The sequence below is a fragment of the Picosynechococcus sp. PCC 7003 genome, assembly GCF_001693255.1.
GTDB lineage: Bacteria > Cyanobacteriota > Cyanobacteriia > Cyanobacteriales > MRBY01 > MRBY01.
This window is the reverse complement of the sequence record NZ_CP016474.1, coordinates 970,019-1,197,196: the sequence shown is the minus strand read 5'-3', so window position 1 is coordinate 1,197,196 and position 227,178 is coordinate 970,019. Positions and strand designations below refer to the sequence as shown.

Genomic DNA, 227,178 nt, shown 5'->3' with positions numbered 1-227,178 from the left:
AGCAGCTAGAGAATATTAAAAGTCACCTAGACTTGGTGTTATTGGCGTTAGAATCCCTAGCGGGTTTGAGTTCAGAAGCCATGTTACAGGCGGCCAAAGAGCTAAATTTGGAAGCGGTCATTGGCGATCGCGTGACGTTGTGGCGGCTGCGGCAGTCTAATCCTCTCCGGAAAAGTAGTGGGGGCCGCAAAAAATTAGATGTGGAAGAAGCCCGCTCTTTGGTGTTGATCATCTGCCATTTAGCCCGTCAGCAGCAGGATGATATTCGCCGCGCCTGTGCCCTCCTCGAACAGATGACGGAACAGGGCCAAGAACCGCACCGGGCCGCCCTTTTAGGGGATTACCTCGATAACTTTAGCAATACCTACCAAGAACGCATGGAGGAAGGGGAGGCGATCGCCTCAGCCTCTTTAGTGGGACTCGCCCTGAAATTACTGATTGATTTGCTGTTCTACGGGGCCAAAAACGGACATCGACGACTCTGGTTAGCGTTAATCGATCAAGGCAAAACCTAGGGACTGTCCCCAAACCTATCCTTGATTTTTCCTCTTTTTTACCCAATTCTCCCGTAGTTTGTTTTCGTTTTTAGATGGTTCCTATGCTCTCTCCCACCCTCACCCGTCGCTATACCCCCCCCACCTGTAGCCTGGAAGTGGCAGCGAAAACCTCGGCCCTCTCCCAGTGGACAGGGAAGCCGCTGATTAAAGAATTGAATTTTGAGTTGAGTTTTGATGATCCGCGCCTTGGCCCCGATCAGCGCATCGTCATCAAAGGCGATCGCCCCCAGTTAGAATCCCTCGCCACCGCCGTCAATGATTATGTCCAAGGCTTTCTCCAAGACCTCAGTCCTGACTTAGAATGGCTGCCCCAAGCCACTTCTGTCTATGGTTATCACAATACCCCTGGTCAGACCGTCGCGACCCTGCCCCAACCCCAGCTTGTCACCCAGGGGCTTTTGTCCCATACCCTCCACTTGGGTCGCCTAGCCACCAAGGAATCTGGCCCCACTCTCCAGCTCAACGCCACCCAACTCCATGACCTGGCCGAGGCCCTAGAAACCTACCAGACCGATATGGTGGCCTTACCCAGTCTCACGGCTAGTCAACAACGCCGCACCGTCACCCGCTGGGGGGCGATCGCCGCCTCTGTCCTCCTTGTGGTGGGGATTAGTAACGCCGTTTGGCAACAGCAGCAACTCCCAGAAACAGGTAGCGCCCTCAACCTTGAGGCCACAGATGAAGCAGGCAACCAAGCAGAGCTTATCCCGCCAAATCCCCATGCCTCCTATACCTTCTCGCCGGTGCCACCTGCGGCCGATGCCCCCTTAGACGACCCACGGGTTGCCCCCCAAACCGTTGATCTTACTCAGCCTGCCCCAGGGGAAACCACGACTACGAATCCAGCTCCCCCAGCCGCACCAATCCCCAGTCCCCCCAGTAATTCTCCTGCGCCGATCACAGCTACCGCCCCCAGGGAGAACGCCACCCTGAGCGTCGCTCCTAGCTTCGCAGGACAAATGGCCAGAACCACCGCAGTCGATCAAGCAGAGCAATTTGCCGATGCGCCCCAACAAGAGGCGATCGCCCTTTCTCCCGCCAATGCCCCAAGGCTAAACCCCGAACAGCGGATCGAACGCTATTTCCAAACCCAGTGGCAGAGTCCTGACGACCTCGGTGAAGTCCTAGAATATCGCTTAAAACTCAGTGAACAAGGAGCCATTGAAACGGTTTTCCCCATTGGTAAAGCTGCCGAGCTGTATCAACCCCAATTGTCTTTCCTCTCAGTGGGCCGCAATGTGGGGGCGAGTCTCCCGGCCGGGAGTCGGACATTTCGCCTGGTGCTTAATCCCGATGGTCGTGTCCAGGCATTTACCGAAGCGCCCCGTTAAAAATACCCTTGGTAAAGAGAATGTTAAATTCGCGATAAGCCCAAAGAAATACTCAAAAAAGCGGTCTTAGCTCCACTATGATCGTGAATAGACGGGCATTGGCTTGTTTTTAGCAATTTATTTCGATGGTTCAAAAGGAACTAATCATGATGGCGCATTTTGACTTATTTAGACATGACCACGACACCCAAGATTTCGCGGCGGGTACGACGATCTTTACCGCAGGCACTCCCGGCGATCATCTCTACATTATCCAGACAGGGGAAGTGGAAATTCGGTTTCAAGGGCAACCCTTGAGTATCCTCGGCGAAGGAGAAGCCCTGGGAGAAATGGGTGTGATTGAGCCGGGTTCTCCCCGTAGTGCGACGGCGATCGCCAAAACAGACTGTCGCCTCGTGGTAATTGATCAAAAGCGATTTACCTTCCTCATTCAGCAAAACCCCTACTTTGCCATCGAAATTATGAAAACCTTAGCCGAGCGTTTGAGTCACGCTAACCAAAGGCTAGAGGCCCAAGGTTAGAGACAGCAGTAAAAAAGTGCTTAAATTTATCCCCTGGGAAATGGTAAATCAGGGGGCATCACATTGATAAACGTCGCTGTAGTACCCGGAGACCCAAACCTGTTCAGAAGCTTCGCAGTTTGACAGAGGAATCGGTTCGAAGATGTTGATCGACCACAATTCAAAGGACGTCTGGGGAAATTGAGCGGTGATGCTCTCCAGGTCGTCAGTGTAAGCTGCTGGCATATCTTGTTTCGGGATGAATGCAAAAAAGACGGGGCGTTCGAGGTCGCGCCGTTGTTGTTCCCAGGCGATCCCCATCATTTCGCCAATTTGCACGGTGCTTTCCCGGGGGAGCACCATCAGCACAGGTTGGCTTCCTGTCGTCAGTCGATCAATGATTTTGTCGGGATGGTAGTACTTTTGGTAGCCCCAATCGTGGACGACGGTCAAGGCACTACAGAAACTAATCAGCACCACAAAGGCGATCGCCTTTGTGCCAGATTTCACCTGGGGAAAACGAGTTCCAATCGTTTCAACCCCTAAACAACGAATCTTCTCCCGTTGCCAAAAGTAGCTTAGGCCAACGGCCCCCAACAGAATTACTGCCGGAAAATACACAAAACTGTAGCGGGCCCCACGGGTAATATCGATGCCGAGGCCAAAACTGAGCACCCCAAAAAGTCCCCAGGCGGCCCCCACAAAACGACAGAGAAAAAATAACTCATCCTGAAACTGAGGGACAGTGCTCTGGGTCTTGATGCCTTGTCGCCACAGGGTCAAAAAGCGAATGCCCACCACGAGCATCACCGCACCACAGACAATCACCGTCGGCCAAAAATCCACCTCAATGGGCAACAGCATCACCATGGTGACAACGGTGGCCAACAACTGAAAGACCGGACTGAGCCATGCCAGCCAATCACTGTGATCGAGGCGAATCCAGGCGGTCATACTCGTGCCATAGCTGTCGGGGAGTACCTGGGTTTTCCAGATCAGCCCCAGAAGCCCCACCGTCACGATAATCGTGCCTAAACGCCACCATTGCCTGGGAATCGGATATTTGCGCTGGGCCACCATCCACCACCCCAGGGCGATCGCCTCAGCCAAAAGCGTCAAAACAAAAAAGTAATGTACCAATAGCCCGATCCCACTGAGGACAATCCCCACGGCAACTTGCCCCCAGGATAAAGCTTGTTGGGTTTTAATTTGGCGCAACACGAGTAGGCTAAATCCCAGGGAAGCAATCACCCCCAAGCCGATCAAGGTATAGTGACGAGCTTCCTGGGCTAAGTAAATATCAAAGGGCGAAAAAGCCACCAAAGCCGCCGTAAGTTGGGCTATTTTTTCCGACTGAAAGAGCCACTTTGCCAAACCATAAAGCGCCCCAATCCCCAACAAACTGAACAATACCGAAAGGAGACGCACCCCATCAATGGAAATGTAGTCCCCCATCTCTAGGGGAAATAGGCGCTGCCAGAGGTTAACCACCATGAAATACAACGGTGGGTGATTATCGTAATTGATCAAAAAATGGGCCGCCTCAGTGACCCCTTGATCTGGGTAGCCGAGGAGGGGCGCTAAAAGTTCTTTCCCCGTGAGAATTTCGCCGTAGGGCAGTTGATTATAATTTTCCGCCCGACTGTAGAGAATGGTTGCAAATTCATCAGTCCAAGGGGGTTTTGCACCAAGGTTGGTCAGACGAATAATTCCGCCTAAAATTAGCCAAAACGATAATAAAGAAAAGGGCAATGTTTTGCTTGAAACAAGATTTTTTGGGGAGGTATTTAAAAAGAATTGCAACTTAAAAATTAAGCCTTAACTAAAATGAATGGAAAGGGGAGGTAACCCCAGGGGCATCGTTGTCTTCTTGCAATGGTGAAAGATATTAGCAGACCACAGCCATAATTTCGACGATGGCAGAAGCGTGGCAAAACTTGTTAGGATGAGGTTTTTATTCATTAAAATCCCTTTGTTTTTTCACCATGGAGGTCACGAGTGAGTCATGAAGTCCCAATCCCCCGAAGCGCTACTCTTAGTGGATGGTTATAACGTCATTGGTGCGTGGCATGAGCTCAAGACAACCCGCGATCGCCATGGCCTTGAGATGGCCCGGGACGAATTAATCGAAGTTTTAATTAACTATGCCTCCCACAACTGCTACAGGACAAAAGTCGTTTTTGACGCCCACTACCAGCAGACCCCTAGCCAAGAAGAAGAACATACCCAATTTGTTTCGGCTTACTACACCGCTTTCTCGGAAACCGCTGATACTTACATCGAAAAAGCCTGCGCTGCTTTGCGGCACGATTATAATACGCCCCGACGGGTGATTGTGGTGACCTCTGACCAGGCCCAACGGCACACGGTGGTCGGTTATGGGGCCGAGTGGATGTCTTCTTTAAAGTTGCAATCGGCTGTGGCGGCGGCCAATCGACGCTCCCAGGATCACCGCAAACGCCAACGCCATCAACGACGGGGGCAATTATTAAATAGTCTTGATCCGAAAACCCAACAAATTTTACGTCAGTTGCGCCACGGACTCTAGGGTTTCAAGGTTTCAAAAAAAGGCGATCGCCAACCCGACGGTAAACGCGATAGACCGTGCGGATTTGATCTAAAAAAGCATAGGGAATTTTCAGTTTTAGGCCGGCGATCAGGGGTCGATAAAGGCAATAGTAGGCCCGTTTAAGATCTTTCCAGGCATAGCAGGGTTCTGGTTTGAGGAAGTCTGAAATATCCACCACAAGCCCCCGACCATCGACCCCCAGCATCACATTTTTCCCGTGGACATCGTGGGGATTGAGGCCCTGGGCATACACATAATCCAAAGCTTGGTCGATATCTTCGATGACTTGTTTTGGAATCGGAATACCCCGATGGGCGCAGTCATAAAGGGTCGTGCCATGCAAACGCCGCAGCACTAAAAGGCCATTTTTGGCGTAGTAGCATTCCGAGAACGCAGGATGTATCCCCAGGCGGCGATAAACTTCTGCTTCAGCGGCAAATCCCTCCCGGTGAGGCGCATAGACTTTTACCACCCACGCCGGAAAATCAGGGTGGGCGACAACCGCAGCATAGTTCCCTGTGCCCACGCAATACCAAGGGCTGGGACAATGGTGCACGATCACAGGATGGTGGGGATGCTCGCTGATGAGATCGAGGTGGGGCCGGAGTTCCTGTTCGAGGCGATCGCAAAAAACTTGGAGTAGGGGTTGAGCCATAGATCCTTTAGGGGAGGATTTTTCGCATCAAAATTGCATGGGGCTGGTAGGTGAGGGTTTGGTAAAAGCTTTGGGCCGTTTGGTTATTGGTAAAAACCTGGAGGGTGATTTGGCGATCGCCTTTGGTTTTTGCATAGCGTTCTGCGGTGGCCATGAGCGCCGAACCCAGACCCCGACGACGATACTCCGGCATTACGTACAACAGAAAAATATGACTGTGGCGATCGCCGCTAATTTGATCAACACTATTGCCCAGCCAGAGACAACCCACCACCTGTTCCGTTTCCGTGCGTATCCACCAGAGGGGCGTATCCACCGTGAAGTAATGGTTCAAGGTTGTACGGAGGTGATCAAAGCCCGTTTCCGGATAAAGTTCCTGGTAACTGCGGTGCAAAAACTTCAACAACAACGGTCGGTCGATCATCGCACCCCGTCTGAGAGAAAAGCCCGCTGGTAGCATTGACCTAGCCCAAAAAACCAATGGGTGCTGGGGCGAGCATATCGGTAGGGAGGAAAATCCGGGCGCTGACAATGCCTAATGCCAGGAGGAAGACCAGCAAAATTAAAAACGGCAGAATCTGTTGACGAAATAAGTCCATAGATGGCGATCCCAAACAACACATAAAAAATATCTCTGTCAGTGTAACCTCTCCCCTTGGCATAATGGAATCTGTGCCAAATTGAGTATCCATGACCATTGCCATGACCCCCCTTTTGCAATACCACCAGCACCAAGGTTTTCCTTTAACCGCTTCCGGTGAGGCTGTTGTCACCTTTGAGAACGACGCCGACATTTCCCAAGATTTTAGCAATGGCTGTCTGCTCTATGACCAAAGCCATTGGGGTCTCCTCAACTTTACAGGCGCTGACCGTCAACGCTACCTCCACAATCAAAGCACCAATCAAATCCAGCAGCTTCAACCCGGCCAAAGCTGCGACACTGTGCTAGTCAATTCCACCGCCCGCACCATCGATCTCACCACGGTACATATTCTGGATGATGCCCTTTGGGTACAGGTTTCGCCCCAGAAAAAAACTTTTCTCCTGGAGTGGTTTGATCGGTTTCTCTTTCCGATGGACAAAGTAGAAATCAGTGATCTCTCTGGCCAGTTTAATATTCTGTCTTTGATGGGTTCCCAGGCAAAAGACATTCTTGAAAAACTGACCGAAACAACTTTAGTTGACTTTCCGGCGGGGGGACACCAACAAATTACAATCCAGGGTCAAAAAATCCTTTGTGCAACGGGGAACAGTTTAAAAGTACCGGGCTATACCCTGTATGTGCCTGCCGAAGCGGGTGTTGAAGTGTGGCAAAATCTCATGGCTCTGGGGGTGACTCCCTGCGGTGAAACAGCCTGGGAAAAATTGCGCATCCACCAGGGTCGGCCCGCCCCGGATCAGGAACTCACCGAAGACTATAATCCCCTGGAAGCAGGCCTTTGGGATTGCATTTCCTTTGATAAGGGCTGCTACATTGGCCAGGAAACCATCGCCCGCCTCAATACCTACAAAGGCGTTAAACAGCGGCTCTTCGGTATCCAACTTGCTGCTCCTGTAGAAGTCCCTTGCAAAATTTTTGTCGGGGAAGAACGGGCCGGCGTAATCACCAGTGTTGATCCGGATGATGCCTTTGCCCTTGGTTATATCCGTACCAAAGTCGGTGGAGAAGGATTAGAAGTCACAACAGGGGAAGTGACCGGAAAGGTTGTCGCTGTTCCCTATGTGACCCACGCTTACCCCGAACCCTAAGGAACTTTCTTAGGTTGCTTTATTCGTCCACAAAGATAAAGCTGCCACCCCAGGAGCCATAGTCAGCCGTCACCACGCCATTGCGATCGCCGCCGGTATAGCTGTTCTGACCAGGGGCAATTTCAATGGTGATTAGGCCACCTGTGGTCGGGTCAATTTTCCCGGCGTGTACGGCTGCTACACAGATCGCGGAATCGTTCGTATAAGTATCTGTCCCCCAGACTGAGGCTCCCAGTTCACCGTTGGCTGGACAATTGAAGCTGTAGCGATCGCCAACATTTTCAGCGATTCCAAAGGAACCTGGGGTCGAATCCCACTGAATATTTGGCGTTGTTGCAGCGTTGCCACTGGCTTCAGGAAAACGAAAACTCCCATCCCAAGCACCATAATCACTACTGGTCACTTCATTTTGTTGACTACCGGTGTAGAGGTCCTGACCTGCAAGGATTTCTAAGGTTAAATTCCCCCCGATCTCTGCGGAAAACAGGCCCGCATGGACGGCGGCGGTACAAATAGATGAATCGCTAGTGTAAACACCTGTCCCCCAGATGGTTTGGCTGGCATCCCCCGGCGGACAGGAAAACTCAAAGGTCTGTCCCACCTGGTCTTGAAGTTCGAGGCTAACGGGGCTTGCGTCCCATTCCAGGGCAGTAAATTGGAGAGTAGGAGGTGATTCCGGGGTTTCCGGTGCGGCTTCTGAGCTAGAAATACCTCCCCCAGTGGCGTTTGATTCTGGGGTAGTGGTGCTGTTTTGGTTACAGGCTCCCAGGGAAATAGCTAGAGCGATCGCCCCGAAAAGATAAGTCGTAGATTGCATCATGAAGCGTTAGGAGTAAAGAGAAATTGGCCACATTCCAGTTTAGAAAGTGTGGGTCGGAATCAGGGTCTAGACGAGTTGGCTATTGGCGAAAAAGGCAATCACAATGCCCAGGGAAAGCCCCACAAACACTTGCACTGGTGTGTGACCAAGTAATTCCTTGAGCCGTTCTTCGCTGAACTCTTTTTCCTGGAACATATCGTCAATAATTTGGTTGAGAATGCGCGCCTGCTTACCCGCAGCTTGGCGCACCCCGGCGGCATCGTACATCACAATCACCGCAAACAAACAGGCGATCGCAAACTCAGAACTATCCCATCCCTTCGCTTGACCCACCCCTGTCGCCAAGGCCCCCACCAAGGCAGAGTGGGCACTGGGCATTCCCCCGGCGCTAAAAAGAGAACGGAGACTGGTTTTTTTATAGCGAATCAAATCAATGGGAATTTTGAGCAACTGTGCCGTAATGCAGGCCACTAATGCCACGATCAGGATGTGATTTTGGAAAACTGCGCTGAAATTATCCATGGTGCTTGGCCGTGACGCGGGTTAGTTTTTACGGTTAACGATATATTCCGCCAGGGCTTTGAGGGGATTGGCCTTTTCACCATAGGGATCGAGGGAGGCGATCGCCTCTTCCACCAGCTTGCGGGCCTCGGCCTGGGACTTTTCCAGACCCCACAGGCTCGGATAGGTCACCTTCTGGGCTTCGAGGTCTTTGCCCGCCGTTTTACCCAATTCTTCAGCGGTTGCGGTGATATCGAGAATATCGTCCACAATCTGGAAGGCCAGACCAATATTTTGCGCATAGCGGGAGAGTAATTGCACCTCTTTGGGTTTCGCCCCGGCCAAAATTGCCCCTGCTGTGACGCAAACTTCCAGCAATGCCCCCGTTTTATGGGTATGGATAAAATTCAAGGTTTCTACGGAAACATCAGTTTTTCCTTCCGATTCGAGATCCACCACCTGGCCACCGACGAGGCCTTCTGATCCGACTGCTTGGCCGAGGCGCATGATCACTTGCAACAGACGTTCCGCCGGAACATCCGGGGTGCGGGCCACATACTCAAAGGCATAGGACAGCAGGGCATCCCCCGCCAAAATCGCAATATCTTCCCCATAAATTTTGTGGTTCGTGGGTTTGCCCCGGCGGAGGTCATCATTGTCCATGGCAGGTAGATCATCATGGATCAAAGACATGGTGTGGATCATCTCTAGGGCGCAGGCCGTATTCATCGCCATGGCGACGGTGCCCCCTAACATTTCACAGGCGGCAAGACAAAGGATCGGGCGTAACCGTTTCCCTCCAGCCAGGAGAGAATAACGCATCGCTTCGTAGATGGTGACAGGCTCAGTGACAACTAGGGATTGGTCAAGGGCGGCTTCGACGATGGTCTTTTGTTCTTGGAGATATTGCGCGAGGGAAAAGCCCTGGGTGTGAGCGTCTGCAACTACCATAGCTACGTTGGGAAAACTGTTGATTTTTTCAAGAATATTCTACAGGGCTTTGGGGGCAAGTCTGGGGGAATCGTCCTGGGTTGCCCCTGGTGGGGGGCTAATTCTGAGCTTAAATGTGAAGTTGTTTTGCTCTGTGTGGTTCATTACACTCGCCGGGAACGTTTGGGTTTAAAACAGGAAGGGTAATTGAATCTGTTGAGATAGTCCTGATCAACCCAGGCCCAGTTTCCATGCAACCAAAAATTATTGTCTGTGGTTTAGGACGAACGGGATATAAGATTTTTCGTTTACTCCAAAATCAAGGGGCTGAGGTGATCGGCATTAGTGATCGCCCCAGTCATCAACGCGCAGCGGGCATTATTGTGGGAGACCCCAGGCAGGGGCAACTCCTCGTGCGGGCGGGAATACACTCGGCCCAAACCCTCGTCCTCGCCAGTAATGATGATGCCCTCAACCTCGCGGTCTTGACCCAGGCCCGGGTGCTGAATCCAAATATTCGCATTGTTAATCGTATTTATAATCAAGCCCTGGGCGATCGCCTCGATCAAACCCTGCCGGATCATGTGACCATGAGTGTTTCGGCCCTGGCTGCTCCTATTTTTGCCTTTGCCGCCCTAGGCAATAAGGCCATTGGCCAACTGCATCTCTACGAAAAAACCTGGCCGATTTATGAAGAAGTGATCACCGCGGATCATCCCTGGCTGGGCCAGCCCCTCAGCGCCCTTTGGGAAAATCCGGAGCGGATGTTTATTCATTATCTGCCGGCCCAGGGGGAAATGGATCTGGTGTCGGCGGTGGTGGCCGACCAAAGCCTCCAGGTGGGGGATCACTTAATCCTAGGAACGCCGCCCCAGGTCAAAAGTCAACGCCATTCCCTCTGGCAAAAATTTCGCAAGGCGATCGCCAATCTGCGGCAGTACCAACACCATGTACGACCCATGACCCTCGTGACGATGGCGTTGTTGGTGACCATCTGCATTGCCACCTTTACCTATGTTTGTGTGAATTTTAATTTGTCCCTGGTGGATGCCCTCTATTTTTCGGTGGGGATGATCACCGGGGCCGGGGGTAAAGAAGAAGTTGCGGAACTCGCCCCCGATTGGGTCAAGGTTTTTACGGCGGTGATGATGGTGGTCGGCGCTGGGGTCGTGGGGATCTGCTACGCCTTAATTAATGATTTCATTCTGGGGAGCCGAATCCGTCAGTTTTGGGATGCAACGAAAATCCCCCACCAAAACCATTATGTGATCTGTGGCCTAGGGGGCATGGGTATGGCGATCGCCCGCCAACTCCACCACCAAGGTTATGACGTCGTGGTTCTTGAAACTGACCACAACAACCGCTTTTTGCGGTCGGCTAGGGCCTTGGGGGTTCCGGTCATTCTCGCCGATGCTAGCGTGACCAACAGTTTACGGGATGCGCGGATTGCCAAAGCAACGGCCCTCATTGCTGCCACTAGCCAAGACATGACCAACGTTGAAATTGCCCTGAGTGCCAAGGCGATCGCCCCCAAGGTCAATGTGATCGTCCGGATTCAGGATACCAATTTCGCCCAGTCGGCCCAGGAAGTCTTTTCCTTTGATCTGGTGCTTTCCCCGACGGAGTTGGCGACCCATTCTTTTGCGGCAGCGGCTCTGGGGGGACGCATTCTTGGCAATGGCATGACCGATGATTTGTTGTGGATTGCCCTTGCAACTCTGATTACCCCAAACCATCCTTTTTGTGGACAGCGAGTCCAGGATGCGGCGATCGCCCAAAATTTTGTGCCCCTCTACCTCGAATCCCAAGGGGAAGCGGTTCACGGTTGGCCCCTCCTGCAACGGCAACTGCAGCCCCAGGATGTGCTCTACATCACCATCGCCGCCAATGGCCTCCAAAAGCTGTGGCGCAAGGAACCCAGCAATCCAGAAGTGGCCTTTAACCCCTTCCCGTCCTCCCAAGGAACCGAAGCCTTTGTGCCCTAACAGTCGATAAAGTTACGTCTCAATCTGGGCGATCGCCAAACCAAAAGCTCTAAAATCAGAAATGTTAAGTACATCATGACGCACAGCTTTGAATTTTTGGACGTTACTGTTGCCCCCCGTCGCTGGCACTGTGATTGGGTATTTCACCAATGACATTGCGATCAATATGCTGTTTCGTCCCTACAAGGCTATCTACATTGGCGATCGCCGTTTACCCTTCACCCCAGGCCTGATCCCCGCCAACCAAGACCGCCTTGCCCGCAACATTTCCCGGATTATTATGGGGTCGCTGCTCACCCCCGAAGAAATCCAAAAGCTCGCCCAAAAACTGCTTCAAACCGAGCGCATCGAAGCCGCGATCCGGTGGCTGTTACAATTGGCCTTTGCGCAAATCCAAGGGGAACAGGAGCAAAAAACCGCCGGAATTTTGGCCGCAATTCTGCGAGATCTCGCCAGCGAATCTTTGCCCCGACTGATTAAGGTTTGGTCTCGGGAAGATACCTTTTTAGAGGCCCAGGTTTACCAAATTTTCGATCAACTGCTGCTGGATTTTAAGCTCACAGAAGCCCAAGCCCGCCAGCTCACCGATTGGCTGTTGCGTACCGTTTTAACCCCCGATATTCTCCGTCAAGCGACCATTGATTTTCTCACCGACAAAAATATTGAAATTATCGACACCAGCCTCCGGGAAAAAACCAGCGGCACCTATTGGGTCGTCGCGAATCTATTTGGTGTTAAAAATAGCTTGACCCGCCTCCGGGCTTTCTGTTTAGAAGAACGAGAAATTGCCAACGCCCGTCTCCAAGAGTTAATCCTTACCCTCGAAATTCGTTTAAAATTGCGCCTCTGGCTCCAGGGTTTGTCCCTTCAAAATCTGCCTGTGTCTACGGTGCGGCAGCTCCGCAAAAGTTTTCACCAAACAATCCGTCAGTATTTCCAGGATAAAGGGGCGGGCTTGATGGAATACATTGGTGACTCGGTGGATTGGGACAATTTGTCGGTGGTAATTTTACGGCGGCTCCAAGCTTCCCAGGTCTTAGATAATTCCCTGGGTGTTGTGAGCCAAGAATTGTCTTTACTTTTGGATCGCTATTTAGAAAAAGACCTCGAAAAAATTATTAGTCAGGTGATTCCGATTCTTGCCATTGATCAAGTGATCATTGAACGGGTCAATAACACCAGCCCCAGGGAACTAGAACGCGCCATCCAGGGCATTGTCAAAAATGAACTCCAAGCCATCGTTAATTTAGGGGGAGTGTTGGGCTTCCTCGTTGGGATCGCCCAATCGGTCATCTTACTGGTCAATTGAAGTCAAGGTATTTTCTGGGGTTGCTTGAGGAGATGGTGTTTCGAGGGTGTCAATAATTTCTAGGAGTTCCCGCTCAAAGGCTACCTGGGCGCGGTTAGTTTTCCCGCCCAGATAAAAGCGATCGCCAGCGGCGAGGGCCCACACTTGGGAATAGGAAACGTAGCTCATCACCACCCCAACCATCACCAACAAAAAGCCTGTATAAACCACGGGGACACCGGGATCGGCCTTGATCTGGAGTCCGGTGCTACCGACAAGATCGACTAATTTCATGTTAATGTCCCCCACCTCTAGGCGATCGCCAACCCGGACAGCCCCGACCAGTTCTCCCTGTTCGTTATAAACAATGGCGCTACCCTGGAGATCCTGCATCAAAATCGAGACCCCAGCGCTGAGATCTGGCTTAATGGGTACCCAACTGCCCCAGAGTTTCGCCCCATTATCTGTGGGGATTTGGGCCGCGGGTAATTGAAAAATCGGGCTATTGTTCAGTTGCACCTGGACGCCGCCAATGGCCCAACTGGTTTGATAAAAAGTAATGCCGTCGTAGCGGAGGGGGTGGTTCACAGAAATTGTTTTGCGATCAAGCTCCTGGCCCTGCTCATCGACCACCGAGAGATCCGAATAAAATTGATCAATGTCGCCCGTGGGGGTGTAGTCGATCCAAAAGCGATTTACATTCACTGACCAAGGGCGATCGCTCTGGGAAAAGATCCCCGCCTTAAACACATTATTAACCTTAAAATTCATACCGCTGGGAATCATTTCCTGGGCCATGAATCCCCCAAAGGCGCCCCAAATAGACCCTACCAAGGTCACGATCATGCCGATATGGACAATAATTGGCCCAATGCGTCCCACAATTCCTTTCCGGGCGTAGAGCTTTTCGCCATCCTGGAAAATTTTGTAGCGCTTTTTTTCGAGCTGGGGTTTTAGGCTTTGGAGCGAACCATGATCTAATTCGGTACTCAGGGCTAATTTGTTGAATTGCCGGGCTTGGCTGTAGTAGTTCCAGTTTTGGGCCGTTTTCAGGGCCGGGAGTTGCCGCCGAAAGGTACAGGCAATCAAACTCACCCCAAAGGCCAGGAGTAAAACCAAGTACCACCAAGTCGTGTAAACATGGTCAAGCCCTACCGCCAGCAGCACTTTCCAGGATAAAAAGCCCAGGAGCGCCGGATCTTCTGGATAGTTTTCTTGGTAGAAAGAGAGGCTACTGCCCTGTTCAATGACCGTTCCTAAAATACTAAATACCGCAATGAGCAGCAGCAGGGCGATCGCCACCCGGAGATCCGCAATCCACTTTAAACCCGTGCGCCAGATCTTGCGGGGGAAGCCGTGCCATGGGGAATTAGGAGAAGAATCAGAAACTGTCATGGTTTAGGGGATAAGAAAAGAGAAATTAATTAAAACAAAAAAGCTTAAGTCCAGGGCTGCAAATCCCCTAGGCGAGGCCAATGGGCAGACGAATGAGGAGCGAAAACAGCCCAAATCCCAGGAGTAAGGCTCCACTCACGGGGTTAATCCAGCCCGACCATTGCCGCAGGGACAGCAAGCGCTTCAGGGAAGCGGTAAAAATCCCGGCAATTAAAACAGGCACCACATAACCAAGGGTATAGGCAAGGAGCAGCGCCGCCCCCAACGCCAGGTTTTGGGTGGTACTGACCCAAGCCAAGAGGGTTGCCAGCACCGGGGTACTACAGGGGGAGGCCACCAAACCAAAGGTTAAGCCCACGAGATAGGCCCGTAGCGCTTTTGGGAAATCCTGTTTGATCCAGTCCGTTGCTCCCAGGGAAGGAAAACGCAGGGGAACAATTTCGAGCAAATTTAACCCCATCAAAATGGCGATCGCACTGACAATGATCGGTAAGCCAATGCCAATCTGACCGTAGATCTGGCCGAAACCTGCCGCCATAATCCCCAGGCCCGCCAGGGTCGTCGCTAGCCCAAAACAAAACCACAGGGATTGCAAAAAGGTTTGGAGGCGATTATTGCCTTGTTGATCCTGAGTGCCGCCGATGTAACCAATGGTGATGGGCAACATGGAGAGGGTGCAGGGAGTCAAGCTAGTGAGGAGGCCCGCCCCAAACACGAGAAAAATGCTCAACACACTCCAATGGCTGAGTTGCTCATTGACCAGGCTGTCACTAAATTGTTGGAGGTGATACAGTTGCAGACTGAAATTTTCCCACATGGTGCCGTGCCCAAAGACTGTTTGCTATTGTATCGGGTTTCCTGGGGGCAACGGCAAAGAAGGTATCTCCAGCTTAGACCAACGATAACTCGCCCACCACATCCAAACGCTTGTAGGGACTGAGAGATAAAAATTGTTCCGCCAAGGTATCAGAGACTGCGGGGGTGATCCAGCCCAAACGGGTCAAAAGATAGAGGGCGACGGCATATTTAGCTCGTTTCGCGCCATCTTTGACCTTAATCGCCAAGCCTAAACCTTCTCCAACGCGGCCGATGCATTGAATTCCCTCTGCACCGGATTTACTGACGATTTCTCCCTCTGAGAGGCGCATCAATTCTGTATCGAAGCCGCCTCGTCCAGACACCATGGTGGGGTGGTAGGTCATCGCCCGCACGACTCGCTCGACATCCAGGCGATCGCCAGACGCGAGGTGAGCATAGAGGGTGGCCATTTGGCTGAGTTGCATCAAATAGGTGGGGACGCCGCAATCATCCCGCGCGCCGATAAATTCCTGGGCGGGCATCTGGAGTAATTCGGCAATTTTATCGAGGATTAGGGCCTGGACAGGGTGAGACTTTTCCATGTAGCTACCGAGGCCCCAGTTGCAATGCTTACAGGTCAACAGCATGCCTGCGTGTTTCCCTGAACAATTATGTTCGAGGGCGCTGTCTTTGCCGTGGGGAATGGGACATTGCAAGACATTGGACTCTAGATCCGCTTGCCACAGGATGCGAAACACTTGGCGGGCATGTTCCTTGGTGCCTTGGTGGGAACTACAAATGACGGCTAAATCTTTATCGGAGAGTTTGTAATGATCTAGGGCCCCGGTGCCAATCACGGCGAGGGCCTGGAAGGGTTTGAGGGCCGACCGGATAAAGGCAGAGCTTTCGGCATCCCCGGCCATGGACAGGACACGGCCTTTGGTGTCACACACGACGGCTTCGGCGATGTGGGTGGATTCTTTGAGACCTTCCCGAAGGAGGTTAATTTCAAGGGGGGGAGCTTGGACGCGTTTGCCTCTGGACATAACGATTGGGGGTAAAGGTTCAGCAGTAAAAGAATAGGGGAAAAGTACGGGCGTAGCGGGAATAATTGTGAAGATTTAAGGGTTTATAGCAGCCACAAACCGCTGATCAAACCAATGGCGATCGCCACGACAATGAAACTGGTTTGTTGGATACGGGCGAGGATCGGCGCAATTTGGTAGGACACAATCAGGCGATCGCGCTGGAGGACGGCTTCGGGTTTGCGCCAAATTTGGCCATCGTACCAGCCGGATTCTTCGTAGGTGAGTTTCTCGGTCTGGAGGCGATCGCGGATGTAGCGCCACCCCAGATAGAGGCGTAGTAAAACCAAACTCAACAAAAACATCCCGCCGAGGTTCGCACTCAGGATCAATTTAATCGGATAGCGGTCAAAGGGAAAACTCGCCCAAGCAATGGGGGTAAAGATCAAGGTCGCCCAAAACCATACCCAGGTTACCTTGCGGATGTAGCAGACCATCTCCATGTTGCCCCAACTAAAAAACCACGATTCCTTGAGTTGGTCATATTCGTTGAGGGGCTGTTGCTCTTCCGGGACGGGACAAAAGGTGGTTGGAGAATTGTTCATGGATGGCGACGGGACAGAGAAAACCTATGCCCAACAGTGTATCGTTTTTTTCTGGGGGGGCGCAGGGGGCGATCGCCCTTGCATTTTCCCAACAAAAAAGTGACCCAGATAGATTTGGATCACTGGCAATTTTCTGAACTGTTGCGGGACGCTGTGAACTTTAAATGCGACTCAGTCCCTTTATTTCACGAGGAGATCTTCGCCTTCTACGACCCGCGCCGATTTAATGCGATCGCCCATTTCAATTTTGTCGATGACCGCGAGACCTTCGGTGATTTGGCCAAACACTGCATAGTTTCCATTGAGGAAATCATTGGGGCCTAAAGAAAAATAAAACTGAGACGAGGCGGAGTTCGGCAGTTGAGAACGGGCCATGGCGATCGCCCCCTTATCATGTTTGAGCACCACCTGATTCGGATCAAGCTCTGCCTTGCCATAAACCGGCTGTTCCTCACCCTGGAGCTTAATTTCTAGGGGGACATCCCGACGAATGCCCGTCTCCGGATCCGTAAAACCACCACGTCCTAAGGCATTAAGGGGTACTTGACTATCCTTACTGAGGGGATCTCCCCCTTGGACGACAAAGGGTTCTGGGGTTCGAATTACGCGGTGGAAAGCCGTGCCATCATAGACGCCACGGCTGACTAGATCCACAAAGTTCCCCGCCGTCACCGGCGCGTCTGCACCATTGAGTTCAATGCGGATTGTTTGGCCATCCACCGCCTCCGATTGGCTCTGGAGTACCATTTCAACCACTGCTGTACAGGTATCTTCTGAAGCTGCCTCGGTAGAAGTGGGGTTCGGGCAATTTAAACGGGGCTTATAATTTTCGGCGCTGGGTGGGGTGGCCGGTGGGTTATTGGGAGGTGTTTCCGTTGTCGGCGCACAGCCGCCCAAACTGAGACTGCTCACCAAGAATGCGAGACATAATAGCTGCCAAGGTCGTTCCATAGAAATTTAGTCGTACTCTTGTTTTAAATAAAGCCTGGGAAAATTATAGGAAGCAGCAGGGGCGATCGCCCACTGTCCCTTTTTTGTTTGTTGAATCTGTTTTGCCGATTTAGCGTAACCTAGAGACCTTCCAAAGGAATCGTTAAAAAGCGTGCCAACTCTGCCCCTTGATTTTCCAGTTCTGCCAAGGGAATTGGCTCTCCGACGCGGTTGAGGGGAATATCACCCCGGTTTTTCACTCGGAGATAAAGCACCCGCCGGGGGTTTAAACCTTCTTTGATTTCTGCCCGAATCGACAAAATATCCTTGAGGGGATACTGAAAATTAATAATGCGATTTTTGCCCACGAAACCATGGCGGAAAATGGTCACTTTTCCCGTTTCTTTATTGAATTCGTTGTAACCACCGCCCACATCAAGGAAAAACACAAACCAGAGATAGGCAGACAATAGCGTTCCCGCAACCCCATAGAACGTTAAGGCAGCCCCTTGGGGAATGAACTGAATATTACTGGGGTCACTCACCCCCAGCAGATTTTTGTGGAAATAACTCGAAAGACCAGCCAGCAGAAAACCAATGCCACCAATGGCAGAAACACTGGCCCAAAGCATATTACTAAAACGACGAGAGCCGAGGATCGGCTGCCGCAAAACTTTATCCGTTGAAGTTGTCACCTGTGCTGCCATAAACGTTTTTTGTAGAAAATTTATTTAATTTAAGCCCCCTCATTTTACTGGATAATCTTGACTTCCCTGCTTGGAAGCCATTACCTGGGCCATGAGATCGGCCACGGCGGTGGTGCCCTCTGAAGCCTCGAAGGTTACGGGGAATTTGCCATGCCACAGCATCCGCCAACCCAACGGGAAAATCTCACCAACACTCTGGAGGCCAATCACCATCAAGGCAAAGCGCCGTTCATCGATCCAGCCTCCTGTTTGCACCAGGTGAAGGAGGGTTTTTCGGTGGCGTACTGCGCGACTTTCAGCGGGGTCTTTTTGCTGGAGGAGGGTGCTTTTGATTTGGGTAATGCGGTCGAGGGGGTCAACTTCCTGGGGACAGACATAGTTGCATTGATAGCAACGGGTGCATGCCCAGACCCCAGCGTCCGGTTGATGGTAGTGATCCAGCCTCGTGGTGGTCGTATCATCCCGAGAGTCCAGGATCAGTCGTTCCCCTTTAGCGAGGGCATGGGGGCCTAAAAATTCGGGGTTGACGCTGACGGCATTGCATTCGGCGTAGCAAGCGCCACACAGGATGCAGTTACCGGCTTGGTTTAGGGCTTCTCGCTCCTGGGGAGATTGACGAAATTCTGTTGCGGGAACCTGGGGCGATCGCCTTTGGACGTAGGGAACCACCGCTTCTAGCTGTTGCCAAAAGGCCGTCATATCCACCACCAAATCCTTAATCACCGGAAAATTATTCAGGGGAGTAATCGTAATTTTGGGGACGGCTTCCGGATCAGAATCGGTGCCTTGGAGACGGGTGATTTCTTGGCCCACATTTTCTTTACAGGCCAAGGCCGCCCGGCCATTAATCCCCATGGCACAACTGCCACAGATGGTATTGCGACAATTTTTGCGGAAAGCTAAACTACCATCCTGCTGCCATTTGATCTGATTTAGACAATCTAAAATCGTCGTACTTTCTGGCACAGAAAGCTGATAAGTAAAAAATTCTGGGGCGGCGTTTCGTTGCCGTTGGCGCAAAATATTGAAGGCGATGTCCATGGCCAACCTCTTTTTGCCACAAATTTCTTCTCTTCCTAGTCTATCGGGATGAATTCGGCAGTTAAAATCATTGTCGATAAAGTTAACAAATAATCATCGTCACTACGGGAACTTAAAAAAATTCTAGGGCCTCTTGTAAAAAACTTTTTAAAAAAACTGCGCAAAACAGAATTTTTGCAGTTATATTTACAAATGTGGTAAGTTTATTGCCGACAAAAATTTAGACTCAAAAACAAGCGTTTTAGAAATATGAGTGACATCCCGACAACTCCTTTGAAAGGAAAGGCTCTGCTGAGTAAAGTAAAGGAATTATCCCATTTGCCACGGCGAGAAACAGCAAAGCTTTGTGGATATAGCAGTACGAAAAATGGCTCAACTCGTGTCAATTTGACGGGGTTTTATGATGCTGTCCTTGAAGCAAAAGGACTCCCCTTAGACCCCGGTGGCAGTCAAGATGGCCGTGGTAGAGAACCGACCTATCGCGTGAGTGTTCACAAAAATGGTCAAATCGTCATTGGTTCGACTTACACGAATCAAATGAACCTGAAACCAGGGGATGAATTTGAAATTAAGATTGGCTACAAGCACATTCACCTAAAACAGATCAACGAAGGCTAAAAAGGCAAAGATAGTCAAGCTTTTTGGTGATTTCTTAAGGCAACCCCTTGACATCCCTAATTTTATCCTTGGGGTTTGCTAAATTTACGGGTTGCTATTTAGAAAATATCAACTGCCTTGATTGATTCCCTCTGACAAAATTCTGTGGTTGATGCATCAATCAAGGGTATGGAGTCCGGGTGATCTGTTGCTTATTTTTTAAAGCTATTTTCGGCTAATTTTGATGGGAGCTGTGATCACCATGGCTCTTTTTTATTGTTTAGACGTTTCAGGGAAAGGATTTCGGATCATGTTAGGGCGAGTAATGTTGGCGATCGCCATCGCCTTATTGTGGGGAATCTGGGTCGTTTGGATGGCCCCTCAACCGCAGTTTGTGATAACCGATAAAACTGTCGCAACTTCCTGGAATTACACGGATCTCGGCCCCCACCAGTGGGGAGATTTGCAACCAGAGTTTCAAACTTGTGCCGTTGGCCAAACCCAATCACCCTTGGCGCTTTTTTCTCAATCATCTGCCCCAGCTTTAGAGTCTTCAGTATCTTGGCACTACCAACCGAGTCTGGGGATTGTCCAGGCGGCCAATACCACTTTACAAATCCGAGTCACGGGAAGTAATACCCTACAGCTTGGCGCTGACCGCTACAAACTTGAGCAAATTCATTTTCATTATCCCAGTGAGCACCATATCCAGGGAAAACAATCTGCCATGGAAGTTCACTTTGTCCACCGGCATACCTCCCAAGAAATCGCGGTTTTGGCGGTGCTGGTTGAACCCGGGGCGACAAATCCGATGTTTGCTCATATTTTGCAACGGTGTCCAATCCAAGCACATCTTAGTCAGGTGATTTATTTCGACCCGGCAGCGTTGCTTCCCCAAGGCGATCGCCCTTATTACCGTTATCTTGGTTCTCTAACGACTCCCCCTTGCACTGAAGGGGTTCGCTGGTTGGTCTTGGTCCAACCCATTTCTTTGGGGGCTGAGCAAATTGAACAATACCAAGCTTTGTATGCCCCGAATGCTCGCCCCCTCCAAAAAATAATGACCCATGGGGTGCAATATTATGTTCCCGATGAGAAAACGGCAACCTAAGCCACTTTAACGAAAATATTCTCGCCTTCTTCACGGACTTCGTAGCGGGCTAATCCGGCGGTGGCTGGCCCCTGGAGCAGTTCCCCATCCAAGGCAAACCGCGAACCATGGCAATCACAAACCAGGTCAGCATCGGCGAGTTTTACGGGACAGCCCCGATGGTTACAGGTGGGGTCGACAGCCACAAGGCTTTGGTCATTGGGATTGCGGAAGACATAGACTTTCTGTCCATTGACCTCTGTGGAAAGTTCACCATTGGCATCGAGACTCCCCACGGCGGTGAAATCAGCCACCAGGTTCGCGGCGTCTTCTGCTTCGGCGATCGCCCCATCGTTGGCTGCCGCCTCTTCTGCTTCGCTCACTGCTGTTGACTCCGAGTCGCTAGAACAGGCAGCTAAAATCGTCGGGAAAGAACTCGCAAGTAAACCTAAACCGAATAAACCTACAAATTGACGGCGTTCCATAATTATTTCTCAAGGGATGTCGAAATGATGTCTTGACTGTTATAGCGAATTTAAAAGGCTTTTTTCGGGTTAATGGAGATTTCGTGAAAATGGCGGAGATGAAAATTTCAGCGGGCGATCGCCTCAGAAAATTCCCCTAGCAATTGAGGGCTTGGCGTTGGGCTTTAGCTTTTTGGAGCGACTCGACCCATTCTTGCTCTGGATCACTATCGGCAACGATACCCGCCCCCACCTGCCCGTAGACCGTCGCTGGCCCCTGGGCATTCGGCACATACAGTAAGGTACGAATTAAGATATTGAGATCCAAATTTCCCCGTTGATCTAGGTAGCCACAGGAACCGTAGAATAAACTGCGCCGCACCGGTTCTAGGGCTTCGATAATTTCCATACAGCGCACCTTCGGGCAACCGGTAATCGTCCCCCCCGGAAACATGCCCCGGATCAGATCTACCGCATCTTTGTCGGCGGCCAGTTCCCCCACCACATTACTGACCAAGTGAATGACGTGGCTATAGCGTTCTAGGACAAATTGCTCATCCACCACGACGCTGCCCCAGGTACAGGCACGGCCAAGGTCATTCCGCTCTAAGTCCACCAACATGGTGTGTTCGGCCCGTTCCTTAGTGTTATGCAACAGTTCTTCGCCGAGGGCTTGGTCTTCACTGGGGGTTTGTCCCCTGGGTCTGGTGCCACCGATGGGACGGGTCTGGGCAAAGCGTCCTTGTTTTTGGATTAGGCGTTCTGGGGAGCAACTGATCATCTCCCCCCAGGGCGATCGCCAATAGCTAGCAAAGGGGGAAGGATTGATCTGCTGGAGGTGCTGATAAATGGCCCAACTGCTCTGGGCGGTTTGGGTACGGAAGCGCAGGGAAAGGTTGGTCTGAAAAATATCTCCCGCTTGGATGTATTGTTTTGCCTGGCGCACGGCATTGATGTAGGCTTGGCGATCGCTCAGAAATTCGAGGGAAGCCACCTCAGAGTTGACTGGAGGCTGATCAAAACCGAAGGATGCACACGGTTGACTGAGTTGAGCTGTCAAATGATCGAGATCCGCAACAGTGGCCGCCGCCAGCCAAAGCACCTGTTGATGGTGATCAAGCACCGCAAAGGAATCGGGCTGGTACCAATAGGCCACTGGAAAAGGCAGCGGATCGGGATTTTCGTAGGGGAGCGTTTCAATTTCCCAGGCAAAGTCATAGCCGAGCCAACCCAGGTATCCCCCCGTAAAGGGTAAATGGGCGATCGCCTCAGGAGGATCGGTTTTTGTGGCGAGGAGCTGCTTTAAACAAGCAGTGATCTCCCCCAGGGCAGGCGTAAAAAGTTGATTGGCCCTTGGTTCCCCGGCACAGATGGAGTAGCGGGAAAGCTGGGGATAGTCCTTGGGGGTAGGGTAGGGGCTTTCGAGGAGGGTGGCAATGCTCGCTTGGCCGTATAGTCTCGTGAAAATTTCTGCACCAGTGCGTTGTGCTAACGGTTGCGATCGCCAATGCCACATACATTCAACCCCAAGGGAAACTCCCTAGGATTTTGACATACTTTTTTGACGCGATGGTATTGCCGCCAACCCTGCAAATGGGGCTTATTTTTTGATCCGTAAATGCGAAACCTAGTCCTCGGTGGCCGTGCCCCAATCCAGATTACGCAAAAAATCTTGCACCAGTCTGCGACCAGCCACATTGTCGCCATAGTCCCCGGAGTCGTCATAGAGGACCGACCAGTAATCGAGAATTTCGGTATCCAAGGCGGCGCGAATTTTTGGGGCGGCAATGATAATATCGGCGCTGCGGTGGAGGGGGGTCGGGGTTGCGGCGGTTGGGTTCAATAAACACAGGGGGCGCAGCCAATAGCTAGCCTGGGCTTCAATATATTGAATAACGGCACTGTATAAGCGGCGATCGCCTGCGGTTAAACAGACGATCTGTTGTGGTTTAAAAGGCTCTGTCATGGTTTGGGACATGGGCAGTTCCAGCGGCAAGCGCAACTATCGAAGGATCAGGGGAGGACAAATTGACCGTTTAATTTCTCAGTTTAAGGCGATCGCCTCGTTTTTTTCCGCAAATCCCAGCGCTAGAACAAGACATCTCTACCCGTCTTTCTTTACAATGGCTGAATGTCTTTAATGCCGATTAAACTGTTTTAATTTTTAGGTTTATCCCTTGAATCTTCCCAGGGGAATCGTCCTGCCCCCAAAACCATGTCTAAACCAAACGCTGCCACTGAAATCCAAGGAATTTTTAATCGCATTGCGCCCCAGTATGACGTGCTCAATGAATGGATTAGCCTCGGTCAGCACCGCATTTGGAAAAAAATGGCCGTGAAATGGAGTGGTGTCACTGGGGGAGACCTCGCCCTGGATGTGTGCTGTGGGAGTGGTGATTTAACGTTACTACTGGCGAAGACCGTCGGCGTCTACGGTAAAACTATTGGGATTGATTTTGCCAGCCAACAACTGGCGATCGCCGCCCAAAAACAGGCCCGCTTCTGCCCCCACCTCGATATCCAGTGGCAAGAAGGGGATGCCTTGGCCTTACCCTACCCAGACAACCACTTTGATGGGGCCACCATGGGCTATGGACTCCGGAACGTTACCGATATTCCCCAGGCACTGCGGGAATTACAGCGGGTGCTAAAACCAGGCAAAAAAGTCGCTATTTTAGATTTTCATCGTCCCGATCACCCTGGGAAACAGGTGTTCCAACAATGGTATCTGGATCGCTTTGTCGTGCCCCTCGCAGAACGATTCCAACTTACCCCTGAATATGCCTACATTCAACCCAGTATCGAGCGGTTTCCCACCGGAAAAACCCAAGAAGAACTGGCCAAAGAAGCGGGGTTTCGGAACGCAATTCACTACGGCATCGTCGGGGATATGATGGGTGTACTAGTGGCTACCAAGTGACGGGGATAGGGGACACATGGGTCAGCGGCGAATCTGTATAGGAGATGTGCATGGTCATTACGATACGTTGATGGCCCTGCTAGAGTTGGTTGCGCCCGGAACAGAAGATGCCGTGTATTTCCTCGGTGATTTAATTGACCGAGGCCCCAAAAGTGCGGATATTATCGAGTTTGTGCGCCGTAGTTCCTATCAGTCTCTCCTCGGCAACCATGAAATGATGATGCTAGAGGCGATCGCCAACGATGGTAGCGTCCAACAAGAAACCTTTATCGCCTGGTACCATAGCGGCGGTGCCAACACCCTCCAAAGCTATAACCACCGCATCCCTGCCGAGCATTTGCAATGGTTGCGCCAGCGGCCCACCCACCTCGATCTGGGGGACGTTTGGTTGGTCCATGCGGGTCTGTCGCCCCACCTACCCATCGAGGAACAGGGGGCGGAACAATTTTGTTGGGTACGCAGTGAGTTCCATTCCATGACCCAACCCTACTTTGCCAATAAATTGATTATCGTCGGCCATACGATCACCTTCACCTTTCCGGGGGTACAGCCGGGACAAGTGGTACAGGGGCCCGGCTGGCTGGACATCGACACCGGGGTCTACCACACCAAAAGCGGTTGGTTAACGGCCTTTGATATTGATCGGCGTCAAATCTATCAAGTGAATAGTCACACCGCCGAAAAGCGCCAACTGCCCCTAGAGGCGATCGCCGTTACCCCCTTTTTATCGTTCTAGCAGTAAGCCTTGGTAGCACGGGTTTTCTTAGAATTTTTCCGATCAGCGGTCGAGATTCACGCTATGATATTTTTGCTCATCACTTTTGGAGAGGTGGCAGAGCGGTTGAATGCGCCTGACTTGAAATCAGGTTTCGGGGCAACTCGGACGGGGGTTCGAATCCCCCCCTCTCCGTACCCAGCATTTCAGTTTAATCAATATTTTTTCCTGGGATAGAGAACGCTCGTCGTCCCAATGGCAAGTGACCTAGTTTGTGAATAAATGAAATTTTCGGGAGATTTTCCCGTGCTGGGGCGCTGGATTTAGGCAGAATATTAGAAACGCTTGCCTGAGAGTAATCCTGTTTCCATGTCTAAACCTGATTTTTTTCCAACCCAAACCAAGCCGATGCTCGTGCGTTTAGTGCAAAGTATTGCCTATTGGGTGGGGCGTTTTAAGTATCAGTTGAAATTGCGGGTGAGCGAGGCAGATCTCGGCAAAATTCGGGATTTAGGGGATGCGCGTTTGATCTTTATGCCCAATCATCCCACCTTTGACGATGGCTTGGTGATGTTTTTGCTCTCGGCTCAGTTAGGAGAAATCTTTCATTACCTGGTGGCCTACGAAAATTTTACGGCGCAACTTGCAGGGTTTTTGCAAAAAATGGGGTGTTATTCCATTCGTCGGGGCCTTGGCGATCGCCGCAGTATTGCCCACACGTTAGATCTGTTGAAACAGGAGCGATCGCGAATGGTAATTTTTCCAGAGGGGGGCTGTTCTTTTCAGAATGATGCGATCATGCCCTTTCGCACCGGGGCGATCCAGTTGCCGATGCAAGCGATGTTGGCGATCGCCAAACAAGAAGATCAATTTCCCCCCTGTTACTTGGTGCCCATTAGCATCAAATACCGCTACCTCAAAGCCCCTGAAATAATCATTCAGCAAAGCCTCAAAAACCTAGAGCAGAAACTAGAGATTACTCCCAGCGACCCCGAACCCTACGGCCGTCTGCGGGGGATCGCCCAGGTGGTACTGCAGCAACTGGAAGCGGAATATAACCTCACTCCGGGGGCCGATGATAATTGGAATGAGCGGATTGAACGGATTCGCAACCAGGCCCTTAGTCTCTGTGAAACGGAGTTGGGCCTCAATTTTCCAGAGGATTTCCCCCTCCGGGAACGGGTTTATAAAATGCAGGCGCTCCTCATCGAAAAAGCCGACGGTGACATGGCCCTCGACCTCGACACCTATGAAACCCTCTACCAAACAACGGTACGCTTGCTAAATTTTGATGCGATCTACGATGGTTATGTAGGAGATCATCCAAGCCCCGAACGATTTATCGATACCCTCACTCGTCTGGAGCGGGAAGTGTTTCGGGTTGAAATTCCCGCGCCAAAAGGACTCCACGAGGGCTGGCTCCGGGTGGGCACCCCGATTAATCTCCAGGATTATGTCGCCCAATATAAAGGCGATCGCCAAGGCACTCTCCAACAACTCACAGAAGCAATGCAATACGAAGTGCAGAATAACCTGCTCGATATGATTTATCATCCTTAGAATATTGGGAATATTGGCAAAAAATAAAAATCCCCCAAACCGACCATCGATCCAAGCTGAAATCACCGTTCCTTGATAACGTTAAAAGAGAGTGATTAAGACGCCTCTCGATCTGTCTAAGCCCAGCCCCAAAGTGTGAGGAGAATCTACTGTGGATGCCGCCAGTCAACAAAAAATTCTCGGCTATTTCATTGAAGAAGCCAAAGAACACCTCGAAACCTTAGAACAGGGCATCCTGGAGCTGTCGGAGGTGGTCGATGATACCGAACGGGTTAATGAACTCTTCCGGGCTGCCCACTCCGTGAAAGGGGGCGCAGCGATGTTGGGCTACACAAGCATCCAAAAAACGGCCCACCGCCTCGAAGATGCGTTCAAAGTCTTTAAGGACAATACGATTACCGTCGATGAGACGCTCAAGTCTCTTTTTCTGAGCGCCTATGATGTACTCCAAGAGCTCCTCGAAAAACTCCAAAGTCCTTTTGGCCTCCAGGAAGAAGAAATTGAAAAAATCATGGCGGAGGCGGATCCCCAGTTCAGCGAGTTACAAAAATATTTGGATCGTCTCGCCGTCAGCGACAACCGTGGCGCTGTAATTACTCCAGAGGTTTCGCCGCCAGTAACACCTGCCCCCACCGGATCACCAGCCGCGCCAGAGCCTTCCTTTGGGCCACAAGTCCGTGGGCTGTTGCAACAAATGTTGGGGCTATTTCGCCAGGATGCCACTCCAGAATCTCGCCAGCAACTCCAAAAGCTCTGTATTGAACTGGCCAAGCTCAATAAAAAGACGAAATCTTGGCAAAAACTCCTGAAGGCAAGTCACAAGGCGATCGCCAATCCGGCCCATCGTTTTTCGACCCTCGCCCCCATTGTGATTAAAAGCATTAAAGAAGCTGCCGACCATTTAGAACGCAACGAACCAGAGCGCATTAGCTTGCCAACGGATTTGAAAAATTTGGCGATCGCCCAACTCCCCTACATCTTGATTCCCACAGAACCCAAGGAGGCCGCCCAAATCCTGAACAGCGCCTTTAGCGAAGCGCAACTGGCCCAATTGGTACAGGCCCTGAAACATCGCGCTTAATCTTCCGAAAGTCTTCCCCAAACCAGCATTTTTTCCTTGAACAAACCAGAATCAGTGACATACTCCCGACGCTCACCTAATGGTACAGCGCGGGCTTCTTAAGTCGCCTTAAGAAATTCCTGCTTCAAAGCCTCCCCACTGGGCGTAGCTCCACAGGATTGAACGGTCTGTCCAACCGCTATTAGTCCACGATTGCGAATCACTTGTCCGCTAGCCACATCTCGATTGGTGATGTAACCACATTCCGGGCATTCATGCCGACGCACAGACAAATCTTTCCTCACCGCTACTCCACAGGATGGGCATTCCTGGCTAGTGCCATAGGCGGCAACTTTTTGGAAATGTACACCACGCTTGAAGCAAACCCATTTAAGCGTATCGAGGAATTGTCCCCACCCAGCATCCAGACAATGCTTCCCCAGCATTCCTTTTGCCAGTCCTTTTAGGTTTAATTCCTCCGCAAATATCATCCCTGCTTGATCACAGAGATAATGGGCTAGTTTACGGTGAAAGTCCTTACGTCGGTTTGTAATTCGTTCGTGAAATCTTGCGACTCGTTGACGAGCTTTTTGCTGGTTCTTTGACCCTTTCTGCTTTCTGGCAACGGCACGGTTCAGCACTTTCAGCCTGTGTTGTGCCTCCACAAAGAATCGGGGTCTCGCAATTAACTCGTTGTCTGATGTCGCAACAAAATCGGTCAATCCCACATCAATCCCGATGGCGTGACCTCCAATGACAGGATATGGGATTTTAACGTCGCTTTGGATAACTAGCTGGATATACCAACCAGAAGCGCGTTTAACGACCCGTGCTTGCTTCGCCTCAAACCCATCAGGGATCGGGCGGTGCATTACGGTCTTAACCCAGCCAAATACCGGCAGCTTGATTCGATTGCTGTCAATGGGATTTTTCCCCAACTGCGGAAAGTTAAAGCTGCGAAAACGCTTCTTAAACCGTGGGAATCCGAACCCACTATTCCACAGGGCGTTAAATGCCTTTTCCAGCCGACCCATTACGTCCTGGAGCACTTGAGAATGAACGTTTTGCAGAAAAGGACTCTCTTTTCGCGCAGCGGTCAAATTTCGCTTTTGACTGTAATAAGTCGGTTTTTCCGCATCCATGGGATAAATAAATTCCCGCTGAATACTACAAGCATTAACTGGGCACTTACGGGACTGAATCCAGTCACGACGTTCTGCCAAGGCGTAGTTATAGACGCGCTTGCACGTGTCCAGCCATTCCTCCATTTTGGAAGATTGATTGACCGTCGGATAGAGCCTGTATTCGTAAGTCAGGTTAAGCATTTTTCGATCATATCAGGATCTTAGGAGGAAATCAGTAACTCCCTAGAGTTGTTCGTCTCTGCTTCGCTCCGACTCACCGCTCCTCATCCCGACGCTGAATTAAAATTACAGCGCGGGGCTTCTCCGCGATCAGCTAAAACGATTGCTCCTTGGGCCGTGATCGTTATTTTTGGCTTTGGGGAGAACCACAATAGAAAAAGGCTCAACCCTGGGGCTGAACCTTCTTGTGTTTCTTAAATTTAAAGGAATTGAAAGAGTGGTTAGAGGGTGGCGGTCAGACGTTCGATTTTTGCACCGAGAGCCTTGAACTTCCCTTCGAGGTCATCGTAGCCGCGATCCATATGGTGCACTTCGCGCATGATGGTTGTCCCCTCAGCCGCTAAACCGACCAAAACCAAGGCTGCTGAAGCCCGGAGATCTGTTGCCATGACCGGCGCCCCAGATAAGAAAGGAACGCCTTTGATAATGGCGTTATTGCCCTTGACCTTGACATCCGCCCCCATGCGCTTAAATTCTGCTACGTGGTGCATCCGATTTTCAAAGACCGTTTCCGTGACCACACTGCTACCTTCACAGAGGGTAAGTAACGCCATGAATTGGGCTTGCATATCCGTGGGAAAACCGGGATAGGGCAATGTTTCAATATCTGTCGCCCGGAGAATCCCTTGGGGTTTAATGCGAAGACGGTTTGGCCCTTCGGCAATTACTTTTGTTCCCGTTGCTTCGAGCTTGGCAATCACCGGTAAAAGGTGGTCTGGGACGACGGGAAATATACTAAATTCTGACTGGGTAATGGCCCCTGCCACGAGAAAAGTCCCTGCTTCAATGCGGTCAGGGATGATTGGATAATCGGTGGTGTGGAGGCGATCGCACCCTTGAATCACAATTTTATTGCTGCCATCCCCTGTAATTTTGGCCCCCATGGAGCGACAAAAATTGGCCAGATCGACGATCTCCGGTTCCTGGGCGGCATTTTCCAGCACTGTTTCCCCTTCTGCGAGGGTTGCTGCCATCATCAGGGTTTCTGTCGCCCCAACACTGGGATAATCCAGATAAATTTTTGTCCCCTGCAGTCGGCGGCGATTACCCCTAATTTTTGCTTGGACAACTCCATGTTCAATGATCACATCTGCCCCCATAGCCTGGAGCCCTCGGACATGAAGATCTACCGGCCTTGCCCCAATAGCACAGCCCCCTGGCATCGGTACCTTTGCTTCCCCTAGACGAGCGAGGAGAGGCCCAATGATAAAAAAGCTGGCCCGCAATTTAGAAACCAGTTCATAGGGGGCTTCGGTGGTGCTGAGGTGACGGGTATCAAAGTCAAGACTACCGGGAGCAGCAGTAATATTAACGCCCAAAGCGGCGATCACCTCCACCATACGCTTGATATCAGCGAGGTTAGGAATATTTGTCAGGCGACATTGATCGCTACAGAGCAGGGTGCCGGCCATGATGGCGAGGGCTGAATTTTTTGCGCCACTGATCTTGACTTCGCCACTGAGGGGGTGTTGTCCTTCAATTTTGAGGATGGTTTCGGTGGTCGTGCTGGGGCTGGTGAGGGGGGGGGCAGAAGTTTTAATGGGTCGATCCTCCACAAATGGAAAGAAGATGGGGAAATTTTGTCAAATTTTCGTCTTGATTCTACCGGAAAGTCTTGGTCTATGTTGATCAAAATTACACTTTTTTGTTCATGGTTTAGAATAGGTTCCTTAGCGATAGATAATCTTTTAGCAATTGACTTGACGCCCCTCGCAGTTCAAGTAATAATTGTTGATTGTGTGATTACATATTCACCTGCGGAACTGGCGGAATTGGTAGACGCGCTAGATTCAGGTTCTAGTGGGAGTTTTATCCCTTGCGAGTTCAAGTCTCGCGTTCCGCATTCACCCTTCAGAAATTGTTAACTTTGCCCTAGGCCCTTCGACGGCAACGGCAAGGTTAATAATGTAAAGATGCTCACAAGTTTACAAAACCCACTGGTTAAGGAGATTCGGAAGCTGCACCAAGGGCGGGAGCGGCAGAAGCGGGGTTATTTACTACTCGAGGGGACAAATTTAATCGAGGCGGCGATCGCCAAGGGATTTACCTTTGAGACGGTACTGTTTACGGAAGCTTGGCAGAGGAAATATCCGACATTGGCCAGTCAACTCAAAGGCGATCGCCAAACCTTGGTTTCTGAAGAGGTGCTGCAAAAGGTAGCAACCACGGTGAATCCCGATGGCATCGTCGCAACCCTCAACCAAGCATTGATTTCCCAAACCCCACCCCAAACCCTCCAACTGGGGGTTGCAGTGGAGCGACTCCAAGATCCGGGTAACCTGGGGACGATTATTCGCACGGCCACGGCCACGGCGGTCGATGGTCTGTTACTGAGCCATGACAGCGTCAACCCCAGTAATCCGAAGGTGTTGCGGGCCTCGGTGGGGGCTTGGTTCCAGACGACGCCTGTGGTCATTCCCACCTTTGCTGAACAACTGCAACGGTATCGCGCCCAGGGGGTGCAGATTGTGGCTACCCTGCCCCAGGCGACCAAAACCTATTGGGATATCGACTGGCGACAACCGAGTTTGATTTTGTTGGGTAACGAAGGGGCTGGTTTATCCCCAGTGATCGCCCGCCTCGCCAACGAAACGGTACAGATTCCCATGGGGCCAGGGGTGGAATCGCTCAATGTGGCGATCGCCTGTGCGCTGATGCTCTATGAAGCCCGTCGCCAACGGGATCACCAAACTCTTTGCTAAATTAATTTCCCGACAGTTGCGCCTTGAGCGTCTCCAGCACTGTTTGGGCGTGGCCTTTGACCAAATTGCCGCCACTTGACCCTGGGGATCAATCAAAAACGTGCTCCGAACGATTCCCATATATTCTTTACCCATGAATTTTTTCAGTTGCCAGACCCCGTAGGCCTCGGCAGTTTGATGGTCAGGATCACTCAACAGTTCGATGGTTAATTCTTTCTTTTCAATGAAACGGCCATGGGATTTTTCCGAATCGGGACTAACCCCTACGATCACGGCATCTAAAGCTGTAAATTCGGAAGCAAGGGCCGTAAAATCTAGCGCTTCGGTGGTGCAACCGGGGGTATTGTCCTTGGGGTAGAAATAAAAAATGAGCCATTTGCCGCCGTAGTCCGCTAGGGTACGGGGTTCGCCTTGGGCATTGGTGAGGGTAAAATTAGGGGCCGCTTGGCCGAGGGAAAGGGGCGTCATGGAATTAAGAGTCGGATGATCTAAGAATTGACAACTGTATTATTCCTTAAGGCCAGAGCAGATCTCTACAGTGGGCCTTGGGATCAGCCCCGCTTCAAGCCTCTGGAGAAGTTTAGCGATTTTCGTACCAGTAGCCGATTAGTTTATACACGAGCTTGGCGGCGGTATACTCAGACACTACAGAGTCATCTAGAGGTGCCAGTTCCATAATGTCGCAGCCGATCACCTGTTTTTCCCGGAACAGGCGACGCAGGAAACGTAGGGTGCTGTACCAATCCATGCCACCGGGTTCGGGAGTGCCGACACCAGCGATGAGGGTCGGATCAATGCCGTCTAGGTCAATGGTGAGGAAGACTTTTTCGGTTTTAATATTGGCGATCGCCCTGTCAATCCAGTTGGGGTCATTTTGCATATCCCAAGCCCAAATGACAGGAATTTCTTTCGCGGCTAATAGATCCGCTTCTTCCCGACAGAGACTCCGGATCGCCACAGGCAAACTCGGCAACCCCAAATCCATCACCCGTCGCATAATGCAAGCATGGTTGTGTTCGGAGCCTTCGTAGCTCTGGCGCAGATCTGCATGGGCGTCAATTTGCACCACTGTAAAGGGTTCTTGGTAAAACTCCAGATGCCCTTTGACAACGCCTGTGGTGATGGCGTGTTCTCCCCCCAGGGCAATGACAAATTTGCCATCTTGCAGCAGATTTTGGGTAGTCTCGCTGGTGACTGCTAACATTTCCTCGGCGGACAGTTCGGGATTCTGGCGTGTATCGGCGATCGCCCCATGGGTAAAAATCCCCACATCAAAACAAGTTTCCCGGCGCAACTCATCGTCATAACATTCCAACTGGTGGGACGCTTCTAACAAGGCATCCGGCCCCCATTCACACCCTTTGCGATAGGTGGTTGTGGCTTCATAGGGAATGGGCAAAATAACCACCGGAGATTCGGTGTAATTCCGTTCCACTTCAGAACCAATGAAATCTTGTAAGGCAAATTGAGACATGGACATTCCCTAACTGCGATAACCGAAAAATAGACCTAAAACTATACGTCAAAATTGTCTCAAGGGATCTGTTGCGGCGGAAAATGGGGTAAAGCCACCAAATTTAACCAAAAAGCAATGATTTGCTGCACCACGCTAAAGAAATCATCCACGTTATCAGGCTTCGTGATGAAGCAATTTGCCTGGGCCTGGTAGCAACGCAAGATATCTTGTTCGGCCTGGGAGGTGCTGAAAATAATCACGGGGATCGCCTGGAGATAAGGATCATGTTTGATGCGATGGAGGAGTTCGACGCCGGATATTTTGGGCAAATTTAAGTCTGAAATAATCAACGATGGATAAATCCAATTCCAGGGGCTCTCAGATGTCGACGGGACAGGGGATTGTCCTTGGTTGAGAAACTGCCAGGCTTGTTCCCCATCTGGGGCTGTCTGGAGGTCTAATTCTGGGAAATATTCTTCGATGACTTCTGCCATCAACTCTAGATAGCCAGGTTGATCATCCACCATCAAAATGGAGCGTTGGATGGCCGTCAAAGAACAAGCATGGTAGATGGGGGCGTTTGGCGTTTGGGTCAAGGGCGTTTGGGTTAGAAGCCAAAGGGTCTAGGCTACGATGACTCTAAATTTTTCAAAATATACTATTGACCTCGATCTTATCGAACCTATCTAGGGGTGTGACCCCATGGGTACCTTAAGTTTTTCTGTTATAGTTAATTCGAATAAGTTCTAGAGGATTAAGGGTCATCGCAATAATCTCTAATAAGCTGGTCAAGACTGGTTCCCTCCGGCAAATATTCCCTTCTCTTCTTGAGAGCAGCAAAATCATGTTCTATTTTGTTGAAATCTGGGGAGTACTTTGGCAGAAACTTGACGATGTGACCCTTCTGGTCGGCGAGTTCCCTTATCCTGCTTTTGCGGTGAATTGGAGCATTATCCATGACTAATATTGAGTTCTCCTTCAGCTGCGGCATCAACCAATGGGATAACCATGTCTCAAAACAGATGGCATTCACGCTTCCTGTGACCAACATCGGGGCAATCATCTTGCCCTCTTGTCGAGCGGCCAACAGATTCTCTCGCTTTTCGCGTTTTCCTGTCCTCTCTCCAAATAATTTCTGACCTCTGGGTGCCCATCCATGTCTTCGATGCACGCGGTTATCGAAACCTGATTCATCGATAAAGGCTAATTTCTCTGCTCCTACCCTTTGGAGTAACTCTCGTAGTTCTCTGAGATATTGTTGCCGTTCTCGATGGTTACGCTCTCGATATTTTTGCTGTTTTTTTTCTCGTTATCTTCATCTGTTTGAGGGCATAATGCATTGAACTTGTGGTCACCCCAAAGTGCTTGGCTCTATCGAGCAGTCTTGCTTCTGGATACTGCCTGACATGCTCGGCGACTGCTTGCCAGTCGAGCTTACGACGACGACGATTCACTACTGTTGGTTTCAGGTCGGGACGCTTGAGCCAACTATAGACTGTCGCTTCTGAAACTTCATAGCGTCTTGCAGCCTCTGCTTTGCTGCCGCCAGAGCGGACAAAGTTCACCACTCTTGTTCTGAGGTCTAAGCTATACATCTTTTTCCTCCATTCTTTATTCGAATTTACTATATTTTGTCGTGCTCAAGGCGATCGCCCTAGACTGACTGCTGATCAATCACTCAATGGTGATAAATCGGTAGGGTAAAGTAAAATGTCGCCCCGGCCTGGGGTTCAGAAGTGACCCAAATATCGCCCCCGTGGATTTTGACAATGCGGTGACAGATGGCGAGGCCAATGCCAGTACCGGGATATTCTTCCTGGGTGTGGAGCCGCTGGAAAATTTGGAAAATGCGCTTTTGATGTTTGGGATCGATGCCAATACCGTTATCTTTGACCCCAAACTGCCAGTGGTGTTCGTCTTGGGTAACGTTGATCGTGATTTCGGGTGGGCGATCGCCCCGGTATTTAATTGCATTACTGAGAAGATTTTGCCAGAGGCTCTGGAGTTGACTCCCATCCCCAAGGACTTCTGGGAGAGTTTTGGGGCAGTGGAGTTGGGTGTGGGTCCGCTTAAGTTTGAGTTTGAGGTTGGCGATCGCCCGTTGGAGACAATCTCCCATGGATACCAGTTCCAGTTTACTTTGACGGGTATTCAGGCGGGAATAACGCAGCAAATCTTGAATTTGCGTTTGCATCGTGCGGGTGCCGGCGGTGATGTGCTGGAGATACCGTTGGGAGCGCTCATCCAGGCGATCGCCATTGCGACGGGCCAGCAGTTGGGCGTAATTGGCCACCAATTGCAGCGGTTCCTGGAGGTCGTGGGAAGCCACGTAGGCAAACTGTTCAAGTTCTTGGTTAGAACGGGCCAGTTCGTTGGTGTAATGGCGTTGGCGCTGTAGCAGTTCCGCCTGGTTTAGGGCAATGCAGATTTGATTAATGAGCTGGCGCAGGAGATGTAATTCATCGGCATTCCAAATTTGGGGGAAATGGCACTGCTGGACACAAATCAAGCCCTTCAGGTGCGGCTCTCCTTCTGGATCGTCCATGGCGCTCACGAGGACGGGCAGAACAGCATAGGCGACAACGCCATATTCCCGGAGCATGGCATCGTGGGCCGGGGGAAATTTCGCGGCTTCTACGTCGATGCAGGTCTGGAGTTCCCCCTGACGAAACAGATCAAAATCGCCCCGGTTAAAGGCTGCAACGGGGAACCGATGGTAGAGCATCGAGCGGACGTTGGGGTGAGTCGCCTCCGCCGTCACTTTGCCTTCGGTTTCATTTAACATCTCCCAAAAAATCACCCGGTCGGCTTGGAGGGTTTTGCGGAGTTCCTGCACCGTGGTGGTCAGCATTTTTTCCATATCCCAGGAGCGCAAAATTTTAACCGTCAAGGAAGCCAACATATGTTGATGGCGGCTGTAGCGCATTTTGGTCAGTTCTAGCTGGCGTTCTTCGGTGACATCCCGGGCACTGCCCTGGATCTGTTGGATGGTGCCCTGGCGATCGCGGATCGGAATCAGACAGGTACGCCAAATTTGGGTACAGTCGGGGAGTTCGATCACTTCTTCAAACAGCAGGGTTTCGCCAATTTCGAGACAACCCTGGAAAGAATCACACAGTTGTTGGGCCAGCTTTTCGGGAAAGACGGTTTGGGGGGATTTACCAATGACTTGCCGGGGATAAACCCCCATTTTTTCGCAGTAGGTGGGGTTGACCATTTCAAAGGTAAATTTAGTCACCGCCTCGGTTAGGTCAACGGGGGCAGCGGTGGTAATGGCGATCGCCCGGTGAACACGCACCAAAAAAATGGCCTCCGCAGAATGGGTCACAATCCCGGCGTAGAGCGCTTCAGAGGCTTCTAGTTCCCGCTGGGTAACGGTGCGGATCAAGTTGTGGTGGAGCAGTTCCGCCGCCATCTTCAGGGTTTGAATTTCGAGGGCCGACCAGGGATGAGCGCGGGGAGCTTCGCTGGTGAAAATTAAATGCCCCCAGTGGTGGCCTTGGTGGTCAAAAATCGGTAGCCCCAAAAATGCCTTGACCTCCAGAAATTCCAACAGGGGAACTAATTTCGGGTCTTGGTTTTGGTGGGCGATCGCCATGACATCACCAAGCTCTAGGAGCAACTGCCACCAATGGAGGGGAAACGCCGCGACCTTTTTTTGACAAGGGGGAGACCCATCATAGGACCATTGTTCGACAATTTTGGGGGGCGAATTGATTTGGCCGGCCCGATCCCAATGCCATTGAAAAATCGTGATCCGCTCCATCTGGAGATGGCGTCCCAAAATTCCCAAGGCCTGATCGAGGGTGGCTTCGGGACGGAAAAGGGCTTGGGAAAATTTGACTAGAATGGTGGTGAGCTGGAGATGGGTTTCTAGGGGACGGGGGGCTGGCTGGTGTACTAAGTCGGAGGATTTTTCCTGAAGTACAGCCCGAAAACCAAGTTCGAGGGTCAAAGGAGAGAGTTCCCCCGGGGGAATTACGGTTAAACCCGGCTGATCGGGAAGGGGTGCTGTGGTAATGACCACTACAGGGAGTGGCAGGGCTAAAATTTGATCGAGCCACGTTGCGGTTGGTGCCTCAGGGCAAAAGAGAATGATCAAGTCGGCGGGCTCTAGGGGTGTCACAAAGGGCTGCGATCGCCAACGGAGATCCCACCGAGAAATTTTTTCTAGGCAATTCTCCAGGGGCGATCGCCCTAAATCTTCCCCTACAATCAAAATATGTAGTAATGACTTTGTCAGGGTTGATGCTTGTGCCAGCGGAAGATACGTCATTGGCCTGGTTGAGATGGATCAGTGCTCATTCCCATTGTCGCGCCTAATCTAAAAATTGCCCGCTGCCCCATTCTGCGCTCTTTTTCACCATGTCCCCAGAAAGTGTGACCATTATTCCGCCCGGTCAGCCCGGCGATCGCCATCTTTTGATTTGCCAGCACCAGAGTTGTCGTGAGCGGGGGAGTGCTTTTGTTCTGCAAGCTTTTCAACAAACGTCCCTACCACCACAGGTTTTTGCGATCCCAAGTCCTTGCCAAGGCCAATGTCATTTGGGCGTCACTGTGCGCTTGGTGCCCACAGAGGTGTGGTACTGCCAAGTCACCCCTGCCGACGTGCCCCATATTTGCGCGGCGCTCCACCGGGATGATCCCCTAGGAGATCCAGGTATTGCTAATCCTGTGCGAGCAAAGCTCAACCCCAGAATCCATCCCCCAGGATCATTGACTTAAGAGGTAACGGGTTCCTGGGCATTTTTTTGACGGTGTTGCACCTCTAAATAAACCAGCAATGCATTAATGTCCGCTGGGTTTACCCCACCAATGCGCGTGGCCTGGCCAATGGTGAGGGGACGCACCTTATTTAATTTTTCCCGGGCTTCCATCGAAAGGGTCTCCACCGTCAAGTAATCTAAACTTTCCGGCAATTTCCGATTAGCATGGCGGCTGATTTGGTCAATTTGATTTTGTTGCCGCTTGATATAACCAGAATATTTAATATCAATTTCTGCCCCGGCCTGCTCCGCCTGGGTGAGTGCTTCATTCCCCAAGCCATAACTGGCGAGATCAGCGTAGTGGAACTTGGGTCGCCGCAATAAATCTGCTAAAGTCACAGAACTTTTGATTTTTTGGCCTGTATCCGCCGCAATTTGCTGACCCAAGGGATCTAATTCTTTAACCCGTTCTGTGTGGAGTCGTTCCTTTTCGGCCGCAATGTTTTCTTGCTTAGTTTGGTACAAGGCCCAACGGCGATCGCCAATCAAGCCAATCTCCCGACCCAGGGGCGTTAACCGCTGATCGGCATTATCGGAACGGAGAATTAAGCGATATTCCGAACGGGAGGTCAGCATCCGGTAGGGTTCCCGCAAATCCTTCGTGCACAGATCATCAATTAAAGTGCCGAGATAACTCTGTTCCCGGGGGAAAACGACCATGTCCTGACCCTGGGCAAATTTTGCCGCGTTGATACCCGCCACGATCCCCTGGGCCGCTGCTTCTTCGTAGCCCGTGGTGCCATTAATTTGTCCCGCCGAGAATAAACCTTCCACCCGTTTGGTCATCAGGGTGGGGTAACACTGGGTTGCGGGTAAGTAGTCATATTCCACCGCATAGGCTGGGCGGAGCATCACACAATCTTCCATCCCCGGCAGACTCTGGAGCATCTGCAACTGGAGACTTTCGGGCAGTCCCGTCGAAAAACCTTGGATATAAAGTTCTGGAATGGTGCGCCCTTCCGGTTCGATGAAAATTTGGTGGGAATCTTTATCGGCAAACCGGACAATCTTGTCTTCAATGCTCGGACAATAACGGGGACCTTTGGAATCAATGAAGCCACCATAGATAGGGGACAGGTGCAGATTATCCTTGATCAGTTGATGGGTTTTTTGGGTTGTCCGAGTGAGGTAACAGGGCATTTGCTCACGCTCTACCCAGGCTTCTGGATCAAAGCTAAACCACCGCACTTCTTCGTCCGCCGGCTGAATTTCCATTTTGCTGTAATCGACCGAACGGCGATCCACCCGGGCAGGGGTCCCTGTTTTTAAGCGCCCTGTCTCAAACCCCAACTCGTTTAAGGTTTCTGTCATGCCCACTGCTGCAAATTCTCCGGCCCGGCCCGCAGGCATCGATTTGTTCCCAATCCAAATCATTCCGCCGAGGAAGGTCCCCGTTGTCAGGACAACGGCCTTGGCCCCAAAACAAGTGCCAAAATAGGTTTGAATCCCACAAATTTCATCGTTGTTGCCCAACACAAGATCCGTCGCCATTCCCTCGCGAATCACAAGGTTGTCTTGGTTTTCGACGATATTTTTCATTACCGCAGCATATTCGCGCTTATCGGTTTGGGCACGCAAAGCCCAGACGGCTGGCCCCCGGGAGGCATTGAGCACCCGCTTTTGGAGATAGGTACGGTCTGCCATCTTACCGATTTCTCCCCCCAGGGCGTCCACTTCATGGGTTAACTGGGATTTTGCGGGGCCACCGACAGCCGGGTTGCAGGGTTGCCAGGCGATTTTGTCGAGGTTGAGGGTCAACATCAGCGTGCGGCAACCTAAACGAGCTGAGGCCAGGGCTGCTTCACAACCAGAATGGCCAGCGCCAATGACAATGACATCAAACTCATCTTGAAAATCAACGGGGGTTCGCAGCATGGCTAGTGTGATTGAGGAAATCTTCGGTAGAACTTAAGAATGGATCGTCTATTCTATCAAGCCCGGGAAGATGAGGAGAACAATGTCAGTATTAAAAAAAATCCTCCTTTTTGGAGAAACCAATAAGGAGTTAACGAATACTTAATTAAGTCGGCAAGTTTAGAGGCTGTTTATAAAGTTAGTCAATGTCTTGAACCGCCCCCTAAATCTCCTCACTAAAGCTCCGGCAAAATGGGGGACGTTGATCCCGTTAATCATCTTAAAATCTCCCCCAAACCGGGGGCAGGGGGCTTGATAAATAAGCTTTTAGACAGAAGAAAAATATCTTGCGGCGTCATCAAGCTCATTGAGTAGTCGGTTGAAGTCACTCTCAGAGACCGGTTGAAGCACTGTATTTTGTAATTTGTCTCGCACGGCTTCTCGAACACCATTATCAAAAAGCTCAGAATCCCAGTTAATGACTTTATTCAAAAACTGCCTGATGCCTGGAATATTACTTAGGCGACGACCCGCAATTTGATTTGTGGCATCAAAAAGACTTTGGTTGTTCGGTAAATTCAAGCGTGCCTCGAGACTGGTAACGGATGTTCTTAAGCGAGCAGATAGCGAGGGTAAGGTTGCAGCGAAGCTATCTACACTGGACCAAAATTGATCTGAATGGATAGTCATCCACTTAGGGTCTTGTTGTTCTTTGGCTGCTTGCCACCATTCCAAGTGATCCCATATTGATCTTACGGAACGAATTAGATTATCTGAAGTTGTTAGTAGGGCTTGATCTGCTGGGTCTTGAATTTTCTCTAAAACTCCTTCAACCAAGAAAGAATCTGTCAAGTTTGCATCAATCATGTAAGGGTAGCGTGGCGGATCTGCCGCAATCATTCTCATCAAGTGGGCTAACCAAAGAAACCCGACTCCTGAAATAACGAAAGCTGCGCCATCGAGTACTAACAATACTGCTGCTGGGGGAACCTCAACTGCGGCTACCGCTAATCCAAATGCGGCTGCACCTAGTGCTATGGCAGCGGATCCCCAAGAGTCGTATGTATCTGCTAGTGCTCCAGCTTTTCGCTTATTAAGCTCTCGTTCAATTTCTTCGGGGCTTCTACCTGGGTAGACAACAATTTCTTCATCGACTGCCTGGGCGAGCAAAGACTTTTGGAACGGCGATAAAACGCTGACTGCCATTGCCCCCATAACTGCGTTACGGATAAAGATCCGTCTTCGAATTGGTATGTCGAATTTGAGGTCTTGCAGGGCTTTATTGATTTCGGGCATTGTTTACTCTCACATGTTGTTTGAATTTATAAACGAGTGTGATTTGACTAACAATACTCGATGTTAAAACATTTATTTTGAAAGCTCTCAATAATGATTGTGTCAAATCACGTACTGAATACATCCATCTTACACAAGAGACATTGTTTACAAAAATAAGTTCCTTCATTAAAAAAAGGAGGGTTTTTGGACTGTGTATTGGTATGGTTTTGTTACATTTCGTAGCCGAATTTGTTGGGATCAACGGCGGTTAAATCGATATCTGCAAGGCCATATTCTGCCCAACGGCGATCGCACCTTTCGGCAATCTTTGGATCGGACTCGAGGACTTCACCCCACTCGTGGTCAGTTTCGGGGGGAATTTTTGTTGTCGCATCAATGCCCATGCGGCCGCCCATCCCAATTTTTTCGCTGGCAAAATCGAGGGTATCGAAGGGGGTATCCGGCAGGATAAAGACATCCCGCACGGGATCAACTTTAGAACTAATGGCCCAAACCACCTGGCGCGGGTCGCGGATATTCACATCCTTATCCACCACGATCACAAATTTTGTATAGGTAAATTGGGGCAGGGCACTCCAAAAGGCAAGGGCCGCCCGACGGGCTTGGCCGGGGTAGGCTTTATCGATGGAGATAATCGCGGCCTTGTAACTAAGGGCTTCCATGGGCAGGAAAAAATCCACAATCTCGGAAACCTGTTGCCGCAGGATCGGCGTATAAATCCGGTTCAAGGCGATCGCCATCATCGCTTCTTCTTTCGGAGGGCGACCGCTAAAGGTGGCGAGATAAATTGGCTCTTTGCGGTGGGTCATACAGTGGAACCGCACCAAGGGTGAATCCTCAACGCCGCCGTAATAACCCATGTGATCGCCAAACGGCCCATCAGGGAGCATTTCCCCAGGGGTAATCGTGCCTTCGAGGATAAATTCGGCATCGGCTGGCACTTCAAGATCGACAGTTTTACATTTGGTCAATGCCACCCCAGAACCACCATATAGCCCCGCAAACAGCCATTCTGATAAATCTACCGGGATCGGCGTCGCTGCCGCCATAATCAAAATCGGGTCAATCCCAATGGCGATCGCCACTTCCAGTTTTTTGCCATTTTCTGCTGCTTTCCGTAGATGACGCGCGCCCCCCCGCACCGAGAGCCAATGCACCGTCATCGTATTTTTCGATTGCAATTGCAGGCGATAAACTCCTACATTGGGCACCCCCGTTTCACAATCCTTCGTAATCACCAAACCGAGGGTAATATTTTTCCCCGCATCCTTCGGGTAGGGGCGCAACATCGGGATCAAACCCAGATCCAATTCTTCCTGCTCAACGACTACTTGCTGACAGGGAGGAAAAAAGCTACCACCAGGTTTTGCCTTCAGCACATCAAACAGCACCTTACCAAAATCAATGGCCTGGGAAATCTTTTTCGGGGGCTTCGGCTGCTGAAGCATCGCCAATTTTCGGCCTAAATCTTCTAATTCTTCGGGCTTTTCCATTTTCATCGCCCAGCAAATCCGCTCCACTGTCCCCAGCAGATTGACAACCACCGGAACGGAAGTCCCCCGCACATTCTCAAATAGCAACGCCGGGCCACCCAACTGGAGCATCCGGTTTGCAATCTCGGCAATCTCTAGATCCGAATCCACTAGGGCCTTAATGCGGCGCAGTTGCCCCCGTTCTTCTACCAGTTTGATAAATGCGCGTAAATCCCGTGCCATGTCTGCCGTCTGAAAATGAGTACGTAATATAGCTTAACGGCTTTAGCAAAACTCTGGGCTATACTTTTATTTGAGTCTTAATAATTTACTTCTTTAAGTAATATCTTATGTCACCCAGTCATAAAGGTAAAAAACCAGAAAATGTTTTTACTCCTAGAGCACCAGATATTAATGATAAAATGTATGTCCAAAGACCAGAACTAGAACAAGCATTAAAGAGAGGATTAAGGACAAATCTGCATTTGTTGATTCATGGAGAAAGTGGAAGTGGAAAAACATGGCTCTATAAAAAAGTTTTAAAAGAAAATAAATTTGAAATTTTTATTGCAAATTTGGCAACCGCTTCTCGCTTAGGAAGTATTACTGCTGAATTTTCAGATTTAATTAACAGCTATGAAGAACCACAAAAGACAGGATACTCCGAGATAAAAAAAGGAGATGTTAGTGCAGGTGTTGCATCTGCTTCCGTTCAACATCAAAGCAATTATAAGATTGGTGAAATGGAACCATTTGAAGCATTGCTAAAGCATATATCTCAAAAAAGTTCTGGAAAGCCATCAGTTCTTGTACTAGATAATTTGGAAACAATTCACTCAGATCCCAAACTATTAAAAGAGTTAGCTGACATAATTACATTGATCGATGATTCAAGATACGCAAAATATGAAGTCAAGATCTTGATTGTAGGAGTTCCTGGAGATCTTCGTTCGTACTACAATAACACTCCTCATCTTACAACGATCGCGAATCGAATTAGGGAAATCCCTGAAGTTTCTAGAATGACATCTGAACAATGTAAAAATCTGGTAAAAACAGGTTTTATAAATGAGTTAGGCTATGAAATTGAGGACTTCGATGAAATTGTCAATCATATTTCTTGGACGACAGATAAGTTGCCACAAAGATTGCATGAGTATTGTTTAGAGCTTGCATTTTTAGGTCAAGAAAATGGCGGAAAAATAACTAAAAATTTACTAGATGATGTTGATAGATATTGGTTGCAGACTTCACTATCTGCTAGTTATGCCATCGTAGAGTCCATGATGAATGAGCGTGAAACAAAAGTACAGCGACGTAATCAAACACTATATTCACTAGGTTTAGTCGAGACAGAAGAGTTTAGGGTTACTGATATAGAAGAAATTCTCCGTAAAGAATTCCCCGAATCCACTGTTGATCTAACATTAAATATTTCCAAAGCTCTTAGCTATTTAGCTAGCCAAAATAATCCAATTATCAAACGTTCTCCTAAAGGAGATGCTTACTGTTTTTCAGACCCAAAATATAGAATGTGTTTAAGAGCGATGCTAAGAAAAAGAGACAATGTAGATAAAGTCGAAAAAATCTCTATCTCCGATATCAGTTAAAACATTATTAAATTAATTTCAAATCTCTACAGTTTTTATTTGTGCGTTACGCTGCGCTAACACACGCTACAGAGGAAAGTCTTGTTTAGACGATATGTATTTTCAACAGGGGTTGGATGATGGGCGATCTACGTTCTGTCTATGCGATCGCCTCTAACTCCCTCACTCTCATCAGAGCATTTTTAACCAACCAAAAACCTGATTCACTGTAAGTTTTAAATCTAAATCAGAGAGAACAGGAATAACTTGATCGCCAAGATATAATGCGGGTTGCTGTTGCGATCGCAAAAATAAAACACTCAAATCATCAGGATCGATAAACCAACCTAAATGGCTACCATGTTCTAGACAATACAGAATATTACCAAGCACTTTATTCGCTCTTTGATCCGGTGAAAGAATTTCGATCGTCCAATCTGGCGCTAGGTTGAAATTATCGCGAAGGCTGCCAGTTGCGGTAAAGGGAATTCGATCCCACCGAAAAACTGCAATATCAGGCACAATGGAGCGTGTACCAAAGCTACATCTTAATTCAGGGAAAGCATAGGCAACTTTTTGGTCTTCTGCGACCTGATTAATCACAGCACAAAGTTTTCCTTGTAAACCACTATGCCTTCCCTTTGGCATCGGCTTCTGAATTACTTCTCCATCAATATATTCACTGGCAGGTGTTGTTTCTGGTTGCTGTAAAAAAGCTTGGAGGGTGAGTCCTTGAGCAAGAGTGTCTACCATAGCAAGCACCTTGATTCGTTGATGATATTTCCTCAATCCTACTCAATTCTGCTGATGTTGCTTTTGATTTCAAGCAGATGAATTGGCTAAGACCACAGAGCACGCCAAACAAATTGCGGTAGCGCTAACATCCGTCGCCAGCGCCAAGGTTCCTGATAGAGACGATAAAGCCACTCTAAATGGAGTTTTTGCCAGAGTTTTGGGGCGCGCTGTTTCACGCCAGCCCACACATCAAAACTTCCCCCCAAGCCAATCCAAGTGCTGTGGGGACAAATGTGGCGATGTTCTTCGATCCAAAATTCCTGTTTCGGGACGCCGAGGCAAGTGAAGATGAGTTGGGGTTGCAACTGCTGCAACTGATGCTCCCAGTCCGCCGCCATTTCTGGAGTTAAATAGCCGTGCTGGGTCGTGATGTCTAAATCAGGATAGCGCTTGAGCCAATTTTCTTTTGCTTGGTCAGCAATCCCAGGAGAACCACCAAAAAAGACGACGCGCCAATTGTGGGCCGCCGCCTGGGTCAGGAGTTGTTCTGCTAGTTCGATGCCGGGAACCCGGTGCTGTTTTTTGCCCTTGAGCTTGAGGTAGAGGACGATCCCCGCTCCATCAGGAATGATCAAATCTGCCTGCTTAATCACCCGGGCGATCGCCTTACTTTTTTCGGTCATCATCGCAATTTCGGCATTGAGGGTGACCACATGGGTTCCCTGACGGTGCTGGATCCGCTCAGTGAGCCATTGGCAATAGTTGGGGTGAAGATGTACCAACACCTGGAACACGGGGACACTCGGCAGAAAAGATTCAGCAGTCAACATAGACCAACATCAACACCTTAGTGGAATGGACAAAAAATTAGGCGTTATATATAGCATCCACTCTAGCAGGCTATTGATTGCGCTTGTCCAAAGTTCTGAGGAAGATTTGGCGATCGCCACCGATAAAACACTTTGCCTGGGCAGTTAGACGCTAAAATTCTAACTCAACCTTTGTTTTGTCCCCTGTCCGGCGCTGATGGTACACATCAAGCAAATCGAGCTTTCCCACTTCAAATCCTTCGGTGGTACCGTCGCTGTGCCCCTACGTCCTGGTTTTACGGTGGTTTCTGGGCCAAATGGTTCTGGAAAATCCAATATCCTCGACGGCATTTTGTTTTGCTTGGGCCTCGCCAGTTCTAAGGGAATGCGGGCGGAACGGTTGCCGGACTTGATCAATCACAAACACAGCCAAGGGAAAGGTTCTGCGGAAACGGTGGTGTCAGTTACCTTTGATCTCAGTGACCTGGCCCAGCAATATCAAACAGAAGCCACAGAAGCTTCGGAATTAAAGGACTTTTTAGCGCAATTCCAGAGCCATGATTGGACGGTGACGCGCAAACTCCGGGTTACCAAAAGCGGCAGTTATGCATCGACCTATTACATTAATGACCAGCCCTGTACCGCTACAGAACTCCACGAACAACTGAATCGCCTGCGCATTTACCCCGAAGGCTATAACGTCGTGCTCCAGGGGGATGTGACGCGGATTATTACGATGAATGGGCGGGAACGGCGCGAAATTATCGATGAACTGGCAGGGGTCGCCGAATTTGACCGCAAAATTACCCAGACTAGGGAAACTCTCAATGCGGTGAAGGAACGGGAAGAAAAATGCCACATTATTCGCCAGGAGCTAGAACGGAATTTAGAAAAGCTGGCCGACGATCGCCTCAAGGCTGAACAATACCAACGGCTCAAAATTGACCTGGCTCGCCAGCAGCAGGAAGAAATTCTCTTGACTTGGCGATCGCTCCAACTGCAAGAAGAGAAACTCCAACGGGATCTCGCCAGCAGTGCCCAGGAACGCACCCAACTAACCCAAAGCCTCAACGCCTTAGATGGAGAAATTTTCCAGACGGGCCAAACCCTAGAAAGCTTGAACGCCAAGGTGAAAGCCCTCGGGGAAGATGAACAGCTTTCGGTCGCTTCCAAACTGGCTACCCAAAAAGCAAAACGGCACCAATGGAGCCAGCGGCAAACGGAACTGGAGGAAGACCAACGGCGATCGCTCCAACTCCACCGCCAACTTTTAGAAACGGTCCAGGTCAACCAGCAACAACTCCTACGCCTCGAAGAAGAAAAACTCACCCTCCAAGAAGAAACCCTCCCCCAACACCAGGCCGCCCAAGCTGCCGCTGAAAAAATCCTCCAAGACAGTCGCCAACGGGCCGATGAGTTAGCCAGTTCTTCGGAAGCTTGGGTACAGGAACAGGCGGCGATCGCCAAGGATATTCAAGGCATCCAAGACCAGCTCAATCCCCAACGCACCGAGCAAGCCCTCCTCCAGGAACGCATTAGTCAGCTTCAGCAAAATATCACTAGCCAAACCGAGCAAATCGCCCAATTTAGCGCCGATATCACCCAACAGGACACAGAATTAGCCACGGCCCAAACGGAGATCATCCGTCAGCAGGAAACCATTCAAACCCTCGCCCAACAGTTTGCCCAACTGGAAGAAAGCCGCAAGCTCGACCAGGAAACTGGCGATCGCCTCCAGCGGGAACAGCGGGACAAACAACGGCAACTGGATCAACTCGAAGCCCTCTCCCAGGCCCAACAGGAAGCCCAGGGCACCTACGCCACAAAGGTGATTTTGAATGCCAATTTACTCGGTGTCCATGGGTTAGTCGCCCAACTGGGTCAAGTGGAAAAAGCTTACCAACGGGCCTTGGAAATTGCCGCTGGGGGTCGCCTCGGTTACCTTGTTGTCGAAGATGATGAAACGGCGGCGATGGGGATCAAACTCCTAAAAAATCAGCGGGCGGGCCGTGCTACTTTTTTGCCTCTGAATAAAATCCGCGCCCCGAAATTGCACACCAACACCATTCCCCGCTACGCCCAGGGCTTTGTTGATTTTGCCGTTAACCTGATTCAATGCGATCGCCGTTATCTAAATATTTTTCGCTACGTCTTTGGCAGTACCGCCGTCTTTGAAAGCCTTGATCTCGCCCGGAATTTTATGGGGCAAACCCGCATTGTCACCCTCGATGGCGAACTCCTAGAGACCACGGGAGCGATGACCGGGGGGAGTCTCTCCCAAAAATCAACCCTCCATTTCGGCAGCATGGCCACGGGGGATTCGGCGGAAATTGTTGCCCTGCGCGAACGCCTCGAAGAAATTGAGCACCTGTTGCGCTACACCGAAAATGCCCTCCTCGACAAAGGCGATCGCCTCCAGGATCTCAGCCAGCAACTAACCCAAGCCCGCCAACGGGAACGGGAAGCCCAACTGCACCAGGCGCAACTCACGAAATCCCTGGCAAAATTGCGCCCCCAACTTGAACAAAGCCAGCAACAGCAGCAGCAATCTCAAAACGAATTGGCGATCGCCCAGACCAGCCGAGAAAGCCTCGCCCTAGAGATTCCCAAGCTCGAACAACAACTGACGACCCAACAACAACATCTCGCCCAACTCGAAGCCCAGCAAACCCACCGGGAATGGCAAGGGATTCAACGGGAAATCAAAACCCAGGAAAGTCATCTCCAAACGGCGCTCCAGACCCTCAACAGCACCCAGCAAACGATCCAAGACCGCGACGCCCAGCTGATTCGTCTCAGTGAAAAATTAACCAACGACGAACAACGGCTCCAGGAAACCCAAACCCACCTCGAAGATCTCCAGGGCCAGATCGCCGTCATCCAAACCCAACTCGATCAAATCGATACGGAAATTCAAACCACCGAAACATTGTTGACGGAACTCTCGGCCCAGATGGGCGACGTCAAAAAACAGCGGGATCAGACGGAGATCCAGCTCAAAAATCTTCAAAAACAACACCAAGATGTGCAATGGCGTCTGGAGAAATTGCAAACCCAACAACAGGAACGGGCGCAACAACTCGAAAAACTGCACCAGCAACTCCAAGCCCAGGAAGCTGAACTGCCGGCGGATCTTGATCCGACTCATCTGGTGCTGGAGGTAATCCCCGAAAAACTCGACCAAGCTCTCCAGGAGATCACAGAACAGATCGAAAAACTACAGCGGGCCAGCCGTCGCACCCAAAAGAAAATTGAAGACCTAGAGCCGGTCAATATGCTCGCCCTCAAGGAATATGAACAAACCCAAATCCGCCTTAGGGAGCTATCCGAGAAACTAACTACCCTCGAACAGGAACGCCTCGAAGTCCTGGCCCGCATCGAACGTTTTACCACCCGCCGCTTCCAGGAATTTAAAAAAGCCTTCGATGCCGTCAACGAAAATTTTCAAAAAATCTTTGCCACCCTCTCCGACGGCGATGGCTATCTTCAATTAGATGACCCGACGGATCCGTTTGCGGGGGGCTTGAACTTGGTGGCTCACCCCAAAGGGAAACTGGTACAGCGGCTCAGTTCTATGTCTGGGGGCGAAAAATCTCTCACGGCCCTATCGTTTATTTTTTCACTCCAGCGCTATCGTCCCTCCCCTTTCTATGCCTTTGATGAGGTGGATATGTTTTTAGACGGGGCCAATGTGGAGCGTCTCTCTAAAATGATTAAGCAACAGGCGGCCCAGGCACAATTTTTGGTAGTCAGTCTGCGGCGGCCGATGATCGAGGCTTCCCAGCGCACCATTGGGGTGACCCAAGCCCGGGGGGCCTATACCCAAGTTTTAGGGATTCAATTGTGATGCTTTTGGGGGGTGGCGATCGCCATTTTTTCGTGCCATTTGTCGGACTTGTTTAACAGGCAATAACCCCTCTTTAGAATGCCAAAATTAAGAAATCCTGATTTGGAAATAGGTATTTAAACTTAATCGACGAAATAAATCTACCTTTAGCTAGTTGCGCTTTTCGGAATATTGATAAATGTTTTCTTTGGTTTCGGTCTGTAACGATTTTCGCGGAAAACCAGAAGAAACGCTGTTATTTTACCCAAAACAGACAAAAAATCGATCCCCTGAGGAATCGACCCGAACGAAACAAGTTGAAAAGAATTTTAGTGGTTTATTATGTTGGGATCTATATATATTGGGCGATCCCTTGTTATATTTTCTGTAAAAGATTATGCCTGATTATTGCCAATCTCAACAGATTCGTAACATTTTTTTTATATTTATTTAGATTTACTTTTGTGCCCTTTTGTAAAGGTTTGTTTCATGTCATCAAAGGAAGCGCCAAGGAATTTTGAAATCCAGACTTCGACATTCCGCACTGGGTGTTGTCGCGTCGCCACGAGGGGATCCATCATTGGTTCGACCAAAATCGTAAATAAACCCAGGCGATTACCGGCGAGGACATCGGTAAAAAGGCGATCGCCAACCATTGCCACCTCCTGGGGGCGCAGATCCATCGCGTCCATCGCTCTACGGAGCTTTTTTCGAGAGGGTTTTTTCGCCCCGAACAAATAAGGCAACTCCAGGGACTCGGCAATCCGCCCAATGCGTTTTTGGCTGAGGTTATTACTCACGAGCCAAATATCAGCTACCCGTCTTACTTGGGTCACCCACTGCAAGACATCATCTGAGGCATAGCTCTGGCGCATCGAAACCAATGTGTCATCCACATCAAGGATCAAACCCTTTAAACGGTAGTGACGGATAATCTCTGGACTGAGATGCAAGATGGTTTTCCCTAAAATTAAGTTTGGCTCCAGTAAGTTGGAATTGAATAGCGCCATAACACCTCAGTTGCTGTTGATTTCCAAGCTTTTATTTTAGCCGCTCACTCCCCGGTTTTCGGCTCTGGATCATCTGCAAACTCCCCCCCGCATATTGTTCCTGTTTGTGAATCTCAAAGCCTGTTGCCGTCAGTTTTTCGGCTAAATCAGTTTTGATCATCTGCCAGGCCGTTTCGGTCTCAAACAAGAACATGAAAGTATAGAGACTCGGAATGAAAAAAGGGTTGGTCGGCTGGTGCAAATCGATAAAGGTAAAGATGCCGCCGGGTTTGAGGACACGGTACACTTCCTGAAAAATTTGGCTCAGTTGCTGCGGGGTCATTTCGTGGAGGGCGGCACTGGTATGGACAAGGTCAAAATGTTGATCTGGCAGGGGGATTTTTTCGGCGGGGGCAACGACATAGTTAGCCTGGGGGACATTTTTTTTCGCTCGCTCAATGGCCAGGGGAGAAATATCAAGCCCGGTGACGTCGTTGCTATATTGGGTGAGGAATTGGGTGGTTTGGCCAGCACCACAACATAAATCGAGAATTTTTAGAGTCTGATCGCCGGTTAAGCCCTGGAGGGCGAGGTTCCGAAAACGGGTCTCACCACCGACGGTTAGGGCCGCGAGGCGGGAAATGGTGTCGTAAAGCCACTGGTAACGGTAGCTGAGAGTCCGGAGAAAGGTAGCCATGGCGATCGCCTCTAAAGTTTTAGGAGTTAATTAACTGATAGCAAATATCTGCTGGCAAGGGGAATTGAACAAAGCTGAGGCAATAGGGCAAAATCAGTAATGGTTTTAGTTGTGTAGTTGAGATTTACCGTGACTATTTGGGAACTTGATTTTTATTCGCGCCCGCTTTTGGATGATAACGACAAAAAACTATGGGAAATCCTCATCTGCGAAACCCCCACCCGCATCCAACAGGATCCGACGACCCTTTTTCGTTACAGCGAATTTTGCGGCAATACCGATGTGAATTCGATCACCCTCAAGACGGCCATCGAAAAGGCGATCGCCACCTCCGGCCAAAGCCCCACAAAGATCCGCTTCTTTCGCCGCCAGATGAATAACATGATCACAAAAGGTTGCGAAGATGCTGGCATTCCCGCTGCCCCTTCCCGCCGCACCTATACCCTGATGACCTGGATCACCCAGCGGGAACAGGAAGTTTACCCCCAGGAAGCTAACTACGACGAGAAGTCTGCCAAATCTAGCTCCGTCCAATATCCTGCCCTCAATGCCGTTCCTCTCCCCGATGCCGTCCGGGGGGACAAAGGAGATAAATGGGCGATCGTCTCCCTCGAAGCCAGCGCCTTCAGCGATTTTGACGAATGGGACATTGCCTTTGGCGAACCCTTCCCCCTCAACCACCTCGACCCCACGACAAAGATCCCCGGCCTGTTGATTTTTTCCCCCAGAGCTGTCCCCCTCGCCGGCTGGATGTCTGGCCTCGAACTCGGATTTCTCCATCTCCAAAAAAATCCCCGCAGTAGCCTCGTCCTCGAAACAGGGGTGAGCGACAGTTGGATTGCGGCCGACTTGCCCAATGCCCAAACCCTTAAGGAAGCAGAATCGTTTGAAGCTGCGAAAAAAGCGGCGGCAGGGATTCACTTTCTTGCCATCCAAAAAAACCCCGACGCAGAACAATTTGCCGGGTTCTGGATGCTCCAGGAATAATCCGTCATAATATCTTCCCCTAGGGGGAATGTCGTAGCCAGAGGAGACTTTTCCCTTCTAGCCAAGCAGCATGCGAGTCAAAAGTCTAATTAGAATTTTCCTTGAGTTCCTCAACCAAGCGACTTAGGTGATCCACATCCGCGTGGTACACCTCGTTGCAGAAATTGCAGGTGGCCTCTGCTCCCCCATCCTTTTCGATCATATCGAGCAATTCATCCTGACCTAGCATCTTGAGGGCCCCCATCATCCGCTCAAAGGTACAGCCACAGTCAAAGCGCACCATTTGTGTTTCTGGGAAAATTCTCAGGTCTTCATCGCCGAGGAGGTCCTGGAAAATATCATGGAGAGATTTACCCTGCTGCAATAACGGTGTAAAGCCAGATAATTGCCCCAGGCGACCTTCTAGTTTGGTCACTAATGCCTCATCACGGGCCGCTTTTGGGAGTACCTGCAGCAAGATTCCTCCAGCCGCGGTGACCCCCTCTGCCCCGACAAAGACCCCTACCAACAACGCCGAAGGAGTTTGTTCTGAGGTCGCTAAATAATGGGTAACATCATCGCCAATCTCCCCAGAAACCAGCTCTACCGTACTGGAGTAAGGGTAGCCCCGGCCAAAATCTTTCACCGCGTAGAGAAATCCTTTGCCCACGGCACCACCCACGTCTAACTTACCTTTCGCGTTAGGGGGCAACTCCACACCTGGATTTTGCACATAACCCCGCACGGTGCCATCTGGGCCAGCATCTACTAATAATCCCCCCAGGGGGCCATCTCCTTTGATGCGCAGATTTAAGCGGGCCTCCTGTTTTTTCATACTCGAAGAAATTAACAAAGCCGAGGCCATGGTGCGACCTAGGGCAGCCGTCGCCACATAGGATAATTTATGGCGTTGTCGGGCTTCCTCGGTGAGGTTCGTGGAGATAACGCCCACTACCCGAATGCCATTGTCTGCTGCGGTACCGCGAATGAGTTGATCGGCCATAGGTCTAGGAAAAGTGAATTTTTGTAAATTCTATTATGGCAACTTCCCCGCAACAAAATCGTGATGGATACCGGAGATTCTTGTTTTACGTTTCACGTCTAGGCCAGACTATTTAGCAATGCGGGTGGCAAAATTCTCTGCTCGGGTCGGGGAAAGGGCGCGGGCTTTGAGGATTGCAGCGGCAAGAAAGGCATAGGAGAAAACTCCCACCACCGCCAACAGGATACTACTGAAGGAACCAACGGTATTCCAAAGGGCATGGAGCAATGAGGAAGTAAGGCAGCCAATGATTAGGATCGGCCAGCGCTTTGAGGGTTTGAGGACGCTCAGGCCAATGAAATAACCGAAGTAACCGCTGTAGGCCATGTGTCCGGCGACAGAACCGAGAATCCTAGGAATGAGCAGTTGTAAGCCGAGTAATTCGCCGGTGCCGGGATCGACTTGGAGAGACACTTCGTTAATGATGTTGGGGACGTACTGACCGAGGGTTTCAATCAGGGTAAAGCCTACGGCGGAGGCCGCTCCGAGCAAAATGCCATCAAGAGGTTCGGTGACGCCAATTTTTTCGCGACGTTTCGAGCCAAATATGTTGCCGATTCCCATCGCGACGAAAATAGGGATCGCCTTCAGAATTTCCTCCATCAGGCCAGCTCCAAAAAACATGCCGACAAAGAGCCGGGCCACGCCATCTGTATCACTGATATCGCCTGGCAGAATGCCCCGGAAGACAAAGATGAAGATGTCAACGACGGGGGTAACTAACATTAGAGCAGTCAGTAGTCCTGAACTGGTAATAATCCACCAGGCTTTGCGCTTGCCGCAGAGTTGATAAATGTAGTAGTAAGCGGCCCCAGCGATATAGGTTCCCAGTAAAAAATTAAAGAGGCCAGGAGCGCCGATAGTGGCGAACATGAGGACGACGAAAATAACGGTTAGAATCCCCGGCACGAGATAGGCTTTGCTGGAGAGGTCTTTGCCGGTGGCAGCGATGGGGAAAAGCTGGGTCAGGGTGAGGTTAGAGTTGGGATTAACAATGGGGCCGGGGACGGGGATATGGGAGCCGGGATCAATGGGGGGCTTGGGATCATGACTTTGGCTCTGGATTTCGAAGCTAAAGCTGGGGCCATTGTCTCCGAGGGTGAGGCGATCGCCTGCTTGAAGAACTCGTGTTCCCTGTAAACGCTGGCCATTGATAAAGGTGCCATTGGCACTCCCTAGATCGACCGCTTCCCAGCCTTGCCCCTGGGGACGAATCAGGACATGGCGACGGGAAACAACGGTGTAAAGATTGGGATTGAGGGCAATCTGGCAACTGGGTTCGCGGCCAATGAGTATTTCTTGATGGTGCTCAAGGGAAACATCGGGCAGAAGCGGCGCTTGAACACCGCCAGTAGAGATTTGGCGCAGAGTACCAGAAGCTTGCATTGTGATGATTTTTTTCTAAAACGCAAAAGACGGAGGATTACCCCGCCCCAACTTTAGTTATAACGACAGATTGCCGAATCTTAAAGATATTTTTTGTAAATCGATACGGGCCGTTAAGTGCCTAGTCTTGGTTAGCACGGGTGTCTTGGACGGCCCACAAAAAAGAGGCAATGGTCAGGGGAATACTGAGGGCCAGGATAATAGTGGTATTGGTCGCGCCCAGATCAGGTTCACCGGAGCTGAGTTCAAATACGCAACCCACAGCGGCGATCGCAAAGACGCAGCATAGCAATAATAAAACACCACTTTTGGGGGTCATCGAAACCATGGTTTTATGCCTCAAAGATTTGGTTTAAGGGATTATAAAAAGGGATGGGATAAGGTCAAAACAGAGGTTTCTTTAAAATTACTCAGCGAAAAACCTCTGTTTTGATGCCAAATTCTAACGTAATTTACGCAGTGACTTTAGCCCGCTTGTAGGCTTCGTCTAGGACTTCCGATAAGGTCGGGTGGGCGTGGACGTTAAAGGCTAATTCTTGGACGGGTTTTTTCTCGGCGATCGCATTGGCGGCCTCTTGGATCAGATCCGAAGCATGGATCCCCATGATATGGACGCCCAATAATTCCCCGGTATCTTTGCGGTAGATAATTTTGGCGATCCCGTCGGTTTCTTTTTCAGCGAGGGCTTTGGAATTGCCTTTAAAGTAGGTTTTTGCCGTGGCAATTTCAAAACCACCTGCGGCGGCGGCTTCCTTCGCTTGGGGTTCGCTCATCCCCACATAGCTAATTTCTGGGTGAGTAAAGGCTGCTGCTGGAATCGCGGCATAGTCAACGGTCATGGCATTGCCGATCATATTTTCGACGGCCACAACCCCCTGACCAGAGGCGGCATGGGCCAGCATCATTTTCCCGGTGGCATCGCCCACGGCCCAGAGGTGGGGCACAGGTTGGCCGTCTTTGGTCACCTGCATTTTGTCGTTCACCTCAATGAAACCCCGGCGGTCTGTTTCTACACCAACGGCATCTAAGCCGAGGTTTTTCGTGGCGGGTACGCGTCCGGTAGCTACCAAGCAAGCATCCACTTCGAGATTTTCGACGACTTCCTTGGTTTTCGCGTCGGTGAGTTCGATCTTCACCGGGGAACCAGGGATAACTTTGGTCGCAAAGACGCCAGTGTAGGTTTCGATGTCACGGCTATCGATTAGGGCGCGTTTGGCGAGTTTCGCAATCTCTGGATCAAAGCCAGGCATCAGATCATCGAGGGCTTCGATCATCGTAATTTCGCAACCGAGGGCGGTGTAGACATCGGAAAATTCGAGGCCGATATAACCGCTCCCAATGATCGCTACCCACTGGGGCAGAGTTTCCAAGCGCACGGCATCATCGCTAGTGAAGACGGTTTTGCCATCGACTTGGATGCCGGGGGGGACAAAGGGTTTCGATCCCGTGCAGATCATAATTTCTTTGGCGGTAATGTTTTTCACACCGTCTTCGCCAATAACACAAACTTTCTGGACGCCGTCAATTTTGCCCCAACCGCGAATAATATCGACATTCAAACGCTTGAGGCTATTGGTGAGATCGCTTTGGATTTTGTTCACCAAGTCGGTGGCATGGGCGGCGATCGCCTCACGACTAAAATCTACTGCTCCGACATTGATGCCCATTTCACTGAGGTGTTTCTGGTCACGCATTTCGCGGACTTTCCCGGAGGCAGCCAACAGGGCTTTAGACGGAATGCAACCGCGATTGACGCAAGTGCCGCCCATATCTGCGGCTTCGACAATGGCCGTTTTTAGGCCACATTTCACGGCATGGAGTGCGGCACCGTGGCCACCGACCCCTGCGCCGATAATCACCAAATCATAATCAAACTGTGTTTCACTCATGAAGTTTTAATGCTCTCACTCAGCCAATTTGCTTTTGTTAGCTTATCTTAATTGCCGTCCCCCACAGTCATCTCCTCCGTAAAACTGCAATAGGCGATCGCCATCCAGATTTTTAGCAGGATGTGATGGTGGGGATATTCGCTGATCTCCCCTGGAAACGATGTCATTTTCTCTGTTTAAAAAGCTCTTCTGTTTCGGTCTAGCCCTTTGGCTCTTGGTGCTCCCGACCCCAAAGGCGATCGCCACGCCCCTAGATCCTTGTCTGCTGCGGGAAGAAAGCTTTGGCTTCACCATCGACGACTACGCCATTGAGCATCAAGAATGGGCGATCCTCGATATTGCCGTGGATTTTCGCTATGTTGATCAGCCCACTGCCCAACGGAAAAACTACATTAACCTCGTCCCCATTGCCGCTGAAATTGATCGGTTTTTAAAGGCTTATCCCAACGAGACGGACTATTGGGAAATTGTGAATCGTCATTTAACGGAGTTGATTTTTGCGAACCATCCCCAAATGAGTGCCCTAAAGATCAAAATTGACATTGCGAAAGGCTCCAAAGCAGAACCCTATGCACGCCATAGTGTTGTTTCTCTGACTCGTGACCAGGGTTGCCCTTTGACTCCCTAACAAAAGGCGATCGCCAAAGTGCCGCAAAACATCACTCCATGTTCATGGCTTACGGGAAAAATCGATAAATCTCTTTTCTATGCAAAAAGCGGGTAAAAATCAGTGTATTGTCTAAAAATTCAATGCCGATACGGTAATCCCCCAGCCTGATGCGATAAAAAGCCTGGTAACCTTGCATTTTTTTGAGATTATTAATTTCGTTTAATTGCTCGGCCTGTTTACACTGCAAAATAACTTCTTTGGCTTTTTGGCGAATTTTTTTATCTTTGATTTTTTTGAGATCTTTCTGAAAGTGAGATTCAAACAGTATTTCCATTATTCTTCATTTAACAAAGTAAAAATCTCTTCCTCGCTCACAAAATCATTTTGTCTACCTTCAATGATTGCTTTTCCAAGTCCTACCTCTTCAAGGGCATCAAGGAGAATTTCTCGAATAACTTCCTGACGATTTTGTAAGAGGTCGATTACAATCTCTGTTAAGAGTTCTTTGGTTTTGCTGTCATCAAGTTGGATTTGCATTGTATTTTTATGCAGAAAATATATGAATTATCATAACTTCTTTTTTTGCCTAAGTAGCTACGTTGAATTAATTCGAGGTAGGCATTCAGTAAGAGTGCCTGTTGTGGACGATGCAACCTCGTTTTTTTAAACCCCAGGCTACTTATTCTTCAAGAAGCAAGGGAAATTTCCGGAATAATAGTCTCGAAAGAAAAAGTATTTAAGCTTGTCAAATTTTGAGCATGCTCGATAGTGATCGCGCAAACTTTGCCATCTTGATCTAAATCAACAAGGGTATTTTCGTTAATATCTTTCGTTTCTACAATCGGATTTTGATTGAATTCTAAATATAGAGTATCTGTGTCTTGAAAATATTGAATCTTCATGTTTTAAAACTCCGATCAAAAAAGGCATTGTGAATAGTTTCTCCATCCTGGAGCAAAACAACCCTCAATGCCCGGTTATCCATTTCATGAATTCTGGCCCATCTCTTGATACGTCCATCTTCTTGGATTTGCTCTTTTTCGGGGTTTAGAATCACGAACTCAATCCATTCTAATTTTATTAAGCTTCGATCCGGGCGTTGTCTCGTCGTTAAAAAATATTGTGTGAATTTCATGCAGGAAATGTGAGTATAGGGTGCATTATTTCGCAACAATACACCCTATAAATAGAGCTTAAGCTTTGGCGAGTTCTTCCTTGGCGGCAGTACTAGCTAAATACTTTTCCAGTTCCGTTAACGCATCCGCATCAACTTTCGTTTGCATCGGGCAGAACTTTGGCCCACACATCGAGCAGAATTCCGCAGTTTTGTAGATGTCCGCCGGAAGGGTTTCATCATGGTACTCGCGAGCACGTTCCGGATCGAGGGACAGTTCAAACTGTTTCTCCCAATCGAAATTGTAACGAGCATGGGACAACTCATCATCGCGATCGCGCGCCCCTGGACGATGACGGGCAATATCCGCTGCATGGGCCGCAATCTTGTAGGCGATGAGACCATTACGCACATCCTCCGCATCAGGCAAGCCGAGGTGCTCTTTGGGGGTGACATAGCAGAGCATTGCCGTGCCGTACCAGCCAGCCATCGCCGCCCCGATCGCCGAGGTGATGTGGTCATAACCGGGCGCAATATCAGTCACCAAGGGGCCAAGCACATAGAAAGGCGCTTCAGAGCACTCTTCCATCTGCTTTTTCACGTTGAACTCGATCTGATCCATGGGGACGTGGCCAGGGCCTTCCACCATTACCTGGACATCATGTTCCCAAGCGCGACGGGTCAGTTGACCCAGAGTTTTGAGTTCAGCGAGTTGCGCTTCGTCCGACGCATCATGGGTACAGCCAGGACGCAAAGAATCCCCAAGGCTAAAGGACACATCGTAACGCTTAAAGATTTCGATGATGTCGTCAAAGTGAGTGTAGAGGGGATTTTGCTTATGATGGTGCAACATCCAACGGGCAAGGATCCCACCACCCCGGGAAACAATCCCCGTAATCCGGTTTTTCACGAGGGGCAGGTGCTCAATCAAAATCCCTGCGTGGATGGTCATGTAGTCCACCCCTTGCTGGGCGTGCTTCTCAATGATGTGCAAGAAATCGGCCGCCGTGAGGTTTTCCATGTTGCCATGGACGCTCTCTAGGGCTTGGTAGATGGGCACTGTCCCGATGGGCACTGGTGAGGCTTTGATAATGGCGGTACGAATTTCGTCCAGATTGCCGCCTCCGGTGGAGAGATCCATCACGGTATCCGCACCATATTTAACGGCCTGTTGCAGCTTGGCCAATTCCTCATTAATTTCGGAGGAGTTGGGGGACGCGCCGATGTTTGCATTGACTTTGCACTTGGAGGCAATGCCGATACACATCGGTTCGAGGTTGGTGTGATTGATATTGGCCGGGATAATCATGCGACCCCGGGCCACTTCGTCGCGAATCAAGTCAACGGGCAGATTCTCACGCTTCGCCACGTAGTCCATTTCTTCGGTGATAACGCCTTGACGTGCGTAGTGCATCTGGGAGACGTTACTTTGACCTTGCCGTTTGGCGACCCAATCAGCTCTCATATTGTTTTAATCCTCTATTAACAGCTTCCCTACGCTGGTATTACCCAGTCTCAGGTTCTAAGGGACTATCTCAGTCTGATTCCTATGACAGACACCCCTAGCTATGGCAATAAATTCTAACATCACTCCTTAGCAAAGTCTTGGGGAGAATGGATGGGCTGGGATCAAGATATGACGGGATTTGGGCGGATTTAAGGATTTTTGGACAGCAGTTTGGGAAATCGCTATTTTCTGGGAAAAAAGCTAAAAATCAACAATTCATCACCGGATGTATGGCGGAACTGGTTACAATGAGGGACAAATTTTTCAGGTTAAGATTGCTGATGGGTTAACGAGAATGGGTGACTTTTTGGGTCATTATTCTTTTGTCTTCGCGATCCGCCTGTCCTAGAAAAATTCCCGTGGGACAAGGGAAGGGTTGCCCTGGGTGTTTTTGTTTTATTCCCTCTGCGTCTAAAAGGCTATGAATAAGATTTCGGATTGCAGCAATATTTTATTTTCTGTGGATAAGGCCAAGGTTGATCTGGTGCAGTTGCAGGCGTTGTTTAACGCGACGGCATTTTGGGCGAGGGAACGTTCTCTGGCAGATTTGGAAACGGCGATCGCCTACAGTGATCCGGTGGTGACGGTGTGGGATGGCGATCGCCTCATTGGATTCACCCGGGGAACTTCGGACGGCGTCTTTCGGGCGACGGTATGGGATGTGGTGATTCACCCCGATTATCAAGGGTTGGGCCTGGGTCGTAAGTTAGTAGAAACCCTCATTAGCCATCCGCGGATGTGTCGGGTCGAGCGAGTTTATTTGATGACCACCCACCAGCAGACCTTTTATGAGCGCATCGGCTTTAAGGAAAATGCGACGACCACCATGGTCCTCCACAACCACGAGCATCCAATTAGTGTGATCACCTGTGCGGTTGAGGAAACTGCCCCGTTACCTGCATAGTTTGATCTTGGTACTGGCGGGTCAGGGTGCCTCCGTAGTTCGCCAGCAGCTTTTGACACAGTTGCCACTTCAGGGCCGGAGAAAATTCAAGGGCCTGGGCCAGTTGTTGGACTTCTTCTAGGCTGGGGCGATCGCCTAGGGTTAAATTCGGCACATGGGTTTCACGCCAAAAGTCCGTGGTTTGGGTTGAGGTTAATTGAAACGTAATTTTATTTTGTTTCTGACTGTAACTGAGGTGAATCGTCCCCTGTTGGGCTCGTTGCAGGGTTGTGTCGATCAGGGTGAGAAAAAACTGCTGCAGGTGGTGGCGATCGCCAAAAATATCCAGGGTGGCGCCGACGGGATGCGCAATAGTCAACCGCAAATTTTTATTCTGGGCCTTCACCCTGAGCAGGCTTTCTAATTCGCCGCAGAGAGTTTTAAGATCAAACCACTCCGCCCGTTTAGAACTTTGGCCATACTCTAATTTCGAAACGGCGATCGCCAAATCGAGTAACCCCAATAACTTTTGGCTGGCCGCATAACTTTCGGCAATAAAGGCCCGTTCTTCGGCGGGACTTTCGCATAAATCCGTCAAAATTAACTGCTGCAGCCCCATGATCGTACTCAAGGGCGATCGCAGTTCGTGGGCCACTTGACCAAAAAACCGTGCCTGAAATTGCCCCCACTGGAGGGCGATCGCCAAATCAGTATTCAAAGCAGAAGAACCATTAGACATAACAAAACATAACTATTTCCACAGACTACGAAACGACCAACGATAAGATCAACCTACATCCTCCAAGATTCTAAGGTTTGGCTGAAATGTTGCGCTATGCTTATTTTCCCGGTTGCGTTGCCCAGGGAGCCTGTCGGGAACTGTACCTTTCCACGGCGGCCCTCACCCAAGCCCTCGACATTGAATTAATCGAACTCAAACAAGCTGCCTGTTGCGGCTCTGGCACCTACAAAGAAGAATCCCAACTCCTAGAAGATAGCGTCAATGCCCGCAATATCGCGTTGGCTGAATCGCTGAATTTGCCCTTACTCACCCATTGCAGCACCTGCCAAGGGGTGATCGGCCATGTTGATGAACGCCTCAAAGCAGCCAAAGACAATAATCCAGATTATTTTTCCCAGGTAAATCACCTCCTCAGCGAGTCCCACTGTTCCCCCTATAGAGGCACCAGCGAAGTTAAACATTTACTCTGGGCGCTCGTAGGAGACTATGGTCTCGATAAGCTTACGCAAAAAGTGATTAAGCCCCTCCAAGGACTTAAATGTGCCGCCTTTTATGGGTGTTATCTGCTCCGGGTTCAGAATAGTCTGCCCTTCGATGACCCTGTCCAGCCCCATTCTCTGGAGTCTGTTTTCTCGGCAGTTGGGGCAACGCCAATTATCTATGATGGGCGCACCCAATGCTGTGGCTGGCCCCTCTCTAGTTATGCCACGGAACAGGCATTTCGTCTCGCTGGGAAACACCTGCAAGCGGCGATCGCCGCCGGGGCAGACTGCCTAGTGACTCCCTGTCCCCTCTGTCATCTCAATTTAGATTCGCGCCAACCGGAAGTGGAAAAAGTGATTGGCCAGAAATTGGGGATTCCTGTGCTCCATTTACCCCAATTAGTGGCCCTCGCGTTGGGTATTCCGCCCCAAGAACTTGGTCTCGGCAAACATATTGTTTCCACGAAGCCGATCCTCGAAAAATTGGGTTTTTAAGAAACGATCAAATGCTTATTCGTAGTGGCTCCACATCCGTAAAATCTTAATTGTTTTCTCAGACTCTAAAACTTGGTAAACCAGACGATGTTGAATGTTGATGCGACGTGAATAATAATCTTTTAAATCTCCCACTAATTTTTCGTAGGGAGGCTGGTATGGATTGTTTTGGAGTATCCCTAAAAGTTTTTGAACTTGTGGTTTCAAACCAGCAGACGCAATTTTTTTGGCATCTTTAGCTGCTTGCTTTGACAGGACTATTTTCCAGCTCACCAGTCTAAATTTTCCAAAGCAATGCACTCTTCTAGGGGTTCTATGGCTGCTTCTTGAATGGATGCTTTCATGCCCGGAATATTGACTAAATAAAGGGTTTCTTGGATCGCGTCCCAATCTGCCTGTGAAATCATCACGACTTTATTGTGTTCACTAGAAATCACAACAGGTTGATGGCTATCGGCAATTTCATCAATGAGTCGCTGGAGTTTATTTTGCGCTTCCTGAACCGTGAGCAAATCCATCGCTTTTTTCGTGGGCTTAAAATTGTTTCTAGTATATCTTTTTTGCTAGATAAACCAGTGATCAAAAAATCGGCCTCGGAAAATATTTTGTTTCCACGAAGCCGATCCTCGAAAAATTGGGTTTTTAAGCAGCAATCAAGGTAGCGATCGCCTGATTCAGGGTTTCGCTAGGACGCATTGCCTGACTTGCTTTTTCAGAACTAGCAAAATAGTAACCATCAATATCAACCGCTTGACCTTGAGCCCCATTGAGTTCTGCCACGATTTTGTCTTGATTGTCTGTTAAGGCTTGGGCCAAGGGCGCAAATTTTGCTTTCAGTGCTGGATTTTTGTCCTGTTCTGCTAAGGCTTGGGCCCAATACATCGCCAGATAAAAATGGCTGCCCCGGTTATCAATTTCACCCACCTTACGGGAGGGAGATTTATCGTTGTTGAGGTACTGGCTGTTGGCCTTGTTTAAGGCCTCTGCCAAAATAAGGGCATTCTCATTGCCTGTTTTCTGCGCGAGGTCTTCTAGGGCAACGGCGATCGCCAAAAATTCTCCCAACGAATCCCAGCGTAGATGACCTTCTTCAAGGAACTGCTGGACGTGCTTCGGCGCAGAACCGCCCGCCCCCGTTTCAAACAGACCACCCCCAGCGAGTAATGGCACAATGGAGAGCATCTTGGCGCTGGTGCCGAGTTCGAGAATGGGGAACAAATCCGTTAAATAGTCCCGCAGCACATTCCCCGTCACCGAAATGACATCCTGGCCAGCCTTAATTTGGGCGCAGGTAAATTTCATTGCGTCCACTGGCGGCAGAATGCGAATATCCAAACCACTCAGATCATGCTGCGGTAAATATTCTTTAACCTTGGCGATGATCTGGGCATCGTGGGCACGGTTTTCATCTAACCAAAACACGGCGGGATTCCCCGTGAGGCGGGCCCGATTGACCGCCAGCTTTACCCAATCTTGGATCGCCACATCCTTGGTCTGACACATCCGCCAAATATCCCCTTTTTCCACGGGATGCGCCATTAGAATATTGCCCTGCCCATCAACGACGTGCACTTGACCAGCAGCGGCAATTTCAAAGGTTTTATCGTGGGAACCATACTCTTCAGCTTTTTTCGCCATTAGCCCCACATTGGCGACACTACCCATGGTCGTGACATCAAAGGCGCCATTTTCCTGACAGAATTCAATGCAGGCCTGGTACATGGTGGCATAACAGCGGTCGGGAATCATCGCTTTCGTATCGTGGGCTTTCCCATCGGCTCCCCACATTTTGCCGGAGGTGCGAATTGCTGCCGCCATGGAGGCATCAATAATTACGTCACTGGGCACATGGAGGTTGGTAATTCCTTTGTCGGAATTGACCATTGCCAAGCGGGGTTGTTCGTCATAAACAGCTTGTAAATCTGCTTCGATCGCCGCTTTTTCTGCGGGCGGAAGATTGGCAATTTTGGCGTAAACATCCCCTAAACCGTTATTGGGGCTAACGCCTAACGCTTGGAAAGTATCGGCATATTTCGCAAAAACGTCCTTGTAGTAAACGGTGACGGCATGACCAAAGAGAATCGGGTCAGAGACTTTCATCATCGTCGCTTTGACATGCAAGGACAATAAAATATCTTCGGCTTTGGCGGCGGCCATTTCTTTTTCATAGAAAGCACGCAGGGCTTTGACGCTCATCACCGCGGCATCGACCACTTCACCAGCGAGAACGGGAATCGCTTCTTTGAGAATCGTCACAGTACCATCGGTGCCTTGATGCTCAATTTTCAGGGTGCCCGGTTGCTCAATCACAACGGATTGTTCGCTGCCGTAGAAGTCTCCCTCATCCATGTGGGCGACGTGGGATTTGGAGTCTTTTGTCCATTCTCCGACCCGATGGGGATTGTTCCGGGCATATTCTTTGACAGCAGCGGCCACCCGGCGATCGCTATTGCCTTCCCGGAGCACTGGGTTGACCGCACTACCAAGGACTTTTGCGTATTTTGCTTTAATGTCTTTTTCTGCCTCAGTTTTAGGGTCGGCGGGATAATCCGGCACGTTATAACCCTTAGTCTGTAATTCTTTGATCGCCGCCGTCAACTGGGGAATGGAGGCACTAATATTGGGCAATTTGATGATGTAAGCATCCGGGGTTTTCGCCAAGGCCCCTAATTCGGCGAGGGCATCGGGGCGGCGTTGCTCTGCGGTGAGATATTCCGGAAAATTTGCAATGATCCGCCCAGCGAGGGAAATATCCTTAGTTTCCACCTCAATATTGGCCGCGGTCGTAAAGGCTTCCACAATGGGGAGTAGGGAGTAGGTCGCCAATGCGGGGGCTTCGTCGGTAAAAGTGTAGGTAATTTTCGAGGTCTGGTTGCTCATATCGCTTAGGCGTCAACGGAATGTTTCTCAGCCTAAATGATACATGGCACAGGGTCTAGCCTTGATGCTTCTCCGTCCGGAAATGCTGATAGGGGTCACGCAAAAGGCGATCGCCATCGTTTAGCCGGAGCCAAAGGGGGCGATCGCCAATTTTGTTAGAAATGAAAAATAAAATTAGTCTAAAAAATTAGGCATGTATTTTTAGAACAGGCCCAAAGTCAAAGACTCATCAATGGGGAAACAAGCACCCGCACCGAGCCAGAGAGTGACTGCCGTTCCAAAAAGGAAAACAGCCATCGCCACCGGACGACGGAAGGGATTTTGGAATTTGTTGACGCTCTCAATGAAAGGCACCATCATCAAACCCAGCGGAATCGCCCCTTGGCAAGCAATACCCAGCAGTTTGTTGGGCAGCACCCGGAGGATTTGGAAGACGGGGTAGAGGTACCACTCCGGCAAAATTTCCAGAGGGGTTGCGAAAGGATTACCCGGTTCACCGATCATCGCTGGATCGAGAATCGCCAAGCCGGTAATTAAACCGATGGTTCCCGCAATACAGATGGGGAAGGTAAAAAGAATGTCATTGGGCCAAGCCGGCTCACCATAGTAATTGTGTCCCATGTTTTGAGCCAGTTTTGCCCGGAGTTTTGGATCGCTAAGATCCGGCTTTTTCATGATAGACATGAGTAAAAGTTCTCCTCAACAAGAACGTTGTTTTGAGCAAACGGAAAACCTGATCCTTACAAAGGACCAGAAATACCTTGCTTACGGATCATGAGGAAGTGGGCCAACATGAAGACCGCAATCAACCAAGGTAGAACAAAAGTATGCAGACTGTAGAAACGGGTTAGGGTTGCTTGGCCAACGCTTGCGCCACCGCGAAGCAACTCAACCATTTGGTCGCCCACGACAGGAATCGCCGCAGGTACACCAGACACAATCTTGACTGCCCAGTAACCAACTTGGTCCCAAGGCAAGGAGTAACCAGTTACACCGAAGGAAACGGTGATCGTCGCCATGATGACCCCGGTAATCCAAGTCAGCTCACGGGGACGCTTAAAGCCACCGGTGAGGTACACCCGGAAGATGTGGAGAATCATCATTAAGACCATCATGCTGGCAGACCAACGGTGGATCGAACGGATCAACCAACCGAAGTTCACTTCATTCATGATGTATTGAACGGAAGTAAATGCCTCTGCTACGGTGGGCTTGTAGTAGAAGGTCATTGCGAATCCAGTGGCGAACTGGATAATGAAACAGGTAAGGGTAATACCACCCAGACAATAGAAGATATTGACGTGGGGGGGAACGTATTTACTAGAAATGTCGTCAGAGATCGCTTGGATTTCTAGTCTTTCGTTAAACCACTTATATAATTTGGAGTCGGTAACTTCTTTTGTAAACATGAAGCCTGATTAGAAACGAAAAATCTCTTTACAAAAATGTAACACAGCTTGCTCTGTCAAGTGGTGAAGTGAAAGGATTATCGGGCTTTTTGGCGGAAGTGACCCTAATGGCGTCAGGGCCAATTTTTGTTGACGGCGATCGCCCCAGGATAACCTCAAAACCCGTCAAAGGGCCGTTAATTTCGCTATAGTGTTAAAAATAATCAAGTATTTTTCATAAAACTCGACGGATGCTGAGAAAACGTTTACAGGCTGGTCTTTGCAGTCTTTTGCTAGTGTTGGTATTGGTCTTTGGGCCCATAGAGCGGGCGATCGCCTTTACCGACGAACAAGATTTACTGCTCCAGGCCTGGCGTTACGTTAGTCAAGCCTACGTCGATGAAACCTTTAACCATCAAAATTGGTGGATCATCCGGCAAAAATTTCTCAAGCGGCCCCTCAAAACCCGCGAAGAAGCCTATGAAGCCGTGGGCGAAATGTTGGCCCTCCTCGATGACCCCTACACTCGCCTCCTGCGCCCAGAGCAATACCGCAGCCTAAAAGTCAGCACCTCCGGCGAACTATCGGGGGTCGGTTTACAGATCAATGTCAATCCAGAAGTCGATGTTTTAGAGGTGATTTTGCCCCTGCCTGGTTCCCCAGCCGAAGCGGCTGGCATTGAAGCAAAAGATCAAATTTTAGCCATTGATGGCATTGATACCCGCAATATTGGCCTGGAGGAGGCGGCGGCAAGAATGCGCGGCAAAAAAGGCAGCACCGTTTCCCTCACCGTAAAATCGCCAAAAACAGATACGGTACGCATCGTCAAAGTGACCCGTGACACCATTGCCCTGAATCCTGTCTATGACAAATTAGACGAAAAAAATGGCGAAAAAGTGGGTTACATTCGCCTCAACCAATTCAGTGCCAACGCCAAAACAGAAATTATTAAATCCCTGAATCAGCTGCAAAAACAGGGAGCTGACCGCTACGTTTTAGATCTGCGCAATAATCCCGGTGGTTTGCTCCAGGCTGGCATCGAGATTGCACGCCTCTGGCTTGATCAAGAAACCATTGTGTACACGGTCAACCGCCAAGGTATTTTCGAAAGCTACAGTGCCGTGGGCCAACCCCTCACCAATGCGCCCCTGGTCGTCCTCGTGAATCAAGCGACGGCTAGCGCCAGTGAAATTTTAGCCGGGGCACTCCAGGATAATGGTCGGGCGGTGCTCGTGGGCGAGAAAACCTTTGGGAAAGGGCTGATCCAATCGCTGTTTGAATTGCCAGATGGAGCGGGCATGGCAGTCACCGTCGCGAAATATGAAACTCCCCTGCACCATGACATTAATAAGTTAGGGATTATGCCCGATGAGGTGGTGCCCCAAGAGCCAATCGGCTATGGGATGATGGGCAGTGAAACGGATCTGCAATATCAAGCGGCCCTCGATCTATTGACCCAAGACCAGGCGATCGCCCAAATTTCCCAAGTGCCCTAGACCGTCGAATCAACAACGGCAGGCTCTTTTACTTGTTGTGGTGGCGTTTGTCGTGCCGCTAATTGCTTTGCCTCTGTCGGGACAAACACCATCAAGCCTGCCGCAATCACGAGAAAACTTCCTCCTAAGACCACAGCAGCGAGTCGATTGTCCTGGAGCCAATGTTCCATAATCCAGCCGAAGCCCAGGGAAACCGCAATTTCTGGCAACACAATAAAAAAGTTAAAAATGCCTTGATAAATACCCCGTCTTTGGGTCGGTAAAGCATAGGTCAAAATGGCATAAGGAATCGCTTGGGCACTGGCCCAGGCCAAGCCAAAACCAACCATCGAAGGTAAAATCAGCCAGGGTTGTTGAATTTTTAAGAGGGCAATGAGGCTCAAGCCACCACACAAAAGACAAATGATGTGAATTACCTTGCGGCCAACGCGACGGGTTAACCAGGGCAAAAGGAACGAAAAGGGAATACAGACGGCATTAAAAACAGCAAAACAAAGTCCCGCCCATTCAATCCCTTGGTTGTAGAGGGTGGACTGGATATCCACAGCCCCAAAAATATTCCGGGCTACCGCTGGCGGGAAGTAAATAAAGAAACAAAAGATCCCCAACCAAGTAAAGATTTGCACCCAGGCAAGTCGATACATAGTCGGTGGCATTTGCCCCAACACTTGCCAGGTTTCACTGAAGCTCTGGCGAATACCACCCCGTTGTTCTTTGAGTTGATCGAAGCGGTCTAAGTCCGGGGGGGGAGATTCTGCAGTGGTCAGCACCGTCCACAAGACTGTACTGAGAAAGAGCCCTGCACCAATATAAAAAGACCAAGTGACGGATTGGGGAATCTGCTGATCTGGGCCAGTGGCAGAATTTACAGCGAATAAGTGACTCAAAAGCCAAGGCAACATCGAAGCGGCGATCGCCCCTAGGCCAACCATCACGCTTTGCATCGCAAACCCTTTTGTCCGTTGCCGCTGGGGTAAGAGATCCCCAACAAATGCCCGAAACGGCACCATACTCGTATTGGCGCTGGTATCTAAGATCCACAGGAGTCCCGCCGCCATCCAAAGGCTGCTGCATTGGGGCATCAGGACTAACGCCATCGATGCCAAAATAGCCCCTACGAGAATATAAGGGCGACGACGTCCCAGGGGAGTCCAGGTGTGATCGCTTAAATTGCCAATGACTGGTTGTACCAAAAGACCCGTCAGGGGGGCTGCCAACCAAAGAATAGGAATGCTGTGGGCGCTGGCGCCAAGATGTTCAAAAATAGAGCTCATATTTGCCATCTGCAAGCCCCAACCAAACTGAATCCCAAGGAAGCCAATGCTCATGTTCCACAGTTGCCAGGCATTAAACTCTTGTTTTTGTTGCGGGGAATTGTCCGTTGAGGGGGTTGCGATGGTTGGATTTTGGGAAGATTTTTCTTCCCCAGTAAAAGCCATATAAAATTCTCCAGTTGCCGAGCGATCGCCCTATGAATGTATGAATGAATTTGAGGACTGGAGGACTATCGCCCATTGATTGTCATAGTTTCATTCTAGCGGCCTGACTTAGTCGCCCCAGGGAAATCGCTGTAATGCTTAGGAGTAAAACTTCTGATTAGTGCAGGGTTGTTCTAAAACACTGATCATTGTCGGGAGCATCTCCACCATCGGCGCGGGTTTCATTTCGCCGCGAAAATCCAGAATTTGGACGAGCAGTAAATAGGCGATCGCCAACAAAAGAGAAATCGCTCCGGTAATAATAGCGGTCAGTTTTCCGCGTTGCATGAATTTGGCCTCGCTTCGTTAATGCACTATGATTGTAGATTGGATTACTTATTATAAAAATTGCTAGGAGATCTTTCGTATGTCCCGTAAGTGCCAGATTACCGGCAAGAAAGCCAATAATGCGATGGCGGTTTCCCACTCCCACCGTCGGACGAAAAAGCTACAGGAAGTTAATTTACAGTGGAAAAGAGTCTGGTGGCCCGAAGGCAATCGCTTTGTCCGCCTACGTCTTTCCACCAAAGCCATCAAAACCCTTGAAAAGAAAGGCATCGACGCCATGGCTAGAGAAGCTGGCATCAACCTTAACAAACTCTAAGGTCAAAAACGCCCAGTTTTTCGTCACTTTTATTAGACTTCCATGGGCTGCTATGGAGGTCTTCTTTTTTTATTTAAAAATTATTTAAAAAAATCAGATCTTTTTTCGCCTCGCCACCGCACGAGAGCCAAAAGCTCAATCAACAAAAAAGAGGGGCGATCGCCCCCCATTACGCCAAATATTTAAAACCTCTAAGCTCTAAACTTTTGCGGGAACTTTCAGCGGTTCTGAAGTCGCACTTTGAGTCCACTTAGAAGTACAGAGAATCCGAGAGCGATCGCAGCGATCCACATATTTCTTCGCGATTTCTGTGACCTCCAACATCAGCCCCTTATCGAGCTTGGTTGGCTCTAGGCCCATATCCAGGAAGCACTGATTATCCACATACAGTTCGTTTTCTGCCGCTTCATTCCGGGGGTTTTCTAAATATTGAATTTCCGCCCCAGCAATATTTGCCACCATCTGCGCCAGATCCCGGACGCGGTGGGTCTCCGTCATCTGGTTGAGGATTTTGACCCGCTCTCCTTTGGCCGGAGGGTTGCTAATCGCCAATTCGACACAACGCACCGTATCTTGAATATGAATAAAAGCACGAGTTTGGCCGCCAGTACCATGGACAGTCAGCGGATGGCCCACAGCTGCTTGCATCAAAAAGCGATTGAGAACCGTACCATAATCGCCATCATAATCGAAGCGGTTGATGAGCCGTTCATCCATTGATGTTTCTGCGGTGTTGGTACCCCAAACAATCCCCTGGTGTAAGTCAGTAACCCGGACTTGGTCATTCTTGTTGTAGTAGGCAAAAAATAGTTGATCCTGGGTTTTGGTCATGTGATAGATACTGCCAGGATTTGCCGGGTGCAAAATCTGCTTTTCGATTACTTTGCCTTCTTCGGTAACTACCTGAACATCCAAGTAGCCTTCTGGAATCTTCATTCCGGCGGTGCCATAGCCATAAACCCCCATGGTGCCGAGGTGAACCACATGGATATCGAGACCTGATTCGACAATGGCGCAAAGCACATTATTTGTACCGTTCAGATTGTTATCAACGGTATAGCGCTTGTGCTTGGGAGACTTCATGGAATAAGGAGCCGCCCGTTGTTCGGCGAAGTGAACGACAACATCCGGTTGGTAGTCAACGAACAGCTTGAGGAGCTGGTCATATTCGTGGGCAATGTTGAAGTTGAAGAACTGAATTGTTTTGCCAGTGAGTTCTTTCCATGCTCTGAGCCTGACCGACATTGGGCTAATCGGCGTCAGTGATGTTACTTCCAGTTCATTATCAATATTTCTTCTGGAAAGGTTATCAACAATAACAACATCGTGACCTGCTTTCGACAGATGCAATGCTGTGGGCCAGCCGCAAAACCCATCTCCACCCAGAACAATTATTTTCATGGATTCAACTCCTTAGGTTTCTTATTTTGGTGCTTTAAAAAGTAGTGTGCATGGTGTGTACTCCCGGAAAATTTTTTTGGGGGGTCATGGTACGCCATACAGATTCCCGAGTTTGTAGAAAAGGATGACTTCAAAGGGGATGTCGGGTAGTGGATCAAAACAAAATGCTCGAAATTAAAGCAAATCGTTGAAATCATCCCACATTATAGACGGTTGGGTCGTTCCCTGAGATCATCTTGCACGGGGTTAATGGACTTTTAATCCAGGCTAGCGTAGGGATAAATCGCCGTTAATCTGGGCTTAAAACCTAGGGGCTGACAAATTGTAGGCAAGGCGATCGCCTTTGGATTAGGGCCTTTTCAATAGCGCCTTCGGACTAAGGCAAACGGGGCAACTCAGACTCCCCGGCGACAACAATGCGGTTGCGCCCCTGCTGCTTGGCTAAATAGAGAGCTTGATCAGCTTTTTGCACAAAGGTCAGGGGTTTTTCCTGGCCCTGGGGAATACCACTGACAACACCGAGGCTGACGGTGACGATTGCCTCACCCGTTTCCGTTGCATTATGGGCGATTCGGAGATCTAAGATGGTTCGCCGAATTCGCTTGGCGACGATGGTTGCCCCTTCCTGAGTCGTGTTTGGTAACACAACCACAAACTCTTCTCCCCCATAGCGAGCCACCAAATCTGCCGGTCGCTTGAGAATGTGTTTCACCGACTGGGCAATTTGAATCAGACATTCATCTCCCTGTTGGTGGCCGTAGAAGTCGTTGTAGCGTTTGAAGTAATCCACATCAAAGAGAATTAACGCCAGAGGTTTCTGTTCGCGGTAGAGACGATGCCACTCCGCCGTGAGCCGTTGATTAAAACAGCGTCGGTTGGCAATTTGGGTTAGACCGTCTAAATGAACTAATTTTTGTAATTCTTGGTTGGTCTGCCGGAGCAGTGCTTCACTACGCCGTAATTCCTTGGTTCTTTCTAAAACCAGCTTTGTGGAATTGTCCAGGGCTTTTTTTAGGGAAGACTGGGCGCGGCTTCGTTCTTCGACTGCCGCCGAGAGGAGCAGAGAACTGAGGGCAAATACCCCCATAAATGATTGCAAAAACAATAGGGATTGATTTTGAGACTCTAAAACAAATACCCCCAAACCATGGGCGGTTGTATAAATCGCCAAGAGAGAAACAATACTCACCAATAGGCTTGAAACAAAAGCGCCATAGCGAAACACCGTCCAATTCAAAATAAGCAGCAGTAGATAGGCGACGGGGTAACTTTGGATAAAAATACTCCAGCTCACACCGATAAAAATCGCTAAAATTAGCACCGCCTCTACAACATGGTAGGGAATTTTTCGACTAAAGAAATCCTTTCCTAGAAGAATAACAGGCGTAAAAATCAAGTGGGCTAAGGTACTGGCCAACCACCAAGTAAACCAATTTAAGCCATAGTGTTCCCATTCCATACGTCCTGCAAAAACAACACTGGTGACACCAATAAAAGCGGAGGCCATCGGCGAAATAGTTGCTGCGGTGATGTAAGTCAAAACGCCCCGAACTTGATTGAAAAAGTATCGATTCTGGGCATATTTTTTTAGGATAAAACGGGCTAAAAGGGGTTGTACTAAATTGCCGGCAATGCAACCGAAGTTAACCCAAACAAAAGCATGAAGACTAATATTTGGATCCCGTTCGATCAAATCAAAAGAAATAACCCAGAGGGAACCTAGGGCAATGCTCGGTAAGATTTGATTACCGAAAAGAAGAATTAAGCCCAATGTCAACCCTGAGGGGAGCCATACTGAGGCGACAGTTCCCGGTAAGGTGGTAAAAATCAGACTGATTTCCGCAGTCCAGGCATAGGCGATCGCCAAGCAGCTATTGAGGCTGAGCCATCGTAGCCATCGACTGTGCCGCAGTCGGAGAAAATCCATAGTACCCGTGATCGAGGAGGAGCATTAACAAGAATTAAACAATAAAAATAAACTAGTTTCTACCAGCTAGAAATCAGTCTTATAACAGGTTATTGGGGTTTAAAAAGATAGTCTGCTAAATAGCAATATAGTCATCATAGGTGAAAAATTGGGTTTCAAAAAATATGACTTTTATGATTTTTTAAGGTGAGGGAGGACGGCGGCGGCGCGGAACCAAATGCCACGGAATTTCCCAATATTGACTAGCTTGCCCAAGGGGATACCATAAGGCATCAGTTTGGGTAATATAAATTGTTTTTTGGGGTAGCAAATCCGGCTGAATTTCTAACGTATGAATAATTTCTTGGGCAATTTTTTTTGCCAGGAGCGGTAGCACAGCATTGCCAATTTCCCGAAAGCCATGCCAAACTTTGCGGTGAAATTGAAACCAATCGGGGAAGGTATGTAGGCGGGCGGCTTCGCGGATCGAAATGCAGCGGGGCAGTTGGTAATGAATGGGTCTGGGGGCCGTAAAGGACCCTTTGTCGGTGGGGGTGCCGGCCCGTAGGGTATTGCTGAGGCCCTGGGCATCGAGCTTAAAGAGGCGACTAATGGCTTCTTTTTTGCCGGGGGGGGTGGCTTGGAAACGGGCTTGGATTGCTGGTTGATGCTGAGAACCGAGGTGTCCCCAGAGAAAATTAGTTTCTAGTTGACGGGAATGGCAATGGCGAAAGTGCTCGTTGAGCGATCGCCCAAAAGTTCCTAGGGGTTCGGGGGGGACAATGCCCCGGTCAATATCCGTAAAAACGGGGATGGGTTCTAAATCGGCGATCGCCTCGTGGACAGTGACATAGGGTTTTCGGTCAGGGCCATGGCTCGGCGCTGGATAGGCCACAGGGGGAACATCTCGGCGATATCCCAAGAGAATTAAGCGTTTACGTCGTTGGGGAGCGCCATAATCAGCACCATTGAGCACCTGGGGAGGCAAAACATGGTAGCCAGCCTCGCCTAAGGCTTGGCAAAGCTGTTTCAACATCCCTTGGTGGCGTTGCCCCGTAAGGCCCTGGACATTTTCAAAAATAAAATATTTGGGTTGAATTTCCCGCAACAACCGGACGTATTCAAAGATCAATTGATTGCGCGGATCATCCAACTGTCGTTTGCCCATCACTGAAAATCCCTGGCAGGGAGGGCCACCCGTGAGTAAATCAATTTCTGCCGTTGAATAGCCGCGCTGTTCAATGGCGTGGCGCATTTCTGGCCATTCCAGCCGACGAATATCCCGGCAAAAGGTGACACCATAGGGAAAATTCACCTCATGGACGAGGGCATGGACGGGGTCAATTTCTACCGCTGCGACCACATCAAAGCCCGCCGCTTCTAGCCCCAGGGACATTCCGCCGCATCCCGCAAACAAATCAATGGCTAGGGGCCTTTGGTTCACAGTGTGCTCCCAGTAAGTGTTTGTAATTTTCTTTAATGCTAAAGGGTTTTAGCTCTATAGGGCTTGGCAGAGGTGACGGAAGTGATCGCCCCGATGTTCGAAACTACGGTATTGATCAAAGCTGGCACAGGCGGGGGAAAGGAGCACTGCTTTCGGTTGGAGGGTCGGAATTAAGGCAACACTGCGGGCGATCGCCTTTTCTAGGGTGGCGACAATTTCGTACTGGGTGTAATTGCTCTCTTGGAGTAACTGGGCAAATTGGGGGGCTGCCTCACCGATTAAGAGCACCGTCGCTGCCTTTTCTTTGATTTTTTTGATCCAGGCCTCGGCATTGCCTTCTTTGGGTTCACCCCCGGCAATGAGGATCACTGGGCCAGGGGCCGCATTTAAGCCCACCTCGGCGGCGTCGTAGTTCGTTGCTTTACTATCATTGATAAAATCAACTCCCTGGTGCTGGCGAATTAACTCCAGACGGTGGGGCACACCAGGAAAGGTAGCAATGGCCTCGGCGATCGCCCCTTTGTCGATATTTGCTAATCGGGCGGCGGCGATCGCCAAGAGTAAATTTTGGCGGTTATGGTCGCCGACCATTTTCAGCAGAGAAACCGGAATCACCAATTCCCCAAAGGCTTTCACCCAAGCATCCTGGATAAATACCCCCCGTTTAGGGTCACAGGGTAAATGTTCTGCTCCCTTGGTGCTTGTCCAATAGGCGTCGGGCCATTGTTCAGCCTGCGATCGCAAAAACGGATCATCCCCATTCAAGACCTGGCGACGACTACGCCGAATGAGGGACGCTTTAATGTTGTGATAATTGTCGAGGGTGTAGTGGCGGGCGAGGTGGTCTGGCGTGAAGGTCGTCCACACACCAATTTGGGGACGGAGAGTCGGTGCGGATTCAATTTGGTAGCTACTAATTTCTGCCACAATCCACTCTGGGGTGGCTTCTCCCAACACAAGCTCACAGGCAGCGTGACCAATATTCCCACAGGCAGGGCCGCCCCGACCTGCTACTTGAAAAATCGCTTCTACCAGGGCGGTGGTGGTGGTTTTACCGTTTGTGCCGGTAATACCGACCCAGGGTTTTTGATCCAGATTGCGCCAAGCCAATTCCATTTCGCCGATGGTGTCAATGCCTTGGTCTCGCGCTTCTTTCAGAAAAGGAATATCCCAAGGTACTCCCGGACTCACCACAATCAGATCGGGGCGATCGCCTGCTAGGTTTGGCGTATGGCCGAGTTTGACCGTAATCCCTTGGGCCGATAAGTCCTGTTGCACCGCGACGAGGGATTCATCCGTTTGGCGATCGCCTAAGACCACCTCCCAACCCTGTCGCTTCAAAAGCCGTGCCGCCGCAATTCCCGAACGACCAATTCCAATGACGAGCGCCTGAGCCATACCATCTCTGTCGAAACAATGTGATCGCTGATTGTATCGAATTATGGCCGCTTTCCCCTAACCAAATCGATAGCCAAAGCCCCGCACTGTGATCAAATATTCCGGCTGACTCGGATCTAACTCTAACTTTTCCCGTAACCAACGGATGTGCACATCTACCGTTTTTGTATCCCCTAGAAAATCAGCACCCCAAACCTGCTCAATTAACTGATCTCGCGACCAAACCCGACGCGGATAACTCATAAACAATTCCAATAAACGATATTCCTTGGGCGACAAACTCACTTCCTCACCCCGTACCGTCACCCGACATTCCTCCGGGAACAAAGAAATATCCTTAAACTGGCGCACCGAGTTTTTAGGCGTGCTGCGGATAAACTGTTGACGTCGCAACAGCGCCCGACACCGGGCTACCAACTCCCGCAAACTAAAAGGCTTCGTTAAATAATCATCAGCACCCACCTCTAGGCCCAAAACCCGGTCTGTTTCACTCGCCTTAGCGCTCAATACCAAAATCGGAATCGTGTTTCCCTGATATCTCAAAAAACGACAAAGATCTAAACCATTCACTTCCGGCAGCATAATATCCAGAATTACCAAATCCAGAGGCATATCCGGAGCGTTGAATTCTGGATTTTGCAACATATTCAAGCCTGTACGGCCATTATCCGCAAAAAAGACCTCATAACCTTCTTCCTCTAAACCCATCACAATCATGTCACGAATGACTGCCTCGTCCTCCACTACTAGGATCCGTGCTTTCGTCGATAGCTCAGCATCTAGGGTATGTGACATCAAATCAAGGGAGAGCATAAAAATAAATTATTTACAGGGTTACGCCAACATATACATCAAAAGGCAGAGATTTGGCTAGTACATTGTGATTTCCTATACATTCACACCTTTAAGTTGAGTCATGGTAAGGATCTAGTCCATGAGTTGTAAATCAACAGCTAGGATTTGTGCTTGCTGCCGAACAAACTCCACTTCCTCCGTTAGCCAAGTCCGTACCTCGTGGTGATGAGCCGCTAACAATCCCCACAAACGTTGATCAACGATGATCGGCGCAACCAGATCTGCCCGCACCCGAATTGACCGCAAAAAGTCCAGGTGACAAGGCTCAAAATCACTCGCTTCAATATCTGTAACCTGCAGAATTCTGCCTTGGTGGTACCGTTGGGCATAATCACCATTAAAACAATCATCTGCCCCCGTCGATCCTAAAATTGAAAATTCACTCTGGCTCAGGGATTCGATAATCACCTGTCCTTTCCATTCCCGGTAAAAATAGTAGATGACAACCCGACTTACTCGGAGTTGCCAACGTGTTTGATCAGTGGCCTGTTGTAGCAATTGATTACGAGTCAAGGTGCGATTTAACCGCTCGTTCACTCGATTAAGACTTCGATCAAACATATTTGACTGCTGATTTTGTTACCTTCAATTTTATAAATATCCCCTTCACTTTGGGGATTAAAGGTGAATTCTCTGGATGAGCTGCCTATTTTTACCAGGTTTTCTAGAAAGATTTCTCTTCTAAGAAAAAAGCCCTGACAAACCATAGTGGCTCCCAGGGCAGACATTAACTTGCTGAAATTGCACGATAGTGTGACTAGCAGAAGCTCGCGGCAATGTTTTTAGTAAACTTCCACATGCCAACGGTGTTCTTTCTTCATGGAGCGGCGCATTTCTTCCCAATTGAGGCCACGCTTCTCTGCTTCGGCGGTAAAGGTTTCGTCAATGGGGGGTTGCATGCCCTTGAGACCACACATATAAACGTGGGTGTTGGGCTTTTGAATCATCTCAAAGAGTTCATCTGCATATTCACTGACACGGCTTTGGACATAAACTTTGCCACCATCGGCGGTCTTCTGTTCGCGACTAATGGCGTAGGTTAAGCGGAAGTTGTCGGGATTTTCCGCGGCCATTTTCTCGAAGTCGTCTTTGTAGAGGATATTAGCAGTGTAGGGAACACCGAAAATGAGCCACGCCTTGCCTTTGAATTTGTAGTCTTCGTGCTGCTCTTTGAACATCCGCCAGAGGAAAGCCCGGAAAGGCGCAATTCCAGTACCGGTAGCGAGCATGATCACAGTTGCGTCTTCGTCATCGGGAAGCAGCATTTCTTTCCCAACGGGGCCAGTGATCTTGACGTCATCTGTGCCAACCGGGAGGTTACAGAGATAGGTGGAGCAAACACCATAAACTGTTTCGCCGGATTCGGGATCTTGATATTCAAGCTGACGGACACAGAGGGAGACGGTCTTGTTGTCTTCCATGTCGCCGTGACGGGTAGAAGCAATGGAATAGAGTCTGAGCTTGTGGGGTTTCCCGTTTTTGTCTTCACCGGGAGGAATAATCCCGATACTTTGACCTTCTAGATAACGCAGATCGCCTTCGGAAATATCGAAGGTAACGTGACGCACGGTGCCGCTACCGCCTTCGTCAACGAGTTCGTAGTTTTCAATACATTTGCCGAGGAAGGGGGTTTTCGGACGATAGATGTTAACGGGAACCGAGGTGTCGGTGGTTTTGGGGTGAACGATTTTTGTCGAAGAAGCCATAGGAGATTGTGCAGATGCTTGGGCGGAGGACTGGCCTTCACTCACAATCTGGGCCGCATCTTCTGCGGGACGGATGCTAACGATTTTGCCTCCCAGTTTGGTAATGCGTTGCATTTCCTGGTTCATTCTGGCATAGGGCACGGTAATGAATGTGGTGCCACTTTTCCGAACGAGGGCGTTTTCGTTACGACCGTCGCCACCCAGACCAACAACTTCGTAGATAAACAGACGATTGGCGTAGGATTGATTTCCAGTAGAGTTTGCTGTGCTAGTGATACCGTACATTATGTGCAGTTTCCCAATTATTTTTGATTTATCAGTTTTTTTGATCTTAAAGGGGGTGGATCGTCGGTACAAACCGCTTTTTCCCGCTTTAGAGTCAAGATTATAAGGGCTTTACTCCATTTAGACTATCATTGTGCTGCCCATGGTTTACTGAACGGGGCGGGAAGTGTAACCGATTCTGAGGTATGGGAATTGGGGTAACTAGGCTACTGGAAACACTATCTCTACCGAACTAAGTTCTTAGGCGTTAGTCAGGGAGAGATTGTGAGTGAAGAAGGTTTGGAGGTACATCTTAAGAAAGTTTCTACGGGGGTTTTGTGATGGCTGTTGCATTCTTCCTGGGGCTTTGTAAGGGGATCTTCATAGAGGCAATCTTTTTCGGTTTTTTTTAGATTTTTTTGAAATGGATTAGAACAAGGCGATCGCCTCTGATGGGGAATTGTGATAGTAAAAAGTAATCAAACGGCGGCAATCCGTTGAAGATTTAGGGGGATATGTCACAATGAGGGGCGAAACTCTTTGACCATTGGTGTCTATTTAGAACAGCCCAAACAGAGCAACTCTCCCCAAGCAATTCCGAAAAATGCCCTTGGTCAACTGTGTGCTGTCACCCAGAATTTATTGGGAAATTTGACATCAATGGATGTGTAACTTAGAAAGCAAGAATCCTAGGCATTCGTAATGGAACCGCTTTATCAATATGCATGGTTGATTCCGGTGCTGCCTCTGTTAGGGGCAATGATCATCGGGATCGGCTTAATCTCCTTAAACAAATTCACGAACAAGCTACGGCAACTCAATGCGGTATTTGTTCTGTCGCTCATTGGCACTTCAATGGCCCTTTCTTTTGGGCTACTCTGGAGTCAAATTCAGGGTCATGAAGCCTTTACCTACACCCTAGAATGGGCAGCGGCAGGCGACTTTCATCTGCAGATGGGCTATACCGTGGATCACCTGAGTGCCTTGATGTCGGTGATCGTCACCACGGTGGCTTTGCTGGTGATGATCTATACCGATGGTTATATGGCCCACGATCCGGGTTATGTCCGTTTCTATGCTTATTTGAGCATTTTTAGCTCGTCGATGTTGGGCCTGGTTTTTAGCCCAAATCTGGTGCAGGTTTATATTTTCTGGGAACTGGTGGGGATGTGCTCCTACCTCCTGATTGGTTTCTGGTACGACCGCAAAGCGGCGGCAGAGGCTTGCCAAAAGGCCTTTGTCACAAACCGTGTCGGCGATTTTGGTCTCTTGCTGGGGATGCTCGGTCTCTACTGGGCCACGGGCAGTTTTGAGTTTGATCTGATGGGCGATCGCCTCGTGGATCTCGTCTCGACGGGGCAAATTAGTTCCCTCCTGGCCATTGTCTTTGCCGTACTCGTTTTCCTTGGCCCTGTGGCTAAATCCGCTCAATTTCCCCTCCATGTGTGGCTCCCGGACGCCATGGAAGGGCCGACCCCCATTTCCGCCTTGATCCACGCTGCGACCATGGTTGCTGCTGGGGTATTTCTCGTCGCGCGGATGTATCCTGTGTTTGAGCCGATCCCAGAAGCGATGAATGTCATTGCCTGGACGGGGGCAACCACCGCTTTTCTGGGGGCAACCATTGCCTTGACCCAAAACGACATTAAAAAAGGTCTTGCCTATTCCACCATGTCCCAATTGGGCTATATGGTGATGGCGATGGGGATCGGTGGCTATACCGCTGGTCTGTTCCACCTAATGACCCATGCCTACTTTAAAGCGATGCTTTTCTTGGGCTCTGGTTCTGTGATCCATGGCATGGAAGAGGTCGTCGGCCATAACGCCGTACTAGCCCAGGATATGCGCCTGATGGGTGGACTACGGAAGTATATGCCCATCACCGCCACAACGTTTTTAGTTGGCACCCTCGCTATCTGTGGGATCCCGCCCTTTGCTGGTTTCTGGTCGAAAGACGAAATTTTAGGCCTGGCATTTGAAGCCAATCCAGTGCTCTGGTTCATTGGTTGGGCCACCGCTGGCATGACCGCTTTTTACATGTTCCGGATGTACTTCCTGACCTTTGAAGGGGAGTTTCGTGGTACGGATCATCAACTGCAAGGAAAACTCCTGACTGCGGCAGGTCAAGCCCCCGAAGAAGGCCACCATGGCTCTAAGCCCCACGAGTCTCCTTTAACGATGACTTTTCCGTTGATGGCTTTGGCGGTTCCGTCGGTGTTGATTGGTTTGCTGGGAGTTCCTTGGGGCAATCGCTTTGAAGCCTTTGTCTTTTCTCCCAATGAAACAGCAGAGGCCGCTGAACATGGTTTTGAATTGACAGAATTTTTGATCATGGGTGGTAATTCTGTGGGGATCGCCCTCATTGGTATTACCATTGCCTCGCTGATGTATCTCCAGCGAAAAATTGATCCGGCGAGTTTGGCTGAAAAATTCCCGGTGTTGTACCAACTGTCTTTGAACAAATGGTACTTCGACGATATTTACAACAATGTTTTTGTGATGGGTACCCGGCGTGTGGCCCGACAAATCCTGGAGGTGGACTATCGCGTCGTCGATGGGGCCGTAAACCTGACGGGGATCGCCACTCTCCTGAGTGGGGAAGGCTTGAAATATATTGAAAATGGTCGTGTCCAGTTCTATGCGCTCATTGTGTTTGGGGCGGTGCTGGGTTTTGTGATTTTCTTTAGTGTGGCCTAGTCTTTACCGCATTCCGAAAGTTGAGATAAATAAATTCCCCTTGCCTGAGTGGTAGGGGGTTTTGTTTTTTTCCTGATAAGATTTGCAGTGGTGTTGTTACAGGGGTTAGCAAAAAAAATCATGGCCGAATTTAAGCAAGGGGCCCAGGTAAAGTTGGCCCAGTTACCTCCTTTTCTCAAGACAGCAGATCCGATGCCGATGCTACGTCCGGCGGATTTGTTAGCGGTGGGAGAGGTCGGTACCCTTGGCGATCGCCGCCCTGGTGGTTATTGGGTAGTTAAGTTTGAACGGGGGTCTTTTTTGCTCGAAGAAACGTATCTGACCGTTGCCGCTGAGGCGGAGTAGACCTAAGGATTGGGCAGATCGACAGCCGGACTTAGGGGAACAAAATCGCCGTGGATGGTGAGGCCGAGAAACATGGTTTCACCGGTTTGGATACGTTTACCCGTAAGGGCGCAGGTTTCATCTTTTTGGGCGATCGCCTCAAGGGTTGCCCGAATATCTGCTTCGCTAAACTGGGGACGATATTCCCCTGAGTTGTGATTGACGTAGTTCCAGAGAATATCGCGGATTAGGGCCTGGTATCCTTGGTTCCCGGCGAGTTCCTTGAGTTTATCTTTCAGTTTGCGCTCTAGGCGAATGCTGGTAACTTCCATGTCTGTCGTACTAGTTGCCCGAGTCATAATCGTCGCTTATCCCCTTAAATTTAAGATGCACCCAGATATCTGCCCTCGGAATGAGGCAAAATATCGAAAATTGTAGTACCAGTGTAGTGGAGATACCTTAGGAAAAAAAGCGCGATTTCACTGAATTATCAGCAAACAAGATTCAAGGCGATCGCCTCTGCCACTTTGACCCCATCAATGGCCGCCGAGAGAATGCCCCCCGCATAGCCGGCTCCCTCCCCCGCAGGATAGAGGCCCTGGGTATTAATACTCTGGTAATTTTTGCCCCGTTTAACGCGGATTGGCGAAGAGGTGCGCGTTTCTACTCCCGTTAACATCGCCTCGGCCATGGCAAACCCTTGAATTTGTTTGTCAAAGGCAGGTAGAGCTTCCCGAATGGCTTCGATGGCATAGTCCGGAAGCGCGGTGCTGAGATCCGTTAACTTGACCCCCGGTGCATAGGAAGGCTTAACCTTGCCCAAGAACTCAGAAGAACGACCTGCCAGGAAATCCCCCACCAATTGGCCCGGCGCACTGTAATCGCCGCCACCCAGTTCAAAGGCTCTGGCTTCTAACTGTCGCTGGAGATCGATCCCAGCTAAAGGATGGCCTGGAAAATCTGTTTCTGGAGTAATGCCGACGACGATCCCCGCATTGGCGTTGCGTTCGTTGCGGGAATATTGGCTCATGCCATTGGTGACAACTTTACCTGCCTCGGAGGTGGCCCCAATGACTAAGCCCCCCGGACACATACAAAAGCTATAGACCGATCGCCCATTTTGACAATGGTGCACGAGCTTGTAATCGGCGGCGCCCAGGATTTTATTGCCAGCAAATTCCCCGTAGCGACATTCATCGATGAGGGGTTGGGGATGTTCGATGCGGAAGCCAATGGAAAAGGGTTTGGGTTCGATGTAAACGCCCTGGTCATGGAGCATTTGGAAAGTATCCCGCGCACTGTGGCCCATGGCTAGCACCACATGGGAACTGGGAATAAATTCGCCATTTTCGAGGGTGACGCCTTTAACCTGATGGTTTTCCAGTTCGAGGGTTTTGACTTTGCTTTGAAAGCGAATTTCGCCGCCGAGAGATTCGATGGTTTTGCGGATGCTTTGAACGATGCCGACAAGTTTGAAGGTGCCGATGTGGGGCTTGGCGATGTAGAGAATTTCGGGGTTAGCGCCGGCGGCGACGAATTCTTCGAGGACTTTGCGTTTGTAATGGTGGCGATCGCGCACTTGACTATAAAGCTTCCCATCGGAAAATGTACCTGCGCCCCCTTCCCCGAACTGGGCGTTGGATTCGGGGTTAAAGTCCCCTTTCTTTTTCCAGAAATTAAAGGTGTCTTTGGTGCGCTCGTTAACGGTTTTGCCTCGTTCTAATACGATAGGCCGAAAGCCCATTTTTGCCAGCATTAACCCCGCAAACATCCCGCAAGGCCCCATGCCAATGACGATGGGTCGTGTCTCACAATCTTCTGGTGCCTGGGCCACCATTTTGTAGCTCATGTCTGGGGTGGGGAGTACGTGGGGATCTTTTTTGAAGCGTTTCAGTAGAGCTTGATCCTTGGTGGTGCGCACATCAAAGATGTAGACGAGGTAAATATTGCTCTTTTTGCGGGCGTCGTAGCTGCGCTTAAAAATTTGGTACTCGAGTAGGTCGTCCGGCTGAATTTTCAACTTCTGGCAAATGGCCTGGGCGATCGCCTCCGGGCTGTGGTCGAGGGGCAGTTTGATTTCCGTAAGACGAAGCATGGCAGTTACTGAAAAAAATAGCGGTGATGATCCCTGGGGCCGGGGATTCTTATTAAAAACGAAAAAAATCTTCCCCACAATGGCGAGGAAGACCCAGACTCAATAAACAAAGAATTGGTCAGCGGCCTTAGATCAACCCCAACCAGCTCAGGACACCTTCTTTGGTCAGTAATTCGATGGCGATCGCAATAATGATCCCAATCATCGCCGCCCGGCCATTGAGCTTTTCAGAATAGAGATTGAAGCCAAACTTGGGATCTTCGAGATTGGGCTTAACGGTGGGTTCTGGAGCTGCCATGGTAAAAACCTCGTCTTATCGAAACTAATGTAATAATTCTTAATATTGTAGTGTAGCGCACAAAAGCCGCAACCGTGCCTTGTCTCACTTTATACCTCAATCGTAATCGTTTTATTTGTTTATTGTGATGAGCTTTTGTGCTTCGTGATTATCGGCTCCACTCGCCTTAGAACTAGATTGCGATCGCCATCGATGTTACCCAGAATGCTGGAGCATCTTTGACTTTATTATTACACCACTGAACCATAATCACCTGCTGATCAAAGTAGCGAGTACGGAACGGTCACACAGCACTTCAAGGCGTGATTCAACAATGCTTTTTCAAGTTGATAATGGCGATCGCCCCTATTTTGTATAGCGGGATACATCAAGCTGACCACAATTAAAGGCTAATAAAACTTAAGTCGAATGCAGTGACTGTATCTGGACGACAAAACAATATCAGTTTGCGATCTAAACCCTAGAATATAGGGTGCTCCACTTGCCAGCATAAATGATCAATTTTTGGAAACAATAAGGCAATGACGAAAATTTTGATTATTGAAGATGAAGCAGAAACCCGTAATGTTTTCCTTAAATGCCTAGAATTTGAGGGCTTTAAAACCTGTGCTGCAAGTAATGCTTTAGATGGGATTGAACTAGCATTAAACGAACAACCCAATTTAATTGTTTGTGACATTCTCATGCCTGACATGGATGGTTACTTTGTATTGTCAAAAATACGCCGTTCACCTAAAACAACAGCGATCCCTTTTATTTTTCTAACTGCAAAAGTGACCATGGCAGAGCTTCGCTATGGCATGCAGCTGGGAGCGGACGATTACCTGACCAAGCCCTGCACGGTTGAACAATTTTTAGGGGCGATTAATGTTCGGCTAAAACGGCAGCAAGAGACGATCAAAAATCACCACCTAGACTCAAAAAAAAACAAAACCGTTGCTTCTGTTGATGTCGAAATCAACTTTCCATTAACAGATATCGATCGCGATTTTTCTTTTCCCTACTCCAGCAATTTAAATCGAGCTTTTGATTTTATTGAAGATCATTACCATCAACCGATTAAAATCAAGGCCATCGCAGAAGAAGTTGGTTACTCTTCTTCATACCTGAGCAATTTAGTTCAGAAAGAAACTGGCTATACAGTGAAGCAATGGATTATCGCTAGGCGCATGCTACAGGCTCGAAAATTATTGAAAAATACAAATAAGCCAATCCACAAAATTGCAGAGTTATGTGGCTACCATGATGCCGGCTACTTTACCAACCAATTCCGGCGATTCCACGGAAAAACACCCCTCAATTGGCGTTCTGAGCAATTGTAGCTCACCTCTCCGTGAGTCATCGGCATCGTTATTTTACAAAAACTAACGCAGCATAACATCCCTAAAAAAGACCTTTCTGTAATTGATTTAACAAAAAAATCAAAATATCAGGGGAGTCAAAAAAATACCCTAAAAAAATGTCATTTTTTCAAAAAAAAATCTAATGCCTTTTAAAAAAGTGACTGATATTATGAATGTCAAATCTTTATGGAAAAAGGTGATCTTCTGAGTTTTAGGGCGCTTTCAAAACCACAGAATTTTGAATGTTTAAGTCGTTAGTTTTTGGGTAGATATAAGTTATGACTCTGATTTCAGCACAGCAGACTTTACAGGGCCTTGGAAGTTCCGGCTCTCTCGGTCACGGGCGATCAAACTTACAGTCTTTGTGTCATGTTTGCGGCAAATACCATGGCATGAATGATCATTGGCAGTTTATGCAGACAATGCCCCAAGATCCTGTAGACATGGTTGATGACCTCGTAAAAATGGGGATTTATAAAGAGAATCAGTTGCGGGCGGCAGAAGGAGTCAATGCCTACGAACTGAGAAAAACTTTATTTTTGAAGCGTATTGGTCGCAGTGATCCAAAGCGAGAAAAGCTTATCTTGGCCCTCTGTAAGCAGGCCGGTGGCATGGAAAATGCTTTTGCGGCGGCCTTTGGCCCCCAAGCTGGTCTATTTTTTGCCGACTCAATTCGCAGTAGCCAACAGACCCGTCGAGAATTTCTGCGGAATATGGCTGTCGGCGCTGCACTTGTGAGTTTGGCGAGTTGTGGTCAGGATACAACGCCTCCTGCGGAAGACACCCCAGCAGACGCACCAGTGGGCAATTTAGAGAAAACTGATTTACAGATTGGTTTTATTCCCATTACCTGTGCGACGCCCATTATTATGTCTGAGCCTTTGGGCTTTTATGAAAAGTATGGTTTTAATGCCAAGGTCGTCAAAATGCCCAGTTGGGGGGCAGTCAGAGATTCGGCGATCGCCGGAGAATTGGACGCGTACCACATGCTTGCGCCCATGCCCATCGCCATGACCCTCGGTCTAGGTTCCGCCGCCTTTGGCGTAAAACTTGCCAGCATTGAGAACATTAACGGGCAGGCGATTACCGTTGCCGAACGTTACAAAGGTCAAGTGAATGGGCCGGCCGATTTTAGAGGATTCACCATTGGGGTTCCTTTCCCCTACTCCATGCACAACCTGTTACTGCGTTACTACCTCGCGACAGGTGGCATTGATCCCGATGTCGATGTGCAAATTCGTCCCGTTCCCCCACCAGACAGCATCGCCCAGCTCGTTGCCGGTGATATCGATGCATACCTGATGCCTGATCCCTTTAATCAGCGGGCGGTCTACGAAGGAGCAGGCTTTATTCATATGCTCACCAAGGAAATCTGGCCAGGACACCCCTGTTGCGCCTTTGCCGCTAGTGATCAGTGGATCGATGCGAACCCTAACACCTTCCGTGCCCTCAATAAATCCATCATCGAAGCTGCAGCCTATGCTCAGGTTCCCGAAAATCGCCCCGAAATTGCCGCCGCGATCTCTGAGCGTGCCTTCCTGAACCAGCCCGTGGAAGTCGTCGAAGCAGTCCTCACCGGAAAATTTGATGATGGCAATGGCAACAGCCTCGACATTCCCGACAGGATTGGCTTTGATCCCTATCCTTGGCAGAGTTTTGCCAACTGGATTTCCTCCCAGCTTGTGCGGTGGGATCTCCAAGGGGATGGTTTAGCGCCCCAGATTATTCCCGAAAAGGGCTATGACACCGTTGGTACAGACGTCTTCCTCACGGATCTCGCCCGGGAACTTGCCACAGAATTAGGTCAAGAAGTGCCCACAGAAATTTACCGGGAAGAAACCCTGAAATTCGATACCTTCGATCCTGCGGATCCTGCCGCCTATGTCGAACAACAAATTGAAGAATATGGCGTATAAAGTCAGGAGCAAACAAGATGGCAATCAGTAGTAAATCCTTAAATAAACCCTTACCGAAGTCCATTTACAGTAGACCAGAGGAATCCTTTTTTCAAAACGAAAATGTCCGAGCTGTTCTGTTGTTTATTGTTTCGCTCGCTGTTTTCCTTGGCTTCTGGGAGATTGGTGCACGGGCAGAACTATTTGCGAAAGGGGTTCCCACCGCAACGAAAACCATCCAGGAATTGTGGTGGTGGGTGACCAATCCTTTCTTTGACAATGGCCCTAACGATCTTGGGATCGGCTGGAATTTGTTAATTAGTCTCCGCCGGGTGGCGATCGGTTATGTTGCAGCCTCTGTTGTTGCCGTGCCCCTTGGGATTTTGATTGGCATTTCCCCGGTGGCAAGGAAGGGTTTTAATCCCTACATTCAACTCCTTAAACCAATTTCCCCCTTAGCATGGCTGCCCCTAGGACTCTATATCCTGCGGGATTCGGAACAGACCGGTGTCTTTATTATTTTCATTTCGAGTATTTGGCCAACGCTGATTAATACGTCCTTTGGGGTCGCCAATGTCAGCAAAGAATACCTTAATGTGGCAAAAACTCTTGGTGCCTCTCGGCTCCGCACTATTTTTAAGGTAATTATTCCAGCGGCATTACCCAATATTTTGGCTGGATTACGCATCAGTATGGGGATCGCTTGGCTGGTCATTGTTGCTGCGGAAATGTTGCTGGGGACTGGTTTGGGTTACTTCATCTGGAACGAGTGGAATAACCTCTATATCCCGAATATTTTGGTGGCGATTTTCATCATCGGTTTGGTCGGTTTGATTCTAGATAGTTGCTTTGCGGCTGTCGAAAAGTTTGTTGCATTTGGTCGTAAATAATGAGTGTTACTCCTGTGAATTACGCAACTCCCCTTACCCCGGAAGATACTTTTTCTGATACGGCGCAACTGTCGATTCGTAACGTAACAAAGGTCTTCCACGGTCAACAAAGTTTATTGGGTAAGGTGACTGGAAAAAAGTCAAAGGATTATGTGGCGATTGAGGACATTAGTCTTGATATCGAACCCAATACTTTTGTCTCGATTATTGGCCCTTCTGGCTGTGGTAAATCCACGTTGCTAGATATGATTGCGGGTCTCTCCTCTGTGACTTCTGGGGAAATTCGGTTGAATGGGATGCCGATTCAGGGGCCGGGGCCAGACCGGGGCATGGTGTTTCAAAGTTATGCGCTAATGCCTTGGATGACGGTAGAGGACAATCTCTATTTTGCGGTGGAAACGGTCTATCCGCAGATGCCGAAAAAGCAGATCCAACGCACGATCAAAGAGCATATCCAATTAGTGGGTTTGCGGGGTGCTGAGAAAAAGTATCCGCACCAAATTTCGGGGGGGATGAAACAGCGGGTCGGGATTGCTCGGGCGCTGGCGATTAATCCGCAAATTTTGTTGATGGATGAACCATTCGGCGCCTTGGATGCGCTTACCCGTGGGTTCTTGCAGGATGAGATTGAACGCATCTGGGAACGGGAGCGGAAAACGGTGATCATGATTACCCACAGCATTGATGAGGCTCTATTGCTTTCTGATCGCATCATTATGATGACCCGTGGTCCTGCGGCTCGAGTGGATGAGATCTTGGATGTGCCTTTCCCCCGTCCCCGCAATCGTGAGGAGTTGGATCAATATCCGGCTTACCACGATCTCAAGGTAGAGATGGAAAGTCATCTATTTCGCGAAACGAGGGCAGTTGAGGCTGCCAGGGTTGGGGCTTAACGCTTCCTTGTCCGGGCGATCGCCTTTGGATTTTTCCGAAATCATCGGGGGCGATCGCCTCGACTAAAACTGATTGATTATCTATTCACACTATTCATCAAAAGCATAAGAGGAGTCATTCCATGGCAATTTCTGCAGTTACCGAAAAGTTGTTGGCAGCGAAAAAGGCAGCGGGGCTGAGCTTTGCTGATTTAGAGGCAAAAGTCGGTTGTGATGAGGTCTGGATTGCCTCTGTGATTTACCGTCAAGCCAGTGCCTCTTTGGAAGAAGCAACCAAGATTGTGCAAGCGATTGGTGCAGATGAGTCTTTAATTGAACCGCTCACGGAATGTCCTTTGAAGGGGTCCCTTGAGCCTGTGATTCCGACGGATCCGCTGATCTATCGTTTCTACGAGATCATGCAGGTTTACGGGATGCCCATTAAGGCGGTTGTGCACGATAAGTTTGGTGATGGCATCATGAGTGCGATTGATTTTACGCTCGATGTGGATAAGGTCGAAGATCCCAAAGGCGATCGCGTTCAAGTCACCATGTGCGGTAAGTTCCTCCCCTACAAGAAGTGGTAGATTGCACAACGCTTAAATAGGTTGATTTGCATGGAAATGATGGGTTACTGGTTCTGAACTGGTGACCCTTTTTTCGGCAATATTTCGGGAATAAATTAATCATGATTGAATTCGTTTTTCGGGAGTTTTAATGATGTCTACACCTCTTGTTCCCCCTTTCACTAGGGAAACGGCGATCGCCAAAGTGCGGATAGCAGAAAATGCTTGGAATAGCCGTGACCCAGATCGAGTCTGTCTGGCCTATACAGAAGATAGTTTTTGGCGGAATCGGGCAGAAGTCTTCCGAGGTCGAGAAAAAATTCGCGAATTTCTGCAACGTAAATGGGACAAGGAATTAAACTATCGCCTCGTCAAGGAAATGTGGGCATTTGGCGAAAACCGCATTGCAGTACGCTTTCAGTACGAATGGCAGGACGATGCGGGGCAGTGGTATCGCGCCTATGGCAATGAAAATTGGGAATTTGATAAAGCAGGTTTGATGCGCCGTCGAGAAGCCAGCATTAACGATAAACCCATTGCAGAATTAGAACGGCGGTTTTTCTGGGATGCCCCTGGCGATCGCCCCCTGGATCATCCCGGATTGATTAATTCTCCTGAATAGATGCAATATTTTCAGCGTTCCCATCATCTACAAGCGGTAATTAGCCCATTGATTCACGTAAGCCTTAGTTGGTTCAAGGAGTGATGGTAATCGAGCGATAAAGTCAGTCATAATACTCTCTACTGTACTGATGTCGAGGATAATAACGTTTCTTGTCTAGACCATTTGCCCAAGAATTAAAACAGCTCCGTCGCCAGCACCAACTCATTTTAAATGCCGTTGGTGAAGGAGTTTATGGCCTTGATTTAGATGGCAATGTGACTTTTGTTAATCCCGCCGCCGCTAAGATGATTGACTGGCCAGTGACAGAGTTGGTTGGGAAGTCAATGCATACGGTATTACACCATTCCCATGTGGATGGTTCGCCTTACCCCCGTGAAGATTGTCCGATTTATGCGGCTCTCAAAGATGGTAGTACCCATCGAGTAATTTCTGACGTATTTTGGCGCAAAGATGGCACCAGTTTTCCGGTGGAATATATTAGTACACCCATGAAAGATGAAGATGGAACTCTAGTTGGGGCCGTTGTCACGTTTCAAGACATTAGCCAGCGGCGCTGGGCAGAAAAAATTCTCGAGCAGGCCAATGAAGATTTAGAGCAAAAAATTCAAGAGCGGACCCAAAAGTTGCAACGGGCAAATCAACAGTTAAGGGAACTGAATGAAATGCGCTCGCGTTTCATCACAATGGTTTGCCATGAATTTCGCAATCCCCTCAATAACATCACCCTTTCTGTTTCTTCCCTTAAACGTTACGATACCCATCTTTCAGTAGCAGAAAAGGCAGGCTATCTTTCCAACATCAATACAAATGTTGAGCGCATGACCCAAATCATTGACGATATTTTAGTAATTGGCAGGATTGAGGCGAAAGTTCTAGAAGTTAACCGCACAAAATTTGACGTGGTCACATTTTGCCGTCAGCTATTGGAAGAAGGAGAGTTTATTCGTCAGCCCCATCCCATTAAATTGATTTGCCCCAGTCCTTCGATTATCACTGAGCTCGATGAACGTTTACTATACTCAATTTTAGGTAATTTACTTGGCAATGCAATTCGCTACACCCACGAGAGCGGCGCAATTACGTTGAGCTTAAGAAAATGGAAACAAATATTAATTATCAAAGTCCAAGATGAAGGAATTGGCATTGCCTTGAAAGATCGTAAATATCTTTTTGAACCTTTTCATCGCGGTTGTAATACCAGTAATATTCCTGGTACAGGACTAGGGCTAAGTATTGTTAAGCAGTTTGTGGATCTGCTTGGGGGTAGTATTCACGTGTCCAGCCGTATCAATAAAGGAACGACTTTTACTGTCAGGTTGCCAATGTTTAATAATAGTAAAAATGATATTTCGGTTTCTACCAGCTAGTTAAAATCAAAAAATATTATTTTGAGCCTATTCAGCATTTTTTCCTGCCAACTCAAGTATTCAATCTAATGACTAGAGGTGATTGGGATTGAAGTTTGGCAAAAGCGAAACATATGTTCGGCGACGAGGGTCGTTTGCTCCACGTGGGGGAGGTGACCACAATTGGGAATCCACTGGAGGGTGCTATTAGGTAAGCCCTGGTGAAAGCGATGGGCCGCCTTGGTGCCGAGAATGCGATCCTGCTGGCCCCAGAGAATTAAGGTGGGTTGCTGGATCTGTTTCAATTTGGGATAAAAAGAGCCATAGCCTCCGCCCTTGGTGAATTGAATCAGCGCTTCTTGCCAGCGATCGCACTGGACATGCATTGCCCCACAGAGCACCGCATCCGTTGTGACCCGTGTTTTATCGAAATAGGCACTTTGGCAAATTTTCCGGCGGACGTTCATACTGCCTAAAAATTGCGTGGCCCAACGGTCTAAGGGCGGCACCATCGCAAAGCGACTGAGGGGTTTCGGCGCGAGGCCGGCACTGTCGAGGAGCACAATTTGACGGACAGCATCTGGATAGCTCAGGGCAAAGTCGAGGGCCACTGCGCCCCCCATGGAAGCACCAACGATAACTACCGGGCGATTAATTTGCTGTTGCCAAAACTGGTGGAGGTGGGTTTTGATACTTTCCGGGGTAAAGGGAAGCTGTTCTGGTCGCGCCGTAAAGCCAAAACTGAGCAGATCTACGGCCCAAACAGTATGGTGCTGGGCTAATTTGGGTAGAAGATAGCGGTATTCTAAAACAGAGCTATCGAAACCATGGATGAGAAGAATGTCTTGGTCACCACTGCCTTGTTGCACAAAGCTAGTCAAAATGGGATCGGTTTGAAGCGGCGTGGCGATCGCCACCTGTTGGATCTGCTGGGCGAGACGAATCGCGTCAAGTTCCGTCAGTTGGTTCACCAGAGGCGGTAAAAAAGAAGGATACATGGGGGATTTCAATAAATGCAGCCAGATAAAAATAGATTGCCTGCTTATCGCCTACTTATTGTTACAGGTTTGCCCCTGGCCTACAAGCAAGCCGTGTCCAAGAAAGTTTGGGGTGGTGGGGCACGCTAAAACAAAATCGTATTTTTGGATAGTTGTGCTTTTTCGACAATACTAGAATAGTAGGACTGAATGCCTCGTATCTCTTTTTGCCAGTTGACATTTCCCGATTCCATTCACGGTCATTAATTATGATTCACCCACCAGAATCTGTCCAAGCTCCATCAGGATCGTCATGTTCCACTTTCCGCAACCGCCCTTGAAACTATCCCGACGGTTTATCCTTATTAGTCTGCTCGCCTTAGCTTATTACGGAACCGCAGAAATTTCTCGCCAGGTTGCTTCGACGCCCCAATCCGTCACCCCTGTATGGCCTCCAGATGGTATTGCCCTGGCCGCAACATTTATTTATGGCTATCAAGTATTGCCAGGAGTCTTTCTTGGCTCTTTTTTGGCGAACATTTGGGCTTTTTTTCAGGGAGAAAATCTCAATCAAGCCCTCGTTTCAGTTGTGCAGGTATTGGCGATCGCCCTAGGCACCACAGGCGGCATGGGTCTGGGGAAATACTTATTAGATACTAAAATTCAGCGCAAAAATCCCCTCAAAAAGCTCGATGATCTCTGCATATTTCTGTTACTCATTGGGACGTTAACGCCGGCAATCAATGCCACCACCGGTGTATTTGCCCTCGCTCTTGGCAATACAGTCAGCTGGGCAAACTTTGGCGAATCTTGGTTGACTTGGTGGATCTCTAACGTTTCCGGTATTTACATTTTTACGCCGGCCTTGATTAGTTGGTATGAGCTATTTCAATCACAAACCTTAAATCGCCCAATTCAAAAAACAATTATCACCTTCAATCGGTATTACAAAAGACCCCATAAATTGACTTGGATTTTATTCCTTGAAACAAGATTTATTGAAATCCTAAGCCTACTCACAATTATTTTATTAATTAGTTATATCTCCTTTTCCCAAAATCTCCATTTGGAATACATGCTCATTCCCTGTTTGGTATGGGCAGTAATTCGTTTTGGTCAATTTGGAGCGACTAATCTCATTGCCGTCGTCACAATGTTAGCGGTATTAGGTACTGTGCGGGGGGTGGGGTCTTTTTCCAGTGAAGATATCAATGAATCCTTACTACGCTTGCAGTTATTCACGGTGGTAATCGTGGTGACAAATTTGAGCTTAATGGCGACTTTAAGAGAAAAAAAAGAAGCCTTTAACAATTTGCGACAGTCTAAAATTCACCTCCAAGAAAAATCATCACAGCTTGAACAAAGTAAGGTGATTCTCAAAGAAAATGCTTTTTTATTAGAGCAACAAAACTTAGAACTCATTGAAGCGAAGCAAGCAGCAGAAAATGCCAACCGCACTAAAACAAGGTTTCTGTCTAGCATGAGCCATGAGCTGCGCACCCCCTTAAATGCCATTTTAGGGTTAGTGGAACTGCTCAAGGATTCTGATAATTTAGATGAATATGAACGGGGAGATTTACAGACAATTAGCGATTCAGGGATTCATTTACTGCATCTCATTGAAGATATCCTTGATATTTCCCGCATTGAAGCCGGAAGAGTTGAACTTCACTTTCAAGAAGTAGACTTTCCCAAGTTTCTCCAAGGGATTAAGGGAATTATTCAAGCGCAAATTAATAGCGATGCTATCGAATTTATTTGTGAATTCCCCCCAAACTTACCAGCGGGGGTGAGTATCGATGAGAAAAAGCTCAAACAAGTGCTGTTGAATCTTTTGCATAATGCGGTAAAATTCACAGAAAAGGGCCAAATTGTTTTTCGGGTAAGGCTCCATTCTTTCCCTGATTTAGGTGAGACTTATACATTGCTTAATTTTGAAGTTGAAGATACTGGAATTGGCATTGAATCCGATAAGCTCAACTTAATTTTTCTGCCTTTTGAACAAACTGGCAAAGCCAAATTCAAAACCCAAGGTACTGGCTTAGGACTTGCCATTAGTCAAGAAATTGTGCGGATGATGGGGGGCAAAATTTTAGTGACAAGTCAGCCGGGCAGCGGTAGTAAGTTCGAGTTTATGATCTGTGCTGAAATCCTTAATCAATCCAGTGATTTCCTTGGGCAAAGCGCAAACTCTTTATTTGTCTTTGATCGAAATTTAGCAGCGAAACTTCCCCTTAATATTCTCTTGGCAGAAGATAATCTGACGAATCAAAAGGTCGTCGCAAAAATCCTGAAAAATCTCGGTTATCAAGTCGATATTGTTAATAATGGCTTAGAAGTACTAGAGGCAGTGCAAAGGCAAGTCTATGATGTGATTTTGATGGATATTCAAATGCCTGAAATGGATGGTTTAGAAGCCACCGAGGCATTAATTAAATTGAACTTGGAGCCGCATCCCTATGTGATTGCCCTAACGGCTAATGCCATGCAACATGACCGGTTGGCTTGTTTAGACGCTGGTATGGATGATTACATTACGAAGCCTGTGCGATTGGATTTATTGGTGCAGGCCCTGTGGCGATCGCAATGTTGTCGCCTCGTGTCCTGAAGCTTCGTTTATGCTAATTAGCCTCCAGGCAGAATGACAAACAACGCCCCGGTCAAAGATCTGAGCCGATGTATTTGTCTCTAGAATAGTAACGATTACAACCAAAATTCAAGGATTGACCCCATGGATGTGAAAGCGGCGATCGCCTACGCAGCAAAAGAGCCTCTCAAGGTAGAAACGGTTCAACTTGAACCCCCCAAAGCCGGGGAAGTGTTGGTGGAAATCAAGGCGACAGGGGTTTGTCACACCGATGCCTACACTTTATCTGGGGCCGATCCAGAGGGGCTATTCCCGGCGATCCTGGGCCATGAAGGGGCGGGAGTTGTGGTCGAAGTGGGGCCGGATGTTAAAAGTCTAAAGCCAGGCGATCACGTTATTCCGCTCTATGTGCCAGAATGCCGCGAGTGCGAATATTGCCTCAGTTTCAAAACAAACCTCTGCCAAGCGATCCGACTCACCCAAGGTCGGGGTGTGATGCCCGATGGCACCGGACGATTTTCGATTAATGGCGAACCGCTCTTTCATTACATGGGCACCTCCACCTTTGCCAACTACACCGTGGTGCCGGAAATTTCCCTGGCAAAAATTCGCGAAGATGCCCCCTTTGATAAGGTCTGCTACATCGGCTGTGGCGTCACCACAGGGATCGGGGCGGTGATCAATACGGCGAAAGTTGAAGTGGGGTCGAAGGTGATCGTCTTCGGTCTCGGGGGCATTGGCCTAAACGTGATCCAAGGCTGCCGCATGGTGGGGGCCGACATGATCGTTGGGGTAGACATTAACGACGATAAAAAGGCGATCGCCGAAAAATTTGGCATGACCCATTTCGTAAACCCCAAGGAAGTCGAGGGTGATCTCGTGCCCTATTTAGTGGATTTAACAAAAGGCGGCGCGGATTACACTTTCGAATGTATTGGCAATGTCAACGTAATGCGCCAGGCCCTAGAAAGTTGCCATAAAGGTTGGGGAGTTTCTACCATCGTTGGGGTAGCAGGCGCAGGCCAAGAGATTAGTACGCGACCATTCCAGTTAGTAACGGGGCGCGTCTGGAAAGGAACTGCCTTTGGGGGCGCGAGGGGCCGTACCGATGTGCCGAAAATTGTCGATTGGTACATGGAAGGCAAGATCAACATCGATGATTTGATTACCCACACCATGCCCATTGAGAAGATTAACGAAGCCTTTGACCTGATGCACGCGGGTAAATCCATCCGCAGCGTCGTCACCTTTTAAGGAAACATTATGTGGGGGATTACCATGGTATGCCCCCATCGCACGATCAAATTAACGATGACAAACCTTGTTTTAACGAAAGAAACCCTCTGTTTTGGTGGCAAAGTCCAGTATTACCAACACAATTCCGCAGTGTGTGGTGTGCCGATGAACTTTGCGGTGTTTGTACCGCCCCAAGCCGAAACCCAACCCGTGCCCGTCCTCTACTATTTGTCGGGTTTGACTTGCACCGAGGAAAATTTCACCACCAAGGCGGGTGCCCAAAAATATGCCGCAGACCATGGCTTAATGCTCGTCGCCCCCGATACCAGTCCCCGCAATACGGGCATCGCCGACGAAGATAAAGACTGGGATCTCGGCAGTGGCGCCGGTTTCTACGTGGATGCGACCCAACAGCCCTGGGTAAACCACTACCGGATGTACAGCTACATCACCGAGGAACTGCCCGAACTCATTGAAGCAAACTTTTCTGTGACGGCGAAACGGGGGATTTTTGGCCATTCTATGGGGGGTCATGGAGCTTTAGTGTGTGCCCTACGGAAGCCTGATTTTTACCAGTCGGTGTCTGCCTTTGCGCCGATCGTTGCGCCGAGCCAGTGCCCCTGGGGAGACAAAGCCTTCACCGCATATTTGGGCACCGATAAAACCCTCTGGGAAACCTACGATGCGACAGCGCTTTTACAAAAAAACGGCCCGTTAAGCTATCCAATTTTGGTGGATCAAGGCAGTGCCGATGGTTTTCTAGGGGAACAATTGCTCACGGAAAAATTGGCGATCGCCTGCGAAAAAGTCGGTCAACCCCTCACCCTCCGTTATCAGGAAGGCTATGACCACAGTTATTTTTTCATTGCCACTTTTATGATCGACCATATCCGGCACCACGCCCAATTCCTGATTGGCTAAATGTTTTCGCCGAACCTGTTCCATAATGGGGACATCAGTTTAGGTGTGAGCCAACCGTTACAGAGATTATGATTGGGCAGTTACTCGATGGCCGCTATCGCATCGTCAAATCCTTGGCGGCGGGAGGCTTTGGACAAACCTTTATCACCGAGGACATCAAACAGCAACTCACTGTTCACATACCCTGATTAAGCCAAAACTTTATAAGATTGGGTAAGTGTTCTCCCGTTGCCATGACCATGTTCCAGCCCCAGCAAGTCCTCAAAAACCGTTATCGTATCGATGCAAGCTTGACCCCCGGTGGATTTGGGCTGACCTACCGTGCCTTTGATCTCAAAAATAATCAACCCGTCGCGATTAAAACCCTCAATCGTCATCTCCACGGCGATCGCCCCAACTGGGATGAGATGCAAGAGAAGTTCGTGAATGAGGCAATGGTTTTAGCAACTTTGCAACATCCTCATATTGTTAAGGTTTATCCTCAACTGTTTCAGGCGAATGGTCTGTGGTGCATGGTGATGGAATATGTCGATGGCAGTGATCTTATGAAGCCGTTGCGGGACGGTCAAACTTTTTCAGAGGCGCAAGCGTTAAAGATTATTGGACAAGTGGGCGCGGCGTTGCACCATATGCACACCAGCCAGGATCAAGTGATACTCCATCGGGATGTCAAGCCCAATAATATTTTGCTGCGTAAGGATACCCAAGAAGCGATTCTCATTGATTTTGGCTTGGCGCGAGAAGTGGATATTGGTGCGATTAATAGCATTACCAATAGTCTGACAGAAGGGTTTGCGCCACCGGAGCAGTACAAGCGGCGGGACAATTTTACACCGGCATTAGATGTCTATGCCCTTGCAGCAACGCTTTATACGCTGTTATCTGGTCACATGATGATTCCGGGGAACTATCGGGAAGAACATAATATTCTTGTTAAGCCAGTCCATGAGCTGAATCCCAAGGTTAGTAAAGAAATTTCTGAGGCAATTATTCAGGGGACAGCGGTACAAGCGTCAGATCGCCCCCCATCCATACAGCAATGGCTAGCGCTTTTGGGCATTGGGCAAAAACAGGAAAATACTGCGCCAAGGGTTCTGCCCACAGTACCAAATCAATACCGGAAAACAACCATCCAAATACCCCGTAAGATTGACATTACTCAACCTCCCAATGTTCAAAAATCATTACCAAAATCTTTTACAGAGGATTTGGAGAATGGGGTGAAGCTGGAAATGTTACTAATCCCAGCAGGAACCTTCATGATGGGGACACCGGACGATGAAATCGCTAGATGCAAGAAGGATTCTTCTGATGGGTTTAGGCCGGAAACTCCGCAACATCGAGTCACAATCCCAAAACCCTTTTACATGGGGAAATTTCTGGTTACACAGGGGCAATGGCAGGCGGTAATGGGTAAGAACCCTTCGTCTTTTAAGAATGGTGATAACCACCCTATAGATTCTGTGTCGTGGAATGACTGTCAAGAGTTCATCAAGAAGCTTAACAAAAAGACGAAGAAGAGCTATCGATTACCCAGTGAAGCGGAATGGGAATATGCTTGTCGGGCAGGAACGACAACAGCATTTTATTTTGGGGAAACGATCAGCACAGATCAAGCAAACTACTGTGGACATTATGTCTATGGCAAAGGGAGAAAAGGGGTCTATCGACAAGAAACAACAGAAGTGGGTAGTTTCCCTGCTAATACTTTTGGGCTGTACGATATGCACGGTAATTTATGGGAGTGGTGCGCAGATCCTTGGCACGATACCTATGAGGAAAAACCCAAGGAAGCAAAAGAAAATGGTTGCATTGTATGGTCTGATGACCCCATATGGATGCATGGTGATGGTCGTGGTGAGTTCTTCGTATACCATAGCGATGACAGCGTTAGATGGTCAGCTAGTAATGAACGTATATTGCGGGGTGGTTCTTGGAACAACAATCCGAGCACCTGCCGCTCAGCGAATCGCGCCAGGGGTAAACCTGACCACTCCAACAGGCTCACTGGTTTTCGGGTGGCTTGCGTCAGCTCCAGTACTCTCAAGATTTGCCAGAATCAATAGATGTAAATGTATCGAGCGTGCCTAGTGGGGAGTCCAACCTAAATCCAGCGATGAAAACAATCCCATCCAAAAATCACCTTAGGGCAGCGTAGTGGAGTAGCTTGTTTGAAGGGCTATGCTGTCTCTATCGATGGCAGGATTCAAATTTTGTGCTGATAAATAACCTCAAACGCCAATTGATCCAGAGTAAAATTGTGGAAGTTGCACGCTCCTAGCCCTTCATCTCCCCAGAAATACGATGAGTATTCTCCAACAACACATCAAAGAATTAAGCCTTGCTGAAAAAATTCAACTCGTGCAAGACCTGTGGGACGACATTGCCACAACAACAGATGACCTTCCCCTCACTCAACTTCAAATAGAAGATCTCGATCGCCGTCAAGAGCAATACCAAACCGATCCGACAAATGTTTCCCCTTGGTCAGAAGTACAACAACGCATTTTAGACCGATGAAACGACCTGTTGTTCTAACTCCCCAAACAGAACAAGACCTAGAAAAAATTTATGACTGGTATGAACAGCGAAACAAAGGACTTGGGTCAGAATTTATCCGGATAATTGATGCGAACCTCTCCCAAATTCAACGTTATCCCGGAGCACACCCTGTCGTCAGAAAAAACATCCGCCGCAAAATTATTCGCCGCTTTCCCTATGCTCTGTTTTACATCATCACAGAAACGCAAATAGTCATTATTGCTTGTCTTCACCTCAAACAAGATCTTCAACAGCAATCCCGTTTACAGTAATTGAGTTTTCCCTTTGCCCTTTGTCCCATGCCCACCAGCATCACCCTCAGCTTTCTCAATAGCTCTCACCAAGGACAAGCCCATACTTATACTGAGCGTACAATCTGTCTGATCGGACGGGGAGACGACTGCGATATTCAATTGCCCACCACTAAAGAATTTTCTGCCATTTCCCGTCGTCATTGTTTGCTCAATATCAACCCGCCCCAAATCACCATTCGCGATCTCGGTAGTAAAAGCGGAACTTACATCAACGAACAAAAAATCGGACAACGCCCCAAACACCTCAGCCCAGAAGAAGCCCAGAAACTCTCATTTATCGAAACCGAGCTGAAGGACAACGACACCATCCGCATTGATACTCTGTTGATTCAAGTCACTACCACCTACACAGCCCCGGAATCCGATACCTTCCAATTTTCCCAAGCCCAGCAAGACGAAGAAGCCCTTATTGCTGCTCCACCCCAAGGCAATCTGATGGATTTTGTTAAAGGTTGGCTGAAAAAACTCATCAAAGGCGACGACCCCGATCCATCACTCCTCCCCATTCATGGCTACTACCTCAGCGAAGTCTTAGGCAAAGGTGCATTTGGGGAAGTCTATCTCGCCACTCACCAGAAAACCCAAAACCAAGTTGCGTTGAAGGTGATGCTGCCGGAGGTCGCCAACCATCCCCGCCAAAAAGAACAATTCCTCCGGGAAGTCGAAAATACTAAGCCACTGAAACATCCCAATATTGTGCAGCTATTGGATTATGGTTTCTCCGAAGGCATTTTCTATTTCACCCTCGAATATTGCGAAGCAGGCAACCTCGAACAATACCTTGAAAAATTCACTAAACCTCTTACTATCAAAGAAGCTCTATCGCTAATCATCCCTATCCTTGATGGCTTGCACTATGCCCATGCCGTAGAGATTCCCTACGTCAAACAGCGAGATGGCGGCTTGGGCACAGCAAAAGGATTAGTTCACAGAGATCTGAAACCCAGTAATATTTTGCTCACTGAAAAAGACGGAAAACTTATTTCGAAAATTGCTGATTTTGGGATCGCAAAAGCTTTTGATAATGCCGGATTAAGTGGACTTTCCCGTAGTGGTCAACATTTGGAAGGTACATTTCCTTTCATGTCCCGTGCCCAAGTGCTCCACTTCAAATATGCTCAACCAGAAATCGATGTATGGGCGGCAGCAGCTTGCTTGTACTATCTTCTGACGCGCAAATATCCCCGTGATTTTGGTGGTGATCCATTACTCACCGTTTTGCAAACCCATCCTGTACCAATTCAACGCCGAAACACTGAGATTCCAGATCGCCTTGCCATAGTGATCGATCAAGCTTTAGATGATTCGGGTAAATTGCACTTTCAAACGGCTCTAGAGTTTAAGCAAGCTCTTCTGAAAGCATCAAATCAATAAACAAGAACTAGAGCGGTCTGGCTTTGGCTATGATTTTGTTTCCCTGCCCTAAAAATCGATTAACGCTAATCCATGAGAAACTTAGAGAGGAAGGCTATAACCACAGCTATTTTTTCATTGCCACTTTTATGATTGACCATATCCGCCACCACGCCCAATTCCTGATTGGCTAAATGTTTTCGCCGAACCTGTTCCATAATGGGAACATCAGTTTAGGTGTGAGCCAACCGTTACAGAGATTATGATTGGGCAGTTACTCGATGGCCGCTATCGCATCGTCAAATCCTTGGCGGCGGGGGGCTTTGGGCAAACCTTTATCGCTGAGGACATCAAGCAGTTCAACAAAATCTGTGTCGTTAAGCAGTTCAAGCCCAGTTTTAGTGACCCCGAAGCCCTGAAGGTGGCGCGGCGACTCTTTGAAGCGGAAGCCCAACTGCTCAATCGTCTGGGAGATCATGACCAAATTCCCCACCTGCTCGCCTATTTTGAAATTAATCAAGAATTTTTCCTTGTTCAGGATTTTGTCGAAGGCCATAGTCTCGAACGGGAAATCACCGTCGGCAAAAAACTCAGCGAAGCCTATGCGATCGCCCTTCTAAAAAGTATCCTCGAACCCCTCAGCTTTATCCACAGCCAAAACGTGATTCACCGGGACATCAAACCCGCGAACCTGATTCGCCGAAAACAAGACGGCAAAATTGTCCTGATCGATTTCGGCGCCGTGAAAGAACTGGCCGGCACCCAAATCAACGCCCAGGGTCAAACCCGTGTCGGCACCATTATTGGCACCCCTGGTTATATGGCCAACGAACAGGGTCGGGGCAAACCGAAGCTCAGTAGTGACATCTATGCCACAGGCTTGATTATCATCCAAGCTCTCACCGGCAAGTTGCCCCCCATGGGTTATCGCAGTGGCGACGAACTCTACGAAGACCCCCAAACCGCCGAGATTCTTTGGCGTCAAGATGCCCAGGTCAGCCCGGAATTTGCGGCGATCCTAGACCGGATGATTTGTTTCGATTTTCGTAGTCGTTATCCATCGGCCATGGCCGTGAAAGCAGCGCTCCAATCCCTGACTGGTGCCGCCCAACCCATTACCAAGCCAGCCATTAATCTCCAAAAAACGAATTTGCAGAAAGCAGCAGTACCCGCAACGGTGGTGAGTGGTGGCTTGGGTCAAAACTTCCAAGGACAAGCTCCCCTCGCCGCTCCCCCGAAAACCCACTGGGCGAAGTTTCTGTTTCGCGCCGCCCAACGTTTTATTGGCGTCTCTTTGTTGATTATGGGGCTACCAATTGCCATCTATGGCCTCGCCGAAGGTCTCAATGAAAATGTCTCCCAGGAAGACCAAGAGGGAGCGATCGCCGCCTTTATTATTTTCGGGGTTCCCTTTACGGGCACAGGCTCATTTATGCTGTGGCGGTTAAATCGCCAAGTCCGAAAGGAAAAATTTGATTCCGATTGGCTGCGGCAACATTTTTACCAGACCCTCGGTGAAACCAACGGTGAAGTGACGGTGCTTCGTTTCGCTCAAAGTACGCAGCTTTCTGGCAAAGAAGCGCAAAAATATCTCGATGCCAGGGTCAAAGAATTTAACGGTACCACCCGGCGATCGCCCGATGGTGAAATTCTCTATTCTTTCAAGCTCTAGCCCAACTTTCTAGGACGCGGCAAACACTTGGGGGGTTGCCGATTGAATTTTAATCTGAACTCGGGAACCCACAGGCACCAATTGATTGACCCCCATGCGCGCATGGAGACATTTGCCTGAATCCGTCTGGAGACAATAGCGATATTCCCGGCCCAAAAATTGCCGCTCCTTCACAATTACCGGGGATTCTGGCTGGAGAATCAATTCCAACTCCTCCTCCCGCACCATTAGTTCCCCTTCTGCAGCCTGTTCTGGGGGGGCGATCGCCACTTTAAATTCACCGATCTCCGTGCGCCAAACCCCACCAATCCACTGGGCTGGTAAAAAATTCGCATGGGTGACAAATTCTGCCACAAACCGAGAGGCCGGGCGGGTATAAATTTCCTCTGGTGTGCCCAACTGCTCTAAATTCCCCTGGCGCATCACGGCAATGCGATCGGAAATGGCGAGGGCTTCTTCTTGATCGTGGGTAACAAAAATTGCCGAAATGCCCGCCGCTTTAATAATTTGGCGAATCTCATGGCGGAGGTGATGGCGCACCTGCACATCCAAATTACTCAGGGGCTCATCTAACAAAATTAACGAAGGGCGCGGCGCCAGGGCGCGGGCCAGGGCGATCCGTTGCTGTTGTCCCCCAGATAGCTCATGGGGATAGCGTTTTTCTAAGCCCGCAAGTCCCACTAAGTGCAAAATTTCCTGAATCCGTTGACGAATCTCTTGGCGGGAAAACTTACGTTCACGGTGGCGCAACCCAAAGGCAATGTTATCGGCGATGGTGAGGTGGGGAAATAAGGCATAGTCCTGGAAGACCATCCCCGTATTCCGTCGCTCTGGGGGAAGGCAATTTTCTGGGGTACTCACCGGTACACCATTGAGAATAATTTGTCCTGCGCTGGGCTGCTCAAACCCGGCAATTAAGCGAAGCAAGGTCGTTTTTCCGCAACCGGAAGGCCCTAAAAGTCCGAGAATTTCCCCCTGCTCAAGTTGAAATTGAATATCTTTGACCGCTGGTAAATCTTGGGCACTGAAACGCTTACAAAGGCTTTCGACGCGTAGGATGGGGGAATCATTCATGGGGGCTTAACGGTGACGCTAATGGCAGGGCCTTGGGACAATTCCCAAAGGCGATCGCCAATCAATTAAGAACTATTCTCAACTGCTGCATCATAACATAGGAATATTTAGTTTGATCGATCAAGGGCAAGATATTTTGCACAATGGTGGGAAAGTGTCTTTACTTTCCCTGGGGTGCTGTGGGGGAGATTCCAAGGTAAGCTAGAAGAACAATTATTTTTGCTCTATTGATCTTCACAACAGAACCGTTAATGACTCTACCGAAAACGCTTGAAGCCCATGAAAATGGACGTTTAGTCTGGGATATCGCTACGGCGGCCGATGACCGGAAAGCCGAAGATATTACGATTTTGAAGGTAGATCAAATTTCCTATCTGGCGGATTTTTTCGTTGTGGCGACAGGTTTTTCGCGGACTCAAGTGCGGGCGATCGCCGATGCCATCGAAGAAAGATTAGAAACAAAATATGACAAAGTGCCCCTACGAATGGAGGGCAAGAGTGAAGGGATGTGGATTCTCCAAGATTATGGCGAAGTGATTGTACACATCTTCCTACCGCAGGAACGGGAATTTTATAACCTCGAAGCCTTCTGGGGCCACGCCGAACGCATTGAATTTGAACCTGCCCTTTCCTAGATTTTTTGGGACGAAGCGTCAAGGGTATCTTTTTAAAGCCTGGACTCTTTCTCGTAATTAAATGAACTACTCCAGCCCAAGAGGCATAGAGTTTCCGACGCTTCATCGCTCCTAGTTGCCTCATGCTTCCGCAATCGGTAGAGCTAGGCAGCTCTGCGTCTAAAGAGGCCAGTTCCTGACCCCTTGCCCAGGCTAAATTAACCTGAGCTGCATTGATTCTCTTTAAGTGATCAATGTGGCTACCGTTATAGCATATTATTTCCACACTGGTTGGTGATTCCGCTTTGCTACATCACCGCGCTATCCTTCCCTACCCTAAAGAGAGATAGGGACTGCCGCGCTAAAGTTCAATTAGCTCTGACCAGGATCGCCATGGTGCGTTAGTTGCCGTTGCGATATATTATGGTTGCCATTTATTTTCTCAGAAAAATGCTGCGTGACGTCCCGATGGCGGGGCGCTTAATTTTTCTCCCAGAAATCACAAAAAGCTCGATCTCTTTACAGTTAAACCCAGCTAAAAAACGATTTTTCAAAGATAGTTTATGATGTTTGTCGAGGAAATAATTGATATTTCTTTAAGAAGAAATGTAACGACAAATCTCCGTTTTTTAGGTATTCTCGGCCCAGGAAGAGTTATTAAGTTTCCCAAAATATTCGTGAATTTTTTTGGCGATCGCCCCGGAAATTTCCTTTTAAGAATTTTTTAAGATATAGAATAAACGTGGATTGAAATAGCAGCCGGTCGCCGTGATGATGTCCAGCCGTGGCGTAAAAATAGCGCTATTTTTTTGTTTTGTGGGTCAAAATCCATGAATGTTCAACAATTACTACGCGCCTACGAACATGGGGAACGAAACTTTGCCGGGATTAACCTGCAGGGGGCTGATCTCCGGGGTGAGGCATTAATCGGCGTCAACTTCCAGGGGGCGAACCTCATGGGTGCGAATCTCAGTCGAACATTTTTACTCAAAGCAGATTTATCTGGGGCGGCGTTGAATTGGGCCAACCTCGCCCACGCCAAACTAAACGATGCCCAGCTTGTTAGGGCCGATTTAACAAAAGCGATTTTAGATGGCGCCTTTATGGTGAACGCTCAACTGGTTGAAGCGCGTTTGTGTGGGGCCAGCCTAGACCATACAAATCTGCGGGGCGGTAATCTCCGGCGGGCTAATTTGTGTGGGGCGAATCTCGCCCGGGTAAACCTATGCCAAGCAAACTTAAATCAGGCGAATTTGGCTTGGGTCAATGCCCAGGAAGCGCGCCTAGGTCACGCAGATTTACAGCATGCCAACTTACACCACGGAAATTTTAGTCGGGCCTTTTTGCGGGATGTGAATTTGCTGGGTATGGATTTAGCCGGGCTGAATTTTTCAGGGGCCAAGCTTTATGGGGCGAACCTCCAGCAGGCAAATCTCCAGGGCAGTAATCTCGTCGAAGCCAATCTGAAGCTGGCTTGTTTAGCCGAGGCGGATCTGCGGGGCGCGAAGCTAGTCGGGGCAAAATTAGAAGGGGCAGACCTGCGGAATGTGTTGCTAGAGCCAGAAAATTTAGCGTATTTACCAGGCATTGATCGTCCGGTGCTGGCTAATTTGACCTATTATTCACCAGATGCCCATGGGGGCTGGCAGGGGTTACCCCAGGCAGTTGGTTAATCATCGGTGAGAAATTATTCAGACATAGGCAGGGACTGCAAGTTCTGTTATGTTTAAGGACTTAGACAGTCTGGGAGACAGCCGAAGGGAATGGCTATTTTGCGCAGTGTACGGTTGGCGATCGCCTGTGGTTTAGGCAAAACAATTACAGCGGTGGTACGGGGTCTCAAGCTCAGTGCGGGCAGTGTTTTACCGGGGGCGATCGCCCGACGCATTTTCCCAGAGATTTTGCCGGATCTGTTCCAGCAGGCGAAAAAAGGCGTCATTTTAGTGGTGGGCACCAATGGTAAAACTACAACTTCCCTCTTAATCAAAGCAATCCTTACTGCCCAAGGTTACAAGCTCGCCCACAATGCCACCGGGGCAAACTTGATCAACGGCTTAACGACGGCCCTCCTGGAGCACGCGAATCTTTTCGGTCAGCTCGACATCGACTACGCCATCCTCGAAGTGGATGAAAATATTATTCCGATCCTCCTCAAAACCTGTTCCCCGACCCATATCCTCGCCCTCAATTTATTCCGTGACCAGCTCGACCGTTACGGAGAAGTCGATACCATTAGTCAGCGTTGGCAACAGGCGGTCGCCCCTCTGCCACCAGAAACCACCATTATCGTCAACGGCGACGACCCGACCCTCAACGATTTGGGCCAAAACCTCAGCCAGACGGTGAAATTTTTTGGCCTCAACGAACCGGATTTGTACCTAGAGGCCATCCCCCACGCTGTTGATTCTATTTATTGTCCCCGCTGTGGTGCGCCCCTCACTTACAAAGGCGTTTACCTGTCCCACCTCGGCGATTACCACTGCGACAGTTGCGGCTTTACCAAAAATCCCCTCGACATCCATAGCCCAGACTGGGGACAAATCCTCATCGGCGTCTACAACAAATACAACACCCTCGCTGCCGCCCTTCTCGCAGAAACCCTGGGCATTCACCGGGACATCATTAACGAGCAGATTCAGTCCTTTAAAGCGGCCTTTGGTCGGGCGGAAGAATTAACCGTCCAAGGGAAACCCGTGCGGATTCTCCTCTCAAAAAATCCCGTGGGCATGAACGAAACAGTCCGTGCCGTCACTGACTTACAACAACAAGGAAAAACGAGCACCGTCCTCGTCGTGCTCAACGACCGCACCCCCGATGGTACCGATGTGTCCTGGATTTGGGATGTGGATCTAGAAAAACTCACCCAATCCCCCGGCAAAATTATCATCAGCGGCGATCGCACTTACGATATGGCCCTGCGGCTGCGCTATTGCGAAGGGAATGCTGAATTCATCGTCGAGCCAAATCTTACCAAAGCCCTCGATCAGGCGATCGCCCTTAGTCCCGCCGATCAAACCCTCCATATTTTGCCCACCTATTCAGCGATGTTAGAGGTGCGCCAAATGTTGACGGGCCGCAAAATTTTGTAGGCTAGCAAAAATAAATTCTGCTTTCCAGCGCCACCGTTTTTTTGATGGATACCAGCACCCAAATTTTGTTTGAAACTGGCAAAGATGCTTTTCTCCAAGGGGAATATCGCCAAAGCATCGACTATTTCCAGCGCACCGTTGAAAATCTGCCCCAATATTCTAGGGAATCTGGGGAAGTGCAACTCTGGCTTGTCAGTGCATACCAGGCCAATAACCAAGGAGATGAGGCGATCGCCCTCTGCCGTGAACTAATGACCCATCCCTTTACCAGCACCAGCCAACGGGCCCAGCGGCAACTGTATATTCTCGAAGCCCCCAAACTCGAACGCCCGAAAGAGTGGCTCACGGAAATCCCCAGCTTGGATAACCTTGATCCGGCCAAATCGCTCTATGTCGAGGGCAAGAAAAAAGTTGAGGAAAAAGAACTTGCCATCGAGGATTTTGAAGATTTGTCCCAAGTCGAAACCCAGGATAATCAATTTCTCTGGTGGGCTTTGGGTTTGGGTCTTGTGGGGTTAACCAGTTGGGGCATTTGGGGCGGCTGAACCTCCAGCAATCCAAGAAGGGTAAGGTGGTGCGGTAGGATTTGAAGGCTGTGGCTCCATTCCCCTCGGTATGATCAAACATTCGCCAGCCCCTACTTCGGAATATTTACCACCCCTGACAGAGCTGGGCGTGATTCTCCTGCCGATCGCCCCTGGCTGGGGGGTCGCTTGCCTAGGGATTCAAATGATTCTGTTGTTAAAACAGGCCGGACGGCAGTTATGGCGGCAACCCTTGACTTGGATTTTTGGGGCTATTTCGGTTTGGCTATTCGGAGTAACGGCGATCGCCCCTTATCCTTTGGAATCTTTGTTAGGGGTGGCTAATTTTGTGCCGTTTTTCCTGGTTTTTCTCGCCTTCTCGGCTCTCTTTAATACCTTGGATCGCTTGGATCGCTTGGCTTGGCTAATTGTGGCCCCTTCTTTGGCGATCGCCGTTTTAGGCCTAGGGGAGCTTTGGTTTGGCTGGCGAACACCACCTGTGATTTGGCAACTGTTTGGCTGGGGCTTAACGGGGGAAGGCAATCCCCCCACGCGGCTGTCCTCAACGTTTATGTATGCCAATATTTGTGCGGCCTATCTACTGATGGCTTTTTTATTGGGGGTGGGGCTGTGGTTGAGGGATTTTGCCTGGGGAAAATTGCGTCAATCTCGAATTTTTCTGTATCTCACCGTGACCCTACTCCTCGATGGTGTTGCCCTGATTTTGACGAATTCCCGGAATGTCTGGGCGATCGCCTTTTTAGGGCTGTTTATCTATGCCATTTATGTGGGCTGGTGGTGGATCTGTGGCTTTGCAACGGGCCTCGGTACCGCAATTCTCGGTGCATCCTTTGGCCAAACCCCCTGGCGAGATCCCCTACGCCAAATCGTGCCTTACTATTTTTGGGGTCGTCTGTCAGATCAAATGCACCGTGGCCGCGCCATCGAAGATCTCCGCATTACCCAATGGCAGTTTGTCCTAGACATGATTCGTCAGCGGCCTTTGACGGGTTGGGGTGTCCGCAGTTTTACCCCCAGCTATGAAGTGGCCATGAACCGTTGGCTGGGCCACCCCCACAATTTTTACTTGATGCTCACTTCTGAAATTGGCATTCCCTTTGCTGCCTTATTTATCGGCACCATCGGCTGGCTCTATGCCCAGGGGGTGTTGGCCTGGCGCAAGTTGTCTGACCGGGGCGATCGCCTCTTGTTGTTCAGTTATCTGATGGCTTTTGGGGGTTATGTGCTGTTCAATACCCTCGATGTGACGGTGCTCGATTTGCGTTTAAATCTATTTACTTGGCTCCTCCTGAGTGCGATCTGGGGTTTGGGGCAACAGGTAAATCACCCCAGAAATCACAGTCAAAGCGACGGCCAGCCAGAATAAACCTAAAGCCAGCGTTTCCCCTTGGGTGGTGATGGGGTAAATGAGCAGGGCGATCGCCGCAATTTGCGTGACCGTTTTCGCCTTGCCCCAGAGATTGGCCCCCTGAATTTTCTTTTCCCCGGTGACGCGCCAGCCAGCAATGGTCAGTTCCCGCGCCAAAATCAGAAAAACGCCCCAAGCAGGAATTTGTTGCAGATGAACCAAAGACAATAGCGGTGCTGTGACCAGCAGTTTATCCACAAGCGGATCCAGAAATTTACCTAAATCCGTCACCTGATCGAGTTTGCGGGCTAAATAGCCATCCAGCCAATCGGTCAGGGCTACGACGAGAAAAATAACTAGGGCAATGAGGCGTAGTCGCGGCGTTGGATTTTCTAACAGCAGTAATAGAAAAGGAACACCCGCTAACCGAGAAACCGTGATCCAAGTGGGTAAATTCATATAAACTTCTCAGAACAACCTAACCTCCCATCATGTCACACCAATGTCTGTTTCCATGACGCGCGTTGCCCTCTTTGGTACCAGTGCTGATCCGCCTACGGTGGGCCACCAAGCGATCCTCCGCTGGCTCAGTGAACATTATGATCAAGTGGCGGTTTGGGCTGCAGATAATCCCTTTAAAAAACATGGGGCATCCTTGGCCCAACGGTCAGCGATGTTGCAGTTGGTGATCGAGGATTTGGGTTGTGACAATGTCATAGTAGATGAACGCCTCAGCGATCGCCGCAGTTTAAATACCCTCCAGCGCGCCCAGGATATTTGGGGTCAAGAAACAGCGTTTTTTCTGGTAATTGGCTCTGATTTAGTGAGTCAGATTCCCCGTTGGTATCGGGCGAAGGATCTCCTCCAGCAGGTTACTCTCCTCATTTTTCCGCGCCGAGGCTACCCTCTCCAACCGGAAGCACTGCAACAACTAGAGGCTCTCAAGGGTTCCTGGGAAACGGCTACCTATGTGCCACCTCCGGTTTCTTCTAGTGAATATCGTAGTGAGGGCAAACAAAAGACTGTCATTCCCGCTGTTACCGACTATATTCAGACCCATAATCTGTATCAAGAATTATCCTGAGTCGTCTAAAAATTACGCATTAATCGAGGCGATCGCCCTTTGGGATAGGGTCTAGGGGGAGGATTATTGGGATTTTTGCTGTAGCGGATCCGCAGTTGTTCCCGCACATCCCAGAACACATCCCGCCGCAGATAGGGATACAAACCCACCCACAAATTTAACCGAGGAATGTAGGCATCAGTCACCTTCAGTTTCTGACCCAAATTCCGCTGATTGGAGAGCACCAACAATTCCACCGCCTGCCCTGGCTTCAAATTGCGATGGATCGGTTCCACAGGCGCTTGAATACGAGCCAAATAGCCTTCCTTATCGCCGACTTCTAAATTAATGCGCCGTTCCCGATTTTCCACCCGCAGCAAACGACCAAGTTTATCGACTTCTTCCTGGGTACGGACAATTTCTTCGGTGAGGTAAACATCGAGAATTTTGCCCCGCCAAAAAAAGCAGTAGGACTGCCGCCGATATTCCGCATTTTTCAGACTTGCTGAGTAAATGGGTGACCAAAACCAGTACAAACCACCGATGATTTGGGTCAGGAGCCGGAGGGAGTCAGTTTCCCGTAGTAATAGACCCAGTAGAAAAAACAAGACCACCAAAATGAAGGAGATTAAGGCACGTCGTAAAAAATCCTCCGTTTTCCCCCAGTAATAGCGATATTGTTCGCCGCTGGCTACCAGGGGAATCAGTTGTTCAAATTTCTCTTGGGTAATGGGAATGAGCATTGGTTAAGCTTGGGTACCTTCTTGTGGCGATCGCCCTTGATGATCCTGAATAATTTTGGTCACTGCTTCAACAGAATCATCGACAATCTCGGCAATTTCTTCCACAGAAAAATTCCTTTGTAAGAGACGAAGCACAACTGAAATTTCTTTTTCTCGCTGACCTCGACGTTGACCTCGACTAAGAATTTCGTTATACCAAGGCGATTCCCGAAGTACAGTCATATCCCACCTCATAATTTGTTGAACAAGGGGCAGTTCCAATACAAAGCTAGCAAAAAAGGCCAACAGCGGCTCCAATTCATCGAGTTGTTCTTCTTGACGGAGTTGGTAGACCGCTTCTCGAATTAATGCCTCATCATTGCCCCCGGCGAGAACGGGCACAAAGGGTAATAGTGAGGTTAGGGATTGGGCCAAAACCAAATTTGCCTCCACCTCCCAAAGGTTAATCACCTGATAATCTTGCCTCGTTTGCAGCCCTTTAAACGCCGCTTGGTAAGAGGTCGGGATCTGCGGTTTGCTTGCCGGGGACAAAATATTGATTAGCACCGGGTAAACGGGCAAGTTGAATTTTTCCCGCGCCAGGGCGGCATAGGCCGTCATCCGCCGGGGCATCTGGGCGGTATAACGTAGCTGCAATTCGTTGAGCAGTAGAAAATCGCCATCCTGGGGACAGGTAACACGCAACAGTACATCGCTATCACGGCTGACCCACTGGAATTGGGGGTCGATAAATTCTTGGGCCTGGAGTGTTTGATCCCCCATGACCCACTGCACCCAGGCATCGGGGTTGAGACTAATGAGACGTTTACTACCAATGTCGGCGGACTTTGCCATGTTCAGCGCATCTACAGGATATTTTCTAGGCCATAGACCAGGGTTTGCAGTTCCGTAACTTTGCGAATCGAGAGCAGCACACCGGGCATATAGCAGGAGCGATCGCTAGTGTCATGGCGCAGGGTATAGATTTGACCTGGAGCACCGAAAATCATCTCCTGGTGGGCGATCAAACCTGGCAAACGGACGCTGTGGATGCGGATATTATCTTCGGTGACAGCCCCTTTCGCACCGGGCATTTCTTCTTTTTCTTCCACCTCAGCGGGATTGAATTGCTTGCCGAGTTCCGCCAACATCTGCGCCGTTTTAATGGCGGTGCCACTGGGGGCATCGGCCTTTTGGTTGTGGTGGAGCTCGATAATTTCGACGTGATCAAAATATTTAGCGGCCTGTAACGAAGCCTGTTGCATGAGGACAACGCCAATGGAGAAGTTGGGAATGATTAAGGCCCCAGTGCTGGCTTTTTCGGCAAATTCTTTGAGGTCATTAATTTGTTCTTCGCTTAATCCAGTGGTTCCCACAACAGGACGCACGCCATAGGCGATCGCCGCACGCGTATTGGCATAGACCCCGCTGGGATGGGTAAAGTCCACCATTACCCCTTGGATTTTGCTTTGGGTTGCCATAACGAGGGAAGCCTCTAAATCATTGACAATGGGGACTTCAACCGCGCCACAGCCAGCAATTTCTCCCACATCCTGGCCTAAAAGTGTTGGATTTTTATCAACAGCAGCGATAATCTCCATATCCGCAGCCCCAGCTACGGCTTTGACCACTTCCCGGCCCATTTTGCCACCGGCACCATTGATCACAACTGGGATTTTGTTGATATTTTCCATGACTTCCCTTAGAAAACTTTTTTAAAAAGCTTGACACAAGATCGCCAAAGTCACAATAATTGAAGTTTGTGTGAATTAGAGTAGACAAACCCTTGGCTAACGTAGTTGTCATTGGTGCCCAATGGGGTGACGAAGGAAAAGGAAAGATCACGGATTTACTGAGCAAATCCGCCGATGTTGTCGTGCGCTCCCAAGGGGGCGTGAATGCAGGACACACCGTCGTTGTGCAGGGACAAACTTTTAAGCTTCATCTAATCCCTTCCGGCATTTTATATCCAGATACCGAATGTATCATCGGCTCAGGGACGGTCATTGATCCGAAAGTCCTCCTCGAAGAAATTGATCAGCTCCACCGTCTGAATGTTTCGACGGAAAACCTGTTTATTTCCCAAACTGCCCACGTGACGATGCCCTATCACCGTTTAATCGATGGGGCCTCTGAAGAAATGCGCGGCGATCGCAAAATTGGCACCACCGGACGGGGCATCGGCCCAACCTATGCCGATAAGTCCGAACGGACGGGGGTACGAGTTCTCGATCTCATGGATCTTGAAAACTCCCAAGACAAATTTGTTTGGGCAATCAAATACAAAAATGTCATTCTCGAAAAACTCTACGATCTTCCGCCCCTAGATCCCCAGGAAGTCATCGAAGAATATCGCGCCTATGCCGATGCGCTGCGCCCCCACATCGTAGACAGCTCCCTCAAGGTTTTTGAAGGCGTCAACGCGAAGAAAAATATCCTATTTGAAGGGGCTCAGGGCACTCTCCTCGATATTGATCACGGAACATACCCCTACGTCACCTCCTCCAACCCCATTGCGGGAGGCGCTTGTGTGGGTGCCGGGATTGGCCCCACCATCATTGACCGGGTCATTGGTGTTGCTAAAGCCTACACCACACGGGTCGGAGAAGGGCCATTCCCCACAGAACTCGATGACGAGATCGGTGAACTCCTTGGCCATGTAGGGGCAGAATTTGGGACAACCACAGGGCGGCGGCGTCGCTGTGGCTGGTTCGATGCCGTCATCGGGCGCTATGCGGCGCGGATTAATGGCCTAGATTGTCTGGCGATTACTAAACTAGATGTGCTCGATTCCCTCGACGAAATCAAGGTCTGTGTGGCCTACGAAATCGACGGGGAAGCTTGTGAACACTTCCCGAGTAATGCTAATCTGTTTGCTCGTTGCAAGCCGATTTATAAGACAATGCCTGGCTGGAAACAGCCCACGAGCGAGTGTCGTTCCCTCGATGAATTGCCCAAGGAAGCGCTTGCCTACTTGAAATTCCTAGCAGAATTAATGGACGTACCGATCGCCATTGTTTCTCTAGGGGCAGGTCGAGAACAAACGATCATCGTCGAAGACCCAATCCATGGTCCCAAACGGGCCTTGTTGGATCGAAACGGTGAACCCATCGGCTAAGCCTGCTATTTTTTAACTTTTTATTCTCTAACGCTATTTATTTAGGTTATTTCCCATGTCTTTAACGATTGAATGTCAAGCTCGCCCTGAAGGGGTCAACCCCCGTGCGCTCCGCCGTGATGGCCTTCTCCCAATCAACCTTTATGGTCACAAGGGTGCTGATTCTGATGTGTTTGTAGTGGACTACAAAGAAGCATTAACATTGCTGAAAAAAGTAACCCCCAACGAAACTGTGGTTGAAGTCAAAACTCCTGATTGGTCTGGCACTGCGGTTGTGCGAGAAATCCAGTCCCATCCTTGGAAGCGCAATTTGCTGCACCTCAGCTTCTTCCACACGGATGCTGCGTAAGGACACCTAAATTTGATTGGTTAAGATGGGGAGGGCGTCACAGAAAGTGCCCTCTTTTTTTGTGGCTTGATAGTGAATGGGGAAAGTTATGACAACGGCAACGGCCACCTGGACACGGCGGCATATTCTGTCACTGATGGATTTTTCGGTGGCGGAACTGGATGCGGTACTGCAGACGACCACTAGCCTGCGGGATGTCTTATTTCGTCGCATGAAGAAGGTGCCAGCGCTGCAAGGGCAGGTGGTGACGAATATGTTTTTTGAGCCATCGACCCGTACCCGCAGTAGTTTTGAGTTGGCGGCGAAACGGCTTTCGGCGGATGTGATGAATTTTGCGCCGGGGTCTTCTTCTTTGAGTAAAGGGGAAACAATTTTGGATACGGCGAAGACTTACCTGGCCATGGGTGCAGACATTATGGTGATTCGCCATAAGCAATCGGGGGTTCCCCAGGCGATCGCCGCGGAGATGGACCGCATCAAATCGGGGGTGAGTATTCTCAATGCGGGTGATGGCCTCCATGCCCACCCATCCCAGGCTTTATTGGATCTGTTTACCATTTGTCGGGTACTTGACCCCGAAAATCCCCGTTGTGAACTCTTGCGAGGCAAAAAAATCGCCATTGTCGGGGATATTCTGCACTCCCGAGTGGCCCGCTCCAATATTTGGAGTTTGACCACCGCTGGGGCCGATGTCCATTTGGCTGCGCCGCCCACCTTGCTCCCAGAAGGATTTCGGGAATTTGCCACGGATGCCGAAGGCAGCCTCAAGCTCCACTGGGACATTGAACCCGCCCTCAAAGATGCCGATTTTGTGATGACCCTCCGCCTGCAACATGAACGGATGACCGCCCATCTCTTACCCAGCTTGCGGGAATATCATCAACGGTTTGGGATTACAGGCGATCGCCTCAAACAATGTCAACCGGACGTTAAAGTTCTCCATCCGGGGCCTGTGAATCGTGGTGTAGAACTCGCCTCCGATGTGATGGATCACCCCGCCCTTAGTCTCGTTTCTGAACAAGTGACCAATGGCGTCGCCGTGCGGATGGCGCTGCTTTATTTAATTGGTAGCAGCAAAGCCAATAACTCCCTCAATTAGTCCTTGGGGCAATAACCTATAACAAAGTTGTTGTCAGACTCGGTTGCATTTTACTCAACCAATAAAACTGGAACGGTGCTAATACCAGTTGTTTTTCAAAAATTTCCGGCGCATTTTGACTGTATAAATCAATTAATAAATCCTGATCATGGCAGTCAAAAGGATGACAAGCTAAGTGACTGAGATCTAAATTTTGGTATTCCGGTGAAAAATTCCCAATGACTAGAACATGATCCCGCTTATTGGGGCTAATACGCACAAAACCAAATAGATGCGAATTATCAATGGATAACAATTGACGATTATTAAAATCAGCAAAAGCAGGAATCGCTTTTCGTACCGCAATCATGTGTTGTAGAGCAGAGAAAATACGATGCTCAATGGTGCCTTCAATGTGCCGCAATTCTGCTTTTTTCCAATTAATTTTGGGTCGATGGGCCCAGCGAGTATCGTTGGCTTTACTCAAATTACCTACGTAGGAATAATCATTTAAAGTGCCAATTTCATCGCCATAATAAATTAGCGGAATGCCCCCAAAAGAGAAAATAATACTGTAGAGCAATAAAATATGTTTGATAATAATCGCTATTTTTTGCTGGTCGTTGGCCTCAATAGCTGTTTCTAAGCCCATTAAAGACGTCAGAGTACCGGAGATACGAGCATCGTCATTTTTAGAATTTTGACCAAAGAGTAAACCCCTCGCATCAGTGCCTTCAAATTGGCCGCAAAAATAGTCAATGAGAAATCGTCGGTGGGATTTTGGATCATAGCCCGCTTGGGCAATATCTGCATCGGTAAACCCCAGGCCAATGTCATCATGGCAGCGGATATAGTTGAGCCAAGTGGCGCGGTCTAGCTTTGCTGGAATATTTTTGAGCCCTTGGATTAAAAGCTTGGCATTCTTGGTAGCAGCAGCATCCCACAGGAGAGCCATGAGTGTTGCATTGTAGGCAATTTCACATTCCTTGGCATTGATCGCATCTTCGCCGAAATAACGCACAATTTCTACGGGGGCAACGATCGCCTCGGCAATGAAAATAACCCCTGGGGCGGTAATTTGGCAGCAGTCTTTGAAGATCTGCAAAATCATGTGAGCTTCTTTTTCATTTTGACTTTGGCTGCCGATCTTTTTCCATAGGAAAGCAACTGCATCGAGCCGCAGTACATCAACACCTTGGTTGGCCCAAAAAAGAATAATATCGACCATTTCAATGAGCACCGCTGGGTTTTGATAATTGAGATCCCATTGGTAGTTATTAAAAACAGTCATCACCCATTTTTGTAGTTCTTCGTCCCAGGTGAAATTGCCCGGAGCCGTTTCTGGGAAAATTTCTGGGAGATTTTTTTCAAACATGTCGGGAATATCCCGCGTGTCGAACATATAATAATATTTCTGATATTTTTTATCCCCTTTACGTGCTTTTTGGGCCCATTCATGTTCGTTTGAAGTGTGATTAATTACAATATCGAGGGCCAACAAAATTTCTTTTTGCCGGAAGATTTCAACGAGGTGTTGGAGATCCTGGAGGGTGCCAATTTTAGAATTGATTTGTCGATAATTACTGATGGCATAACCACCGTCACTGGCATGGCGAGGGCACTCTAAAATCGGCATAATGTGGATAAAGTTAACCCCCAGTTCGCTGAAATAGGCAACGCGATCGCCGAGGTCTTGGAGATCATCGGCAAAGCCATCGGCATACAAAGTCATGCCGACCCATTGGGATTCCAGAAACCAGTTAAAGTTTTTTTCCCGCGCTAGATCAGTCTGTTTAAATTCTGGCGATCGCCCAATATATTGGTAGGCCATTACTTCGACCAGTCTTAGCAGTTGCGCTTTAAAATCTGAGCGGCGACCATAGAGTTTATAAAAGAGGGAAAAAAGGCTATAGAAATTGGCACCTAAACGGGTATAAAAATGACTTAATTCTTGTTCTTTGAGTTCGGGCCTTAATTGATCCAGAATCTCATTTAAAATCGAATGGGAAAACTGTTCGTACATAGCCCGAAACCTAAAGTCTAAAAAATTTAACCGTATTTATAGTAAAGCAAAGATGCTTGGGGGAAATCGTTTGAGAAAAATTAAACGAACCTTGGGTTATTTCCGGGAATTATAACCGCCAGGCCTGAATAAAGGGTTGATAAAAGTGGGGATCTTCACTCACAGCCCCCCGAATCCCCACAACGGCACTGGCAAAGGCTTGCGCCCGTTCTAGGATTAGAGAAGGGGGCCAATTCGATGTCAGCCCCAGCAAGCAGACACTACAAAAGGCATCCCCAGCACCGACTGTATCGACCACGGTGGTATTTTTTTGAGGTGAAATCTGTTGGCGATCGCCTTGGGTGTAGAGACTCGCGCCAGCTTCTCCCGCCGTTAAAATAATCTGTTGCAGTGAATCCTGGCTCAACAAATGATTAATCGCGAGGTCAATCGAGGCAAATTCAGGGGTTAGTAACGTTAATTCTTCAGTATTTAATTTCACATATTGACTGGCGGCTAGGGCAGAATTGATCGTTACTGCTGTCCACCACGGTTGGCGCAAATTAACATCAAAAAAAATCTGGTCTGCTTGTTGCTGAAGTGCCCTAAAACTGCCTTGGGAAACTGCATTTCTTAGGGCTAGACTACCGTGGTAAAGCCAAAAATTAGCTCCTAAGGGTGGAAACTGTTGATGATCAATAAAATCATAGGCACAGTCGGCGGTAATTTCATATTGGGGTTGACCCTTTTCAAGGGTGACTTTAACGGTTCCGGTGGGATGAATTTCATCTATTTGGAGGCCAGCAAGGGTCATCTGCCAAGCCTGCATTTTGGTTTGAATTGCTAATCCAAGATCATCCACACCAACCCGAGAAATCAACAAAGGATTTGCCCCAAATGCCTGTAAATGCCAGGCCACATTAAAAGGGGCTCCTCCCAGCTTTTGGTTGCCATCGGGAAAAATATCCCAAAGCACTTCACCAAAAATCACGATGTTTTTTGCCATAGTCAAATGTTTCCTTCGGTGGAATTAAGCCATTGTTGATATTCAGGAAAGTAGTAAAAAATGCCCTCTAAAATACCAGCACTATAATTACCATTCATGCCTAAACAATTGCCCTGGGCAAAATAAATTGGGGTTCGATCACAAGTATTTTGGAGTTTTTGTTTTAAGGTCTGAGGGGCATTGGCCACAAGCACCGCAGGAATGGGACTGCTTAAAACGGCCTCGTCATTGCCGCTATCCCCAGCAAAAATAGTTTGGGTTAAAGAAAAATTCTGGGCAGCCATTAAAAAAGAAATGGCTTGATATTTATTGGCCTGGGAGGGCAAAATATCCAAGAGGCCTACTTGCTTTTCTTCGTCAATACTCCAGATTAAGTGAGTAGAAAAATTTTGTTGTTTTAAAAGTGTTTTGATTTCAATTAATAATTGTTGATTGTTTTCTTGAAGATCAACATAATAACTCAGTTTATAGTGGCTTTGTTTTGCTGATTCCTGGAGTTGGAGAGCCGGATGATTCTCAAGGTAGTGGTGAATGGCAATCGCCCCTTGTTTCGGCCAGTCTGTCGCAAGGTGATCATCCCAGTTTTGCCAGCGGTGCCATTGGGAATTTTGCCAGGTGTAAATGCTACTGCCCACATCGGCGATCGCAAATTGGGGGTGAGGCAGTTGATAGTCTAAAATCGCCTGATCAATTAAAGCTAAATGGCGTCCCGTGACATAGGCTAAAGTTATCTGGGGCTGGGCAACAAATTGACGGAAATAGGTCCTTGCCTGGGGAGATTCTGGGGCGGCACCATTGGGAATCAAAGTGCGATCTAGATCAGTACATAACAGCAAGCAATCAGTCATGATTTTGTCCCGTCGCGCGACACAATTCAAAGAAATCGTAATGGTCTAAACCATCTAAAATGCCAGCCGCAAATTCTTTTTCAGAAAAATAAATGGGTTGGATATTATTTAAATCTGAGAGTTCCTCCCTGTGACGATTTTTGACGACCACAGACAAACTATTACCGAGCATCATGTCTTCATCGGCCCCAGAACCACCCACCGTTAGAATGCGGTTGAGGGGAATTTCCCACTGTTCTGCAAACCAGCGTAACCCGTAACCTTTTGAGGCCCTAATCGGCACAACGTCGAGGTATTGACCAAAGGAAAACATAACATTTACGGTCTGATCATTTTTAAATAAAATGCGTTTTAATTCTTCGACACTAGGGGCGATCGCCGGGTCGTAAAAATAGCTAATTTTAAAGGCACTTTGAAAAGGCTTGGGTTGGAGTTCTAGGCCTGGCAAATCTCCTAAAAGATCCACTACCCGTTGACGATTCCAAAGATAATTAATGTGATTTGACCAAGCCCGATCCGGCGTCAACTGGGGCGCATAGTAAATTTCTGTGCCGAGGCTCGTCATCAGCACATCCGGTTGGGGGATATTGTGTTCCCGCAAAACCTTGAGGGCCGCATCCAAACGCCGTCCGGTGGCAATACAAAAGGCAATTTCCTTGCGGTGTTGATTCAGCAAAGTTACCAATTCCTGGAGAGCCACTGGATCCCCCACTAAATTTTGATCAATGGTCGAAACAATCGCTCCCTGATGATACAAGGCCGGACGACGGGCGATCGCCAATTCCTGCCGCGACTCCGTACGATTCAAAATGGACTGCACCACCTCCATATACCGCTCCACGTGGGACTGCCAAGTATAGGCCCGGCGTACATTATGAATTCCCTGCTGTGAGAACTTTCGCCACCGTTGGGCGTCCCCTAAAATTTTGCTGATTTTTGCGGCGATATCCTGGGGTTCGAGGGGATTTACTAGATAACCATTTTGGCAATTTTTCAAAATATCCACTGGCCCCCCATCCTCAGTGGCCACAATGGGCAAACCACTGGCTGCTGCTTCGATCAACGTCAAGCCAAAGGGCTCCGTCAACGCCGGATTCACAAATACCCCCTGGGAGAGACTGGCCAGTCGATACAGTTCCCCAATTTCCTGGGAAGACAAAAACTTAGGGTAGGCCACTTTGCCGTACAGGTTATAGCGATCAATCGCCCACAACAGCTCCGTAAAGATCGCTTGGGCATTGCTGCTCAAATCCCGTGGATCGTCCCGCGTCCCCGAAAAAACAACCAAATTAGCCTGCTGCTGCAACGACGGTGATGTCCCAAAAGCCCGAACCAAACCGAGGATATTTTTGCGCTGATCTAAACGGGACAAGGCCAAAATAATGGGTTTACGGGGTTCCTTTAAAAATACCGATAATTTCTGCCAAACCGAGCCCTGCCATTCATCCCCCGTGGCGGGGTAAAAACATTGCAGATCCGTCCCTGGCGGAATTACCCGCATATTTTCCGGATGATAAAAATCATATTGGGCATACTGACCCTGGATTTCCTGTTGGGTACTGGTAATGACCCTGGTGGCCGAAGCAAGGGTTTCTTCCTCCGCATTAATCCGGCGGGTTAAATGGTAACGATTCTCGATCACTTCTCCTTTGATACCGCTGGCAAGCAAGCGCTTTCGTTTACTGCGACCGAGGGAGTGGCCCGTGTGAAACAAAGGAATACCGAGATGATTCGCCAAGCGTATGCCCACATAACCCGCATCGGCATAGTGACTGTGGATTAGATCCGGGAGTCTGGGTTGATGGTTTAAGTAGGTTAAGGTGTTGTCCGCAAAATTATCGAGGTAATCCCAAAGTTCTTCCTTAGGGATATAGTCATCAATCCCGGCTGAGATGCGAATAATATTGGCTTTTTCGTTAATGAGTTCGCAGGGCTGACCATAGTCGGCACTTACTTTTGGGTCAATGATCTGCTTGGTAATCAAATCGACCTGTTCGATGTCTGGGTGCTGGGCCAGGGCAGCAGCAAGTTCTACCACATATTTCGTTTGGCCACCCGTATCAGCATCACGGCCCAATTCTAAATTTTGACTGCGGATGAGACCATGAATACTGATTAAAACGATGTATCGAGGGGATTGGGGACGCATCATCGTTGCTCTGGGGACATACCCAATGTCAACCGTGGCAAGGGATTTGGTTCTCGTTGAAAAATGAATCGCAAAGCGTAACCCAAGGGTAACTTCTGTTGTGATGCTAGCGTACCCTTTGGCTCAGAAAGGATCCTTGAAAAATATCTTCATTAATCAAAAATCGACCTATTTGGGCTAATTTTCTTGGGAAATCCCCCTTGTTGAAGACAAAAAAACTCCCCCCAGGCGGAGAGAGTATTCCATCAGAATTGATGTCTAAAAACGCTTATTCGGCCTTGGCTTGGTAGCTGTTGAAGGTATTTTGCAGGAGCATCGCCACGGTCATGGGGCCAATCCCACCAGGGACAGGGGTAATTTGGGCGGCGACTTGGGCGGCCTCTGTGTAAGCGACGTCTCCCACTAGGCGAGATTTACCTGTCGCAGTATCGACGATGCGATTAATGCCCACATCAATGACCACGGCACCGGGCTTGATCATGTCAGCGGTAATAAATTCAGGTCTGCCAATGGCGGCCACGAGGATATCGGCCTCCCTGGTGAGCGCGGCGAGGTCTTGGGTGCGGGAATGGGCGATCGCCACCGTGGCATTCGCTTCTAGGAGCATCAGGGCAATGGGTTTCCCGACCAAAATACTCCGGCCCACCACCACGGCTTTTTTCCCTTCGAGGGGGATGTTGTATTCCTTAAGCAATTCCATCACACCGTAGGGGGTACAACTGCGCAGGCCCGGTTCGGAGCGCACGAGGTGGCCTAGGTTCAATGGGTGCAGCCCATCTGCGTCTTTTTCGGGGGCAATGGTTAGGAGCAAACCCACAGCATCTAGGTGGGGCGGCAACGGTAATTGCACTAAAATTCCGTCAACCCGGTCATCTTGATTGAGGTCTTGGATTACGGCTTCGAGTTCGCCTTGGGTAATATCAGCGGGAAAATGTTTACCAAAGGAGGCCATCCCAATTTTTTCGCAGGCGCGTTCTTTGTTGCGGACATAGGCGGCGCTCGCGGGATTATCCCCAACCATCAGCACGGCGAGACCTGGGGGGCGACCCATTTTGGGGGCGATCGCCGCGATCTGGGTTTTAAGGTTTGCTTGGATTTTTTGGGCAAAGCTTTTGCCATCAAGAATTTGTGCCATGGATGTCGGGGATGCTGAGCATTTCGGTTGCCAAGTTTATCTTAGATCCGATGCTGGGGATAGGGTTTGGATCATGCAAATTTAAGGGGTCGTGGAAGAATTTTTGGGGCGACGGCTGCGACTGCGTGGGGGTTGGAGGGCTTTTTTGATCAGGGTCGGAATTTCTTTGATATTACGACCAAAGGCGAGTTTTTCCTGTTTGAAGGCGCTGTGCATTTCCGCTGGGGTGTAGGTGTCGCTAATGCAGTAGGAAAGCTGGTTGGCGATAATTGTCCCGGCATCATGACAACTGCGCTGGATGGGGGCGTGACTGCCACAGAGGTAAGTGACTACGGGGGTTTCGATGTGGTCGCGGATCAAAGGGATTAGATCAATTTCTTCTTGGGAGCCGTAACGGCCTAAAAGGGCGATCGCCTTGGTGTGGGGATCTTGATCGAGGTAGTGGAGCCACTGGGCAAAATGGGAACCCGGCAGATCGGCGTTGCCCACATCCACCACATAGGATTGGCCCAAACCCGCTTGATTGAGGAGAATTGCCACCTCCTGGGAGAGGCTACTAAATCGACTAAGAAGCGCGACCTCGCCGGGTTGAAAGTGGTTGACAAAGTTTGTCCCCAGCCACAGTTGCCCCGGAATCACTAACCCACTGCTCCCTGGCCCGAGAATCTGGACATCTTCTTGTTGGGCTTGGCAGAGCAGCCGTACCATATCCAAAGGCGGTACTCCTGCAGAAATGATGATCAGTTGTTTGATCCCGGCGGCGATCGCCTCAAAGGCCGCATCCAAAACGTTAAAGGGTTCAACAAAGATCAAACTGGTGGTGATCTCGCCGACCTGAGCCTTGGCTTCTGTGACTAAATCAAACGTGGGAATGCCATCGCGGGTCTCGCCGCCGCCCCCGGCACTGACGCCCCCAATAATCTCGGTGCCATAGGCGACCATCCGGGGGAGATAGTATTGGGCAAGGGGGGTATGGATCCCTTGAATCAAAATATTGTGATTTGTATGCCAAGCCATTGCCGTTGTGTCTAAGTCCTGTGTGAGAGAAGTTGAAAGGCGTTTTAGGTTTCGGGTTTACTGAGGGCGATCGCCTGTTTGACGGCGGCCTCTAAATCTTCTTCCCAATGGCAACCAGGGGCGATCGCCGGATCAAGGGAAGGTAAACAGCGCACGATAATTTGTTGGGGCAACTCAGGCAGCTCTGGATCGGGGTCAGCATCCGGGGCGATCGCCAATTGGGGAAAATGGGCGGTTAAAGTTGCCAAAATGCGCTGATTAATTTCTGCTTCCGCCACCAAGTTCAACAAAATAACCTTAATCTGCGGGAGGGCAGCCAATTGTTCGAGGATGGTCTCGATCTGCTCATCTAGGTCGTAGGGCGAAAACACCCGACCCTGGGCGCGGGGGCCAAGGAGCCAACAGCAGGCTGGGTGGCCCTTGAGGTCATGGAGCATATCCCAAATCAACGCCGCCGCCCCCACTCCATAACAAACAATGCCCACTGTGCCTCCTTGGACATCATGGTGCCAAGAGAGGGGTGCAGCCTCTGGGGTAAAACTGAGTTGGTTTTGGTGCTCGTAAAACAGGGCGATTTCAGGGTGCTTACGGAGAGCCGTATCATGGACGGTCACCTTACCATCAAGGGCCATTAATTCCCCGGCTTGGTTAATGCCTAAGGGGTTGATTTCCACCAGCTCTAAATCCTTGGTGAGCAGCAGATCGTACATTTTTTTGATGATGTCGCTCAAGGCAGGCACCAACGCACCCCGGATGCCCATTTTGTTGAGGAGGTGGCGGGCTTGGAACGGGGAAAAAAAGTCTTTGATCACCACTTGATGGAGATTCGCCAAAAGCTGATCGATTTCCATGCCGCCGTGGGCTGACCCCAAAAGCACAGGCCGCTGCAATTCATAATCTAAAACCACCGCCAAGAAAATTTCCTGCTTGCGCTCGTAGTGGGCCTCTGCCAACAAAACATCAGGGTATTGCCCGGCGATCGCCAAATTAAAAATATTCCGCGCAGCGGCGATCGCATCAATGGTATTTTGCACCCGTTTAATGCCCCCTGCCTTACCCCGTCCCCCAGCCCGTACCTGGGACTTCAGCACAATGGGATAGGGAATTTGCAATTGTTTCAGTTCCCGGGGATCGGCAATAATCTGGGACGGCAACGTGGGTATCCCCACCTGTTCAAAAAGTTGTTTTGCCTGGTATTCGAGCAATTCCATTAGCGCAGAGGCAACCTCTATATTTCTCAACTCAAGCCTAACTTAAAACCCGAACCCTAGTCATCAAGACCAGAGGTTCCAGTGCCATAGTGCAATGATTTGGCTTTATTTTTTTTAGTCTATTTAGGTAATTAGGTGTCCAAGGTAGAAAAGTTAATTACAGTTAAAGAAATGGCTTTTTTTAGATTAAGTTTTATCTGGGATCTCAACGGATTATTTAGGGTTGCTCGAACCCAATAAATTCTGGGCGATCGCCGCCGTCTAGCTAGGGGAATACAACTCTAGCTTTTGTTTCAAGCGGGTTTGGGCCTCAAACAGGCTTGGGTAGGCTTCCCCCCGGCGGGTATGGTGATCGTAGAGGAGATTTTCACCGGCGAAATGATCTGGATCGCAAACATAGCTGATCAAATTTAACCCCAAGGCCCGATTTTCAAAGATCAACACCGGAAGCAATGATGGGTCGGGCACTGCATAGCCAAACCGGGCGATCGCCTTTTCAGCCACCGTGATCCCAATGGTCGTTTCATCGCCCCAGAGAATCTCACTTCCAAGAATGGTCAAGGCGTAGAACCACAAGCGATCGAGGGCCTGCCAGTCCGTTGCCGTGGCCCGTTGGGTCAAACTTTCCCAGCGACTGGGGTCAGGTTTTAATAAAGTCGCAAAGGCCGTCACCAAACCGTGGCTGGGTTGATAGCCTTCAGCGGTGCGGTGTAAGAACACTTCAACGTAATATCCCCGGCGCGGTTCCCGACAAATGACCTTGAGGCTCCCCTGGGCATTGGCAATTTCCCACCAAAGCAGTTGCAAAGGCTCGCCGTAGGCTTGGGTACAAACCCGTTGGAGCTGGACTTCTGGGTCTTGACCCGTGGCGTGAGTCGTTGGGGACATGGACAAAAATTTGGCAATCAACAAAGCACAATCCAGCTTAACCCCTTGGCCGATAAAAAGAAAAAGTCACCCCAGGGTTAGATCGCCGAGGTGACTAAGCCGTAACGCCAAATCTTAACTAAATCGTCCAAGGGCTATGAGCCAACGATACCGCCATCTTTACGGGTGATGACCACGGTGCTATCCCGGGGCACCATGCCACTGCCTTGGGGGGCTGGGAAATTAGTGGCGGCAGGGTTACCATCGCCGGGATGCTGCACGTTAATAAACATAGTGCGCCGCTCTGGAGTGACTGTAATGCCTGTCACCTCGCAGTCTGTCACCCCGGTAAAGAGACGCCGGATTTCCTTAGTATTGGTATCAGCTACAAGCAATTGGTCATTTAAGCCGTCCTTTTGGGCACCATCGGTTTGGATAAACAGGCGGCCATCGGGATCCGCCCACAGCCCATCGGGAGAGGCAAAAGATGCTTCGGTGCCATGGGTATCTTGGGCGATCGCAAAAATATCCCAGGTGAAGGTTGTCCCCACATGGCGATCGCTATCCTGCCAGCGAATAATGTGACCATCGGGATTCGGTGCCAGGGGATTTGCCGCATCGGCTTCCGTGCGACGGCTGTTGTTGGTGAGGGCACAATAAACATTTTCTTCGGTGCCAACGGTGATCCATTCCGGACGATCCATTGGTGTTGCTCCAGCCGCATCTGCCGCTAAGCGAGTATACACAAGGATTTCAGCTTGGTCTTGGAATTTTCCTTGTAAGGCTGGGTTATCCATGATGAGGGGCAACCATTCTCCAGAGCCATCATCATTAAACTTGGCAACGTACAGTTGACCTTCATCGAAAGGACTGATGCCCCGCGCCCGCATGGACTGCCAATTGTTCGCCGAAACGAATTTATAAATGTAGTCAAAACGTTCGTCATCGCCCATGTAGCAAACCACGCGGCCACCCCGACCGACGACCACTTCTGCTCCTTCATGCTTAAAGCGACCGAGGGCTGTCCGCTTAATGGGGGTCTGGTTGGGATCCATTGGGTCAATTTCAACGACCCAGCCAAAGCGATTTTCTTCGTTTTTGTAAGCTGCCTTGGACAGGTCAAACCGCTCGTCATAGTTTGCCCAGCCATAGCGAGAACTGCTGGCGAGGCCGTAGCGGGCCTGGGCTTCGGTGGCTGTCCACTCCCCAGTGGCCCCGAAGTAGGTGTTGAAATTTTCTTCGCAGGTGAGATATGTTCCCCAGGGAGTGTGACCATTAGAACAGTTATTAATCGTCCCTTTGGGAGAATTCCCCGCTGCCGTTTGTAGGAGGGGATGATTCGCCGCCGGGCCACTGAAAGCCATGGGGGTATTGGCATGGATCCGACGGGCATAGTTACTGCGCACCACTTCCCAAACGCCACGATTATTTTTCTTGATCTCAACGACGGAGGCACCATGGGCATGTTGGGACAATCGCACATCCTCAAGGCTGGCTGGATCTGCTTTACCCAGGACGTGTTCGTTGATGCCAAATTCATGGTTAATCGCCAACAAACCATGGTCATTGTTGTTGCCAATGGGGAAAAACCACATCCCATCGTGGCCGATGCCGATTTGCTGGGCTTGTTCCTCGGCGGTAGGCCGGGTGTTGGGATCGCCATTGTATTCGGGGCCACCGGGTTGGATGGGAGTCCCCCAGGGGATCAACACTTGGTATTGGTAGTCGCTGGAAATGCTCGGTATGGGGCCATTGCCTTGGGCCAGGGTTACGGCATTGAAACCGAGGAGAGGGCTCGTGTTCCGTTGGGCAACTTGGGTGGCGGCGGTGCTGGGTTTGAGGACGCTATTGCCGGCGATCGCCCCGATAAAACCAGCAGCGGAGAGCATCATGCTTTTTTGGAGCATACTCCGGCGGGAGAATCGCGCCTTGAGAATGTCTTGGAAAGGGCGATTATTTGAATAATTACTTCTGCCGTCGTCGTGAATCATGATTGTAGGGTGCTTAGTTTACAGCATCTCAAAGATGTTTTAAGGAAGGAATATTTCAATTTGCCCCCGACCATTGGGTTTGAATTTTGAGTGTTTTACACAAAAATTCATGCCATTTTTTTATGGTAAATTAATTCTTGTAATACACTTTCATTCAAATAAAAATCCTTGAAAAGCAAATGCTTGAAGTTCTTTTTGGCGTTTTGAAATAAGAGCTTTATCTACAGTTCAAGGAAATCGGATCAGCGCAAATGGGCAACCATAAAAGATATCGATTACAATTATCTCTACTTGAATTAAGCGTCAATTAAGATTATTTAGCTAAAACTTTAAGTTTTCTTTTAATCTGTTTAAGAAAAAAGCAGATCTGTTGGCTTTGAAATCGACAATTACGATGCATTTGAGGGTTGTCCATTTTTTGAACAGGCATTCGTCATCACCCCAAGGCGATCGCCCCGCTGCGGATTTTCCCTATAATGAGAGTTAACTTATGTAACAACGCCTGCTCATTTTCACCATGACTCAGCGCCTCCTCTACGTCCGCCTCCCTTGTAACCCGATCTTTCCCATTGGCGTGGTGTACCTAGCAGATCATGTCCATAAGCTCTTCCCGAACCTTGAACAAAAGATTTTCGACCTGGGGGCCGTACCACCCCTGGATTACAAAAAAGCCCTTGATGACTGTATCGCCGCTTTCAAGCCGACGCTGTTAGTATTTTCCTGGCGTGATATCCAGATCTATGCCCCCGTGGGTGGTCGGGGCGGTAATCCCCTACAAAATTCCTTTGAGATTTTCTACGCGAAGAATCCCTTCATCAAGTTAAGGGGAGCCTTCGGGGGACTCAAGGTGATGGCGGCCTATTATGGCGAACTGTGGCGCAACCTAGGACTCATTAAGCGCGGCCTCCAAAAAGCCCAACAGTATAACCCCGAAGCACAAATGGTCGTTGGTGGAGGGGCTGTCAGCGTCTTCTACGAACAACTCAAAACCGCGTTGCCCAAAGGGGCGATCGTCTCCATCGGCGAAGGCGAAACCCTCCTAGAACGCCTACTCCGGGGCCAAGACTTTAGCGATCAACGCTGTTACGTTGTGGGCCAAGCAGAGCTACGGCCCGGCATGATCCACGAAGAACCCACCCCCATCGAAAAAACCGCTTGCAATTACCAGTACATTGCTGAAATCTGGCCGGAGTTTGATTATTACCTCCAGGAAAACGATTTTTACATTGGCGTCCAGACGAAACGGGGTTGTCCCCACAACTGTTGTTACTGTGTCTACACCGTCGTCGAGGGGAAACAAGTCCGGGTCAATCCAGCGACCGAAGTGGTGGCGGAAATGCGCCAACTCTACAATCGGGGAATTCGCAATTTTTGGTTTACCGATGCCCAATTTATCCCAGCGAAAAAATACATGGATGATGTGGTGGAACTGCTCCAGGCGATCCGCGATTCGGGCATGGACGATATTCACTGGGCTTCCTATATTCGCGCCGATAATTTGACCCCAGAAATCTGTAATCTGATGGTGCAAACGGGGATGAATTATTTCGAGATTGGTATCACCAGCGGCTCCCAGGAACTCGTGCGAAAAATGCGCATGGGCTACAACCTGCGGCGGGTACTGCAAAATTGCCGAGATCTCAAGGCGGCGGGCTTTAATGATGTGGTCTCGGTGAATTATTCCTTTAATGTCATTGATGAGACCTTTGATACGATCCGCCAAACCATCGCCTACCACCGGGAACTCGAAAAAATCTTTGGGGTCGATAAGGTAGAACCCGCCATTTTCTTTATTGGCCTCCAGCCCCACACCCACCTCGAACAATATGCCTTTGATCAAGCGGTGCTGAAGCCAGACTACAACCCCATGAGTTTGATGCCCTGGACGGCGAAAAAACTTCTATGGAACCTGGAACCCCTCGGTTCTTTCTTCGGGGAGGTGTGTCTCGAGGCTTGGCGGCAAAATCCGAATGATTTCGGTCGGGAAGTGATGGCGATTCTGGAAGCTCGTTTGGGGCGATCGCCTTTGGAAGAAGCCTTAACGGCAAAAATTGTGTCCCAAAAGCCGACCCTCATACCAGTTTGAATTTTCAACCTCGACGGGGCTTGGGGTTAGCATTTGCGTTTGGCCAAATCTTTACTAAGATTGTCAAAAAAGCCTATTTACCCCGTCTGTTTACGGAGGAAAAGATCGGTGTCGAAGTCTTGCCCTAATCTGTGTCCCCTATTGGCTGTTCTTGGGGGATTTGTGCTATTTTCGCCTGGGGCGATCGCCCAAGAAATTTTCACCTTTGAGCCGTTACCCCCTGTGCCCCCAGTGATTCCCCTCTGGGAAGAAGCTCCGGCCTCAGAACCTGTGTTTTACGATGGCTTTGAATCGACGGCAGCCCCTGGCCAAGAATACATTTTTGAGGCTCCGACCTCCACGATGACCACGACGACGCCCTCCGCATTTGTCACCCCGGCGTCGAGACCAAGCGCCCGCTACCGGGTTGAAGTAGTCGGATCTAGCCCCTTGATGTTGGCAACGGTGCGCCAAGTGGAACCAACTGCTTTTGTGAAAGGCGATCGCATCCAAGCCGGTTTATTTTCTGAGCGAGAAAACGCAGAAACCCTCCGGGCCAACCTCCAGGCCAGTGGCATTGCCGCCCAGATTACGGACATGGATGCCGGGGATGCGTTTGTGGCCAGCAGCCCCCCAGTCGTTAGCAGCCATGGTGGCTATTTCATCGCGATTCCCAGCCGTGGCCAGGGCCAAGATATTCAAGATCAATTGCGGCGTATGGGCATCCAACAGGATTTGATCGAAGCCAAAAGCGCTCCCAGGGGGCCTCACATTGCCATCGGGCCTTTTGCCCAACGGGAAGAGGCAGAGTTAATGAATGTGCGAGTCCGACTGATGGATCTCGATGGTCGCCTGTATTTCCAAAACTAGCTTTCCTTTAAAATCGAAACGCCCTTGATTTGTAGTCTTTTTCAGAAAAACCATGGTTACAACAAACCAGCAATCCATTCACATTGAACGTCAACCCAGCCCAGCACGGTTAGCGGCACTGGGGGTCAACACCTGGGGCATTTGGACGAAGGAAGTCTCCACCTTCCCTTGGTCTTACGATGAGGCGGAAACCTGCTATTTCCTTGAGGGGGAAGTGACTGTAACTCCAGAGGGCGGCTCCCCCGTCACCATGGGCAAAGGAGATCTTGTCACCTTTGCGGCGGGCCTGGCCTGTACCTGGGACATCACCCAGCCCGTGAAAAAGCATTATTCCTTTGGGTAATCATTCAGGCGATCGCTCAGGGCAATCCACTGCAACAGATCCACTTCTTCTCCCCTCGCCTGGGGGCTAATGTCGAGATCGGCAAAAATCGGGTCAAGAATATCTGGACTGTAAAGGCTTTTGAGGTTATTGCGCAGCATTTTACGCTTACTGGCAAAGCCCACCTTGATCAGGGTTGCAAGTAGTTTCGGGTTCTGGGCTGGCTGGGCGAGGGGCCGGGGTCGCAGGCGCACCACCACCGATTCGACCTTTGGTTTCGGGTAAAAGGCCTTCGGGGGAACGACACAAACCGTTTCACAATCAGCGAGATATTGCACCCGCAAAGTCAAGGCCCCAAAAGCTTTAGTACAGGGATGGGCCACTAGGCGATCGCCCACTTCTTTTTGGATTAACAAAACAATGGACTCAAAGGGATTTGGGTTTGGTCGGTCAATGGTGCCCAGGAGCTTCTCTAAAATCGGCCCCGTAATGTTGTAGGGAATATTCGCCACCACCTTGCGGGGGTTCTGAAATTGGGGAAAATCCCCTAAAAATTCATTAATATCTGCCTGGAGATAGTCCGCTTCGAGGAGTAAAAAATTATGGCGATCGCCATAATTGTTGACCATATACTTGCACAGATCCCGGTCAATCTCCACCGAGAGCAAGGCTTCTACTTGAGGCAATAAACGGCCCGTTAAGGCCCCTTTCCCTGGCCCAATTTCTAAAACCCGGTCTGTCGGTTGCAGGTTTGCCGCCGCGACAATCTCATCTAAAATCCGTTGATCCGTAAGCCAATGTTGACCAAATCGTTTGCGGGGGCGCATTGTCTTTTTTTGATTACTCCATCGAAGCCAGGGGTTTATTTTACAAGTATTTCTCGCCCCTAAATTTTTTCCCCACTCAAGATAAACATCGGGTCTACTGCCGCAAATACCTGACGCATCCCCTGGGTTTCCAAGCGATTAATTGCCGCCTGAACCACCTCCACATTCCGGGCCTGTAGTTCCGAAAAACCCTCCGAAAGCTGATAAAGCTGTTCCAAATTGGTTGCCATCGCCACCGCCCGGCCCCCTTGTTGTAAACAGTGCCAAGCCTCACTCAACAGAATTTTGATCGGTTTCCCCCCGCCGAGGCAAATACGGTCTGGCTTCGTGGCAATCTGGGCAAAACACTCCGGCGCGTTTCCCTCAATCACCGTAATATTGTCGGTTTGAAAATGCGCACAATTGCGCCGTACTAAATCTGCCACTTCCTCATCCCGTTCAACGGCGATCACCTGGGCTTGGGGGCACAAAAGGGCGACTTCAACAGAAATTGTCCCCGTCCCAGCCCCAATATCCCAGAGCACAGAATTCGCCTCCATCCGCAGGGCCGAGATAATCAAAAGCCGTGCTTCCCGTTTTGTCAGGGGAATACCCGGTAAACGTTTAAACAGGTGATCCGGAATGCCAGGGGTTTGGTAATGCCAAGCCATAAATGCTGCCAAAAGATAAAAACTATAGGGTTGCAAACACATCCGTTGCGTTTAGTAATTCCGTTTGAATGCCCGGTTCAAAGGCCGAGTGACCTGCCTCAGGCACCAGGACAAACTTTGCCTCCGGCCAGGCTTGATGGAGTTCCCAGGCACTGGTCATCGGACAAACCACATCATAGCGACCTTGGACAATGACTGCTGGTAAATGACGGATGCGATCAATATTTTCTAGGAGTTGGTTTTCCGTGGCGAAAAAACCTTTATTCACGAAATAATGGCATTCAATCCGGGCAAAGGCCTCGGCAAATTCGGGGCGCGCAAAACTCACTTTACTGGCCGCCGACGGAATTAACCGACTGGTGCTACCTTCCCACACAGACCAGGCCTGGGCTGCTTCCAAACGAATTTGGGGATCGGGGCTGGTTAAGCGTTTGTAATAGGCACCCACGAGATCATGGCGCTCTTCGGGGGGAATGGGTTTGAGGTAACTTTCCCAAGCATCGGGAAAAATTTCGCTGGCTCCGTATTGATAGAACCACTGGATTTCCTTTTGACGGAGCATAAAAATTCCCCGCAGGATGAGGCCAAGGCAGCGGTCTGGGTGGGTTTGGCTATAGGCGAGGGCGAGGGTACTGCCCCAACTGCCACCAAAGATAAACCATTGGTCAATGGCGAGGTGGTCGCGTATTTTTTCGATATCAGCCACCAGATCCCAGGTGGTATTTTCCCGTAGTTCTGCCCTGGGGGTACTCTGGCCTGCACCCCGCTGGTCAAACAGAATAATGCGCCACTGGTGCGGATCAAAAAATTGGCGATAGATCGGGGGACAGCCGCCGCCGGGGCCACCATGGATAAAGACGACGGGTTTGCCATCTGGATTGCCGGATTCTTCGTAATAGAGGGTGTGGAGGTCGGAAACAGGGAGTTTGTCGCTGTGGTAGGGGTGGAGAGGGGGGTATAGGTTGCGCATGGCCGAGGGTGAGGGGTGGGCGTAGTTGGATCGTGCTAGAAACAGTTGGCGATCGCCTTCTTTTTTTGCTGTTCTAAAGAGTATTGGCGAGGTAGTGGCGGGTGACGTAATGGTTCACCATGTCAATCAGTTTTTCACTGTGGATCGGCTTGGGGAGGTAATCTTGGAAGCCACGTTTTTGTAATTTTTGCCACTGATCATCGTTGAGGCGATCGCCCGTCAAGAGAGTGGGGATTTGTTGGGTTTGGGGGGCCATTTTGAGGCTGTCGATAATGTCTTCAATTTGAATTTTATGTTGGTGGGCATCGAGAATCACTAAAATCGGCTGGAGAGCACTAATCTGACGGCTGGCAATTTCGCTATCGATCAGCCAAATCACTTGGTAGTTCGTCGCCGTTAACAACTCACAAATCAGGGTCGCCATTTCTTCATCCTGGGAAACCAGCACAATGGTGCCGCCTTGGTTACCGCCCACACTCCCCTTACCCACGGGGTGAAGATTGCGGGGCACTTGGTTGGGGATGCGGACGGTGAAGATAGAGCCTTTTTTGGGGGTGGAGGTGACGTGAATTTGTCCCTGGTGAATTTCGACGAGCTGTTTGACGAGGGCTAAACCAAACCCCGCCCCATCGTAGCGACGACTCATGGACGGTTCGAGTTGCTGGAACTGCTCAAACAGGAGGGGAATTTGCTGGGGGGGAATGCCAATGCCCGTGTCTTTGACCTGGAAGATGACATCCTGTTGTTGTTCCCGCCAAAGGCTAAAGGTGACTTCACCGCCGTGGGAGGTAAATTTGATGGCATTGGATAAAAGGTGACTGAGGATTTTTTCGAGGCGAATGGGGTCGGCGTAAAAAGAGTCTTGTTCTGGTTCTAGCTGATTGATAAATTTGAGGCTGATCCCCTGGCGATCGCCTAATTCTTGGAACCCATTGAGAACCCGGTAACACAATTGCTTCAGGGAAAATTTCTGTAAATCCAACACAGATCGGGCCGCTTCCGTTTGGGAAAAATCAAGGATATCTTGGAGCAGATTGCGTAATCGAGTGCCGCTTTCGTGGATGGTCTGGAGGTAAACGCGCTGTTTTTCGGGGGAGAGCTTTTTGGGATTTTCGTCGGCTGTCCAATAGCTGAGGGTATTGGATAGACCAATGATCGACGTGAGGGGGGTCAAGAGCTCATGGCTCATGATGTGGATAAATTCTTTTTTCGATTGGCTGGCCACCTGGGCGGAGAGGAGAGCATCTTCTAGTTCCCGGGCGCGTTGTTGGGCGAGGGTCTCAAGGCTAGTTTTTTGTTCGCGGAGTTGCTGGTAAGACCGGGCTTGGAGGATGGCGATCGCCAAATATTCCGCCACATGGGATAGAAAAGTAACTTCATTTTTGCGCCAGCGGCGGGGGCTATGGCATTGGTGAGCGATGAGCAAACCCCAGAGGCGCTGCTCGACGATGAGGGGCACCACCAACTTCGCCTTGACCTGCATTCCTTGGAGCTGTTGTTTAAAACAGGGACTGAGGTTCGGTTGCGTCTCAATATCATTCACCGCCAAGTGCTTACCCTTGAGGTAGGCATCCTTGATCAGTTGATTGTTCGTCAGGCATTCATCTTGGTCGAAATGCAACAGAGAAGAAACTTTTTCTGAGGACACCACTTCAAAGGTGACCCGATTTACAAAACGCTCTGGATCCGCCGTCGGTAAATCGAGCTGATAAACCAGCAGGCGATCAACCCGTAATAACCGTTGGGCTTGTTCGAGGGCCATGCGCACCGTCACCATCAGATCTTGGTTTTGGTAGATGCGGTGGGTGACATTATTGAGAATTTTTTCCTGCTCTAGGCGCTGGCTCAGCAACATATTGAGGGGCTGGTTTGGCACCACCGCCTCCTCTGGTACGGTTTCTTGAATGGACGGTGATCGCACAATCTCCAGGAGACCCACCATCAGATCCGGCGGAATCGCCGAGCGTTGGGGCAAGATCTTTTTTCGCAGGGCCTTCAATTGGGGAAAGTCAATATGACTACCGAGGAGGGTCGCAATGAGGGGGGCGATCGCCTGGGGGTCAAATACCATAGAAATTTCATATTGTCCCCCTGGAGCTGATAGCGCTTCCGGAGAAACTGCAGCGGGATCAATGGCCTTAGCCCACAGCAGGGCCGTAAAATCCGTTTCGATGAGGAGATGAAAAACGTCGTAATCGAGGGCCAGTCCTGCCTCTTGTAATTGGGCGCCACTGATATATAGGCGATCGCGGGGATCGATGCCGATGCCAAACCGCCGCCAAAGATGACACAGCTGTTGCAGCACATTCCAGGGGGCAGTCCAAGAAATATCGGGAGTGATGGCGTTAAGAATCATGAATTACGTAAAGAGACCAATCAGACAGATCTCGTTGCTGTCTAGCATGGCCCTAATTTTCGACGGAGGCTTTAGATCTAAGCTTTTCTAAAGAAAGTTTATGGCAAGCTGAGGGGTTGCCAAAAGAATCTTCGTGTCTTGAGACGAAACGTGTCAAGGGCAGAGGATGATCATGCCTGACTTGGCGACAGGTATTTTTTCGGTAGGATGATATCATACAAGGCTTTTGCCTTCCTTTCGCGCTCCTATTGTAGGTTTCGCCGATGTTCTATTGTTTTCAAAACCGCATCTCTGCCCAATCCCTCTTCCCATTGGCCCTCGGTTTCGCCTCTAGATCTTGTTGGAGTCTGGTGGGCTTAGTTGGTTTATTAAGCTCGATGTCCCCCCAGGCGATCGCCCAAGTGCCGCCCCAATTGACCTGTGATTACGCCGAGCCTCCCCAGGATCCAACGATCACCCCAGAAATGTCTTGCATGCTCCGTTTCGATGCCATTGAAATTAATGGTCTTGAACCGTTGAGTTCTGGTCTTCCTCCCAGTCGTTATTCCTGGTTTATGCGCCAGGCTGAAGATCGCACCGAACTACTGATCCCTTTTTTATTTAGACAAAGTCCCACCCCAAGCACATTGGATCTCTTAGTGGTTGGTCAAAATGATGTGGCGATCGCCCCTCTGTTTAACTTGCGCATTTCCCAACAGGATTGGCAACAGAACCCCAACATCAAACAGTGGGCTAGTTATTATCCTGAAGTAGATGTCCTCCTGAATCTCAGTCAGCCCGTCGCGAGCAACGAAGCCGCAACGTCGCCAGCCCCGACAAATCCAACCCCAGAGACGATTACACCACCCCCAAGCGAAGGACAAATTCCCGATGCAGGGATTCCTGCTTTACCTAGCATGCCTGCCCTACCGGAAGTAGAAGACGTAACTCCCCCAGAAACCACCACACCATAAAAAAGTTCCCATGGCCATTGGGAAAGCCCTGGGAAATGATGTTTTTACATTTCTAAATTGCTGTTAGAGATTTGGGGCCTAGGCCGAAATCTGGGCTTCAGGTTTGACGGCTTGGTTTAAGAAGCCTTGGAGTTCTTCTCCTTCGATGACCTCTGTATCGAGGATTTTTTGGGAGATTGTTTCGAGTAGATCTCGGTTGGCCCGCAAAATGGCGATCGCCTGATCATGGGCTGTCTCGACAATTTCTTTGACCTCTGCATCGATGGCCTGGGCCGTCTCATCACTGACCATGCGGCGGGGATTCATCATGTTTTCACCGAGGAAATTATTTTGGGAACCCCGTTCATAGGCGAGGGGGCCGAGGACTTTACTCATGCCGTAGGTGGTGACCATCCGTTCGGCGAGATCCGTGGCCCGTTGCAGATCATTGGCGGCACCAGTGGTGATCGAACCAAAGACAATTTCCTCTGCTGAGCGGCCTCCGAGTAGGGTTGCAATCTGATCACGCATTTCCCGTTCATCCATTAAGAAACGATCTTCCGTCGGCATTTGTAGGGTATAACCCAAGGCTGCCATCCCACGGGGCACAATAGAAATTTTCGCAACTCGGCCTCCCCCAGGGAGCAACGCACCGACGAGGGCATGACCGACTTCGTGGTAGGCCACAATTTTCTTCTCCTTATCCGACAAGACCCGACTTTTTTTCTCCAGGCCGGCGACAACCCGTTCAATCGCTTCTGAAAAATCTGCCTGGGTCACCTTCTCGCGCTTATTGCGGGCCGCCAGTAGGGCCGCTTCATTGACGAGATTGGCCAAATCAGCCCCCGCAAACCCAGGGGTACGGGTGGCAATTTCTTTTAAATTAACTTCGTTGTCGAGTTGGACTTTGTTGGCGTAGATTTCGAGAATTTTTAGACGTCCGCCGAGATCCGGGCGATCCACTAAGACCTGGCGGTCAAACCGTCCGGGGCGGAGCAACGCCGGATCAAGGGTTTCAGGGCGGTTTGTTGCTGCCAGCACGATTACGGTGGCATCTCCCACCGAGAAACCGTCCATTTCAGTTAAGAGCTGGTTGAGGGTTTGCTCCCGTTCGTCATTGCCCCCCATCATGCCGCCACTGGCCCGGGATTTGCCGATGGCATCTAATTCATCGATAAAAATAATACAGGGCGCTTTTTTCTTGGCTTGTTCAAAGAGATCCCGCACCCGAGCCGCCCCAGCCCCAACAAAAAGTTCGACAAATTCAGAGCCAGAGATGCTAAAGAATGGCACGCCAGCTTCGCCAGCAACGGCCTTCGCCATGAGGGTTTTACCGGTTCCCGGAGGGCCGACCAACAATACCCCCTTGGGAATTTTGGCACCGATCGCCGTGTAACGTTGGGGAGTTTTGAGAAATTCAACAATTTCTGTGAGTTCAGTTTTCGCTTCCTCGACACCAGCCACGTCATCAAAGGTAATCTTTGTGGCTTCCTCCTCGACATAAACTTTCGCTTTGCTGCGGGTAAAAGAGAGCGCTCCCCCTGCTCCACCGGCACCGCCAGCACTGCGACCAATGAAAAATTGCCAGATTAAGACAAAAATAATTGGCGGGATCACCCAACCCAAGATATTGCCGAAGAAATTATTTTTTGGGGGGGGCGCGGCAAATTCAACGCCACTGGCTTCGAGACGTTTGGGGAGATCGAGGTCAAAAATGGGGGTTGTGCGGAGAATTGTTCCCTGCTGTTCTTCCCCTTCGGCTTTGAGTTGGTAACGAATTTCGCGATCGCCAACGGAAGCACGGGCCACCTGACCATCTTCTACTTGATTGATAAAGAGACTGTAGGGCACCTGGGGAGTCGGATCACCAAACAAATTAGGGAAAAAGGCATTCACCAGGAAAAAAAGTCCCGTCAGCCACAACAAAATGGAGCCAATTTGCCTCGTTCGAGAGGGGGGGTTGTCTTTGATGCTCATAGCAATGTTGTCCGCAGAAAGCTTTGTATCCCCCCATTGTAAAGATCGGCACATTTTTGAGACAACGCGGTTAACCGAAATCAACGGTTCGGCTTAGGACTGGGTAATTTGTGTTAGGGGACTAAAGTCTCGCTAAAAAATTTAGGCGCTTTTGGGGCGATCGCCCAGGTACCCTTTATGTAGTGCCTTTTTTGTGTAAGAGAAAACGGTAGACAGGCTCGCCTTTATTGGCCGTGGCGACTTCCCGTTCCGTCGGCACTGGAAATATATTCTCTTGCAGCCAAAACGCATCATGGGCGAGGACGAAGGTTTCATGCTCCAGAAACTTTTCTCTCATTTCCAAAGCAACTTCTTCTACATCCGACTGGCAAAATAAAACCAGCTTTTGGGGCGTATGTTTCGCCAAAATATCAACTAAATCTGGTTGCACAACCCGGCGTTTGTGGTGCTTTTTCTTAAACCAAGGATCGGGAAATTGAATCGTGATCCAAGTTAAGGTTGCCGTCGGTAAGGAGTCCAACAGCACTTGGAGGGAGGTATTGATATTCGCAAAAACATAGTGGAGATTTTTCAGCCCCAGTTGATCCCGGATTTCGTTGGCATCGTCTACTAGGGGTTCGCGGATTTCTACGCCAACAAAATTACGTTCTGGAAACCGCTGGGCCATCTCTAAAATAAACCGCCCCCGCGCACAACCAATATCAAGATGTAAAGGGGCTGTCAGATCAGCAAAAATGTCTGACCAATTTGGCATTTGAAACACCTGTTGATACTTATCAGTTAAGGGATTGACATGCTGTCGAACGCGCGATCGCCCCACGAACTCACTCCTTTAAAAATGTCCAACAAAAAAATTTGTCATCCCATTGTGCCACGTCCCCCACGCTAAACTTGGATATGCTTAAATGAAAAAGAGCAAAACCCCTTTGCCCTTCGTGAACCCTCTCAACTTTTCGGCAGATTATGGCAGAAACAACCGATCCCAAATCCAAAGCAGCCCCCGCCGCGAAAAAAAAGGAAAAGCCCCCCGCTATAGAAGAAAAACCCTTTGGGGAGTTTATTGAAAATCATTTTCTCCCGGAGCTACAAACTACCCTCAAGGAAAATGGCATCGGGGACATGGGTCTCAAGTTTATCGAAACGAATATTCCGATCAAGGGTTTAGAGTCCCAAGTCTGTTGGCAGCTTCAAGGGAGTTGGCTCAATAACAAGCGGCAATTTATCCTCTATTTCATTGATGCAGACATCAAAGGCCAAAAGGCTTGGTCTTTTGCGACGGATGGGTCCCCCCACAGTACCCTAGAGTCTTTCATGATCGATGAACGTCGGGTCAATCTCCCCTTGATGGTCGGCTATGTGCTCCAGCGGCTCAATGGCCAGAAGTGGCTAGTCCTCAACTAGGGCGCGGCGCGATCTTTTCCTACAAGGTTATTCATGAGCGATCCTGAGGCCCTCAAACAGTTACTTGAAGCGGTGGCCCAGGGGGTAGTCAGTCCCCACAATGCTTTGATAGAGCTTAAGTACCTGACCTTCGAAGCGGTGGGTGACTTTGCAAAAATTGACCACCACCGTCAATTGCGCACGGGCTTTCCGGAAGTGATCTGGGGGCCTGGTAAAACACCGGATCACATTGCCCAGATTATGCGAGCGATGGGCGATCGCCACCCGATTGTCATGGCGACGCGCATTGATGTGGAGACCTATCATCAACTACAGCCCAAGGTGCATAACCTCACCTATTTTCCTGAAGCGCGTATCTGTGCCCTCATTCAGGAACCGCCCCAGGTGCGCCATCGGGGGACTATTTCGATTTTGACCGCCGGTACCGCCGATTTACCCGTGGCCGAAGAAGCTGCTGTCACTGCAGAGTTATCGGGCTTTGCGGTCAACCGTCTTTGGGATGTGGGCGTGGCGGGGATCCATCGCCTTTTGAGCCATCGCCATGTGATCGAACAAGCGGATGTGTTGATTACGGTGGCGGGCATGGAGGGGGCTTTGCCTAGCGTGGTGGCGGGTCTTGCCGATTGCCCTGTGATTGCGGTGCCCACCAGTGTTGGCTATGGGGTGAGTTTCGGGGGGGTATCTGCCCTCCTGACCATGCTCAATTCCTGTGCGGCAGGTATCGGTGTGATGAATATTGATAATGGCTTTGGGGCGGCAATCTTGGCGGGACAAATTCTGCGGACAGCGGCGAAATTGCGCTAGAGGGTCAAACGGAGGAGTGAAAAGTCGTCTTCGAGGTGATTTTGGTGGAGGCGATCGCCAATACTTTTGACCAGGGGCTGGAGAGAATCGCCCTGGAACCGCTGTAGGAAGTTCAAAAAAAGATTCCATTGCTGCTTGTGGTTGATCGCCGCCGTATTTTCATAGACCCCATCACTAAACAGATACAAACGGGAATTAAACGGCAGATAAAGGCTGTGTTCTTCATAGACACTGAGGTCGGGGGGCAACATCCCAATGGGAAACCCCTGGGCTTTCAGCAATTGTGGCGGTTCACCGGTATTGGGTTTCACTAGCACCGCTGGGGGATGGCCTGCGCAAGCATAGGTGACGATCCGGTCATCCACGTCATAAACCCCGTACCACATGGTGAAATATTGTTCTTGCTGTTCAAGAAATTGACAGGTGCGGTTGAGGTGATTCAAAACAGCCTGGGGGCTACGGTAATCGAGGCCTTTGGTCTTATTCCGCGATCGCAGTAGGTTCAAAATGCTAATGGAAGGAAGCGCCGCTTTGAGGCCATGGCCCGACACATCCAAGAGATAAAACACCAATTCCTGGGGACTCAGCCAAAAATAATCAAAGCCATCACCCCCTAATTGAGAGGAGGGAATAAAACAGCTATCGATCCGTAAGTGATCTCGATAGAGGGGGTCTGGCAAGAGGGATTTAACGTATTGGGCCGCCTCGGCCAGTTCCGACTCTAAGGCGCGTTTCTGGGCAGTCAAATCCTGGGTGAGACGACAAATCCGCAGGCCAGATCTAACCCTAGCTTCTAGTTCGTGGCTACTAATGGGTTTACAGAGAAAATCATCGGCTCCTGCATCTAAACCCATTACCTTATCTTCAACGGCATCGAGGGCACTCAACAAAATAAAAAAAGTAGTTGACAGGTCGGGATGTTGTTTCACGGCTTGGCAGACTTCAATGCCGTTCATTTCCGGCATCATCCAATCGGAAATGATGAGATCGGGCTGGGTGGCGATCGCCAAGTCCAATCCCGTTTTGCCATCACTCGCAGTGGTGACTTGATAACCCTTACGCTTGAGGGTCCGTTCTAAGAGAACCCGCATCGCAAGGTCATCATCAATGACAAGAATCTGAGGCATTACTTAAGTTAAACTACCAAGGGAGAATATCCCTTTTTATGGCTGTACTTTGGCTATCTTAGACCAATTTCAATTCCAAATTCCCAGCGATACGGCTCAGTTAGATCCGCTCCTCCGACGCTGTGAGGCTTTTCAGCTGCGCCATCGCCTTGCTAGCCAAGATTGGCTCCAGTGCAAAATTGTGATCGCCGAGGGATTTACCAATGCTGTGCGTCACGCCCACGGAGAAGATCTCAAGCAGTGCCAGATCACCGTTGAACTTTGTCTCAGTCACCATAGCTTAGAAATCCGCATTTGGGACCACAGCCCCACCGTCTTTGATTTAGAGCAATATTACGCCACCCAACAACACCAGCAAACGACCCTAGAAGATGCGGGCGGTCGTGGCATGATGATTCTACAGAAGGTCGCCAATCACCTCACTTACCGCCGTGATCCCCAGCGGCAGCAGAATTATTTACATATCGTTAAACATCTAATGCCCCGTTTGTCTTCCCATTTCATCACTGTTGATCAATTGGGCGATCGCCTAGATGATCCCAACCTTGTGATTGTGGATTGTCGTTTCCGACTGAATGACCCGACCTGGGGGGAAACGCAATACCAGCAAGGTCATATTCCGGGGGCTTATTACCTGCACCTCGACCGGGATCTCTCTGGCCCCGTCCAAAAACATGGGGGGCGGCATCCCCTACCTAATCCTGAAGCCTTTGGGCAGTTGCTTTCTCGCCTCGGCATTGAGCGCAATCGCACCGAAGTGATTATCTATGATGATTTTCACTGTGCTTTTGGGGCGCGGTTTTGGTGGTTGCTCAAATACTATGGCCATGACAAGGCCCGCCTATTGGATGGTGGCTTCCCGGCTTGGCAGAATGCCCAAAGGCTTGTTTCCAGTGACATTCCTGATTTTAAGCCCGGTCAATTTGAGCCAAATTTACAACCCCAGTTGGTTATGAATCGTCAGGATTTACTAATCGCGACGGACAATCAACGGCTGGTGATCGATGCTCGGGATGGCGATCGCTATTTGGGCAAACTTGAACCTATTGATCCGATCGCCGGACATATCCCTGGGGCACTCAATGTCCCATGGAAGCAAGTTACCGATGCCCAAGGGTTCGCCCAATCACCGGAAGCACAGCAAGCCCTCTGGAAAAACCTCTCCCCTGAGCAGGAGATTGTGCTGTATTGCGGCTCCGGGGTCACGGCCTGCGTCAACTGGCTCTCTTTGGAACTTACCGGCCACCATAACCTGAAACTATACCCTGGAGGCTGGAGCGATTGGTGTTCCTATTTAGCCCCCTAGGCCGACGAAAATCTCCTTTCCAGGAAAAATTTAGGGAGATGTTACCGGAGGCGGACTGCTTCCAACAGGCGAGAATAATAAAAACGGGTGCTGGTCATTTCGGTGCGGGCGATCGCAAAACCGTTATCAATTAAGATTTGGCGGATATCCTGTTCCTTATGTTGGTAAGCACGGGTGGTCTTACTGGGGCCAGGGAAAAATTCACCAATTTTTTTGAGGATCGTCAGCCAAAACGTTTTTGGCGCAAAACTGAGAATCAAGCGATCTTCACTGAGGGAGGCCAAGTGGGCAATCATTTTTGCCGCATCCTCGGTGGGGTAGTGAATCAGCACATCTAAGCAAATTACCGTGTTGTATTTGCCGCTGATGCTTTCAAGATCTTTGGTCTCAAACTTGAGATTAGGGGTGTTGCCAAAGATTTTTGCGGCCCGTTCCTGGGCTTCACCAACCATTTTTTCAGAAATATCGCTGGCGTAGATCGAGCGCGCACCAGCCTCCATCAGCGGGATACTGAGACTACCAACCCCACAGCCAGCGTCACAAATGCTTCTGAGGTTGAGATTTTGATCGGCCTTGAGCCAAGCCACCACTTTATCAATGGTTTGTTGGTGCCCGACGCGGATATCAGCCTGGACTTTGTTGACATCCCCATCACCATAGATGCGTCGCCAACGGTCAAAGCCCTTGGCATTGAAATAATCTTTGACGATGGTTTTGTCATTGAGGGAGGAGGTCATGGCGCTTTGGATTCAAAAAAATTAAAGGATTTTGTTATCGATCCAATAATGTAGCAGCTTTGGGAAACCCTAGGGGGATTGTTCTGTGGGGGACCATTGACAGTAGGGATAGCTAACAAGATTGGCATTGTAATAGCGGGGCTCGTGGCTCACTTCAGGGCCAATCCAATTGGGTTTTGGGAAGACTTGATCGGCAGTGGTGAGTTCAATTTCCGCCAGGATTAAGCCTTGGTTCTCGCCGAGAAATTCATCGACTTCCCAGAGGAAATTATCGAGGGGAATGCGGTAGCGAATTTTTTCAATCTGGGGGCGATCGCCAAGATGTTCTAGCATCTCTAAGGCTTCAATTAGGGGAATCGGATATTCAAATTCCAAGCGCCTGATCCCTTCGGTTTTACCTTTAATCGTCAAAAAAGCCTGCTCTCCGGCAATGCGCACCCGCACTGTTTTTTCGGGGGTTCGTTGGAGATAGCCTTGACGATAGGGAATCCCCGGGGCGAGATCCCGCCAGCGATCGCCAATCACGAGAAACTTTCGTTCGATTTCTTGGGGCATAGCGTGAAAACCTGGACAACGGCAGACCCCAAAGATTGTGGCCTAGAATGAGGATCAACTGTGCGATCGCCCAACAAAAATCAATGATCGAAATCCATAATCTCTCTAAGGTCTACGGCCAAGGGGACACTCAAATCTATGCCCTCAAACAGGTAGAACTCAGCATCCAAGCCGGAGAATACTGCTCCATTATGGGGGCGTCGGGTTCCGGCAAATCAACCCTGATGAATATCATTGGTTGCCTCGATCAGCCCACCAGTGGTGATTATTTCCTCGATGGTCAGAATGTTGCCACCCTCAGCGATCGCCAACTGGCCACCATTCGGAATCGCAACATTGGGTTTGTTTTCCAGCAATTTCATCTCTTACCCCAGATGAGCGCCCTCGAAAATGTCGTTTTGCCGATGGTCTATGGCAATGTCCCCCCCCAGGAACGGCGCGACCGGGCCGTCGCTGCTTTGACTAAAGTGGGTTTGGGCAGTCGTCTCTATAATCGTCCCAACCAACTCTCCGGAGGGCAACAACAACGGGTGGCGATCGCCAGGGCGATTGTGAACCGACCATTGCTGCTGCTAGCGGACGAACCCACCGGCGCTTTAGACTCCCGGACAACCCAAGAAATTTTAGAGTTATTTCAAACCCTCCATGACGATGGCATGAGCGTGGTGATGGTCACCCACGAAACGGAAGTGGCCCGGCAAACGAAGCGGATTATCTGGCTCCGGGATGGCCGGATTACGCACCCGAACCTAAGCCCTGCGGAAATGATCCAAGTGGCCATGGCTCCAAGCACCTAAGAATCCTACGGGAGTGGTATGCAATTTGGCGATCGCCATGGTTCAATTCAGATACACTTGGGACAAGACTTTGGAGAACCCTGCCCCGCCAGGGCAATTCCTTGGGGATGAGCCCATTGAAAAAACGATAAAATTTCGCAAATTTTGTCAAACTTGGCTAAATCCCTTGGTACACTGCAGAGCAAAACCCATTACATCTCCTGTTTCCCTTTCGCGTCCCGTCTACATCAGCACAACTATGAGCAACTTTAACTTCCCCTCGCCAGAGCCAACGCCCCCCGAGACCGAAGCTAACTTCAATCAGTCTCCCCCCCAGGCCCCCGAGACCGAAGCGACCAGTGCCGTAGATCTGGGTCATTCTGAAAAACAACCACCAGAGTCTTTTAGTCCTAGTCCCACGATTCCGAAGCCAAATCCCAACGCCGATGGCTATGTCATTGCCCACAAACTGAGGCAGCACAACCGCGAACTGGTTAAAACCGTTGTCCAACTCGAAGAAGCTTTAGCCGAATCCCAAGAAAAGCTCCAGGCCCACATTATCCGTTCCCGCAGCGCCGACAGTCTCATTACCCAGCAGAGCGACGAACTCAATACGAGCCAGCAACAGCTTAGTCAGTTGGGACAAGAGCTTGAACAAGCCAAACAAAATGCCCGCCAATACCAAGAGATGCTCGCAGAATTAGAATACAAATTCCAAACCAGTCAAACGCAGTTGGCGAAAATTGAGCGCGAATGTGCCCTGCTCCAGGAATCCTATAACGAGCAGCAGCAAAAACTGTTCGCCGCAGAACAAGAAATTAAGGATCTCCAGGTACGGCTCCAACGGCAACAACGCTACACCCTCCAGTACAAATCGGCCCTGGATGAATGCGCAGATATTCCCGTGGAAAACGATTTGGCAACCGGGGAAGCTTCGATGCCCAAGGCTTCTAACATTCAACCTTGGTCTGAGCCGGACACAACGACAATTGAGCCAGCAATACCGGCGATCGCCAAAGCAGATCCCCACACCGAGGCTGACCTTGATCGTCAGTTAGCGGCCCTCGAAGAAGAAATCGAAGGAATGGAAGCATCCCCTGGGGCCGCTTCAGGGCTGAAGCCTACCATGAGTTTAAAAGCAGCCCTCCGGATTACCCCGCCTGTAACAAAACGGCGGGTTAGGGCGCCCATGGAGACTCCAGCCAAAACAGAAGCCAACAATAACTGGCCTGCGCCGACCCTCAACAGTCCCCGGAGCCAGAAACGACCGATGTCTGCGCCGGTGGTTGATTTACCGGCCTTTTTACGGCACTAATTTCTGTTGTAAACATTGGGTCTCCCTAAGGCCCCGTTGGTGATTGACCCAGTGGCGATCGCCAATCTTTTTTTGTCACAATATTTAACAATAGAAGTTTTGAATTTTGTAGACGTTTATTTTTAAGTGATTATGCCTAGAACGTTGCCTGCTAACCTCGAAAAAATCGTCAGTCGGTTTAAGCGAAAAACAGATCCCAAGCAAAAATATCAACAGCTTTTGTGGTACGCCAATAAGCTCGAACCCATGGTCGACAGCGAAAAAAATGCCAATAATAAAGTCCATGGTTGCGTTTCCCAGGTCTTCATTACAGCAGACTACGAAGCGGGCAAAGTGACTTACCATGGGGATTCTGACGCCCAACTCGTGAAAGGATTGGTAGGACTGTTGATTACCGGTTTAAATGGTTTATCTCCCGCCGAGATCCTGGCGATCGCCCCGGACTTTATCGAAGAAACAGGTCTTAATGTGAGCCTGACGCCGTCCCGGGCCAACGGTTTTTACAACATTTTTAAAATGATGCAAAAAAAAGCCAAGGGCTTCGAAGTGGGGTTGGAAGCGAGTTCCAACTCATAAATGAGAAAATTTTGATATCATTTACAACAAGTAATGTTGTTTGTTAAAAAAAGAAAATTCAAATCTTATGGCACTTTTTGGCTTATTTGGCGGCAAGAAAAAGAACGAAACTCCCAAGAGTGATTACTTCCTCGACTTTGAAGAAGCCCAGACCCTTGGTGATACCGAATTGATGAAGAAGTCCGTAACCATTAAGCGGACTTTTCCGAAACTGAAGGGTCAAGGGGGCGCAACCGTCGTGACCCAAGTTTCCTCGGAAGTAGCCCGTAAGCTGAACAAAAATCAGCAAGCTGTATCCCAAGCGACAGAAGCAACTAAGGCTTCTTCTGAAGCTGCCAGCACCCCCATCACCCCTGCGGCACCTCGCCCCAACCTCAAGGTCGATAGCAGCATGGACATGTTCCGTAACATGGCGAAGAAAATCAACCGCTAATCGTTAAGAACCATTGCGATTTTCGACGGTGATTTTCAGAAATATTCACCAAAAAACCGGGGGCTGATGCCCCCTTTTTCGTGTTAATTCAGTTGAATTTAGGGATTCAATTTAGGCCAGGGCAGCCACAGAAACCTTTGCGGCGATCGCCTTAGCAATGGAGACCAGAGCCTTGGCCGAAGCAGATTCCGGTTGGGCGACCACAATCGGTACCCCAGTATCGCCCCCTTCCCGGAGCGCAATTTCTAGGGGGATGCAGCCGAGGAGAGGTACATCTAGCTCGTTTGCAGTCTTTTCGCCGCCCCCAGAACCAAACAGATCATATTGGCGATCTGGCAGATCCGGCGGGATAAAGTAGCTCATATTTTCAACAATTCCCAGCACATTAACTCCCATTTGCTGGAACATCTTGAGGCCCCGACGGGAGTCTAAGAGAGAAACGGTTTGGGGAGTGGTGACAATGACAGCACCGGCCATGGGTACCGCCTGGGCCATCGTTAGTTGGGCATCACCAGTACCGGGGGGCATGTCAACGATGAGATAATCTAGCTCTCCCCAGTTCACTTGGTAGAGAAACTGACGAATGATGCCATTGAGCATCGGCCCCCGCCAAATCACCGGTTGATCCGGATCAATTAAAAATGCCATGGAAACCAGTTTGACCCCATGGTTAAATTCTGGCTGGAGAATATCTTGGCCGCCTGTTTTATCGACCTTAATCTCTACTTCGCCAATGCCCATCATGTTCGGCACATTTGGCCCGTAGATATCCGCGTCCAAGAGGCCGACTTTTGCGCCAGTTTGGGCCAGGGCGATCGCCACATTCACTGCAACACTACTTTTACCAACGCCCCCTTTGCCGCTGGAGATGGCAATGATGTTTTTGACATTATCAATGCCCTGTTGGCTAGGCAGCGCCTTTTGTTGCGGGGTTTCGGCGGTAACTTCCACATCTACGGCATTGACCCCAGGTAAAGGCAGCACAGCATTTTTGCACTCCTCGACGATAAATTCTTTGAGGGGGCAAGCGGGTGTGGTCAGCACCAGGGTAAATTTCACCGTGCCATTCTCCACAGAGACATTGCGGATCATATTGAGATCCACCAGGCTTTTTTGAAGCTCAGGATCTTGAACGGGACGGAGGGCAGCCAGAATTGCTTGGGTATCAGCCATAACTTCAGGAAAATTTAGGATTTAGGTTTGTGGTGCAGGCGAATGCCCACAAAAATATCGTAGAGGAAACTGAGGAAATCTTTCCCCTGGAGCAGCCCCAATGATTGGGGAGAACCCTTTTGATCTAACAGGGGCTTGATGTAGTAATAGGCGGGTTGATACTTATACCAAGGAATCGAGGGCCACAGGTGATGTACCAAGTGATAGTTTTGCCCAAGGATCAAAATATTGAGGAGCTTGCTCGGGTAAACCCTGGCATTTTTCCAGCGATCGCGTTCTTCAAAGGGGCGATGGGGCAAATAATCAAAAAACAAACCCAGGGCAATACCAACCACCAACGCGGGGACAAACCAAAAGTTCATGATGTAGCCAATGAAGCCATACTGGATACCCAGGTAGACAATGACGCCCAAAAAGGCACGGCTGAGGAACCACTCTAGCAACTCGTAATTTTTCCACAGACGACGCTTGAAGAAAAAGATTTCGTGGTAGAAAAAACGGGCGGCAATCATCCAGAGGGGGCCGCCGGTTGAAACGAAATGGTCGGGGTCATTTTCAGGATCGTTGACGTGGGCGTGGTGCTGGAGATGGACTCGGGTAAAAACGGGAAAAGCGAATCCCAACATGAGAGCACTGGCATGGCCCAGGATGGTATTGACCGCACGGTTGCTATGGGCGGCGCGGTGGGACGCATCATGGATCACTGTTCCCGCAAGGTGCAGCGCTAAAACATTTTCTAGGAAGCAAATCCAGTCATACCAACCCCAAAACCAATAGCCTCCCACGGAGGTGGCGATCAATCCGACTGCAATGATGATCATCCACACATTGGGGTTCATCCCACCAGGGGGACGCAAATACTCCCTTGACATTACCAATGATGACGCTGCCGCCGCCGTCATAAGCTCCTGTTCTCCTCGATGTCTGTGAAATTTGGTTAATCCTTGGGTAGTTTACAATACTTAAGGCTAATTCATAAACCTTGATGTGCCATGGACACCGCTTAAAAAAAATCAAAAAACGTTTGTAATTCAACGTTTCTGGGCTAATTTAAAGCTAGCCATTTGCTACTGCGGTGCGTTTGTAAAGTACCAAGTCAATGGTTGCTTTCTGCAGTTTATCGTCTTCTTCCGAGGCGATCGCCCCTTGGGGTTTGACAATTAAGAGGATTAATGTTCCGTGGCGTAATTGATAAATAAGTAAGCTTGTCCCATCGAGAAGCATTAAGAGAAGGGAATTCCTAGGTTTCTAATCGTCACTGGCGGGGGGATTTAGCTTTGGCAACAGGCGATCGCATACAAACAGAGTGCCGGAGGCAACGCAGAGGGGAATTGTGACAAGATTGAGCAAAGGTAGGCTGATCAACCCAAGACAAACCAGGCCAAACCCCGCACTACCCGGTAAAGCCTGATAAACTTGCCGCAACTTTTGGCGAAACGTAAATCGCCGCCTCTCAAGGGCGGCATCGAAAAAATCAAGGCAAATGATCGTTAGGGTTACCGCCAGGCCTCCCAAGGAAGATAGAACGCTACCAATTCCCGGCAAAAAGTTAATCCCAAACAGCAAGGGGGCGATCGCCAAGACCAAAGCTAGTTTTTTTAGTTCAAAGAGAATGGCGCGGCCAATATCGCGGATAATGCCCACTTCAATGATTTCCAGGCGACTGGTGCGGAGTTTTTCAATTTTTTCTGACAGTTGGCCATACCAAGGGGCACCAAGAATAACGCCAAACTGTACCAGTAGCAATCCAACCGCAATAAACACTGCCGCGATGAAAATAAGGCCTAACAGCCCCCCCAGAAAATTTGCGCCGTAATCTAACCACTGTAACCAGGGAGGTAAGCGATCAATTAAGCCGATCAGACTGGTGCTCACCCAAGTGTAGCCAGTCCCCGCCGTCCGCCAAGCCCAACGCAGCGAAAAAGTATAAAGCAATCCACCCAGTACAACATTCACGCCAAGGGGAATCGCTAAATATTGCAAAAGCTTCGGGTGATGGGAAAAAAATCTCACGGCGCGGAATGGGTAACTGGCACCGCGAATAAAATCAATGGGCATATTTTTAGGTCAGCTCTACCTTGGGTCGTAACTCTTTGTTTCTCAATCTAAACTTCAATCGTCGGATGGCGGAATGTAAACCCTAAATTTTTTAATTTTTGGTTAGACACACGCACATTTAAAGGGCGATCAGAAGGTTGGCTCGCATCCCAGCGTACCGGGGGCAGGGCGTATTTTTCGGCCAAACGAGAGAGTAATTCCCGCCGGGGCAACGGCTCATCGCAAACAAGATTAAATAAACCGCTGAGGTTGCGAGCCTGGGCAAATTCGATCGCCGCCACAATATCTTCTAAATGAATCCAGTTACCGTATTCACTACCGTCACCAGGCCGGACTTGGCCCATGGCCCGCTGGAAAATTTTCTTGATTTCTCGGCCTTCACCATAGATGCCCCCCAAGCGGAGTATGCAAACCTGACGTGAATCTGTGGCGATCGCCTTTAGGGTTTGCTCCGTTGCCAAAAGAATTTCTGCAAAAACATGGGGCGGTTTGTCGGGGGTATTTTCATCAACCCAGGCACCGTGGTGATTGCCGACGATGGCGTAGCTGCTGGTATAGATCACCTGTTTAACGGTGTCGTTATGGGTGAGGGCCTGGGCGAGATTTTGCGCTGTTTTTAAATAGGCCTGTTGATAATTTGCTTCGGTGCGTCCCTTCGAACCCACCGCCAAAAGCACAACATCTTGACCTTCACAAAGCTCTTGGAGGGCTTCAGGTTGATCACCGCTGAGAACTTTCACTTGGTAGGCGATTTCTTGTAACTGAGGGACTTTTTCGGGGGTTGTTGTCGTCACGGTCACTTGATGATCCGCCGTTGTCCATTGCTTGGCGATCGCCTGGCCCACATAGCCACAACCAATAATTGCAATTTTCACCAAGGGAATTCCTCCTTAACAAACCATGCCATAATTTTAAGAACTGTAAAGTCCTGTTTTGTCGCTATTATGCCCCTTTTTCCGCCATTTCCGCCCCTGGATCCGCCCTTAGACGGTTGGTCCCTTGAGGGGCGCGACCCAGAAACCATTCGGCGTTTGCTGCCCCTCTGGGAGTGGCTCTACAAATTTTATTTTCGGGTAGAAACTAGCGGCTGGGAAAATTTACCGACAGATGAGCCAGTGTTAGCAGTCGGTTCCCACAATGGCGGCCTTGCGGCACCGGATATGTGGATGATGATGTATGACTGGTTTCAGCGGTATGGGGTTGAAAGACCCACCTATGGCCTGATGCACCCGAATATTTGGCTAGCTTTCCCAGAATTAGCGAAAATTGCCGTCAAAACGGGTGCAGTTCAAGCGCATCCGAAAATGGCGATCGCCGCGTTGAAGGCCGGGGCCAATGTCCTCGTTTATCCGGGGGGCGGTCAAGATGTTTTTCGGCCCCATGCCCAGAGAAATCAGATTTACTTTGCCGAGCGGCGGGGATTTATTAAACTAGCTCTGCGCCAGGGAGTGCCCATTGTGCCACTGATTTCCTGGGGGGCCCACGACAGTATTTTTGTCATTGAAGATATCTACGAACCCCTCAAAAAATTTTTAAAAGCGTTTAACCTGCCGTGGCTGTTTAACATCGACCCGGAGGTTTTTCCCATTTATCTCGGTTTACCCTGGGGGGTCGCCTTTGGCCCCCTACCCAACTTTCCCCTGCCGACAAAAATGTATACACGGGTCTGTCCGCCGATCCGCTTTGAAAAATATGGCCGGGCACCGGCGGGCGATCGCCCCTACGTTGAAGCCTGTTACCAGCGGGTTTTAGGGGAAATGCAACGGGAATTAGACCAATTAATCGCTGAGGTGGAATCCCGTCCGAAAGATTGCCCTTAACGGCGATCAGCCGGATTTAGCCAGGTATTTAAGCCTTCTCCCAGTAGCGATAAGCCCATCACCATCAGGGTCATGGTTAACCCCGGAAACAGCGCCGTCCACCAAATCCCCGTTGGCAAAGCATCGAGGGCAAGGCGCAGATCGTGGCCCCATTCCGGCGTTCCATCGGGTAAGCCCAAACCCAAAAAGCCCAAGCCCCCCAGAATCAAAATCGCATCGGCGGCATTGAGGGTAAATAATACCGGCACGCTCTGGATTACATTGCGAAATAAATATTTCGACAAAATTCGCCTCGGCGTTGCACCCATGGCCTGAGCTGCTTCGATAAACAATTCTGTTTTGGCGCTGGTGGTGCGGTTGCGGACAAGCCGGAAATATTGGGGCACATAGGAAATACTCAAGGCGATCGCCGCATTAATCACCCCTTTTCCCACCACAAAGGCGAGGGTAACGGACAATAGCAATCCCGGTAGGGTATAGATCGTATCCATCAAAAAGAGCAGTACCCGGTCCACCTTGCCGCCGAAATATCCACTCACCATGCCGAGGGGGACACCAATGATTAAACTCAGGCTTGTGGCTAGTAGTACCACCTTGAGGGCCGCCTGGGTGCCAAAGAGGGTGCGGGACAAAACATCATAACCCTGGCGACTCGTACCAAACCAATGGTTCCAACTGGGAGGACTGTGGATCGGGAAACTCAGGGAATCGAGGGGGTCTTTCAGCCAGCCAATATTTTGTAAGAGGGGTGCGCCAAGGGCGATCGCCACAAATAGCCCGGTCATCGTCACCCCCACCAGGGCCAGGCGACGCGAAAGTTTTGCTTCAGGATTTTCCCCTGCCATAACAGCCCACATTAAAACAGAACGTCTGTCAGTATAGCGGTTGGGCGGTCTCTCCCCATGGCTTCTACCAAATATCTAAACCAATCAAAATACTCTCCCGGTCGGATAAATCACCGATAAATTTTCGTAGGGGGGGCGGTAATTTTTTGATTAGCGTCGGGGTGGCAACGATCCGTTCTGATTCAGCGAGGTCGGGATGCTCGTAAATATCGATGATCCGGATTTCGTGGCGTCCGGAGAGATATTCACTGCAAATGCTTTCTAGTTCGTTGATCGCCCAGCGGGAATGGCTATTGCCGCCAGCAACGTAGAGATAGAGCACATAAAATTCATTTTGTTTGTGGTGGATGGGAGGGCTTGGATCCCGCTGCGGGGAGGGATCATTGGAGAAGTCAGAAGCCATGTATTTTGGTCAGGTTATGCCAGAAGCACGGTAGGTTGTCGCTGCAAAATTTGTTCGAGGGCGATCGCCGTCCATTCTATATCTTCCATTTGGGTTTGTGCACCTAGGGTTAAGCGAATCCCGGAGAGGGCCTCTTGATCGCTGTAGCCCATCGCCTTGAGGGTCGTGCTGGGATTCAGCTTCCCACTGTGGCAGGCAGACCCTGCACTAATGCCGATTCCGGCGAGGTTCATTTGACGCACGAGGGTTTTCCCGGTCAGGCCCAGGAGGGGTGAATCTTTGCGCAAGGCAAAACTGACATGGTGCGGTAGGCGGTGATGGCGATCGCCTGTAATTTGCAGATGTTCACCACTGCTGCCTCGGTTTAACAAAAAATTGCGGAGGTAACTCAGGCGTTCAATTTCTTGGGCCATAGTTTCCTGGGCGAGTTCGGCGGCCATCCCCAAGGCGACAATACCGGGTAAATTTTGGGTGCCGGAGCGCAAGTTGTGTTCTTGGCCACCGCCGTAGAGTCGGGGCTGAAGCTCAATGCCATCGCGTACATACAACGCACCAGCCCCTTGGAGGCCATAGATTTTGTGCCCAGAAAGAGAAAGCAAATCCACGGGAAGCTGGTGTAAATCAATGGGAATCCGTCCCACGGCCTGAACCGCGTCGGTATGAAAGATGATGTTGTGTTTTTTGGCGATCGCCCCCAGTTCGGCAATGGGTTGAATGGTGCCCACTTCGCTCTGGCCATAGATCACCGAAATTAAAATTGTATTGCTTTGAATCGCCTTTTCTAGATCCTGGGGGTCTACCTGCCCGCGGCGATCGACTCCGAGTCGCGTCACTTGCCAGCCCTGAGTTTCGAGGAAATCTGCGGCCTTGGCGATCGCCGGATGTTCCACCTGGGAAATAATCAGATGTTGCGGCTCTCGGTACTGGTCTGTAATGCCAAAAATCGCCAGATTATCTGCTTCGGTGCCCCCCGCCGTAAAAATAATTTCATCGGGGTTCGCTACACCAATGAGGCTCGCTACTTGCATCCGGGCCATTTCTAGGAGGGTGGCGGCCCGATTGCCCCAACCATGTAAGCTGGAGGGATTGCCCCAGGTTTGGCCACAGACTGCTTGCACCCGCTGGATCACCAAAGGATGGGGGGGCGTTGTGGCGCTGTAATCAAGGTAAATTTGCATGGTGGGCGATCGCTCAATGGTTCCCTTAGCATACGCAAATTAGGGTCAACCCGTCAGCCTATGCAACTCAGGGAATATCCTAGGATAATGCAAAGTCAAAGCAAGAAAAAACTCCCCCAGTCCAAGACCGGAAGAGTTACGCCATCACATCACTCTAGGTACAAGCCCTAAGCCAAACTTGCAAGCCCATCACTGTAGAGCTTCCGGGCATAGTCCGTCCAAGTGCCCTGGCCCCAATAACGGAAACAACTGGTTTCTACCAACAGCAAATACAACAAAGATCGCTGATAGGCTTCTGTTTTCGTCACGCTGGGGTCTTCGGCCACGAGGCGGTCATATTTTTCATGGAATTTGGCACTCAGTTCATTCATCGGCTCCAGGACATTTTCATAGCCCTTGACCCAACTGAGATCATTCGTCCAGGAAGCGCCATCCACATGGAATTGGTGATCATGCTCATTCAAATAGGCGATCGCCTGATTGACGGTTTCTGGCGTAACACCTTGATTTTCCGCCTCCAGTCTTGTCCAAATCTTCGCTTGGCCCACCGCCTGACACACCGGATAATCGGCTTCGGTAATCCCCTTCGCTTCTAGGAGTTCAAGATATTCCGTGCCGTTAAAACCCACAACACTACCGTCGTTTTTAATGTCGTGCCAAGCCGGGAGATAGCCCCCAGGGAATTCATTCATCATCACGCCGCCATTTTCCCCGTCGGCAATCTGGGAAACCAAACAAGGCACTGCTTGACCGCCCAACTGTTGGCGATCGCGGCTCTTGGCTTCGTAATAGGGTTGCATCTGGGCCACCAGTTTCGTATCCGACCCCTGGGTTTTAATCAGTGCCGTAATGCTGATTTCCTCACCCCGGGAATTTTTCACCACCAGGCGATTGGGGAGATACTTGTCATCGTGGTGTAAACCAGAACCATCCAAACGCTCCACGGAATGTTCCTGCACCAAGAGCCAACGGTAACCACATTCCTTGAGGGCTTTGATGTATTCAAAGAGTGTATCCGGGTGGTTGGGGAGGTGCATTTCTGGGGGAGAAAATCCCTTAACCCGCTTCAGGGCTTCGACCCCAAAGATTTCCGCAAAATAATGCTGCCAGGCCTGAATTTGCAATTTTAAATCGGGGATGGGCGTCGAAGGGGCAACCGCATGGCTCCACATAGTGCCTAGCCATTCCACATAAGGCTGATAACGGGCATCGGTGGTGATTTTTTTGAGGTTATCGAGGACGTCTTCCCGGCCCATTTGCCGTAGACCCCAGAGCAAGTTCCCAGAATAATCCAACATAATCCGGGGGCTGCAGCCTGCCTCTACTAACTCAGGGATGAATTCTCCCATACGGCTGTAGCACCAAGCAAACACCGTGGCATTGTGGTTATCACCATCGTGGGGATTTTCCATCATATGCTGCAAATTGCAGATGAGTGCGCCATCGGTTCCGGCGGGAATGGTGGGTTGGTGCATATGCAGGGCACAGGCAAACCCAGCCTTCACTTGATCGAGATTGAGATCACTCCGGTCGAGAAAGATTTTTTCGCTGTGATTGACAATCTCTGAAATTTCCTGCTCCTGACCGCAAATATTGGGTAATTGGGTTGCTTGAGGAGAAAGTGTCGAAACCATGTATTTTTCCTTATCTATCTTTATCGCAATCACGGGACGATGCTTGAGGATTGCTACGGCCAATCCCACAATGTCGTTTGTGCTGTCGTGGTCTTAATGTTATCTCAATCCTTTGATAGTTAAGTTTAAGTTTTAGTTTATCTTGTTATTATTTGATAACCTTATGTTTTATGAAGAAAAAAAGAGAGACCAGTAGACTGATCCCTCTCAAAAAGATGAAGTTTATTAACGTTATGCTTGGATTTGCGGAGCTACCATTTCAGCAAATTGAACTGTTCCATATCGATGGTGTTGCGGTTGCGGTAAATGGCTAGGATAATCGCTAGACCAACGGCGGCTTCGGCAGCGGCAACGGTCAGGACGAAAACGGTAAAGACTTGTCCTTTGATTTCGCCGGGGTCGAGGAAATTAGAAAAGCCCATAAAGTTGAGATTGACGGAGTTTAGCAAGAGCTCAATGGACATCAAAACGCGGACGGCATTGCGACTAGTGACTAAACCATAAATGCCGATGCAAAATAGGGCGGCAGCGAGAACCAGGATGTATTCAAGTTGAATTTGCATGGGTGTCAAAAAAAAGCTTAGTTTTGTTCGGATTTGGGGCTACTGGCGGCGGCGAGCTCCCGGGGACGCTCTGGTAACTGAAGGCCGGTGCTGCCTTCGTCTGTGGTTGTAATCTCAGGAATGATGTCGCGACGGGCCAGAATAATTGCCCCCACCATGGCAATGAGGAGGAGTACCGAGGCCAATTCAAAGGGCAGGAGGAAATCACTAAAGAAATGTTTGGCGATCGCCACCACAGAATTCCCGACCGCTGCCGGAGAAATTGAAGACAATTCCCAGGGCGTTACCAAAACCATTGTGCCGAGGAGGGCAAAAAGACCCAAGCAAACTAGAGCCGTTGCTCCCTGACGAATGAGGCGACCAGGCATCTGACTAAAGTCTTCTTTTTTATTCACCAACATGATGGCAAACAAAATCAAAACGTTAATGGCCCCCACATAAATCAAGACCTGGGCCGCCGCGACGAAATCCGCATTTAACAGAATATAGAACCCAGAAATACTGATAAACACGCCTCCCAGCAAAAATGCCGAGTAGACAATATTTTCAAAGAGCACAACCCCAAGGGCCGACCCCAACATCATCAACATTAAGATGACGAACGAAACAATTTGAACATCTTCTGCTAAATTCACAGTTCTTTTTAAACTCCTGCTAAATTCACACCTGCACTAATCTTGCTTAACCAATTCGACTCTTATTGATCGGCTGTTTCTTGTTTCTTTTCGGCCTTTAGGCGTTCAAGAATATCTTCTGGATGTTCTCCAGCCCGTTGACTACCTTGAGGCAGATCATGGGGGTCAATGACACCTTGGGGCAAATAGGCCAACTCCCGGAGAGGCGTCACCATTGGGTCTTGGGTTACCTTGTAGGGCAGACGACCCAGGGCCACATTATCGTAGTTCAATTCGTGGCGATCATAGGTTGCTAATTCATATTCTTCCGTCATCGACAGACAGTTGGTGGGGCAGTATTCGACGCAGTTACCACAAAAAATACAAACCCCAAAGTCGATGCTGTAATGTTTGAGGGTTTTCTTTTTGATGCTTTTATCAAATTCCCAATCCACGACCGGTAGATTGATCGGACAAACCCGCACACAAACTTCACAGGCAATACATTTGTCAAATTCAAAGTGAATTCTGCCACGAAACCGTTCTGAAGGAATGAGCTTCTCGTAGGGATATTGCACCGTCACCGGCCGCCGCCGCATGTGATCAAAGGTTACCGAGAGACCCTGACCAATATACTTGGCTGCCTGGGCTGCATCCTTGGCATAGTCACCGACTTGTTTGAGGATTTTAAACATAGGACATGGGGTGAGAGGGTAAACAAAGAAGAGGAAAGAAACGACAAAAATCTAGCCCCCAAAGGCAAAGGGGAAAGCTAGTTTTAGGGCCGCCGTGAGCAATAGATTAACGAGGGCAACGGGAAGGAGAAACTTCCAGCCAAAGTTCAAAAGTTGGTCAATGCGCACTCGGGGTAAAGTCCAGCGTAGGAGGATAGCGATAAAGACCAAAGCATAGGTTTTGACGAGGGTCATAATGATCCCCAAAGAAGCGGTGATGACCTGGAGCCAAGGGGTACTGGGAGCAACGTTTAACCAACCGGCAAGCTTATCAAGGGGAATCGGAAACTCCCAACCGCCCAGGTAAAGAATCGATACAATCAGGGACGAAAGTACAAGGTTGACGTAAGAACCGACATAGAACAGACCAAACTTCATCCCGGCATATTCAGTTTGGTAGCCGGCGACCAGTTCTTCTTCGGCTTCCGGGAGGTCAAAGGGAAGACGCTCACATTCAGCGAGGGCCGCAATCCAAAAAATGAGGAAACCAATGGGTTGCCGCCAAATATTCCAACCTAAAATGCCGTAGCCGGATTGTTGTTCGACAATGTCAATGGTGCTCAGGCTGTTGGACATCATGGCGATCGCCAATACAGCTAGGGCCAGGGGGATTTCATAGCTGATTGATTGGGCCGCAGCACGGAGTCCCCCCAGCAGCGCATATTTATTGTTAGAAGAGTAGCCTGACATCAGCAAGCCAATGGGGGCAATGCTCGATAGGGAAATCCACAGAAAAATCCCCACATTTAAATCCGTAATCACCAAATTTTGTCCAAAGGGAACGATGAGATAGGACAAAAAGACCGGAATGACCACGAGAGCCGGCCCTAGGGTGAAGAGCCAGGGATCTGTTTTAGCGGGGACTATATCTTCTTTGAAAACCAGCTTTAAACCATCGGCCACCGGCTGTAAAACCCCTAGGGGGCCTGCATATTCCGGGCCAACCCGTTGTTGGGCTGCCGCTGAAATTTTTCGCTCTAACCACACAACGACTAAAACACCAACCGTCGCGCCAATAATCATTAGTAACAACGGTAGGGGTAGCCAAATAGTCTTGGCAATTTCATGGGACAATCCAAAGGATTGGAGGGTTTCGATAAAACTACCTTGAAGATCGATTCCTGAGTTCATAGGGGTTCTTTGGCCTGCACGATGGATTTTTAAGGGAATGTATCGAGGCAGGGATTTCCAACAAAAGTGACATCACTGAATTAGTATATCGTTGTTCCGGGAAACTCCGGTATCAGAACCTCTTAGGGAATTTTGGGGGGTATTGATAAGTTTTTCTAAACCAATGCGCCTCAATGGCTGCTGCAAGATGACAAGATTGGCAAATTGCCTTTAACTGATTTGGAAAATAAACGTCACTTTATCGCCTTTGCCTAAACCAATGCGATCGCCAGCCCGGAGTCGATGTCGATTGCCGACGAGGAGGGGTACATGGTTAATGTAGGTGCCATTGGAACTGCCGGTATCTTCGATGTAGTAGAGGCCCGCTTCTTGGCGTAGGTCTGCATGGATCCGTGACACCACCTCGGAGTTTGGAAAACCAGAGACATCAATATCTGGAGGAATGGTCTCGTTGGGTTTACCAATGTGAATCACATCGAGATGTTCGGGGATTTCCAAGGAAACCTGGGTTTGTACATGGAGCAAGCTCGCGGTCTGCACTTGAATTTGGGTTGCCTGCCTTGGCCCTTGGACAGTCGTCGGGGAAGGAGCGGGCGTTGGGGGCACCTCTGGGGTGGGGTCTGGTTCTTCAAAATCTAACGTAAAGGGATCGGGCAATTCTGGGGATTCAGCAACGGCGGGAGTTGCGATTTCTTCTGCCTCGAAAAAGTCAGGGAAATCAGGGAAATCAGGGAAATCCGCTTCGGGAATTTCTAGAAAGTCCATGGTGGGCTCAGGGGGCGCTGTGGGCGGAACGCTGGCACTGGGAGCATTGGGAACCACGGTTTTGGGTAATTCTTCGGGTTCTGCCATGGGAGCGGCCTGTTGCAGGTTAAAGCCACATTGACCACAGAAGGCGGCATTACTTTGGACGGCGGCCCCACATTGGGGACAGGCCGATGCTTGGGGGAGAGGGGTATAACAGGCTTCGCATTGGACAGCGCCGTCAGGATTTTGGTGGTTACAGTTGGGACAACTAATCATGACAGTGGGTGGTCAAGGGGAAAGAATGGTTTTATTTTAAGGCTCTGGGCGAGCTTTCGTTTGATAGATTGCTTCATCGGGGGCGAGGCGATCGCCAGCGGCAGCATCCAGGAGCCACCAGAGAACACCGTGGTCTGGGTTGATCAGTTTACTGGGGTAGGCACACCCGTCGGCGTCACTATGGAAAATTTTCTGGAGGGCCTCCTGTTTATTTGCCCCAGCGACAAGAAAAATAATACTGTGGGCGGCATTAATCAGCGGCACGGTAAAGGTCAGCCGGGGTTCTCCCTGTTTCTCGCCGACGGTGATCAGGCGATCGCCAACCGTTAGGGCCGCCGTTTGGGGAAATAACGAAGCCGTGTGGCCATCATCTCCCATGCCCAACAGCACAATATCAAAACTAGGCCAGGGGCGATCGCCAAAAAAGTTTCTTAATGTGGCATCATAGGCCGCTGCATCTTGCTGGGGATCTGCCGCCTCAGTGGGCATCGGGTGAATATTGTCCTCTGGAATCGGCACCTGATTCAGCCAGGCGAGTCGGGCCATCCGTTGGTTACTATCGGGGTGATCGGCGGGCACATAGCGCTCATCTCCCCAGAAAATGTGGAGTTGCGCCCAGGGGAGGGATTGTTCTGCTAATTTTTCGTATAACGGTTTGGGGGTGCTGCCCCCGGCAAGGGCGATGGTACAGACACCCCGAAGAGCGATCGCCTCCTCAATCCGGCCCATGACAATACGGAGCGCCCGTTTAATGAGTTCCGGTTTGTCATCCAGGATTTCCAAGTATTTTGTCATAAACTTTACAGAGGACGAACCATGCCCCCTAAAATAGCGTTACTCGTCATTCTAGTGGTGACATCCATAAACGCCCATTGACTGATACATAAAGTATGAATAATGTTCGCCTTGCTTCTTTTACGTCCCTGAGTCTCAAGATTTTGGGGGGCGTACTATTAATTTCTTCCTTTGTTGATTACGTCGTTGCCGCCTTCCCTTGGCTCCCCCTGGACAATGCTTGGCAAATTAATTTCACAAATCAGGTGGTTGGTAGAGGGATTAACCCCTTGATTGGGATTGTGGCTCTGCTTCTGGGCAGTTGGCTAGATGACAATCTCGGAAAATCAGCAAAACTGCGGGCTTCCATTACAGATGGTCGCTTTTTAAGTTTTATTTTTTCCCTCGTCCTTGGGGTGATTTTCTTAATCTTGATCCCCATCCACCTCGATAATATGCAGGGCATTCGGGAACAGGCGATCGCCCAGATCGAACAAGAAACCCAACAACGAGAACAACAAGTCCAGCAACAATATAGCCAGCTCCAAGCCCTCGCCCAAAATCCCGAGGCAAAACAACAGCTAGAGCAACAGATCCAAGAAATAGAAACAGCCCTCAACTCCGGTCAAGTGCCGCCCCAGCAGATCGCCGAAGTTGAAGCCCAAAGGCAAGAATTCCTCAACTATCAAAAATTTGTCAATGACCCCGAAGCCCTGAATGCACGACTGGAGGAACTACAGCAAAACGTTGTTGAGCTCCAGACAAAACAGCGACAAGAAGCTAACCGAAATGTCCTCCAGGAAATTATCCCAACCAGTATCCGGAGTCTTTTGTTAGGGATTGCCTATCTGATTGTGGGTTGGTTCGGCATCCGCAATGCTTGGTTCAACAAAACAACCCCATCCCAAGCCCCTAAACCCGAAGCACCCGCCGATTCTGAATAATATTTTCCGGCCTGGGGTGACCTCTACTGACAATTGTCACCCCATTTTTACGGACAAAGGATCATCCAGACACATTGGCAACCCCAAAGAATTCATTGACATACTCCCCGGCGTGAACGCATGGGGATTCTAAGCTCAGACAGCAATTGCAGGCTTTGCCTGTCTAACATCACCTAACTTAACGGTTGATGCCCCAACCGTACAAATATTTTTGGCTGCATTTTCATCACGCCCATTGACCGACTGGCAGGACAGACAACGCCATTCTCTAGTGTTGAGATCCAAGCTTTCCAACACATGACCACAGTGGTTGCAAGTCTTAGAACTGGGATACCAACGGTCGATGAACACAACTTGCTTCCCTTTCTTTGTGGCGACCCATTTAAGGATCCGAAGAAAGTCTCCAAATGCCAGATCAGAAACCTTTCGCCCCCACAACCGTTGCATTCCTTTCAAATTTAATGTCTCGAAACAGAGCACATCAAACTTGTTGGTTAATTCATGGGCGAGTTTCCAGAACCAGTCAGACCGACGATTCACCACATCTTCATGCTTACGAACTAGGTTCAGTCTGGCACGTTCTCGATTGGCGGATCCTTTAGGTTTCTTGGAGTGCTGACGACTGGCTTTCTTGATGGCGTGAATCGATTGTTTTAGGAATTGTGGTGACTCAATTTGAGTTCCATCCGAGCAAGTAAGAAACGTCTTGAGTCCAAAGTCAAATCCAGCGATGTTACCTGTCTCGAATTTGGTTTCTAACTCATCCGCGCTATCTATGACCACAACCAAAAACAATTCTCCAAGTGGAGTCCGTTTAATAGTTAAAGTTTTGACCGCTCCCTCTATCGGTCTGGAATTCCAATATTGATAGATCTTGTTCCCGATTTTGATTCGATTCCCGCCTAAGAATTTGTACCCGGCTTGTTTCAGGGTGAACGACTTGTATCGTTTGACCTTCTTAAATCCGGGCGGTCTAACTCCTTTTTTTTGATGCTTAAAGAACAGTCGGTAGGCTTTCTCAATACGCTGACAGATATCTTGTACCGCCTGAGATCCTATCGTTTGCCAAAACGGGGTTCGTTTCCGCAACTTGGCAATATGGCTCTGAAGTTTGTTGCAGTTCAAGTGCTCCCCCCACATTCGGTAGTACCGTTTGTGAAGTGCTATGCAGTGGTTATAGATCACCCCAGCCGCATTGATACTGCGCTTGAGATGTCGATTCCGCTTGCTTTGATAGAGCTTGAACTTTAGGGTTCTCATGCTACCATTGTATATCATATCGATATACAATGACAATGAAGAAAAGCGTGTTTTTTAGGTTGGCAGATGAAGAGTTTGAGAGGCTTGAAGCCTATTGCAAATTCACTGGGCGATCTAAGTCTGATGTCTTAAGAGAGTACATTCGATCCCTTAAGATAAAGAAAAAGCCGTCCTAGAAGGCTTGTCTTGAGCTTGCTGAAGGGACGGGGCTTTAGACCCAATTTTTCGGTAAAATAGATTACGTCGTCTTTTTTCTTAACATTTCACTTATTTTTTTATCCTAGTCCTCAAAATTTCACTGATTTCCTAGACCCACAAACGCGGCTTCCCACTGCGCCAATCTCCTCGATTTCGTCCACCATCTCCCTACCAGGAAACTTCGCCCTACCGTGTTAGAACGTCTAAAACAAGATTTAAAAAACGATCTGATCGCTGGGTTGCTTGTCGTCATTCCCCTAGCAACCACCATTTGGTTGACGATTACCATTGCGACTTGGGTGATTAATTTTCTGACGCAAATCCCCAAGCAAATTAATCCGTTCGATGGCCTGGATCCAATCTTGACCAATGCCTTAAATATTGGCGTTGGGATCACCGTTCCCCTGACATTCATTTTGGTGATCGGTCTGATGGCGCGAAATTTTGTCGGGCGTTGGTTATTGGATGTGGGGGAACAAATTCTCCAGGGCATTCCCTTGGCTGGCGCAATTTACAAAACTTTAAAGCAACTGCTAGAAACCCTTTTGCGAGATTCCCAGAGTCGTTTCCGCCGGGTTGTGATGGTGGAATATCCCCGACCTGGTGTTTGGACTCTTGGTTTTGTCACAGGCACCGTGAGCCCCCAATTGCAGGCCCATGTGGCCGATCCGCTTTTAAGTGTGTTTATTCCGACGACTCCGAACCCCACCTCTGGCTGGTATGCGATGGTGCCGGAAAATGACGTAATTAATCTATCGATGTCCATTGAGGATGCCTTTAAAGTCTTGATTTCTGGGGGGATTGTGAGTCCGGAAGCAGAGTCTGAGCGAAAATCGGTGCGGGGCACAATCCCTCTCAATCTTACCCGCCGTAAAAAGTCCCGTGAATTGGAGCGTCCCCTCGAAGAATTGAACAGTCCCCAGGCGGATATGCTTTCTCTAGAGGAAGAAGTGTAGTTTAATGGTGCCTCCAAGTAATTAAGCAATAATTTGCTTTTTTTTATTTTTTTAATTGTTTATCTGAAATTAGATTATGCCCGCCCGAAAACAGCCCCGTAGTGTTGCCCGTGAAATTGCTCTATTGAGCTTGAGTCAGATCAAAGGCAAGCCCGATAAGTTAGAAGCCGTAGAGCTTGATGAATTGATGTTGGCAGCGGTTCGGACCCTGGGTAGCGAAATCCATGACATCTTAGAGGATGCAGCCAGTGAGGTTGCTCGGGCAGAGGAGCAATTACTGAGAAGTGAAACGTTAGCTGTCAATGTTAAGAGCGCGCGCGCAATGGCCGAAGAAGCCCTGGAGCTAACTCGTGCGGCGATTAATCGCTTGGGTCATGTGGTGGAGTTGCCAGAATTTTTGCAGTTAACTCGCCAACATGAGGTGCGTAATTTTGCGTTAGAGATTCTCACGACACTCCGACGCCGCAATGATCAGATCAAAGAAGTCATTGACGGATCTTTGGTTGATTGGCAATATCATCGTTTACCTCGCTTAGATCGCGATATTCTACGCATCGCCGTGGCTGAAATTTTGTTTTTGGAAACGCCCTACAAGGTGGCCATTAACGAGGCAGTAGAGTTGGCAAAACGATATTCTGACGAAGATGGCCATCGTTTTATTAATGGTGTTCTGCGGCGGGTGAGCGATCGCCTACGGGCCGAGGACAGCATCAAATAGCAGCCTTGCCCCAGGAGTTATTATCTTAAGAAACTCGTCCCCAAGCCGAAAACAATACTGCTAAGCACTAACAGAAGATGTTCGGGGGCGATCGCCACGGTGACGCCAGTGCTATTGAGGATGGCATTCACACCACTACCAAGGGCAATCCCCGCGATCAAGGCCACAATCCCAATGAGGGCGGCCCGTCCAAAGCGCTGTTCTTTACGGTAGAGCAGATAAATATTCGCGATCAACGCCACGGTTAAAAGGGTTGAGGTGAGATCCGTTGCGAGGAATATTCCGGCAATGGCGATCGCCCCATTGACGCCGAGGGCCGTATATAAGGTGTTGGTTTCTGGGGTATCTCGCAAATCTACCAACCACTGGGGTAATTCGGGAGATTTAACCAAGGGTTGAGACGCCTGCGCCTTCTTCTGAGAAGTTTCTGCAAAGCGAATCTTATCCGGAACGTCTAGGGTGCCCTGTTGCCGTTGTCTGAGGCGATCCATAATAATCGCATCGTAGGCCGCTTCGAGTTTGTCCACCACGGCGCGATCGCCTTCATATTTGGCGCTGAGTTTTTGTTTGGCTGCTTGGATCTCTTCAAATGAAGCCGTTTTTGCAAGCCCAAGGGTTTCGTAGGGATTTTGTTCGCTCATTCTCCTCCTCCTGTGAGCATGCCACTGGGTTATTGGAACATCCTTAGATTCTTAATGTAACCCAATCTTCATACAGTTTATTATTATGAGCGTTTTCCGGTGCGCTTTCCATAAATCGAATTTTTTTCTGGCAATGTCCCAGGCGATCGCCGCAGAATTCCCCAAGAGAGCACATCTACCCATATTCAACGCTGGCTGACTAACGGAGTAAGCCGTCAAGCCAATCTCCCCATCCAACTCGCTCCAAAGTTAAAAAAATTTTGGAGACCCTCCGGCAAAACTCGATGCACAGCGTCACACAGTCGAACAGAGGCCAACGAATAAACACGTACGAAATACCATCTCACTGGACTATGGCTGATGTCCATCAATGAAACGTTCATTTAACATTCAATTCATTTTACTGATTGCGCCGACTGCGATCGCGAGCTTTTAAGCGAGTTGTGTCAGCACTTCTTCGAATGATTTTCAAGTTCAAACTCGATTTTTTATAGATCGCCTTTTTTTGAACTTAGAGGGCACTCATAAAAGATTGGATAAAAGATCACAATTAGAGGTTGTCTGAAAAATATCAAATATTGTCAAGTCGCCCCTTCAATTTTCCAAATCGGGGACTTTTTTCAACCAAAAATCCAGGTGATTCTTCCCAGGCTGGGGGCAAGGAAGACTTTTTAAACATCCTTTTAAAGGCTTGACTTTTCTTTTGAACAGTAATCAAACTAAGTTATGGATGAACTGTTCAAATAATAAACAAAAAGAGACAGAGACCTCATTGTGAAAATTTAGCAGCCTTGTATTTTTTGGCAGAACCAACTCGGCAAATAAGCGCGAGCTAAAGTCGCCAAGAAAAAAGATGAGAGGTTCTATTTTAGATAACCATCGTGATGATTGGGGAAACGATAAAGGTTATTGCTTTGTGTTGTTGTTCTATTTAGACTGTTTTGTCGCTTACTCACTGGCCAAATCAAATTTCAAAAAAACGCTGATGCTACCCAGGGCGATCGCCATAGACTTTTCGCAAAACTACACTAAAATGGTGTGCTAGGGAGAGATATAACCGTACACTAATCAAACAAGCTTAAGTCTTGATTTACCATTCGCCGCAAGTATCTTTAAGAGTCTATGGTCGGTGCCAAAATTTTAGTTGTTGATGATGATCCCGCAATTCGCACGTTAATTGTCCGATTTCTTGGACAAAAGGGCTATGCAGTAGCCGCAGCGACTGATGGGCAGTCCGCTACAGAAACATTCCGATCCTTCAGTCCTGACCTAGTCATCCTCGATATCAATTTGCCAGATACCCTTGGCTATGCCCTTTGTGAGCAAATGCAGGAGTTGAAAGATACTTATGTTTTGATGCTGACCAGTCGTACCGATGCCACCGATAAAGTACGAGGCTTTACCCAAGGGGCAGATGATTATCTGACCAAACCCTTTGACATTATTGAACTTGAACATCGTGTCCATGCGATTCTGCGCCGTCGGCGATCGCCCGTTGTTGTCCCGACCCAAGACCAAAGCCTCGATTTCGCAGATTTAAACATTGACCCGATGCGCCATGTGGTTGCTGTAAAGGGAGAACCTGTCAACCTAACGGCCCTAGAATTTAACCTGCTCCACTTCCTCGCGAAAAATGCGAACAAAGTTTGGCGACGCTCAGAACTGATCCAGGCAGTGTGGGGCTATGATTACCTGGGCGACCAACGGGTCGTGGATGTGCATATCGGGCAAATTCGTCGCAAACTCGAAAATCTTATGGATCAAGAAGCCCCGATCAAAACCGTGCGGGGTGTGGGCTATATGTTCGAGACAACATTAAATTCCTTAAGCGAAACCTAACAGGGAAAGAACCGCAAAAAGTTAGGGTCTGAAGTCTTCCCTTAGTTTTTTCTCCGTCCTCCGCTGCCTATAATTAAGGCTGATCTATTTTTTACCTTGCCCATGAGTGAAACCTCGCAAACCATTCAACTCCCTAGCCTAGAAAGTGCGATCGCCCTCTCTGGAGTCAAGGAAGAAAACCTCAAATTTCTATCCCAGCACACCGGAACAAGTGTGGTCTTACGGGGACAAGAGCTACTGGTGCGAGGTCGCGAAAAGGCTGTTAATCGTTGTGTTAAAGCTCTCTATTTCCTACAACCTTTTTGGGAAATCGCTCAACATATCTCCCAACCAGATCTGCTAACGGCCTTCCACGCCATCGATACCCACCAAGTCGAAGAATACCAAGACCTCCAAAAACAAACCCTAGGAAAAACCAGACGTGGCGAATATATCCGCGCCAAAACCTTTCGACAGCGACAATATATCCAGTTAATCCAGAAGCATGACATCACCTTTGGCATTGGGCCGGCGGGTACCGGAAAAACCTTTCTTGCTTCGGTCTTAGCCGTCCAAGCCCTGCTGCGCGATGAAGTCGAACGGTTGATTTTAACCCGGCCGGCAGTGGAAGCTGGAGAGAAACTAGGCTTTTTGCCGGGGGACTTGCAACAAAAAGTTGATCCCTTTTTACGCCCCTTATATGACGCCCTTTATCAATTTATCGATCCGCTCAAATTACCGGAATTGATGGAAAAAGGACGCATTGAAATCGCGCCCCTGGCCTATATGCGGGGGCGTACCCTCAGCAATTCCTTTGTGATCGTCGATGAAGCTCAAAATACGACCCCAGCCCAGCTCAAAATGGTGCTGACACGTTTGGGTTTCGGTTCTAAGATGGTGATCACCGGGGACATCACCCAAACGGATTTGCCGAGTCATCAGGCTTCGGGCTTGATTATGGCTAGCAAGATTCTCCAGTCCGTGGAAGGCATTGGCTTTTGTTATCTGACGGATGCGGATGTCGTGCGCCATCCCCTCGTTCAGAGAATTGTTAGCGCCTATGATCGATTTGAAAGCAACGGTACGACCAGCCAGAAACGACGGCCTTTAGGACAAACGAAAGGAGGGTAGCAAGGGAGCCATACCCGAATCACCTATTTTGTTATGACGAAAATTCTAGTCATTGAAGATGATGATATTGTGCGGAAGCTGATCCGTAAAATCCTGGCGCAGCAACAATATGAAGTCCTAGAAGCAGCCGGGGGCCATCAGGGTGTGCAGTTAGCCCTGGCGCACCAACCGGATTTGATTGTTTGTGATGTGATGATGCCGGGAATGGATGGTTATGGGGTCTTACAAAAGCTCCAGACCGAGGCAGCAACGGCGATGATTCCCTTTGTGTTTTTGACGGCCCGGGCAGAAAAACAAGATATTCGCCAAGGCATGCGGTTAGGGGCGGATGATTATTTAACAAAACCGTTCACAAAGGAAGAATTACTGTCGGCGATCGCCACCCGTTTGAGTAAGTTATCTTCCCTGCAACATCACTATAGCCCCCCAGATTCATCGCCAAAGGCAGCGCCCCAGACAGCGTCCCCCGACCTAAAGCATGATTGTGGCGATCGCTTTAGCCTCCAGGAAACTTTTGAGGCGATCGCCTTGACCCTCCGGAGGAATGAGGCGACAGCGTTACCGCTATTTATCGTTGGTTTTGAACGATTTGACCGAATCTGTGATGACCTCGAACCCCAAGAAATAGATCATCTCAACCAGGCCATTATCAATCGTTTAAATCAGGTCATTCAAGGGCGGGGACGAGTCATTTGTTTGGCGGCAGGGAAATTTTGTCTCGTTTTAACGCGTCCCTATGTCCAGACTGATACTGAGGCGATCGCCCAGGAAATCCTGGCTGCTTTCCAGCAATTTCTAACCACTGCCACCGAGGAATTTTTACTGTCCGTAAGCCTAGGAATTGCCGAGTATCCCCAGGATGCGAATAATCTCAGGGATTTGGTCGCCCAAGCCCAGGCCGCCCAACGTCAGGCACAAACTTTAGGGGAGCCGCGCTACCAATTGGCCAAAGCAATGACGGTGCACAGTTACCCCAAGGGTCTTGATTTAGCGGATGATCTGCGGGATGCCTATCACCACCACCAGTTAAAGGTGCATTATCAGCCCCAATTCCAACTCCCAGGGCAAGAGATCGTCGGCGCAGAAGCACTGCTGCGGTGGGAACATCCCTTGAGGGGTCTCATTCCGGCTGAGGAAATTTTGGCGATCGCCAAGCCCATGGGCTTACTCGAAATTCTCGATCAATTTGTGCTGACCCAAGCCTGTCGTCAGCTACGCCGCTGGGCGAACCAAGACCATGCAACATTCCAGATGGCGGTCAATCTCTCGGTAGCTCAATTTAATCAACTCCACTTCCACCAAGATCTCAGCCACCTACTCATTGAAAATAGCTTAAACCCAGCCAACCTCGTTTTAGAACTCACGGAGTCGACCCTTTTAGAAAATGCGCCGTCAACAATCCGCCGCCTTAGGGCCATTAAAACACTCGGCGTCAAAATTGTCCTTGATGGTTTTGGCCTGGGTTATAGCTCTTTGGCTTATCTCAAAAAATTTCCCTTTGATTTCCTCAAGCTAGACCCCAGCTTAATCCGCAACATCCACCAAAAATCGGCACAACAGACAGTCGTGCGATCGCTCATTAGCACCGCCCACCAACAGAAACGCTTGGTCATTGCGGAAGGCGTTGAAAACCAGGCAGAATTAGACTGTTTACAGCAACTCAACTGCGATCGCGCCCAGGGTTTTTTGTTGGGCGACCCGATGAGTGCCGCAGAACTCGAACAGCTACTCCTGTCCAAATACAATATTTCCGAATGATTTGGTAATTTTTGATGCCCCCGACCCCTGAAGCCACTGCCATAGCTGATCCTGACCCAAGGCGATCGCCCCAAACCAACATCTCAGACAATCCCCTAAAAATTGGTGCCGTCACCCTCCAGAGCCGTGTCCTCCAAGCACCACTATCGGGGGTAACGGATTTGGTCTTCCGGCGTTTGGTGCGGCGTTATGCCCCCAGTTCTATGATGTACACCGAAATGGTGCGCGCCCAGGAAGTCCACCATCTCCAGACTTTGCCGAGGCTGATGGAAATTGACCCAGGGGAGCAGCCGATCAGCATTCAACTGTTTGACTGTCGCCCCGATTTTATGGGGACAGCGGCCAAAAAAGCCGTGGCCGAGGGCGCCCAAACCATCGACATCAATATGGGTTGTCCGGTGAATAAAATCACCCGCAAGGGAGGTGGCAGTTCTCTCCTGCGGCAACCGGATGTGGCGGTGGCCATTGTGAAAGCGGTAGTGGAAGCTGTCGATGTGCCTGTGACCGTTAAAACCCGCATTGGCTGGGGTGATGATGAGATTGTCATTGTTGATTTTGCCCGACGTTTAGAGGACGCTGGCGCACAAATGCTGACGGTACATGGTCGCACCCGGGCCCAGGGCTATACCGGGAAAGCCCAATGGCAGTGGATTAAAAAAGTGAAAGAAGTCCTCTCCATTCCGGTGATTGCCAACGGGGATATTTTTTCGGTAGATGCGGCGATCGCCTGCCTGGAAGCAACGGGCGCTGATGGGGTGATGTGTTCCCGGGGAACCCTCGGTTATCCGTTTTTAGTCGGCGAAATTGATCATTTCCTCAAAACGGGGCAGCGGCGGCCCCAACCGACGGTGGTGGAGTTACTCCAGTGCGCCAAGGAGCATTTAGACGGGCTTTGGGAATATAAAGGTCAAAAGGGCATTTACCAATCCCGTAAGCACTTGACTTGGTATTGTCGCGATTTTCCCAGAGCCGCAGACTTCCGCGATCACCTCAACAAAATCGACACTGTTGCCGAGGGTCAAGCCCTCCTCGATGCCGCCATTGAGCAAGTACAAAACCAAGCCAGTATTCCCGCCGTAAAAACGCCCCAACTGGCGGTGATTTAACCCTTCTTGAGTTTACGAAACACCTCATACATTTCTGGCAAACGCTTATAAATGGCCGAGACTTTCCGATAGACGGCATTGGGCACCGCTGGACTGCCCGAGACAATTTCTCCGGGGGCAACTCGATTGTTAATCCCCGTTTGGGCTGTGGCGATCGCCCCATCACCAATTACTGCCTGATTCGCAACCCCCACCTGACCCCCAAGGAGCACATTATTACCGACGGTTACACCTCCCGCTAAACCCACCTGGGCCGCAAGGGCACAGTTTGAGCCGATGGTTCCCCCGTGGGCCACATGGACGAGATTATCCAGTTTGGTTTGGGTTTTAATGCGCGTTTCCCCCACGGCAGGCCGATCCACCGCACTGTTACAGCCAATTTCAACGCCATCTTCGAGGACGACAATTCCCGATTGTTCCATCTTGAACCAGCCCTGGGCCGTGGGCACAAAGCCAAATCCCTCGGCCCCAATCACCGCACCGCTGTGGATCACACAATGATTGCCAATCTTGACCCGCTCGTGAATTGTGCAATTGGCATGGAGTAACGTATCAGCACCAATTTCGACATCGGGATAAACCACTACATTGGCCATAATACAAGTGCGATCGCCAATTTTTACCCCCGGATAAAGCACCACATGGGCACCCACCGAAACAGCCTCACCCAACTGTACCGACGGATCAATGACAGCGGTAGGATGAATGCCCGGTGCCGGACGAAACGGCTGATAAAAAACCTTGATCGCCGCCGCAAATAACAAACGCGGCTCCTTTGTACTAAACCAAGCCAAACCGCGATCTGTCGCCCGTTGTTGCAAATCTTCATCCGCAGGCAAGATTAACGCCGAAGCTGCCGTTGTATCGACCCTTGCGGCAAATTTTCCCCCTTCGATGTAGCTGATTTCCTGGGATTTTGCGGCATCAATGGCGGCGACTCCCGTAATCTCCGGGTCACTTCCGAGGGAATGATCGATAATGAGATCAGACTTTAAAACTTGAATTAATTCAGAAACGTTCATCGAATTTTATCTATAGAAAATGACGATTAATCTAAACAAGGGCCAAGGCATTTCCCTCAAGAAAGCTGCACCAAGCCTCACCGCCGCTTTTATTGGTTTAGGTTGGGATATAAAGCAACAGGGCACAGGGGCAGACTTTGACCTTGATGCCTCCATTTTTATGCTGGGGAATAATGGCAAGCTTATTTCCGACCAGCATTTTATTTTTTACAATAACTTGACGAGTCCCGATCCTGAACAAGCCGTCAAATTAATGGGTGATAATCGCACCGGGGCTGGTGAAGGTGATGATGAAGTCATGATCATTGATTTTCGGAAAGTGCCGGAGAATGTTGCCACAATTGTGATTGCGATTTCGATCTATGACGGGGAAGCGCGTCGCCAAAGCTTTGGTCAAGTGCAAAATGCCTACGTCCGGCTCGTGAACGTGGAAACAAAGGCGGAGGTGCTGCGTTACTCCCTCCAGGAACATTTCTCTAATGAGACGGCTCTGATTATGGCAGAGGTGGTTAAGGAAGGGGGCGAATGGCGCCTCAATGCGGTTGGGGATGGCTACCAAGGGGGCTTACAGACCCTGCTTGACCGTTATCAATAGGGTTTTGGCTTGCTGGTTGAGGAATTTGGGGAAGTTCCCAACCAGTAGAACGAATGGCGATCGCCGATTGTTCAGATCGCCTTCAAACCATTCCCCAGTGTTTGATTCTGGTGCCTTGCGGAGGACGGGCAATGGGTAATTTTTCACAATTTTGGCGCACGTTGGCGATCGCCACGGGGATTTTAATGGTTCCCCTAGTCGCCCAGGCAGAACTGGTACAGGTGGTGGCCAGTCGTAGCTATGACGAAGACTACGGCCAGTACATGGAAAAAGAGCTATACGTTAACCCCAAAACCATCAGACGCAGTGGGCCGTTTGCTTGGTGGGAAGTAGAAGCCGTCAATCGAGATAGCACCTCGAAGGAATTGCGCTACCATGCCCGTGCCTACTATTCTGGGGACTGCTCCCGGCGGGTCACCCGTTTACGGGAAATCTCGGTGTTTATCCTCAACGGTGAAAACACAGATTTTTACAAAAACTACGGTGATCAAGGGGAAGTGAATACGGTTTCCCCTGGTTCCACTGGGGCGAGCCTCCTAGACTTTGTCTGTGGCAATGCTCGCACGGATACGGCGGCGGCCCCTCGCCTTGACGAATAAAGCACATTTCGCCACGATATCCTAATGATCATTTAGTATTCATTTCGTTCTAGGAAGCTGCCCATCGACACTATTCACGGTAATCTCAAAGGTCTTAAAAGTAGTCAACTCAAGCAGTTGCAACGACTGTATCAACAGGCTGTGCCCGGCGATCGCCTGACAACTCCAGAATTAGCCCAACGGATTGCGGCCCTGAGTACGGAGCTAAACCAAGCGGTTTGTGTCTATCTCAACCGCCGCGGCAAAGTGATCCGGGTGGGGGTTGGTTCGCCCCGACAAACCCAAATTCCCCCTTTAGAATTACCCCGCTATGGTGCCGAGCGATTATCAGGCATCCGCTGTCTGACTGCTAGCCCGAAGGATGAACCGCCCAAGGAATCGAGTTTAACGGCGATGGTGCTGCAACGGTTAGATGCCCTTGTGAGCTTTACTTTAACGGGGACAGGGACGACTAAACGGGGCCGGGGGGCTGCGGGTTACGTCAAAAATGTCTATGTGGCCCATCTGCTCCCCCAGACCCATCCGAGCCATGCCTATTGGCTGGTTTCTGAACCCCAAACCTTAGAAGATCTGACCCAACAGGATTTTTTGGATCTCGTTGAAGGACTAGAGGCGGAATTTCGCCGAGAATTTACGGCCCAACAGGTCGACCAAAGCCATGACCGGGTGATTCTTGTTGGGTTACAAACGGCAGACATTGGCGATCGCCCCTTTCAGGATCGGCTAACAGAACTGGCCCGCTTGGTGGATACCGCTGGGGGGGAAGTGCTGCTTACCCTCGAACAAAAACGCAGTACACCCCATCCCCAAACCGTTGTCGGCACCGGGAAAGTAGAAGAAATTGCCCTCCAGGTACAAACCCTCGGCGCGAATCTTGTCGTCTTTGACCGGGATATGTCTCCCGCCCAGGGCCGCAACCTGGAACGACAACTGGGCGTGAAAGTTTGCGATCGCACGGAAGTGATCCTCGATATCTTTGCCCAGCGGGCCCAGTCCCGGGCCGGGAAACTCCAGGTGGAATTAGCCCAATTAGAATATCTCTTGCCCCGCTTGGTGGGTCGGGGTCAGGCCATGTCCCGTTTGGGGGGTGGCATCGGCACCCGTGGCCCTGGGGAAACAAAGCTCGAAACGGAACGGCGTACCATCCAAAGTCGCCTCAGTCGCCTGCAAAAAGAAGTGGATCAACTGCAAGCCCACCGTTCCCGGATGCGGAGTCAACGGCAACGGCAAGATGTCCCCACCTTCGCAATTGTGGGCTATACCAATGCGGGTAAATCGACCTTGATCAATGCCCTCACCAACGCTGAAGTTTATGCGGCGGATCAATTGTTTGCCACCCTCGATCCCACGACCCGACGGCTGACTTTGACCGATGAAGCCTTTCAAACCCAGACAATTTTACTAACGGATACCGTTGGTTTTATCCATGAATTGCCCCCGGCCCTTGTGGATGCATTTCGGGCGACCCTCGAAGAAGTCACCGAAGCCGATGCGTTGATCCATGTGGTGGATCTGTCCCATCCTGCGTGGCAGCATCAGTTAGAATCCGTCGAAAAAATTCTGGGGGAAATGCCAATTATGCCGGCCCAAGCCCTGTTGGTTTTTAATAAGCTGGATCAGGTGTCTAGTGAAGCACTCCAGGAAGCCAAGCTACGCCATCCGAACGCTGTTTATATTTCTGCTAGTGATCGCCTCGGTTTTGAGACCCTCCGACAACGGCTCGCTCAAATGTTGGTATTATGACAACAATGTCGAAATTAAATAGTCATTCAGCCGAAGATGAAATTAGTGATTTCTTGGGGTTGCCTGAGCAAATTTTCACGATACTTTGATGCTTTTCCCGTAAATACGAAGTATGCAGATCTTTTGTAATACTAAGGAGATTGTTTCATGAGTTTTCTCATGCAATTGTTTGGGGCCTTGGCTCTGTTTTCTCTGGGTGGCTCGCTCTGGATGAAGTCTTTTCAGCGAAAGGTATCGCTGGCTCTGCTGGTCATTTCTGTGATTGGGCTAGTGATGAGTACGCGCTCTCATCTTGCTTTCATGGGTACGATTGACACTCGCTCTCCCCAAGAGATTGCGGCCGAAAAGCAAGCCGCAGCGGAGCGGATTATCGAAGAGGAGGAGCGAAATCGACCGAGAAACACGGAACCGATTGTGGCACCTCCTGGGCAGAGTCTTTCTCTCCCGCGGAGTGGAGAGTATACTCTCCCAGAGTCGCTCCAAGGGAAAGAACTCAATCTGTGTTTTACCTATTTAGGAATTCCAGGACAAGGAGTCCAAGGGCAAAAAATCACTTTAGATGGGTATGAATTTATAGCAGATGAAAGTGAGTGCTTTCCTCTCAGTCTATCAGATAATACCTTTACTGTTACATTATCTCGATCTCTTGAAAGTCCGAGTAGATATCCAGACAGAACATCCTATGAGATCTATTCGGACCCTACCATTGCTCCAGGTGGCATAGGAGTCCCCCCTCAAATTGTGGCACGCTAAGTTACAATTTACTATACACTCTATTCGTATACGATTAGAGTGTTTTTCTTTTTAGGAAACTAATGCAGAGATCACATAGTCAGTAATCAGGAAAGCTCCCACAATAATGATCAGACCGACAATGGCATTGGTAATACCCTGGGTAGCTTGAGCTACTTCTCCCGGATTGGAGCTGGTCATATAGCGAAAGCCAGAGATGACCAAGACTACTACAGTAATAGCGGCCAAAATTCCCAAGGCAGCGTTAATCACATCGGAGATCAACTCTGGGATAGAGCTAGCACTAATCGGGTTTTGGAAGCTAATGGTCTGAGGGTTGGGAGATCCAGAATTACCTGAGTTACCAGAGCTATTCCGGTAGTGTCACAAAAGTAGTGATAGGATACCTAGAAAAAGCGATGGTTTCTTAGGTTGTATCTATGATTTGGGCTTTTCTGCTTGCCGGGATTATTTTTCTAGCTGTCACAAACCTGCATATCGTACCTGATCGCGAAGTATGGGTAATGGAGCGTCTTGGAAAACGCCGCTTTGCATCGGGTGGTCTTGATTTCCAGCTTCCCTTAGGTTTAGAAAAAAAAGTTTGTATTATTCCAGTTCAACCCAGCCTCACCAATGTCTTCGGACAACGGATCAATATCCCCGATGGCACCATTCAAGAATTTTATGCCTCAATTGAATATAAAGTTGCCAATTCTCAACGTCTTTATGATTGTGTCCGGACGAATGATCAATCCCAAACCTTAGAACTAGGGCAATATATCCAGACTTGGTTCCTTGCGGCTGCCCGTGATGTTCTCAAGCGTCTCCCCATTGAATCGATTTGTGAAAATGAAGAAGACGGTAGCCTAGCCCTGGAATTGCGTCTGAAAATCGAAGCCGATTTTGAAGCGAAAGGTTTAACCCTGGTTGGCCTCGAACCTATTCGTGTCACAAGTATCGTTCTTGATGAAGTCGCTGAGAACGCGCGCCGTCTACGTTACGTCGAATTGAAAAAAGTTGCTGCTAAATCTATCTATGCTAAAGGTGAAAGCCAAGCTATCCGAACCCTCATGGTTGAACTGGATATTCCGCAAATGCAAGCCCAACGTCTTTACCTCCAACTTCAAACCTTAGCCACCCTCGAAGGTACAGATATGTCTGGGGTGATCATTTCGGATATGCTGTCAGCAAAACTCCTCGAAATTGGTAAACGCAGCTAAGGCGCAAAAAACAAAGGAATCGCTTGATTTTTAACGCTTCGACGAATCTGCTTTGGTTTTGAAACCCTCAGACAACGGCTTGCTCAGATGCTAAAACATTTATAAAGGGGCAAATTTTCGCGGGATTGTAAACCAATTGTCAAAAAACTGCGAATTTCTCCCTTAGCGTAGAACACAACTCGTTAAGCTTGAGATATGTCTACTAGATTCCGAGGAGGTTAAACGTGAATGCATCAGAACGGGCCTTAGGCGTTGAGCTGGCGACGAAAATTGCCTCGGTGGTGAATTTATTCCGGGCCGAATTCCCCGATGCAAAGGCCGACCTCAAACCCTGGCGCAATGACCCCGAAACTCGCGAATGGATGGACCCAGATTCCATTGACATTGGCTTTCACCTGCCGGGCTGGAGTCCCCGTTTTCAAAGTCGGAGCATGCTGGTGCAAATTCGTTTTTTCACAGATCCCCTGGATCAAGTGCAAACCTTTATCGGCATTGAAACGGCGGGTTTTAACCACCAAGGGGAAGCTTGGCGACTCTCAACCATTGCCCAGTGGCAACTGGTCGGCGATTATCAGCCCGCTAAAGATGTCTGCGATCGCCTCCAACGATTTTCCCAAAAAGCCTTTGAACTGTTCGCTTCAGGAAATTCTGATGCTGTCACCTAGGAAGTCGGGGCACACTGTCTTGTCTCTAGCCACTGTTGCAAAATAATTTGGGCTGCCCGCTGATCGACGAGGCCCTTTTGTTGGCGGTCATACTGCTTTTCGGCTTTGAGTTGGTTTTCTGCTTCGACGGAGGTTAAGCGTTCGTCCACATATTCAATGGGAAGCCCAAAGGCCTCTGCCAATTTACGGGCAAACTTTTGGGTTTGTTTCGCCTGTTTCCCTAAGCTGCCGTCCATGGCATAGGGCAACCCTACCACTAAAACTTGAATGTGACGCTGTTCGATCCAATGGGCGATCGCCGCTAAATCTGCCTCTAGGGTGGTGCGTTGAATGGTCGTTAAAGCCGTCGCCAAAAGCCCGAGGCGATCGCAGCCAGCCACCCCGATGCGTTTACGGCCAATATCGAGCCCCAATGCTGCCACTGGTTCCATCTGCTGTGCCTAATTTTCCGGGAAGAAATCCCGCTGGGATTCCTTTGGCAATTTTAGGCTGGGATGGTTTTTAAACCAATGGATGCGGCTGGGGATTGGCGATCGCATCGGCTGCAAACCCTGGAGTACCCCTGATAATTGCAACGCTTCAAGGGGCTGGGATTCGCGTACCTTGTGCCACACTGAGCGGGACATTAGAAGCGTATGTTCCCTGGGGGTTGCACCCACCGTTTCAAAAAATTCTTCCCGTTCCGGCTGATAATCCGTAGAGGTAGTCAACAAAGGTTGTTCTGGTCGGATCTGAGCGATCTGCGCCATTTTGATCATCAGTTCCGGATAGAGCCAAGTGTAGGCCGGGTGCACCGTCAGGCGACCATGGTGGGGTTTGTGGTCTTGGTGGGCCAGTTGCACCGCGAAATAACCAATAGCAGCTTTCCGTTGGGGCTCAAAAACATACCCTTCGACCACATCCACATGTTGCGTCCAATTTTTAACGCGGCAGATTAAATTGCTGAGGGGCGCACTCTTAAAGTCTTGGACATGGCGATCAAAGACCTGCCTGAGCATTGGCGGCATGGAGGCAGTATCGAGTTGGTAGAGCAAGCGGGCATCGGCATTGCCCACGGGCATCAAATTGGGTAGGGCGGGTTCCTGGAGGGCCAATTCGCTGAGAATTTCCGGGGCGATCGCCCAGTAGGTGAGTTTCGCGAGGGGCTGGAACCCATTTTGACGGTAGAGGCTGAGGGTCTGTTGAGCGTTAACATTCACCTCTAACACCCAGTTACGGGCTTCCACGACATGGTCAAAGCAATACCGGAGCAGGGCCGAACCTGGGTCCCGGGCGGAGCCATGGTATTGCAATTTGGGGAACTGGGGGTCGATGATTACCTGTTCGACGCGCCAGGTACTTTGGGAGGAGTTGAAGGGGGAGATCTTCACGAAGCCCACAAGCTGGCCATCGACTTCAATGACATAGCCGTGGAAACTGTATTGGTTGGGATTCGGGAAAAAACTTAGTAGCTTAACGAGGCCGTAGAAATTCTTAGTATTTTCGAGGTGGTCCTCAAGGGGCATATCGAGGGGAGAAGGCCCATCTAGATCCGCTGCGGCGGCAAAATTGGCGATCGCCGTGAGATCTCGATACTGTACTGGCCGGATGGATACTTTGCCTTGTTTGCTCATTCCCGCTGTCATGGTCAGTATTGTCCCCAATTCAGTCCGCTGTTGCCCCTATCTTAACGGGTTTATGGGTTGAATGCACCGACTCAAATCTGGCTCAGCTTTCTCCTTGAAAATCTTGATAGCGCCGCACAATCACAAGGCGATCACCCACGACCGGATTCCGCGCCACGAAGTTTCCCGCTAAATCCTCCACGACCATCTTCTTAAAATCTAGCAACTGGGCTAGGTCTAAAACCTCCATACCCAAACGATCTTGCAACCCTTCTCGCAAGAGATACCAGGCATCACCCACGGTAATCCGTAGGGTATTCGTCTCAAAATCGGCTTGGATGGTGCGCACAATGTTGTCCCCATAGGGTTGGGTGACTTCATCTAGCTGAGCCTGGATCGCCGCAATTAAACGCTGCTCCGGGGTCAGGGGCTTGGGGGGTTCTGCGCTGGCGACTGGGGCCGGTTCAGAAACTTTGGGGGCCACTTGCGGCGCGGGGGTTTCTGGCTTGGGGGTAACAGGAGAGACTTCTTCTGTCGGCTCCGTCACAGGGGATTGGGCAATTTCGTCGCTGATCTGAGGTGCTTGGGTCGTGAACTTCCAAAGAAAAATAAAGGCGATCGCCGCCGTTGCCGCCCCCAGCCAAAGTTTTTGTTGCTGCCACCAAGGTTGTCGCCGGGGCCGACGGGGTACGGGTTCAACACGCCGGGGTTTAACCTTGGGCACTGGGGTCGTCGGTACTTCGACTCCAGGAGTATTCGCCGGGACTTCCACTACGGGGATAACTGCTTCTGGGATTGCTGCTGGTTGTTCCCGTTTCAGTTGCTGAATCAGATTTTCTGTATCGGTACTCAGGGTATCGAGGGCCGCCGTTGGAATTTGGGCGGTACCTGCTTCCAGGTCGGCCACCACCTGTTGCAATTGGGCTAGGGTTTGTTTGAGACGACTCAGGGAGGCTTGGGGATCAGCTTGGCTCATGGGTTACGCCAAAAATTACAAAACATCACGCAGCGGCAGAAAATCTGCGTTCCCATTTTAGGCGATCGCCTTCCCCCGTTGATGGTTTTGCCAAAAGCTGGTTGTTGCCTGTTTAACGAGTGCAGACTACCAATATTCCCAAGAATCTTTCCTGGGGGGTTGCCATTTTTCTGTTTGGGACTTATGCTAGTAAAAGCGTCGCGGGATAGAGCAGTCTGGTAGCTCGTCGGGCTCATAACCCGAAGGTCGGTGGTTCAAATCCGCCTCCCGCCACCAAATTGAATCAAAAAGCAATAGCCTCACCTCTGGGTGGGGTTTTGTTGTTTTAAGAAGTATTGAGATTCTAAATTTTAATCTCTAAGGGTTAATTCCTCGCCCCTTGGGGCGTGATAAAATAAACCTGGTTCGCAGCCCACCAGTTGAGAGTGAAAGTCAGGCATTGCCGGGGCCTCCAAAGTCTGGGAATTGTACAGAAGTTTCTCTGTTGTGCTCAATCTGTACCCAGGGACTCTGGGGAAGGGAAACAGCCTATCAAGTCGAGCGAGCGGATGCCGAACTTGGTTCGGCATCATTCAAGTCGAGCGTCGGTCTGTCGGGGGTCTACGACCTAGATAAGTGGCATGGGGTAGGAATACTCAATCGTGAGGTTGGGATGCCCCGCCCGCTTGCGGCGGGAAAGATGTCACAGATTGTCTCTTGTTAGCGAACCATTGCCGTCAAACCGAGAACTCCACAATACAATGCCAAAGTAAGAGAGGCAGCGGGACAACCAAGTAACTTCTTTGATCGCGACATCGCCCAGGGAATTTTTTTGGCTGAGTCCGCCGCGTATTTTGATATTGCGGTACAGCGGAGATTTTTTATGCGTGCAGTTTTAATGGCTGGCGGTGCCGGGACAAGACTACGTCCCCTGACTTGTGATTTACCGAAGCCGATGGTGCCAGTGCTCAATCGCCCCATTGCTGAGCACATTATTAATCTACTCAAACGCCACCGCATTACCGAAGTCATTGCCACGCTCCACTATGTGCCGGACATTATGCGGGACTATTTTCAGGATGGCCACGAGTTTGGGGTCAAAATGCATTATGCCGTAGAAGAAGATCAACCTTTAGGGACGGCGGGCTGCGTCAAAAATGTCGAAGAACTGCTCACCGAAACCTTTGTGGTGATTAGTGGGGATAGCATTACCGATTTTGATCTCGCGGCGGCGATCGCCTTCCACCGCGAAAAAGGTTCTAAAGCGACCCTCGTCCTTACCCGTGTGCCTAACCCCGTTGAGTTTGGTGTCGTGATTACCGAAGAAAACGGGCAAATTAGCCGCTTCCTCGAAAAACCCTCCACCAGCGAAATTTTCTCTGATACCGTCAACACAGGGACTTACATCCTTGAGCCGGAGGTGCTGAAATACCTTCCGGAAAATGAAGAATGCGACTTTTCGAAGGATCTCTTTCCCCTACTCCTCGACCGAGGGGAACCGATGTATGGCTACATTGCCGATGGCTATTGGTGCGATGTCGGACACCTCGATGCCTACCGTAAAGCCCAGTACGATGCCCTCGCCCGGAAAGTCCATGTGGAATATTCCTATGAGGAGCGATCGCCAGGGATTTGGATTGGTAATAATACTTTTATCGACGACAGTGCCACTATTTCTCCCCCGGCGATGATTGGTGATAATTGCCGCATTGGTGCCAGGGTGCACATTGAACCCGGTACGGTCATTGGCGATAACGTAACCGTCGGTGCCGATTCTGATCTCAAACGGCCAATTCTTTGGAACGGCGTGGTCTTGGGGGAAGAAGTGCAATTGCGGGCTTGCACAGTAGTGCGGGGAAGCCGGGTTGATCGCCGTGCCCACATTTTAGAAGGGGCCGTGGTGGGGGCATTATCCACAGTGGAAGAAGAAGCCCACATCGGTACCGGCGTGAGAATTTGGCCCAATAAACGGATCGAAGCCGGGGCGATTGTGAATATCAACCTCATCTGGGGGAGCACAGCCCAGCGCAATCTGTTTGGCCAGCGGGGAGTTTCTGGCCTCGCCAATATTGACATCACCCCCGAATTTGCCGTCAAACTAGGGGCGGCCTACGGTTCGACTTTAAAAATTGGCTCGATGGTGCTGGTCTCGCGGGATCAGCGCAGTGTCTCGCGGATGGTCAGTCGTTCCTTGATTGCGGGATTAATGTCGGCGGGGATTGGCGTGCAAAATCTCCAGGCCACGGCCATTCCCATTGCCCGGACAATGGCCAATATTTTAGACGTGGAAGGGGGAATCCATGTGCGTCTCCACCCGGAACGGTCAGATCATTTGCTAATTGAATTTCTCGATCGTCAAGGGATCAATATCTCGAAGGCGAAGGAAAAGAAAATTGAGGGGGTCTATTTTAAAGAGGATCTCAGACGGGTGGCGATCGCCGAAATTGGCGAAATGTCCTGTCCGGCACAAGTCATTGAGCAATACAGCCAGCGCTTTGAAGATCATCTCAATATTGGGGCCCTGATGAATAGCGGCTCGAAGGTGGTCATTGACTATGCCTATGCGGTGTCGGGTGCTGTTTTACCGACTATTTTGAATAAATTTAGCTGTGATGCCGTGGTGCTTAATGCCAGCCTCAAACAAAATTCCCCCGTGGGTCAAGAGAAAGAATCCCTCCTTTTGCAATTGGGCCATGTGGTAGAAGCACTGCGTGCCAGCATGGGGGTACAGGTTGCGGCCAATGGGGAACAACTTACCCTCGTCGATGAATCAGGACTGGCTATCTATGGGGAGCGCCTCACGGCCTTGCTGACGAGCATTCTCTTCACGGCCAGTCCCCGCAGTTCCGTCGTTGTGCCCATCTATGCGTCGAGTGCTGTGGAGCAAATTGCCCGCCGCCATGATGGCCATGTGATTCGCACCAAAGCTAACCCCACTGCCCTCATGGAAGCGTGCCGGAATAATCCCCATGTGGTGTTGGGGGGAAGCGGCGATATGGGTTTTATTTTTCCGGAGCTACACCCCGGTTTCGATGCGATGTTTACGATCGCCAAGCTGATTGAGATGCTGACGATCCAAGAGCGATCGCTCGGTCAAATTCGAGCAGAATTACCGATAGTTTTCCATAAGTCTTACACCATGCGTTGTCCCTGGCGGGTGAAGGGGGCTTTAATGCGACATCTGGTAGAAATCCACGACAGCGATCGCCTCGTGCTAATTGATGGCGTCAAAATTATTGATCCGGTCTCGGATAACTGGGTGCTGGTGCTACCCGACGCCGGAGAACCATTGGTACATATTTATGTGAATAGTGAAAGTCGGGAGTGGGTCGAAGAATCGTTGCGAGATTACCGCCATAAGGTGCAAAGCTTTATTGAGCGGGAGCAAAACGGTGATCTCCCGGAATTTTAGGACGCGGTTTTACGGCCGTGGTCGGGGCAAGGGGGCGCGGAGATTGTCCGGTCTAACCAACCTTGGGCCTGTTCTAGGTGTTGTAGGGCGGCGGCGGGGTTATCGTTTAATAGAAAAACCAGGGCCGCCGATAAATGCTGCTGAGCCTGGACTTTGCGGTTGCCTTTCAGTTTGTGCCAATCGTTGGGGGCGATCGCCAATTTAGCGGCTAGTGCCTGTGCCAATTCGAGGCTATCGATTTGAGTTAAATCAGACGTTAAAACATTACCCATCACAAAAACCCATCAATTGCAAATATATAAAAATGTCGGGGTTTACCATGGTAAACCCCGATACCCTAGACCGTCATAATGTCTTTTTCTTTGATCTTGAGCAACTCATCGATTTTGGCGGTGAATTCATCCGTCACTTTTTGGATATCATCCTGCAAACTGCGGGACTCATCCTCGGAAATGTCGCTATTTTTTTCCTGTTTACGCACCTCGTCAATGGCATCACGACGAATATTGCGGAGGGCAACTTTTCCTTCTTCAGCTAATTTGCCCGCCGTTTTGACCAATTCTTGACGGCGCTCCTTTGTCAAGGGAGGAATATTTAAGCGGATATTTGTGCCATCGTTGTTGGGGGTTAGACCCAGATCGGACATGGAAATTGCCCGTTCCACATCACTCAAACTCCCCCGATCAAAGGGTTGAATCATAATAGTGCTGGAGTCGGGTGTGGAGATACTCGCCAACGATTTTAGGGGAGTTTCTGCACCGTAATATTCCACCGTAATCCGGTCGAGGAGCGTCGCACTAGCTCTCCCGGTCCGGAGGGTGTTAAAAGACCGCTGGGTTGCCTCAATGGTCTTTTGCATATTTTCTCTAAGTTCACTTAACTGCACAGGAACCTCCCACGATTGTTCCAACTGGTTCACCTTTAACGGCACGGACGATGTTGCCTTTCTCAAATAGATTAAACACCATAATCGGGATGTCGTTTTCTTTGCAAAGGGCGATCGCCGTCCCATCCATTACCCTTAAATCATTGGCGAGAACGTGGGCATAGGTCAAGCTTTCGTAGCGTTTTGCCTCTGGATTTTTCGCCGGATCGCTGTCGTACACCCCATCGACTTTGGTGGCTTTGAAGATTACTTCGGCATCAATTTCTGCTGCTCTCAGGGCTGCCGTGGTATCGGTGGTAAAAAAGGGATTGCCAGAGCCTGCGCCAAAAATCACCACCCGACCTTTTTCTAAATGTCGGATGGCCCGTCGCCGGATATAGGGTTCTGCTACCTCTTGCATGGCGATCGCCGTTTGTACCCGGGTCGGAATTTCAATTTGTTCGAGGGCATCCTGGAGGGTCATGGCGTTCATCACCGTCGCAATCATGCCGATATAATCCGCCGTCGCCCGATCCATCCCCTTGGCCGAAGCCTGTACCCCACGGAAAATATTGCCACCGCCGACCACGATCACAATTTGCACACCGCTGGAGACAACTTCTGCAATTTCTTTGGCGATGTCTGATACGATTTTCGGGTCAATCCCATAACCGAGATCCCCCATCAGCGCCTCACCACTCAGTTTTAAAAGAACACGTTGGTATGCCATCGGTTATCCCGTTCCTTACTCACACACATTTTGCCTCCATTAAAATAGCAGCTTTTCGGAAATTACGAGCCCACCCACACAACCTAGCCCCCGAAAAAAAGTCTTGGTTTTTCATGGCTATTTGCAGAAAACTCAAGCACAATAATCAGTGAAATAGCAGGACTGGCAAAAATCATGGCGATAAATCAATGGCATTGGCAAGAATGGGAAGGGCGACCCTATTTAACCTGTGAGCTGTTAGAGCCTTGGCACCATGGCTTCTTTACCCAAGCCTTTGCCCCGGAACTACCAGAAAACCTTGTCAAAATTTTTCACCCTGAAATCCCGGCCTACCGCGTTAAGCAGGTTCATGGGAATACGGTCCTCGCGTCCCATGAGATTAACTGGGAAGGGGAACATTTCTCCCCCGCTGATGGGATTGTTTCCACGGCGGCCCAACAGGCAGTTTTCGTCGCCACAGCGGATTGTACCCCTGCCTTAATTGGCGATCGCCGCACCGGACAAGTCGCTGCCGTCCATGCCGGTTGGCGGGGTACAGCAAAACGAATTATTCCCGAAGCGATTCAAAAATTCCTCGATACCGGTTCCGAAGTAAAAGATCTACTGGTGGCCCTTGGCCCGGCCATCAGTGGCGAAGTCTACCAAGTCTCCACCGCTGTCGCCGTCGAGATGGGGGTCAGTTTAGGCTTGCAGGATCTCGCAGATGACCTCGATGGGATGCTCCTTGCCCTGGAAAATCTGCTGGATTCGCCAATTCTGCCCGATGACGAACATGAAAAAGTGCGCCTCGATGTCCGTCGCGTTAATCAATTACAGCTGGAGCAGTTGGGTTTGGCCCTTGAGCAAATGGCGATCGCCCCCCACTGCACCTACCAACAACCCGAACATTTCTTTTCCTATCGCCGCAGCAACCAAAAAAATGTGCAATGGTCAGGGATTGTTTCTCGCTAACCCCAGGCAAAAATTCCCAAGAAAAAAGAGAGGCCTTTGCAGTACCTCCCTTCACGTCTAAAATTTACAATCAATTGTGCAATCTATAGAAAAAGCCTGTTGAACCCAGGGAAAAAATACCCAGTCCCCAGAGCTATTTCGCCTTATTCTGTTGCACTCATGTATTCATCATCTGTTTCGATGTCTTCGCTCTCATCCACTTGATCTTCAACGGTTAGACCAGCCGCTTCTGCCCGGAGCTTTTCGCGATACTTCTCTGCCATTTCCTCGGCCTTTTCAAACACAAGGTCACGGTTCTTGAGCATATCGCCCGGTTCGGGTTCAAGCTGCTTCGTGGACAAGGAGATCCGACCTCGTTCTGCATCGAGATCAATGATCATCACCTTCAGTTCGTCGTTCACTTGGAAGACACTGTGGGGCGTATCAATGTGGTCGTGGGAGATTTCAGAAATGTGGAGCAGGCCGCTGACCCCGCCGATATCAATAAACGCACCGTAGGGCTTGATGCCACGGACAGAACCAACAACAACTTCGCCGACCTCTAGGCCGTTCATCTTGCGCTCAACCAGGGCCCGACGGTGGCTGAGGACGAGGCGATTGCGGTCTTCATCGACTTCGAGGAATTTGAGGGGAAGTTCCTGGCCGACGAGATCTTCTTTCGCCTGGCGAGTGCTGATGTGAGAACCGGGGATAAAGCCGCGCAATCCTTCAATACGCACCAAGGCACCACCACGGTTGGTGGCAAATACCAAAGAGCGAACCGTCGCATCTTCTGCTTGGAGTTGACGGACACGCTCCCACGCTCTCATGTATTCAATACGGCGGATGGAGAGGGTAAGCTGACCATCTTCGTTCTCATCGGTGAGAATGAAAAACTCACGGGTTTCGTCAGATTGAAGAACCTCATCGGGAGTATCCACACGGTTAATGGACATCTCCTGGATGGGAATATATGCTGCGGTTTTCGCGCCGATGTCGATCAATGCACCTCTTGGCTCCATACTAAATACGGTGCCAGGAACGATATCTCCAGGGCTGAAGTGATAATCGTATTTGTCTAAGAGAGCGGCAAAATCGTCATGGGTAAAACCAATATCTACTGTAGCTGTGTTCTGACTGACCATGTGTGTTTCTATTCCTAGTGTTTAATCTCCTGAACTTTTGTTGCTGACCTCCAACCGCGATACGTGACCGACCTTTGGGATTTAAGGCACAACCCAAAATGGCTTTTTCATGACATATGTTTGGCGGGAGAAATAGTCTAGGGATGGGAAAGCATCGCCTCGACTAGCTTTGGGTAAATTACGGGAGCCTTGGATGTCTTCAAATTAGATGCTTGATGACATCTTGATAAGTAATTTACAGCAGCAAGAAAAACCGTACTACGGTAAAGCAGTATGGCAGGGTACATATCTTAAAATGTAAAAGTTTAAATATATTAAGATACAGGATATCAATAGTATCTCAAAAAACGACGCAGATCCATAAGTCCCCATGCTTATTTTTTGGGACGTCGCTGCAGGGGAACGGGACAAACAAAATAAATCTCGTTTAATCTAGTTTGCAGAGGGCGTTAGGACGGAAGGAGAAGTGAGATCTTCTGCTTCTTCGTCTTCATTGAGGGTCTGAATCCAGAGGTTGGCTTGCTCGGCGTTGTCCTGGAGGTGGCTGAGGGTTTCGATAAAGTCATCAACTCCCTGGAACTGCCGGTAGACGGAAGCAAAACGTACGTAGGCGACTTCACTTTCTTGGCGGAGTCGATGGAGCACTAAATCACCAATTTGGGCTGTGGTAATGCTGCGTTTGGGTTTTTGTTGGAGTTGGGCTTCGATTTCTTCGGCGATCGCCTCTAGGGTCGAGGGTAAGACGGTTGTTTTTTCGCAGGCCCGTACCATGCCCCGCAAAATTTTAGAGCGATCAAAGGCTTCACTTTGCCCATTGCGCTTGATCACAGAGATGGGCACAAATTCGATCCGCTCGTAGGTGGTGAAACGGTGTTTGCAACTGAGACATTCCCGGCGACGGCGAATACTCCGTCCAGCGCCAGTGGATCTTGACTCTAAAACGCGACTATCAGTATGTTGACAATAGGGGCATTGCATAGCGATTGGAACAGAGAAAATTTGGCCGATCTGAGCGAAATATTGCAGCCGTTGATCGGTGCAGCCTAATGATTGGGGGAAAATGGAGAAAGCCTGAACTAAGAAAAAATCTGCCGTAAAAGACAAACTTCTTGCTTTAGTTCAGGGATGATCTTCAAAGGTTGATATGAGAAAATCAAAGCTTATTTTTCGATACGGGGGGGTTCGCGGAAGGCGATCGCGAAAAAGAGAACCGATAACGCCATCGCTAGCACAATAATGTAAGCAACACTATCCATGTTTTTAAAAAATCCTTGGGTTTTGAACTTTTGCTTCACTTTAACATTTTTTTGTTCGGATCCTCAGTTGGGGTTTTGTTGATAATTGAGATTTTAAGTTTTTTAACGTTTTCCGCCCTGTTTGGGGGAAATATGGGGGCTAGGGAGCTTGGGAAAAAGAGTTTTGAAGGTGATTTGAGGAACAGCTAGAGGATGGCGGAACAAATTTTAGAATTAAAGGTTGAAGAATCAGGGGAACGACTGGATCAATGGTTAGCCCAGCAGCTGCCGGAACTGTCACGGTCCCGTTTGCAGCGGTTGATTGAGCAGGGTCAAGTGCAGCTCAATGAGGCCCTTTGCCAAGCGAAAAAGACAAAATTAAAAGTGGGCGATCGCCTGGTACTAAAAATTCCTGCCCCGGCCACCCTGGCCCTCGAACCGGAGGCGATGGATCTCGATATTTTATTTGAAGATGAGCACTTTTTGATTGTGAATAAACCTGCCGCGATGGTGGTGCATCCGGCACCGGGAAATTATACCGGCACCCTTGTCCATGGATTGTTGGCCCACTGCGGCGAAAATTTAGCTGGCATTGGCGGCGTACAGCGACCGGGCATCGTGCACCGTTTGGATAAGGACACAACCGGGGCGATCGCCATTGCAAAAACAGACCAGGCCCACCAGAGTTTGCAGGCGCAAATCAAGGCCAAAACCGCGAGGCGCGAATACATGGGCATTGTCTACGGTTGCCCCCGGGAAGAGGCTGGGACGATTGATGCGCCCATTGCACGGCATAAAGGCGATCGCAAAAAAATGGCCGTCGATGAAACGGGTCGTCCAGCGGTGACCCACTGGGAAATGATGGAACGCCTGGGCAATTATTCGTTGCTCTATTACAAGCTCGAAACGGGTCGCACCCACCAGATCCGCGTCCACAGTGCCTACATGGGCAATCCGATCGTGGGCGATCCCCTCTATACCAGTAATAAATTCGATAAAGTCAAGCTCACGGGCCAAGCGCTCCATGCCCGCAAGTTAATCGTCGAACATCCAGTTACCGAGGAGATCATTGAGGCGATCGCCCCCCTACCTGCAGAATTTGAAAAGTTACTGCGATTTTTACGGCAGCGGGCCTAGGGAAGCGCGCCCCGCCACTGGATCACCTGTTCCGCCTGGTGCTCCCCGAAGCGCCTCTCGGCGGTAATTTCTAAATCCACCACCATTCCGGTCTGGAGATACGCTTGATCCAAAGGCAGATCGCCTAAGCGCAATTGATATTCTGAACCGATTTGCTGCACTGCTTCTGGGGAAAGTTGGCCACTGTAACGAGTTTCATAGGTGTAACCCTCTCGAAATTGGGGCGTGGGATTGCGGGTGCGGTAGGTGACAATAAATTGTGTTTCTAACCAATCGCTCCGGGGCCCGAGATCGAGGATGCTGAAGGTCAAATCGCGGCCAGTTCCCCGCAAACCCTGGCGAATTAATTGGGTAGCCTCATCCGCTTGCATTGCCCGGTTAACCTGGATCTGAAAACCGTCGCCCTGGGGTTGCACGGCATAATCTAACCAAGCTTCCCCAGATTGTTGTACGGCTAACTGCCGACTTTTTCCCAGGCTGAGGCTAAATTGCGCTTGGTTAAAAGCAGTTTGGGATTGGTCGGCGGCCCAAATCAGTTGGATCGGTGCACTGAAAAGCTCAACATATTCGCGATAGGTATCAGGAACCTGGGAACCGCTGGCTAATTTGCTACGTAATCCCGTCGGCGATCGCCAAATATTTTTGCTGAGGGTCGTCCCAGATCGTTCCAGTGCGGCTAAAGAAATGGTGGTGTTCGGATTATCGGTGGGGATGGCGGTTAAATTTTGCACAAGGGTCACGGTGCCAGGAGTCCCGTCCCTGCCGGGGTTGCCATCGGGGGCATTGCGACCATTGCGACCGGGGGTGCAGTAATAGCGTTGTTGGGTACATCGCTCTTCTTTTCTGGGTTTTTCTTCGGGATTATTGCTGGCCACTTCTTCTAAATGACAAGTTTCCACAACCCAAGACGAATAGGGGCAACCACAGCCCTGACCGCCATAACCCCCTCGTCCTTCTAGCCCACCCTGGCCACCGCGATTGTCGATAAAAATCAGACTGAGATCCTGGGGCTGTTGATAGAAAATTGTCACATCAGCGCCATCGCCGCCAGCACCACCGTTACCGCCTCGACCGCCGTCGCCCCCATCGGCTCCCCGGAGATTATGTTCTGGTCGTCGCCAAAAAGTTGAACAGCGGGCCGCTTCGCCATATTCGCCATCGCTGCCTGGTTCGCCATCGCTACCTTTTAGGTTAAATGTGCGGGCGGTGCCATCAACAAAGATCGTTTGCGCTTGGGCACTGCTACCGGGGCGACCATCTCGACCAGGGCGGCCATCGCGACCCGTCTGCCCCCACGAAAAGGCATTGTTGTAGTAGGGATAATGCTGGGAAACCCCAGGGGCGATCGCCACGATCAGGGTTCCCCCGACCATGACACTACCCAGTCCGACCCAATGACGCCAATTCATCACAACATTTTTCCTTTAAATTCAACGCACCCTGATGCCTTTCCTCGACGAAAAAAGGAGTCGCTAGTTTCCCGTTGCTGCGGCAATCCACCAGGCAATAGGCGATCGCCGAATTTTGGACGCATTTTTTCTGCATAACACTCCATATTTAGCTATCTATGGAGAAAGTTTCTATACAAAAGTAACAGAGAGGGCACTATACAGAAATCATTCACATAATACATAGTCTATGTGTGCGTCACCTAGAGGTCATAGGAAAAGGAAAGATGACTGATTACTTTGGTTCTTGTCTGTGTGGAACCGCGAAATTTCAAGTACAAGGGGAGTTCGACAGCTTTTACCTGTGTCATTGTCAACATTGCCAAAAAGATACAGGCTCGGCTCACTCGGCAAATTTATTTTCGCGGTCTGCTAAATTAATTTGGCTGGCTGGTGTGGATGCAGTGACTACATTTACGCTTCCAGGTACTCGCCACAACAAAAGTTTTTGTAAGTTGTGTGGTTCAGCGTTGCCAAGCACTCAGATCGCAGATTTTCTCGTCATTCCCGCAGGGTGTTTGGACACAGAAATCTCTATGTCGCCGACTGCCCACATCTTTACATCGAGCAAAGCCGCTTGGGACAGAGGGTTAGGAGAACTACCAAAGTTTGAGGGCCTGCCAGGTTGAGCGACAGCATTTGACAAGAAAAATTAGGGCGTTGTTGCTGCCCACCAGGCGCTTATTGAAAATTTCGTTGCAAAACGCAACTTTATGGCGCATAATGCAATCATCTAGTTAGGAAAATAGTATGTCTGTTGCCGTTCGTATATCTAGCTCTTTGGCTGAAAAGGCTAAAATCCGTTCAAAAGCCATGCATCGTTCAGTTGCTGGTCAAATCGAGTATTGGGCGAAAATGGGTGAAATTCTCGAAGATAACCCTGATTTGTCTTTTGCTTTTGTACAAGAAATCCTCATCGGTAAAGAAGAGGCTAAGAACGAGAACTCTGAGTTAACACCTTATGAGTTCCAATAAAAAGAAAATCGAAGTATATCAAACTCCCTCCTTTACCAAGAAAAAAAAGAAGCTTCGTAAAAATGAAATTACAGACCTAGATAATGCTGTTAAAGCGATTATTGAGAACCCAGAAATTGGTGTTCAAAAAAAAGGCGATTTAGCTGATGTGTGGGTCTACAAATTTAAAATGGCAAAACAGGAAAATCTGCTTGCTTATAAGTGGGATGCGGAAAAAAGAATTCTTATTGCACTTGGCGTCCACGAAAATTTCTATCGTGATCTGAAAAAATCAAACTTCTAACAACGAGTTCGAGCGCAAAATTCCAAAGCTCCCTCTGCTCAACGTCAATGCTAAAAATTTGATTTGGCGATCGCCACATGAGAAAAAATTAGGGTGCTGTCGCTGTCCACCAGGCGATCGCATAATCTTGGCTAGCTTGATTGGCTTGCTCGGCATAGACCACCCGCATTTTATACTTTCCCGTTTGTGGCACCGGACAGAAAATATGTTCCACACTATCAACGGGACTGGTAGAGCGACAAACTGCGTCGTTTAAATTATTGGAATTGGCAGGCAAAAGATAAAGATTGAGATCATTCAAGCCGCGATCCGTAAAACTTTCCCCCACATCATATAGGCCGTTATTATTCTGGTCGTTTAAGTCCACCCAGCGATCCCAGGTGAGGGTCAAAGCCACAAAAGAATCCCGTTGCAGGGGCATTGCGAAATGATAGTCCTGAGATCCTTGGGTGCTGATTTTGTCGTAGTTCCAACCTTGACCCGGAATCGGAGCGGCTGTTGACCATTGTCCGGCGGCCAATTGTTGGTAAGCGCGCTGGGCATTGAGTTGACCTGTGCCCATTTCGATATCCAGGGGAATGTCGGGATTTTTGTAAGCGTCTCCCTCTAACCAGGTGCGATTTTGTTTACTGAGAATCGTGCGGGTCATGTCCAGGTACTTACCGTCCCCAGCATCGGCAATTTTGTCGGCACTGTTGAGCAATACCGCTTTCATCACTTCATGGCGACGGGCGTCGAGACTCCATTGGTCGGCCTGGGTTTTCAGTTGGCGATCGCCAAATTCCTGCAATAGAGCAACGGTACCCGTGATGTGGGGAGCCGCGAAACTCGTACCGCTCACCCGATCCATTTTATTGAAGGTGGTGATCAAATTTAGTTGGCTGCCGGGGGCACTGAGGCTAATGGCCCGGCGGGAACCCGTATTAATTTCCTGGCGAATCAAACGACTACCACTGCCCACAGGCAGGTCACTGAGATTGGCGAAATCGATTTTATTAAACGTATCCCCTTGAAACTGGGTGGTATAGGCAGTCGTAATGCCATTGTAATGATCCGTCGGAATCGGGATGCCACCATTACCCTGGTTCCCTGCTACCACGTGGAGGACATCATAAACCCGTGCTGTCCAGTCTAAACATTGGGTTAAAAGGGCATTTCCATCTAAGGCTGGATTCGGACGAGGATCGCGACTGAGGGATTCCCCAAAGCTGAAATTAATCGCCCGCACATCACCACCATTTTGTCGGGCAATGTGTTGGGTCGCGAGACATTCTTCTGGTTGGGCCGAATCATCGGTAGAGCCGATCGCCGAGGAAAACAGACGAGCCTCTGGGGCGACTCCCAGTTGGCGTTTATCTTGTCCAACCATAATGCCGGCCACCATGCCCGCATGGTCATCGACATAATCATCGGGGGTGGCTTTTTCGTTGAGAAAAAACAGTTGGGACAGTCCGAGTTGCGGTTGCCAGACGGCGCGTTTGTCGAGACCAAATTTACCGGGGCGACCAATTTCTACCTGACCAATGGCAATTTTACGACCCAGCAGATCGTAGGGGTCTCCGTGGAGGGTGGTGGCTTGGATACCGTTGTCACCAATGGAAGTGTTAAAGTCTTGGGCGATCGCCCCTTCCAATCCCCCAAAAACCGTCAAACCGAGGGTGAATATCCCAAAAAGTGACTGTTTTTGCCTAAATCTCCCCATGATCTCTCGCTATTAACCTAAAACTGAATACTAAACAATGTGAATTGCTACATAAATCGACGCCAGCCTCTAGTTAAACTTAACGTAAATCATCAAAAAACAGGTTGAGAAGTTTATATATGGATACCGCCGCACTCTGGCAACGTTACCAAGCTTGGCTCTACTACCATCCGGAACTAGAATTTTACGTCGATATCAGTCGGATGGGCTTTGATGAGGCGTTTGTACAAAGTTTACAACCAAAATTTGACAAAGCATTTCAAGATTTAAAAGCGATTGAAGCAGGGGCGATCGCCAACCCCGACGAAGGGCGCATGGTGGGTCATTATTGGCTGCGTAACCCGGATCTAGCCCCCAATGCCGAATTGAAAGCAGATATTGTTGATACCCTCGACAAAGTCGAAAAATTTGCCAAGGCGGTGCATGTGGGGGAAATTACGGCTCCTGGTGGCGCGCCATTTACCGACATTCTTTCCATTGGCATTGGTGGTTCCGCCCTCGGCCCCCAATTTGTTGCCGAAGCCCTCGCCGCTGTGGATGCGCCCCTGAAGATCCATTTCATCGATAACACCGATCCCGACGGCATTGACCGCACCCTCGCACAGGTCAAGGATCGGCTGAATACCACTTTGGCGATCGTCATTTCCAAATCCGGTGGCACCCCCGAAACCCGGAACGGCATGGTTGAGGTGAAAAATTTCTACAAGGCGAACAAGCTTGATTTTTCTTCCCATGCTGTCGCCATTACAGGAATCGGCTCCAAACTCGAAAATGTGGCGAAATCTGAGCATTGGCTGACCACTTTCCCGATGCATGACTGGGTAGGCGGTCGGACTTCCGAATTATCAGCCGTAGGTCTGGTTGCCGCCGCATTACAAGGCATTGACATTCGGGAGATGCTCGACGGCGCAAAAATTATGGACGATGCCACCCGCATTCCTGAACTCAAAAATAATCCGGCGGCATTATTGGCTCTGGCTTGGTACTACTCCGGCAATGGCAAGGGCGAAAAGGATATGGTGATTTTGCCCTATAAAGACCGTTTATTGTTGTTTAGTCGCTACCTCCAGCAATTGATCATGGAATCCCTCGGCAAAGAAGAGGATCTTGATGGCAATAAGGTCTACCAAGGGATTGCTGTCTACGGGAATAAAGGTTCCACTGACCAACACGCCTATGTGCAACAATTGCGAGAAGGGGTACCGAATTTCTTCGCGACGTTTATCGAAGTGTTAGGCGATCGCCAAGGAAATTCCATCGACATCGAAAATGGCGCAACCAGCGGAGACTTCTTGTCTGGCTTTTTACTCGGCACCCGCGAAGCCCTATATGACAATGGCCGCGATTCAATTACCGTCACAATCCCTGAAGTCAACGCAAAAACAGTCGGCGCAATGATTGCCCTCTATGAACGGGCCGTCACTATCTATGCTTCTTTGGTCAATATCAACGCCTACCATCAGCCCGGTGTCGAAGCCGGGAAAAAAGCAGCAGCATCCGTTCTTGATCTTCAGAAAAAGGTAGTTGATGCGGTAATGACGAGTGAGTCCCCTCTAACCCTCGATAGCCTGGCGATTAAAGTCGGGGCAGTCGAGCAAATCGAGGTGATTTACAAAATTGTTCGTCATCTAGCAGCTAATGGTCGCGCCTTGAAATTAGAGGGCAATCCGGCTCAACCTAGCGCACTCAAGATTAGTCGCCTCTAGATTCAAAATGTCTCAAGCTCGATCTATGGCTGACCTGTCACCCGCTCCAGGATAAAGAAAAATGGCTGGGCGGATTGTTTGAAATCCATCACACCAAACACTTGATTTTCGTCGATTTTCCTGAAGGAATCGTTAATGGGCAGGCAGTCATAGATCATGGTGGCGCTGACTTTGCCGCGATATTCCATCATTCGGAGTCTGGCTTGGCTTTTTTCGGTTTTAAATAGGCCATTGAGCAACTCCAGAAACGGTTTAAAGGCCGGGTTTTTTGGCGTGGGCAATTTCAAGACCATTTCCATGGTTTTTAGGTTGGGAGCTACTTTGAAAATTTCTCCCTGACGACCCGAAAAGAGCAGTGGATGTACGGTTTCTGGGTCAATAAATTCTTTACCGTACCAGTTGCCTAGCTCCAGCAGACCATCCATCGGGTGCCCGGTATAAACTCCCCGGCCTCGCCAACGTCCCCACATAAAATCAAGATCAACGGTTTCGAGGCTATCAAAGAGTTCAAGGGCTTGCTGGGTTGTACCTTGGCCTGTTTGTAAAATGCTTGATAACTCAGTTGTGGTCGTCATCGGATATCGCTCTCAATCAGTTTTTGGAACCTTTTCCATAGGCTAGCAAGAAATACAGGCGATGGCTGAGCTTGAAAAAAGCGACTTTTCTAGGTGCGCGGTTGGCCACAGTAAAAAATCAAAGCTAAATTAGAATCTCTATAAATCTATGTTTTTGATAAGCATCATGGTTTAAATAATGGTGAATACGCAATCTCAAGTACCCATGCAAGTTTTATATGACCAAGACTTTAATCTTTGGCTTGTAGAAACAATCCATTTTCTCAAGGAAGGGAAATTGTTGGAGGTTGACTATGAAAATTTGATTGAGGAACTAGAAACCATGGGCCGGAGTGAAAAAAATGCCCTGAAAAGTAACTTAAAAATCCTTCTGATGCATCTGCTTAAATATCAATTTCAGCGTGAAAAAAGAAGCAACAGTTGGCGTTATACAATTACGGAACACCGCCAAAGAATTTCAGATAGTTTAGATAATAGTCCCAGTTTAAAGGGATTTCTCGAACAAGAATTTGAACGCTGTTATCAAAATGCTCGCCGTTTAGCTGCCGATGAAACAGGAATATCTATCGATAATTTTCCCAAGATTTCACCCTTTACAATCCCGGAAAGTCTTGATTTAGATTATTTACCCTGATTTTTTAACAATTAAATTTTTGGGTGCTGGCAAGCGGCGATCGCCCCAGAAGACATCGACTACACTAAAAATATCAATACTCCCAGGAAAACCATGGTTGCCAATGCAGTTCGCTGGACAGTACAGGATCTCGAAGCCATGCCCGACGATGGTGGCTGGAAACGCTATGAAATTATTGATGGAGAATTAATCGTGACCCGTGCGCCCCATATTTTTCATCAAGATGCGGCTGGTAATCTTTACTTTGAGTTAGTCCAATGGTCGCGAAAATCTCAGCTAGGCAAAGCTTTTAATACACCAGGTGTAATATTTTCCCCAAACGATGGCGTGATCCCAGATGTGGTTTGGGTGAGCAATGCCCGTCTCGAAACGGATGTGGATGAGGCTGGGCATTTTACCGTTGCGCCGGAACTGATGATCAAAATTCTCTCGGTGGGCAAACTGAATGAACAGCGGGATAAAGAGGCAAAGCGTAAACTGTATTCGCTCTATGGGGTACAGGAGTATTGGGTGGTGGATTGGCGACTGAAAACCATTGAGGTCTATCGCCGGAATCAGGCACAGTTGGAGTTGGTCTGTACGCTACTGGGGAATGATTCTCTCACTTCTCCTTTGTTACCCGATTTTGCGATCGCCATTGATCAGGTCTTTCGTTAAGCTCGACTTTTCGGGTGCTGACAGTAGGCGAACAAAATATCAATGCAGTGGGCGATCGCCCCAATGTGAGCAATCTCGTAGCCATGGGTATTTTCTGTGGGAAAGCTCAGGCAAGCGCCCCGACACACATGGCCAAATTTCATCGCAATGGAGGCATCACTGCCAAATCCTTGGATAATTGCCTGCTGGAGGGGACGGTTAATCTCGGCAGCGGCGGTAAGAATTTCTTGATTTAAACCTTCGTCGTAGATCCCATAGCCATCCTGGGAGAGTAATACGGGTCGATCCCCAGCGGCGATCGCATATTCCCGCGCCAGGGGACAAATTTCCAGGGCAACCAAGGCATCCAGTGGGGTGTTTTGACTAAAATAAAGCGCTCCGACAGCCCCCACTTCTTCCTTGGCCGAGGCGACAAGATAAACATCCTGGGGTGGATGTTTGAGCCGTTGGGCCAGTTCAATCAGGATGACGAGGGAGGCTTTGTTATCCAGGGTATAGCTGGCGATGTAATTTTTCAGGCGGAACGGTTTTTTGCGGTGTTTCCCGACCACCACCCGACTCCCAGGCCGCACCCCAGCGGCGAGGAGTTCACTGCCATGGCACTTCGTTTCGAGCCAAGCTTGCGGCCATTGGACGGGTTTTTCCGTTTGTAAAAGTTTCTGGGGGGACTCGTGGGAAACATGGCGCGACCCAAAGCTGAGAATCCCGGAAATCGTTGTGTTATCGCCGAGGATATCCATCACTCCTTCACCATAAATCCAAGGGTAAGACCCACCTAATGCCCGAATTTCGACGCGACCCGTGCGGTCATCCACCTGTTTCACAATTGCCCCAATTTCATCCTTGTGGGCAGTGATGGCGATCGCCCCTGCGTCAGGATTTTGGCCAGGAATTTTGACGATGATATTGCCGGCCCGGTCTTGCCAGTGGTTCACCCCAAGCTTGGCGAACAGCGCAAGGAGATACCGATCGATTTCCGTTTCCTGGCCACTGGGGGAATGGTGCATTACCAAGGTTGAAATTTGCTCGAAAAGCAGGTCAAAGTCGTGGCTCATGGTCGAAAAAAATTGCGGGGAATAGAGAAAAAATAAGGAAAATCGCCCCCAGGATTCTCGCAACTTTACCTGAAGAACAACAGAAGTGCGGGAAGGGGCGATCGCCAATGTCAAGTCCCCCTTCCTAAGGGGGATTTAGGGGGATGTATTAACCCAAAGCCTTTTCAATGGCTGCTTTCAGGTTTGCATCATCAGGGGCGGTCTGGGGCTCAAAGCGTTCGATTACTTCGCCATCACGACCGACAAGGAATTTGCCAAAGTTCCAAGCGATGTCGGGGCCATCTCCCACGAGGAATTGGTAAAGAGGACTGCGGTTGGCACCGTTGACATCCTGTTTTTCGAGGAGGGTAAATTCCACATCATATTTGGTCTTGGTGAAATCCTTGATTTCCTCAGGGGTACCGGGTTCCTGGGCGCCGAACTGATTACAGGGGACGCCGACAATCACCAAACCGCGATCGCCATATTCTTGATCGAGGGCAACCAGGCCATTGTACTGGGGCGTCAGGCCGCATTTGCTCGCTACATTCACGAATAAAACGACTTTATTTTCAAGGGTTTCCGGGCTGAGGGGAGCGCCGTCTAAGGTTTTTAACGCTGCGGGTAAAGCCATAGTGAGGATTACGAATTATTACGACAGTTCCTATTATCGGGGATCGACGGGGGACAGGGGTAGCCTGGGTCAGATTTTTACAAATTTTTCGGGACAGACCGCCACATACTAAACTAAGGGGCAACTTTCCATCGCGCATTCCGCCCACCCATGACGAAAAAGGTCTTCATTACTGGCGCTAGTGGCTGCATCGGCCATTACCTCGCTGAAACGTTCATCTACCACACCGATTATGAGCTTTATCTGTTGGTGCGATCGCCCCAGAAATTGCGCTTCAACACCGAGGCCCGGGGCGGCATTCATGTGGTTCAGGGGGATTTATTAGACATCGAACAGCAGGCAGAGCTCCTGAAAACGATCAACGTGGCGATCTTGGCAGCCACAGCCTGGGGCGGTGCCCAGGAATCCTTTGAAACTAACGTGGTAAAGACGGCCCAGCTTATTGATCTGCTCGATCCAGAGATTTGTGAGCAGGTAATTTATTTTTCCACGGCGAGTATTCTGGGGCGTAACAATGAAGTGCTGACGGAGGCGCGGGACTTTGGCACCGACTACATCCGCACGAAATACGAGTGTTACCAAAAGCTCGGCACCTTAAAATTAGCCCCGAAAATTTCCGTCGTCTTTCCGACTCTAGTGGCCGGAGGCGCTGAAAATAAACCTTTTTCCCATCTGTCTGGCGGCCTGCGGGATCACATTAAATGGTTGTCCATCGCCAAGTTTCTCAGTGCGGACGGCAGTTTTCACTTTATCCATGGGGAAGACATTGCGCGGGTGGTGCGCCATCTGGCAGAAAATCCACCGACCATTCGCTTTGATCTGCCCCCCGGAGAATTAGACCCCGATCGCCAGTTTGTACTAGGCAATGAACCGTTAACCGCCGACGCGGCGATCGCCCAACTCTGTGAGCACATGGGCCAAAAAATTTACTTTAAAATTCCTCTGTCCCTGTGGTTGGCAAATTTCATCATTAAGGTTTTCCGGATTCAACTGGCGGCCTGGGATCGCTTTTGCATCGACTACCGCCATTTCACCTACCGCAAAACCTACAATCCCCGCAGCTTTGGTTTGGAATCTGCCTGTCCAAAACTCAGTGATGTTCTCACTAGTGCCGGGATTGTCCCACGTCGTCGCCCTTAATCGAGGAAGAAATTTTCCGGGATAATCTGCATCTTGGGTAAATTGGCGATCGCCCCATAGAGTTCTGCCGCCATGGCCTCATTGCCTGCGCCGTTGAGATGAATGGGGTCAATAAATGTCGGTGTGGGGAACTGAGCATCTAGATTATAGAAATCGATGACCTGGAGATTATTGGGAAAATCCTGGGCCAACTGTTCCAGGGCTTCCGCAAATTGGGGGTAATAGGTGGTCATTTTTTCGGTGTAACTCTCCCCCAGTTGATCGCGGATGGTCGTTTCCGTCGGATCGAGTTGGGCCTCGGGCCGTCCGGTAATTTCCGGTTGGAGCGCCACCAGCAAGGGAATTTGAGCTGCACCGCACAGACTGACCATCTGGGCTAGGTTGTCTTTATACCGTTCTAGACGGGTCTGGAATTCTGCGTCGGAATTGGGCAGTTGTTGCCCTAGACTCGTTGTATTGCGTTCACGGATACTAAATACCTCTCCCCCCTGATTGGTTTTCTGGGGTGATGTCAGGGTAAAAATGGTACGCACGAGGGCACTTTTTTCGGCTTTGTCGCGCAGGGATTGTTTAAGGTACTGATGGAAATAGGCGTCGGGATTTTTGGCAAACTCCGTTAATTTCGGAATTTCCGTTGCCTCCTGGTCACTGGGAAGAAGTAAATCTTCGTAGCCATTGAGAAGAATGATTAAATCTGGCTTGTAGGGCAAAATTTCGAGGGCGAGTTGGGCCAGCTCATTGCCGGAACTATAGCCAGGCACGGCCACATTCACAACGCGGTAATTGCCTTCTTTAATTTTGGCGGGGAGTTGAGCAAGACGACGTCGGGTCGGTGGGAAGAAGGGGAAAACATCCGGGCGGTAGGTTGCAGGAGATTGCCGTTGATCCTGGACACGGTCTTGGAGGCGTTGTTCGAGGAAAGCAGCGATGGTCTCTTGGTTGCTCTGGGCGCCTCTGCCGAAGGCGGTGGAATTTCCTAATAGAAATACACGAATTTCCCCTTGGGGTTTAGCAACGGGTAATGGCTCTTCGTCCCGGAATCCCTGTTCATTCAGGGTAAAAAATTCACTCGCTTGGTTGCCAACTAATTTGTAGCCAGTGGCAATGGATTCGTGGGCCAGCAGTTTACCGCGATTGTCTAGGCCTTGGTAATTGTTTTGGTCGTCGTCGACAAATTTCAAACTATAGGCGATCGCCTCCTGGGATAGTTGGTCATTCTGGTTTTCAAAATAACTAGAGCCAAGCCGAGCGAGCACCTCTAAACCGAGGAGCGCTACCGGTACCGCCACCAGAATCGTCCAGGGGGAAATGGATTTTTTCTTTTTTCTTCGACCGAGGGACGAGTAACGACGGCGACCGCGACTAAACATGTACGCTTTCCTTTTTTTTACGAGAGAATTTCCAACTATTTTCAAGGGAGATGGCCCATTTGTCATGGGGAATTTGTGCTTTTCCGGGGAGGAATTTGGGGTACACTGCAAAATTGCGATCGCCCCTTAGCTGAAAAAAATTGAGATGGCCTATAAATTATTATTCGTTTGCCTCGGTAATATCTGCCGTTCCCCCTCCGCCGAAAACATTATGCGGCATCTTTTGGAGCAAGAAGGTTTAAGCCATAAAATTCTCTGTGATTCGGCCGGCACGTCTAGCTATCATGTGGGAGCTGCCCCAGACCGACGCATGCAGGCAGCGGCCCAAAAGCGCGATATTCGCCTCGTAGGTAGTGCCCGGCAATTTTCCCGCGCTGATTTTGAAGCCTTTGACCTGATTTTGGCGATGGATCGTGCTAATTACCGCGATATCTTGTCCCTAGACCGGGCAGGCACCTATGACGAAAAAGTTAAGATGATGTGTGACTACGCCACGAATTTTCCCGATAGCGAAGTGCCAGATCCCTACTACGGCGGCCAATCAGGTTTCGACTATGTGATCGATTTGCTCCTCGATGCCTGCCAGGGACTCCTCCAGGAGATTAAACAGGAAATGTGATGGTGTAGGCAATTTATTCCTCAAGTCGCACCATATTTATCCGCACGATTAGGCAAATTGTTTCTGGCGCATCTGGCGAATTTTAATGCCTTGCTGGGCTGATTCCATAAACTGGGACACTCGCAACGGATCAATGGGCTCACTGAGCTTGCCATGACGTTTGAGAGAACTGGCGACAATGGCCCCGTCTGCTACCTGGAGGAGGTTGCCGATGTTCTCCCAGGTCGCGCCACTCCCAATTAAAATCGGCGTATCTCCTGCATTGGCGCGGGCATCTTTCAAATCGTCCATTTTCGGCACTTGACCCGTCGCCCAACCGGAGAGAATCACCGCATCGGCTAAACCCCGTTCTACGGTGTCGTGGATGGCGGCGGTGAGGTTTGGCGTACTGATGGGGTGGGCGTGTTTCACGAGGACATCGGCCAGAATTGCCACGTCTGCATCGAGTTCACGGCGATATTTCAGCAGTTCATAGGCATTGCCTTCAATCAACCCTTGATCGGTGGCCATTACCCCGGTGAGCACATTGACACGAATGAATTTAGCACCGGTACAGGCGGCGATCGCCATCGCGCTTTTGGCATCATTACGAAGGACATTGATCCCCAGGGGGACAGTAACCAACCCCGCAAGACGATCCATGATCAGGGTCATGGCACTGATGGTGGCGGGATCAACCCGGTCTTTTGTGAAGGGGGCATCAAAGAAATTTTCGATAATAATGCCGTCAATCCCCCCTGCTGCAAGGGCCGTTGCCTCCTGTTCGGCGCGGTCCATCACCTGACGAAAGTCACCGCCCCAACGGGCAGAGGTGGGCAAAGGCAACAGGTGAACAACGCCAAGGATGGGATTTTCGGTCTGGAAAAGATGTTTGAGATCCACTGATTTTCTTTACGTTCGTTTGTACAGGGTCACTCCCACAGGAGCGATGCCTCGTCACCTTTGCAGGCTTGGGATAGGGCGTAAATTAGTATATCAGGGGCAGGCCTCCCCAAAATTTTGTTTCCCCGAAGAAAAGGCGATCGCCCGCACAATTCACCACGGGAATCGAACCAGCCCATGTCACAATAGGGGGATTGCAACCCACAGTGCAAAAGACAGAAGAAACAGAATCAACCTATGGATATCAAAGACGGTTTTGTTGGTGCAGTTGGCAACACCCCCCTCATTCGCCTGAACAGTTTTAGTGAAGCAACAGGCTGTGAAATTTTAGGCAAAGCAGAATTTCTCAATCCCGGTGGTTCCGTCAAAGACCGGGCCGCCCTCTACATCATCAAAGACGCCGAAGAACGGGGCCTGCTCAAACCTGGTGGCACCGTTGTTGAAGGCACCGCTGGCAATACAGGCATTGGTCTGGTTCATATCTGCAATGCCAAGGGTTACAAGTGCATCATTGTGATCCCCGAAACCCAGTCCCAGGAAAAAATTGATCTCCTCCGGACCCTGGGCGCAGAAGTGATTACGGTTCCGGCGGTGCCCTATGCCGACCCTAACAATTATGTGAAATATTCCCAACGGCTCGCCGCAGAGACAGAAAACGCGATCTGGGCCAATCAGTTTGATAATTTGGCCAACCGTCGCGCCCACTACGAAACCACTGGTCCGGAAATTTGGGCCCAAACCGACGGCAAAATTGATGCTTGGACGGCAGCTACGGGAACTGGGGGCACCTATGCTGGCACTGCCCTCTACCTCAAGGAAAAAAATCCTAACGTTAAATGTGTTGTGGCTGACCCCATGGGCAGTGTGCTCTATAGCTACGTGAAAACAGGGAAGCTCGACCGGGAAGGCGGTTCGATCACGGAAGGTATTGGTCAAGGACGCATTACCGCCAATATGGAAGGGGTGCCCATGGACGACGCCATTCGGGTTGATGACCAGGAGGCGGTGCGGGTTGTGTATCAACTCCTAAAGAAAGATGGTCTGTTTATGGGGGGCTCCGTTGGGATCAATGTCGGTGCTGCCTATGCCCTTGCCAAGGAAATGGGGCCGGGCCACACGATTGTGACGGTGTTGTGTGACAGTGGCGCTCGTTATCAATCCCGCTTATTTAACCCGGAATGGCTCGCCAGTAAGGGCTTAAAGAAGATAGTTAATTGTTGAAAAAACCTAAGGGCGATCGCCTACCTTTTTTTAAATTATGGAAACCCAAGCTTTAGATATTGTGATGGGGGTTTTAGCTTTTCTCATCGTCGCCAGTGGTTTATTTATGCTGATCAAAGGCACCATAGCGATGAATGATAAACAGTAAATTGCCTCTGTTATCATAGGCGCAGTTAATTGATGATGGCAATTCTTCATCACCTTAAACAGAATAAAGAAAACAGCTGTCGAAAAAAACATAAAATTATTTCTGACCTGAGAAAAAAATGATGTAATGCTTAATTCTTAGGCAAAATAGGATTATTTGATCATGATTTTCTTCGATATCTTGAGCATACTGAGCAGTGGCAAAAAAACAAAAAGACTTCTGGTTTCACTGCGTCATGAATAAGTTGTCTTGGTTTTCTTTTGGAAGAGTATCAAGAATATAGGTGTTTTTATGATTCCATTAGTTTTGTTTTTTGTGTTTATCCTTGTTTTGATTTCTTTTTGGATGTTTTTGAGTTCACAGAAAAGAATTAAAGCAGTTCAAGAAAGCAGAATTTTAAGTGTCAAATCTATAGGATCTTACTACTCAAACTTTCCGTTAGCAAATTTAGGTATAGTCATATCTATAGATAGGAAACAACGCAGGATTAAAATCCTTTTTCCAAAACTAACAACGGCAGGAGACATTCAATATATTCAATCGTGGCATAATTTTCAGTATGTTCAAGTACCAGACAAAAACACCCTGCGTAAATCACAAAATATCCAAGAGTTAGCTACACTAGTTCAAGAACACCTTCAGCTTGAAATAGAAATAGAAAAACTGACAGAAGAATGGAAAAAGATTAAGAAATTATCTGAACTAGTGTCAACATCAGAGTTTTATTCAAACCGTCAAGAAACTTGTAAAAAAGCTTTATTTCAAGTCAAGAAACTACTCAAAAAGGCAGATCAACTAGAACAGGTCTATGTGCGTTTTATTAGGGAGATTCTGATTGGTTACGAAATTTCAGGGTTTGATTTTAAACCTTTAACTAATGAAAAATTGATGCTGATTGATTCACAGCACAAAAAAATCAAAGAAGAATATCAGGATATAAAGAATACAGCGATAGCTTATGCTGAACTGATCCAAACACGCCAAATTTAGATGTCTGAATTCATAGGCAAAAAATCAAGGATTTTTTTAAACAACAGAAGAGAAAACTTTATTCTTTGCTATCGGCGGGTAAAGCGGCAACAATCGCATCCAACACACGGGCCACGGGAATAATATCGAGATCCAAACCATCCGGTAACTTTTGACCTTTGGGCACAATGGCACGGGTAAAGCCCAATTTCATCGCTTCCTTGAGGCGGGTTTCGAGGTGGGAAACAGGGCGAATTTGTCCCCCCAAACCTACTTCGCCGATTAGCACAGTCTGGGGTGAAACAAGGCGATCGCGGAAACTGGCCACCAAAGAAATTGCGATCCCCAAATCGACTGCCGGCTCAGAAACCGTCAAGCCCCCCGCAGAAGCAACATAGGCATCCAGTTTTGAGAGGGGAATGCCGACCCGCTTTTCTAACACCGCCAAAATTTGCTGGAGACGGGAATAATCAACGCCCGTGGTAGAACGTCTGGGGGAAGAATAGCTGGTGGGACTGACTAGGGCTTGTAATTCAACTAAAAGGGGCCGGGTGCCTTCACAGGCGACAACGGTGGCAGTGCCGGGAGTTGCCTCTTCGCGGTTACCGAGGAAAAGTTCCGACGGATTGAGCACTTCCTCTAATCCCTGCTCCCCCATCTCGAAAATGCCGACCTCATGGGTCGCCCCAAAGCGATTTTTCACGGAACGCAACAACCGATGGGAGGCGTATCTATCCCCCTCGAAATAAAGCACCGTATCCACCAGGTGTTCTAAAACCCGTGGCCCGGCGATCGCCCCTTCCTTGGTGACATGGCCAACGATAAACAGCGTGATATTTTCCCGCTTTGCCACCTGCATCAACGCCGACGTACATTCCCGCACCTGGGAAACCGAGCCGGGAGCCGAACCCAGGGCCGAATAGTAAAGGGTTTGAATACTGTCAATCACCGCCACCTGGGGCCGGAGGGTTTCTAGTTCCGCCAAAATTGTTTCTAGGCCCGTTTCCGTCAGCACATATAAATTTTCTTCTGGGGGGTGGTCTGCATCCCGGAGGCGATCGCCCCTGAGTTTGATTTGTTGGCCCGATTCCTCCGCCGACACATACAAAATTCTTGGTAAACTTGTGCTGAGTTGATAAGCGACCTGGAGCAATAAGGTTGATTTCCCGATGCCCGGATCGCCCCCAATCAGCACCAAAGAGCCAGGTACTAAGCCACCCCCAAGCACCCGATCTAACTCCCCAAAACCAGACCCAAAGCGCATCCGTTGGTTGGTATCAATATCCGTGAATTTCACCGCAGTGCGTGAAACGGGGCTCGCTGTTTTTCGGGTTGTTTTAGGCTTATGGTGCCAGGTACGACTCACACCAGCACTACTTTCCTTTTCGCGGATCTCTTCTTGCAGTGACCCATACACCCCACAGTCTGGACATTTACCGAGCCATTGCCGTGCCTCTGCCCCACATTCACGACACACATAAATTGTTTTTGCCTTGGCCATGACTTGTTATCTCCCCATCACAATGAATTTCCAGCGGTGGCAGCATTACCCCGAAAAACCGCACACTTTCCAAAATAAATCTTAAAAAACTTCTCATTTTCCCGAAAACCCTACCTCAGACTCCCATCAGATTTCAGGAAAGCGATATTCTTATATCTAGATAACCCTACTTAATAAACTTCAACAACACTTACCGAAAGTCAACAGGAGCGTGAAGGAACTTGGAAAATCATAAAGAAAGAATTCTTGTCGTTGACGACGAAGCCAGCATCCGCCGCATCCTCGAAACCCGCCTTTCCATGATTGGTTACGAGGTTGTGACCGCCGCCGATGGTGAAGAAGCCCTCGCCACATTTGACGAAGCCGACCCCGACTTGGTTGTTCTCGATGTGATGATGCCCAAGCTCGATGGCTACGGCGTCTGCCAAGAACTCCGCAAAGAGTCCGATGTGCCGATTATTATGCTCACGGCCCTTGGGGATGTGGCGGACCGCATCACTGGCCTAGAACTCGGAGCCGATGATTATGTCGTGAAACCCTTCTCCCCCAAAGAACTAGAAGCGCGCATTCGTTCTGTCCTGCGGCGCGTTGAAAAAAATGGTGGGACAGGCATTCCCAGCTCCGGGGTCATTCATGTGGGTTCAATCCGCATCGACACCAACAAGCGCCAAGTCTATAAAGGTGATGAGCGTATCCGGTTAACGGGGATGGAATTTAGCCTGTTGGAATTGCTGGTGAGCCGTTCTGGGGAGCCCTTTTCCCGCTCAGAAATCCTGCAAGAGGTGTGGGGCTATACCCCTGAGCGCCACGTGGATACCCGCGTTGTGGATGTGCATATTTCACGGCTGCGCGCCAAATTAGAAGATGATCCCAGCAATCCCGAACTGATTTTGACAGCCAGAGGTACAGGTTATCTGTTTCAGCGGATCCTCGAACCGGGTGATGAATAATCCCAAGAATTGTACGGATAGACTTTTTTAAGATCATGGTTGGGATGAATGTTTGACCGTGGTCTTAAATTTTGACTGAGTATCCTAAATCCGAGAGGGGCTTCTGCGCCCATTAACTTTTTTGCCGCAAGCCATTTCCTTTGTCATGACTCTTCGCCTCCCCCAACAACGCTGGCACATTGCCGATCGCCAACCGGACATCACCCAATCATTGGTTGAAGCGATGGGCCTTAATCCACTTGTGGCTCAGGTTTTAGTGAATCGCAATATTCGTACCCCAGAACAGGCCCAGGTTTATATCCAACCGGAATCCCAGCGACTACCTGCGCCCCTGGTGGAATTTGAGGACTTGGCCCTCAGTGTGGAACTCCTCCAGGAGGCGATCGCCGAAGAGACCCTGATTGCCATTTGTGGCGATTATGATGCCGATGGCATGACCAGCACCGCTTTGCTGTTACGGGCCTTGAGCCATGTGGGGGCCAAGGTCACCTACGCGATCCCCAGTCGCATGAAGGACGGCTACGGGATCAACGAGCGCATTGTCATCGAGCTTGCCGAAGAAGGAGTTGGCTTAATTCTCACGGTGGACAACGGTATTTCCGCCTACGAGCCGATCAGTTTGGCGCGAGATCTGGGGCTGGATGTGATTATCACCGACCACCACGATTTGCCGGATCAGTTGCCCCCCGCCAATGCAATTCTTAATCCGAAATTGCTGCCGACGATGTCTCCCTATAGCGGTTTAGCTGGAGTGGGGGTGGCCTATGTGCTGGCCGTGTCTCTGGCCCAGGCCGTAGGCAAGCTAGAAGGACTCACCAGCCAAATTTTAGAATTATTTACCCTGGGGACTATCGCCGATCTTGCTCCCTTGAGCGGGGTGAACCGTCGCTGGTTGAAACGCGGCCTCAAGCTTTTACCCCAGTCGGAACTAGCAGGGGTACAGGCGCTGATGCAAATTGCTGGGGTCGATGACCAAAAGAAACAACTCAAACCCGATGATATTGGCTTTCGATTTGGCCCCCGCATTAACGCCGTTGGTCGCATTGATGATCCCCAAAAGGTGATTGAGCTGTTAACCACCAATGAACCGAGTTTAGCCCTGGAGCGGGCAATGCAATGTGAGCAGATCAACAAGCAGCGGCAGGAGATGTGTACCCAGATCGAAGCGGAGGCGATCGCCCTCGTGGAGGAAACTCCCATCGACTACCAAGGGCAGCGGGTATTGGTCGTTTGCAAGGAAGACTGGCACCATGGCGTGATTGGTATTGTTGCTTCCCGGTTAGTCGAACGCTATGGCGTGCCCGTTTTTATCTGTACCGCCGAAGGGGACGGCAAAATTCGTGGCTCGGCCCGGGGCATCGAAGAATTTAATGTTTTTGAAGCGTTGAACTATTGCCAAGATCTTCTGGGTAAATTTGGGGGCCACAAAGCCGCAGGGGGATTTTCCCTCGCCCAGGATAACCTGAGCGCGTTTACTGAAAAGCTCAGTGAATTTGCCCACCAATTGCTCAAACCAGAACACCTTAAACCCCTGGTAAAAATTGACGGGGCTGTAGATTTCACTGATTTAACCCCAGAGTTTTACCAACAAATTGATCAACTCCATCCCTGGGGCATCGGCAACCCAGAACCGATTTTCTGGACAAAAAATGTGCAGCTTCTGGAGCAACGCACCATAGGGAAAAATCACCTAAAATTTACCCTTGGCCAAACCATCGCTGGCCAAACATTTACTATTAAGGCGATCGCCTGGCAATGGGGAGACTATCTGCCTCTCCCCTCGACCCTAGATATTGCCTACAAACTCAAAGAAAACCGTTGGAATGGCCAAGTAAATCTGGAGCTAGAATTGGTTGGGGCGCATCCCAGCGAGGCCCTTCGTCCTATGACCCTAGACCGGGAAATTTCTCCCCAAGGTCAGCCTCAGAATTCAGAAAAGTCATTTCTGTTTAATGACCGGACGTACTTCTGTACCCTCGCTGATCAGGGATTAACCCTCAGAATTCGCAATGATCAAGGCAAATTATTGGCGATCAAAAAAGGCCAACGGCGGGGCAAACTCGGCGAGCAAACTGTTGATGTTACCCAACCTCCTTTTTTTCAGATGATCAAAACGGCGATCGCCACCCTCGAACAAGCCAACTAAATCAGCACAAAAAAAGACAACTCCCCTGTCGGTTTGTTGTCCCTGAGCACAATTTGTTTTTGAGAAAAAATTACATATCGCCGCCACGAATGGCCAGCAAAAAGATAACAACAGGCCCCGAAATGAGGATCAAAGAGACAAAAGTCAACTGAAAAATCACTTCAAAGTTGAGGCTACCAAAAAAACCTGTGATAAAATCCATATTTCTCCTATTCCTGAGTTAATGCAAAAAACAGGGTAAATTTTTTTTTCCTAAAAATCAATGTCTATCATACCCCGTCAGGCCTGCCTTGCTTTGCTGAGAATAGGCAAAAATCAATGAAGTTTTGTAACGCCCCGGAGACGGATCCCGATGCCCACTTGGCAATGTATTGAAAACTGTGGCGCTTGCTGCCACCTCGAACCCGGCGATCGCCCCGACCTTGAGGACTACCTCAGCCCCGCTCAACTGGAGCAATATCTCGCCATGGTCGGCCCCGATGGCTGGTGCATCAACTACGACCAAGCCAACCGCAAATGCACGATCTACGCAGAACGCCCCCGTTTTTGCCGTGTTCTCCCAGAAACATTTACCGAAATGTTTGATGTGCCCACCGAGGAGTTGCAACAATTTGCCATTGACTGCTGCCTCGAACACATCGATAGCATCTATGGTGACGAAAGCCCAGAAATGGAGCGCTATGTTGCCAAAGTCGTCAACGTCGGGCTGTAAAAGGTTTTCCCGAAGAAGAATTTGATCCCAAAGATTAGGGGGCTTTTTTCCAAGGGCTAAACAAGATTTACCCAAAAAGAAAGAGTACCAGCCCAAGGATTCTGGTACCCATCGATACTTGAAATACTGTCTAGTTGTTGTTGATGCCCACAACCTAAAACCAAGTTACCAACTAATCTAAATCTGACGATCCATCATAGGGATCACCATCAAATGGTTGTACACCGACCTCTGGCACAGGTTCTTCATTCGGTGAAAAAATCCGATTGATGCCCTGTAAAACATACTGGAAAAGCTTTTCTAACATTTTCATAGTTGCTGTGCCTCGTCACGTCTAATCACTTGAAATACAATGGTTAGAACCACGAAACAAACCGGGTTTGCCACTGCACTTTAAGATTGTCTGTCGCTGAGATTTGTTATTCAGCTCTATGACTATTATTAGGGGATCAGTCCCCTGGGGTGATCGCTTAGTTGCGATTCTTGAAATTGCGTTAGGGTTCTGAAAGTCGAAAAAAGTGAATGCTCCTGTATATGTAAAAAAAGACAAAGCCAAGTCAATCAAAAACCCTAATCGGTTAACAATTAGGGCTCAATCATAAATACAATCTTTAATTAACTAACAACTTCAGAAAATACTGTTAGCTTCCTAAAGCTCTTTTACTTCAGAAGAAATTTTTTCTACCATGTCTTTGGCACTGCCAAACAACATCATTGTTTTATCTTTGAAGAACAGCTCATTTTGCACCCCAGAAAAGCCTGTACTCATACTGCGTTTGATCACAATGGTGGTTTTGGCTTTATCTACTTCTAAAATTGGCATGCCGTAAATGGGACTACCTTTGTCATGGCGCGCCGCGGGATTCACCACATCGTTGGCACCAATCACTAAGGCCACATCCGTATTATCAAACTGGGGATTGATATCATCCATGTCATAAAGCTGGGTGTAAGGGACATTGGCCTCCGCGAGGAGCACATTCATATGCCCTGGCATCCGACCCGCCACGGGGTGAATGGCATATTTGACTTCTACGCCTTTTTTCTCCAGCATATCGGCCAGCTCTTTGACGGAATGTTGGGCCTGGGCCACAGCCATCCCATAACCGGGAATAATGACGACGCTGCGGGCGTAGCCAAGCATCATGGCACTTTCTTCGGGGTCTACGCTTTTAATGGCGCCATCAATGGCCGCACTACTTCCGTCTTCTGGGGCACCGCCATCACTCCCAAAGCCCGCAAACAAGACGTTAGTGATGGAGCGGTTCATGGCTTTACACATGATTTGAGTGAGGATAATCCCCGATGCCCCCACCAGAGCCCCGGCAATAATGAGCATATTGTTGCCCACCACGAACCCAGCCGCACTGGCAGCTAGACCAGAATAGGAATTAAGTAGCGAGATCACTACCGGCATATCACCACCGCCGATGGGGATGACAAAGAGAACGCCCAGTACGAGGGAAATGCCCACCAAGCTGAGAAAAATATTCGGATCCGGATTCACGAACAGATAAAGACTGCCGCTGAGAAAGCCTGCCAGAATGGCAAAATTGATAATCTGTTGGGCGGGGAAGATCACAGGACGACCGGGCAGGATACCTTGTAATTTGCCGAAGGCAATAAGGCTCCCGGTCAGGGTGACGCCGCCAATGAGTACTCCTAAAATGATCGTGAGGCTGGTAGTGATAGAGAGAGTTTCTCCAAGGGATAGGAGTCGCCAAAATTCGGCGATCGCCACCAGGGCCGAAGCTGCTCCCCCCAAACCATTAAAGAGACCGACCAATTGGGGCATATCGGTCATTTCGACTTTTTTCGCCGTGATCACGCCGATGATACTGCCGATGACGATCCCCCCAGCGATCAGGCCGTAGTTTAAAACCTGTTGATTGAGCAGGGTCGCCACCACGGCTAGTAACATGCCCACCGCTGCAATGGTATTTCCCTGACGGGCCGTTGCGGGGGAGCCTAATTTTTTTAATCCCAGGATGAAAAGACAGGCCGCCACTAGATAACTGAGTTCAATGCCGTTGGTAAGTAAGCTATCCATCGCCTAGGCCTCCTTCTTCTTAAACATTTGCAGCATCCGGTCTGTGACCAGAAAACCGCCGACAACATTGATCGTGGCGCAGACCACTGCAATGAGACCGAGGATGACCGTTAAATTCCAGTGTTCTTCACCAGAAACTAAGAGGGCCCCAATTAAGGCGATACCAGAGATGGCGTTGGCACCGGACATGAGTGGCGTGTGTAGCGTCGGTGGGACTTTATTAATTACTTCAAAGCCCACAAAGGAAGCCAAGACAAATACGAATAGGCTACTGAGCAGTGTTGCTGTTGTCATGAACAGTCAAAACTCCTTTAGATAAGATGAATAAATTTAGGTTCAAGTTCAAAACTGAAAAAATTACCTGTTTTTTAGGCTGTGACCGCCATTTGTTGCAGGGCGTCTTTGACCCGTTGATTGCGAATTTCTCCCTGGTGGGTCACACAAACGGAATCTAGGATGTCGTCGGCAAAATCGAGATTAATCGCGCCTTCGGGAATGAGCAGTTGCAGCAAGGTCGCCATATTCTTGGCAAACATTTGACTCGCATGGACAGGCACCGTGGAGGGAAGATTAATGGGGGCAATGATCGTTGCACCATGGACTTGAACTTCGCGACCCGCTTCACAGCCTTCGCAATTGCCTCCTTGTTCGCCAGCGAGATCGATCAAAACTGATCCGGGTTGCATCCTGGCAATCATGTCATCGGTTACGAGCACGGGGGCGCGGCGACCAGGAACTTGGGCGGTGGTGATCACCACGTCAGCGGTGGCCACATGGTCTGAAATGAGGGCTTGGCTTTTCTTTTTCGAGTCTTCAGAGACTTCTTTGGCGTAGCCTCCGGCCGTGGCGGTTTCCTCTTCTAGTTGTACTTCGACAAATTTAGCGCCGAGACTTTGGACTTCTTCTTTGACGGCAGGCCGGATGTCAAAGGCTTCGACCACCGCGCCGAGTCTTCTGGCGGTGGCGATCGCCTGGAGACCAGCGACCCCAGCCCCAATCACAAACACCTTAGCTGGACGAATGGTGCCGGCGGCTGTGGTCAGCATCGGGAAAAACTTGGGTAGGGCAGCGGCGGCGAGTAAAACAGCTTTGTAACCAGCGACCCCAGCTTGAGAAGACAGCACATCCATACTTTGGGCGCGACTGGTGCGGGGGATCAACTCCATGCCCAAGGCGGTGATGTTTTTGTCGGCTAATTTTTGGATGATTTCTGGTTGTCCCAGGGGATTCAGCAAGCTTGCCACCATTGACCCTTCCGGCAAGAGGGCCACCTCTTCTTCTGTGGGTACAGCCACCTTGACAAGCAAATCAGCTCCTCTCCAGAGGGCTGGGCGATCGCCAACGACTTTTGCCCCCGCTTCCTCATAGGCGGCATCGGGATGGAGAGATGCTTCACCAGCCCCAGCCTCCACCTGGATTTCCCAGCCTTTTTTCACAAGACGAGAAACCTGATCCGGCGTCAGGGCCACCCGACGTTCTCCAGCAACGGTTTCCCGAGCAACAGCAATTTTCATAGAAACTCCTTAACGAAACAATAGCAACAGACTGAACGGTAGATGTAGAGCAATTCAGTGGCAAAACCTTGAGAATCTAGGGCCGTCGGCCATCCCCATAAGGCTGTTACGGCGTCTTTTCGCAGTGTAGTGCTATCTTTTCCTGGACGGACACCCTCTGTAATGTGTCTTATCAGTTTTTGTAAATCTCTGTTGCGTTGGCACTTCTTCGTCAGGATTTCGTCAAGGGAGTTGCTGAAAACGCAAACTTTAGTCACAATCGGTTACAGACTTTGAAGGCGCCTGTGAATATGCAACTCTTCCGTTCTCCCCTTTCCCGTTTGGCGATCGCCACCACCCTGTTAAGCAGTAGCCTGACCTTCATGCCCCAAATGGCTGAAGCCCGCCAACCCTGTGGATCGTTTACGATCAACTGGGGGGGAACCATTCCCCAAGGGGACATTCTCAAGTGTGCCGTTGAATATAATTCCGGTGCCCGCCGCCGCGATCGCTACTACCTAGAGATCAAAAAAAGTAAAATTGTCGACCGCTTCCAAACCTTTGAACTCAGCTTTCCCGACGACTTTGATGGTCGGGTCGATGACACAAAAATCCGCGTTCGGGTCAATGGCCGGGAAGTCGCCCTCAACGAAGCCGCTACCGCCTGGGATCCCGATAGCCTATCCGCGGATCCAGCCCAACAGAGCCAAACTATCCTCGGTAACATTGCCGCCAGTGCCACCACACCGGATCGCGGTGGTGAATTAGTTCTGGTCGATGGCGAATTGGTGTTCCTCGATTCAGAAACCCTCGCCGCCCAACAGGCTAACCAAAACAGCACCACCAACAGTAATCCTGCCCCTGAACCAGACATTGCCGTTGAGCCAGAAGAGGAAGGCCCCCGCAGTCGCTCCCTGGTGATCACCCTCGCGGAACCTCTCAGCCCCGAAAGCGATGTCGAGATTATCCTCGATAGTGTCAACAATCCTTCCAGAGGTGGCATGTATTTGGTAACGGCCTTTGCCCGCAGCCAAGGAGCCCCCCTCCCCAGCCGTTTGGGCGCTTGGTTATTGGATGTGGATTTTTAGGGATTACCAGTTTCTCTTTCCTTGGATGTTGACCGGAGCAAATGCAATCAATTTCGCCGGAGTCCTTGGTTAACTTGACGGACACGGTATAATTAGAGACTGTCATTTTCTGATTTTTTCGGCAAGGCGGCGATCGCCTCCGGAGAGAGCACCTATTTTCAAAGGAATATAAGGAGGACTTCCATGACTAAACGGACCCTAGGCGGCACCGTCCGCAAACAAAAACGTACTTCTGGTTTTCGGGCTCGTATGCGCAGCCACACCGGCCAAAATGTTATCCGCGCCCGCAGAAAAAAAGGCCGTCATCGCCTTACTGTTTAATCCAGAGCGCAAACCATTATTTTGGTGAGGGGACTTGCGGTCTACCTCACTCTCATTTTCTTTGTGGGACTGCCAAAAGTACACCGCCTAAAACACTGGCGTGATTTTAAAACCATCTACAGTCAAGGGAAACGCTTTCGCGGTGAAGCCCTAGCAATCATTCTCTTGCCTCAGCCAGCGGCCCCAACCAAAATTGGCATCAGCATCAGCCGCAAAGTCAGTAAAAAAGCAGTGGTTCGGAATTTAATTAAACGCCGTATTCGCCACGCCTGTCGCACGCTACTGCCCCAGATTCAACCCGGTTGGCACATCGTCATTGCTGTGCGGTACAACGCCAGAGAATGCGAATATGAGCATTTTTTGCAAGAATTAAAAAGATTACTCATCCAAGCCGAGGTATTCCATGGGCATTAAAGAAGATGTGATTTATGAGGGCGGCCCCCATGTTGGGGATCTGATCTTCAATATTTTGCTGGGGTTCACGGTGATCTGCTTGCCGCTAACCGTCGGAGCGATTGTCCGGGCTTTGTGGCTCCGCTATCGCATTACCAGCCGGCGCATCTCGATTACTGGGGGCTGGCAGGGGCGCGATCGCACCGATATTATTTACAGCGAAGTGAGAAAAATCGTCAAGATTCCCCGGGGATTTGGCCTGTGGGGCGATCTGATTGTGACCCTCCAGGATGGCAGTCGCCTAGAATTGCGCTCCATGCCTAACTTCCGCGAGATCTACAGTCACATTGCCGAAAAAGCAGCCGACCGCACTGGGGTACCCCTAGAGGCGATCGCCGCCTAAGCGTAGATAAAAATTATCGATTATTTTCTGGGTGAAATCCCAGTGGTTAGTCGGGAGAAACGTGGCCCCTAATCCCATTTCTCCCATCGCTTTTTTAGAAAAACCATTAAAAATAAGAACTAAACCCGATAAACTAACCCTTAAACAACTCATAGCTAGACGAACTTCAGACGCATGGATTTTGGGATCGGATTTTTATCAAACAACGTGATGTTGCCAATCCTAGATTTTTTCTATGGCATTGTGCCGAGCTACGGCTTCGCAATCATCGCCCTGACCCTTGTGATTCGATTTGCCGTTTATCCCCTAAGCGCCAAATCGATCCGCAGCATGAGACGCACGAAGATTACCCAACCCCTAATGCAAAAGCGGGTGAAGGAAATCCAAGAGCGCTACAAAAATGACCCAGCAAAGCAGCAAGCCGCGATGTCAGAGGTCTATAAAGAATTTGGGAACCCCCTCGCTGGTTGTTTACCGATTCTGTTGCAGATGCCCATCCTCTTCGCCCTCTTCGCAACCCTGCGAGGATCGCCATTTGCCAACATCAACTACACCGCCAACCTGCAAATTCTCCCCAGCGAGAAAATGGAGCAGGTACAGCCCCAGGCGGTCAATGTAAAAACTCAAAATGTTTACTTTGATAGCGGCGTCCATTACCCGATTACCCTCTCTTTGCCCGTAGGTAACAAAATTGGCGTCGGCGAGACAACTCAATTTGTTCTCCAGAGTGACTCCGGGAAGGATTTTGCGACCCTGGCCACTGAATATCCAGACAACAATCTCCAGCCCAGCTTTGAAATTACCAAAGGTCAAGAACGGGTAGAAATTCAACCCGATGGCACCCTCGTGGCCCTTGCTCCTGGTGACGTCAGCGTCCAAGTGACTGTACCGGGGATCGCCGCCAATAAAGGATTTCTCTTCATTGAAGCCCTGGGCCGCATTGGCGTAAATGGTGACGATGGTATCCACTGGGATATTCTCGGCATGGTGCTGTTTTTTGGGGTGAGCCTTTACATTAACCAGACCATTTCTGGGGGGGCGCCTAGCAGCAACAACAACAGCGGTGGCGATCAACAGCAACAAGCCCAACAAACGGTAAACAAAATTACGCCGTTGATTTTCTCAGGGATGTTCTTGTTTTTCCCGTTACCGGCTGGGGTATTGATGTACATGACGATCGCTAACGCGTTCCAAACAGTACAGACGTTTATCCTCACGAAGGAGCCTTTACCAGAAAATCTCCAGAAACTGGTGGATGAGCAGGAAAAGTCAGAGAAAGGGCGCGACAAGCTCCCCTTTGAGCGAAAAGGTAGTAAGAAAAAAGAGAAAACTTCAGGTTAAGGGCAGATGAACGAGACCAAAATCCAACAGGGTGAAACTTGGCTGGCGACGCTACTTGAGTTGATGGCCCTTCCGGCTCCGGTCACTGCGACGGTGAAACAAGGCCTTGATGGGGAAGATTCTCTCTGGTTGACCATTGATCACCAAGCACTCTCTGAGGCCCAGCGGGAAAAATTAATTGGCGATCGCGGTCACTTAATTGATGCGATGCAATATTTAGCCAACATCACCCTAAACCACGATCTACCGAAGGAGGAGCAATACCCCCTCACAGTAGATCTGGGGGGCTACCGTGAAAATCGCCTGAATGAACTTAAGGCGATCGCCACTGAAATTGCCCTCCGGGTGCAGGCGACTGGGGAAGCAGAGGCGATTGATGATTTATCTTCGGCAGAACGGCGGCAAATGCACGGCTTTTTTAAGGAATTTCCCCTCCTAAAAACCGAAAGTAAAGGCCAAGAGCCCCACCGCCAACTCATTGTGCAATTGGCTCCATGATGGGTCTTCAGCCTAAAGATTTCCCAAGAGGCGGGCCTTGTCCCGTCTTTTTTGTGGGAATTTTACGGTAGGATGGGGCTGATAAATGCCGCGTCATCGGAGGTTTGAGGTGATGGATCGGATTTTTATTCCCCGACTGTTGAAAGCCCCCCAACAGCAGGAGCAATTTGCTTTTGCGGAAACCCTAGCGGATTTGGAGACCTTGACTCCGGTGCGGGGTGAAATGGCGATCGCCCACCGCCAAACTTACCTCGAAGTCATAGCCCAGGCCGAAACGATCGTTACTCTCACCTGCGATCGCTGCCTCCAGCATTACAATACTCGCCTCACCGTAGACCGCACCGAACTGATTTGGCTCCAGAATAACCCTGGCGAAGATCTCCCCGCAGAACGGGAAGTCAGCCTCGAAGATTTGGATGAATCCTTAGATCCCCACGGCTACTTTGAACCCGAAACCTGGCTTTATGAACAATTCTGTTTAGAAATGCCCCTGCGGAAGGTCTGCGATCCCCAACGTTGTCCTGGAGCAGAAACAAGCCAAGATGATGGGACGCCCCAAATCGATGCCCGTTGGGCTAAGCTGGCTGACCTCAAGCAGCAGCTCTCTTCCTAGCAAAAGAGGCAGTCGCACAAGGATGATGACCCTTGGTTTTGGAGAAATTTCCCCCTAAGCTTAAACATTAATTGAGTTGCCCTGTGCTGAAAGCGCTTTACCTATGACCTTCCGCGAAGAATTTAGCCTCCTTCTCCGTGCCTGTTACCCGCTGCTTTATATCCCCACCCTCGAAGAAGAGCGGGTTGAAGGGGCGATCGCCCAATGTGCCGCTACCCTCGGACAGCGGACAGTCTACACCTGGGATTTTGTGGATGGCTACCAGGACAACCCCAACAACACTGGTTTTGGGAAACGGAATCCGCTCCAGGCCCTCGAATTTATTGAAAAGCTCCCCCCCAATATTGGTGGTATCTTCATCCTGCGAGATTTTCAGCGGTTCCTCGAAGACATTGCGATCGCCCGGAAATTGCGCAACCTGGCCCGTCGTCTCAAGGCAGAACCGAAAAATATTGTAATTGTCGCCCCAGAGGTGAAAATTCCGGCAGATTTGGCGGAAGTGCTCACCATTGTGAAATTTCCCCTGCCCACCGCGAACGAAATCCGTACTGAAATTGAACGCCTCCTCCAGGGCGTCGGCCAAACCCCCGAAGTTCAACTGCTCAATGAGTTAGTCCGAGCCGCCCAGGGACTTTCCCTCGAACGGATTCGCCGTGTGCTGACCCTGAGCCTGGCGAACCATGGCCAAATCCAAGCAGAAGACGTAGAACTCATCCTCGCCGAAAAGCGCCAGTCCATCCGCCAAACGCAAATTTTAGATTTCTATCCGGCCACCGAGCAAATTTCTGACATTGGCGGCCTCGATCGATTGAAGGAATGGTTATTGCGTCGGGGAGGGGCATTCAGTGAAAAAGCACGGGAATATGGTCTGCCCCACCCACGGGGACTGTTGCTAGTGGGTATCCAAGGCACGGGGAAATCTCTCACCGCCAAGGCGATCGCCCACCATTGGCATCTCCCCCTCCTGCGTCTCGATGTGGGGCGTCTCTTTGCGGGCTTAGTGGGTGAATCTGAATCCCGCACCCGGCAAATGATCCAGTTAGCCGAAGCCCTTGCCCCTTGTATTCTCTGGATTGATGAAATTGACAAAGCTTTTGCTGGAGCCGATGGGGGAGGCGATGGGGGCACGACTAGCCGTGTCTTTGGGACTTTTATCACCTGGCTGGCAGAAAAACAAAGCCCCGTTTTTGTGGTAGCTACGGCCAATAAAATCCACACTCTGCCCCCGGAAATGCTCCGGAAAGGCCGCTTTGATGAAATCTTTTTTGTGGGCTTACCCAGTCAAGCGGAACGAGAAGCGATCTTTAATGTCCATCTTTCCCGCCTCCGGCCCCATAACCTCAAAAACTACGATGTAAAGCGTTTGGCCTACGAAACACCCGATTTTTCTGGGGCTGAAATTGAACAAACCTTGGTCGAGGCCATGCACCTGGGCTTTAGTCAAAATCGAGACTTTACCACCGACGATATTTTAGAAGCCGCGAGTCAAATCATTCCCCTAGCACGCACCGCGAAAGAGCAAATTGAATTTTTGCAACATTGGGCGACCTCTGGAAAGGCCCGCCTCGCCTCGCGACAACAAAATTTTTTGAACCCCTAAGACCCCCTGGGAATGGTCAATTATAATGCTTTTTATGGGCTGTGCCTTTGATGTTGTTGGTGTCCTGGTCAGAGAGCAGATTTTATGAATATTTCCAATCTTTTTCAATTTATTCTTGGTTTTATCCTTGGGGTATTTCTGTTGGCGGTGGGCAGTGTCGGAGCCGCTTACTATTTCTTTAATCGCATGGCCGCGGCCCCACCGAAACCAGTATTTTCTGAGACTGTAGCTGATCCCCCAGAAACCGCCCCGACATCACCGCAATCCCAAGAAACTGAACCTGAACCCACTGCCGTGGCTGCCAATGATCTTCCAGAGACGACTGAGGCCGAAGCAGAAGAAGCTCCAGAACCAGAAGTTGCTGATGAAACATCGGCAGATGGCTATAAAGCGACGGTGACTTGGTCGAGTGGTTTGAGTTTACGGGCCGAACCATCCCAGGATTCCGCTCGCCTAGGGGGGGTTGATTACAATTCTGAGGTGACGGTGTTGGGGATGAGTGCAGACGGTACTTGGCAACAGATTCGCCTTGAAAATGGCACAGAGGCCTGGGTTAAGGCTGGCAACCTTCAGAAAGTCAATTAATCAGTTTTCTTCAGAAAATCAGCGAGAAACCCCGTCCTTCTAGGACGGCTTTATAGGCTGTAAAATAAAATAAGTTGAGAGCGATAATCAAGTTTTCAGCGACCAAATTTAACTTTTGAATACCGCAGGGCTTGCGGGAAGGCTTAAGCCGAAAGTCTGTGGAGCGAACAGTAAGACAATAAAAACTCATTGAGGGTAGAGGCTGTTGCAAAACCCCAGCGACGGGAAGAAGCAGAAACCTAAGTCGTGAGTCTTAGGAATCACCGTTCCTTGAGGTCGGTGAGGATGTCAAATTGTTCAATTGATATGCAGCGGCAGGTATCCTTAGGAGTATAAAGATATAAAGTTCTAAATCAAATTTGTGGTGTAATGCCTGCTCTGTCCAAAGAAACCTTCAATCGTCTACTGGTAAAGTTCCGTGATTTGCCTAGGGAAGCGTTGCTTTTACTGCTGGCCCTGACGATTGCGGGGTACTTGGGTAATTACTTTAAACTGAATTTATTTTTTGGAATCGATTTTTTATTTGGCTCCATTGCGGTTTGGCTAATTCTTTTTTTTATGGCCCTTTTTTCGCAATTGTCGCGGGGGCGATCGCCAGCTTACATACGTTCTTTCTGTGGCACCATGTTTATGCGATCGCCATTTTTGTAGGAGAGGTGCTGTTCGTTAGCTTTTTTTGGCAGCGGCAACGCCACGATATCAACATCACCTTTTACAATGCCCTCTATTGGCTATTTATCGGTATACCTCTGGTCTTTTTGTTTTATTCTCTCTTTCTTGGGATGAATCTTCAGGGGGTCACAACCGTCGCTCTAAAGCAAGCCGTTAACGGTATTTTTAATGCAGAGATTGCTAGTTTAATCATTAATTATCTACCGTTTGCCCAGAGATTTTTTCAACATCATCGCCAACGACGTCAATCTCTACAGACCATTATTTTTAATGTTTTGTTGGCTTTTATTGTGTTTCCGATTCTCACTTTAATGGTCTTGAATGGGCAGGAGCGTTTCCGTACCATCGAACAGGAGGTGAATAGTGTTTTGGTCTCTTCTAGTGCCTCCCTCGCGGAAGAATTGAGATTATGGGAAGGTGATTATCTCCGCGCTAGTCAGTACGTCGTCGATGTCATTGCCAATGATCCAGAAAATTTGACTAGGGCCAAAAATGCCATTCGGGGCCTCCAAGCGATCTACCCAGAATTAAACTATATAGCGGTGTTGGATGGGACAGATAATTTAGTTTTAGCTTCGGATAATCGCTCTGGGACAAGCAATCTAGAGAAAAAAACCGAAATCAATGCCCATGTACGTGAATATAGGCAAAATTCCCAGTTTTTAGAGAAAGGCATGGTCGCAAGGGTGAACGGGGAAGAAGGCGGGCTTCATATTGACTACCTGTTGCGGATACCTGGGGACAGGGGGATATTTTATATCGATGTGGAGGGGGAGTTTATGGGCAATTTGCTCCGCCGTAAGTTACAGGCCGTTAAGCAATATCCCCTCCGGGCGATCGCCTTAACAACGGATGATAATGTGGTGATTGCAGACTCAGCAGGAGAGGAAAAACCAGGACAGTTATGGACTTGGTATGACCAGCGAGACAATCAACCCCTGTCGGTGCGTACGACAGTTTCCCTACCGCCGCGGGCCCTTAGTCTATCGGCCATGTCCCGGTGGCAACAGGCTTTTGGTTTTATTGAGCAGCCCTTAGTGGAGACGCTACTGCCGGCCAAGTTATCTTTGACCCTGGCTTTGGCCCCAAGCATTGACACATTGGAACTTTATTACATCCGTAGCCTGACCATTGTGTTAGTGCTGTTACTGCTAGCGGTGGTGACTGCCGAAAAAATTAGTCGTTGGTTGACAGCTCCCCTGAATCAACTCAGCTCGATGACCACGGATATTCAACAGCAGTTGCAAAATCGAACCCCAACCCGTCCCCTAAAGAGCCAAATCCGCGAATTCGACCGCCTCAACTACAATTTCGGGGAAATGCTAAAAACCCTCCGGCAGCAGTTCCAATCGATCCAGGCAACCACTCTCAATCTTGAAGAACAGGTGCAGGCCAGAACGAAAGCCCTTTCTGAGGAGATCCAGCAACGGCAGTTCATTGAGCAACAGTTACGGCAAAGTGAGCAACGCTATGAATTGGCGATCGCCGCTACCAATGACGGTATTTGGGATTGGGATCTGCGCTCGGATCAAGTTTATCGATCCCGGTCTTGGTTTCGTCTCTTGGGCTACGAAGAATCCGATTTACGGCCTCAGATTACGGATCGTCGGATGTGGGCCGATCTCGTTCATCCCGATGATCTCGCCCAAGCCCAGGTCGCCATGACAAACCATCTCCAGGGACTGAGCGAAAGTTATCAAAACGTCCATCGTCTGCGCCATCATGATGGCCAATACCGGTGGATTTTAAGTAAGGCAAAGTGCCTCAAAGACGACCAAGGCAACCCCTACCGCATCGTCGGTACTATCACTGACATTACAGATAAAGTAGAGGCCGAAACCCAACTTAAGATCGCCAAGGAAGATGCAGAACAAGCTAACCGTGCTAAAAGCGAGTTTCTGGCCACCATGAGCCACGAGATCCGGACGCCGATGAATGCGGTGATTGGAATGGCGGAAATCCTCAGAGATACAGACCTCACCGCCCAACAACAGGAATTTATCGGCATTATTCGTAATAGTGGCAGTAATCTCCTCGCGATCATTAACGATATTCTGGATTTTTCGAAAATTGAATCAGGAAAATTTGAGCTAGAGTTGCAGCCTTTTAACCTGCAAACCTGTTTGGAAAACTGTTTGGATTTGATGTCTACTCGGGCGATCGCCAAGCCCATTTATCTGAGCTATATCCTTGATCCCGATGTGCCCCACTGCTTGATAGGGGATATGCAACGCTTCCAACAAATTATGGTCAATCTCTTGGGCAATGCCGTCAAATTTACCAATCGCGGTGATGTTTCCCTCTGGGTACAACGGGTACCTTCAGACAGTACCGAAACAGATGAAACAGATCAAGTGTGTCTGCGATTTGCGATCCTAGATACAGGCATCGGCATTCCGGCACAGCAGATGACCCGGTTGTTTCAACCCTTTAGCCAGGGGGATGCTTCCACCTCACGCCGCTATGGTGGCACAGGTTTGGGCCTCGTGATTAGCAAACGACTGGTGGAGTTGATGGGAGGCAAACTTTGGGTCGAAAGTGGGGGGATCACAGCGGGTCAATTTCCCCAAGAGATGTCTCCCGAGCCGCCAAAAATTTTCCAATCTGTGGCGCGACAAACGGTCTTTTATGCGCAAATTCCCTTTACAGTGGCACCGGTTTCTCCGAAGGAGATCACCCCCCA

At 49.6% G+C, this 227,178-nt stretch carries 222 protein-coding genes, 3 tRNA genes, 4 pseudogenes and 1 riboswitch (2 of these 230 only partly in view); of the genes and pseudogenes, 106 read left to right on the top strand and 123 right to left on the bottom strand.

Features of this window, described 5'->3' with window-relative positions; translation table 11 throughout:
• The 3 genes from AWQ21_RS05775 to AWQ21_RS05765 form a co-directional block, all read left to right on the top strand.
• A protein-coding gene (locus tag AWQ21_RS05775) for a DUF3038 domain-containing protein (RefSeq protein ID WP_012306700.1) crosses the window boundary here: on the top strand, positions 1-515 show its 3' portion. It extends 76 nt beyond the left edge of the window; the window shows 515 of its 591 coding nt (coding positions 77-591); its start codon lies off the left edge, out of view; its stop codon occupies positions 513-515.
• A gap of 83 nt (positions 516-598) precedes the next feature.
• Positions 599-1,888, top strand: a complete 1,290-nt coding sequence (locus AWQ21_RS05770; protein ID WP_065713712.1) for a DUF4335 domain-containing protein — start codon at positions 599-601, stop codon at positions 1,886-1,888.
• A 146-nt stretch (positions 1,889-2,034) separates the two neighbouring features.
• A complete protein-coding gene (locus AWQ21_RS05765) occupies positions 2,035-2,409 on the top strand; it encodes a Crp/Fnr family transcriptional regulator (RefSeq protein ID WP_083998054.1) in 375 nt (124 codons plus the stop codon).
• 48 nt (positions 2,410-2,457) lie between these two features.
• Here the strand turns inward: AWQ21_RS05765 and AWQ21_RS05760 are convergent, their stop codons facing one another.
• Positions 2,458-4,140, bottom strand: a complete 1,683-nt coding sequence (locus tag AWQ21_RS05760) for a glycosyltransferase family 39 protein (protein WP_065713711.1) — start codon at positions 4,138-4,140, stop codon at positions 2,458-2,460.
• A gap of 253 nt (positions 4,141-4,393) precedes the next feature.
• On the opposite strand from AWQ21_RS05760, the gene AWQ21_RS05755 reads away from it, so the two are divergent.
• Complete coding sequence (locus tag AWQ21_RS05755; RefSeq protein WP_065713710.1) at positions 4,394-4,936, top strand: NYN domain-containing protein; 543 nt, start codon at positions 4,394-4,396, stop codon at positions 4,934-4,936.
• A 4-nt stretch (positions 4,937-4,940) separates the two neighbouring features.
• Here AWQ21_RS05755 and AWQ21_RS05750 read toward each other — a convergent pair whose 3' ends face one another.
• The 3 genes from AWQ21_RS05750 to AWQ21_RS16620 are packed head-to-tail and all read right to left on the bottom strand — an operon-like array spanning position 4,941 to position 6,211.
• On the bottom strand, positions 4,941-5,612 hold the full coding sequence (locus AWQ21_RS05750) for a serine/threonine protein kinase (RefSeq protein WP_065713709.1): 672 nt from the start codon (positions 5,610-5,612) through the stop codon (positions 4,941-4,943).
• Between the two features lie 7 nt (positions 5,613-5,619).
• Positions 5,620-6,036, bottom strand: coding sequence for a GNAT family N-acetyltransferase (locus tag AWQ21_RS05745; RefSeq protein ID WP_232315075.1), 417 nt, complete (start codon positions 6,034-6,036; stop codon positions 5,620-5,622).
• 40 nt (positions 6,037-6,076) lie between these two features.
• The gene (locus AWQ21_RS16620) at positions 6,077-6,211 is read right to left on the bottom strand and encodes a hypothetical protein (protein ID WP_254903385.1); all 135 of its coding nucleotides are present in this window, start codon (positions 6,209-6,211) and stop codon (positions 6,077-6,079) included.
• 91 nt (positions 6,212-6,302) lie between these two features.
• Here AWQ21_RS16620 and AWQ21_RS05740 point away from each other — a divergent pair, with 91 nt between their 5' ends.
• Positions 6,303-7,361, top strand: coding sequence for a folate-binding protein YgfZ (locus AWQ21_RS05740; protein ID WP_083997973.1), 1,059 nt, complete (start codon positions 6,303-6,305; stop codon positions 7,359-7,361).
• A gap of 19 nt (positions 7,362-7,380) precedes the next feature.
• Here AWQ21_RS05740 and AWQ21_RS05735 read toward each other — a convergent pair whose 3' ends face one another.
• The 3 genes from AWQ21_RS05735 to crtE form a co-directional block, all read right to left on the bottom strand.
• Positions 7,381-8,181: an LCCL domain-containing protein gene (locus tag AWQ21_RS05735; RefSeq protein WP_083997972.1), complete on the bottom strand. Its 801-nt coding sequence runs from the start codon at positions 8,179-8,181 to the stop codon at positions 7,381-7,383.
• 66 nt (positions 8,182-8,247) lie between these two features.
• Positions 8,248-8,703 carry a divergent PAP2 family protein gene (locus AWQ21_RS05730; protein WP_065713706.1) on the bottom strand — a complete coding sequence of 152 codons (456 nt, stop codon included), beginning with the start codon at positions 8,701-8,703 and terminating at the stop codon, positions 8,248-8,250.
• A 21-nt stretch (positions 8,704-8,724) separates the two neighbouring features.
• A complete protein-coding gene (gene crtE / locus AWQ21_RS05725; protein WP_065713705.1) occupies positions 8,725-9,633 on the bottom strand; it encodes a geranylgeranyl pyrophosphate/diphosphate synthase/geranyltranstransferaseCrtE in 909 nt (302 codons plus the stop codon).
• 230 nt (positions 9,634-9,863) lie between these two features.
• Here crtE and AWQ21_RS05720 point away from each other — a divergent pair, with 230 nt between their 5' ends.
• Positions 9,864-11,597 (top strand): TrkA family potassium uptake protein, encoded by a 1,734-nt coding sequence (locus AWQ21_RS05720; protein ID WP_065713704.1) that lies wholly within the window; start codon positions 9,864-9,866, stop codon positions 11,595-11,597.
• Between the two features lie 88 nt (positions 11,598-11,685).
• Positions 11,686-12,906: a DUF445 domain-containing protein gene (locus AWQ21_RS05715; protein ID WP_065713703.1), complete on the top strand. Its 1,221-nt coding sequence runs from the start codon at positions 11,686-11,688 to the stop codon at positions 12,904-12,906.
• On the opposite strand, the gene AWQ21_RS05710 is transcribed toward AWQ21_RS05715, so the two are convergent.
• The 7 genes from AWQ21_RS05710 to AWQ21_RS05680 form a co-directional block, all read right to left on the bottom strand.
• Positions 12,892-14,280 (bottom strand): cytochrome c biogenesis protein, encoded by a 1,389-nt coding sequence (locus AWQ21_RS05710; protein ID WP_065713702.1) that lies wholly within the window; start codon positions 14,278-14,280, stop codon positions 12,892-12,894. The genes AWQ21_RS05715 and AWQ21_RS05710 overlap by 15 nt on opposite strands.
• A 67-nt stretch (positions 14,281-14,347) precedes the next feature.
• Complete coding sequence (locus tag AWQ21_RS05705) at positions 14,348-15,097, bottom strand: cytochrome c biogenesis protein CcdA (RefSeq protein ID WP_065713701.1); 750 nt, start codon at positions 15,095-15,097, stop codon at positions 14,348-14,350.
• A gap of 73 nt (positions 15,098-15,170) precedes the next feature.
• Positions 15,171-16,124: an asparaginase gene (locus tag AWQ21_RS05700; RefSeq protein WP_065713700.1), complete on the bottom strand. Its 954-nt coding sequence runs from the start codon at positions 16,122-16,124 to the stop codon at positions 15,171-15,173.
• Between the two features lie 83 nt (positions 16,125-16,207).
• A complete protein-coding gene (locus AWQ21_RS05695) occupies positions 16,208-16,708 on the bottom strand; it encodes a CGLD27 family protein (RefSeq protein WP_065713699.1) in 501 nt (166 codons plus the stop codon).
• A 180-nt stretch (positions 16,709-16,888) separates the two neighbouring features.
• Complete coding sequence (locus AWQ21_RS05690; protein WP_065713698.1) at positions 16,889-17,659, bottom strand: peptidylprolyl isomerase; 771 nt, start codon at positions 17,657-17,659, stop codon at positions 16,889-16,891.
• 119 nt (positions 17,660-17,778) lie between these two features.
• Positions 17,779-18,345: a photosystem I assembly protein Ycf4 gene (locus AWQ21_RS05685; RefSeq protein WP_065713697.1), complete on the bottom strand. Its 567-nt coding sequence runs from the start codon at positions 18,343-18,345 to the stop codon at positions 17,779-17,781.
• Between the two features lie 39 nt (positions 18,346-18,384).
• Positions 18,385-19,386, bottom strand: a complete 1,002-nt coding sequence (locus AWQ21_RS05680) for a succinate dehydrogenase/fumarate reductase iron-sulfur subunit (RefSeq protein WP_065713696.1) — start codon at positions 19,384-19,386, stop codon at positions 18,385-18,387.
• 249 nt (positions 19,387-19,635) lie between these two features.
• Between AWQ21_RS05680 and AWQ21_RS05675 the strand changes: the two genes are divergently transcribed.
• Together AWQ21_RS05675 and AWQ21_RS05670 are read left to right on the top strand one after the other, a co-directional pair.
• Entirely contained in the window at positions 19,636-20,004 is a 369-nt protein-coding gene (locus AWQ21_RS05675) for an AbrB family transcriptional regulator (RefSeq protein WP_012306720.1), read from the top strand.
• Positions 20,005-20,245: 241 nt separating this feature from the next.
• Positions 20,246-21,094, top strand: a complete 849-nt coding sequence (locus AWQ21_RS05670; RefSeq protein WP_198159691.1) for a carbonic anhydrase — start codon at positions 20,246-20,248, stop codon at positions 21,092-21,094.
• On the opposite strand, the gene AWQ21_RS05665 is transcribed toward AWQ21_RS05670, so the two are convergent.
• The 3 genes from AWQ21_RS05665 to AWQ21_RS05655 all read right to left on the bottom strand — a co-directional run bounded on the left by AWQ21_RS05665 (position 21,091) and on the right by AWQ21_RS05655 (position 23,515).
• Positions 21,091-21,558: a ubiquinol-cytochrome c reductase iron-sulfur subunit gene (locus AWQ21_RS05665; protein ID WP_065713694.1), complete on the bottom strand. Its 468-nt coding sequence runs from the start codon at positions 21,556-21,558 to the stop codon at positions 21,091-21,093. The genes AWQ21_RS05670 and AWQ21_RS05665 overlap by 4 nt on opposite strands.
• Positions 21,559-21,694: 136 nt before the next feature.
• Positions 21,695-23,053, bottom strand: a complete 1,359-nt coding sequence (locus AWQ21_RS05660; RefSeq protein ID WP_065713693.1) for an anthranilate synthase component I — start codon at positions 23,051-23,053, stop codon at positions 21,695-21,697.
• A 111-nt stretch (positions 23,054-23,164) separates the two neighbouring features.
• Positions 23,165-23,515 carry a hypothetical protein gene (locus AWQ21_RS05655; protein WP_065713692.1) on the bottom strand — a complete coding sequence of 117 codons (351 nt, stop codon included), beginning with the start codon at positions 23,513-23,515 and terminating at the stop codon, positions 23,165-23,167.
• Between the two features lie 237 nt (positions 23,516-23,752).
• Here AWQ21_RS05655 and ubiE point away from each other — a divergent pair, with 237 nt between their 5' ends.
• From ubiE to AWQ21_RS05630, 5 genes are all read left to right on the top strand, one after another.
• A complete protein-coding gene (gene ubiE / locus AWQ21_RS05650) occupies positions 23,753-24,457 on the top strand; it encodes a bifunctional demethylmenaquinone methyltransferase/2-methoxy-6-polyprenyl-1,4-benzoquinol methylase UbiE (RefSeq protein ID WP_065713691.1) in 705 nt (234 codons plus the stop codon).
• 16 nt (positions 24,458-24,473) lie between these two features.
• The gene (locus AWQ21_RS05645) at positions 24,474-25,193 is read left to right on the top strand and encodes a metallophosphoesterase family protein (RefSeq protein WP_065713690.1); all 720 of its coding nucleotides are present in this window, start codon (positions 24,474-24,476) and stop codon (positions 25,191-25,193) included.
• 87 nt (positions 25,194-25,280) lie between these two features.
• A tRNA-Ser gene (locus tag AWQ21_RS05640) sits at positions 25,281-25,367 on the top strand.
• A 174-nt stretch (positions 25,368-25,541) separates the two neighbouring features.
• Positions 25,542-26,732 carry a 1-acyl-sn-glycerol-3-phosphate acyltransferase gene (locus AWQ21_RS05635; protein ID WP_065713689.1) on the top strand — a complete coding sequence of 397 codons (1,191 nt, stop codon included), beginning with the start codon at positions 25,542-25,544 and terminating at the stop codon, positions 26,730-26,732.
• Positions 26,733-26,883: 151 nt separating this feature from the next.
• Positions 26,884-27,813, top strand: coding sequence for an Hpt domain-containing protein (locus AWQ21_RS05630; protein ID WP_065713688.1), 930 nt, complete (start codon positions 26,884-26,886; stop codon positions 27,811-27,813).
• Positions 27,814-27,911: 98 nt separating this feature from the next.
• On the opposite strand, the gene AWQ21_RS05625 is transcribed toward AWQ21_RS05630, so the two are convergent.
• Together AWQ21_RS05625 and murA are read right to left on the bottom strand one after the other, a co-directional pair.
• Positions 27,912-29,117: an RNA-guided endonuclease TnpB family protein gene (locus AWQ21_RS05625; protein WP_065713687.1), complete on the bottom strand. Its 1,206-nt coding sequence runs from the start codon at positions 29,115-29,117 to the stop codon at positions 27,912-27,914.
• A 260-nt stretch (positions 29,118-29,377) separates the two neighbouring features.
• On the bottom strand, positions 29,378-30,697 hold the full coding sequence (murA, locus tag AWQ21_RS05620) for a UDP-N-acetylglucosamine 1-carboxyvinyltransferase (protein WP_065715235.1): 1,320 nt from the start codon (positions 30,695-30,697) through the stop codon (positions 29,378-29,380).
• 216 nt (positions 30,698-30,913) lie between these two features.
• On the opposite strand from murA, the gene AWQ21_RS05615 reads away from it, so the two are divergent.
• Both AWQ21_RS05615 and AWQ21_RS05610 read left to right on the top strand, forming a co-directional pair.
• Positions 30,914-30,999, top strand: a tRNA-Leu gene (locus AWQ21_RS05615).
• Positions 31,000-31,069: 70 nt separating this feature from the next.
• The gene (locus AWQ21_RS05610; RefSeq protein WP_065713686.1) at positions 31,070-31,858 is read left to right on the top strand and encodes an RNA methyltransferase; all 789 of its coding nucleotides are present in this window, start codon (positions 31,070-31,072) and stop codon (positions 31,856-31,858) included.
• A gap of 42 nt (positions 31,859-31,900) precedes the next feature.
• On the opposite strand, the pseudogene bcp reads toward AWQ21_RS05610, so the two are convergent.
• The 5 genes and pseudogenes from bcp to AWQ21_RS05585 all read right to left on the bottom strand — a co-directional run.
• A pseudogene (gene bcp, locus AWQ21_RS15870) lies at positions 31,901-32,326 on the bottom strand (thioredoxin-dependent thiol peroxidase); the annotation flags it as partial.
• 112 nt (positions 32,327-32,438) lie between these two features.
• Positions 32,439-33,332 (bottom strand): agmatinase, encoded by an 894-nt coding sequence (gene speB, locus AWQ21_RS05605; protein WP_157094703.1) that lies wholly within the window; start codon positions 33,330-33,332, stop codon positions 32,439-32,441.
• A 59-nt stretch (positions 33,333-33,391) separates the two neighbouring features.
• Positions 33,392-33,910 carry a response regulator gene (locus AWQ21_RS05600; protein WP_083997970.1) on the bottom strand — a complete coding sequence of 173 codons (519 nt, stop codon included), beginning with the start codon at positions 33,908-33,910 and terminating at the stop codon, positions 33,392-33,394.
• A gap of 158 nt (positions 33,911-34,068) precedes the next feature.
• Positions 34,069-34,909, bottom strand: a pseudogene (locus AWQ21_RS16035) (IS630 family transposase).
• An 83-nt stretch (positions 34,910-34,992) separates the two neighbouring features.
• Positions 34,993-37,590 carry an ATP-binding protein gene (locus AWQ21_RS05585; protein ID WP_083997969.1) on the bottom strand — a complete coding sequence of 866 codons (2,598 nt, stop codon included), beginning with the start codon at positions 37,588-37,590 and terminating at the stop codon, positions 34,993-34,995.
• A gap of 89 nt (positions 37,591-37,679) precedes the next feature.
• Here AWQ21_RS05585 and AWQ21_RS05580 point away from each other — a divergent pair, with 89 nt between their 5' ends.
• Positions 37,680-38,039 (top strand): ferredoxin, encoded by a 360-nt coding sequence (locus tag AWQ21_RS05580; RefSeq protein ID WP_065713683.1) that lies wholly within the window; start codon positions 37,680-37,682, stop codon positions 38,037-38,039.
• Here the strand turns inward: AWQ21_RS05580 and mnmG are convergent.
• From mnmG to AWQ21_RS05565, 3 genes are all read right to left on the bottom strand, one after another.
• Positions 38,036-39,955 (bottom strand): tRNA uridine-5-carboxymethylaminomethyl(34) synthesis enzyme MnmG, encoded by a 1,920-nt coding sequence (mnmG, locus tag AWQ21_RS05575; RefSeq protein WP_065713682.1) that lies wholly within the window; start codon positions 39,953-39,955, stop codon positions 38,036-38,038. The genes AWQ21_RS05580 and mnmG overlap by 4 nt on opposite strands.
• Positions 39,956-40,261: 306 nt before the next feature.
• Positions 40,262-41,230 carry a hypothetical protein gene (locus tag AWQ21_RS05570; RefSeq protein WP_065713681.1) on the bottom strand — a complete coding sequence of 323 codons (969 nt, stop codon included), beginning with the start codon at positions 41,228-41,230 and terminating at the stop codon, positions 40,262-40,264.
• 212 nt (positions 41,231-41,442) lie between these two features.
• Positions 41,443-42,948 carry a UbiD family decarboxylase gene (locus tag AWQ21_RS05565; protein WP_065713680.1) on the bottom strand — a complete coding sequence of 502 codons (1,506 nt, stop codon included), beginning with the start codon at positions 42,946-42,948 and terminating at the stop codon, positions 41,443-41,445.
• Between the two features lie 107 nt (positions 42,949-43,055).
• On the opposite strand from AWQ21_RS05565, the gene AWQ21_RS05560 reads away from it, so the two are divergent.
• Positions 43,056-44,315 carry an ATP-binding protein gene (locus tag AWQ21_RS05560; protein WP_065713679.1) on the top strand — a complete coding sequence of 420 codons (1,260 nt, stop codon included), beginning with the start codon at positions 43,056-43,058 and terminating at the stop codon, positions 44,313-44,315.
• A gap of 171 nt (positions 44,316-44,486) precedes the next feature.
• Here the strand turns inward: AWQ21_RS05560 and AWQ21_RS05555 are convergent, their stop codons facing one another.
• Together AWQ21_RS05555 and AWQ21_RS05550 are read right to left on the bottom strand one after the other, a co-directional pair.
• Complete coding sequence (locus tag AWQ21_RS05555) at positions 44,487-45,047, bottom strand: Uma2 family endonuclease (RefSeq protein WP_065713678.1); 561 nt, start codon at positions 45,045-45,047, stop codon at positions 44,487-44,489.
• 86 nt (positions 45,048-45,133) lie between these two features.
• Positions 45,134-45,859: a WecB/TagA/CpsF family glycosyltransferase gene (locus AWQ21_RS05550; protein WP_065713677.1), complete on the bottom strand. Its 726-nt coding sequence runs from the start codon at positions 45,857-45,859 to the stop codon at positions 45,134-45,136.
• Between the two features lie 196 nt (positions 45,860-46,055).
• Between AWQ21_RS05550 and smc the strand changes: the two genes are divergently transcribed.
• Positions 46,056-49,685, top strand: a complete 3,630-nt coding sequence (smc, locus tag AWQ21_RS05545; protein WP_065713676.1) for a chromosome segregation protein SMC — start codon at positions 46,056-46,058, stop codon at positions 49,683-49,685.
• Between the two features lie 425 nt (positions 49,686-50,110).
• Here smc and AWQ21_RS05535 read toward each other — a convergent pair whose 3' ends face one another.
• Positions 50,111-50,674, bottom strand: a complete 564-nt coding sequence (locus AWQ21_RS05535; protein ID WP_065713674.1) for a YqeG family HAD IIIA-type phosphatase — start codon at positions 50,672-50,674, stop codon at positions 50,111-50,113.
• Positions 50,675-50,705: 31 nt separating this feature from the next.
• On the bottom strand, positions 50,706-51,350 hold the full coding sequence (locus AWQ21_RS05530) for a class I SAM-dependent methyltransferase (protein ID WP_065713673.1): 645 nt from the start codon (positions 51,348-51,350) through the stop codon (positions 50,706-50,708).
• A 129-nt stretch (positions 51,351-51,479) separates the two neighbouring features.
• Between AWQ21_RS05530 and AWQ21_RS05525 the strand changes: the two genes are divergently transcribed.
• Positions 51,480-52,337, top strand: coding sequence for a Tab2/Atab2 family RNA-binding protein (locus AWQ21_RS05525; protein ID WP_065713672.1), 858 nt, complete (start codon positions 51,480-51,482; stop codon positions 52,335-52,337).
• Positions 52,338-52,422: 85 nt separating this feature from the next.
• Here the strand turns inward: AWQ21_RS05525 and hslO are convergent, their stop codons facing one another.
• The 4 genes from hslO to lpdA form a co-directional block, all read right to left on the bottom strand.
• Positions 52,423-53,319 (bottom strand): Hsp33 family molecular chaperone HslO, encoded by an 897-nt coding sequence (gene hslO, locus AWQ21_RS05520; RefSeq protein ID WP_065713671.1) that lies wholly within the window; start codon positions 53,317-53,319, stop codon positions 52,423-52,425.
• A 108-nt stretch (positions 53,320-53,427) separates the two neighbouring features.
• Positions 53,428-54,744, bottom strand: a complete 1,317-nt coding sequence (locus AWQ21_RS05515) for a PrsW family glutamic-type intramembrane protease (RefSeq protein ID WP_065713670.1) — start codon at positions 54,742-54,744, stop codon at positions 53,428-53,430.
• A gap of 121 nt (positions 54,745-54,865) precedes the next feature.
• Positions 54,866-55,063, bottom strand: a complete 198-nt coding sequence (locus AWQ21_RS05510) for a hypothetical protein (protein ID WP_012306748.1) — start codon at positions 55,061-55,063, stop codon at positions 54,866-54,868.
• A gap of 133 nt (positions 55,064-55,196) precedes the next feature.
• Positions 55,197-56,633, bottom strand: coding sequence for a dihydrolipoyl dehydrogenase (lpdA, locus tag AWQ21_RS05505; protein ID WP_065713669.1), 1,437 nt, complete (start codon positions 56,631-56,633; stop codon positions 55,197-55,199).
• 160 nt (positions 56,634-56,793) lie between these two features.
• Here lpdA and AWQ21_RS05500 point away from each other — a divergent pair, with 160 nt between their 5' ends.
• The gene (locus tag AWQ21_RS05500) at positions 56,794-57,261 is read left to right on the top strand and encodes a hypothetical protein (protein ID WP_065713668.1); all 468 of its coding nucleotides are present in this window, start codon (positions 56,794-56,796) and stop codon (positions 57,259-57,261) included.
• 49 nt (positions 57,262-57,310) lie between these two features.
• Here AWQ21_RS05500 and AWQ21_RS05495 read toward each other — a convergent pair whose 3' ends face one another.
• The 4 genes from AWQ21_RS05495 to thiC all read right to left on the bottom strand — a co-directional run bounded on the left by AWQ21_RS05495 (position 57,311) and on the right by thiC (position 59,822).
• Positions 57,311-57,577, bottom strand: coding sequence for a type II toxin-antitoxin system RelE/ParE family toxin (locus tag AWQ21_RS05495; RefSeq protein WP_065713667.1), 267 nt, complete (start codon positions 57,575-57,577; stop codon positions 57,311-57,313).
• Positions 57,577-57,780 (bottom strand): hypothetical protein, encoded by a 204-nt coding sequence (locus tag AWQ21_RS05490; RefSeq protein ID WP_065713666.1) that lies wholly within the window; start codon positions 57,778-57,780, stop codon positions 57,577-57,579. Before AWQ21_RS05490 ends, AWQ21_RS05495 begins: the two co-directional genes overlap by 1 nt.
• A gap of 149 nt (positions 57,781-57,929) precedes the next feature.
• Positions 57,930-58,145 (bottom strand): DUF2283 domain-containing protein, encoded by a 216-nt coding sequence (locus tag AWQ21_RS05485; protein WP_065713665.1) that lies wholly within the window; start codon positions 58,143-58,145, stop codon positions 57,930-57,932.
• A 291-nt stretch (positions 58,146-58,436) separates the two neighbouring features.
• Positions 58,437-59,822 (bottom strand): phosphomethylpyrimidine synthase, encoded by a 1,386-nt coding sequence (thiC, locus tag AWQ21_RS05475; protein WP_065713663.1) that lies wholly within the window; start codon positions 59,820-59,822, stop codon positions 58,437-58,439.
• A gap of 9 nt (positions 59,823-59,831) precedes the next feature.
• A riboswitch (TPP riboswitch) is annotated at positions 59,832-59,931 on the bottom strand.
• A gap of 363 nt (positions 59,932-60,294) precedes the next feature.
• Between thiC and AWQ21_RS05465 the strand changes: the two genes are divergently transcribed.
• Entirely contained in the window at positions 60,295-60,768 is a 474-nt protein-coding gene (locus AWQ21_RS05465) for a GNAT family N-acetyltransferase (protein WP_315862259.1), read from the top strand.
• Here AWQ21_RS05465 and AWQ21_RS05460 read toward each other — a convergent pair.
• Positions 60,728-61,486 carry a sensor histidine kinase KdpD gene (locus AWQ21_RS05460; RefSeq protein ID WP_065713660.1) on the bottom strand — a complete coding sequence of 253 codons (759 nt, stop codon included), beginning with the start codon at positions 61,484-61,486 and terminating at the stop codon, positions 60,728-60,730. The two genes, AWQ21_RS05465 and AWQ21_RS05460, sit on opposite strands and share 41 nt — an antisense overlap.
• Before the next feature lie 86 nt (positions 61,487-61,572).
• Between AWQ21_RS05460 and AWQ21_RS05455 the strand changes: the two genes are divergently transcribed.
• Positions 61,573-62,466, top strand: coding sequence for a CoB--CoM heterodisulfide reductase iron-sulfur subunit B family protein (locus AWQ21_RS05455; RefSeq protein WP_065713659.1), 894 nt, complete (start codon positions 61,573-61,575; stop codon positions 62,464-62,466).
• Positions 62,467-62,481: 15 nt separating this feature from the next.
• Here the strand turns inward: AWQ21_RS05455 and AWQ21_RS05450 are convergent, their stop codons facing one another.
• From AWQ21_RS05450 to petB, 5 genes are all read right to left on the bottom strand, one after another.
• Positions 62,482-62,739 carry a Txe/YoeB family addiction module toxin gene (locus AWQ21_RS05450; protein ID WP_065713658.1) on the bottom strand — a complete coding sequence of 86 codons (258 nt, stop codon included), beginning with the start codon at positions 62,737-62,739 and terminating at the stop codon, positions 62,482-62,484.
• Complete coding sequence (locus tag AWQ21_RS05445; protein WP_065713657.1) at positions 62,736-62,984, bottom strand: type II toxin-antitoxin system Phd/YefM family antitoxin; 249 nt, start codon at positions 62,982-62,984, stop codon at positions 62,736-62,738. The genes AWQ21_RS05450 and AWQ21_RS05445 overlap by 4 nt, the downstream gene beginning before the upstream one ends.
• A gap of 124 nt (positions 62,985-63,108) precedes the next feature.
• Positions 63,109-65,346 carry an NADP-dependent isocitrate dehydrogenase gene (locus AWQ21_RS05440; protein ID WP_065713656.1) on the bottom strand — a complete coding sequence of 746 codons (2,238 nt, stop codon included), beginning with the start codon at positions 65,344-65,346 and terminating at the stop codon, positions 63,109-63,111.
• 201 nt (positions 65,347-65,547) lie between these two features.
• A complete protein-coding gene (gene petD, locus AWQ21_RS05435; RefSeq protein WP_012306469.1) occupies positions 65,548-66,030 on the bottom strand; it encodes a cytochrome b6-f complex subunit IV in 483 nt (160 codons plus the stop codon).
• A 56-nt stretch (positions 66,031-66,086) separates the two neighbouring features.
• A complete protein-coding gene (gene petB / locus AWQ21_RS05430) occupies positions 66,087-66,755 on the bottom strand; it encodes a cytochrome b6 (RefSeq protein WP_012306470.1) in 669 nt (222 codons plus the stop codon).
• 230 nt (positions 66,756-66,985) lie between these two features.
• On the opposite strand from petB, the gene ctpA reads away from it, so the two are divergent.
• A complete protein-coding gene (ctpA, locus tag AWQ21_RS05425; protein ID WP_071932269.1) occupies positions 66,986-68,230 on the top strand; it encodes a carboxyl-terminal processing protease CtpA in 1,245 nt (414 codons plus the stop codon).
• Here the strand turns inward: ctpA and AWQ21_RS05420 are convergent.
• Complete coding sequence (locus tag AWQ21_RS05420; protein ID WP_157094702.1) at positions 68,227-69,669, bottom strand: MFS transporter; 1,443 nt, start codon at positions 69,667-69,669, stop codon at positions 68,227-68,229. The two genes, ctpA and AWQ21_RS05420, sit on opposite strands and share 4 nt — an antisense overlap.
• 138 nt (positions 69,670-69,807) lie before the next feature.
• A complete protein-coding gene (locus tag AWQ21_RS05415) occupies positions 69,808-69,996 on the bottom strand; it encodes a hypothetical protein (RefSeq protein ID WP_065713655.1) in 189 nt (62 codons plus the stop codon).
• Positions 69,997-70,075: 79 nt separating this feature from the next.
• Between AWQ21_RS05415 and rpmB the strand changes: the two genes are divergently transcribed.
• Positions 70,076-70,312, top strand: coding sequence for a 50S ribosomal protein L28 (gene rpmB / locus AWQ21_RS05410; RefSeq protein ID WP_012306474.1), 237 nt, complete (start codon positions 70,076-70,078; stop codon positions 70,310-70,312).
• A gap of 198 nt (positions 70,313-70,510) precedes the next feature.
• Here rpmB and AWQ21_RS05405 read toward each other — a convergent pair whose 3' ends face one another.
• The 7 genes from AWQ21_RS05405 to petH form a co-directional block, all read right to left on the bottom strand.
• Positions 70,511-71,713 (bottom strand): NAD-dependent epimerase/dehydratase family protein, encoded by a 1,203-nt coding sequence (locus AWQ21_RS05405; RefSeq protein ID WP_065713654.1) that lies wholly within the window; start codon positions 71,711-71,713, stop codon positions 70,511-70,513.
• Between the two features lie 376 nt (positions 71,714-72,089).
• Positions 72,090-73,640 (bottom strand): diguanylate cyclase domain-containing protein, encoded by a 1,551-nt coding sequence (locus AWQ21_RS05400; RefSeq protein WP_065713653.1) that lies wholly within the window; start codon positions 73,638-73,640, stop codon positions 72,090-72,092.
• A 181-nt stretch (positions 73,641-73,821) separates the two neighbouring features.
• Entirely contained in the window at positions 73,822-75,063 is a 1,242-nt protein-coding gene (locus AWQ21_RS05395) for a DNA cytosine methyltransferase (protein ID WP_065713652.1), read from the bottom strand.
• A gap of 54 nt (positions 75,064-75,117) precedes the next feature.
• Entirely contained in the window at positions 75,118-76,461 is a 1,344-nt protein-coding gene (murD, locus tag AWQ21_RS05390) for a UDP-N-acetylmuramoyl-L-alanine--D-glutamate ligase (RefSeq protein WP_065713651.1), read from the bottom strand.
• A gap of 57 nt (positions 76,462-76,518) precedes the next feature.
• Positions 76,519-77,274, bottom strand: a complete 756-nt coding sequence (locus tag AWQ21_RS05385) for a response regulator transcription factor (RefSeq protein ID WP_012306479.1) — start codon at positions 77,272-77,274, stop codon at positions 76,519-76,521.
• 114 nt (positions 77,275-77,388) lie between these two features.
• Entirely contained in the window at positions 77,389-77,877 is a 489-nt protein-coding gene (locus tag AWQ21_RS05380; RefSeq protein ID WP_065713650.1) for a GAF domain-containing protein, read from the bottom strand.
• A 221-nt stretch (positions 77,878-78,098) separates the two neighbouring features.
• Positions 78,099-79,307 carry a ferredoxin--NADP reductase gene (gene petH / locus AWQ21_RS05375; protein WP_065713649.1) on the bottom strand — a complete coding sequence of 403 codons (1,209 nt, stop codon included), beginning with the start codon at positions 79,305-79,307 and terminating at the stop codon, positions 78,099-78,101.
• Between the two features lie 519 nt (positions 79,308-79,826).
• Here petH and AWQ21_RS16615 point away from each other — a divergent pair.
• From AWQ21_RS16615 to sipA, 3 genes are all read left to right on the top strand, one after another.
• Entirely contained in the window at positions 79,827-79,958 is a 132-nt protein-coding gene (locus AWQ21_RS16615) for a hypothetical protein (RefSeq protein ID WP_254903390.1), read from the top strand.
• A gap of 30 nt (positions 79,959-79,988) precedes the next feature.
• A complete protein-coding gene (locus AWQ21_RS05370) occupies positions 79,989-81,983 on the top strand; it encodes an NAD(P)H-quinone oxidoreductase subunit 5 (RefSeq protein WP_065713648.1) in 1,995 nt (664 codons plus the stop codon).
• Between the two features lie 120 nt (positions 81,984-82,103).
• On the top strand, positions 82,104-82,328 hold the full coding sequence (gene sipA, locus AWQ21_RS05365; RefSeq protein ID WP_065713647.1) for a regulatory protein SipA: 225 nt from the start codon (positions 82,104-82,106) through the stop codon (positions 82,326-82,328).
• Between the two features lie 2 nt (positions 82,329-82,330).
• Here the strand turns inward: sipA and AWQ21_RS05360 are convergent, their stop codons facing one another.
• The 3 genes from AWQ21_RS05360 to AWQ21_RS16380 all read right to left on the bottom strand — a co-directional run bounded on the left by AWQ21_RS05360 (position 82,331) and on the right by AWQ21_RS16380 (position 84,700).
• The gene (locus AWQ21_RS05360; protein ID WP_065713646.1) at positions 82,331-82,666 is read right to left on the bottom strand and encodes a hypothetical protein; all 336 of its coding nucleotides are present in this window, start codon (positions 82,664-82,666) and stop codon (positions 82,331-82,333) included.
• Between the two features lie 131 nt (positions 82,667-82,797).
• Entirely contained in the window at positions 82,798-84,402 is a 1,605-nt protein-coding gene (locus AWQ21_RS05355; RefSeq protein ID WP_065713645.1) for an NAD(P)/FAD-dependent oxidoreductase, read from the bottom strand.
• 127 nt (positions 84,403-84,529) lie between these two features.
• Entirely contained in the window at positions 84,530-84,700 is a 171-nt protein-coding gene (locus AWQ21_RS16380; RefSeq protein WP_024544650.1) for a hypothetical protein, read from the bottom strand.
• Between the two features lie 521 nt (positions 84,701-85,221).
• Between AWQ21_RS16380 and AWQ21_RS05350 the strand changes: the two genes are divergently transcribed.
• From AWQ21_RS05350 to AWQ21_RS05320, 7 genes are all read left to right on the top strand, one after another.
• Positions 85,222-86,022, top strand: coding sequence for a response regulator (locus AWQ21_RS05350; RefSeq protein ID WP_065713644.1), 801 nt, complete (start codon positions 85,222-85,224; stop codon positions 86,020-86,022).
• A 299-nt stretch (positions 86,023-86,321) separates the two neighbouring features.
• Positions 86,322-87,959, top strand: a complete 1,638-nt coding sequence (locus tag AWQ21_RS05345) for an ABC transporter substrate-binding protein (RefSeq protein WP_065713643.1) — start codon at positions 86,322-86,324, stop codon at positions 87,957-87,959.
• Positions 87,960-87,976: 17 nt separating this feature from the next.
• Complete coding sequence (gene ntrB / locus AWQ21_RS05340) at positions 87,977-88,828, top strand: nitrate ABC transporter permease (protein WP_083997968.1); 852 nt, start codon at positions 87,977-87,979, stop codon at positions 88,826-88,828.
• A complete protein-coding gene (locus AWQ21_RS05335; RefSeq protein WP_065713642.1) occupies positions 88,828-89,721 on the top strand; it encodes an ABC transporter ATP-binding protein in 894 nt (297 codons plus the stop codon). The genes ntrB and AWQ21_RS05335 overlap by 1 nt, the downstream gene beginning before the upstream one ends.
• A gap of 122 nt (positions 89,722-89,843) precedes the next feature.
• Positions 89,844-90,287, top strand: a complete 444-nt coding sequence (gene cynS / locus AWQ21_RS05330) for a cyanase (protein ID WP_065713641.1) — start codon at positions 89,844-89,846, stop codon at positions 90,285-90,287.
• A gap of 130 nt (positions 90,288-90,417) precedes the next feature.
• Positions 90,418-90,888 carry a DUF1348 family protein gene (locus AWQ21_RS05325; RefSeq protein ID WP_315862238.1) on the top strand — a complete coding sequence of 157 codons (471 nt, stop codon included), beginning with the start codon at positions 90,418-90,420 and terminating at the stop codon, positions 90,886-90,888.
• A 152-nt stretch (positions 90,889-91,040) separates the two neighbouring features.
• Complete coding sequence (locus AWQ21_RS05320; RefSeq protein ID WP_065713639.1) at positions 91,041-92,258, top strand: PAS domain-containing sensor histidine kinase; 1,218 nt, start codon at positions 91,041-91,043, stop codon at positions 92,256-92,258.
• A 65-nt stretch (positions 92,259-92,323) separates the two neighbouring features.
• On the opposite strand, the gene AWQ21_RS05315 is transcribed toward AWQ21_RS05320, so the two are convergent.
• Positions 92,324-93,235: an alpha/beta fold hydrolase gene (locus AWQ21_RS05315; RefSeq protein WP_065713638.1), complete on the bottom strand. Its 912-nt coding sequence runs from the start codon at positions 93,233-93,235 to the stop codon at positions 92,324-92,326.
• Positions 93,236-93,527: 292 nt separating this feature from the next.
• On the opposite strand from AWQ21_RS05315, the gene AWQ21_RS05310 reads away from it, so the two are divergent.
• The 7 genes from AWQ21_RS05310 (at position 93,528) to AWQ21_RS05280 (ending at position 102,187) form a co-directional block, all read left to right on the top strand.
• Positions 93,528-95,822 carry an MASE1 domain-containing protein gene (locus tag AWQ21_RS05310; RefSeq protein ID WP_065713637.1) on the top strand — a complete coding sequence of 765 codons (2,295 nt, stop codon included), beginning with the start codon at positions 93,528-93,530 and terminating at the stop codon, positions 95,820-95,822.
• A gap of 123 nt (positions 95,823-95,945) precedes the next feature.
• The gene (locus AWQ21_RS05305; protein ID WP_065713636.1) at positions 95,946-97,055 is read left to right on the top strand and encodes an S-(hydroxymethyl)glutathione dehydrogenase/class III alcohol dehydrogenase; all 1,110 of its coding nucleotides are present in this window, start codon (positions 95,946-95,948) and stop codon (positions 97,053-97,055) included.
• A gap of 57 nt (positions 97,056-97,112) precedes the next feature.
• A complete protein-coding gene (gene fghA / locus AWQ21_RS05300; protein ID WP_065715230.1) occupies positions 97,113-97,958 on the top strand; it encodes an S-formylglutathione hydrolase in 846 nt (281 codons plus the stop codon).
• A gap of 233 nt (positions 97,959-98,191) precedes the next feature.
• Positions 98,192-100,024: a bifunctional serine/threonine-protein kinase/formylglycine-generating enzyme family protein gene (locus AWQ21_RS05295; protein ID WP_065713635.1), complete on the top strand. Its 1,833-nt coding sequence runs from the start codon at positions 98,192-98,194 to the stop codon at positions 100,022-100,024.
• Positions 100,025-100,262: 238 nt separating this feature from the next.
• Positions 100,263-100,478, top strand: a complete 216-nt coding sequence (locus AWQ21_RS05290) for an addiction module protein (protein WP_065713634.1) — start codon at positions 100,263-100,265, stop codon at positions 100,476-100,478.
• Positions 100,475-100,771: a type II toxin-antitoxin system RelE/ParE family toxin gene (locus tag AWQ21_RS05285; RefSeq protein WP_065713633.1), complete on the top strand. Its 297-nt coding sequence runs from the start codon at positions 100,475-100,477 to the stop codon at positions 100,769-100,771. The genes AWQ21_RS05290 and AWQ21_RS05285 overlap by 4 nt, the downstream gene beginning before the upstream one ends.
• A gap of 27 nt (positions 100,772-100,798) precedes the next feature.
• On the top strand, positions 100,799-102,187 hold the full coding sequence (locus AWQ21_RS05280) for an FHA domain-containing serine/threonine-protein kinase (RefSeq protein ID WP_065715229.1): 1,389 nt from the start codon (positions 100,799-100,801) through the stop codon (positions 102,185-102,187).
• 65 nt (positions 102,188-102,252) lie between these two features.
• Here the strand turns inward: AWQ21_RS05280 and AWQ21_RS16610 are convergent, their stop codons facing one another.
• A complete protein-coding gene (locus AWQ21_RS16610; protein WP_257784287.1) occupies positions 102,253-102,384 on the bottom strand; it encodes a hypothetical protein in 132 nt (43 codons plus the stop codon).
• 44 nt (positions 102,385-102,428) lie between these two features.
• Here AWQ21_RS16610 and AWQ21_RS05275 point away from each other — a divergent pair, with 44 nt between their 5' ends.
• Entirely contained in the window at positions 102,429-103,838 is a 1,410-nt protein-coding gene (locus tag AWQ21_RS05275; protein WP_065713632.1) for a serine/threonine-protein kinase, read from the top strand.
• A gap of 9 nt (positions 103,839-103,847) precedes the next feature.
• Here AWQ21_RS05275 and AWQ21_RS05270 read toward each other — a convergent pair whose 3' ends face one another.
• Positions 103,848-104,912 (bottom strand): ABC transporter ATP-binding protein, encoded by a 1,065-nt coding sequence (locus AWQ21_RS05270; protein WP_065713631.1) that lies wholly within the window; start codon positions 104,910-104,912, stop codon positions 103,848-103,850.
• A gap of 251 nt (positions 104,913-105,163) precedes the next feature.
• Here AWQ21_RS05270 and rsfS point away from each other — a divergent pair, with 251 nt between their 5' ends.
• From rsfS to AWQ21_RS05245, 5 genes are all read left to right on the top strand, one after another.
• A complete protein-coding gene (gene rsfS, locus AWQ21_RS05265) occupies positions 105,164-105,547 on the top strand; it encodes a ribosome silencing factor (RefSeq protein ID WP_065713630.1) in 384 nt (127 codons plus the stop codon).
• 809 nt (positions 105,548-106,356) lie between these two features.
• Positions 106,357-107,199, top strand: coding sequence for a pentapeptide repeat-containing protein (locus tag AWQ21_RS05260; RefSeq protein WP_232315074.1), 843 nt, complete (start codon positions 106,357-106,359; stop codon positions 107,197-107,199).
• Positions 107,200-107,289: 90 nt separating this feature from the next.
• Positions 107,290-108,615, top strand: a complete 1,326-nt coding sequence (locus AWQ21_RS05255) for a Mur ligase family protein (protein ID WP_065713628.1) — start codon at positions 107,290-107,292, stop codon at positions 108,613-108,615.
• Positions 108,616-108,659: 44 nt separating this feature from the next.
• The gene (locus AWQ21_RS05250) at positions 108,660-109,160 is read left to right on the top strand and encodes a hypothetical protein (protein WP_065713627.1); all 501 of its coding nucleotides are present in this window, start codon (positions 108,660-108,662) and stop codon (positions 109,158-109,160) included.
• 70 nt (positions 109,161-109,230) lie between these two features.
• Positions 109,231-110,526 carry an O-antigen ligase gene (locus tag AWQ21_RS05245; protein WP_065713626.1) on the top strand — a complete coding sequence of 432 codons (1,296 nt, stop codon included), beginning with the start codon at positions 109,231-109,233 and terminating at the stop codon, positions 110,524-110,526.
• Here the strand turns inward: AWQ21_RS05245 and pgsA are convergent.
• Complete coding sequence (gene pgsA / locus AWQ21_RS05240) at positions 110,431-110,967, bottom strand: CDP-diacylglycerol--glycerol-3-phosphate 3-phosphatidyltransferase (protein WP_065713625.1); 537 nt, start codon at positions 110,965-110,967, stop codon at positions 110,431-110,433. The two genes, AWQ21_RS05245 and pgsA, sit on opposite strands and share 96 nt — an antisense overlap.
• A 55-nt stretch (positions 110,968-111,022) precedes the next feature.
• On the opposite strand from pgsA, the gene AWQ21_RS05235 reads away from it, so the two are divergent.
• Entirely contained in the window at positions 111,023-111,592 is a 570-nt protein-coding gene (locus AWQ21_RS05235; RefSeq protein ID WP_065713624.1) for a nicotinate-nucleotide adenylyltransferase, read from the top strand.
• 5 nt (positions 111,593-111,597) lie between these two features.
• Here AWQ21_RS05235 and AWQ21_RS05230 read toward each other — a convergent pair whose 3' ends face one another.
• Genes AWQ21_RS05230 through dapB form a run of 3 tightly spaced genes read right to left on the bottom strand, consistent with a single transcriptional unit; the run spans position 111,598 to position 113,987 of the window.
• Entirely contained in the window at positions 111,598-112,314 is a 717-nt protein-coding gene (locus AWQ21_RS05230) for a phosphate ABC transporter permease (protein WP_065713623.1), read from the bottom strand.
• A 3-nt stretch (positions 112,315-112,317) separates the two neighbouring features.
• Positions 112,318-113,148 (bottom strand): transposase, encoded by an 831-nt coding sequence (locus AWQ21_RS05225; RefSeq protein WP_065713622.1) that lies wholly within the window; start codon positions 113,146-113,148, stop codon positions 112,318-112,320.
• A gap of 11 nt (positions 113,149-113,159) precedes the next feature.
• Positions 113,160-113,987 (bottom strand): 4-hydroxy-tetrahydrodipicolinate reductase, encoded by an 828-nt coding sequence (gene dapB / locus AWQ21_RS05220; protein ID WP_065713621.1) that lies wholly within the window; start codon positions 113,985-113,987, stop codon positions 113,160-113,162.
• A gap of 92 nt (positions 113,988-114,079) precedes the next feature.
• Between dapB and AWQ21_RS05215 the strand changes: the two genes are divergently transcribed.
• The 3 genes from AWQ21_RS05215 (at position 114,080) to AWQ21_RS05205 (ending at position 116,859) form a co-directional block, all read left to right on the top strand.
• Complete coding sequence (locus tag AWQ21_RS05215; RefSeq protein WP_065713620.1) at positions 114,080-115,411, top strand: adenylosuccinate synthase; 1,332 nt, start codon at positions 114,080-114,082, stop codon at positions 115,409-115,411.
• Between the two features lie 55 nt (positions 115,412-115,466).
• Complete coding sequence (gene rplY, locus AWQ21_RS05210; RefSeq protein WP_065713619.1) at positions 115,467-115,760, top strand: 50S ribosomal protein L25; 294 nt, start codon at positions 115,467-115,469, stop codon at positions 115,758-115,760.
• Between the two features lie 88 nt (positions 115,761-115,848).
• Positions 115,849-116,859, top strand: a complete 1,011-nt coding sequence (locus tag AWQ21_RS05205) for an aspartate carbamoyltransferase catalytic subunit (protein ID WP_065713618.1) — start codon at positions 115,849-115,851, stop codon at positions 116,857-116,859.
• 16 nt (positions 116,860-116,875) lie between these two features.
• On the opposite strand, the gene AWQ21_RS05200 is transcribed toward AWQ21_RS05205, so the two are convergent.
• The 9 genes from AWQ21_RS05200 to AWQ21_RS05160 all read right to left on the bottom strand — a co-directional run bounded on the left by AWQ21_RS05200 (position 116,876) and on the right by AWQ21_RS05160 (position 129,064).
• On the bottom strand, positions 116,876-118,861 hold the full coding sequence (locus AWQ21_RS05200; RefSeq protein ID WP_065713617.1) for an alpha-amylase family glycosyl hydrolase: 1,986 nt from the start codon (positions 118,859-118,861) through the stop codon (positions 116,876-116,878).
• A 109-nt stretch (positions 118,862-118,970) separates the two neighbouring features.
• Positions 118,971-119,846, bottom strand: coding sequence for a carbohydrate kinase (locus AWQ21_RS05195; RefSeq protein WP_065713616.1), 876 nt, complete (start codon positions 119,844-119,846; stop codon positions 118,971-118,973).
• A 2-nt stretch (positions 119,847-119,848) separates the two neighbouring features.
• The gene (locus AWQ21_RS05190; protein WP_065713615.1) at positions 119,849-120,694 is read right to left on the bottom strand and encodes an HAD-IIB family hydrolase; all 846 of its coding nucleotides are present in this window, start codon (positions 120,692-120,694) and stop codon (positions 119,849-119,851) included.
• Complete coding sequence (locus tag AWQ21_RS05185) at positions 120,687-122,846, bottom strand: HAD family hydrolase (protein WP_065713614.1); 2,160 nt, start codon at positions 122,844-122,846, stop codon at positions 120,687-120,689. The genes AWQ21_RS05190 and AWQ21_RS05185 overlap by 8 nt, the downstream gene beginning before the upstream one ends.
• A gap of 265 nt (positions 122,847-123,111) precedes the next feature.
• Positions 123,112-123,978, bottom strand: a complete 867-nt coding sequence (folD, locus tag AWQ21_RS05180; protein ID WP_065713613.1) for a bifunctional methylenetetrahydrofolate dehydrogenase/methenyltetrahydrofolate cyclohydrolase FolD — start codon at positions 123,976-123,978, stop codon at positions 123,112-123,114.
• 81 nt (positions 123,979-124,059) lie between these two features.
• Positions 124,060-124,995: a succinyl-CoA synthetase subunit alpha gene (locus tag AWQ21_RS05175; protein ID WP_065713612.1), complete on the bottom strand. Its 936-nt coding sequence runs from the start codon at positions 124,993-124,995 to the stop codon at positions 124,060-124,062.
• 44 nt (positions 124,996-125,039) lie between these two features.
• Entirely contained in the window at positions 125,040-126,206 is a 1,167-nt protein-coding gene (locus AWQ21_RS05170) for an ATP-grasp domain-containing protein (protein WP_065713611.1), read from the bottom strand.
• A 261-nt stretch (positions 126,207-126,467) separates the two neighbouring features.
• Positions 126,468-127,094: a hypothetical protein gene (locus AWQ21_RS05165; RefSeq protein WP_065713610.1), complete on the bottom strand. Its 627-nt coding sequence runs from the start codon at positions 127,092-127,094 to the stop codon at positions 126,468-126,470.
• 134 nt (positions 127,095-127,228) lie between these two features.
• Positions 127,229-129,064 carry a PhoX family phosphatase gene (locus AWQ21_RS05160; RefSeq protein ID WP_065713609.1) on the bottom strand — a complete coding sequence of 612 codons (1,836 nt, stop codon included), beginning with the start codon at positions 129,062-129,064 and terminating at the stop codon, positions 127,229-127,231.
• Between the two features lie 517 nt (positions 129,065-129,581).
• On the opposite strand from AWQ21_RS05160, the gene AWQ21_RS05155 reads away from it, so the two are divergent.
• From AWQ21_RS05155 to AWQ21_RS05145, 3 genes are all read left to right on the top strand, one after another.
• Entirely contained in the window at positions 129,582-131,150 is a 1,569-nt protein-coding gene (locus AWQ21_RS05155; protein ID WP_065713608.1) for a photosystem II high light acclimation radical SAM protein, read from the top strand.
• 108 nt (positions 131,151-131,258) lie between these two features.
• On the top strand, positions 131,259-131,999 hold the full coding sequence (locus AWQ21_RS05150) for an SPOR domain-containing protein (protein WP_157094700.1): 741 nt from the start codon (positions 131,259-131,261) through the stop codon (positions 131,997-131,999).
• Positions 132,000-132,051: 52 nt separating this feature from the next.
• Entirely contained in the window at positions 132,052-132,342 is a 291-nt protein-coding gene (locus AWQ21_RS05145; RefSeq protein WP_065713606.1) for a cupin domain-containing protein, read from the top strand.
• On the opposite strand, the gene rsmA is transcribed toward AWQ21_RS05145, so the two are convergent.
• The 4 genes from rsmA to AWQ21_RS05125 all read right to left on the bottom strand — a co-directional run bounded on the left by rsmA (position 132,327) and on the right by AWQ21_RS05125 (position 137,124).
• Positions 132,327-133,148, bottom strand: coding sequence for a 16S rRNA (adenine(1518)-N(6)/adenine(1519)-N(6))-dimethyltransferase RsmA (gene rsmA, locus AWQ21_RS05140; protein ID WP_065713605.1), 822 nt, complete (start codon positions 133,146-133,148; stop codon positions 132,327-132,329). The two genes, AWQ21_RS05145 and rsmA, sit on opposite strands and share 16 nt — an antisense overlap.
• Before the next feature lie 59 nt (positions 133,149-133,207).
• Positions 133,208-133,798 carry a precorrin-6Y C5,15-methyltransferase subunit CbiT gene (gene cbiT / locus AWQ21_RS05135; protein WP_065715228.1) on the bottom strand — a complete coding sequence of 197 codons (591 nt, stop codon included), beginning with the start codon at positions 133,796-133,798 and terminating at the stop codon, positions 133,208-133,210.
• A gap of 22 nt (positions 133,799-133,820) precedes the next feature.
• Positions 133,821-134,768, bottom strand: a complete 948-nt coding sequence (gene pip, locus AWQ21_RS05130; RefSeq protein ID WP_065713604.1) for a prolyl aminopeptidase — start codon at positions 134,766-134,768, stop codon at positions 133,821-133,823.
• 73 nt (positions 134,769-134,841) lie between these two features.
• On the bottom strand, positions 134,842-137,124 hold the full coding sequence (locus AWQ21_RS05125; protein ID WP_065713603.1) for an ATP-binding protein: 2,283 nt from the start codon (positions 137,122-137,124) through the stop codon (positions 134,842-134,844).
• 263 nt (positions 137,125-137,387) lie between these two features.
• Between AWQ21_RS05125 and AWQ21_RS05120 the strand changes: the two genes are divergently transcribed.
• Positions 137,388-138,077, top strand: coding sequence for a hypothetical protein (locus AWQ21_RS05120; RefSeq protein WP_065713602.1), 690 nt, complete (start codon positions 137,388-137,390; stop codon positions 138,075-138,077).
• A gap of 78 nt (positions 138,078-138,155) precedes the next feature.
• Here AWQ21_RS05120 and ftsH4 read toward each other — a convergent pair whose 3' ends face one another.
• Both ftsH4 and trmB read right to left on the bottom strand, forming a co-directional pair.
• Positions 138,156-140,033 carry an ATP-dependent zinc metalloprotease FtsH4 gene (gene ftsH4 / locus AWQ21_RS05115; protein WP_065713601.1) on the bottom strand — a complete coding sequence of 626 codons (1,878 nt, stop codon included), beginning with the start codon at positions 140,031-140,033 and terminating at the stop codon, positions 138,156-138,158.
• Between the two features lie 175 nt (positions 140,034-140,208).
• The gene (trmB, locus tag AWQ21_RS05110; protein ID WP_065713600.1) at positions 140,209-140,853 is read right to left on the bottom strand and encodes a tRNA (guanosine(46)-N7)-methyltransferase TrmB; all 645 of its coding nucleotides are present in this window, start codon (positions 140,851-140,853) and stop codon (positions 140,209-140,211) included.
• A gap of 143 nt (positions 140,854-140,996) precedes the next feature.
• Here trmB and AWQ21_RS05105 point away from each other — a divergent pair, with 143 nt between their 5' ends.
• Both AWQ21_RS05105 and larB read left to right on the top strand, forming a co-directional pair.
• Complete coding sequence (locus AWQ21_RS05105; RefSeq protein ID WP_065713599.1) at positions 140,997-141,434, top strand: DUF2996 domain-containing protein; 438 nt, start codon at positions 140,997-140,999, stop codon at positions 141,432-141,434.
• Positions 141,435-141,467: 33 nt separating this feature from the next.
• Positions 141,468-142,238, top strand: coding sequence for a nickel pincer cofactor biosynthesis protein LarB (gene larB, locus AWQ21_RS05100; RefSeq protein ID WP_065713598.1), 771 nt, complete (start codon positions 141,468-141,470; stop codon positions 142,236-142,238).
• Here the strand turns inward: larB and AWQ21_RS05095 are convergent.
• Entirely contained in the window at positions 142,235-143,365 is a 1,131-nt protein-coding gene (locus AWQ21_RS05095) for a PP2C family protein-serine/threonine phosphatase (protein ID WP_065713597.1), read from the bottom strand. The genes larB and AWQ21_RS05095 overlap by 4 nt on opposite strands.
• A 49-nt stretch (positions 143,366-143,414) precedes the next feature.
• Between AWQ21_RS05095 and AWQ21_RS16695 the strand changes: the two are divergent.
• Positions 143,415-143,801, top strand: a pseudogene (locus tag AWQ21_RS16695) (ATP-binding protein); the annotation flags it as partial.
• Between the two features lie 42 nt (positions 143,802-143,843).
• Positions 143,844-144,671 carry a sulfurtransferase gene (locus AWQ21_RS05090; RefSeq protein ID WP_065715227.1) on the top strand — a complete coding sequence of 276 codons (828 nt, stop codon included), beginning with the start codon at positions 143,844-143,846 and terminating at the stop codon, positions 144,669-144,671.
• Positions 144,672-144,712: 41 nt separating this feature from the next.
• On the opposite strand, the gene bchM is transcribed toward AWQ21_RS05090, so the two are convergent.
• Entirely contained in the window at positions 144,713-145,408 is a 696-nt protein-coding gene (gene bchM, locus AWQ21_RS05085) for a magnesium protoporphyrin IX methyltransferase (RefSeq protein ID WP_012306536.1), read from the bottom strand.
• Positions 145,409-145,477: 69 nt separating this feature from the next.
• A complete protein-coding gene (locus tag AWQ21_RS05080) occupies positions 145,478-145,963 on the bottom strand; it encodes a CYTH domain-containing protein (RefSeq protein WP_065713596.1) in 486 nt (161 codons plus the stop codon).
• A gap of 47 nt (positions 145,964-146,010) precedes the next feature.
• Here AWQ21_RS05080 and AWQ21_RS05075 point away from each other — a divergent pair, with 47 nt between their 5' ends.
• From AWQ21_RS05075 to AWQ21_RS05060, 4 genes are all read left to right on the top strand, one after another.
• On the top strand, positions 146,011-146,760 hold the full coding sequence (locus AWQ21_RS05075; protein ID WP_269465848.1) for an ABC transporter ATP-binding protein: 750 nt from the start codon (positions 146,011-146,013) through the stop codon (positions 146,758-146,760).
• A 238-nt stretch (positions 146,761-146,998) separates the two neighbouring features.
• The gene (locus tag AWQ21_RS05070) at positions 146,999-148,054 is read left to right on the top strand and encodes a hypothetical protein (RefSeq protein ID WP_157094699.1); all 1,056 of its coding nucleotides are present in this window, start codon (positions 146,999-147,001) and stop codon (positions 148,052-148,054) included.
• Between the two features lie 132 nt (positions 148,055-148,186).
• Positions 148,187-148,630 carry a SufE family protein gene (locus tag AWQ21_RS05065; protein ID WP_065713594.1) on the top strand — a complete coding sequence of 148 codons (444 nt, stop codon included), beginning with the start codon at positions 148,187-148,189 and terminating at the stop codon, positions 148,628-148,630.
• 67 nt (positions 148,631-148,697) lie between these two features.
• On the top strand, positions 148,698-149,063 hold the full coding sequence (locus AWQ21_RS05060; RefSeq protein ID WP_065713593.1) for a hypothetical protein: 366 nt from the start codon (positions 148,698-148,700) through the stop codon (positions 149,061-149,063).
• A gap of 111 nt (positions 149,064-149,174) precedes the next feature.
• Here the strand turns inward: AWQ21_RS05060 and AWQ21_RS05055 are convergent, their stop codons facing one another.
• From AWQ21_RS05055 to AWQ21_RS05040, 5 genes are all read right to left on the bottom strand, one after another.
• Positions 149,175-150,236 carry an Mrp/NBP35 family ATP-binding protein gene (locus tag AWQ21_RS05055; protein ID WP_065713592.1) on the bottom strand — a complete coding sequence of 354 codons (1,062 nt, stop codon included), beginning with the start codon at positions 150,234-150,236 and terminating at the stop codon, positions 149,175-149,177.
• 14 nt (positions 150,237-150,250) lie between these two features.
• Entirely contained in the window at positions 150,251-151,138 is an 888-nt protein-coding gene (gene crtR / locus AWQ21_RS05050; protein ID WP_065713591.1) for a beta-carotene hydroxylase, read from the bottom strand.
• A gap of 154 nt (positions 151,139-151,292) precedes the next feature.
• Positions 151,293-151,460 carry a hypothetical protein gene (locus AWQ21_RS16165; protein WP_157094698.1) on the bottom strand — a complete coding sequence of 56 codons (168 nt, stop codon included), beginning with the start codon at positions 151,458-151,460 and terminating at the stop codon, positions 151,293-151,295.
• Positions 151,461-151,484: 24 nt separating this feature from the next.
• Complete coding sequence (locus AWQ21_RS05045) at positions 151,485-152,294, bottom strand: EI24 domain-containing protein (RefSeq protein ID WP_065713590.1); 810 nt, start codon at positions 152,292-152,294, stop codon at positions 151,485-151,487.
• Between the two features lie 47 nt (positions 152,295-152,341).
• Complete coding sequence (locus tag AWQ21_RS05040; protein ID WP_065713589.1) at positions 152,342-153,169, bottom strand: SDR family oxidoreductase; 828 nt, start codon at positions 153,167-153,169, stop codon at positions 152,342-152,344.
• Positions 153,170-153,238: 69 nt separating this feature from the next.
• Here AWQ21_RS05040 and AWQ21_RS05035 point away from each other — a divergent pair, with 69 nt between their 5' ends.
• Entirely contained in the window at positions 153,239-154,114 is an 876-nt protein-coding gene (locus AWQ21_RS05035; protein WP_065713588.1) for a lysophospholipid acyltransferase family protein, read from the top strand.
• On the opposite strand, the gene AWQ21_RS05030 is transcribed toward AWQ21_RS05035, so the two are convergent.
• The 10 genes from AWQ21_RS05030 to pgl form a co-directional block, all read right to left on the bottom strand.
• Complete coding sequence (locus AWQ21_RS05030) at positions 154,111-154,899, bottom strand: ABC transporter permease (RefSeq protein WP_397428184.1); 789 nt, start codon at positions 154,897-154,899, stop codon at positions 154,111-154,113. The genes AWQ21_RS05035 and AWQ21_RS05030 overlap by 4 nt on opposite strands.
• 124 nt (positions 154,900-155,023) lie before the next feature.
• Positions 155,024-155,362, bottom strand: coding sequence for a circadian clock KaiB family protein (locus AWQ21_RS05025; RefSeq protein ID WP_083997966.1), 339 nt, complete (start codon positions 155,360-155,362; stop codon positions 155,024-155,026).
• Between the two features lie 14 nt (positions 155,363-155,376).
• Positions 155,377-156,540: a cysteine desulfurase family protein gene (locus AWQ21_RS05020; RefSeq protein ID WP_065713586.1), complete on the bottom strand. Its 1,164-nt coding sequence runs from the start codon at positions 156,538-156,540 to the stop codon at positions 155,377-155,379.
• A 167-nt stretch (positions 156,541-156,707) separates the two neighbouring features.
• Positions 156,708-158,174 (bottom strand): glycosyl hydrolase family 57, encoded by a 1,467-nt coding sequence (locus AWQ21_RS05015; RefSeq protein ID WP_065713585.1) that lies wholly within the window; start codon positions 158,172-158,174, stop codon positions 156,708-156,710.
• Positions 158,175-158,425: 251 nt separating this feature from the next.
• Positions 158,426-158,731 carry an NADH-quinone oxidoreductase subunit NuoK gene (gene nuoK / locus AWQ21_RS05010; RefSeq protein ID WP_198158715.1) on the bottom strand — a complete coding sequence of 102 codons (306 nt, stop codon included), beginning with the start codon at positions 158,729-158,731 and terminating at the stop codon, positions 158,426-158,428.
• Between the two features lie 23 nt (positions 158,732-158,754).
• Entirely contained in the window at positions 158,755-159,372 is a 618-nt protein-coding gene (locus tag AWQ21_RS05005) for an NADH-quinone oxidoreductase subunit J (protein ID WP_065713584.1), read from the bottom strand.
• A gap of 62 nt (positions 159,373-159,434) precedes the next feature.
• Positions 159,435-160,046, bottom strand: coding sequence for an NAD(P)H-quinone oxidoreductase subunit I (gene ndhI / locus AWQ21_RS05000; RefSeq protein ID WP_065713583.1), 612 nt, complete (start codon positions 160,044-160,046; stop codon positions 159,435-159,437).
• A gap of 51 nt (positions 160,047-160,097) precedes the next feature.
• Complete coding sequence (gene nuoH / locus AWQ21_RS04995) at positions 160,098-161,216, bottom strand: NADH-quinone oxidoreductase subunit NuoH (protein WP_065713582.1); 1,119 nt, start codon at positions 161,214-161,216, stop codon at positions 160,098-160,100.
• Positions 161,217-161,426: 210 nt separating this feature from the next.
• Positions 161,427-162,239: an FHA domain-containing protein gene (locus AWQ21_RS04990; protein ID WP_065713581.1), complete on the bottom strand. Its 813-nt coding sequence runs from the start codon at positions 162,237-162,239 to the stop codon at positions 161,427-161,429.
• A gap of 36 nt (positions 162,240-162,275) precedes the next feature.
• Positions 162,276-163,034, bottom strand: a complete 759-nt coding sequence (pgl, locus tag AWQ21_RS04985) for a 6-phosphogluconolactonase (protein WP_065713580.1) — start codon at positions 163,032-163,034, stop codon at positions 162,276-162,278.
• Between the two features lie 95 nt (positions 163,035-163,129).
• Here pgl and AWQ21_RS04980 point away from each other — a divergent pair, with 95 nt between their 5' ends.
• A complete protein-coding gene (locus AWQ21_RS04980) occupies positions 163,130-163,957 on the top strand; it encodes an HpsJ family protein (RefSeq protein WP_065713579.1) in 828 nt (275 codons plus the stop codon).
• Between the two features lie 135 nt (positions 163,958-164,092).
• Here the strand turns inward: AWQ21_RS04980 and AWQ21_RS04975 are convergent, their stop codons facing one another.
• The gene (locus AWQ21_RS04975) at positions 164,093-165,217 is read right to left on the bottom strand and encodes an RNA-guided endonuclease TnpB family protein (protein ID WP_065715224.1); all 1,125 of its coding nucleotides are present in this window, start codon (positions 165,215-165,217) and stop codon (positions 164,093-164,095) included.
• 29 nt (positions 165,218-165,246) lie between these two features.
• On the opposite strand from AWQ21_RS04975, the gene AWQ21_RS15865 reads away from it, so the two are divergent.
• From AWQ21_RS15865 to nusB, 3 genes are all read left to right on the top strand, one after another.
• Complete coding sequence (locus AWQ21_RS15865; protein WP_315862233.1) at positions 165,247-165,393, top strand: ribbon-helix-helix protein, CopG family; 147 nt, start codon at positions 165,247-165,249, stop codon at positions 165,391-165,393.
• 213 nt (positions 165,394-165,606) lie between these two features.
• The gene (locus AWQ21_RS04970) at positions 165,607-166,371 is read left to right on the top strand and encodes a DUF502 domain-containing protein (protein WP_065713578.1); all 765 of its coding nucleotides are present in this window, start codon (positions 165,607-165,609) and stop codon (positions 166,369-166,371) included.
• Positions 166,372-166,447: 76 nt separating this feature from the next.
• Positions 166,448-167,089: a transcription antitermination factor NusB gene (gene nusB, locus AWQ21_RS04965; RefSeq protein ID WP_065713577.1), complete on the top strand. Its 642-nt coding sequence runs from the start codon at positions 166,448-166,450 to the stop codon at positions 167,087-167,089.
• A 20-nt stretch (positions 167,090-167,109) separates the two neighbouring features.
• Here the strand turns inward: nusB and AWQ21_RS04960 are convergent, their stop codons facing one another.
• A complete protein-coding gene (locus tag AWQ21_RS04960) occupies positions 167,110-167,730 on the bottom strand; it encodes a CPP1-like family protein (protein ID WP_065713576.1) in 621 nt (206 codons plus the stop codon).
• Positions 167,731-168,852: 1,122 nt separating this feature from the next.
• Between AWQ21_RS04960 and AWQ21_RS04950 the strand changes: the two genes are divergently transcribed.
• The 4 genes from AWQ21_RS04950 (at position 168,853) to dusB (ending at position 173,543) form a co-directional block, all read left to right on the top strand.
• On the top strand, positions 168,853-169,569 hold the full coding sequence (locus AWQ21_RS04950) for a response regulator transcription factor (RefSeq protein WP_065713574.1): 717 nt from the start codon (positions 168,853-168,855) through the stop codon (positions 169,567-169,569).
• Between the two features lie 102 nt (positions 169,570-169,671).
• Complete coding sequence (locus tag AWQ21_RS04945; RefSeq protein WP_065713573.1) at positions 169,672-170,679, top strand: PhoH family protein; 1,008 nt, start codon at positions 169,672-169,674, stop codon at positions 170,677-170,679.
• Positions 170,680-170,712: 33 nt separating this feature from the next.
• Positions 170,713-172,437 carry an EAL domain-containing protein gene (locus AWQ21_RS04940; protein ID WP_065713572.1) on the top strand — a complete coding sequence of 575 codons (1,725 nt, stop codon included), beginning with the start codon at positions 170,713-170,715 and terminating at the stop codon, positions 172,435-172,437.
• 14 nt (positions 172,438-172,451) lie between these two features.
• Positions 172,452-173,543 carry a tRNA dihydrouridine synthase DusB gene (dusB, locus tag AWQ21_RS04935; RefSeq protein WP_232315072.1) on the top strand — a complete coding sequence of 364 codons (1,092 nt, stop codon included), beginning with the start codon at positions 172,452-172,454 and terminating at the stop codon, positions 173,541-173,543.
• On the opposite strand, the gene lpxD is transcribed toward dusB, so the two are convergent.
• Positions 173,540-174,565, bottom strand: a complete 1,026-nt coding sequence (lpxD, locus tag AWQ21_RS04930; protein WP_065713571.1) for a UDP-3-O-(3-hydroxymyristoyl)glucosamine N-acyltransferase — start codon at positions 174,563-174,565, stop codon at positions 173,540-173,542. The two genes, dusB and lpxD, sit on opposite strands and share 4 nt — an antisense overlap.
• A 19-nt stretch (positions 174,566-174,584) precedes the next feature.
• Between lpxD and AWQ21_RS04925 the strand changes: the two genes are divergently transcribed.
• From AWQ21_RS04925 to AWQ21_RS04910, 4 genes are all read left to right on the top strand, one after another.
• Positions 174,585-175,160, top strand: coding sequence for a TerD family protein (locus AWQ21_RS04925; RefSeq protein WP_065713570.1), 576 nt, complete (start codon positions 174,585-174,587; stop codon positions 175,158-175,160).
• Between the two features lie 53 nt (positions 175,161-175,213).
• Positions 175,214-175,759 (top strand): surface-adhesin E family protein, encoded by a 546-nt coding sequence (locus tag AWQ21_RS04920; protein ID WP_065713569.1) that lies wholly within the window; start codon positions 175,214-175,216, stop codon positions 175,757-175,759.
• A 57-nt stretch (positions 175,760-175,816) separates the two neighbouring features.
• Positions 175,817-177,502: a GTPase HflX gene (gene hflX, locus AWQ21_RS04915; protein ID WP_198159712.1), complete on the top strand. Its 1,686-nt coding sequence runs from the start codon at positions 175,817-175,819 to the stop codon at positions 177,500-177,502.
• 147 nt (positions 177,503-177,649) lie between these two features.
• Positions 177,650-178,255 carry a hypothetical protein gene (locus AWQ21_RS04910; protein ID WP_065713567.1) on the top strand — a complete coding sequence of 202 codons (606 nt, stop codon included), beginning with the start codon at positions 177,650-177,652 and terminating at the stop codon, positions 178,253-178,255.
• Positions 178,256-178,306: 51 nt separating this feature from the next.
• On the opposite strand, the gene AWQ21_RS16475 is transcribed toward AWQ21_RS04910, so the two are convergent.
• Complete coding sequence (locus tag AWQ21_RS16475; RefSeq protein ID WP_315862256.1) at positions 178,307-178,528, bottom strand: Mbov_0395 family pilin-like conjugal transfer protein; 222 nt, start codon at positions 178,526-178,528, stop codon at positions 178,307-178,309.
• Positions 178,529-178,674: 146 nt separating this feature from the next.
• Here AWQ21_RS16475 and AWQ21_RS04905 point away from each other — a divergent pair, with 146 nt between their 5' ends.
• Together AWQ21_RS04905 and AWQ21_RS04900 are read left to right on the top strand one after the other, a co-directional pair.
• Complete coding sequence (locus AWQ21_RS04905; protein WP_065713566.1) at positions 178,675-179,454, top strand: SPFH domain-containing protein; 780 nt, start codon at positions 178,675-178,677, stop codon at positions 179,452-179,454.
• Positions 179,455-179,678: 224 nt separating this feature from the next.
• Positions 179,679-180,119, top strand: coding sequence for a hypothetical protein (locus AWQ21_RS04900; protein ID WP_065713565.1), 441 nt, complete (start codon positions 179,679-179,681; stop codon positions 180,117-180,119).
• Here AWQ21_RS04900 and ruvX read toward each other — a convergent pair.
• From ruvX to AWQ21_RS04885, 3 genes are all read right to left on the bottom strand, one after another.
• Positions 180,116-180,550: a Holliday junction resolvase RuvX gene (gene ruvX / locus AWQ21_RS04895; RefSeq protein ID WP_065713564.1), complete on the bottom strand. Its 435-nt coding sequence runs from the start codon at positions 180,548-180,550 to the stop codon at positions 180,116-180,118. The genes AWQ21_RS04900 and ruvX overlap by 4 nt on opposite strands.
• Positions 180,551-180,559: 9 nt before the next feature.
• On the bottom strand, positions 180,560-181,744 hold the full coding sequence (locus AWQ21_RS04890) for a GNAT family N-acetyltransferase (RefSeq protein ID WP_065713563.1): 1,185 nt from the start codon (positions 181,742-181,744) through the stop codon (positions 180,560-180,562).
• An 82-nt stretch (positions 181,745-181,826) separates the two neighbouring features.
• Entirely contained in the window at positions 181,827-182,699 is an 873-nt protein-coding gene (locus AWQ21_RS04885) for a hypothetical protein (protein WP_065713562.1), read from the bottom strand.
• A gap of 199 nt (positions 182,700-182,898) precedes the next feature.
• On the opposite strand from AWQ21_RS04885, the gene AWQ21_RS04880 reads away from it, so the two are divergent.
• Positions 182,899-182,975 (top strand) — tRNA-Met (locus tag AWQ21_RS04880).
• Positions 182,976-183,561: 586 nt separating this feature from the next.
• Entirely contained in the window at positions 183,562-186,090 is a 2,529-nt protein-coding gene (locus tag AWQ21_RS04875) for a mannose-1-phosphate guanyltransferase (protein ID WP_065713561.1), read from the top strand.
• Here AWQ21_RS04875 and AWQ21_RS04870 read toward each other — a convergent pair.
• The 3 genes from AWQ21_RS04870 to pyrH form a co-directional block, all read right to left on the bottom strand.
• The gene (locus AWQ21_RS04870) at positions 186,087-186,362 is read right to left on the bottom strand and encodes a DUF6439 family protein (RefSeq protein WP_065713560.1); all 276 of its coding nucleotides are present in this window, start codon (positions 186,360-186,362) and stop codon (positions 186,087-186,089) included. The genes AWQ21_RS04875 and AWQ21_RS04870 overlap by 4 nt on opposite strands.
• Positions 186,363-186,427: 65 nt before the next feature.
• Positions 186,428-186,976: a ribosome recycling factor gene (frr, locus tag AWQ21_RS04865; RefSeq protein ID WP_065713559.1), complete on the bottom strand. Its 549-nt coding sequence runs from the start codon at positions 186,974-186,976 to the stop codon at positions 186,428-186,430.
• The gene (gene pyrH / locus AWQ21_RS04860) at positions 186,963-187,685 is read right to left on the bottom strand and encodes a UMP kinase (RefSeq protein WP_065713558.1); all 723 of its coding nucleotides are present in this window, start codon (positions 187,683-187,685) and stop codon (positions 186,963-186,965) included. Before pyrH ends, frr begins: the two co-directional genes overlap by 14 nt.
• Positions 187,686-187,859: 174 nt before the next feature.
• Between pyrH and pgeF the strand changes: the two genes are divergently transcribed.
• Positions 187,860-188,636, top strand: coding sequence for a peptidoglycan editing factor PgeF (gene pgeF / locus AWQ21_RS04855; RefSeq protein ID WP_065713557.1), 777 nt, complete (start codon positions 187,860-187,862; stop codon positions 188,634-188,636).
• Positions 188,637-188,779: 143 nt separating this feature from the next.
• On the opposite strand, the gene AWQ21_RS04850 is transcribed toward pgeF, so the two are convergent.
• From AWQ21_RS04850 to AWQ21_RS04840, 3 genes are all read right to left on the bottom strand, one after another.
• The gene (locus tag AWQ21_RS04850) at positions 188,780-189,760 is read right to left on the bottom strand and encodes a 30S ribosomal protein S1 (RefSeq protein ID WP_065713556.1); all 981 of its coding nucleotides are present in this window, start codon (positions 189,758-189,760) and stop codon (positions 188,780-188,782) included.
• 432 nt (positions 189,761-190,192) lie between these two features.
• Positions 190,193-190,738 carry a transcriptional regulator NrdR gene (gene nrdR, locus AWQ21_RS04845; RefSeq protein ID WP_065715222.1) on the bottom strand — a complete coding sequence of 182 codons (546 nt, stop codon included), beginning with the start codon at positions 190,736-190,738 and terminating at the stop codon, positions 190,193-190,195.
• Positions 190,739-190,920: 182 nt separating this feature from the next.
• Positions 190,921-191,016: a photosystem II reaction center protein T gene (locus AWQ21_RS04840; protein WP_012306584.1), complete on the bottom strand. Its 96-nt coding sequence runs from the start codon at positions 191,014-191,016 to the stop codon at positions 190,921-190,923.
• 192 nt (positions 191,017-191,208) lie between these two features.
• Between AWQ21_RS04840 and AWQ21_RS04835 the strand changes: the two genes are divergently transcribed.
• The gene (locus tag AWQ21_RS04835) at positions 191,209-192,132 is read left to right on the top strand and encodes an RluA family pseudouridine synthase (RefSeq protein ID WP_065713555.1); all 924 of its coding nucleotides are present in this window, start codon (positions 191,209-191,211) and stop codon (positions 192,130-192,132) included.
• Here the strand turns inward: AWQ21_RS04835 and AWQ21_RS04830 are convergent.
• On the bottom strand, positions 192,129-193,541 hold the full coding sequence (locus AWQ21_RS04830; RefSeq protein WP_065713554.1) for a hypothetical protein: 1,413 nt from the start codon (positions 193,539-193,541) through the stop codon (positions 192,129-192,131). The two genes, AWQ21_RS04835 and AWQ21_RS04830, sit on opposite strands and share 4 nt — an antisense overlap.
• A gap of 266 nt (positions 193,542-193,807) precedes the next feature.
• On the opposite strand from AWQ21_RS04830, the gene AWQ21_RS16745 reads away from it, so the two are divergent.
• The 3 genes from AWQ21_RS16745 to AWQ21_RS04820 all read left to right on the top strand — a co-directional run bounded on the left by AWQ21_RS16745 (position 193,808) and on the right by AWQ21_RS04820 (position 194,838).
• Entirely contained in the window at positions 193,808-194,209 is a 402-nt protein-coding gene (locus AWQ21_RS16745; protein ID WP_071932267.1) for a GFA family protein, read from the top strand.
• A 121-nt stretch (positions 194,210-194,330) separates the two neighbouring features.
• Positions 194,331-194,555 (top strand): TA system antitoxin ParD family protein, encoded by a 225-nt coding sequence (locus tag AWQ21_RS04825; protein WP_065713553.1) that lies wholly within the window; start codon positions 194,331-194,333, stop codon positions 194,553-194,555.
• A complete protein-coding gene (locus AWQ21_RS04820; RefSeq protein ID WP_065713552.1) occupies positions 194,542-194,838 on the top strand; it encodes a type II toxin-antitoxin system RelE/ParE family toxin in 297 nt (98 codons plus the stop codon). The genes AWQ21_RS04825 and AWQ21_RS04820 overlap by 14 nt, the downstream gene beginning before the upstream one ends.
• Before the next feature lie 88 nt (positions 194,839-194,926).
• On the opposite strand, the gene AWQ21_RS04815 is transcribed toward AWQ21_RS04820, so the two are convergent.
• A complete protein-coding gene (locus AWQ21_RS04815) occupies positions 194,927-196,540 on the bottom strand; it encodes a S8 family serine peptidase (RefSeq protein WP_065713551.1) in 1,614 nt (537 codons plus the stop codon).
• 119 nt (positions 196,541-196,659) lie between these two features.
• Between AWQ21_RS04815 and AWQ21_RS04810 the strand changes: the two genes are divergently transcribed.
• Positions 196,660-198,246 (top strand): glucose-6-phosphate isomerase, encoded by a 1,587-nt coding sequence (locus tag AWQ21_RS04810; RefSeq protein WP_065713550.1) that lies wholly within the window; start codon positions 196,660-196,662, stop codon positions 198,244-198,246.
• A gap of 23 nt (positions 198,247-198,269) precedes the next feature.
• Here the strand turns inward: AWQ21_RS04810 and AWQ21_RS04805 are convergent, their stop codons facing one another.
• Positions 198,270-198,821 carry a DUF4334 domain-containing protein gene (locus AWQ21_RS04805; RefSeq protein ID WP_065713549.1) on the bottom strand — a complete coding sequence of 184 codons (552 nt, stop codon included), beginning with the start codon at positions 198,819-198,821 and terminating at the stop codon, positions 198,270-198,272.
• 205 nt (positions 198,822-199,026) lie between these two features.
• On the opposite strand from AWQ21_RS04805, the gene AWQ21_RS04800 reads away from it, so the two are divergent.
• Both AWQ21_RS04800 and AWQ21_RS04795 read left to right on the top strand, forming a co-directional pair.
• Positions 199,027-199,455 (top strand): DUF29 domain-containing protein, encoded by a 429-nt coding sequence (locus tag AWQ21_RS04800; protein WP_232315069.1) that lies wholly within the window; start codon positions 199,027-199,029, stop codon positions 199,453-199,455.
• 93 nt (positions 199,456-199,548) lie between these two features.
• On the top strand, positions 199,549-200,112 hold the full coding sequence (locus tag AWQ21_RS04795) for a Uma2 family endonuclease (protein ID WP_065713547.1): 564 nt from the start codon (positions 199,549-199,551) through the stop codon (positions 200,110-200,112).
• On the opposite strand, the gene AWQ21_RS04790 is transcribed toward AWQ21_RS04795, so the two are convergent.
• Entirely contained in the window at positions 200,109-201,167 is a 1,059-nt protein-coding gene (locus tag AWQ21_RS04790; protein ID WP_065715221.1) for a M42 family metallopeptidase, read from the bottom strand. The genes AWQ21_RS04795 and AWQ21_RS04790 overlap by 4 nt on opposite strands.
• A 148-nt stretch (positions 201,168-201,315) precedes the next feature.
• A complete protein-coding gene (locus AWQ21_RS04785; RefSeq protein ID WP_065713546.1) occupies positions 201,316-201,780 on the bottom strand; it encodes a glutathione peroxidase in 465 nt (154 codons plus the stop codon).
• A gap of 150 nt (positions 201,781-201,930) precedes the next feature.
• Between AWQ21_RS04785 and AWQ21_RS04780 the strand changes: the two genes are divergently transcribed.
• The gene (locus tag AWQ21_RS04780; protein ID WP_065713545.1) at positions 201,931-202,920 is read left to right on the top strand and encodes an NAD(P)-dependent oxidoreductase; all 990 of its coding nucleotides are present in this window, start codon (positions 201,931-201,933) and stop codon (positions 202,918-202,920) included.
• On the opposite strand, the gene AWQ21_RS04775 is transcribed toward AWQ21_RS04780, so the two are convergent.
• The gene (locus AWQ21_RS04775; RefSeq protein WP_065713544.1) at positions 202,917-204,290 is read right to left on the bottom strand and encodes a GDSL-type esterase/lipase family protein; all 1,374 of its coding nucleotides are present in this window, start codon (positions 204,288-204,290) and stop codon (positions 202,917-202,919) included. The genes AWQ21_RS04780 and AWQ21_RS04775 overlap by 4 nt on opposite strands.
• 145 nt (positions 204,291-204,435) lie before the next feature.
• On the opposite strand from AWQ21_RS04775, the gene AWQ21_RS04770 reads away from it, so the two are divergent.
• Complete coding sequence (locus AWQ21_RS04770) at positions 204,436-204,909, top strand: low molecular weight protein-tyrosine-phosphatase (protein WP_065713543.1); 474 nt, start codon at positions 204,436-204,438, stop codon at positions 204,907-204,909.
• 48 nt (positions 204,910-204,957) lie between these two features.
• Here the strand turns inward: AWQ21_RS04770 and btpA are convergent, their stop codons facing one another.
• Complete coding sequence (gene btpA, locus AWQ21_RS04765) at positions 204,958-205,791, bottom strand: photosystem I biogenesis protein BtpA (RefSeq protein WP_065713542.1); 834 nt, start codon at positions 205,789-205,791, stop codon at positions 204,958-204,960.
• Positions 205,792-206,028: 237 nt separating this feature from the next.
• On the opposite strand from btpA, the gene AWQ21_RS04760 reads away from it, so the two are divergent.
• Together AWQ21_RS04760 and AWQ21_RS04755 are read left to right on the top strand one after the other, a co-directional pair.
• Complete coding sequence (locus AWQ21_RS04760) at positions 206,029-207,012, top strand: cysteine synthase A (protein ID WP_065713541.1); 984 nt, start codon at positions 206,029-206,031, stop codon at positions 207,010-207,012.
• A 439-nt stretch (positions 207,013-207,451) separates the two neighbouring features.
• Positions 207,452-208,150 (top strand): hypothetical protein, encoded by a 699-nt coding sequence (locus tag AWQ21_RS04755; RefSeq protein ID WP_065713540.1) that lies wholly within the window; start codon positions 207,452-207,454, stop codon positions 208,148-208,150.
• 64 nt (positions 208,151-208,214) lie between these two features.
• Here the strand turns inward: AWQ21_RS04755 and radA are convergent.
• Positions 208,215-209,630, bottom strand: a pseudogene (gene radA, locus AWQ21_RS04750) (DNA repair protein RadA); the annotation flags it as partial.
• 221 nt (positions 209,631-209,851) lie between these two features.
• Between radA and rpaB the strand changes: the two are divergent.
• A complete protein-coding gene (rpaB, locus tag AWQ21_RS04745; protein WP_012306606.1) occupies positions 209,852-210,580 on the top strand; it encodes a response regulator transcription factor RpaB in 729 nt (242 codons plus the stop codon).
• Between the two features lie 145 nt (positions 210,581-210,725).
• The gene (recJ, locus tag AWQ21_RS04740) at positions 210,726-212,726 is read left to right on the top strand and encodes a single-stranded-DNA-specific exonuclease RecJ (protein ID WP_065713538.1); all 2,001 of its coding nucleotides are present in this window, start codon (positions 210,726-210,728) and stop codon (positions 212,724-212,726) included.
• Between the two features lie 70 nt (positions 212,727-212,796).
• Here the strand turns inward: recJ and psb30 are convergent, their stop codons facing one another.
• Positions 212,797-212,928: a photosystem II reaction center protein Ycf12/Psb30 gene (psb30, locus tag AWQ21_RS04735; protein ID WP_012306608.1), complete on the bottom strand. Its 132-nt coding sequence runs from the start codon at positions 212,926-212,928 to the stop codon at positions 212,797-212,799.
• A 150-nt stretch (positions 212,929-213,078) separates the two neighbouring features.
• Here psb30 and AWQ21_RS04730 point away from each other — a divergent pair, with 150 nt between their 5' ends.
• Positions 213,079-213,438 (top strand): YkgJ family cysteine cluster protein, encoded by a 360-nt coding sequence (locus tag AWQ21_RS04730; protein ID WP_065713537.1) that lies wholly within the window; start codon positions 213,079-213,081, stop codon positions 213,436-213,438.
• 172 nt (positions 213,439-213,610) lie between these two features.
• Here the strand turns inward: AWQ21_RS04730 and AWQ21_RS16375 are convergent, their stop codons facing one another.
• The 4 genes from AWQ21_RS16375 to AWQ21_RS04715 form a co-directional block, all read right to left on the bottom strand.
• Positions 213,611-213,751: a hypothetical protein gene (locus tag AWQ21_RS16375; RefSeq protein ID WP_198159688.1), complete on the bottom strand. Its 141-nt coding sequence runs from the start codon at positions 213,749-213,751 to the stop codon at positions 213,611-213,613.
• A gap of 336 nt (positions 213,752-214,087) precedes the next feature.
• Complete coding sequence (locus AWQ21_RS04725; RefSeq protein WP_065713536.1) at positions 214,088-215,488, bottom strand: NAD(P)(+) transhydrogenase (Re/Si-specific) subunit beta; 1,401 nt, start codon at positions 215,486-215,488, stop codon at positions 214,088-214,090.
• Positions 215,489-215,491: 3 nt separating this feature from the next.
• Positions 215,492-215,782, bottom strand: coding sequence for an NAD(P) transhydrogenase subunit alpha (locus AWQ21_RS04720; protein ID WP_012306612.1), 291 nt, complete (start codon positions 215,780-215,782; stop codon positions 215,492-215,494).
• 74 nt (positions 215,783-215,856) lie between these two features.
• Positions 215,857-217,002, bottom strand: a complete 1,146-nt coding sequence (locus tag AWQ21_RS04715) for a Re/Si-specific NAD(P)(+) transhydrogenase subunit alpha (RefSeq protein WP_065713535.1) — start codon at positions 217,000-217,002, stop codon at positions 215,857-215,859.
• A gap of 197 nt (positions 217,003-217,199) precedes the next feature.
• Here AWQ21_RS04715 and AWQ21_RS04710 point away from each other — a divergent pair, with 197 nt between their 5' ends.
• The 10 genes from AWQ21_RS04710 to AWQ21_RS04665 all read left to right on the top strand — a co-directional run.
• Positions 217,200-218,069: a DUF2808 domain-containing protein gene (locus AWQ21_RS04710; protein ID WP_232315068.1), complete on the top strand. Its 870-nt coding sequence runs from the start codon at positions 217,200-217,202 to the stop codon at positions 218,067-218,069.
• Between the two features lie 183 nt (positions 218,070-218,252).
• A complete protein-coding gene (gene rpmH / locus AWQ21_RS15855; protein WP_012306615.1) occupies positions 218,253-218,390 on the top strand; it encodes a 50S ribosomal protein L34 in 138 nt (45 codons plus the stop codon).
• A 63-nt stretch (positions 218,391-218,453) separates the two neighbouring features.
• Positions 218,454-218,804, top strand: coding sequence for a ribonuclease P protein component (rnpA, locus tag AWQ21_RS04705; RefSeq protein WP_065715220.1), 351 nt, complete (start codon positions 218,454-218,456; stop codon positions 218,802-218,804).
• Positions 218,794-219,186: a PH domain-containing protein gene (locus AWQ21_RS04700; protein ID WP_065713533.1), complete on the top strand. Its 393-nt coding sequence runs from the start codon at positions 218,794-218,796 to the stop codon at positions 219,184-219,186. The genes rnpA and AWQ21_RS04700 overlap by 11 nt, the downstream gene beginning before the upstream one ends.
• 174 nt (positions 219,187-219,360) lie before the next feature.
• Positions 219,361-220,527, top strand: coding sequence for a membrane protein insertase YidC (yidC, locus tag AWQ21_RS04695; protein ID WP_065713532.1), 1,167 nt, complete (start codon positions 219,361-219,363; stop codon positions 220,525-220,527).
• Between the two features lie 6 nt (positions 220,528-220,533).
• Complete coding sequence (locus tag AWQ21_RS04690; protein WP_065713531.1) at positions 220,534-221,025, top strand: R3H domain-containing nucleic acid-binding protein; 492 nt, start codon at positions 220,534-220,536, stop codon at positions 221,023-221,025.
• 112 nt (positions 221,026-221,137) lie between these two features.
• Entirely contained in the window at positions 221,138-221,638 is a 501-nt protein-coding gene (locus AWQ21_RS04685; protein ID WP_065713530.1) for a DUF177 domain-containing protein, read from the top strand.
• 103 nt (positions 221,639-221,741) lie between these two features.
• On the top strand, positions 221,742-223,238 hold the full coding sequence (locus AWQ21_RS04680) for an AAA family ATPase (RefSeq protein WP_065713529.1): 1,497 nt from the start codon (positions 221,742-221,744) through the stop codon (positions 223,236-223,238).
• Between the two features lie 84 nt (positions 223,239-223,322).
• Complete coding sequence (locus tag AWQ21_RS04675; RefSeq protein ID WP_065713528.1) at positions 223,323-223,823, top strand: SH3 domain-containing protein; 501 nt, start codon at positions 223,323-223,325, stop codon at positions 223,821-223,823.
• 539 nt (positions 223,824-224,362) lie between these two features.
• Positions 224,363-227,178 carry the 5' portion of a PAS domain-containing hybrid sensor histidine kinase/response regulator gene (locus AWQ21_RS04665; RefSeq protein ID WP_065713526.1) on the top strand. 865 nt of this gene lie beyond the right edge of the window, so the window shows 2,816 of its 3,681 coding nt (coding positions 1-2,816); its start codon is at positions 224,363-224,365; its stop codon lies beyond the right edge, outside the window.

What these genes read in the sequence shown, in the direction of transcription:
- AWQ21_RS05585 (WP_083997969.1), bottom strand. Translation starts at nt 37,590, where the DNA reads ATGACGTATCTTCCGCTGGCACAAGCATCAACCCTGACAAAGTCATTA.
- nusB (WP_065713577.1), top strand. Translation starts at nt 166,448, where the DNA reads ATGCCCGCCCGAAAACAGCCCCGTAGTGTTGCCCGTGAAATTGCTCTA.
- AWQ21_RS05515 (WP_065713670.1), bottom strand. Translation starts at nt 54,744, where the DNA reads ATGCAAGCTTCTGGTACTCTGCGCCAAATCTCTACTGGCGGTGTTCAA.
- AWQ21_RS04870 (WP_065713560.1), bottom strand. Translation starts at nt 186,362, where the DNA reads ATGGGTAATGTTTTAACGTCTGATTTAACTCAAATCGATAGCCTCGAA.
- AWQ21_RS05680 (WP_065713696.1), bottom strand. Translation starts at nt 19,386, where the DNA reads ATGGACATCGCCTTCAATATTTTGCGCCAACGGCAACGAAACGCCGCC.
- AWQ21_RS04720 (WP_012306612.1), bottom strand. Translation starts at nt 215,782, where the DNA reads ATGACAACAGCAACACTGCTCAGTAGCCTATTCGTATTTGTCTTGGCT.
- AWQ21_RS05350 (WP_065713644.1), top strand. Translation starts at nt 85,222, where the DNA reads ATGACGAAAATTTTGATTATTGAAGATGAAGCAGAAACCCGTAATGTT.
- AWQ21_RS04700 (WP_065713533.1), top strand. Translation starts at nt 218,794, where the DNA reads ATGGGCATTAAAGAAGATGTGATTTATGAGGGCGGCCCCCATGTTGGG.
- AWQ21_RS04790 (WP_065715221.1), bottom strand. Translation starts at nt 201,167, where the DNA reads ATGAGCCACGACTTTGACCTGCTTTTCGAGCAAATTTCAACCTTGGTA.
- AWQ21_RS05685 (WP_065713697.1), bottom strand. Translation starts at nt 18,345, where the DNA reads ATGGCAGCACAGGTGACAACTTCAACGGATAAAGTTTTGCGGCAGCCG.
- AWQ21_RS04815 (WP_065713551.1), bottom strand. Translation starts at nt 196,540, where the DNA reads ATGGGGAGATTTAGGCAAAAACAGTCACTTTTTGGGATATTCACCCTC.
- AWQ21_RS05550 (WP_065713677.1), bottom strand. Translation starts at nt 45,859, where the DNA reads ATGTTGACTGCTGAATCTTTTCTGCCGAGTGTCCCCGTGTTCCAGGTG.
- AWQ21_RS04975 (WP_065715224.1), bottom strand. Translation starts at nt 165,217, where the DNA reads ATGAGAACCCTAAAGTTCAAGCTCTATCAAAGCAAGCGGAATCGACAT.
- AWQ21_RS16380 (WP_024544650.1), bottom strand. Translation starts at nt 84,700, where the DNA reads ATGGCAGCTCCAGAACCCACCGTTAAGCCCAATCTCGAAGATCCCAAG.
- crtE (WP_065713705.1), bottom strand. Translation starts at nt 9,633, where the DNA reads ATGGTAGTTGCAGACGCTCACACCCAGGGCTTTTCCCTCGCGCAATAT.
- cbiT (WP_065715228.1), bottom strand. Translation starts at nt 133,798, where the DNA reads ATGGCTTGGCATTACCAAACCCCTGGCATTCCGGATCACCTGTTTAAA.
- AWQ21_RS05075 (WP_269465848.1), top strand. Translation starts at nt 146,011, where the DNA reads ATGAGGATCAACTGTGCGATCGCCCAACAAAAATCAATGATCGAAATC.
- folD (WP_065713613.1), bottom strand. Translation starts at nt 123,978, where the DNA reads ATGGCACAAATTCTTGATGGCAAAAGCTTTGCCCAAAAAATCCAAGCA.
- dusB (WP_232315072.1), top strand. Translation starts at nt 172,452, where the DNA reads ATGCCCCCGACCCCTGAAGCCACTGCCATAGCTGATCCTGACCCAAGG.
- AWQ21_RS05385 (WP_012306479.1), bottom strand. Translation starts at nt 77,274, where the DNA reads ATGCTCTCCCTTGATTTGATGTCACATACCCTAGATGCTGAGCTATCG.
- AWQ21_RS05165 (WP_065713610.1), bottom strand. Translation starts at nt 127,094, where the DNA reads ATGTCCCCAACGACTCACGCCACGGGTCAAGACCCAGAAGTCCAGCTC.
- AWQ21_RS04960 (WP_065713576.1), bottom strand. Translation starts at nt 167,730, where the DNA reads ATGAGCGAACAAAATCCCTACGAAACCCTTGGGCTTGCAAAAACGGCT.
- AWQ21_RS05065 (WP_065713594.1), top strand. Translation starts at nt 148,187, where the DNA reads ATGCCTAGAACGTTGCCTGCTAACCTCGAAAAAATCGTCAGTCGGTTT.
- AWQ21_RS05770 (WP_065713712.1), top strand. Translation starts at nt 599, where the DNA reads ATGCTCTCTCCCACCCTCACCCGTCGCTATACCCCCCCCACCTGTAGC.
- recJ (WP_065713538.1), top strand. Translation starts at nt 210,726, where the DNA reads ATGACTCTTCGCCTCCCCCAACAACGCTGGCACATTGCCGATCGCCAA.
- AWQ21_RS05355 (WP_065713645.1), bottom strand. Translation starts at nt 84,402, where the DNA reads ATGCTTCGTCTTACGGAAATCAAACTGCCCCTCGACCACAGCCCGGAG.
- AWQ21_RS04785 (WP_065713546.1), bottom strand. Translation starts at nt 201,780, where the DNA reads ATGGCTTTACCCGCAGCGTTAAAAACCTTAGACGGCGCTCCCCTCAGC.
- AWQ21_RS05120 (WP_065713602.1), top strand. Translation starts at nt 137,388, where the DNA reads ATGTTCTATTGTTTTCAAAACCGCATCTCTGCCCAATCCCTCTTCCCA.
- AWQ21_RS04760 (WP_065713541.1), top strand. Translation starts at nt 206,029, where the DNA reads ATGGATATCAAAGACGGTTTTGTTGGTGCAGTTGGCAACACCCCCCTC.
- AWQ21_RS05285 (WP_065713633.1), top strand. Translation starts at nt 100,475, where the DNA reads ATGAAACGACCTGTTGTTCTAACTCCCCAAACAGAACAAGACCTAGAA.
- AWQ21_RS04690 (WP_065713531.1), top strand. Translation starts at nt 220,534, where the DNA reads ATGAACGAGACCAAAATCCAACAGGGTGAAACTTGGCTGGCGACGCTA.
- AWQ21_RS05125 (WP_065713603.1), bottom strand. Translation starts at nt 137,124, where the DNA reads ATGATTCTTAACGCCATCACTCCCGATATTTCTTGGACTGCCCCCTGG.
- thiC (WP_065713663.1), bottom strand. Translation starts at nt 59,822, where the DNA reads ATGAGAGCTGATTGGGTCGCCAAACGGCAAGGTCAAAGTAACGTCTCC.
- AWQ21_RS05245 (WP_065713626.1), top strand. Translation starts at nt 109,231, where the DNA reads ATGATCAAACATTCGCCAGCCCCTACTTCGGAATATTTACCACCCCTG.
- AWQ21_RS05735 (WP_083997972.1), bottom strand. Translation starts at nt 8,181, where the DNA reads ATGATGCAATCTACGACTTATCTTTTCGGGGCGATCGCTCTAGCTATT.
- AWQ21_RS05440 (WP_065713656.1), bottom strand. Translation starts at nt 65,346, where the DNA reads ATGAGCAACCAGACCTCGAAAATTACCTACACTTTTACCGACGAAGCC.
- AWQ21_RS05145 (WP_065713606.1), top strand. Translation starts at nt 132,052, where the DNA reads ATGGTTACAACAAACCAGCAATCCATTCACATTGAACGTCAACCCAGC.
- AWQ21_RS04890 (WP_065713563.1), bottom strand. Translation starts at nt 181,744, where the DNA reads ATGACAGCGGGAATGAGCAAACAAGGCAAAGTATCCATCCGGCCAGTA.
- AWQ21_RS04905 (WP_065713566.1), top strand. Translation starts at nt 178,675, where the DNA reads ATGATTTGGGCTTTTCTGCTTGCCGGGATTATTTTTCTAGCTGTCACA.
- AWQ21_RS05095 (WP_065713597.1), bottom strand. Translation starts at nt 143,365, where the DNA reads ATGCCTCAGATTCTTGTCATTGATGATGACCTTGCGATGCGGGTTCTC.
- AWQ21_RS05055 (WP_065713592.1), bottom strand. Translation starts at nt 150,236, where the DNA reads ATGGCTGATACCCAAGCAATTCTGGCTGCCCTCCGTCCCGTTCAAGAT.
- AWQ21_RS05610 (WP_065713686.1), top strand. Translation starts at nt 31,070, where the DNA reads ATGCTCACAAGTTTACAAAACCCACTGGTTAAGGAGATTCGGAAGCTG.
- lpdA (WP_065713669.1), bottom strand. Translation starts at nt 56,633, where the DNA reads ATGAGTGAAACACAGTTTGATTATGATTTGGTGATTATCGGCGCAGGG.
- ruvX (WP_065713564.1), bottom strand. Translation starts at nt 180,550, where the DNA reads ATGGAACCAGTGGCAGCATTGGGGCTCGATATTGGCCGTAAACGCATC.
- AWQ21_RS05565 (WP_065713680.1), bottom strand. Translation starts at nt 42,948, where the DNA reads ATGGCACGGGATTTACGCGCATTTATCAAACTGGTAGAAGAACGGGGG.
- AWQ21_RS04885 (WP_065713562.1), bottom strand. Translation starts at nt 182,699, where the DNA reads ATGAGCCAAGCTGATCCCCAAGCCTCCCTGAGTCGTCTCAAACAAACC.
- AWQ21_RS04820 (WP_065713552.1), top strand. Translation starts at nt 194,542, where the DNA reads ATGAGTTCCAATAAAAAGAAAATCGAAGTATATCAAACTCCCTCCTTT.
- AWQ21_RS05020 (WP_065713586.1), bottom strand. Translation starts at nt 156,540, where the DNA reads ATGCAAATTTACCTTGATTACAGCGCCACAACGCCCCCCCATCCTTTG.
- AWQ21_RS05655 (WP_065713692.1), bottom strand. Translation starts at nt 23,515, where the DNA reads ATGTCCCAAACCATGACAGAGCCTTTTAAACCACAACAGATCGTCTGT.
- AWQ21_RS05325 (WP_315862238.1), top strand. Translation starts at nt 90,418, where the DNA reads ATGATGTCTACACCTCTTGTTCCCCCTTTCACTAGGGAAACGGCGATC.
- AWQ21_RS05400 (WP_065713653.1), bottom strand. Translation starts at nt 73,640, where the DNA reads ATGGATTTTCTCCGACTGCGGCACAGTCGATGGCTACGATGGCTCAGC.
- AWQ21_RS05255 (WP_065713628.1), top strand. Translation starts at nt 107,290, where the DNA reads ATGGCTATTTTGCGCAGTGTACGGTTGGCGATCGCCTGTGGTTTAGGC.
- AWQ21_RS16165 (WP_157094698.1), bottom strand. Translation starts at nt 151,460, where the DNA reads ATGCTTCTCGATGGGACAAGCTTACTTATTTATCAATTACGCCACGGA.
- AWQ21_RS04920 (WP_065713569.1), top strand. Translation starts at nt 175,214, where the DNA reads ATGGCGATCGCCGATTGTTCAGATCGCCTTCAAACCATTCCCCAGTGT.
- AWQ21_RS05025 (WP_083997966.1), bottom strand. Translation starts at nt 155,362, where the DNA reads ATGGCTTCTGACTTCTCCAATGATCCCTCCCCGCAGCGGGATCCAAGC.
- larB (WP_065713598.1), top strand. Translation starts at nt 141,468, where the DNA reads ATGAGCGATCCTGAGGCCCTCAAACAGTTACTTGAAGCGGTGGCCCAG.
- petB (WP_012306470.1), bottom strand. Translation starts at nt 66,755, where the DNA reads ATGTTTACAAAAGAAGTTACCGACTCCAAATTATATAAGTGGTTTAAC.
- AWQ21_RS05765 (WP_083998054.1), top strand. Translation starts at nt 2,035, where the DNA reads ATGATGGCGCATTTTGACTTATTTAGACATGACCACGACACCCAAGAT.
- AWQ21_RS05535 (WP_065713674.1), bottom strand. Translation starts at nt 50,674, where the DNA reads ATGGCGCTATTCAATTCCAACTTACTGGAGCCAAACTTAATTTTAGGG.
- AWQ21_RS05190 (WP_065713615.1), bottom strand. Translation starts at nt 120,694, where the DNA reads ATGACTGATTGCTTGCTGTTATGTACTGATCTAGATCGCACTTTGATT.
- AWQ21_RS16610 (WP_257784287.1), bottom strand. Translation starts at nt 102,384, where the DNA reads ATGGAACAGGTTCGGCGAAAACATTTAGCCAATCAGGAATTGGGCGTG.
- AWQ21_RS05690 (WP_065713698.1), bottom strand. Translation starts at nt 17,659, where the DNA reads ATGGAACGACCTTGGCAGCTATTATGTCTCGCATTCTTGGTGAGCAGT.
- AWQ21_RS04840 (WP_012306584.1), bottom strand. Translation starts at nt 191,016, where the DNA reads ATGGATAGTGTTGCTTACATTATTGTGCTAGCGATGGCGTTATCGGTT.
- AWQ21_RS05345 (WP_065713643.1), top strand. Translation starts at nt 86,322, where the DNA reads ATGACTCTGATTTCAGCACAGCAGACTTTACAGGGCCTTGGAAGTTCC.
- ubiE (WP_065713691.1), top strand. Translation starts at nt 23,753, where the DNA reads ATGTCTAAACCAAACGCTGCCACTGAAATCCAAGGAATTTTTAATCGC.
- AWQ21_RS05510 (WP_012306748.1), bottom strand. Translation starts at nt 55,063, where the DNA reads ATGACCCCCAAAAGTGGTGTTTTATTATTGCTATGCTGCGTCTTTGCG.
- AWQ21_RS05755 (WP_065713710.1), top strand. Translation starts at nt 4,394, where the DNA reads ATGAAGTCCCAATCCCCCGAAGCGCTACTCTTAGTGGATGGTTATAAC.
- AWQ21_RS05200 (WP_065713617.1), bottom strand. Translation starts at nt 118,861, where the DNA reads ATGTACGAACAGTTTTCCCATTCGATTTTAAATGAGATTCTGGATCAA.
- AWQ21_RS04775 (WP_065713544.1), bottom strand. Translation starts at nt 204,290, where the DNA reads ATGTTTAGTCGCGGTCGCCGTCGTTACTCGTCCCTCGGTCGAAGAAAA.
- AWQ21_RS05485 (WP_065713665.1), bottom strand. Translation starts at nt 58,145, where the DNA reads ATGAAGATTCAATATTTTCAAGACACAGATACTCTATATTTAGAATTC.
- pgl (WP_065713580.1), bottom strand. Translation starts at nt 163,034, where the DNA reads ATGACAAAATACTTGGAAATCCTGGATGACAAACCGGAACTCATTAAA.
- AWQ21_RS04940 (WP_065713572.1), top strand. Translation starts at nt 170,713, where the DNA reads ATGACGAAAATTCTAGTCATTGAAGATGATGATATTGTGCGGAAGCTG.
- speB (WP_157094703.1), bottom strand. Translation starts at nt 33,332, where the DNA reads ATGTCTCAATTTGCCTTACAAGATTTCATTGGTTCTGAAGTGGAACGG.
- AWQ21_RS05555 (WP_065713678.1), bottom strand. Translation starts at nt 45,047, where the DNA reads ATGGTAGACACTCTTGCTCAAGGACTCACCCTCCAAGCTTTTTTACAG.
- AWQ21_RS05270 (WP_065713631.1), bottom strand. Translation starts at nt 104,912, where the DNA reads ATGAATGATTCCCCCATCCTACGCGTCGAAAGCCTTTGTAAGCGTTTC.
- ntrB (WP_083997968.1), top strand. Translation starts at nt 87,977, where the DNA reads ATGGCAATCAGTAGTAAATCCTTAAATAAACCCTTACCGAAGTCCATT.
- AWQ21_RS05420 (WP_157094702.1), bottom strand. Translation starts at nt 69,669, where the DNA reads ATGGCTTTTACTGGGGAAGAAAAATCTTCCCAAAATCCAACCATCGCA.
- rplY (WP_065713619.1), top strand. Translation starts at nt 115,467, where the DNA reads ATGTCTTTAACGATTGAATGTCAAGCTCGCCCTGAAGGGGTCAACCCC.
- AWQ21_RS05045 (WP_065713590.1), bottom strand. Translation starts at nt 152,294, where the DNA reads ATGCCCATTGATTTTATTCGCGGTGCCAGTTACCCATTCCGCGCCGTG.
- AWQ21_RS05490 (WP_065713666.1), bottom strand. Translation starts at nt 57,780, where the DNA reads ATGCAAATCCAACTTGATGACAGCAAAACCAAAGAACTCTTAACAGAG.
- AWQ21_RS04780 (WP_065713545.1), top strand. Translation starts at nt 201,931, where the DNA reads ATGACGAAAAAGGTCTTCATTACTGGCGCTAGTGGCTGCATCGGCCAT.
- AWQ21_RS05720 (WP_065713704.1), top strand. Translation starts at nt 9,864, where the DNA reads ATGCAACCAAAAATTATTGTCTGTGGTTTAGGACGAACGGGATATAAG.
- AWQ21_RS05495 (WP_065713667.1), bottom strand. Translation starts at nt 57,577, where the DNA reads ATGGAAATACTGTTTGAATCTCACTTTCAGAAAGATCTCAAAAAAATC.
- AWQ21_RS05380 (WP_065713650.1), bottom strand. Translation starts at nt 77,877, where the DNA reads ATGTTTGATCGAAGTCTTAATCGAGTGAACGAGCGGTTAAATCGCACC.
- yidC (WP_065713532.1), top strand. Translation starts at nt 219,361, where the DNA reads ATGGATTTTGGGATCGGATTTTTATCAAACAACGTGATGTTGCCAATC.
- rsfS (WP_065713630.1), top strand. Translation starts at nt 105,164, where the DNA reads ATGACTCTACCGAAAACGCTTGAAGCCCATGAAAATGGACGTTTAGTC.
- AWQ21_RS05080 (WP_065713596.1), bottom strand. Translation starts at nt 145,963, where the DNA reads ATGCCCCAAGAAATCGAACGAAAGTTTCTCGTGATTGGCGATCGCTGG.
- rpmB (WP_012306474.1), top strand. Translation starts at nt 70,076, where the DNA reads ATGTCCCGTAAGTGCCAGATTACCGGCAAGAAAGCCAATAATGCGATG.
- AWQ21_RS05625 (WP_065713687.1), bottom strand. Translation starts at nt 29,117, where the DNA reads ATGCTTAACCTGACTTACGAATACAGGCTCTATCCGACGGTCAATCAA.
- AWQ21_RS05105 (WP_065713599.1), top strand. Translation starts at nt 140,997, where the DNA reads ATGGCAGAAACAACCGATCCCAAATCCAAAGCAGCCCCCGCCGCGAAA.
- AWQ21_RS05500 (WP_065713668.1), top strand. Translation starts at nt 56,794, where the DNA reads ATGTCATTTTCTCTGTTTAAAAAGCTCTTCTGTTTCGGTCTAGCCCTT.
- AWQ21_RS04850 (WP_065713556.1), bottom strand. Translation starts at nt 189,760, where the DNA reads ATGGTCAGTCAGAACACAGCTACAGTAGATATTGGTTTTACCCATGAC.
- AWQ21_RS04875 (WP_065713561.1), top strand. Translation starts at nt 183,562, where the DNA reads ATGCGTGCAGTTTTAATGGCTGGCGGTGCCGGGACAAGACTACGTCCC.
- AWQ21_RS05745 (WP_232315075.1), bottom strand. Translation starts at nt 6,036, where the DNA reads ATGATCGACCGACCGTTGTTGTTGAAGTTTTTGCACCGCAGTTACCAG.
- AWQ21_RS05560 (WP_065713679.1), top strand. Translation starts at nt 43,056, where the DNA reads ATGTCACCCAGTCATAAAGGTAAAAAACCAGAAAATGTTTTTACTCCT.
- AWQ21_RS04810 (WP_065713550.1), top strand. Translation starts at nt 196,660, where the DNA reads ATGGATACCGCCGCACTCTGGCAACGTTACCAAGCTTGGCTCTACTAC.
- AWQ21_RS05280 (WP_065715229.1), top strand. Translation starts at nt 100,799, where the DNA reads ATGCCCACCAGCATCACCCTCAGCTTTCTCAATAGCTCTCACCAAGGA.
- AWQ21_RS05225 (WP_065713622.1), bottom strand. Translation starts at nt 113,148, where the DNA reads ATGGCAAAGTCCGCCGACATTGGTAGTAAACGTCTCATTAGTCTCAAC.
- AWQ21_RS05290 (WP_065713634.1), top strand. Translation starts at nt 100,263, where the DNA reads ATGAGTATTCTCCAACAACACATCAAAGAATTAAGCCTTGCTGAAAAA.
- AWQ21_RS04990 (WP_065713581.1), bottom strand. Translation starts at nt 162,239, where the DNA reads ATGATTAGTTGTCCCAACTGTAACCACCAAAATCCTGACGGCGCTGTC.
- AWQ21_RS05645 (WP_065713690.1), top strand. Translation starts at nt 24,474, where the DNA reads ATGGGTCAGCGGCGAATCTGTATAGGAGATGTGCATGGTCATTACGAT.
- AWQ21_RS05335 (WP_065713642.1), top strand. Translation starts at nt 88,828, where the DNA reads ATGAGTGTTACTCCTGTGAATTACGCAACTCCCCTTACCCCGGAAGAT.
- AWQ21_RS05405 (WP_065713654.1), bottom strand. Translation starts at nt 71,713, where the DNA reads ATGAAAATAATTGTTCTGGGTGGAGATGGGTTTTGCGGCTGGCCCACA.
- bchM (WP_012306536.1), bottom strand. Translation starts at nt 145,408, where the DNA reads ATGACCTCCTCCCTCAATGACAAAACCATCGTCAAAGATTATTTCAAT.
- pip (WP_065713604.1), bottom strand. Translation starts at nt 134,768, where the DNA reads ATGCGCAACCTATACCCCCCTCTCCACCCCTACCACAGCGACAAACTC.
- ctpA (WP_071932269.1), top strand. Translation starts at nt 66,986, where the DNA reads ATGCTGAGAAAACGTTTACAGGCTGGTCTTTGCAGTCTTTTGCTAGTG.
- AWQ21_RS05310 (WP_065713637.1), top strand. Translation starts at nt 93,528, where the DNA reads ATGTTCCACTTTCCGCAACCGCCCTTGAAACTATCCCGACGGTTTATC.
- AWQ21_RS05305 (WP_065713636.1), top strand. Translation starts at nt 95,946, where the DNA reads ATGGATGTGAAAGCGGCGATCGCCTACGCAGCAAAAGAGCCTCTCAAG.
- smc (WP_065713676.1), top strand. Translation starts at nt 46,056, where the DNA reads ATGGTACACATCAAGCAAATCGAGCTTTCCCACTTCAAATCCTTCGGT.
- AWQ21_RS05455 (WP_065713659.1), top strand. Translation starts at nt 61,573, where the DNA reads ATGTTGCGCTATGCTTATTTTCCCGGTTGCGTTGCCCAGGGAGCCTGT.
- rsmA (WP_065713605.1), bottom strand. Translation starts at nt 133,148, where the DNA reads ATGCGCCCCCGCAAACGATTTGGTCAACATTGGCTTACGGATCAACGG.
- AWQ21_RS05580 (WP_065713683.1), top strand. Translation starts at nt 37,680, where the DNA reads ATGTCCCCAGAAAGTGTGACCATTATTCCGCCCGGTCAGCCCGGCGAT.
- pgeF (WP_065713557.1), top strand. Translation starts at nt 187,860, where the DNA reads ATGGCGATAAATCAATGGCATTGGCAAGAATGGGAAGGGCGACCCTAT.
- AWQ21_RS16620 (WP_254903385.1), bottom strand. Translation starts at nt 6,211, where the DNA reads ATGGACTTATTTCGTCAACAGATTCTGCCGTTTTTAATTTTGCTGGTC.
- AWQ21_RS05235 (WP_065713624.1), top strand. Translation starts at nt 111,023, where the DNA reads ATGACGCGCGTTGCCCTCTTTGGTACCAGTGCTGATCCGCCTACGGTG.
- AWQ21_RS05635 (WP_065713689.1), top strand. Translation starts at nt 25,542, where the DNA reads ATGTCTAAACCTGATTTTTTTCCAACCCAAACCAAGCCGATGCTCGTG.
- AWQ21_RS04980 (WP_065713579.1), top strand. Translation starts at nt 163,130, where the DNA reads ATGAATAATGTTCGCCTTGCTTCTTTTACGTCCCTGAGTCTCAAGATT.
- AWQ21_RS04755 (WP_065713540.1), top strand. Translation starts at nt 207,452, where the DNA reads ATGATTCCATTAGTTTTGTTTTTTGTGTTTATCCTTGTTTTGATTTCT.
- AWQ21_RS04715 (WP_065713535.1), bottom strand. Translation starts at nt 217,002, where the DNA reads ATGAAAATTGCTGTTGCTCGGGAAACCGTTGCTGGAGAACGTCGGGTG.
- AWQ21_RS05705 (WP_065713701.1), bottom strand. Translation starts at nt 15,097, where the DNA reads ATGTGGGAAAATTTCAGTCTGCAACTGTATCACCTCCAACAATTTAGT.
- AWQ21_RS04730 (WP_065713537.1), top strand. Translation starts at nt 213,079, where the DNA reads ATGCCCACTTGGCAATGTATTGAAAACTGTGGCGCTTGCTGCCACCTC.
- AWQ21_RS05015 (WP_065713585.1), bottom strand. Translation starts at nt 158,174, where the DNA reads ATGGTTTCGACACTTTCTCCTCAAGCAACCCAATTACCCAATATTTGC.
- AWQ21_RS05275 (WP_065713632.1), top strand. Translation starts at nt 102,429, where the DNA reads ATGATTGGGCAGTTACTCGATGGCCGCTATCGCATCGTCAAATCCTTG.
- AWQ21_RS05530 (WP_065713673.1), bottom strand. Translation starts at nt 51,350, where the DNA reads ATGGCTACCTTTCTCCGGACTCTCAGCTACCGTTACCAGTGGCTTTAC.
- dapB (WP_065713621.1), bottom strand. Translation starts at nt 113,987, where the DNA reads ATGGAAAATATCAACAAAATCCCAGTTGTGATCAATGGTGCCGGTGGC.
- AWQ21_RS05415 (WP_065713655.1), bottom strand. Translation starts at nt 69,996, where the DNA reads ATGCAACGCGGAAAACTGACCGCTATTATTACCGGAGCGATTTCTCTT.
- pgsA (WP_065713625.1), bottom strand. Translation starts at nt 110,967, where the DNA reads ATGAATTTACCCACTTGGATCACGGTTTCTCGGTTAGCGGGTGTTCCT.
- AWQ21_RS04825 (WP_065713553.1), top strand. Translation starts at nt 194,331, where the DNA reads ATGTCTGTTGCCGTTCGTATATCTAGCTCTTTGGCTGAAAAGGCTAAA.
- AWQ21_RS05570 (WP_065713681.1), bottom strand. Translation starts at nt 41,230, where the DNA reads ATGCCCGAAATCAATAAAGCCCTGCAAGACCTCAAATTCGACATACCA.
- cynS (WP_065713641.1), top strand. Translation starts at nt 89,844, where the DNA reads ATGGCAATTTCTGCAGTTACCGAAAAGTTGTTGGCAGCGAAAAAGGCA.
- AWQ21_RS05195 (WP_065713616.1), bottom strand. Translation starts at nt 119,846, where the DNA reads ATGGCAAAAAACATCGTGATTTTTGGTGAAGTGCTTTGGGATATTTTT.
- AWQ21_RS05460 (WP_065713660.1), bottom strand. Translation starts at nt 61,486, where the DNA reads ATGTCTAATGGTTCTTCTGCTTTGAATACTGATTTGGCGATCGCCCTC.
- murD (WP_065713651.1), bottom strand. Translation starts at nt 76,461, where the DNA reads ATGGCTCAGGCGCTCGTCATTGGAATTGGTCGTTCGGGAATTGCGGCG.
- AWQ21_RS05175 (WP_065713612.1), bottom strand. Translation starts at nt 124,995, where the DNA reads ATGGCTTGGCATACAAATCACAATATTTTGATTCAAGGGATCCATACC.
- AWQ21_RS05660 (WP_065713693.1), bottom strand. Translation starts at nt 23,053, where the DNA reads ATGTGGCATTGGCGATCGCAACCGTTAGCACAACGCACTGGTGCAGAA.
- rpmH (WP_012306615.1), top strand. Translation starts at nt 218,253, where the DNA reads ATGACTAAACGGACCCTAGGCGGCACCGTCCGCAAACAAAAACGTACT.
- lpxD (WP_065713571.1), bottom strand. Translation starts at nt 174,565, where the DNA reads ATGAACGTTTCTGAATTAATTCAAGTTTTAAAGTCTGATCTCATTATC.
- AWQ21_RS05260 (WP_232315074.1), top strand. Translation starts at nt 106,357, where the DNA reads ATGAATGTTCAACAATTACTACGCGCCTACGAACATGGGGAACGAAAC.
- AWQ21_RS05670 (WP_198159691.1), top strand. Translation starts at nt 20,246, where the DNA reads ATGGCTCTTTTTTATTGTTTAGACGTTTCAGGGAAAGGATTTCGGATC.
- petD (WP_012306469.1), bottom strand. Translation starts at nt 66,030, where the DNA reads ATGTCTATCATGAAAAAGCCGGATCTTAGCGATCCAAAACTCCGGGCA.
- AWQ21_RS04835 (WP_065713555.1), top strand. Translation starts at nt 191,209, where the DNA reads ATGGCGGAACAAATTTTAGAATTAAAGGTTGAAGAATCAGGGGAACGA.
- AWQ21_RS16375 (WP_198159688.1), bottom strand. Translation starts at nt 213,751, where the DNA reads ATGAAAATGTTAGAAAAGCTTTTCCAGTATGTTTTACAGGGCATCAAT.
- AWQ21_RS05675 (WP_012306720.1), top strand. Translation starts at nt 19,636, where the DNA reads ATGAGTGACATCCCGACAACTCCTTTGAAAGGAAAGGCTCTGCTGAGT.
- hslO (WP_065713671.1), bottom strand. Translation starts at nt 53,319, where the DNA reads ATGGCCGATCAACTCATTCGCGGTACCGCAGCAGACAATGGCATTCGG.
- AWQ21_RS05250 (WP_065713627.1), top strand. Translation starts at nt 108,660, where the DNA reads ATGGATACCAGCACCCAAATTTTGTTTGAAACTGGCAAAGATGCTTTT.
- AWQ21_RS05665 (WP_065713694.1), bottom strand. Translation starts at nt 21,558, where the DNA reads ATGGAACGCCGTCAATTTGTAGGTTTATTCGGTTTAGGTTTACTTGCG.
- AWQ21_RS04945 (WP_065713573.1), top strand. Translation starts at nt 169,672, where the DNA reads ATGAGTGAAACCTCGCAAACCATTCAACTCCCTAGCCTAGAAAGTGCG.
- AWQ21_RS05730 (WP_065713706.1), bottom strand. Translation starts at nt 8,703, where the DNA reads ATGGATAATTTCAGCGCAGTTTTCCAAAATCACATCCTGATCGTGGCA.
- crtR (WP_065713591.1), bottom strand. Translation starts at nt 151,138, where the DNA reads ATGACGGCGGCGGCAGCGTCATCATTGGTAATGTCAAGGGAGTATTTG.
- AWQ21_RS04680 (WP_065713529.1), top strand. Translation starts at nt 221,742, where the DNA reads ATGACCTTCCGCGAAGAATTTAGCCTCCTTCTCCGTGCCTGTTACCCG.
- mnmG (WP_065713682.1), bottom strand. Translation starts at nt 39,955, where the DNA reads ATGCTGCGAACCCCCGTTGATTTTCAAGATGAGTTTGATGTCATTGTC.
- AWQ21_RS04725 (WP_065713536.1), bottom strand. Translation starts at nt 215,488, where the DNA reads ATGGATAGCTTACTTACCAACGGCATTGAACTCAGTTATCTAGTGGCG.
- psb30 (WP_012306608.1), bottom strand. Translation starts at nt 212,928, where the DNA reads ATGGATTTTATCACAGGTTTTTTTGGTAGCCTCAACTTTGAAGTGATT.
- AWQ21_RS15865 (WP_315862233.1), top strand. Translation starts at nt 165,247, where the DNA reads ATGACAATGAAGAAAAGCGTGTTTTTTAGGTTGGCAGATGAAGAGTTT.
- AWQ21_RS04805 (WP_065713549.1), bottom strand. Translation starts at nt 198,821, where the DNA reads ATGACGACCACAACTGAGTTATCAAGCATTTTACAAACAGGCCAAGGT.
- AWQ21_RS04800 (WP_232315069.1), top strand. Translation starts at nt 199,027, where the DNA reads ATGCAAGTTTTATATGACCAAGACTTTAATCTTTGGCTTGTAGAAACA.
- AWQ21_RS04910 (WP_065713567.1), top strand. Translation starts at nt 177,650, where the DNA reads ATGAGTTTTCTCATGCAATTGTTTGGGGCCTTGGCTCTGTTTTCTCTG.
- AWQ21_RS05160 (WP_065713609.1), bottom strand. Translation starts at nt 129,064, where the DNA reads ATGATTCACGACGACGGCAGAAGTAATTATTCAAATAATCGCCCTTTC.
- AWQ21_RS04925 (WP_065713570.1), top strand. Translation starts at nt 174,585, where the DNA reads ATGACGATTAATCTAAACAAGGGCCAAGGCATTTCCCTCAAGAAAGCT.
- AWQ21_RS05710 (WP_065713702.1), bottom strand. Translation starts at nt 14,280, where the DNA reads ATGACAGTTTCTGATTCTTCTCCTAATTCCCCATGGCACGGCTTCCCC.
- AWQ21_RS04685 (WP_065713530.1), top strand. Translation starts at nt 221,138, where the DNA reads ATGGATCGGATTTTTATTCCCCGACTGTTGAAAGCCCCCCAACAGCAG.
- sipA (WP_065713647.1), top strand. Translation starts at nt 82,104, where the DNA reads ATGGCCGAATTTAAGCAAGGGGCCCAGGTAAAGTTGGCCCAGTTACCT.
- AWQ21_RS05060 (WP_065713593.1), top strand. Translation starts at nt 148,698, where the DNA reads ATGGCACTTTTTGGCTTATTTGGCGGCAAGAAAAAGAACGAAACTCCC.
- AWQ21_RS04830 (WP_065713554.1), bottom strand. Translation starts at nt 193,541, where the DNA reads ATGAATTGGCGTCATTGGGTCGGACTGGGTAGTGTCATGGTCGGGGGA.
- AWQ21_RS05070 (WP_157094699.1), top strand. Translation starts at nt 146,999, where the DNA reads ATGAGCAACTTTAACTTCCCCTCGCCAGAGCCAACGCCCCCCGAGACC.
- fghA (WP_065715230.1), top strand. Translation starts at nt 97,113, where the DNA reads ATGACAAACCTTGTTTTAACGAAAGAAACCCTCTGTTTTGGTGGCAAA.
- AWQ21_RS05315 (WP_065713638.1), bottom strand. Translation starts at nt 93,235, where the DNA reads ATGTATCCTTCTTTTTTACCGCCTCTGGTGAACCAACTGACGGAACTT.
- AWQ21_RS05750 (WP_065713709.1), bottom strand. Translation starts at nt 5,612, where the DNA reads ATGGCTCAACCCCTACTCCAAGTTTTTTGCGATCGCCTCGAACAGGAA.
- AWQ21_RS05170 (WP_065713611.1), bottom strand. Translation starts at nt 126,206, where the DNA reads ATGGAATTGCTCGAATACCAGGCAAAACAACTTTTTGAACAGGTGGGG.
- AWQ21_RS05185 (WP_065713614.1), bottom strand. Translation starts at nt 122,846, where the DNA reads ATGATGCGTCCCCAATCCCCTCGATACATCGTTTTAATCAGTATTCAT.
- AWQ21_RS05205 (WP_065713618.1), top strand. Translation starts at nt 115,849, where the DNA reads ATGACAACGGCAACGGCCACCTGGACACGGCGGCATATTCTGTCACTG.
- nuoH (WP_065713582.1), bottom strand. Translation starts at nt 161,216, where the DNA reads ATGAACTCAGGAATCGATCTTCAAGGTAGTTTTATCGAAACCCTCCAA.
- ndhI (WP_065713583.1), bottom strand. Translation starts at nt 160,046, where the DNA reads ATGTTTAAAATCCTCAAACAAGTCGGTGACTATGCCAAGGATGCAGCC.
- ftsH4 (WP_065713601.1), bottom strand. Translation starts at nt 140,033, where the DNA reads ATGAGCATCAAAGACAACCCCCCCTCTCGAACGAGGCAAATTGGCTCC.
- AWQ21_RS05230 (WP_065713623.1), bottom strand. Translation starts at nt 112,314, where the DNA reads ATGCTCATTCCCATTACCCAAGAGAAATTTGAACAACTGATTCCCCTG.
- AWQ21_RS05035 (WP_065713588.1), top strand. Translation starts at nt 153,239, where the DNA reads ATGCCCCTTTTTCCGCCATTTCCGCCCCTGGATCCGCCCTTAGACGGT.
- AWQ21_RS04795 (WP_065713547.1), top strand. Translation starts at nt 199,549, where the DNA reads ATGGTTGCCAATGCAGTTCGCTGGACAGTACAGGATCTCGAAGCCATG.
- AWQ21_RS05700 (WP_065713700.1), bottom strand. Translation starts at nt 16,124, where the DNA reads ATGTCCAGAGGCAAACGCGTCCAAGCTCCCCCCCTTGAAATTAACCTC.
- AWQ21_RS05740 (WP_083997973.1), top strand. Translation starts at nt 6,303, where the DNA reads ATGACCATTGCCATGACCCCCCTTTTGCAATACCACCAGCACCAAGGT.
- AWQ21_RS05295 (WP_065713635.1), top strand. Translation starts at nt 98,192, where the DNA reads ATGACCATGTTCCAGCCCCAGCAAGTCCTCAAAAACCGTTATCGTATC.
- AWQ21_RS05445 (WP_065713657.1), bottom strand. Translation starts at nt 62,984, where the DNA reads ATGGATTTGCTCACGGTTCAGGAAGCGCAAAATAAACTCCAGCGACTC.
- AWQ21_RS05695 (WP_065713699.1), bottom strand. Translation starts at nt 16,708, where the DNA reads ATGAACAATTCTCCAACCACCTTTTGTCCCGTCCCGGAAGAGCAACAG.
- AWQ21_RS05360 (WP_065713646.1), bottom strand. Translation starts at nt 82,666, where the DNA reads ATGACTCGGGCAACTAGTACGACAGACATGGAAGTTACCAGCATTCGC.
- AWQ21_RS05155 (WP_065713608.1), top strand. Translation starts at nt 129,582, where the DNA reads ATGACTCAGCGCCTCCTCTACGTCCGCCTCCCTTGTAACCCGATCTTT.
- nrdR (WP_065715222.1), bottom strand. Translation starts at nt 190,738, where the DNA reads ATGCAATGCCCCTATTGTCAACATACTGATAGTCGCGTTTTAGAGTCA.
- AWQ21_RS04675 (WP_065713528.1), top strand. Translation starts at nt 223,323, where the DNA reads ATGAATATTTCCAATCTTTTTCAATTTATTCTTGGTTTTATCCTTGGG.
- AWQ21_RS05030 (WP_397428184.1), bottom strand. Translation starts at nt 154,899, where the DNA reads ATGACCGGGCTATTTGTGGCGATCGCCCTTGGCGCACCCCTCTTACAA.
- pyrH (WP_065713558.1), bottom strand. Translation starts at nt 187,685, where the DNA reads ATGGCATACCAACGTGTTCTTTTAAAACTGAGTGGTGAGGCGCTGATG.
- AWQ21_RS05370 (WP_065713648.1), top strand. Translation starts at nt 79,989, where the DNA reads ATGGAACCGCTTTATCAATATGCATGGTTGATTCCGGTGCTGCCTCTG.
- AWQ21_RS04950 (WP_065713574.1), top strand. Translation starts at nt 168,853, where the DNA reads ATGGTCGGTGCCAAAATTTTAGTTGTTGATGATGATCCCGCAATTCGC.
- AWQ21_RS05090 (WP_065715227.1), top strand. Translation starts at nt 143,844, where the DNA reads ATGCCCCGTTTGTCTTCCCATTTCATCACTGTTGATCAATTGGGCGAT.
- AWQ21_RS04770 (WP_065713543.1), top strand. Translation starts at nt 204,436, where the DNA reads ATGGCCTATAAATTATTATTCGTTTGCCTCGGTAATATCTGCCGTTCC.
- AWQ21_RS16745 (WP_071932267.1), top strand. Translation starts at nt 193,808, where the DNA reads ATGACTGATTACTTTGGTTCTTGTCTGTGTGGAACCGCGAAATTTCAA.
- petH (WP_065713649.1), bottom strand. Translation starts at nt 79,307, where the DNA reads ATGTACGGTATCACTAGCACAGCAAACTCTACTGGAAATCAATCCTAC.